General features: G+C 72.1%; 207 protein-coding genes, 4 tRNA genes, 2 pseudogenes and 1 riboswitch (2 of these 214 only partly in view). Of the genes and pseudogenes, 78 read left to right on the plus strand and 135 right to left on the minus strand.

Features of this window, described 5'->3' with window-relative positions; translation table 11 throughout:
• On the minus strand, positions 1-394 hold the 5' portion of the coding sequence (locus ACZ3KJ_RS10065; RefSeq protein WP_467526084.1) for an ATP-binding protein. 788 nt of this gene lie to the left of the window's left edge; the window shows 394 of its 1182 coding nt (coding positions 1-394); the start codon lies at positions 392-394; its stop codon lies beyond the left edge, outside the window.
• A 168-nt stretch (positions 395-562) separates the two neighbouring features.
• Here ACZ3KJ_RS10065 and ACZ3KJ_RS10070 point away from each other — a divergent pair, with 168 nt between their 5' ends.
• A complete protein-coding gene (locus ACZ3KJ_RS10070; protein ID WP_467526085.1) occupies positions 563-1921 on the plus strand; it encodes an SWIM zinc finger family protein in 1359 nt (452 codons plus the stop codon).
• Positions 1922-1986: 65 nt separating this feature from the next.
• Positions 1987-3603 carry a DUF5691 domain-containing protein gene (locus tag ACZ3KJ_RS10075; RefSeq protein ID WP_467526086.1) on the plus strand — a complete coding sequence of 539 codons (1617 nt, stop codon included), beginning with the start codon at positions 1987-1989 and terminating at the stop codon, positions 3601-3603.
• A 216-nt stretch (positions 3604-3819) separates the two neighbouring features.
• Here ACZ3KJ_RS10075 and ACZ3KJ_RS10080 read toward each other — a convergent pair whose 3' ends face one another.
• The gene (locus ACZ3KJ_RS10080; RefSeq protein WP_389513434.1) at positions 3820-4242 is read right to left on the minus strand and encodes a cobalamin B12-binding domain-containing protein; all 423 of its coding nucleotides are present in this window, start codon (positions 4240-4242) and stop codon (positions 3820-3822) included.
• Between the two features lie 376 nt (positions 4243-4618).
• Here ACZ3KJ_RS10080 and ACZ3KJ_RS10085 point away from each other — a divergent pair, with 376 nt between their 5' ends.
• A complete protein-coding gene (locus ACZ3KJ_RS10085) occupies positions 4619-5509 on the plus strand; it encodes an esterase/lipase family protein (RefSeq protein WP_467526087.1) in 891 nt (296 codons plus the stop codon).
• Between the two features lie 243 nt (positions 5510-5752).
• Positions 5753-7348, plus strand: a complete 1596-nt coding sequence (locus ACZ3KJ_RS10090; RefSeq protein ID WP_467526088.1) for a M23 family metallopeptidase — start codon at positions 5753-5755, stop codon at positions 7346-7348.
• A gap of 137 nt (positions 7349-7485) precedes the next feature.
• On the opposite strand, the gene pcrA is transcribed toward ACZ3KJ_RS10090, so the two are convergent.
• A complete protein-coding gene (gene pcrA / locus ACZ3KJ_RS10095) occupies positions 7486-9969 on the minus strand; it encodes a DNA helicase PcrA (RefSeq protein WP_467526089.1) in 2484 nt (827 codons plus the stop codon).
• Between the two features lie 549 nt (positions 9970-10518).
• On the opposite strand from pcrA, the gene ACZ3KJ_RS10100 reads away from it, so the two are divergent.
• Together ACZ3KJ_RS10100 and ACZ3KJ_RS10105 are read left to right on the plus strand one after the other, a co-directional pair.
• Positions 10519-11688, plus strand: coding sequence for a C40 family peptidase (locus tag ACZ3KJ_RS10100; protein ID WP_467526090.1), 1170 nt, complete (start codon positions 10519-10521; stop codon positions 11686-11688).
• Positions 11689-11904: 216 nt separating this feature from the next.
• Positions 11905-12879: a tellurite resistance/C4-dicarboxylate transporter family protein gene (locus ACZ3KJ_RS10105; protein WP_467526091.1), complete on the plus strand. Its 975-nt coding sequence runs from the start codon at positions 11905-11907 to the stop codon at positions 12877-12879.
• Here ACZ3KJ_RS10105 and ACZ3KJ_RS10110 read toward each other — a convergent pair.
• On the minus strand, positions 12857-13210 hold the full coding sequence (locus tag ACZ3KJ_RS10110) for a hypothetical protein (RefSeq protein WP_467526092.1): 354 nt from the start codon (positions 13208-13210) through the stop codon (positions 12857-12859). The two genes, ACZ3KJ_RS10105 and ACZ3KJ_RS10110, sit on opposite strands and share 23 nt — an antisense overlap.
• Positions 13211-13696: 486 nt before the next feature.
• Between ACZ3KJ_RS10110 and ACZ3KJ_RS10115 the strand changes: the two genes are divergently transcribed.
• Together ACZ3KJ_RS10115 and ACZ3KJ_RS10120 are read left to right on the plus strand one after the other, a co-directional pair.
• A complete protein-coding gene (locus ACZ3KJ_RS10115; protein WP_467526093.1) occupies positions 13697-14770 on the plus strand; it encodes a C40 family peptidase in 1074 nt (357 codons plus the stop codon).
• Positions 14771-14904: 134 nt separating this feature from the next.
• Entirely contained in the window at positions 14905-15534 is a 630-nt protein-coding gene (locus ACZ3KJ_RS10120) for a hypothetical protein (RefSeq protein WP_467526094.1), read from the plus strand.
• Positions 15535-15673: 139 nt separating this feature from the next.
• Here the strand turns inward: ACZ3KJ_RS10120 and ACZ3KJ_RS10125 are convergent, their stop codons facing one another.
• Both ACZ3KJ_RS10125 and ACZ3KJ_RS10130 read right to left on the minus strand, forming a co-directional pair.
• Positions 15674-16420 carry a LuxR C-terminal-related transcriptional regulator gene (locus ACZ3KJ_RS10125; RefSeq protein WP_467526095.1) on the minus strand — a complete coding sequence of 249 codons (747 nt, stop codon included), beginning with the start codon at positions 16418-16420 and terminating at the stop codon, positions 15674-15676.
• The gene (locus ACZ3KJ_RS10130; protein ID WP_389513416.1) at positions 16417-17709 is read right to left on the minus strand and encodes an ATP-binding protein; all 1293 of its coding nucleotides are present in this window, start codon (positions 17707-17709) and stop codon (positions 16417-16419) included. Before ACZ3KJ_RS10130 ends, ACZ3KJ_RS10125 begins: the two co-directional genes overlap by 4 nt.
• A 180-nt stretch (positions 17710-17889) precedes the next feature.
• Here ACZ3KJ_RS10130 and ACZ3KJ_RS10135 point away from each other — a divergent pair, with 180 nt between their 5' ends.
• Both ACZ3KJ_RS10135 and ACZ3KJ_RS10140 read left to right on the plus strand, forming a co-directional pair.
• On the plus strand, positions 17890-19419 hold the full coding sequence (locus ACZ3KJ_RS10135) for a PspC domain-containing protein (RefSeq protein ID WP_467526096.1): 1530 nt from the start codon (positions 17890-17892) through the stop codon (positions 19417-19419).
• Positions 19406-19648 carry a hypothetical protein gene (locus ACZ3KJ_RS10140; RefSeq protein ID WP_467526097.1) on the plus strand — a complete coding sequence of 81 codons (243 nt, stop codon included), beginning with the start codon at positions 19406-19408 and terminating at the stop codon, positions 19646-19648. Before ACZ3KJ_RS10135 ends, ACZ3KJ_RS10140 begins: the two co-directional genes overlap by 14 nt.
• 140 nt (positions 19649-19788) lie before the next feature.
• Here the strand turns inward: ACZ3KJ_RS10140 and ACZ3KJ_RS10145 are convergent, their stop codons facing one another.
• From ACZ3KJ_RS10145 to ACZ3KJ_RS10155, 3 genes are all read right to left on the minus strand, one after another.
• Positions 19789-20316, minus strand: a complete 528-nt coding sequence (locus ACZ3KJ_RS10145) for a DoxX family membrane protein (RefSeq protein WP_467526098.1) — start codon at positions 20314-20316, stop codon at positions 19789-19791.
• 183 nt (positions 20317-20499) lie between these two features.
• Positions 20500-21777 (minus strand): hypothetical protein, encoded by a 1278-nt coding sequence (locus ACZ3KJ_RS10150; RefSeq protein ID WP_467526099.1) that lies wholly within the window; start codon positions 21775-21777, stop codon positions 20500-20502.
• A 198-nt stretch (positions 21778-21975) separates the two neighbouring features.
• On the minus strand, positions 21976-22770 hold the full coding sequence (locus ACZ3KJ_RS10155) for a class II aldolase/adducin family protein (protein WP_467526100.1): 795 nt from the start codon (positions 22768-22770) through the stop codon (positions 21976-21978).
• Positions 22771-23159: 389 nt separating this feature from the next.
• Here ACZ3KJ_RS10155 and ACZ3KJ_RS10160 point away from each other — a divergent pair, with 389 nt between their 5' ends.
• The gene (locus tag ACZ3KJ_RS10160) at positions 23160-23627 is read left to right on the plus strand and encodes a pyridoxamine 5'-phosphate oxidase family protein (protein WP_467526359.1); all 468 of its coding nucleotides are present in this window, start codon (positions 23160-23162) and stop codon (positions 23625-23627) included.
• Positions 23628-23652: 25 nt separating this feature from the next.
• On the opposite strand, the gene guaA is transcribed toward ACZ3KJ_RS10160, so the two are convergent.
• Positions 23653-25233, minus strand: coding sequence for a glutamine-hydrolyzing GMP synthase (guaA, locus tag ACZ3KJ_RS10165; protein WP_467526101.1), 1581 nt, complete (start codon positions 25231-25233; stop codon positions 23653-23655).
• A gap of 465 nt (positions 25234-25698) precedes the next feature.
• Here guaA and ACZ3KJ_RS10170 point away from each other — a divergent pair, with 465 nt between their 5' ends.
• Complete coding sequence (locus tag ACZ3KJ_RS10170) at positions 25699-25980, plus strand: chorismate mutase (protein ID WP_401691503.1); 282 nt, start codon at positions 25699-25701, stop codon at positions 25978-25980.
• Positions 25981-26732: 752 nt separating this feature from the next.
• Positions 26733-27788, plus strand: coding sequence for an LPXTG cell wall anchor domain-containing protein (locus ACZ3KJ_RS10175; protein ID WP_467526102.1), 1056 nt, complete (start codon positions 26733-26735; stop codon positions 27786-27788).
• A 77-nt stretch (positions 27789-27865) separates the two neighbouring features.
• Here ACZ3KJ_RS10175 and ACZ3KJ_RS10180 read toward each other — a convergent pair whose 3' ends face one another.
• The 9 genes and pseudogenes from ACZ3KJ_RS10180 to ACZ3KJ_RS10220 all read right to left on the minus strand — a co-directional run bounded on the left by ACZ3KJ_RS10180 (position 27866) and on the right by ACZ3KJ_RS10220 (position 43512).
• Entirely contained in the window at positions 27866-29671 is a 1806-nt protein-coding gene (locus tag ACZ3KJ_RS10180) for a GMC oxidoreductase (RefSeq protein WP_467526103.1), read from the minus strand.
• A gap of 119 nt (positions 29672-29790) precedes the next feature.
• Entirely contained in the window at positions 29791-31422 is a 1632-nt protein-coding gene (locus ACZ3KJ_RS10185) for a succinic semialdehyde dehydrogenase (protein ID WP_467526104.1), read from the minus strand.
• Between the two features lie 215 nt (positions 31423-31637).
• Positions 31638-32543: a serine/threonine-protein kinase gene (locus ACZ3KJ_RS10190; protein WP_467526360.1), complete on the minus strand. Its 906-nt coding sequence runs from the start codon at positions 32541-32543 to the stop codon at positions 31638-31640.
• Positions 32529-32696, minus strand: a pseudogene (locus ACZ3KJ_RS10195) (serine/threonine protein kinase); the annotation flags it as partial. The pseudogene ACZ3KJ_RS10195 and the gene ACZ3KJ_RS10190, both read right to left, overlap by 15 nt.
• Before the next feature lie 113 nt (positions 32697-32809).
• The gene (locus ACZ3KJ_RS10200) at positions 32810-34501 is read right to left on the minus strand and encodes a serine/threonine-protein kinase (protein WP_467526105.1); all 1692 of its coding nucleotides are present in this window, start codon (positions 34499-34501) and stop codon (positions 32810-32812) included.
• 200 nt (positions 34502-34701) lie between these two features.
• Entirely contained in the window at positions 34702-36324 is a 1623-nt protein-coding gene (locus ACZ3KJ_RS10205) for a serine/threonine-protein kinase (RefSeq protein WP_467526106.1), read from the minus strand.
• 89 nt (positions 36325-36413) lie between these two features.
• On the minus strand, positions 36414-38156 hold the full coding sequence (locus tag ACZ3KJ_RS10210) for a serine/threonine-protein kinase (RefSeq protein WP_467526361.1): 1743 nt from the start codon (positions 38154-38156) through the stop codon (positions 36414-36416).
• A gap of 339 nt (positions 38157-38495) precedes the next feature.
• Positions 38496-41225 carry a protein kinase gene (locus tag ACZ3KJ_RS10215; RefSeq protein WP_467526107.1) on the minus strand — a complete coding sequence of 910 codons (2730 nt, stop codon included), beginning with the start codon at positions 41223-41225 and terminating at the stop codon, positions 38496-38498.
• Positions 41226-41442: 217 nt separating this feature from the next.
• Positions 41443-43512 (minus strand): serine/threonine-protein kinase, encoded by a 2070-nt coding sequence (locus ACZ3KJ_RS10220; protein ID WP_467526108.1) that lies wholly within the window; start codon positions 43510-43512, stop codon positions 41443-41445.
• Positions 43513-43832: 320 nt separating this feature from the next.
• On the opposite strand from ACZ3KJ_RS10220, the gene ACZ3KJ_RS10225 reads away from it, so the two are divergent.
• Positions 43833-44879: a serine hydrolase domain-containing protein gene (locus ACZ3KJ_RS10225; RefSeq protein ID WP_467526109.1), complete on the plus strand. Its 1047-nt coding sequence runs from the start codon at positions 43833-43835 to the stop codon at positions 44877-44879.
• Between the two features lie 207 nt (positions 44880-45086).
• Here the strand turns inward: ACZ3KJ_RS10225 and ACZ3KJ_RS10230 are convergent, their stop codons facing one another.
• Complete coding sequence (locus tag ACZ3KJ_RS10230; protein WP_467526110.1) at positions 45087-46793, minus strand: glycerol-3-phosphate dehydrogenase/oxidase; 1707 nt, start codon at positions 46791-46793, stop codon at positions 45087-45089.
• Positions 46794-47087: 294 nt separating this feature from the next.
• Here ACZ3KJ_RS10230 and ACZ3KJ_RS10235 point away from each other — a divergent pair, with 294 nt between their 5' ends.
• Positions 47088-48299, plus strand: coding sequence for a nucleotide sugar dehydrogenase (locus ACZ3KJ_RS10235; protein WP_467526111.1), 1212 nt, complete (start codon positions 47088-47090; stop codon positions 48297-48299).
• A gap of 672 nt (positions 48300-48971) precedes the next feature.
• On the opposite strand, the gene ACZ3KJ_RS10240 is transcribed toward ACZ3KJ_RS10235, so the two are convergent.
• The 4 genes from ACZ3KJ_RS10240 to ACZ3KJ_RS10255 all read right to left on the minus strand — a co-directional run bounded on the left by ACZ3KJ_RS10240 (position 48972) and on the right by ACZ3KJ_RS10255 (position 54158).
• Positions 48972-50096 carry a GuaB3 family IMP dehydrogenase-related protein gene (locus tag ACZ3KJ_RS10240; RefSeq protein ID WP_385079375.1) on the minus strand — a complete coding sequence of 375 codons (1125 nt, stop codon included), beginning with the start codon at positions 50094-50096 and terminating at the stop codon, positions 48972-48974.
• Between the two features lie 125 nt (positions 50097-50221).
• Positions 50222-51730, minus strand: coding sequence for an IMP dehydrogenase (gene guaB / locus ACZ3KJ_RS10245; protein WP_389513388.1), 1509 nt, complete (start codon positions 51728-51730; stop codon positions 50222-50224).
• A gap of 188 nt (positions 51731-51918) precedes the next feature.
• Positions 51919-52506, minus strand: coding sequence for a sigma-70 family RNA polymerase sigma factor (locus tag ACZ3KJ_RS10250; RefSeq protein ID WP_385079369.1), 588 nt, complete (start codon positions 52504-52506; stop codon positions 51919-51921).
• A 1040-nt stretch (positions 52507-53546) separates the two neighbouring features.
• Positions 53547-54158: a response regulator transcription factor gene (locus tag ACZ3KJ_RS10255; RefSeq protein WP_003948568.1), complete on the minus strand. Its 612-nt coding sequence runs from the start codon at positions 54156-54158 to the stop codon at positions 53547-53549.
• A gap of 379 nt (positions 54159-54537) precedes the next feature.
• Between ACZ3KJ_RS10255 and ACZ3KJ_RS10260 the strand changes: the two genes are divergently transcribed.
• The gene (locus ACZ3KJ_RS10260; protein ID WP_467526112.1) at positions 54538-54864 is read left to right on the plus strand and encodes a WhiB family transcriptional regulator; all 327 of its coding nucleotides are present in this window, start codon (positions 54538-54540) and stop codon (positions 54862-54864) included.
• 261 nt (positions 54865-55125) lie between these two features.
• On the opposite strand, the gene ACZ3KJ_RS10265 is transcribed toward ACZ3KJ_RS10260, so the two are convergent.
• On the minus strand, positions 55126-56034 hold the full coding sequence (locus tag ACZ3KJ_RS10265) for a LysR family transcriptional regulator (RefSeq protein WP_467526113.1): 909 nt from the start codon (positions 56032-56034) through the stop codon (positions 55126-55128).
• A 92-nt stretch (positions 56035-56126) separates the two neighbouring features.
• Between ACZ3KJ_RS10265 and ACZ3KJ_RS10270 the strand changes: the two genes are divergently transcribed.
• The 3 genes from ACZ3KJ_RS10270 to ACZ3KJ_RS10280 all read left to right on the plus strand — a co-directional run bounded on the left by ACZ3KJ_RS10270 (position 56127) and on the right by ACZ3KJ_RS10280 (position 58834).
• Positions 56127-56795, plus strand: a complete 669-nt coding sequence (locus ACZ3KJ_RS10270) for an MOSC domain-containing protein (protein WP_467526114.1) — start codon at positions 56127-56129, stop codon at positions 56793-56795.
• Positions 56796-57272: 477 nt separating this feature from the next.
• The gene (locus tag ACZ3KJ_RS10275) at positions 57273-58046 is read left to right on the plus strand and encodes an SDR family NAD(P)-dependent oxidoreductase (protein WP_467526115.1); all 774 of its coding nucleotides are present in this window, start codon (positions 57273-57275) and stop codon (positions 58044-58046) included.
• Between the two features lie 98 nt (positions 58047-58144).
• On the plus strand, positions 58145-58834 hold the full coding sequence (locus ACZ3KJ_RS10280) for an ester cyclase (protein ID WP_467526116.1): 690 nt from the start codon (positions 58145-58147) through the stop codon (positions 58832-58834).
• Between the two features lie 255 nt (positions 58835-59089).
• On the opposite strand, the gene groL is transcribed toward ACZ3KJ_RS10280, so the two are convergent.
• Positions 59090-60715, minus strand: coding sequence for a chaperonin GroEL (groL, locus tag ACZ3KJ_RS10285; protein ID WP_389513373.1), 1626 nt, complete (start codon positions 60713-60715; stop codon positions 59090-59092).
• Between the two features lie 122 nt (positions 60716-60837).
• Positions 60838-61146, minus strand: a complete 309-nt coding sequence (gene groES / locus ACZ3KJ_RS10290; RefSeq protein ID WP_385066786.1) for a co-chaperone GroES — start codon at positions 61144-61146, stop codon at positions 60838-60840.
• 462 nt (positions 61147-61608) lie between these two features.
• Here groES and ACZ3KJ_RS10295 point away from each other — a divergent pair, with 462 nt between their 5' ends.
• Positions 61609-61875, plus strand: a complete 267-nt coding sequence (locus ACZ3KJ_RS10295; RefSeq protein WP_467526117.1) for a hypothetical protein — start codon at positions 61609-61611, stop codon at positions 61873-61875.
• 41 nt (positions 61876-61916) lie between these two features.
• Here the strand turns inward: ACZ3KJ_RS10295 and ACZ3KJ_RS10300 are convergent, their stop codons facing one another.
• A complete protein-coding gene (locus ACZ3KJ_RS10300) occupies positions 61917-62735 on the minus strand; it encodes a polysaccharide deacetylase family protein (RefSeq protein WP_467526118.1) in 819 nt (272 codons plus the stop codon).
• Positions 62732-63664: a polysaccharide deacetylase family protein gene (locus tag ACZ3KJ_RS10305; RefSeq protein ID WP_467526119.1), complete on the minus strand. Its 933-nt coding sequence runs from the start codon at positions 63662-63664 to the stop codon at positions 62732-62734. Before ACZ3KJ_RS10305 ends, ACZ3KJ_RS10300 begins: the two co-directional genes overlap by 4 nt.
• 147 nt (positions 63665-63811) lie before the next feature.
• On the opposite strand from ACZ3KJ_RS10305, the gene ACZ3KJ_RS10310 reads away from it, so the two are divergent.
• Complete coding sequence (locus ACZ3KJ_RS10310) at positions 63812-64990, plus strand: THUMP-like domain-containing protein (protein WP_467526120.1); 1179 nt, start codon at positions 63812-63814, stop codon at positions 64988-64990.
• Between the two features lie 142 nt (positions 64991-65132).
• On the opposite strand, the gene ACZ3KJ_RS10315 is transcribed toward ACZ3KJ_RS10310, so the two are convergent.
• From ACZ3KJ_RS10315 to ACZ3KJ_RS10325, 3 genes are all read right to left on the minus strand, one after another.
• Positions 65133-66194 (minus strand): LCP family protein, encoded by a 1062-nt coding sequence (locus tag ACZ3KJ_RS10315; protein WP_467526121.1) that lies wholly within the window; start codon positions 66192-66194, stop codon positions 65133-65135.
• 100 nt (positions 66195-66294) lie between these two features.
• Positions 66295-67656, minus strand: coding sequence for a glycoside hydrolase family 10 protein (locus ACZ3KJ_RS10320; RefSeq protein ID WP_467526122.1), 1362 nt, complete (start codon positions 67654-67656; stop codon positions 66295-66297).
• An 86-nt stretch (positions 67657-67742) separates the two neighbouring features.
• Positions 67743-68810: a LacI family DNA-binding transcriptional regulator gene (locus ACZ3KJ_RS10325; RefSeq protein ID WP_389513358.1), complete on the minus strand. Its 1068-nt coding sequence runs from the start codon at positions 68808-68810 to the stop codon at positions 67743-67745.
• Positions 68811-68949: 139 nt separating this feature from the next.
• On the opposite strand from ACZ3KJ_RS10325, the gene ACZ3KJ_RS10330 reads away from it, so the two are divergent.
• Positions 68950-71355 (plus strand): beta-xylosidase/alpha-l-arabinosidase, encoded by a 2406-nt coding sequence (locus ACZ3KJ_RS10330; protein WP_467526123.1) that lies wholly within the window; start codon positions 68950-68952, stop codon positions 71353-71355.
• A 217-nt stretch (positions 71356-71572) separates the two neighbouring features.
• Here ACZ3KJ_RS10330 and ACZ3KJ_RS10335 read toward each other — a convergent pair whose 3' ends face one another.
• From ACZ3KJ_RS10335 to tsaB, 4 genes are all read right to left on the minus strand, one after another.
• Positions 71573-71827: a hypothetical protein gene (locus ACZ3KJ_RS10335; RefSeq protein WP_467526124.1), complete on the minus strand. Its 255-nt coding sequence runs from the start codon at positions 71825-71827 to the stop codon at positions 71573-71575.
• Positions 71828-71837: 10 nt separating this feature from the next.
• Entirely contained in the window at positions 71838-72959 is a 1122-nt protein-coding gene (tsaD, locus tag ACZ3KJ_RS10340; RefSeq protein ID WP_467526125.1) for a tRNA (adenosine(37)-N6)-threonylcarbamoyltransferase complex transferase subunit TsaD, read from the minus strand.
• Positions 72952-73506, minus strand: coding sequence for a GNAT family N-acetyltransferase (locus ACZ3KJ_RS10345; RefSeq protein WP_467526362.1), 555 nt, complete (start codon positions 73504-73506; stop codon positions 72952-72954). The genes tsaD and ACZ3KJ_RS10345 overlap by 8 nt, the downstream gene beginning before the upstream one ends.
• Positions 73507-73706: 200 nt before the next feature.
• Positions 73707-74360, minus strand: a complete 654-nt coding sequence (tsaB, locus tag ACZ3KJ_RS10350) for a tRNA (adenosine(37)-N6)-threonylcarbamoyltransferase complex dimerization subunit type 1 TsaB (protein WP_467526126.1) — start codon at positions 74358-74360, stop codon at positions 73707-73709.
• A 123-nt stretch (positions 74361-74483) separates the two neighbouring features.
• On the opposite strand from tsaB, the gene ACZ3KJ_RS10355 reads away from it, so the two are divergent.
• A complete protein-coding gene (locus ACZ3KJ_RS10355; protein WP_467526127.1) occupies positions 74484-75032 on the plus strand; it encodes a hypothetical protein in 549 nt (182 codons plus the stop codon).
• A 167-nt stretch (positions 75033-75199) separates the two neighbouring features.
• On the opposite strand, the gene ACZ3KJ_RS10360 is transcribed toward ACZ3KJ_RS10355, so the two are convergent.
• The 7 genes from ACZ3KJ_RS10360 to glmS form a co-directional block, all read right to left on the minus strand.
• Positions 75200-75406, minus strand: a complete 207-nt coding sequence (locus ACZ3KJ_RS10360) for a hypothetical protein (protein WP_467526128.1) — start codon at positions 75404-75406, stop codon at positions 75200-75202.
• A gap of 282 nt (positions 75407-75688) precedes the next feature.
• A complete protein-coding gene (gene tsaE, locus ACZ3KJ_RS10365) occupies positions 75689-76201 on the minus strand; it encodes a tRNA (adenosine(37)-N6)-threonylcarbamoyltransferase complex ATPase subunit type 1 TsaE (RefSeq protein ID WP_467526129.1) in 513 nt (170 codons plus the stop codon).
• Positions 76167-77420 carry an alpha/beta fold hydrolase gene (locus ACZ3KJ_RS10370; RefSeq protein ID WP_467526130.1) on the minus strand — a complete coding sequence of 418 codons (1254 nt, stop codon included), beginning with the start codon at positions 77418-77420 and terminating at the stop codon, positions 76167-76169. The genes tsaE and ACZ3KJ_RS10370 overlap by 35 nt, the downstream gene beginning before the upstream one ends.
• Before the next feature lie 217 nt (positions 77421-77637).
• A complete protein-coding gene (gene alr / locus ACZ3KJ_RS10375; RefSeq protein ID WP_467526131.1) occupies positions 77638-78813 on the minus strand; it encodes an alanine racemase in 1176 nt (391 codons plus the stop codon).
• 614 nt (positions 78814-79427) lie between these two features.
• Positions 79428-80861: an NAD(P)H-hydrate dehydratase gene (locus tag ACZ3KJ_RS10380; protein WP_467526132.1), complete on the minus strand. Its 1434-nt coding sequence runs from the start codon at positions 80859-80861 to the stop codon at positions 79428-79430.
• Positions 80862-80932: 71 nt separating this feature from the next.
• Entirely contained in the window at positions 80933-81304 is a 372-nt protein-coding gene (locus ACZ3KJ_RS10385) for a holo-ACP synthase (RefSeq protein ID WP_389513338.1), read from the minus strand.
• A gap of 162 nt (positions 81305-81466) precedes the next feature.
• Positions 81467-83314 (minus strand): glutamine--fructose-6-phosphate transaminase (isomerizing), encoded by a 1848-nt coding sequence (gene glmS, locus ACZ3KJ_RS10390; protein WP_467526133.1) that lies wholly within the window; start codon positions 83312-83314, stop codon positions 81467-81469.
• Between the two features lie 200 nt (positions 83315-83514).
• On the opposite strand from glmS, the gene coaA reads away from it, so the two are divergent.
• Positions 83515-84483: a type I pantothenate kinase gene (gene coaA / locus ACZ3KJ_RS10395; protein ID WP_467526134.1), complete on the plus strand. Its 969-nt coding sequence runs from the start codon at positions 83515-83517 to the stop codon at positions 84481-84483.
• 69 nt (positions 84484-84552) lie between these two features.
• Positions 84553-85476 (plus strand): DUF389 domain-containing protein, encoded by a 924-nt coding sequence (locus tag ACZ3KJ_RS10400; protein ID WP_467526135.1) that lies wholly within the window; start codon positions 84553-84555, stop codon positions 85474-85476.
• Between the two features lie 88 nt (positions 85477-85564).
• Here the strand turns inward: ACZ3KJ_RS10400 and glmM are convergent, their stop codons facing one another.
• From glmM to ACZ3KJ_RS10420, 4 genes are all read right to left on the minus strand, one after another.
• Positions 85565-86923: a phosphoglucosamine mutase gene (gene glmM, locus ACZ3KJ_RS10405; RefSeq protein WP_467526136.1), complete on the minus strand. Its 1359-nt coding sequence runs from the start codon at positions 86921-86923 to the stop codon at positions 85565-85567.
• Positions 86924-87173: 250 nt separating this feature from the next.
• Positions 87174-87686 carry a 30S ribosomal protein S9 gene (gene rpsI / locus ACZ3KJ_RS10410; RefSeq protein WP_019754544.1) on the minus strand — a complete coding sequence of 171 codons (513 nt, stop codon included), beginning with the start codon at positions 87684-87686 and terminating at the stop codon, positions 87174-87176.
• A gap of 45 nt (positions 87687-87731) precedes the next feature.
• Positions 87732-88175 carry a 50S ribosomal protein L13 gene (gene rplM / locus ACZ3KJ_RS10415; protein WP_019329618.1) on the minus strand — a complete coding sequence of 148 codons (444 nt, stop codon included), beginning with the start codon at positions 88173-88175 and terminating at the stop codon, positions 87732-87734.
• A gap of 241 nt (positions 88176-88416) precedes the next feature.
• Positions 88417-89628, minus strand: a complete 1212-nt coding sequence (locus ACZ3KJ_RS10420; RefSeq protein WP_467526137.1) for a glycosyltransferase 87 family protein — start codon at positions 89626-89628, stop codon at positions 88417-88419.
• 74 nt (positions 89629-89702) lie between these two features.
• On the opposite strand from ACZ3KJ_RS10420, the gene ACZ3KJ_RS10425 reads away from it, so the two are divergent.
• Positions 89703-90578 (plus strand): hypothetical protein, encoded by an 876-nt coding sequence (locus tag ACZ3KJ_RS10425; RefSeq protein ID WP_467526138.1) that lies wholly within the window; start codon positions 89703-89705, stop codon positions 90576-90578.
• Positions 90579-90603: 25 nt separating this feature from the next.
• On the opposite strand, the gene truA is transcribed toward ACZ3KJ_RS10425, so the two are convergent.
• The 31 genes from truA to rpsJ all read right to left on the minus strand — a co-directional run bounded on the left by truA (position 90604) and on the right by rpsJ (position 108385).
• Entirely contained in the window at positions 90604-91464 is an 861-nt protein-coding gene (gene truA, locus ACZ3KJ_RS10430; RefSeq protein ID WP_467526139.1) for a tRNA pseudouridine(38-40) synthase TruA, read from the minus strand.
• 73 nt (positions 91465-91537) lie between these two features.
• The gene (gene rplQ, locus ACZ3KJ_RS10435; protein WP_389513317.1) at positions 91538-92056 is read right to left on the minus strand and encodes a 50S ribosomal protein L17; all 519 of its coding nucleotides are present in this window, start codon (positions 92054-92056) and stop codon (positions 91538-91540) included.
• 214 nt (positions 92057-92270) lie between these two features.
• Complete coding sequence (locus ACZ3KJ_RS10440) at positions 92271-93293, minus strand: DNA-directed RNA polymerase subunit alpha (protein WP_003966937.1); 1023 nt, start codon at positions 93291-93293, stop codon at positions 92271-92273.
• Between the two features lie 348 nt (positions 93294-93641).
• Positions 93642-94046, minus strand: a complete 405-nt coding sequence (rpsK, locus tag ACZ3KJ_RS10445; protein WP_010354218.1) for a 30S ribosomal protein S11 — start codon at positions 94044-94046, stop codon at positions 93642-93644.
• A 66-nt stretch (positions 94047-94112) separates the two neighbouring features.
• Positions 94113-94493, minus strand: a complete 381-nt coding sequence (gene rpsM / locus ACZ3KJ_RS10450; RefSeq protein ID WP_401691428.1) for a 30S ribosomal protein S13 — start codon at positions 94491-94493, stop codon at positions 94113-94115.
• A gap of 193 nt (positions 94494-94686) precedes the next feature.
• Positions 94687-94800, minus strand: a complete 114-nt coding sequence (gene rpmJ, locus ACZ3KJ_RS10455; RefSeq protein WP_003948619.1) for a 50S ribosomal protein L36 — start codon at positions 94798-94800, stop codon at positions 94687-94689.
• Between the two features lie 66 nt (positions 94801-94866).
• Positions 94867-95088 (minus strand): translation initiation factor IF-1, encoded by a 222-nt coding sequence (gene infA, locus ACZ3KJ_RS10460; RefSeq protein WP_003948620.1) that lies wholly within the window; start codon positions 95086-95088, stop codon positions 94867-94869.
• A 311-nt stretch (positions 95089-95399) separates the two neighbouring features.
• The gene (gene map, locus ACZ3KJ_RS10465) at positions 95400-96236 is read right to left on the minus strand and encodes a type I methionyl aminopeptidase (protein ID WP_389513315.1); all 837 of its coding nucleotides are present in this window, start codon (positions 96234-96236) and stop codon (positions 95400-95402) included.
• A gap of 131 nt (positions 96237-96367) precedes the next feature.
• Positions 96368-97030, minus strand: coding sequence for an adenylate kinase (locus ACZ3KJ_RS10470; RefSeq protein ID WP_389513313.1), 663 nt, complete (start codon positions 97028-97030; stop codon positions 96368-96370).
• Positions 97030-98343: a preprotein translocase subunit SecY gene (gene secY, locus ACZ3KJ_RS10475; protein ID WP_389513311.1), complete on the minus strand. Its 1314-nt coding sequence runs from the start codon at positions 98341-98343 to the stop codon at positions 97030-97032. Before secY ends, ACZ3KJ_RS10470 begins: the two co-directional genes overlap by 1 nt.
• Before the next feature lie 241 nt (positions 98344-98584).
• Entirely contained in the window at positions 98585-99040 is a 456-nt protein-coding gene (gene rplO / locus ACZ3KJ_RS10480; protein ID WP_003974249.1) for a 50S ribosomal protein L15, read from the minus strand.
• 2 nt (positions 99041-99042) lie between these two features.
• On the minus strand, positions 99043-99225 hold the full coding sequence (gene rpmD / locus ACZ3KJ_RS10485) for a 50S ribosomal protein L30 (RefSeq protein WP_141359369.1): 183 nt from the start codon (positions 99223-99225) through the stop codon (positions 99043-99045).
• A gap of 2 nt (positions 99226-99227) precedes the next feature.
• Entirely contained in the window at positions 99228-99833 is a 606-nt protein-coding gene (rpsE, locus tag ACZ3KJ_RS10490; protein WP_003998815.1) for a 30S ribosomal protein S5, read from the minus strand.
• A gap of 43 nt (positions 99834-99876) precedes the next feature.
• Positions 99877-100260 (minus strand): 50S ribosomal protein L18, encoded by a 384-nt coding sequence (rplR, locus tag ACZ3KJ_RS10495; RefSeq protein WP_389513310.1) that lies wholly within the window; start codon positions 100258-100260, stop codon positions 99877-99879.
• A gap of 3 nt (positions 100261-100263) precedes the next feature.
• Positions 100264-100803, minus strand: coding sequence for a 50S ribosomal protein L6 (gene rplF / locus ACZ3KJ_RS10500; protein ID WP_467526140.1), 540 nt, complete (start codon positions 100801-100803; stop codon positions 100264-100266).
• A 24-nt stretch (positions 100804-100827) separates the two neighbouring features.
• Positions 100828-101226, minus strand: coding sequence for a 30S ribosomal protein S8 (gene rpsH, locus ACZ3KJ_RS10505; RefSeq protein ID WP_014674378.1), 399 nt, complete (start codon positions 101224-101226; stop codon positions 100828-100830).
• A 210-nt stretch (positions 101227-101436) separates the two neighbouring features.
• Positions 101437-101622: a type Z 30S ribosomal protein S14 gene (locus ACZ3KJ_RS10510; protein WP_003956452.1), complete on the minus strand. Its 186-nt coding sequence runs from the start codon at positions 101620-101622 to the stop codon at positions 101437-101439.
• A gap of 5 nt (positions 101623-101627) precedes the next feature.
• Entirely contained in the window at positions 101628-102185 is a 558-nt protein-coding gene (gene rplE / locus ACZ3KJ_RS10515; RefSeq protein ID WP_016434630.1) for a 50S ribosomal protein L5, read from the minus strand.
• Positions 102185-102508, minus strand: a complete 324-nt coding sequence (rplX, locus tag ACZ3KJ_RS10520) for a 50S ribosomal protein L24 (protein WP_010036713.1) — start codon at positions 102506-102508, stop codon at positions 102185-102187. The genes rplE and rplX overlap by 1 nt, the downstream gene beginning before the upstream one ends.
• Positions 102509-102510: 2 nt before the next feature.
• The gene (gene rplN / locus ACZ3KJ_RS10525; protein ID WP_003998823.1) at positions 102511-102879 is read right to left on the minus strand and encodes a 50S ribosomal protein L14; all 369 of its coding nucleotides are present in this window, start codon (positions 102877-102879) and stop codon (positions 102511-102513) included.
• Between the two features lie 130 nt (positions 102880-103009).
• Entirely contained in the window at positions 103010-103297 is a 288-nt protein-coding gene (gene rpsQ / locus ACZ3KJ_RS10530; protein ID WP_007384073.1) for a 30S ribosomal protein S17, read from the minus strand.
• Positions 103297-103521, minus strand: coding sequence for a 50S ribosomal protein L29 (rpmC, locus tag ACZ3KJ_RS10535; RefSeq protein WP_003974259.1), 225 nt, complete (start codon positions 103519-103521; stop codon positions 103297-103299). Before rpmC ends, rpsQ begins: the two co-directional genes overlap by 1 nt.
• The gene (rplP, locus tag ACZ3KJ_RS10540; protein WP_004927269.1) at positions 103521-103940 is read right to left on the minus strand and encodes a 50S ribosomal protein L16; all 420 of its coding nucleotides are present in this window, start codon (positions 103938-103940) and stop codon (positions 103521-103523) included. The genes rpmC and rplP overlap by 1 nt, the downstream gene beginning before the upstream one ends.
• 5 nt (positions 103941-103945) lie before the next feature.
• Positions 103946-104770 carry a 30S ribosomal protein S3 gene (gene rpsC, locus ACZ3KJ_RS10545; protein ID WP_389513308.1) on the minus strand — a complete coding sequence of 275 codons (825 nt, stop codon included), beginning with the start codon at positions 104768-104770 and terminating at the stop codon, positions 103946-103948.
• Positions 104770-105117, minus strand: a complete 348-nt coding sequence (rplV, locus tag ACZ3KJ_RS10550; protein WP_019329637.1) for a 50S ribosomal protein L22 — start codon at positions 105115-105117, stop codon at positions 104770-104772. The genes rpsC and rplV overlap by 1 nt, the downstream gene beginning before the upstream one ends.
• A gap of 42 nt (positions 105118-105159) precedes the next feature.
• Entirely contained in the window at positions 105160-105441 is a 282-nt protein-coding gene (gene rpsS, locus ACZ3KJ_RS10555; RefSeq protein ID WP_132857210.1) for a 30S ribosomal protein S19, read from the minus strand.
• 12 nt (positions 105442-105453) lie between these two features.
• Entirely contained in the window at positions 105454-106290 is an 837-nt protein-coding gene (gene rplB / locus ACZ3KJ_RS10560; RefSeq protein WP_030788280.1) for a 50S ribosomal protein L2, read from the minus strand.
• Between the two features lie 40 nt (positions 106291-106330).
• Positions 106331-106750 carry a 50S ribosomal protein L23 gene (gene rplW / locus ACZ3KJ_RS10565; RefSeq protein WP_385066698.1) on the minus strand — a complete coding sequence of 140 codons (420 nt, stop codon included), beginning with the start codon at positions 106748-106750 and terminating at the stop codon, positions 106331-106333.
• Entirely contained in the window at positions 106750-107406 is a 657-nt protein-coding gene (rplD, locus tag ACZ3KJ_RS10570) for a 50S ribosomal protein L4 (RefSeq protein WP_389513306.1), read from the minus strand. Before rplD ends, rplW begins: the two co-directional genes overlap by 1 nt.
• Positions 107407-107414: 8 nt before the next feature.
• Positions 107415-108059 (minus strand): 50S ribosomal protein L3, encoded by a 645-nt coding sequence (gene rplC / locus ACZ3KJ_RS10575; RefSeq protein WP_356249902.1) that lies wholly within the window; start codon positions 108057-108059, stop codon positions 107415-107417.
• Between the two features lie 17 nt (positions 108060-108076).
• On the minus strand, positions 108077-108385 hold the full coding sequence (rpsJ, locus tag ACZ3KJ_RS10580) for a 30S ribosomal protein S10 (protein ID WP_003948644.1): 309 nt from the start codon (positions 108383-108385) through the stop codon (positions 108077-108079).
• Positions 108386-108948: 563 nt separating this feature from the next.
• Between rpsJ and ACZ3KJ_RS10585 the strand changes: the two genes are divergently transcribed.
• The 7 genes from ACZ3KJ_RS10585 (at position 108949) to ACZ3KJ_RS10615 (ending at position 118320) form a co-directional block, all read left to right on the plus strand.
• Positions 108949-109275: a hypothetical protein gene (locus ACZ3KJ_RS10585; protein WP_467526141.1), complete on the plus strand. Its 327-nt coding sequence runs from the start codon at positions 108949-108951 to the stop codon at positions 109273-109275.
• A complete protein-coding gene (locus tag ACZ3KJ_RS10590) occupies positions 109272-110015 on the plus strand; it encodes a hypothetical protein (protein WP_467526142.1) in 744 nt (247 codons plus the stop codon). Before ACZ3KJ_RS10585 ends, ACZ3KJ_RS10590 begins: the two co-directional genes overlap by 4 nt.
• A gap of 22 nt (positions 110016-110037) precedes the next feature.
• Complete coding sequence (locus ACZ3KJ_RS10595; RefSeq protein ID WP_467526143.1) at positions 110038-111570, plus strand: putative T7SS-secreted protein; 1533 nt, start codon at positions 110038-110040, stop codon at positions 111568-111570.
• 97 nt (positions 111571-111667) lie between these two features.
• Complete coding sequence (locus tag ACZ3KJ_RS10600) at positions 111668-112249, plus strand: hypothetical protein (RefSeq protein ID WP_467526144.1); 582 nt, start codon at positions 111668-111670, stop codon at positions 112247-112249.
• 243 nt (positions 112250-112492) lie between these two features.
• Positions 112493-114154 (plus strand): RNA ligase family protein, encoded by a 1662-nt coding sequence (locus ACZ3KJ_RS10605; RefSeq protein ID WP_467526145.1) that lies wholly within the window; start codon positions 112493-112495, stop codon positions 114152-114154.
• An 83-nt stretch (positions 114155-114237) separates the two neighbouring features.
• On the plus strand, positions 114238-117189 hold the full coding sequence (locus tag ACZ3KJ_RS10610) for a poly(A) polymerase (RefSeq protein ID WP_467526146.1): 2952 nt from the start codon (positions 114238-114240) through the stop codon (positions 117187-117189).
• A 234-nt stretch (positions 117190-117423) separates the two neighbouring features.
• Positions 117424-118320: a hypothetical protein gene (locus tag ACZ3KJ_RS10615; RefSeq protein WP_467526147.1), complete on the plus strand. Its 897-nt coding sequence runs from the start codon at positions 117424-117426 to the stop codon at positions 118318-118320.
• On the opposite strand, the gene ACZ3KJ_RS10620 is transcribed toward ACZ3KJ_RS10615, so the two are convergent.
• Positions 118280-118735, minus strand: a complete 456-nt coding sequence (locus ACZ3KJ_RS10620; protein WP_467526148.1) for a hypothetical protein — start codon at positions 118733-118735, stop codon at positions 118280-118282. The genes ACZ3KJ_RS10615 and ACZ3KJ_RS10620 overlap by 41 nt on opposite strands.
• Before the next feature lie 320 nt (positions 118736-119055).
• Positions 119056-120189 (minus strand): acyltransferase family protein, encoded by a 1134-nt coding sequence (locus ACZ3KJ_RS10625; protein WP_467526149.1) that lies wholly within the window; start codon positions 120187-120189, stop codon positions 119056-119058.
• A 124-nt stretch (positions 120190-120313) separates the two neighbouring features.
• Between ACZ3KJ_RS10625 and ACZ3KJ_RS10630 the strand changes: the two genes are divergently transcribed.
• Positions 120314-120475, plus strand: a complete 162-nt coding sequence (locus ACZ3KJ_RS10630) for a hypothetical protein (protein ID WP_467526150.1) — start codon at positions 120314-120316, stop codon at positions 120473-120475.
• A gap of 200 nt (positions 120476-120675) precedes the next feature.
• Here ACZ3KJ_RS10630 and tuf read toward each other — a convergent pair whose 3' ends face one another.
• The 5 genes from tuf to ACZ3KJ_RS10655 all read right to left on the minus strand — a co-directional run bounded on the left by tuf (position 120676) and on the right by ACZ3KJ_RS10655 (position 126539).
• Positions 120676-121869 carry an elongation factor Tu gene (gene tuf / locus ACZ3KJ_RS10635; protein ID WP_389513285.1) on the minus strand — a complete coding sequence of 398 codons (1194 nt, stop codon included), beginning with the start codon at positions 121867-121869 and terminating at the stop codon, positions 120676-120678.
• 156 nt (positions 121870-122025) lie between these two features.
• Positions 122026-124152, minus strand: a complete 2127-nt coding sequence (fusA, locus tag ACZ3KJ_RS10640; protein ID WP_467526151.1) for an elongation factor G — start codon at positions 124150-124152, stop codon at positions 122026-122028.
• Between the two features lie 39 nt (positions 124153-124191).
• Positions 124192-124662 carry a 30S ribosomal protein S7 gene (gene rpsG / locus ACZ3KJ_RS10645; protein WP_030788318.1) on the minus strand — a complete coding sequence of 157 codons (471 nt, stop codon included), beginning with the start codon at positions 124660-124662 and terminating at the stop codon, positions 124192-124194.
• A gap of 2 nt (positions 124663-124664) precedes the next feature.
• On the minus strand, positions 124665-125036 hold the full coding sequence (gene rpsL / locus ACZ3KJ_RS10650; RefSeq protein ID WP_003948652.1) for a 30S ribosomal protein S12: 372 nt from the start codon (positions 125034-125036) through the stop codon (positions 124665-124667).
• Between the two features lie 387 nt (positions 125037-125423).
• Positions 125424-126539 (minus strand): glycosyltransferase family 2 protein, encoded by a 1116-nt coding sequence (locus ACZ3KJ_RS10655; RefSeq protein ID WP_467526152.1) that lies wholly within the window; start codon positions 126537-126539, stop codon positions 125424-125426.
• Positions 126540-126667: 128 nt separating this feature from the next.
• Between ACZ3KJ_RS10655 and ACZ3KJ_RS10660 the strand changes: the two genes are divergently transcribed.
• Positions 126668-127945: a hypothetical protein gene (locus ACZ3KJ_RS10660; protein ID WP_467526153.1), complete on the plus strand. Its 1278-nt coding sequence runs from the start codon at positions 126668-126670 to the stop codon at positions 127943-127945.
• 74 nt (positions 127946-128019) lie between these two features.
• Here ACZ3KJ_RS10660 and ACZ3KJ_RS10665 read toward each other — a convergent pair whose 3' ends face one another.
• The 4 genes from ACZ3KJ_RS10665 to ACZ3KJ_RS10680 form a co-directional block, all read right to left on the minus strand.
• Positions 128020-128583: a DUF1707 and DUF4190 domain-containing protein gene (locus ACZ3KJ_RS10665; RefSeq protein ID WP_467526154.1), complete on the minus strand. Its 564-nt coding sequence runs from the start codon at positions 128581-128583 to the stop codon at positions 128020-128022.
• 141 nt (positions 128584-128724) lie between these two features.
• Positions 128725-128901 (minus strand): MerR family transcriptional regulator, encoded by a 177-nt coding sequence (locus tag ACZ3KJ_RS10670; RefSeq protein WP_467526363.1) that lies wholly within the window; start codon positions 128899-128901, stop codon positions 128725-128727.
• Between the two features lie 155 nt (positions 128902-129056).
• Positions 129057-130037 (minus strand): hypothetical protein, encoded by a 981-nt coding sequence (locus ACZ3KJ_RS10675; RefSeq protein WP_467526155.1) that lies wholly within the window; start codon positions 130035-130037, stop codon positions 129057-129059.
• A complete protein-coding gene (locus ACZ3KJ_RS10680; protein WP_467526156.1) occupies positions 130030-130299 on the minus strand; it encodes a WhiB family transcriptional regulator in 270 nt (89 codons plus the stop codon). Before ACZ3KJ_RS10680 ends, ACZ3KJ_RS10675 begins: the two co-directional genes overlap by 8 nt.
• A gap of 337 nt (positions 130300-130636) precedes the next feature.
• Here ACZ3KJ_RS10680 and ACZ3KJ_RS10685 point away from each other — a divergent pair, with 337 nt between their 5' ends.
• The 5 genes from ACZ3KJ_RS10685 to ACZ3KJ_RS10705 all read left to right on the plus strand — a co-directional run bounded on the left by ACZ3KJ_RS10685 (position 130637) and on the right by ACZ3KJ_RS10705 (position 133672).
• Complete coding sequence (locus ACZ3KJ_RS10685; RefSeq protein WP_467526157.1) at positions 130637-131158, plus strand: helix-turn-helix domain-containing protein; 522 nt, start codon at positions 130637-130639, stop codon at positions 131156-131158.
• Positions 131159-131642: 484 nt separating this feature from the next.
• Positions 131643-132056, plus strand: coding sequence for a hypothetical protein (locus ACZ3KJ_RS10690; RefSeq protein ID WP_467526158.1), 414 nt, complete (start codon positions 131643-131645; stop codon positions 132054-132056).
• Positions 132057-132197: 141 nt separating this feature from the next.
• Positions 132198-132800: a phage tail tube protein gene (locus ACZ3KJ_RS10695; protein ID WP_467526159.1), complete on the plus strand. Its 603-nt coding sequence runs from the start codon at positions 132198-132200 to the stop codon at positions 132798-132800.
• Between the two features lie 111 nt (positions 132801-132911).
• Complete coding sequence (locus tag ACZ3KJ_RS10700; RefSeq protein ID WP_385066649.1) at positions 132912-133202, plus strand: hypothetical protein; 291 nt, start codon at positions 132912-132914, stop codon at positions 133200-133202.
• 116 nt (positions 133203-133318) lie between these two features.
• Positions 133319-133672 carry a hypothetical protein gene (locus ACZ3KJ_RS10705; RefSeq protein WP_467526160.1) on the plus strand — a complete coding sequence of 118 codons (354 nt, stop codon included), beginning with the start codon at positions 133319-133321 and terminating at the stop codon, positions 133670-133672.
• 134 nt (positions 133673-133806) lie between these two features.
• Here ACZ3KJ_RS10705 and ACZ3KJ_RS10710 read toward each other — a convergent pair whose 3' ends face one another.
• Positions 133807-134610, minus strand: coding sequence for a hypothetical protein (locus ACZ3KJ_RS10710; RefSeq protein ID WP_467526161.1), 804 nt, complete (start codon positions 134608-134610; stop codon positions 133807-133809).
• A 387-nt stretch (positions 134611-134997) separates the two neighbouring features.
• Between ACZ3KJ_RS10710 and ACZ3KJ_RS10715 the strand changes: the two genes are divergently transcribed.
• The 15 genes from ACZ3KJ_RS10715 (at position 134998) to ACZ3KJ_RS10785 (ending at position 147778) form a co-directional block, all read left to right on the plus strand.
• Positions 134998-135204 (plus strand): hypothetical protein, encoded by a 207-nt coding sequence (locus tag ACZ3KJ_RS10715; protein WP_467526162.1) that lies wholly within the window; start codon positions 134998-135000, stop codon positions 135202-135204.
• A gap of 153 nt (positions 135205-135357) precedes the next feature.
• Positions 135358-135774: a DUF3592 domain-containing protein gene (locus tag ACZ3KJ_RS10720; RefSeq protein WP_467526163.1), complete on the plus strand. Its 417-nt coding sequence runs from the start codon at positions 135358-135360 to the stop codon at positions 135772-135774.
• Between the two features lie 92 nt (positions 135775-135866).
• Positions 135867-136574, plus strand: a complete 708-nt coding sequence (locus ACZ3KJ_RS10725) for a hypothetical protein (RefSeq protein WP_467526164.1) — start codon at positions 135867-135869, stop codon at positions 136572-136574.
• Positions 136575-136631: 57 nt separating this feature from the next.
• Entirely contained in the window at positions 136632-137828 is a 1197-nt protein-coding gene (locus ACZ3KJ_RS10730; RefSeq protein ID WP_467526165.1) for a phage tail protein, read from the plus strand.
• The gene (locus ACZ3KJ_RS10735) at positions 137825-139114 is read left to right on the plus strand and encodes a tape-measure protein (protein ID WP_467526166.1); all 1290 of its coding nucleotides are present in this window, start codon (positions 137825-137827) and stop codon (positions 139112-139114) included. The genes ACZ3KJ_RS10730 and ACZ3KJ_RS10735 overlap by 4 nt, the downstream gene beginning before the upstream one ends.
• Before the next feature lie 18 nt (positions 139115-139132).
• Positions 139133-140053 carry a phage distal tail protein gene (locus ACZ3KJ_RS10740; RefSeq protein ID WP_467526167.1) on the plus strand — a complete coding sequence of 307 codons (921 nt, stop codon included), beginning with the start codon at positions 139133-139135 and terminating at the stop codon, positions 140051-140053.
• A gap of 178 nt (positions 140054-140231) precedes the next feature.
• On the plus strand, positions 140232-141446 hold the full coding sequence (locus ACZ3KJ_RS10745; RefSeq protein ID WP_467526168.1) for a hypothetical protein: 1215 nt from the start codon (positions 140232-140234) through the stop codon (positions 141444-141446).
• 25 nt (positions 141447-141471) lie between these two features.
• On the plus strand, positions 141472-142662 hold the full coding sequence (locus ACZ3KJ_RS10750) for a hypothetical protein (protein ID WP_467526169.1): 1191 nt from the start codon (positions 141472-141474) through the stop codon (positions 142660-142662).
• 25 nt (positions 142663-142687) lie between these two features.
• Complete coding sequence (locus ACZ3KJ_RS10755) at positions 142688-143785, plus strand: hypothetical protein (protein WP_467526170.1); 1098 nt, start codon at positions 142688-142690, stop codon at positions 143783-143785.
• Positions 143782-144921 carry a hypothetical protein gene (locus tag ACZ3KJ_RS10760; RefSeq protein WP_467526171.1) on the plus strand — a complete coding sequence of 380 codons (1140 nt, stop codon included), beginning with the start codon at positions 143782-143784 and terminating at the stop codon, positions 144919-144921. The genes ACZ3KJ_RS10755 and ACZ3KJ_RS10760 overlap by 4 nt, the downstream gene beginning before the upstream one ends.
• Complete coding sequence (locus ACZ3KJ_RS10765) at positions 144921-145634, plus strand: hypothetical protein (RefSeq protein ID WP_467526172.1); 714 nt, start codon at positions 144921-144923, stop codon at positions 145632-145634. Before ACZ3KJ_RS10760 ends, ACZ3KJ_RS10765 begins: the two co-directional genes overlap by 1 nt.
• Before the next feature lie 23 nt (positions 145635-145657).
• On the plus strand, positions 145658-146242 hold the full coding sequence (locus tag ACZ3KJ_RS10770) for a hypothetical protein (RefSeq protein ID WP_467526173.1): 585 nt from the start codon (positions 145658-145660) through the stop codon (positions 146240-146242).
• 109 nt (positions 146243-146351) lie between these two features.
• Entirely contained in the window at positions 146352-147257 is a 906-nt protein-coding gene (locus ACZ3KJ_RS10775; protein WP_467526364.1) for a peptidoglycan-binding protein, read from the plus strand.
• Positions 147258-147284: 27 nt separating this feature from the next.
• Positions 147285-147521: a hypothetical protein gene (locus ACZ3KJ_RS10780; RefSeq protein ID WP_401691348.1), complete on the plus strand. Its 237-nt coding sequence runs from the start codon at positions 147285-147287 to the stop codon at positions 147519-147521.
• Positions 147518-147778, plus strand: a complete 261-nt coding sequence (locus ACZ3KJ_RS10785; RefSeq protein ID WP_389513240.1) for a hypothetical protein — start codon at positions 147518-147520, stop codon at positions 147776-147778. The genes ACZ3KJ_RS10780 and ACZ3KJ_RS10785 overlap by 4 nt, the downstream gene beginning before the upstream one ends.
• A gap of 74 nt (positions 147779-147852) precedes the next feature.
• Here the strand turns inward: ACZ3KJ_RS10785 and ACZ3KJ_RS10790 are convergent, their stop codons facing one another.
• The 10 genes from ACZ3KJ_RS10790 to ACZ3KJ_RS10835 all read right to left on the minus strand — a co-directional run bounded on the left by ACZ3KJ_RS10790 (position 147853) and on the right by ACZ3KJ_RS10835 (position 161119).
• Entirely contained in the window at positions 147853-151767 is a 3915-nt protein-coding gene (locus ACZ3KJ_RS10790) for a DNA-directed RNA polymerase subunit beta' (RefSeq protein WP_467526174.1), read from the minus strand.
• A 94-nt stretch (positions 151768-151861) separates the two neighbouring features.
• Positions 151862-155347, minus strand: coding sequence for a DNA-directed RNA polymerase subunit beta (gene rpoB, locus ACZ3KJ_RS10795; RefSeq protein WP_467526175.1), 3486 nt, complete (start codon positions 155345-155347; stop codon positions 151862-151864).
• A 556-nt stretch (positions 155348-155903) separates the two neighbouring features.
• Complete coding sequence (gene rplL, locus ACZ3KJ_RS10800; RefSeq protein ID WP_467526365.1) at positions 155904-156287, minus strand: 50S ribosomal protein L7/L12; 384 nt, start codon at positions 156285-156287, stop codon at positions 155904-155906.
• 144 nt (positions 156288-156431) lie between these two features.
• The gene (rplJ, locus tag ACZ3KJ_RS10805) at positions 156432-156962 is read right to left on the minus strand and encodes a 50S ribosomal protein L10 (RefSeq protein ID WP_467526176.1); all 531 of its coding nucleotides are present in this window, start codon (positions 156960-156962) and stop codon (positions 156432-156434) included.
• A gap of 301 nt (positions 156963-157263) precedes the next feature.
• Complete coding sequence (locus tag ACZ3KJ_RS10810) at positions 157264-158112, minus strand: SCO4651 family lipoprotein (RefSeq protein WP_467526177.1); 849 nt, start codon at positions 158110-158112, stop codon at positions 157264-157266.
• 132 nt (positions 158113-158244) lie between these two features.
• Positions 158245-158970, minus strand: a complete 726-nt coding sequence (gene rplA, locus ACZ3KJ_RS10815) for a 50S ribosomal protein L1 (RefSeq protein WP_467526178.1) — start codon at positions 158968-158970, stop codon at positions 158245-158247.
• A gap of 103 nt (positions 158971-159073) precedes the next feature.
• Complete coding sequence (gene rplK / locus ACZ3KJ_RS10820; RefSeq protein ID WP_037858373.1) at positions 159074-159508, minus strand: 50S ribosomal protein L11; 435 nt, start codon at positions 159506-159508, stop codon at positions 159074-159076.
• Positions 159509-159718: 210 nt separating this feature from the next.
• On the minus strand, positions 159719-160570 hold the full coding sequence (nusG, locus tag ACZ3KJ_RS10825; protein ID WP_389513230.1) for a transcription termination/antitermination protein NusG: 852 nt from the start codon (positions 160568-160570) through the stop codon (positions 159719-159721).
• Positions 160571-160649: 79 nt separating this feature from the next.
• Positions 160650-160937, minus strand: coding sequence for a preprotein translocase subunit SecE (secE, locus tag ACZ3KJ_RS10830; protein WP_389513228.1), 288 nt, complete (start codon positions 160935-160937; stop codon positions 160650-160652).
• Positions 160938-161046: 109 nt separating this feature from the next.
• A tRNA-Trp gene (locus ACZ3KJ_RS10835) sits at positions 161047-161119 on the minus strand.
• Positions 161120-161414: 295 nt separating this feature from the next.
• Here ACZ3KJ_RS10835 and ACZ3KJ_RS10840 point away from each other — a divergent pair.
• Together ACZ3KJ_RS10840 and ACZ3KJ_RS10845 are read left to right on the plus strand one after the other, a co-directional pair.
• A complete protein-coding gene (locus tag ACZ3KJ_RS10840) occupies positions 161415-162641 on the plus strand; it encodes a pyridoxal phosphate-dependent aminotransferase (RefSeq protein ID WP_467526179.1) in 1227 nt (408 codons plus the stop codon).
• Positions 162642-162762: 121 nt separating this feature from the next.
• On the plus strand, positions 162763-163794 hold the full coding sequence (locus tag ACZ3KJ_RS10845; RefSeq protein ID WP_467526180.1) for an adenosine deaminase: 1032 nt from the start codon (positions 162763-162765) through the stop codon (positions 163792-163794).
• Between the two features lie 58 nt (positions 163795-163852).
• Here ACZ3KJ_RS10845 and ACZ3KJ_RS10850 read toward each other — a convergent pair whose 3' ends face one another.
• Genes ACZ3KJ_RS10850 through ACZ3KJ_RS10860 form a run of 3 tightly spaced genes read right to left on the minus strand, consistent with a single transcriptional unit; the run spans position 163853 to position 166702 of the window.
• Positions 163853-165343: a hypothetical protein gene (locus ACZ3KJ_RS10850; RefSeq protein ID WP_467526181.1), complete on the minus strand. Its 1491-nt coding sequence runs from the start codon at positions 165341-165343 to the stop codon at positions 163853-163855.
• A complete protein-coding gene (locus tag ACZ3KJ_RS10855) occupies positions 165318-166079 on the minus strand; it encodes a hypothetical protein (protein WP_467526182.1) in 762 nt (253 codons plus the stop codon). The genes ACZ3KJ_RS10850 and ACZ3KJ_RS10855 overlap by 26 nt, the downstream gene beginning before the upstream one ends.
• Entirely contained in the window at positions 166076-166702 is a 627-nt protein-coding gene (locus ACZ3KJ_RS10860) for a hypothetical protein (RefSeq protein ID WP_467526183.1), read from the minus strand. Before ACZ3KJ_RS10860 ends, ACZ3KJ_RS10855 begins: the two co-directional genes overlap by 4 nt.
• A gap of 656 nt (positions 166703-167358) precedes the next feature.
• Here ACZ3KJ_RS10860 and ACZ3KJ_RS10865 point away from each other — a divergent pair.
• The gene (locus ACZ3KJ_RS10865) at positions 167359-168096 is read left to right on the plus strand and encodes a 4Fe-4S single cluster domain-containing protein (RefSeq protein WP_467526184.1); all 738 of its coding nucleotides are present in this window, start codon (positions 167359-167361) and stop codon (positions 168094-168096) included.
• Between the two features lie 38 nt (positions 168097-168134).
• Here ACZ3KJ_RS10865 and ACZ3KJ_RS10870 read toward each other — a convergent pair whose 3' ends face one another.
• Positions 168135-169238: a macro domain-containing protein gene (locus tag ACZ3KJ_RS10870; RefSeq protein WP_467526185.1), complete on the minus strand. Its 1104-nt coding sequence runs from the start codon at positions 169236-169238 to the stop codon at positions 168135-168137.
• A gap of 305 nt (positions 169239-169543) precedes the next feature.
• Between ACZ3KJ_RS10870 and ACZ3KJ_RS10875 the strand changes: the two genes are divergently transcribed.
• Genes ACZ3KJ_RS10875 through ACZ3KJ_RS10890 form a run of 4 tightly spaced genes read left to right on the plus strand, consistent with a single transcriptional unit; the run spans position 169544 to position 176852 of the window.
• On the plus strand, positions 169544-171949 hold the full coding sequence (locus ACZ3KJ_RS10875; protein WP_467526186.1) for a serine/threonine protein kinase: 2406 nt from the start codon (positions 169544-169546) through the stop codon (positions 171947-171949).
• Positions 171946-173766 (plus strand): hypothetical protein, encoded by a 1821-nt coding sequence (locus ACZ3KJ_RS10880; RefSeq protein WP_467526187.1) that lies wholly within the window; start codon positions 171946-171948, stop codon positions 173764-173766. Before ACZ3KJ_RS10875 ends, ACZ3KJ_RS10880 begins: the two co-directional genes overlap by 4 nt.
• A gap of 48 nt (positions 173767-173814) precedes the next feature.
• A complete protein-coding gene (locus ACZ3KJ_RS10885; protein ID WP_467526188.1) occupies positions 173815-175929 on the plus strand; it encodes an AAA family ATPase in 2115 nt (704 codons plus the stop codon).
• Positions 175930-175967: 38 nt separating this feature from the next.
• Positions 175968-176852 (plus strand): FHA domain-containing protein, encoded by an 885-nt coding sequence (locus ACZ3KJ_RS10890; protein WP_467526189.1) that lies wholly within the window; start codon positions 175968-175970, stop codon positions 176850-176852.
• Positions 176853-177170: 318 nt separating this feature from the next.
• Here the strand turns inward: ACZ3KJ_RS10890 and ACZ3KJ_RS10895 are convergent, their stop codons facing one another.
• The 9 genes from ACZ3KJ_RS10895 to ACZ3KJ_RS10935 form a co-directional block, all read right to left on the minus strand.
• Complete coding sequence (locus tag ACZ3KJ_RS10895; protein ID WP_467526190.1) at positions 177171-177827, minus strand: RES family NAD+ phosphorylase; 657 nt, start codon at positions 177825-177827, stop codon at positions 177171-177173.
• Entirely contained in the window at positions 177824-178582 is a 759-nt protein-coding gene (locus tag ACZ3KJ_RS10900) for a hypothetical protein (protein WP_467526191.1), read from the minus strand. Before ACZ3KJ_RS10900 ends, ACZ3KJ_RS10895 begins: the two co-directional genes overlap by 4 nt.
• Positions 178569-182213, minus strand: a complete 3645-nt coding sequence (locus ACZ3KJ_RS10905; RefSeq protein ID WP_467526192.1) for a CHAT domain-containing protein — start codon at positions 182211-182213, stop codon at positions 178569-178571. Before ACZ3KJ_RS10905 ends, ACZ3KJ_RS10900 begins: the two co-directional genes overlap by 14 nt.
• A 233-nt stretch (positions 182214-182446) precedes the next feature.
• Positions 182447-183502, minus strand: a complete 1056-nt coding sequence (locus tag ACZ3KJ_RS10910; protein WP_467526193.1) for a UDP-N-acetylmuramate dehydrogenase — start codon at positions 183500-183502, stop codon at positions 182447-182449.
• Positions 183503-183660: 158 nt separating this feature from the next.
• Positions 183661-184089, minus strand: a complete 429-nt coding sequence (locus tag ACZ3KJ_RS10915; RefSeq protein WP_467526194.1) for a MaoC family dehydratase — start codon at positions 184087-184089, stop codon at positions 183661-183663.
• A 1-nt stretch (position 184090) separates the two neighbouring features.
• Entirely contained in the window at positions 184091-184543 is a 453-nt protein-coding gene (locus ACZ3KJ_RS10920; RefSeq protein WP_389513194.1) for an FAS1-like dehydratase domain-containing protein, read from the minus strand.
• A gap of 137 nt (positions 184544-184680) precedes the next feature.
• The gene (gene rpmG / locus ACZ3KJ_RS10925) at positions 184681-184845 is read right to left on the minus strand and encodes a 50S ribosomal protein L33 (protein ID WP_003948671.1); all 165 of its coding nucleotides are present in this window, start codon (positions 184843-184845) and stop codon (positions 184681-184683) included.
• Between the two features lie 88 nt (positions 184846-184933).
• A tRNA-Met gene (locus tag ACZ3KJ_RS10930) sits at positions 184934-185006 on the minus strand.
• Positions 185007-185052: 46 nt separating this feature from the next.
• Positions 185053-185125 (minus strand) — tRNA-Thr (locus tag ACZ3KJ_RS10935).
• 335 nt (positions 185126-185460) lie between these two features.
• Here ACZ3KJ_RS10935 and ACZ3KJ_RS10940 point away from each other — a divergent pair.
• Together ACZ3KJ_RS10940 and ACZ3KJ_RS10945 are read left to right on the plus strand one after the other, a co-directional pair.
• Entirely contained in the window at positions 185461-186789 is a 1329-nt protein-coding gene (locus ACZ3KJ_RS10940; RefSeq protein WP_467526195.1) for an amidohydrolase family protein, read from the plus strand.
• A gap of 77 nt (positions 186790-186866) precedes the next feature.
• Entirely contained in the window at positions 186867-187523 is a 657-nt protein-coding gene (locus ACZ3KJ_RS10945; RefSeq protein ID WP_467526196.1) for an SDR family oxidoreductase, read from the plus strand.
• Between the two features lie 72 nt (positions 187524-187595).
• Here ACZ3KJ_RS10945 and ACZ3KJ_RS10950 read toward each other — a convergent pair whose 3' ends face one another.
• On the minus strand, positions 187596-187808 hold the full coding sequence (locus tag ACZ3KJ_RS10950) for a hypothetical protein (protein WP_389513189.1): 213 nt from the start codon (positions 187806-187808) through the stop codon (positions 187596-187598).
• A 223-nt stretch (positions 187809-188031) separates the two neighbouring features.
• On the opposite strand from ACZ3KJ_RS10950, the gene ACZ3KJ_RS10955 reads away from it, so the two are divergent.
• The gene (locus ACZ3KJ_RS10955) at positions 188032-188319 is read left to right on the plus strand and encodes a hypothetical protein (protein ID WP_467526197.1); all 288 of its coding nucleotides are present in this window, start codon (positions 188032-188034) and stop codon (positions 188317-188319) included.
• Between the two features lie 415 nt (positions 188320-188734).
• Here ACZ3KJ_RS10955 and ACZ3KJ_RS10960 read toward each other — a convergent pair.
• Positions 188735-188816: transfer RNA gene (locus ACZ3KJ_RS10960), tRNA-Tyr, on the minus strand.
• Positions 188817-189039: 223 nt separating this feature from the next.
• On the opposite strand from ACZ3KJ_RS10960, the gene ACZ3KJ_RS10965 reads away from it, so the two are divergent.
• The gene (locus tag ACZ3KJ_RS10965) at positions 189040-189528 is read left to right on the plus strand and encodes a YajQ family cyclic di-GMP-binding protein (RefSeq protein ID WP_467526198.1); all 489 of its coding nucleotides are present in this window, start codon (positions 189040-189042) and stop codon (positions 189526-189528) included.
• 100 nt (positions 189529-189628) lie between these two features.
• Here the strand turns inward: ACZ3KJ_RS10965 and ACZ3KJ_RS10970 are convergent, their stop codons facing one another.
• The 13 genes from ACZ3KJ_RS10970 to ACZ3KJ_RS11030 form a co-directional block, all read right to left on the minus strand.
• Positions 189629-189895 (minus strand): GlsB/YeaQ/YmgE family stress response membrane protein, encoded by a 267-nt coding sequence (locus tag ACZ3KJ_RS10970; RefSeq protein ID WP_467526199.1) that lies wholly within the window; start codon positions 189893-189895, stop codon positions 189629-189631.
• 383 nt (positions 189896-190278) lie between these two features.
• Positions 190279-190671: a YccF domain-containing protein gene (locus ACZ3KJ_RS10975; RefSeq protein ID WP_467526200.1), complete on the minus strand. Its 393-nt coding sequence runs from the start codon at positions 190669-190671 to the stop codon at positions 190279-190281.
• Entirely contained in the window at positions 190668-191531 is an 864-nt protein-coding gene (gene htpX, locus ACZ3KJ_RS10980) for a zinc metalloprotease HtpX (protein ID WP_467526201.1), read from the minus strand. The genes ACZ3KJ_RS10975 and htpX overlap by 4 nt, the downstream gene beginning before the upstream one ends.
• 203 nt (positions 191532-191734) lie before the next feature.
• Positions 191735-193258, minus strand: coding sequence for an NADH-quinone oxidoreductase subunit N (locus ACZ3KJ_RS10985; RefSeq protein WP_467526202.1), 1524 nt, complete (start codon positions 193256-193258; stop codon positions 191735-191737).
• Positions 193255-194829, minus strand: a complete 1575-nt coding sequence (locus ACZ3KJ_RS10990; RefSeq protein WP_467526203.1) for a complex I subunit 4 family protein — start codon at positions 194827-194829, stop codon at positions 193255-193257. The genes ACZ3KJ_RS10985 and ACZ3KJ_RS10990 overlap by 4 nt, the downstream gene beginning before the upstream one ends.
• A 6-nt stretch (positions 194830-194835) precedes the next feature.
• Positions 194836-196827, minus strand: a complete 1992-nt coding sequence (locus ACZ3KJ_RS10995) for an NADH-quinone oxidoreductase subunit 5 family protein (protein WP_467526204.1) — start codon at positions 196825-196827, stop codon at positions 194836-194838.
• Positions 196824-197237 (minus strand): NADH-quinone oxidoreductase subunit NuoK, encoded by a 414-nt coding sequence (nuoK, locus tag ACZ3KJ_RS11000; protein WP_467526205.1) that lies wholly within the window; start codon positions 197235-197237, stop codon positions 196824-196826. Before nuoK ends, ACZ3KJ_RS10995 begins: the two co-directional genes overlap by 4 nt.
• On the minus strand, positions 197237-197863 hold the full coding sequence (locus ACZ3KJ_RS11005) for an NADH-quinone oxidoreductase subunit J family protein (protein WP_467526206.1): 627 nt from the start codon (positions 197861-197863) through the stop codon (positions 197237-197239). Before ACZ3KJ_RS11005 ends, nuoK begins: the two co-directional genes overlap by 1 nt.
• Complete coding sequence (locus tag ACZ3KJ_RS11010; RefSeq protein WP_389513163.1) at positions 197860-198453, minus strand: NuoI/complex I 23 kDa subunit family protein; 594 nt, start codon at positions 198451-198453, stop codon at positions 197860-197862. The genes ACZ3KJ_RS11005 and ACZ3KJ_RS11010 overlap by 4 nt, the downstream gene beginning before the upstream one ends.
• A 2-nt stretch (positions 198454-198455) precedes the next feature.
• Positions 198456-199424 (minus strand): complex I subunit 1/NuoH family protein, encoded by a 969-nt coding sequence (locus ACZ3KJ_RS11015; RefSeq protein ID WP_389513161.1) that lies wholly within the window; start codon positions 199422-199424, stop codon positions 198456-198458.
• Positions 199421-200770, minus strand: a complete 1350-nt coding sequence (locus tag ACZ3KJ_RS11020) for an NADH-quinone oxidoreductase subunit C (protein WP_467526207.1) — start codon at positions 200768-200770, stop codon at positions 199421-199423. The genes ACZ3KJ_RS11015 and ACZ3KJ_RS11020 overlap by 4 nt, the downstream gene beginning before the upstream one ends.
• Positions 200767-201384, minus strand: a complete 618-nt coding sequence (locus ACZ3KJ_RS11025; RefSeq protein ID WP_467526208.1) for an NADH-quinone oxidoreductase subunit B — start codon at positions 201382-201384, stop codon at positions 200767-200769. The genes ACZ3KJ_RS11020 and ACZ3KJ_RS11025 overlap by 4 nt, the downstream gene beginning before the upstream one ends.
• On the minus strand, positions 201375-201794 hold the full coding sequence (locus ACZ3KJ_RS11030) for an NADH-quinone oxidoreductase subunit A (protein ID WP_385071704.1): 420 nt from the start codon (positions 201792-201794) through the stop codon (positions 201375-201377). The genes ACZ3KJ_RS11025 and ACZ3KJ_RS11030 overlap by 10 nt, the downstream gene beginning before the upstream one ends.
• A gap of 345 nt (positions 201795-202139) precedes the next feature.
• Here ACZ3KJ_RS11030 and ACZ3KJ_RS11035 point away from each other — a divergent pair, with 345 nt between their 5' ends.
• The 5 genes from ACZ3KJ_RS11035 (at position 202140) to ACZ3KJ_RS11055 (ending at position 208998) form a co-directional block, all read left to right on the plus strand.
• A complete protein-coding gene (locus ACZ3KJ_RS11035) occupies positions 202140-203333 on the plus strand; it encodes a sensor histidine kinase (protein WP_467526209.1) in 1194 nt (397 codons plus the stop codon).
• A gap of 115 nt (positions 203334-203448) precedes the next feature.
• A complete protein-coding gene (locus ACZ3KJ_RS11040) occupies positions 203449-204837 on the plus strand; it encodes a sensor histidine kinase (RefSeq protein ID WP_467526210.1) in 1389 nt (462 codons plus the stop codon).
• Positions 204838-205017: 180 nt separating this feature from the next.
• Entirely contained in the window at positions 205018-205689 is a 672-nt protein-coding gene (locus ACZ3KJ_RS11045; RefSeq protein WP_467526211.1) for a LuxR C-terminal-related transcriptional regulator, read from the plus strand.
• A gap of 299 nt (positions 205690-205988) precedes the next feature.
• Positions 205989-207917 carry a 2-oxoacid:acceptor oxidoreductase subunit alpha gene (locus ACZ3KJ_RS11050; protein ID WP_467526212.1) on the plus strand — a complete coding sequence of 643 codons (1929 nt, stop codon included), beginning with the start codon at positions 205989-205991 and terminating at the stop codon, positions 207915-207917.
• Positions 207910-208998 carry a 2-oxoacid:ferredoxin oxidoreductase subunit beta gene (locus ACZ3KJ_RS11055; protein ID WP_467526213.1) on the plus strand — a complete coding sequence of 363 codons (1089 nt, stop codon included), beginning with the start codon at positions 207910-207912 and terminating at the stop codon, positions 208996-208998. The genes ACZ3KJ_RS11050 and ACZ3KJ_RS11055 overlap by 8 nt, the downstream gene beginning before the upstream one ends.
• Before the next feature lie 22 nt (positions 208999-209020).
• On the opposite strand, the gene ACZ3KJ_RS11060 is transcribed toward ACZ3KJ_RS11055, so the two are convergent.
• Positions 209021-209425 carry a winged helix-turn-helix transcriptional regulator gene (locus ACZ3KJ_RS11060; RefSeq protein ID WP_467526214.1) on the minus strand — a complete coding sequence of 135 codons (405 nt, stop codon included), beginning with the start codon at positions 209423-209425 and terminating at the stop codon, positions 209021-209023.
• A gap of 108 nt (positions 209426-209533) precedes the next feature.
• Here ACZ3KJ_RS11060 and ACZ3KJ_RS11065 point away from each other — a divergent pair, with 108 nt between their 5' ends.
• On the plus strand, positions 209534-210394 hold the full coding sequence (locus ACZ3KJ_RS11065; protein ID WP_467526215.1) for an NAD(P)H-binding protein: 861 nt from the start codon (positions 209534-209536) through the stop codon (positions 210392-210394).
• Positions 210395-210581: 187 nt separating this feature from the next.
• Entirely contained in the window at positions 210582-211631 is a 1050-nt protein-coding gene (gene rarD, locus ACZ3KJ_RS11070; protein WP_467526216.1) for an EamA family transporter RarD, read from the plus strand.
• Between the two features lie 149 nt (positions 211632-211780).
• On the opposite strand, the gene ACZ3KJ_RS11075 is transcribed toward rarD, so the two are convergent.
• Positions 211781-213022 carry a tetratricopeptide repeat protein gene (locus ACZ3KJ_RS11075; protein ID WP_467526217.1) on the minus strand — a complete coding sequence of 414 codons (1242 nt, stop codon included), beginning with the start codon at positions 213020-213022 and terminating at the stop codon, positions 211781-211783.
• A gap of 177 nt (positions 213023-213199) precedes the next feature.
• Here ACZ3KJ_RS11075 and ACZ3KJ_RS11080 point away from each other — a divergent pair, with 177 nt between their 5' ends.
• From ACZ3KJ_RS11080 to ACZ3KJ_RS11090, 3 genes and pseudogenes are all read left to right on the plus strand, one after another.
• Complete coding sequence (locus ACZ3KJ_RS11080) at positions 213200-213730, plus strand: DUF6668 family protein (RefSeq protein ID WP_467526218.1); 531 nt, start codon at positions 213200-213202, stop codon at positions 213728-213730.
• A 92-nt stretch (positions 213731-213822) separates the two neighbouring features.
• Positions 213823-215172 carry an amidase family protein gene (locus ACZ3KJ_RS11085; RefSeq protein WP_467526219.1) on the plus strand — a complete coding sequence of 450 codons (1350 nt, stop codon included), beginning with the start codon at positions 213823-213825 and terminating at the stop codon, positions 215170-215172.
• Positions 215173-215234: 62 nt separating this feature from the next.
• Positions 215235-215813: pseudogene (locus ACZ3KJ_RS11090) on the plus strand (flavodoxin family protein); the annotation flags it as partial.
• 112 nt (positions 215814-215925) lie between these two features.
• Here ACZ3KJ_RS11090 and ACZ3KJ_RS11095 read toward each other — a convergent pair.
• From ACZ3KJ_RS11095 to ACZ3KJ_RS11110, 4 genes are all read right to left on the minus strand, one after another.
• Positions 215926-216849 carry an ABC transporter permease gene (locus ACZ3KJ_RS11095; RefSeq protein ID WP_467526220.1) on the minus strand — a complete coding sequence of 308 codons (924 nt, stop codon included), beginning with the start codon at positions 216847-216849 and terminating at the stop codon, positions 215926-215928.
• Entirely contained in the window at positions 216836-217861 is a 1026-nt protein-coding gene (locus ACZ3KJ_RS11100) for an ABC transporter ATP-binding protein (protein ID WP_467526366.1), read from the minus strand. Before ACZ3KJ_RS11100 ends, ACZ3KJ_RS11095 begins: the two co-directional genes overlap by 14 nt.
• Before the next feature lie 145 nt (positions 217862-218006).
• On the minus strand, positions 218007-219221 hold the full coding sequence (locus tag ACZ3KJ_RS11105; RefSeq protein ID WP_467526221.1) for a LolA family protein: 1215 nt from the start codon (positions 219219-219221) through the stop codon (positions 218007-218009).
• A gap of 222 nt (positions 219222-219443) precedes the next feature.
• Positions 219444-220454: a polyprenyl synthetase family protein gene (locus ACZ3KJ_RS11110; RefSeq protein WP_467526222.1), complete on the minus strand. Its 1011-nt coding sequence runs from the start codon at positions 220452-220454 to the stop codon at positions 219444-219446.
• Positions 220455-221361: 907 nt separating this feature from the next.
• A riboswitch (cyclic di-AMP (ydaO/yuaA leader) is annotated at positions 221362-221541 on the plus strand.
• A gap of 5 nt (positions 221542-221546) precedes the next feature.
• On the opposite strand from ACZ3KJ_RS11110, the gene ACZ3KJ_RS11115 reads away from it, so the two are divergent.
• Positions 221547-222032, plus strand: coding sequence for a transglycosylase SLT domain-containing protein (locus tag ACZ3KJ_RS11115; protein WP_467526223.1), 486 nt, complete (start codon positions 221547-221549; stop codon positions 222030-222032).
• A 58-nt stretch (positions 222033-222090) separates the two neighbouring features.
• On the opposite strand, the gene ACZ3KJ_RS11120 is transcribed toward ACZ3KJ_RS11115, so the two are convergent.
• Positions 222091-222918 carry an HAD family hydrolase gene (locus tag ACZ3KJ_RS11120; protein ID WP_467526224.1) on the minus strand — a complete coding sequence of 276 codons (828 nt, stop codon included), beginning with the start codon at positions 222916-222918 and terminating at the stop codon, positions 222091-222093.
• A 248-nt stretch (positions 222919-223166) separates the two neighbouring features.
• Between ACZ3KJ_RS11120 and ACZ3KJ_RS11125 the strand changes: the two genes are divergently transcribed.
• Positions 223167-223752: the 5' portion of a GNAT family N-acetyltransferase gene (locus ACZ3KJ_RS11125; protein ID WP_467526225.1), read on the plus strand. 488 nt of this gene lie beyond the right edge of the window; 586 of the gene's 1074 nt are visible here — the first part of the coding sequence; its start codon is at positions 223167-223169; its stop codon lies off the right edge, out of view.

The raw sequence follows: 223752 nt of genomic DNA on the forward strand, positions 1-223752 counted from the left end.
CGGCCGCGGCGAGGTGCTCGGAGACCCAGGTCTTGGCGGTGCCGGGCACACCGAGCAGGAGCAGGGCCCGGTCGGTCGCCAGCGTGCTGACGGCGACCTCGACGATCCGGCGCGGGCCGACGTACTTCGGGGAGATCACCGTGCCGTCCGGCAGGGTGCCCCCGAGGAGGTACGTGGCGACCGCCCACGGAGACAGCCTCCAGCGGGCCGGGCGCGGCCGGTCGTCCTGCGCGGCCAGGGCGGCGAGTTCGCCGGCGAAGGCGTCCTCGGCGTGCGGCCGCAGCACATCGCCCCGCTGCTCCTCGCTCCCCGGCTGTTCCTCGGGCGGCTGCTTCTGACGTGGTTCCGCCGGCAACGGGCCGACGGACGTCGTCGGGTCGATGGGCAGAGACATGGCTGAGGCCCCCTCCAGCTCGGCCGGTTCGGATCTGGTGTCCACCGTGCACCACGGCACTGACAATCCGTTCCGACCTGCGGAAACGCCGTCCCGGACCAGCCCTCGGACCGGCGGTGGGCCCGGCTGCCGGCGCGATTGTCAGTGGGTGGATCTACCTTCGAGGACATGACTCAGCAGGGGGTGCGCTGGACGGCGGACCAGGTGCTGGCACTGGCGCCTGACGTCGCGTCGCGCAAGGCGGGAAGCAGGCTCGGCGCGGCGGGTCCGTGGTCCGGGACGGGGAGTTCCGACGAGGGGATGGTGTGGGGGCTGTGCAAGGGCAGCGGCAGCAAGCCGTACCGAACGGTCGTCGACGTCGCGGACGCCGCGGGACCGGCGTACACGTGCAGTTGTCCGAGCCGTAAGTTCCCCTGCAAGCACGCGCTCGGGCTGTTGTTGCTGTGGTCCGGCGGGGAAGCCGCGGTGCCCGCGGGACGGACGGCACCGGACTGGGCCGAGGAGTGGATCACGGCACGGCGCGGGCGTACGGGGGAGAAACGGGAAGCGGGGGCGCGATGTTCCACGGCCGCCCCGGCCGATCCGGAGGCGGCCCGCCGGAGAGCGGAGCGCCGCGCCGAGCGGATCACCGCGGGGGCGACGGAGCTGGAGCAGCGGCTGGCCGACCTGCTGCGCTCCGGTCTGGCCACGGCCGAGCAGGCGGGATACGGGCCGTGGGAGGAGACCGCGGCCCGCATGGTCGACGCCCAGGCGCCCGGGCTCGCCGCTCGGGTACGGGAGCTGGGGGCGATCCCGGCCTCCGGCCCCGGCTGGCCGGTGCGCCTGCTGGAGGAGTGCGCGCTGCTCCACCTGCTCGACCGGGGCTGGCTGCACCGCGACCGCCTGCCGGACGCCCTGGCCGCGACGGTCCGCACCCGTGTCGGCCTGCCCGCCTCGCCGGACGGCCCGCCGCTGCGTGACGACTGGCTCGTCCTCGCCCAGTACGACACGGCGGACGCGAAACTGACGACCCGCCGCGTCTGGCTCCACGGCGTCGCGTCCGGCCGTACGGTCCTCCTCCTCTCCTACGGCGCCGCCGGCCGCGCACCCGAGCTGGCGCTGCCGGTCGGCCTGGCCGTGGACGCGGAGGTGTCCGCCTACCCGGGCTCCGGGCAGCGGAGGGCGTCCCTCGGCGAGCGGTTCGCCCCGCCCGCCCCCACCGGCGTCCGGCCGCCCGGCGTGACGACGGCCGAGGCCGCGGCCCGCTACGGCGCCGCCCTGCGCGACGACCCCTGGCTGGACTCCGTCCCCGTCACTCTCGGCGGCGTCGTCCCCACTCCCGACGGCGCCTCCTGGCAGCTGGCGGACACCGACGGGGACACCGCCCTTCCGCTCACCCCGGCAGCCGTGTCCCGCCCCGGCCTGTGGCGCCTGGTCGCCCTCTCCGGCGGCCACCCGGTCACGGTGTTCGGCGAGTGCGGCCACCGCGGCTTCACCCCCCTCACGGCCTGGCCGGCGGATCGCGGAGAGGCGGTACGCCTGTGCTGAGCGCACACGACCCCGGCCGTTCCTCCGGCGGCCACGCACATCTCCTCGGGACGGAAGGGAACGTCATGAACGGCACCCCGGCTGCCCTCGCCTCCCCACCGAGCGCCTGGGAGGACCTGGTCACCGCGGCCCTCCTCGGCACGGACCGGCGTACGCCCCCGGGAGCGGCCCCCGGCCGGAACGCGCCGGCCGCCCTGCTGGACGCGGCGGCCGCCGAGACCGTACGGCGGCGGGCCGGTCTGCGGCCGGGGCGGGCCGCGCCCCGGCCTGATCCGGCGCCCGAGGACCCGCGCCCGGCGCTGCCCGCCCCCGCGGCCCGCAGACTGTCCCTGCTGCTGGCCGACCGGCCCGGCACCGGCGGAGGCGGCCGCAGGGGCACCGCGCCGGATCTGATGGAACTGCTCCCCCAGTGGCTGGCGGTGGCGAACGCCCGGGGGTTCGCCGCACCGGCCGAGGCCCTGCCCGCACTGCTCGACGCGGCCCGGGGCCGGACGGACCTGCGCCCGGCGGCGCTGGAGTTCGCGGGCCCGCGAGCCCTGTGGCTGGCCCGGTTCAACCCGGACTGGCGGTTCGCCCTGCGCGCGGCCCCGGGCCGTGGCACGTCCCTGCCGGGCCCGGCGGAGACCGACCGTGTCGACCGGCTCTGGCAGGAGGGTCTGTTCGCCGAGCGGGTCGCGCTCCTCGCGGCGGTACGGGCCCACGACCCCGACGCCGGCCGCGCGCTGCTCACGGCGACCTGGCCGACGGAGCGTGCGGAGGACCGGCTGATGTTCCTGGACTCGCTGCGCACCGGCCTCGGCCCCCGGGACGAGCCGTTCCTGGAGCAGGCACTGGCCGACCGCAGCCGCAACGTCCGGGCCACGGCCGCCGAACTGCTGTCGGCGCTGCCGGGCTCGGCGCTCGCCGCGCGGATGGCGGTGCGGGCCGTCGCGTGCGTGGCCGTCGACCGCACGCGGGACACGCCGACGATCGTCGTGGAGGCGCCGCACGAGTGCGACGCGGCCATGGAACGCGACGGCGTGGTGCCCAAGGCTCCGCCCGGCCGGGGGGAACGGTCCTGGTGGCTGGGCCAGCTGGTGGAGGCGACCCCGCTGACCGCCTGGTCGGCGCGCCTGGGCGGCCGTGCTCCGGCGGAGATCGTCGCGCTGCCGGTGGCCGACGACTGGACGGGTGAGCTGCACGCGGCGTGGTGCCGGGCCGCCGTGCGGCAACGGGACGCCGACTGGGCCCGGGCCCTGCTCGGGGTGCCGTCGGCTCCCGAGGCGGGCGGGCCGGGCGCGGTGTCCCTCGCGGAGCGGGCCAAGCTGCTCGGCACTCTGCCGACGGGCGAGAGGGCGGAGTGGGTGGCCGGGTTCATCGCCGCGCACGGGCTGTCCGAGGCGTTCCAGCTGCTCGGGGTGTGCGCGGTGCCCTGGGCTCCACCGCTCGGCCACGCCGTGGTCGACGCGCTGAACATCGCACGCGACGCGGGGAGCTATCCGTGGAGTTTCAGTGGGGTGATGGGCCTGGCCGAACGCTGTCTCGACCCCGCGGAGGCCGGCCGTCTCGACGGCCTGCTGGCGGTGCCGGACGAATCGGAGGACGCGTCACCCGGGGCGGGCGGCTACTGGGCGGAGGCGTTCCAGCGGCTGAGGACGACGTTGCGGCTGCGCGCGGTGATGGCGGAGGAGCTGGCCCCGTGACGGCGCCGTTGCGTGCGCGCCACGGGCACCCGCCCGCACACGGGGCTTCGCGCCCCGGCAGCCGACGCCGTTGCGCCCACGCCACGCACGCCCGGCCCCGCCCCGCCGGCGCCCCTTCCTCCACGCCAGAGGCACGCGTCCGCACCCCCGACGCCGTCCCCTACGCGCCCAGCACCCCACCGCCGCGTCGGCAGGGCACGTCGGGCGGGCGCCGGCTCACCCGCCGGATGCGGCCGGCTGCCGGGCGTTCGCCCGCACCCACTCCACGATCGAAGCCGTCGTCGCCCCGGGCGTGAAGATCTCCGCGACGCCCTTCTCCTTCAGCGGCGGAATGTCCGCCTCGGGGATGATCCCCCCGCCGAAGACGAGGATGTCGGCCGCGTCCCGCTCCTCGAGGAGTTCGATCACGGCGGCGAAGAGGGTGTTGTGGGCTCCGGAGAGGATGGACAGACCGATCGCGTCGGCGTCCTCCTGGATCGCGGTGTCGACGATCTGCTCGGGAGTCTGGTGGAGCCCGGTGTAGATGACCTCCATGCCGGCGTCGCGCAGCGCCCGCGCGATCACCTTGGCGCCACGGTCGTGGCCGTCGAGTCCCGGCTTGGCCACCACCACGCGGATCGGACCGGCTGCCACACCCATCACTGCCTCCATGAAGCGACTCCATCCATCCGTATCCCTTCCCCGCGCTCCGAGCGGTACCACCACTCCGACCGAGGAAAGTGAACGAACGTTATCTCCAGCTTCCCGTAACCGGCAGTTTCGCGGCACGCGGCGAGGGGGAAATCACACAGTGGGACACGTTCACCGCACGCGGTTCTTTTTCACCCAAAGGGGGAACCCGAGGAGAAACCGCGTACAACGGGAGCCGCAACGGGGTTTCCGCACCGCCGCGCCGCAGGCCGCGCGCCGTGGCGGTGCGGCGCATCGGCGACGGACGCCGGCCCGCTCCGCCGCGACTTCCCCTAGGGCACACGGGGGACAGAGGCGTCCTCGGCGTGCCGACAGGAGGTCGGCCATGCAGGTCACGCGGATGGTGCAGCCCTTACTACCGTTGTGCCGGCGGTTCCTCCCGGGCAGGCCGGCGGCACTCTCCGTGACTCTCCTGAAAGCGACCGCGCTGGACATCGCCGTTCTCGCCGGGCATCTGATCCTCTATCCCTCCGGCATCGCCTCGGAACGCCGCGGTGAAGCCGCCCCCGCACCGCCCGCGACGGACGGCGCCGAGGACCCGGCCCGGCTGCCGGCCCGGCCGCTGCCCCCGGTCGTCCTGCTGCACGGCTTCATCGACAACCGCTCGGTCTTCGTCCTGCTGCGCCGCAGCCTCGCCCAGCACGGCAGGCACCGGGTCGAGTCACTCAACTACTCCCCGCTGACCTGCGACATCCGCATCGCGGCGGAGCTGCTGGGCCGGCACATAGAGGAGATCTGCGAGCGCACCGGCAGCGACCGGGTGGACGTCGTCGGGCACAGCCTCGGCGGCCTGATCGCCCGCTACTACGTGCAGCGGCTCGGCGGTGACGCGCGCGTGCGCACACTGGTCACCCTCGGTACCCCGCACTCGGGCACCCGGGTGGCCCGCCTGGCGAACGCGCACCCCATCGTGCGCCAGATGCGCCCCGGCTCGGCGGTCATCGAGGAGTTGTCCCGGCCCGCCCCCGGCTGCCGCACACGCTTCGTCGGCTTCTGGAGCGACCTCGACCACCTGATGGACCCGCTGGAGACGGCCCGGATCGACCACCCCGACCTGCTCACCGAGAACGTGCGGGTGAGCGGCATCGGCCATCTCGCCCTGACCGTGCACCCGGCCGTCGCGACCGGCATACGTCAGGCCCTCGACGACGACGGGACGGGACGCGCCACGCTCAGCCCCACGACTGGGCACGCCGACGGCCTGACGGTGGCCTAGAGGACTTCCGCCCGCACCGGCCGCACAGCGGCCGGCTCCCTTTTCCGCCCTGTTTCCGTCCTCGAATGATCGAACATTCTTCGAACATAGGGCCAAGGTCGCGTCCACCCTCCCCCGAAACAGGGCCGATTGCCCCTTTCCCGCGAGCACGAAACCTGACGAAGATTGTCGTGCCCGCGTACCGCCGGGTACAGTCGCCGCACTGCTCTGGCAGCCCCTGTCGTCGAGGCGAGAGAGAAGTTGGTGAACGATCGTCACCCGTCGGGGACCCTGACCACCCCGGCTCCGGCTTCCGACGCAGACGCGGCGCACTACGCGTCGTACAGCTCCACGGAAGCCCAGTACGGCGATTTCACCAGCGGCGATTTCACCAGCCATGACGCGTACGACACCGGCGCGCACCCCACCGGCCACTTCGCGGCCGACCCCCTCTTCGGCAACCTTCCCGGCGACGGCGCCTCCACGGGTGCGTACGACACCGGGCAGTGGTCGACGGGCAGCCACCAGACCCTGAACTACGACCCGTATGCGGCCCAGCACCACGCCGCCTACGACACGGGCGCGTACGACACCACCACGTGGACCACGGGCGGCCACCAGCAGGTACCGGACCAGCAACCGCTGTCGGCCATCCCGCACCAGGCGACGGCGCCCGACACCAGCGGGCAGTGGGACGCCAGCGCCTGGCTCCAGCCCGACGGGACCGGCGGGCCCGCCGCCGACGGGCCCCAGCAGTGGGAATGGGGCACGCAGGCCTTCGACACCGGCGCCTACGACGCCACGCAGTGGAACTCCGACGGCGCCGACGCCCCGGACGCCGAGGCCTTCGAGCAGTCCGCCGAGCCGCCCTTCGACCAGCAGGGCGCCACCACCTTCGAGCAGGGCGACTACCGGCAGCCCGACTTCGAGCGGACCGACTTCGAGCGGACCGACTTCGAGCACGGCGCCTACGACGAGTCGGCCGCGTACGAGGAACACCCGTCGGGTGACGGTGAGTCGACCGCGACGGGCGAGCTGCCCGCCGTCTCCGAGCTCCCCCTCCTCGACGACCAGGAGGACGTCGCCCCGGCCCCCGCCTCCCGCGCGGCCGCCCGCAACTCCGGCCGCTCCCGGCGCCGTACGCCCCCGAAGCGTTCCGCGTTGCTGACGGTGGCCGTGCCCTCGGCCTGTGTCATGGGCGTCGCCGGTATCGCGGCCGCTTCCGTCGGCACCCTGACCGGCGACGACAAGGACACCTCGGCGGCCGCGTCGGACGCGCAGTCGGTGAAACCGTCTGCCGCCAACAACAAGCTCGACACCCAGCTGGAGACCCTCACCGCCGAGGCCGACGACTTCGCCGACCGGGCCAGCCGGACGCAGGAACGTATCGACCTCAAGGCGCAGCAGGAGGCCGAGAAGAAGAAGGCGGCGGCCGAGGCGGCCCGCAAGGAGCGGCTGCGCCCCAAGTACGCCCTCCCGGTCAGCCAGCACGGACTCAGCGCCTACTACGGCCAGGCCGGCGTCAACTGGATGTCCCAGCACACCGGCATCGACTTCCCGGTCTCCTACGGCACCACGGTCATGGCCGCGACCGACGGCACCGTCCGCACACAGTGGAACAGCGCCTACGGCAACATGATGATCGTGACGGCGAAGGACGGGACGGAGACCTGGTACTGCCACCTCTCCAGTTACCGCGTCGCCTCCGGGACGACCGTGAAGGCCGGCGACCCGATCGCGTACTCCGGGAGTTCCGGCAACTCGACCGGCCCGCACCTGCACTTCGAGGTCCGGCCGAGCGGCGGCTCGGCGATCGACCCGCTGTCGTGGCTGCGCAGCCACGGCCTCGACCCGACGTAACCCGGCTCCGACCAGCAGCTCCCGCCCTACGGGCTGTCGGGAACCCGTACGGCTTCCGAGCCCCCGCCGTACGAGCGGGGGCTCCTTCCGTGCACGCGCACGGCCTTCGGGCGCGGCGCGGGTCCCGGCCGGAACCGCTACAGCTTCTCCACCGGCGCGTACCGCAGCAGCAGCCGCTTCGGCTTGGTGTCGCCGAAGTCGATCGTCGCCTCCGCGTTGGCACCCGTGCCCTTCACTCCCACGACCGTACCGAGCCCGAACTGGTCGTGTGTGACGCGGTCGCCGACGGCCAGTGAGACCACCGGCTTCTCCGCGGTCCGCCGCGTGGCGAAGCCGGACGCGCCGGACGCCGAGGAACGCGAACGGGACGAGGACAGCGAGGCCGCCACGCCGGACACCGGACCGGAGGACCCGCGCGGAGCCGCGCCCGTCCGCTTCCAGTCGACGTGGGTGGCCGGGATCTCCTCCAGGAAGCGGGAGGGCGGGTTGTACGACGGCTGCCCCCAGGCGCTGCGCATCGCCGACCGGGTCAGGTAGAGCCGCTCCCGCGCGCGGGTGATCCCGACGTAGGCCAGGCGGCGTTCCTCCTCCAGTTCCTTGGTCTGGCCGAGGGCGCGCATGTGCGGGAAGACGCCGTCCTCCATGCCGGTCAGGAACACGACGGGGAACTCCAGGCCCTTGGCGGTGTGCAGGGTCATCAGGGTGATGACCCCGGAACCGTCCTCGTCCTCGTCGGGGATCTGGTCGGAGTCGGCGACCAGCGCGACCTGCTCCAGGAAGTCGGCCAGGGTGCCGGTGTTCTCCTCGCCGCGTTCCTGCTCGAACTCCAGGGCCACGGCGGCGAGTTCCTGGAGGTTCTCGATCCGGGTCTCGTCCTGCGGATCGGTGGAGGCCTGCAACTCGGCGAGGTAGCCGGTGCGTTCGAGGACCGCTTCGACGACCGTCGCCGGGCCTGCGCCCGATTCGACGATCGTGCGGAGTTCCTCCATCAGCGCGTTGAACCGCTTCACGGCGTTCGTCGAGCGCGCGGCCATGCCGTACGCCTCGTCGACGCGCTTCAGCGCCTGCGGGAAGCTGATCCTCTCGCGCTGGGAGAGGGCGTCGATCATGGCCTCGGCGCGCTCGCCGATACCGCGCTTGGGCACGTTGAGGATGCGGCGCAGCGGGACGGAGTCCTCCGGGTTGGCGAGGACCCGCAGGTAGGCGAGGACGTCCCGGACCTCCTTGCGCTCGTAGAAGCGGACACCGCCGACGACCTTGTAGGGCAGGCCGACGCGGATGAAGACCTCTTCGAAGACACGGGACTGGGCGTTGGTGCGGTAGAAGACGGCGACGTCGCCCGCCTTCGCCTCGGCGGCGTCCGTGAGGCGGTCTATCTCGTCGGCGACGAACTGCGCCTCGTCGTGCTCGGTGTCGGCGACGTAGCCGGTGATGCGCGCGCCCGTGCCCGCGTTGGTCCACAGGTTCTTGGGGCGGCGGGACTCGTTGCGCTCGATGACCGCGTTGGCCGCGGAGAGGATGGTCTGTGTGGAGCGGTAGTTCTGCTCCAGCAGGATCGTCGTCGCGTCCGGGTAGTCCTCCTCGAACTGAAGGATGTTGCGGATCGTCGCGCCGCGGAAGGCGTAGATCGACTGGTCGGCGTCGCCCACGACGCACAGTTCGGCGGGCGGTACGTCGTCCTCTGCGGGCGGTACGTCGACGGGGTGCCCGGCGGTGCCCACGAGCTCTCGGACGAGGGTGTACTGGGCGTGGTTGGTGTCCTGGTACTCGTCGACCAGGACATGGCGAAAGCGGCGGCGGTAGTGCTCGGCGACGTCGGGGAAGGCGCGCAGCAGGTTGACCGTCGTCATGATCAGGTCGTCGAAGTCGAGGGCGTTCGCCTCGCGCAGCCGCGACTGGTAGAGGGCGTAGGCCTGGGCGAGGGTCTTCTCGAAACCGTCGGCGGCCTGGGCGGCGAAGTCCTCCTCGTCGATCAGCTCGTTCTTCAGGTTGCTGATCTTCGCGCTGAAGGACTTCGGCGGGTAGCGCTTGGGGTCGAGGTCCAGATCACGGCAGACCAGGGCCATCAGCCGCTTGGAGTCGGCGGCGTCGTAGATCGAGAACGAGGACGTGAAGCCGAGCTTCTTGCTCTCGCGGCGCAGGATGCGCACGCACGCGCTGTGGAAGGTCATCACCCACATCGCGTTCGCCCGGGGGCCGACGAGCTGCTCGACGCGCTCCTTCATCTCGCCCGCGGCCTTGTTGGTGAAGGTGATCGCGAGGATCTCGCCGGGGTGGACGTGCCGCTCGGCGAGGAGGTGGGCGATGCGGTGGGTGAGCACGCGCGTCTTGCCGGAGCCGGCGCCGGCGACGATGAGCAGCGGGGTGCCGGAGTGGACGACGGCGGCGCGCTGGTTGTCGTTGAGCCCCTCCAGGAGCGCGGCCGCGTCGATCACCGGGCGCGGGGCGCCGTCGCGGTAGTGGGCGTCCCGGTCCGGGGGCACGTCGAACTTCCCGCCGAACAGATCGTCCGGAAACGACTCCGGAGCGTGATCGTCCTCGGGCGGTGGCGGCGGTTCCTCCTCGTGGCCGCGCGGGGCCTGGAGGTCCGCCAGGAAGCTGTCGTCAAAGAGGCTGCTCATCGCTCTCCGAGTCTAGGGTGCCCCACCGACAACCGGCCGCCGTCCCGAGAACATCCCGCTTCCCGCCGCCGCCCGATCCGCCCAGGGCGGCAGGGGCGAGGCGGCACCCACCGACCGGATCGGGAGCGTCACTGTTCGTATCCGACCGTTCTCCACTGTCATAAATCGGGGCAAACAATCATCTATCGCTCCACTCTTGCCCGGCTTCGGCGCCGCCCTGCCGAAGGTCACGAAAATGTATCGGGCATATCACCCAGCAACCTTCACAGGCACCACACGAGTTGGCTACCGTGCCGGGCAGGCCGTACGACCCCCACCGGCGAACCTCGCCGGGCCGCACGGCCTCCGCCGAATCCAGCGCGGCCCGACGTGGCAGCCGGAGCCGGGACCCACCGAGATCCCGGGGTGAATCGGCCCGACTCCCTGCGGGGACGAGGCCGTAGGGCAACCCTTCCGACCGTCCGCCCGAACCCTCCCCCAGTGCCTGAACGGCCTGGGGGTGCCCCCACCGCTAACCCGGTAGGCGGAACATGGAAGGAGTCGCCTCCCTTGGCGTCGCAGCACCGCAAGCCGCGCCTCTCGGGCACGCGCGTAGCAGGCATACGCACACCCGCCCTCGCCACCGCCGCCCTCACCTCGGTGGCCCTGCTCTCCCAGACGGCCAACGCCGCGCCCTCCACCGAAGGCAAGCCGAGCCTGGAGGAGGTCGAGAAGAAGGTCGACGACCTCTACCGCCAGGCGGAGTCGGCCACCGAGAAGTACAACGCCGCCAAGGAGAAGACGACCAAGCAGCGCAAGCGCGTCGACGCCCTCCTCGACGACGTGGCCCAGCGCACCCAGAAGCTCAACGAAGCACGGGAGCAGCTCGGTTCCTTCGCCGCCGCCCAGTACCGCACCGGCGCCTCCGCACCCGACACGGCGACCTTCCTCCTCGCGGACTCCCCGCAGGACTACTTCGACCGGACCCAGCTGATGGACCGGCTGACCGAACGCCAGAAGGACGCGGTCGACGACTACGTCACCGAGCAGTCGGAGACCATGAAGAAGCGCCAGGAGGCCACGCAGAGCCTCGAGACGCTCACCGACTCGCAGAACGACCTCAAGACGGCCAAGGCCACCGTCCAGAAGAAGCTCGGCACCGCGCGCTCCCTGCTGTCGCAGCTGACGGCGGAGGAGAAGGAGCGGCTCGCCGCGATCGAGCGGAAGAAGCAGCAGGAGGCCGCCCGCAAGGCGGCGGAACTCGCCGAGCAGCAGGCGGCGGAGGCGGCGGCCGCCCAGCAGGAGAACGGCGGCTCCTCGGACACGAGCGCCTCGTCGGGCACGTCCTCGTCGTCCTCCGCGTCCACGGACGCCTCGTACACCACCAAGGCCGAGAAGGCCCTGGCCTTCGCCCGCGCCCAGATCGGCAAGCCGTACGTCTGGGGCGCCACCGGCCCCGAGTCCTACGACTGCTCCGGCCTCACCCAGGCCGCCTGGAAGGCCGCCGGCGTCACCCTTCCGCGCACCACCTACGACCAGGTCGACGCGGGCACCACCGTCTCCCTCGCCGATGCCCTGCCGGGCGACCTGATCTTCTTCTACGACGACGTCAGCCACGTCGGGATCTACATCGGCAACGGCATGATGATCCACGCTCCGAAGCCGGGCGCGTACGTGCGGGAGGAGTCGGTGTACTACGACGGGGAGTCGTCGATCCACAGCGTGGTGCGACCGGCCTGACCGGGCGCCGGGCGCTGGGGCGACGGGCGCTGGGGCGACGGGATACGGGCGCTCGGGCGGCGGGCGGTCTGGGTTACCGGCGGGCGGGCTACTCGGGCCTTCGCTCCCCCACCGTAGGCGGGGGAGGCCGTTCCTTGTCCTGCGCCCGCGCGTAATTCCCCGCTCCTGCGCGCGTGCCCCCGCGCGCGCCGCCCGGCGCTCCTTACCATCGGCCGCATGCCCCGCTCTTCACCCCTCCGCGCCTGGTGGGCGCAGCGTCCGCCGGCGGCCGGGGCCGCTGTGATGGCGACCGGCATCCTGTCGATCGGCCTGAACCTGACGGGGCACGACCTGCTGTCCCTGACCGCCCTGGCGCTGGCGGGGGTCGGCTGGGTGGCCCTGGCGGTGGACTTCGCCGTACGGCTGCTGCGGGAGCGCGAGCGGTGGCTGGCCGAGGCGGGGACGCCGGCGGGCCTGACGGCCGTCGCGGCGACCACCGTGCTCGGCGCCCGGATCTCCTCGCTCGGCTGGCAGCCGCTCGCCGAGGCGCTGCTTGCACTGGCGGCGGTGCTGTGGCCCGTGCTGCTGGTGGAGGTCATGAGGCATTGGGAGCGGCGCATGCCCGGGGCGGTGTTCCTGTGTTGTGTCGCCACACAAGGGCTGGCCGTGCTGGCCGCGACGCTCGCGCGGGCCGAGGCAGAGGCCTGGCTCGCCCGCGCCGCGCTCGTCCTGTTCTGGCTCGGCCTGGCCGTCTACGTCGTGACGCTGGCCCGGTTCAGCCTGCGGCAGGTGGCCGAGGGCGCCGGGGACCAGTGGGTGGCGGGCGGCGCGCTCGCCATCTCCGCGCTGGCGGGCGCGAAGCTCCTGCTGGCCGAGGGCGGCGGGCTGTATCTGTGGAACGTGGACGACGCCGGCGTCCTGCGCACCATGACCGTCGCCCTGCTCGTCCTGGCCCTGCTCTGGTACGCCGTGCTGCTCGTCGCCGAGCTGTGGTGGCCGCGCCCCCGCTACGACATGCGCCGCTGGTCGACGGTGTTCCCGATGGGCATGACGGCGGTCGCCGCCCTGTCCGTCGCCGACGCCGTCGACGCCCCGCGGCTGGCGGGCCCCGGCCAGGTGCTGCTGTGGATCGCGGTGGCGGTCTGGCTGGCCGTCGCCGTGGGGGCGCTCGTGGCCGCCCGTACCTCCGTCAGGTCCACAGGACGGCGATGAAGACGTTGGCGACGGTCAGCAGGCCGACCAGTCCGAACAGGGGCTTCTCCACCTTCTCGTCGTCCCGCTTCACATAGACGAGACCGAGGATCACGATCAGCAGGGCCAGCTTCACGCCGATCTTGATGTTGTTGACCTGCTGGTCGTCGGCCTGGTTGAGCCCGACCAGCACCACGCCGGTGACCAGCATCGTCGCCGCGCCGTGCAGCATCGCGGGGACGAAGCGGGCCGTGCCCCGGCCCATCGCCTTCATCTGTGTGAGGAAGCCGCCGAGCAGCGCGGCGATGCCGATGATGTGGAGGCCGACGAACAGATGGATGAGTAGGTCCATGGAGCCGGATGCTAACCAGCCGCCCCGACAGCGCTCCACACCACCCCCACCTCTCCGGGTCGCGACACTTGCATATATGCGCCCCATAGCAGCCCGTCGCCCGGATGTGACCCGATTGCACCGCATCGGTCAGCGCGCCGCACGAAGGCGGTTCCCTCGGACCGGGTCACCGAGCACGTCCGGTCGCCAGGCTGTCCGCTCGGGACACTTCCGCACATCGCGTTACCGAACCGACACCGACGGGCCTAGCGTCCTGCCCCAGGTGACCGGCTCCCCACCGCCGCCCCGGCCGGGGACGGCAGCCGGGCACCACCGCCGAGAGTCCGGCGGCGGTCCCGCTCCCCCGTGCGGGCCGCCGTCGGGCGCGTCAGCCGCACCCCGCGGCCGTACGTCCGTCCGCTCCCCCGGCGGGCACGGGCCCCACGCCCCGGCCCGCCTGACGGCCGTACCGACGAGGCGGTCGTACGAAAGGACGTGCAGTCCCACGTGGCAGCGCACCGCAAGCCCCGTCCACGCTCACTCGGCGGCCATACCCTCCGCACGGCGGCCACGCTCGCCCTTGCCGGAGCGGCGGGCGCGACGGCCTTCGACGGAACCGGGCACGCCGAGCCGGACCCCACACCGGCGGAGGTGAAGGCCAAGGTGGACAAGCTGTACCAGGAGGCGGAAGCCGCCACCGAGAAGTACAACGGCGCGCAGGAGGAGGCGACGGCGGCCGAGGGACGGCTGACGGCCCTCCAGGACGAGGCCGCCCGGAAGGAAGCGCGGCTCAACACGGCGCGGGAGGCACTGGGCACGGTGGCGGCGGCGCAGTACCGCAGCGGCGGGCTGGACCCGGCGGTGCAGTTGGCGCTCTCCGACGACCCCGACCGGTACCTCGACGGCGCCGCCTTCGTCGAACGCGCCGGCGACCGTCAGTCCGCGGCTGTCAACGGCGTCCACAAGCAACTGCGGGAGATCGAACAGTTGCGCGGTGCCGCCCGCGTGGAAGTCACCTCCCTCAAGGCGCGCCGGACGGAACTGAGACGGCACAAGGAGACGATCACCGGCAAGCTGGACGCGGCCCGCCGTCTGCTGTCCCGGCTGACGGCGGCGGAACGCGCCCGGATGCTGACGGACACGGCCGGCGCGGCCGGCACCCGCGCCTCACGGGCCTCGGCCGGCGCCCGCGACACCCTCCAGGCCCCTGGCTCCACCACCGCCGCCCCCACCTCCCGTGCGGCGGCCGCCGTCTCCTACGCCTACGCCAAGCTCGGCAGTCCGTACGTGTGGGGCGCGACCGGCCCGAACGCCTTCGACTGCTCGGGGCTCGTCCTGGCCGCTTACCGCTCCGCGGGCGTCTCCCTGCCCCGCACGACCTACGCCCAGATCGACGCCGGACGCCGCGTCTCCCGCTCCGAACTCCTCCCGGGAGACCTGGTGTTCTTCTACTCCGGCATCACCCACGTGGGCATCTATGTCGGCGGCGGCCGGATGATCCACGCGCCGAACCCTTCCGCCCCGGTCCGCGTGGCGCCCCTCGACGAGATGCCGTACGCGGGGGCCACCCGCGTGGTGTGACGGCGTGTGGGGCACACTGTCGGGCCAACCGGACCATTTCACGGGTCCGTTGACGCGGTAGGTTCAGCGCGCGTGACGATCGGTTCCCCACCGCCGTCGCCGCGCTCCGCTCCCCTCGGCCGAAAGAGCCCCCGATGTCCCCCGCCACTCTGCCCCCACTTCCTCCCCCCTCCCACCTCGGCGCCTGGTCGGACCGGTCGGCGCTGCTGGCCGACCGGGAGCGGGCCCTGGACGTGCTGCACCGGTGCAGCCTCGGCGTGCACCGCGTGCTGCTGCTGTGGCTGCTGGCGCTCGCGGCGATCATCGGATGGTCGTTGCTGGTCCTGCCGGTGCAGCAGTTCGAGGAGAAGGATCCGACCGGTTCGCTCCTCGGCCCGGTCTTCGCGCTCATCGGCGTCGCCGCCCTCACCCCGTCCGTCACCGCCGTCGTCCTCGCCATCCGCCGTGACCACCGGACACGGCAACTCCTCGAAGCGTGGCTCGCGCTGGACAGCCATCCCCTGTCCGACGCCCGCCTGCGCTCCCCGGGCCTCAGTCTCTTCTGGCTGCTGTCCTCCCTGACGGTCGCCGCGATCGGCCTGTGGGCGTCCTTCGTCTCCGCCGTCGGCGCCCGACCGGGCCCGTCGGCCTACGCCGACATCGCCCTCGGTATGGGCACCGGCACCATCCTGTGGCTGACCGGCCTGATCGGCGTGGTGAAGGCGGTACAGCACTACCGGTGGGCCCTGCGCGTGCTGGGACCGACACCGACGGGACAGCGGTGACCCGTCGGAGTACGACACCGGTGTCCCGTCGAAGTACGGGACGGCTGTGACCCACCGGAGTTCCGCCGCCGGCTCCGCCGGCCGCCCGGCGGTGTTCAGCGCGCCCTCACCCGGTCCTGACCGGATGCCCCGCCCTGCTTCACACCAGTCGCCGTGCCGTCGCCCACCGCGTCAGCTCGTGCCGGTTGGACAGCTGGAGCTTCCGCAGCACCGCCGAGACATGGGACTCGACCGTCTTCACGGAGATGAACAGCTGCTTGGCGATCTCCTTGTAGGCGTAGCCGCGGGCGATGAGCCGCAGCACCTCGCGCTCGCGCTGGGTGAGACGGTCGAGGTCCTCGTCGACCGGCGGAGCGTCGGTCGAGGCGAAGGCGTCGAGGACGAACCCGGCGAGGCGGGGCGAGAAGACCGCGTCGCCCTCCTGCACCCGGAAGACGGAGTCGACCAGGTCGTTGCCGGTGATCGTCTTGGTGACGTAGCCCCGGGCACCGCCGCGGATCACCCCGATCACGTCCTCCGCCGCGTCCGACACCGACAGGGCGAGGAAGCGCACGGGCCGCTCGGAGTCGGCCATCAGCGCGGCACAGCGCCGCAGCACCTCGACCCCGCCCCCGCCCGGCAGGTGGACGTCGAGCAGGACGACCTCCGGCCGGGTCGCGTTGATGACCGTGACCGCCTGGTCGACGTCCGCGGCCTCGCCCACGACCTCGACACCGGTCTCCTCGGTGCGGCCGATCTCGGCCTGGACGCCGGTACGGAACATGCGGTGGTCGTCGACGAGCACCACACGCACATGGCGCCCGCCCGTACCGTCACCGGCTGCCTTCGCCGGTTCGGCCGCCTCGGCCGCTCCGGCCGTTCCGTTCGCCTCGGTCGGGTCACTCATGACGTCTTCTCCGCCCTCTCCATCTCCAGCTCGACCTCCGTGCCGCCGCCCGGCACCGCACGCAGGCGCGCCGTGCCGCCGTTGCGCTCCATACGGCCGATGATCGATTCTCTGACACCCATGCGGTCGGCGGGTATGGAGTCGAGGTCGAAACCGGGACCGCGGTCCCGGACCGACACGAAGACCGTCCTTCCCTCGACTTCGGCGTAGACCTGCACGGCGCCGCCCTCGCCACCGTACTTGGCGGCGTTCACCATGGCCTCGCGCGCGGCCTGCATCTGCGCGGTGGTCCGCTCGTCGAGCGGGCAGTCGCCGACGACCACGACCTCGATGGGGACGCCGTGCTTGTCCTCGACCTCCGCGGCGTTGCGCCGCACCGCGTCGGCGAGGGTGACCGGTTCGTCGGCCTCGTCCTTGCCGGTGCCCTCCGGCTTGTACAGCCAGGTGCGCAGGTCGCGCTCCTGGGCACGGGCGAGACGGCGTACCTCGCCCGCGTTCTCCGCGTTGCGCTGGATCAGGGTGAGCGTGTGCAGCACCGAGTCGTGGACGTGGGCGGCGACCTCCGCCCGCTCCTGGGCACGGATGCGCATCAGGCGTTCCTCGGACAGGTCCTGCGTCATGCGGACGAGATACGGTCCGGCGAGCAGGGTGATGCCGACGAGGACGGCGAGAGCGGCCTGCAGGACCGAGTCCAGGTGGGCGGCGGAGCCCTGGAGAACGAACGTGCCGGAGACACCGGCGGTGACCAGCAGGACTCCGGCGCCCGCGCGCAGCAGTGTGAGCGTACGGCGTCTGCGGCCGACCTCGACCCAGCGGGCCCTGCGGGCGTTGTCCGCCTGGCGCCATACGAGGGCGACACCCGCACCGACGAGAACCGCGGGCAGCAGGTACGCCTTGGCGCCGCTGCCGAGGTCGACGCTGCCCACGAAGACCATGGCGACGACGACCATGAGGAGCAGGGCGACGATCTGGCCCCGGTCCGGTTTACGGGCGACGAGCCGGCGCCGGCCGTCGGGCGCGGTCTCGGTGGCGACGAGGGACGGGGGCTTCTGGTCTCCGACTCCGCCGACACCGAGCGGCACGAAGAACCAGAAGGCCGCGTAGAGCAGGGCGCCGAGGCCGTTGGCCAGGAACAGACCGGCGAAGACGAGCCGTACCCAGATGACCGGCAGCCCGAGATGTCCGGCGAGCCCCCGCGCCACGCCACCCAGCCAGCGTCCGTCACTGCTGCGGTAGAGCTTGCGCGGCGGCCGCGGTTCGACGAGTGGCGCTGCTGCGGCTTCCGGCATGCCACTGATGGTCACACGGCCCGCCGACCCCGGACATCAGGGTTCGCCCCCGAGACGCCCCTGATCTCCGACGCGCTCGCGGGCCGAACGCCTCCCGGGCGCCGGATCAGGGCCGATATCAGGGTCCGGCCAGGGTCATACCGACTGCCGTCGAGCCGCCTCGCCCGCCACCATGGACCCATGGCAGATCACCAGCACGCCGCGGACGCCGTGCCCGACGGAGGCACCGCACCCGACGCGGCCACCCCGTCCACCGGCGCCCTCGGCGCCGCAGGTGAGGAACCGCGCGCGCACGAGCGAGCGGGCGTGCACGAGCGGGCGGGCGCACGCGGAGAACAGGGTGCGCCCGAAGGGGCGGGCGAGGCCGGAAGGGCAGACGTGAACGAGGAGACAGCTACGGCCGACACGGCCGCCGGCGAGAGCACCGACACCACCGCCGACTCCCCGCACAGGTTCCGCCGCGATCGTGAGCACAAGGTGCTCGCCGGCGTCTGCGCGGGCCTCGGGCGGCAGTGCGACATGGACCCGGTGATCTTCCGGATCACTCTCGCCGTGCTCTCCGCGACCGGCGGCATCGGCCTCATCTTCTACGGCTTCGCCTGGCTCTTCGCCCCCTACGCCGACGACGAGAACGAGGTGCGCAAGCTGCTGACCGGCCGCGTCGACGGCCAGGCCCTCGTGGCCCTGCTGTTCGCGCTGGTCGGCTGCGGGGTGTTCCTGACGATGCTGAACAACGGCGAGGTGCTCACCTTCGCCGTCGTCGTCTCCCTGCTCCTGGCCGGCGCCGGATACTGGTCGAGACACCGGGACGCCCCCGACGCCGACCCGCTCGCCGCCCAGGCCGTCGCCGACGCCCCGCCGGAGGCCCAGGCACCGCCGGTCCCGGCCGCCTACCCCTCCTGGTGGCGCGACCCCATCGTCAAGGACGGCACCCACTACGGCGGCACGGGGTATCTGTGGGGACCCCGGGACGCCCGTAGACCTGACCTCAGCTCGATCGTCGACGTACGTCTCACGGGCCACACGAGCGCCCGCGCCGGCATACGGACACCGCCCGGCCGGTCCCCACGGCCGCGCGGTCCCCGCTGGATCGGGGGCTGGCTGTTCCTGCTCGCGGTCCTCGCGGGCGGACTCGCCACCCGCGCCGCCTGGGACGAGCACCCGCTGGGCACCAGCCTCCAGGCCGGACTGGCCACCGCGCTCGCCGTCCTGGGCCTGGGCATCGCGGTCAGCTCGTTCCTCGGGCGCACGGGCGCGGGGTCGGTGTTCCTGGCGGTCCTCACCGCGGGCCTGCTGGCCGGGGCGGCCCTCCTGCCCAAGGACATCAGCACGAGCTGGGTGGACACGACCTGGCGGCCCGCGACCGTCGCGGACGTCCGCGAGGGCTATGACCTCGGCACCGGCGACGCCACGCTGGATCTCTCCCGGCTGGCGCCGGCCGAGGGGCAGACCGTGAGCACCGACGCCGAGGTGGGGTTCGGGCGGCTGCGGGTGATCGTGCCTGCGGACGTGACGGTGAACGTGACCATCGATGTGGGCCTGGGCGACATTCAGTTGCCGGGCGAAGGCCAGGAGGACGTGGACGTGCAGCCGGGCAAGCGCAAAGAGGTGACCCTGTCGCCGGTGTCGGGCGGCACGGGCGCCGGGACGATCGACCTCGATCTGCAGGTCGGGGCGGGGCAGGCGGAGGTGACCCGTGCTGCGTCATGAGTTCCGCCCGGGCCGGCTGGTGGCCGGGGCAGCCTTCACCCTTGCGGGCGTCACCTATGCGGGCGACGCGGGTGGTCTCTGGGAGACACCGTGGTTCGCCGTGATCCCGATGGTGGTGGGCGGCCTCTGCCTGGCGGGAGCGACAGGAGTGCTGATCCGGGCCATACGCAGACGGCGGGGACCGCGTCGGGGGACTCCCGCCGGGGCGGGCGGGGGCAGGGCGGCCTGACCGTCCTGGTGGCCCTCGGCCCCGGCGGGGCGCCACCCCGCCGGGGCCGAGGGCCACCAGGCCGAGCCGTCGCACAGCGCACGGCACGCCGACGCGACGTTCAGCGTGCCCCGCTCCCGGACCGCAGTCGGCGGACCTGCCTAGAAGCCACCCGCCCGCTGTCGCCTGCTCTTGCGCCATGCCGCGTCGAGGGAGAGGAAGGGTGCGCCGGCGAGGACCAGGGGAAGCCAGGCCATGAGGTAGGCGAGGTCGTTGCCGTAGTAGTAGGGGTCCGAGGCCCAACTCACCGTCAGCCACAGGCTGAGGGAGATCAGGGCACCGCCGAGTGCCGCGAGGCGGGCCAGGAGGCCCAGGAGCGTGCCGATACCGACGGCGAGTTCACCGAAGGCCATGGCGTAACCGAAGCCGGTGGGGCTCCTCAGGGCGAGGTCGACGAGGGCGGGGATGGCCGAGGAGTCACGGACGGCACGCATGGTGTCGCCGATCGAGCCGGCGCCGCTGTCCTTGAGGAAGGCGCCGTCGGTGAGCTTGTCGAGGCCGGCGTAGATGAAGGTGACGCCGAGGAAGACGCGGAGTGGAAGGAGGGCGTACCGGGCGGCGGTGTCCCGCCGGTCGCCGTCGCTGTTGAGGTAGGAGGAGTGGGTGTCCGTTCTCAAGCTGTGAGTCATCGCCCGTGGTCGCCTCTCGCCCGACGTGGTGGAACCCCTCAACAGACCATACGTACGAAATGGGAGGTGTGCTCAATGGTCGACCGGACCCGCCCGGAAAAGTCCCCCGGCGTGCCGCACGCTGTCCACCTGTCGGGTCTGCTCCTTCTCCGCCTGGTCGTCCCGCTGCTCCTTCTCCGACTTCTACTCCGTCACGTCGATCGCGTAGCGGTTGGTCTCGACGCCCGCCGCCGTCACCACCTGCACCTCCACCCGGCCGGGTTCCACCTCCGCCGGTACGGGGACGGTCAGGACCGCGTCGGTGGGGTTGCTGAAGCCGCCCGTGACGGGAACGAGGGGCACGTGGACGTGGACCGTGCCGATGCGGACGACCATGCGCGAGAGGCGGTCGGCGGCCTGTGCGCCGGGCGGGACGAAACCGGCGCCGCGGATCTCGATGTCGTCGCCGGTGCGGATCGGGGCGTCCAGGTCCCCGGCCTCGCGGGAGCGGACGACGGAGAGGATGACCGGGCGGCCGCCCTCCGCGTACTTGCCGGCGAGGTAGGTCGCGGCCGAGACCAGCACCACCACGGCCAGCCCCCAGGGGAGGTCGGGCAGTTGGTCGGGGCGGCGGGCGAGGCGTACGGCGGCGAAGGCCAGGGCGACGGCGCTGATCACGACGTACTGGATGTCGGCGAAGGTGCCGCGGCCCGCGTCGTCGGTCAGCAGGTCGGCGGCCCGGGGCCGGTGCGCGCGGACCTTCTGCAGCCGCTGGGCCAGGACACGGAGCCCGACGACCCTGCGCACCAGCACGGCGATCGCGCAGACCACGGCGAGGACGGTCACCACACCCGCGCCGCGGGCGAGGTCGAGCCCGGAGATCAGCGCGTCGCGTTCGGCGGGGCCGGAGGCGGCGGCCAGCCGGCCCACCAGGACCAGTACGGCGTACGCGACGAACAGGACCCAGCCGGCGGCGACCGCGCGGGAGGTGGACAGCCGGTTGTCCTCACCGATGACGGGAGCCAGTACGCCGCCGCGGGACCGGTGGAACCAGGAGGCGGTGGTCAGCGCGCCGGCGGCGACGAGCGCGGCGAGCAGGCCGGCGGTGCGGGCCGTGCTCCAGCCCGCGCCGATCGCGGTGAGGGACTGCACCAGCAGCAGGAGCACCACCAGGGCCCACACCGTGCCCGCCGTGCGGACCCACAGGCGCGCCAGCCAGGCCTCGCCCTCGGCGCGGCCGCGTTCGGCGACCAGTTCGGCGGACTGGGTCAGTTCCTCCGAGACCCACTGGCGGGATGCCGACACCGAGTGGGCGACGGCGGCCGGCAGTCCCTGCCCGGCGGCGAACCCGTCGCGTTTCAGCAGGAACGCGGCGACGGCCCGCCGGTGCCCCTCGCGAGCCCCGTGCGGGCAGTCGCCGCAGGTGCAGCCGCCCTCGTGCGTGCCCGTTTCCGGTCCCTGTCTCGCTTCCTGCACCGCCACGTCCGACGCCCGCCTTCCCCGTGGTTTTCACGGTCGGCGGCCCTTGGAGAACCGGGCCGCCGCCCCGCGAAGAACTCCCCTGCGATGACAGCGAATTGTGCCCTACGGCACACCCTCCGTCATCGGCGGGTGTGGTCAGCGCGGGTGATGCGGGGTCCGCCGGGTTGACCTGGCTGCGGGAACGCGCGGCTTCCCGGCTCAGCTGAGCAGGTCGGGTTCGCTGCGGCTGATGTCCTGCCACAGCGGCTGGTAGTTGATCCACGCCACCAGGTCGCCGCCGAGCTGCTCACGGGTCGCGACCGCCGCCCGGTGGTCGATCAGTACCGGGCGGCCGGCGGCGCGGGCGGTGAGCTGGACCTGGCAGGAGCGCTCCATCGACAGGAACCACCAGGCGGCCGCGTCCACCGAGTCGCCGACGGTCAGCAGGCCGTGGTTGCGCAGCACGAGTGCCTTGTGGGTGCCGAGGGCGGCCGCGATGCGTCGGCCTTCCCCGGCATCGACGGTGACGCCGGAGTAGGTGTCGTACAGGCCGTGGTCCTCGTAGAAGGCGCAGCTCTCCTGGGTGATCGGGTCCAGCAGTTCGCCGAGGGCGGCGAGGGCGCGGCCGTGCACCGAGTGGCAGTGGGCGACGGCGACGACGTCGGGCCGCGCCGCGTGGACCTGGGAGTGCACGGTGAAGGCGGCCTGGTTGACGTGGGAGTGGCCCTCGACGACCTGCCCGTCCCGGTTGACCAGCACGAGGTCGCTGACGGTGACGTGCTTGAACGGCATTCCGAACGGATTGACCCAGAAGCAGTCGCTGTACTCGGGGTCGCGCGCCGTGATGTGCCCGGAGACACCGTCCTCGAAGCCGAACCGGCCGAAGATCCGCACGGCGCCCGCCAGCCGTTCCTTGCGGTGCCGGCGCTCGGCCGCGGCCGACTCGTGCAGGGGCGGCATGGCGAACCGCAGCCGGTCGGTGGGCAGCGGGGCGGGCGGCGTCGGCCCGGGCATCGGTCCTCCAGCACTGGGTTGGTTCACGGGGCGGAAGGTACCGCCGGTGGGTGAAGAAGGGCAGAGCCATTATGCAGAAATGATGATTCCCGTCACACATGAAGCACGACGTGCCCGTCGTCGACCGCCTCCTCGGCTGAGCGACGCCCGCCCACCACCTCTCCGCCGCCGACCGCATGCCGCTACGGGACGGGACGGGACGGGAACGGTGATCCGGCGCCCGGCGCCCGGCGATCGGCGACCGGCGACCGGCGACCGGCGACCGGCAGGAATACCGGACGGTGGGTGTCGGGTATCGACGCCACACTCGCCGTATGAGCACTCACGGCAGAAGCACCGGCGCCCGCCCCGCGTCCGTTCGCCCCGCGTCCGTTCGCCCCGCGACGGCGGTGCGCTGGGCGGATTTCGTGGCGGCCGAACCCGGCCTCGCGCGCATCGTCGAGGACCGTTTCGGTGCCTTCACCCACCACGTTCTCGCGACCCTGCGCCGGGACGGCTCCCCCCGTACGAGCGGACTGGAGGCGCGTTTCCTGGACGGTGAGCTGTGGCTCGGGATGATGCCGGGCTCGCTGAAGGCGCTCGACCTGCGCCGCGACCCCCGTTTCTGCCTCCAGGCCAACCCGGGGGAGGGCACCGGCATGGGCGGTGGCGACGTCCGGATCGGCGGGCGGGCCGTCGAGGTCGAGGACGGGAAGAGCAGGGCCGGATACGTGAAAGAGGTGGAACCGCCGGAGCCGTTCCACCTCTTTCGCACCGAGCTGACGGAGGTCGTCAGGACCTACGTCGAGGACGACACGTATCTGGTCGCCCAGGTGTGGAAGCCCGGAGAGCCGGTGCGGACCCTCAGACGGACCTGACCTGCGAGGTCCCCCGGACGGGGATCTACTCCCACTCGATCGTGCCCGGCGGCTTCGAGGTCACGTCGAGCACGACCCGGTTGACGTCCCGCACCTCGTTGGTGATCCGCGTCGAGATCTTCGCCAGGACGTCGTACGGCAGGCGCGACCAGTCGGCCGTCATGGCGTCCTCGGAGGAGACCGGACGCAGGACGATCGGGTGGCCGTAGGTACGGCCGTCGCCCTGGACGCCGACGCTGCGGACGTCGGCGAGCAGCACCACGGGGCACTGCCAGATGTCCCGGTCCAGGCCGGCCGCCGTCAGCTCCTCGCGGGCGATGGCGTCGGCCGCGCGCAGCAGGTCCAGGCGCTCCTTGGTGACCTCGCCGACGATCCGGATGCCCAGGCCCGGGCCCGGGAACGGCTGGCGGTGGACGATCTCGTCCGGCAGGCCGAGCTCCTGGCCGACCATGCGGACCTCGTCCTTGAACAGCTTGCGGAGGGGCTCGATGAGCTGGAACTCGAGGTCCTCCGGCAGACCGCCGACGTTGTGGTGGGACTTGATGTTCGCGGTGCCGGTGCCGCCGCCGGACTCGACGACGTCCGGGTAGAGGGTGCCCTGCACGAGGAACTCGACCGCGGGACCCTCGTCCGCGATGATCTCCGCCTGCGCCTGCTCGAAGACCCGGATGAACTCCCGGCCGATGATCTTGCGCTTCTCCTCGGGGTCGGAGACCCCGGCGAGCGCCGTGAGGAACCGCTCCTCCGCGTCCACGACCTTCAGCTGAACGCCGGTCGCCGCCACGAAGTCCTTCTCGACCTGCTCGGTCTCGCCCTGGCGCATCAGGCCGTGGTCGACGTACACACAGGTCAGCTGGGAACCGATGGCCTTCTGGACGAGCGCGGCGGCCACCGCGGAGTCGACTCCGCCGGACAGGCCGCAGATGGCGCGCCGGTCGCCGACCAGCTCGCGGATGGCGGCGACCTGCTCCTCGATGACGTTGCCCGTGGTCCAGTTCGGCTCCAGGCCCGCGCCGCGGTAAAGGAAGTGCTCCAGGACCTGCTGACCGTACGTGGAGTGCATGACCTCCGGGTGGTACTGGACGCCGTAGAGCTTCTTCTCGTCGTTCTCGAAGGCGGCGACCGGGACGACGTCCGTGGACGCGGTGACGGAGAAGCCCTCGGGGGCGGCGGAGCAGGCGTCGCCGTGCGACATCCACACGGCCTGCTCGGCCGGGGTGCCCTCGAAGAGGGTGGAGGAGGAGCGGGAGACGTGCAGACCGGTGCGGCCGTACTCACGGGCGCCGGTGTTGTCGACGGTGCCGCCGAGGGTCTGCGCCATCAGCTGGAAGCCGTAGCACATGCCGAAGACGGGAACGCCGGCCTCGAAGATCTCGCGGTCGAGGCGGGGGGCGCCCTCCTCGTACACGGACGAGGGGCCGCCCGAGAGGACGATCGCCGCCGGGTTCTTGGCGAGCATCTCCGCGACCGGCATGGTGCTCGGCACGATCTCGCTGTAGACCCGGGCCTCGCGGACTCGACGGGCGATGAGCTGGGCGTACTGCGCGCCGAAGTCGACGACCAGGACGGTGTCGGGGGCGGCGGCAGCGGGAGTCGCTGATGACACGGGGTGCCTTCCGGCGGTGGGGCAGGGTCACTGTGTACGGCCGATTCTACCGAGAGGGGCACGGTTGACGTCCCGCCCGCCGGGGCCGGCGTCCCCGGCCCCCGCCGCGGGCCGGAGCCCACGCGCCCCCCACCGCCCGAAGACGGGGCGGACGAGTCGGACGGGGCGGAGGGGACCAATGAAACGAACGGGACTGAGGAGACGGAGGTGGCGGGCGCCCGGTGCCGGCACCGGGACGACTGCCGGGGAGCCCGGGGCGCGCGGAGTCCGTGGCATACTGGCCGCATGCTCGCGCACTCGACCTTCCTCTTTACCTATGGCACCCGGCCCGCCGGCTGCCATGGTCGTGCTGCTTGAGCTGACCGCCAAGCGACTTCCCAGGCGCCCCGGGCCGACAAGGCCCGGGGCGCCTGTCGTTCTCCGGGTCCTGCCGTTCCGGGGCACCCCTACCGCACAGGAGCCCCCATGACCGCCCTCGACGTGACCGGCGCCCGCACCTCCGAGGCCGCCGACGTGATCACCGGAGCCCGCGAGCGCATCGACGCGCTCGACGACCGGATCATCGGTCTGATCCAGGAACGGATGGCCGTCTCGGCCGTCATCCAGGAGGCCCGGATCACCTCCGGCGGCCGCCGGGTGAACCTCTCCCGCGAGATGGAGGTCCTCGGCCACTACAGCGACGCACTCGGCAAGCCGGGTACGGCCCTCGCGATGACGCTGCTCGAACTGTGCCGCGGTCGCATCTGAGTTCGGGCTCCGTCTCACCCGTACGGCGCGTGACCGGCTCCCGGACGGGTTCGTTGGTCCCGGTGTCCGTTCCAGCCAGGTGCGGGCCCGGAAGAACCACGCGTGGCTCACTGGAGCGTTGAGGCGTACGGATCGTGCTGTGCGTCGTGGGACCTCGCTCCAGGGTCGTGACCGGACGGCAGGGGACAGCAGTCCGGTCACCCAAGAGAACGGTCGGCCCCGGGGACGCCCGGGGTCGACCGGCGGGAATTGCAAAAATGCACAAGGGCTGGGTCAAACGGTTGCGGGCGCCGCGTTCATCCAGCACGATGCGTAAAAGGCCCAAGTCCCTTCGCGGACAGCCGTATTGCACCCCACTGCAACGAATGAACCGTGCTGCCCGCTCTGTCCCGCCCCACCGTCAGAGGTCCAGTCCGGTCGCGCGCCCCCCGCGCGCTCCAGCGGCGACCCGGCGCGGACCAGGGCGCTCGACAGGCCAGCGGCGCGACCCCCCGGCGCCGCTCCCAGGCACCGGCGCTGCCCTGACGCCGGTGCTGACGATAAGGAAGGGCCCCGCGGCTCCGTCCCGCGGGGCCCTTCGTCATGCCGCGGGACACGGACAGCGGAACCCGATGTGACGCGAGCCACATAAAGATCCTGTGAGTCGAGGGCAACTCTTCACAGCTTTCGCCTGTCACACCTGTCGACATACGGGCCACTCCCGCGCCCCACATCTGCGGAAGGCCTCCCCGATCCGATCTCCCGAGGTCTTCATGAAGCTTCGCCGCACCCTGGTCACCGCCGCCGCGACGGCCGCCATCGTTCCGCTCGCGCTGCTGTCCGCGCCCAGCGCGTTCGCGGAGGAGACCGGGTCACCGTCCGCGAGCTCGTCCGAGTCGCAGAACACCTCCGCCTCCCCGTCCGAGTCGGAGACCACGGAGGCGTCCGCCTCCGAGTCCGACACCACGTCCCCCTCGGCCTCGGACTCGGAGTCCCAGAGCTCCACCGGCTCTCCGTCCGGCTCCGCGTCGCAGTCCTCGTCCTCCTCGACGTCGTCCTCGTCGACGTCGTCCTCCTCCTCGAGCGCGTCGGCCGGCGAGGACGACGACTCGTTCGACCCGTTCACGGACTGCGAGTCCATCGACCTGGACGAGAACCTCTCGGCCACGATCAGCGGTCTGCCGAGCAAGATCGTCGCCGGTTCGGGCTGGCACGACTTCACCTACGAGGTGGAGAACAACACCGGCGCCGACCTCAAGAACGTGTACCTGGCCTCGTCCCTCGAGTACGACGACGAGGACAACGAGGACGTCTGGCTGTCCGAGGGTCTCGCCGTGCTCCAGGTCAAGGAGGACGGCAAGTGGACCGACGCCTACCAGGAGTCCTACGAGGACGAGGACGGCAAGACCGTCAACGTCACCGGTTCCTTCGTGGCCCTGCTCGACGAGCTGGCGAAGGACGAGTCCGCCACCCTCGACCTCCGGGTGAAGGTCAAGGCGTCGGCCCCGGCCGGCTCCTCGGTCGCGCTGAGCGAGGCCGTCTACGTGGGCGACGAGGGCGACTGCCACCTCACCGGTGACTACTACGAAATCCAGATCCTCGCCGCGGGCAGCGACGCGGGTGACGTCGACGACGCCGAGCCGAACGGTGAGAAGCCCGGCACCGACATCAAGCCCCAGGGCAGCGCCAAGCCGATCAGCGGCAGCCTCGCCTCGACCGGCTCCGACTCCGCGCTCCCGATGATCGGCCTGGTCGGCGGAGCCGCCGTCGTCGCCGGCGCAGGTGCGGTGTTCGTGGCCCGTCGCCGCAAGACCGGAGCGCACGCGTAACACCCGAAGACCGGCTGACCAGCGAAGGGACCTGCGCTCGGAGGGGGGCGCAGGTCCCTTTCGCCTGCCCGACCGGTTCACTCCTTCGGCGGCACCGTCGGCATTCCCAGGAACGGCAGTCGCAGTGCGGCGAAGGCCTTCGCCGGGACCGCCGGTGCCATCGGCTCCACCGCCTTCAGCCGCTCGTAGGCCGTGCCCTGCGCCGGACGCGGGTCCGCCTCGCCCTTGTTCGGCCAGTACGACATCGCGCGCTCGGCCTGGGCGGTGATCGTCAGGGACGGGTTCACGCCCAGGTTCGCCGAGACGGCGGCGCCGTCCACGACCGAGATGCCGGGGTGGCCGTACAGGCGGTGGTACGGGTCGATGACGCCGGTCTCGCGGGAGGAGCCGATCGGGCAGCCGCCCAGGAAGTGGGCGGTGAGCGGGGTGCCCATCAGCTCGCCGACGTTGGAGCCGGGGAAGCCGTTGATGTCGTCGGCGATCGCCGACGCGGCCTCGGACGCGGCCCTGATCTGCTTGGGGTTGGGGCTGCCGTGGCCCTGGCGGGCGGTGAGCAGGCCCTTGCCCGGTCCCTTCGGTTTCAGGTACGTCGTCAGGGAGTTGTCCAGCGACTGCATGACCAGGCCGATGATGGTCCGCTCCGACCAGCGGCGGTTGGACAGGGACCGCAGGACGAGCCAGGGGTGGCGGGCGACGTTCGCGAGCCAGGCGGCCGCCCGTGAGGAGCCCTCCGCGTACGGCACCTGGAGGATCGACAGACTGCCCATGGAGTTGGAGCCCTTGCCGTAGCGGACCGGCTCGATGTGGGTGTGGGCGTCCGGGTGGACGGACGAGGTGATGGCGACCCCGCGCGTGAAGTCGACCTTCGGCTGACCGGTCGCCTTGCGGTAGCGGCGGTCGTCGGTCTGGGCGCCGACCAGCGCCTCGGAGTTGGTGCGGGTCAGTTCGCCCAGCCGGTCCGAGAGGTACGGCAACTGGCCGCCCGCCTTCATCCGGTGCAGCAGGGTCTGGGTGCCGTAGGTGCCGGCGGCGAGGACGACGCGGCGTGCCGTGAAGGTGCGTCCCTGGCCCTTGCCCCGCCGGTCGGTGGGCAGGGTGGCCACGGCGAAGCCGCCCCGAGAGTCGTCCGTGACCGACACCGCCGTCGTCAGCGGGTGGACGACCGCGCCGGCCTTCTCGGCGAGGTACAGGTAGTTCTCGTTGAGGGTGTTCTTCGCGCCGTGGCGGCAGCCGGTCATGCACTCGCCGCATTCCGCGCAGGCCCGGCGGGACGGTCCCGCGCCGCCGAAGTAGGGGTCCGGCACCTCCTCCCCCGGCCGGGCCCGCGCCGACCCGTCGGCGTCCTGTCCGTCGCCGAAGAAGACGCCGACCGGCGCCATGTGGAAGGTGTCCCCGACCCCCATCCGTTCCGCCGCCGCCTTCAGGTGCACGTCGGAGGGGGTCGTCGTCGGGTTGAGCCGGACCCCGAGCATGCGGCGCGCCTGGTCGTAGTACGGCCGCAGCTCCTCCTGCCAGTCGGTGATGTCCCGCCACTGCGGGTCCTCGAAGAACGCCTTCGGCGGTACGTAGAGGGTGTTGGCGTAGTTGAGGGAGCCGCCGCCGACGCCCGCGCCGGCCAGGACCATGACGTCGCCCAGCAGATGGATGCGCTGGATGCCGTACAGGCCGAGCCTGGGGGCCCAGAGGTAGTTCTTCAGGTCCCAGGAGTTCCTGGGGAGGGTGGCGCGGGTGAAGCGGCGGCCGGCTTCGAGGACGCCGACCCGGTAGCCCTTCTCCGTCAGGCGCAGGGCCGTGACGGAACCGCCGAAGCCGGAGCCCACCACGAGGACGTCGTAGTCGTACCCGTCCTCGTCCCGGGTCTGGGCAAAGTTGTCCTGTGACACGTGCTCTCCTCGTCGAGAACGGGTGCGGGTGCGGGTGCGATAGGGGTACGGGTGGGATGGGGGTTCGGGTGCGGTGCGGGTTCGGGTGCCGTGTGCCGGGTGGACGCGGGTGCTGCCGGCTAGCGGAAGCGGAGCGCCTTCATCAGCCGCAGGCTCGTGCTCATGAACCGTGCGTACGTCTCGTCGTCCATGCCCAGCGAGGGCGCCATCGGCAGCAGCCGCTGCTGGGCCACCGTCTGGGCCTCGGTGTACTTGAGGATGCCCTCGGAGCCGTGGCGGCGGCCCAGGCCGGAGTCCTTCATGCCGCCCATGGGGGACTGGACGCTGCCGTAGGCGGAGGCGTAGCCCTCGTTGACGTTCACCGTGCCGGTGCGCAGGCGGGCGGCGACCGCGCGGCCACGGCGTCCGTCCCTCGTCCACACCGCCGCGTTCAGCCCGTACGGGGTGGCGTTGGTGAGCTCGACCGCCTCGTCGTCGGTCGTGAAGCGGTAGAGGGAGACGACCGGGCCGAAGGTCTCCTCCGTGCAGACGGACATCGGCTCGGTCACGCCGTCGAGGATCGTCGGCTCGTAGAAGTACGGGCCGATGTCGGGGCGGGCGGCACCGCCGGTCACCACCTTCGCGCCCTTCGCCACGGCCTCCTCCACGTGCCGCTTCACCGTCTCCAGCTGGCGTTCGCCGACGAGGGAGCCCATGTCGGCGCCGTAGGCGAGGGAGTTGCCGAGCCGCATGGCCCGGGTGCGGGCGGCGAAGCGCTCCAGGAAGGCGTCCGCCACGGACTCGTGGACGTACAGCCGCTCGATGGAGATGCAGAGCTGGCCGGCGGAGGAGAAGCAGGCGCGGACGGCGCCGGCCGCGGCCTTGTCGACGTCGGCGTCCTCCAGGACCAGCATGGCGTTCTTGCCGCCGAGTTCGAGGGAGACGCCGACCAGGCGGGCGGCGGCACCCTGCGCGACCTCGCGGCCGGTGCGGGTGGAGCCGGTGAAGGAGACGTAGTCGGCGTGCCGGACGACCTCCGGGCCGACGACCGGGCCGTCACCGAGGACGACCTGGAAGACCTCGGCGGGCAGTCCGGCCTCGACGAGCAGGTCACGGGCCCACAGGGCGGTGAGGCAGGTCTCCGTGTCGGGCTTCATCACGACCGCGTTGCCCGCGACGAACGCGGGGAGCGCGTCGCCGACGGAGAGCTCCAGCGGGTAGTTCCAGGGGGCGATCTGACCGACGACACCGCGCGGGTGGCGCAGCTCGGTGACCCGGGTGAGGGTCGGCATGGCGCCCGCGTGCCGTTTGGGCCGCAGATAGGCCGCGGCCCGGCGGCCGTAGTGGCGGGCGGCGACCGCGACGGCCTGCACCTCCTCGTGCGCGTGGAGGCGGGCCTTGCCGGTCTCCAGCTGGATCAGGTCGAGGACCTCGCCCTGGCGCTCCAGTACCAGGTCGTGGAAGCGGAGCAGGACCGCCGCACGCTCACGCACCGGCACCTGCGCCCACACCCGCTGGGCGGCCCGGGCCGCCTCGAACGCCTTCGCCACGTCCTCGGGGGTGGACTCCGGCAGGTCGGCGAGCTTCTCGCCGGTGAACGGGGTGTGGTTGGCCGTGCGCCCGGAGCCCACGACGCCCTTGGTCAGCTGGGCGACGAGCTGAGGGGTGACCACGTCGGCGGCGGTGCGCACGCCGACGGGGGCGGGGGCGAGGGGGTTGGTGCCGGCAGCCGTCGTGGGACCGGTCTTTTCCGGGGCCTGCGAGTCCGTCATGACGCGCAGGGTATGACGTGCGGAAGCCTTTTGGTACCCGTCGGTAACGGCATTCACCGACCACTCACACGGCGCCAGTGGTCACTGGCAACAAACCTCCTGATCAGGGCGTTGTTCGGTGACATCCGGCGGTGCCGCGTGGTGTACGACGTTCCGGCCGGCAGACGGTCGCGCGCCGGCTCGGCGACTCGGTCGGGGGTGGGGCGGGGGCTCGATCAGGGCCGGGGGGCGTGATCCGTTTCCTCCGTCGGCCCGTCCGCCGCCGTGGGCGGGTGGGGCGGCCGGCCCTCCGTCACCGCCTCCAGCGCCTCGGCGACCTCCGCCGCGCCCGGGCGCCGGTCGGGGTCCCTGAGCAGGAGCCGGGAGAGGAGCGGGCCCAGGGGACCGGCGCGGTCGGGTCCGGGCAGGTCCGCGCCGAGGATCGCGCCGAGCGTCGCCTCCGGGGTCGTACGGCGGAACGGGGACCGGCCCTCGACGGCGGCGTACAGCAGGACGCCGAGGGACCACAGGTCGGAGGCGGGGCCGGCGCCGCGTCCGGACGTGCGTTCGGGGGCGAGGAACTCCAGGGAGTCGGCCGGCGCCCCGGCGCCGGTGAGGGACTCCTCGTCCGGGGCGGGCGCGATGCCGAAGTCGGTGAGGACGACGCGGCCGTTCGGGCCGAGCAGCACGTTGGCGGGTCTGACGTTCCGGTGGACGATGCCGACCGCGTGCGCTGCGCGCAGAGCACCGAGGACGCCAAGGCCGATGCGGGCCGCCTCGGCGGGTGCCAGGGGCCCGCGCCGCAGCACCTCGTGCAGGGACTCGCCGCGGACCAGTTCCATGACGATCCAGGGGACGCCGTCCGGACCGGTCCCCTCCTCCTGCTCCACGACCACGTCGTGGATGCGGACCGCGCAGGGGTGGTCGACGCGGGCGGCGGCCCGGGCCTCGTGCTGGAGGCGGTGGGCGGCCCGGCGGCGGGACTCGTCCTCGGCGCCACCGGAGACGCCGGAGACACCGGAGACACCGGAGACACCGGACGCATCAGAGACCTCAGAGACGTCAGAGACGTTGGAGACACTTGAGACGCCAGAAACACTGGAGACGCCAGGGACAGCGGGGACAGCGGGGTCGCCGGGCAACCGGGGGCGTCTGACGGCGACTTCGCGCTCCGCGACCTCGTCGCGGGCCCGCCAGACGGTGCCCGTGCCGCCCGACCCGATGCGTTCGAGCAACCGGTAACGGCCGCCGACCGTACGGTCGTTGTCGCCCCAGGGGTCCCCGGCATCCCTCATGCCCCATGCCTACCACGAGCGGACCGCGCCGCCACCGAACGGCACGGCCGTCGGTCCGTCCCTGCGTCCTGGGGCGAACCGTTTCCTCACCCTCCCGTCCCGGGACGGCGCACCTAGAGCTTGTCCAGGGCGAGGTTCGCGATCGCCGTACGGGCGACCTCGCGGCCGCGCTCGGTGAAGTCGCCCTTGCCCGGGTAGCCGATCATGAGCTTGTACATGTCGCCGGCGGAGGACCTGTAGTACAGGATCCGCAGCTCGCGCGGGCTGGGGTCCTGGCTGTCGTCGGTGGTGTAGACGACCGTGTTCTCCGCGGCGTCCCTGCCCTGGTACTTCGCGTCGTTGTCCGGTCTGGTCCGCGGCCCCTTCGGCATGTCGAGCTCGTAGCTGCCGGACTCCCTGAAGTCCCCGTCGTCGGCGTACATCTCGGCGTTCGCGGAGGCCTTGATCTCGCCGCCGGTGTCCTCCGCCTTGCGGATCACCAGCAGGACCACCGAGATCGCGCCACTCGGATCGGTGTAGCTGACCCAGTGGTCCTCCTCCCTGTCGTCCTCCTCGGGCACGCTGCGCACATAGCCGGCGGGCACCGCGAGCGTCGCGGTGACGTCCTTCTCGTGGCGCTTCTTCCAGCCGTCCGGCAGCGGTCCCGCGAACGGGTCGGCGAGCACCAGATACGCCGCCACCGCCGCCGCGACGACCGCGGCGCCGAGCCCGGTCCACGCCGCGCGCCCGAACCGGAACCGTCGGCGCGGCTCCTCGGCCGGCCGCACGACATGGGTGGGCGCCGGAGCGGGCGGGTGCGCGGCGTGCTCCAGCAGGGCCCGGACCTGTGCGGCCCGCGGGCGGCGCGCCGGGTCCTTCTCCAGCAGGCCGTTGATGGCCTCGGCGAGCGGGCCCCGCGCGGCGGCGGGCGGCGCGGGCACGGCGTTGAGCACGGACTGGAGGGTGGCCGGGGTGTTGCTGCGGCGGAACGGCGAGACGCCCTCCGTCGCCGCGTACAGCACGACGCCGAGGGACCACAGGTCGGACGCCGGTCCGGGGCGCTGGCCGAGCACCCGCTCGGGGGCGATGTACTCGGGGGAGCCGACGAAACCACCGGTGTCGGTCAGGTTCGTCTCGCCCTCGATCTGGGCGATGCCGAAGTCGGTGAGGACGACCCGGTCGTGCCGGCCGAGCAGCACGTTGTCGGGCTTCACGTCCCGGTGCAGGATGCCGGCCGCGTGCGTGGCCTCCAGCGCGCCGAGGACCTCCAGACCGATCCGGGCCGCCTCGCGCACGCTGAGCGTGCCCTCGCCGAGGGCGCTGCCGAGGGAGCGCCCGTGGACCAGTTCCATGACGATCCACGGCTTGCCGTCGACGACGGCGACGTCGTGGACGTTCACCACCGCCGGGTGGTCCAGCCGGGCCGCGGCCCGCGCCTCGCGCCGCATCCGCTCGAAGGCGTTGGCGCGTTCGCGCTCGGGAAGGTGGTCCGGCACCCGGGGTTCCTTGACGGCGACCTCGCGGTCCACCGTCTCGTCCTTCGCCCGCCACACCGTGCCCATGCCGCCGTGCCCGAGCTTGGCGACGAGCCGGTAGCGACCCGCTATGAGCCGCCCGGCGCCCGACTCCGACGGCCCGGGCGCCGCCTGCGCGGAAACGGGCGGCGACGACAGCGGCTGGTGCTGCGGCTGGGGTGCGGACGGCTGCGGTGCGGACGGCTGGGGTGCGGACGGCTGCGACTGCGGCGCTTGCGGCGGTCGCGGCGGTTGCAGAACAAAGCTCGTCGTGTCCTCGGCCCCGTGGCCGGTTCCCCCGTCGTGACTCATGCGTCCATCCATACCGCGCCGGCCGGACCGGATTCCACCGGCGGCCGCCACCGGTCACAGACCCGTGACCCGGGCCACGCCTTATCTCCTCTTCATCCCGTTACAAGGCTTGTCGAGGGGCTTGTTGAGGGCTCGTCACGAGGTCCGTCACAAGACTTGTCACGAGACTTGTCACGAGACTTGTCACGAGCGTGTCGGCTTCATCCCGGTACGAACGTGTCGACGGCCACGTCGAAGTACTCACGGGCCTCCCGCGCCTTCCCGAGCGGCGCCGACACCCACACGTCGTACAGCCACGCGCCGTCCTCCCAGCACAGGTCGTAGGTGTGCCGGGGACCCTCCGCCGCGGTGAAGCCGTTCCAGGTGAACTCCCAGAGGGCGGCGGGTCCTCCCCCGCGGGTGGTCTCGGTGACCCTGCCGTCGCGGTAGCCGGGGTAGGTCTCCGGCCCTTGCGCGGCCGCCCGCCGCAGCACGCCCAGGGGACCGCCCGGCGCGGCGGTGCTGATCTTGACACCGAGGCGGAAGGTCCGGCCGGGCGACATGTAGAAGATCCGCTCGTCCTCCAGGACACGGGTGAACCCCTCCGGCACGGCGAGCGCGAACCCGGCCGGGTCGTCGACGACGCGGTACCCCGAGGGCGCGCTGGGACGTTCGGGGGCGGTGCCGGACGCCGTGCCGGAGATCCCGCCGGAGGCCGAGCCGGACGCGGTGCCGGTCGCCGTGGGTCCGGGCCGCGTCAGCGGACCTCCCCCGTCACCGCCGCGGTCCACCAGCAGCGCCGCCGCGGACACGCCCGCGCCCGCCATGGCGGCGACCAGCAGCGCCGCCACCAGCACACCCCGCGTGGGCCGCTCCCGCCCGGCCTGTCCCGGCGCGTCCGCCGGCGGGGCGGGCCGGATCCGGAACCGTCCGGTGCGGGGCGCCGGGCCGGCCGTCGCCGGATCGGTACGGCCGGTCGTGGAGCCCTCCGGCGCCACCGCCGGCGTGTGCCCGGTCTCCAGGAAGGCGCGCAGCATCCGCTCCGCCTCCGCCGCGTCCAGCCGCCGTCGCGGATCCCGCTCCAGCAGTCCCTGGACGACGGGCAGCAGCGGCACGGCCTGCGGGGGCGTACGGATCTCCGCGGAGACGACGGCGTGCAGGATGCCGCCCAGCGAGTCGCGGCGGAAGGGGGACGCGCCGCTCAGCGCGGTGCACAGCAGCGCACCCAGCGACCACAGGTCGGAGGCGGGGCCGGTCCGCTCCCCGGACATGCGCTCCGGCGCGGTGTACTCGGGCGAGCCGACGAACGCGCCGGTCTCGGTGAGCGTGGTCGCGCCCGCGACCTGGGCGATGCCGAAGTCGGTGAGGACGGCGCGCCCGGTGGCGGAGTCGACGAGGACGTTCGCGGGCTTGATGTCCCGGTGCAGGACGCCGGCCGCGTGCGCGGCCCGCAGGGCGCCCAGCAGGTCGGCGCCGATCCGGGCCGCCTCACGGGCCTCGACGGGACCGTGCTCGGCGATCCGGTCGGCCAGCGAGCCCCCCTCGATCAGCTCCATCACGATGTAGGGACGTTCGTCCTCCTCCACGACGTCGTGCACGACGACGATGTGCGGGTGGCTCAACTGGGCGACCGCACGGGCCTCCCGCAGCGTCCGGTCGCGGCGGCCGCGCGCCTCCTCGGCGGTGAGGGTGTCGTCGGGAACCAGTTCCTTGACGGCCACCTGCCGCCCCAGCAGCAGGTCGGTGGCCCGCCACACGACGCCCATGCCACCGCGTCCGAGCCGCGCCTCGAGCCGGTAGCGGTCCGCGACGACCCGGCCGCCACCCTCCCCCTCGGTCCCCATGCGCCCCATCATGCCGCACCGGACCGCCCGCTTCCGGGGCGCCGACCGGCCAAGTCGGCCAGGCCGAACGGGTGTCCGGCGGCCGGGCGTCACGAGGTGCTCTGCGGCTCCCGCCAGCTTTTCAGCACGGCCCGGAACTGCTCGACCGTCGTCGCCCAGTCCTCGGCGGGCGACGACATGTAGATCACGTACTCGGTGCCGTCGCGGGCGATGTACGCCTCCTCGATGGCGCGCCGCGGGCCGGGGAAGTCGGTGTCCTTGGCCAGCGCGGTCCAGGTGTACTCCCACTCGGCGCCCTCGCGGTCGCGGTAGACGTTCCGCTCCAGGGTGACCCGCTCGTAGTCGACGAGCCGCTGGAGCTGCTGTTCGAGGTCCGTCTGGTGGGCGTAGGGGTCGTCGAAGTCCGGGGAGGTGTCGATGGCGATGCGGACGAAGTGCTCGCCGGCGTCGGGCGTGTAGTCGACCTGCCTCAGGTCGCCGTCGTCCTGGTAGACCTGCCGTTCCCAGCCCTCGGGCAGGGAGAGACCGAAGCCGAACGGGTCGGTGACCTGTTGCCAGGTGCCGGGGACGGTGCTCTGCTCCGCCGCCCGGCCGGTGCCGGACGCGGTCGGGGAGGTGGACGTCGTGGCGTCCGTGGGCGTCTCGGGCGCCGTGGCGCTCGGCGAGGAGGCCGGTCCGGCGCTCGGCCGCCGGCCCGTGTCCCACTTCAGCAACGCCACCGCCGTACCGCCCCCGACCAGCGCGGCGACGACGACCACCAGCGCCAGCAGGCGCAGCCGACGGTGCCGGGACGGCGGCCGGGGCGGGGCCGGGGGGCGCACCGGTGCAGGGGCGGGGGCGGGAGGGCCGAAGGTGGTGGGCGTGACGGCGGTGGGGGCCGTGGGGGTGGTGGGGTCGAGGGTGGTGGGACCGACGGTCGTGGGCCCGGTCATGGAGTACGGGGGCGGGGACGCGCCCTCCCCCGCCCGGCCCGGCCCGGCGTACTGCGTCGGCACGTACGCCTGTGCGGCGGCCGGACGTCGGCCCTCCGCCGCCTCCGCGAGCAGGTGCTCGGCGTCGGCCGTGGTGGGGCGGGTCGCCGGGTCCTTGCGGAGCAGGGCGGTGATCACCGGTTCGAGCGGGCCGGCGTACCGCGGTTCGGGGGCCTCCTCCTCGACGACCGCCTGCATGGTGCTCAGCGGCGAGGTGCGGCGGAACGCCGAACGGCCCTCCACCGCGGTGTACAGCGTCGCGCCGAGCGCCCACAGGTCGCAGAACGGGCCGGGATCCTGGCCGCGGACGCGCTCGGGGGCGAGGTAGTCGACGGAGCCGACGACCTCGCCGGTGCGGGTGATGGTGGTGTCGCCCTCGATCTGGGCGATGCCGAAGTCGGTGAGCAGGACGCGGCCGTCGTGGGCCAGGAGGACGTTGCCGGGCTTGACGTCGCGGTGCAGGACGCCGGCCGCGTGCGCGGCGCGCAGGGCGCGCAGCACCCACAGGCCGATCCGGGCGGCCTCGGCCGGCTCGACGCGCCCGTTCTCCTTGATCGCGTCGGCGAGGGAACGGCCCTCGACGAGCTCCATCACGATCCAGGGACGGCCGTCGTGTTCGAGCACGTCGTGCACGGTGACCACGGCGGAGTGGTTGATCCGCGCGGCCGCGCGGGCCTCCGCCCGGGTGCGGGCGAGGAGGCGTTCCCGGTCGCTCTCGGAGACGTAGTGGGCGGCGGTCAGTTCCTTGACGGCGACGGCCCGGTGCAGCAGTTCGTCGTGCGCGCGCCACACGCGCCCCATGCCGCCGCTGCCGATCGTGTCGGCGAGCCGGTAGCGGCCCGCGACGAGCAGGCCCTGCATCTGATTCACGTTGCCCCGCAATGGTCTTGACAGATCAACCCTAGGGATCGGCCACCGTCCGGGGAACCGGCACGCGCCCACGGAGACCGCACTGTGACGGTTGTCGCTTCCGGGCCGGACCGGGAACCGGACGTGCCCCCCGCGGCGTCGGCCGGGCGCCCCGAGCCGCCTGCCGGAGGCCCGGTGCATCCGGCCGGAGGCACCGTGCGACGGACGGAAGTCCCGTCCGACTGGCCGGAGGTACCGTCCGAGCGGCCGGAGGTACCGTCCGAGCGGCCGAAGGTACCGTCCGAGCGGCCGGAGATCCCGCGCAACCGGCCGGAGTCACCGGCGAGCAGCTCAGCCCGTGTACGTGTACGTGGCCGACGCCTGCTCGAACAGCCTTGTCACCTCGTCCCGTTCGGCCTCCGGGCCACGCAACTGGACGACGTGGTAGCGGCCGTCGAGGAGGACGGCGAGGTTGCGCACGAACAGCTCCCGGCCGTCGGCGGCCGTCCAGGTGAACTGGCCCTCGGCCATGGTCCGTCCGCCCACCTGGATGGTCCGCAGCCCGGAGGCCGTGGCCCAGGTGGAGTCGCGGTAGGGCTGTAGCTCGCTCTCCTTCTCCCGCTGGTAGGCCATGGGGTCGCTGCCGTACGTGGCCGCGGAGTCCCGTCCGGGTACGACGATCAGCTCGAAGTCGCCGTGCGAGTAGACCACTTGCCCGCTGCCGTTCTTCGGGGTGCGGTCCCAGCCGTTGGCGACGGCGACGCTGAAGCCCTCGGCGTCCTTGCGCACGGTGAAGCCGTCGGGGACGTCGGCCCCGGACTGCGTCTCGGTGGAGCCGGACGATCCGGAGGGGGCCGAGGACGCGGAGGCGCTGCCGTCGGGTGCCGTCGAGCCCTGGTCGTCGGGCCGGGGCTCGCTGCTGGCCGTGGGCGCCTGCCCGGTCTGACCGGCGGCCCCGGTCCGCTCGGCGCCCGGGGTGTCGCCCGTGCCTTCCTCGCCGGCCTTGGGCATGAACAGCACGGCGTAGGCGACCGCCGCGGCCAGCGCGAGCAGGACCAGCACGAGCAGGGTGCGGCCCAGGCTGCGCGGGGAACGCCTCGTCTCCTGCCGGGCCCGCTTGTGCCGTCCGCTGGTCGCGGGCAGCCCGGCGCGCCGTCTGCGCACCAGCTCGCCCTTGCGGCGGACGATCGGCAGCCGGCGCGGATCGGTCGGCGGCGCGGCGACGACGTGCGTGCCCGCCTCCGGCTCCGGTGCCGACCGCACCAGGGAGCGCAGCCAGCCGCGCAGTTCCTCGAAGTCGAGGCGGTCGGTGGGGTCCTGACGCAGCAGCGACTCCACGACCGGCCGCAGCGGCCCGCACTCCTCGGCGAAGGCCGGCGGCTCGGCGCAGACCATCTGCACGAGCTCCGCGGTCGACTCCTCCGGATACGGCGCGTGGCCCTGGACGGCCCGGAAGAGCAGCGCGCCGAGCGCCCACAGGTCGGTGGCGGGCCCGATGGGCGCGGCCAGCTGCCAGTTCTCGTGCACGGGTCCGGCCTGCTCCGGCGCCCACCGTTCGGTGACGGGCCCGACGACGGCCATACGGGCCTGCCGCGCCCGCTCGGCGGCCAGCGCGGTGGCGGGTCCGCGCCGCGCCCCGGCCCCGGCCGCCGCCTCGTCCCATCGGGCACCCGCCCGTGCGTCACCCGCGGCCCCGGCACCCTGTCCGGGCACGGGAGCGCCGGCCGGCGTGCTCTGCGCGGGCAGGAAGTCGCCCGCCGTGCCCTGGGCGGGCGGCGCCACGCCCGGTTGCAGGCCCTGCGGCGGCACGGAGACATGCCCCGCCGGGCCGGCCGGCCCGCTCCTCGGCCCCGGTGTCCCCCGCACGCCGTAGGGGTCGGCGATCTGCCCGGGGGGCGTGCTCCGCGTGTCCCCCGGCCCGTGCTCCCGTCCGGTGCCCAGGGCGTACGGCGGTGTCGCCGCGCCCCCGACACCGGGCGTGCCGCCGGCGGCGGTGTCACCACCGGCCGGGGTGCGGGCGCCCGGCAGTGCCGCACGGCCGTTCTGGGCCTCCTGCACGCGGGCCGCCGCCCGTGCTCCCGCCCGGTACGCGGCGATCGCCCCGGCGCGCGCGGCGCGGATGTCCCCGCCGGTCTCCACGGTTCTGCGGGCCACGGCGCCGGAGGCCCCGGTCGCCGGCTCGGCGGCCGCCGTGGGCAGCCCTCCGGCCGCCCGCGCCTCGATCGCCGCCCGTCGCGCCGCCTCCGGATCCGCCTCGGCGCCGCCTGCGGCCCCGATCCCTCCGGGCTCCGGCCGTCCGGCCGGACCACCGCCCCCGGGACCGGGGACACCGCCGAACGTGCCCCCGCCGAACGTACCGCCGCCGAGCCCGAGGGCGGCCTGGCCCGCCGCCGGTCCGCCCGGTCCCGCGCTCCGCTGGGCAGGCGGGCCCTGCGGACCGTGCGGTTCCTCGTCCTCCTCGGCCGGTACCGGGTCGTACCCGCACAACGCCTCTTCCGCCGCCCCGACGGCCAGCCCGGTCAGCATGACCCGGCCGTCGTCGCAGACGAGGACCGTGCGCGCGGTGATGTTCCGGTGCACCCAGCCGTGCGCGTGCAGCACGCGCAGCGCCGTGAGCACGTCGGAGGCGACCTCCGCCGCCCGGTACGGGGTGAGCGGCTGCTCGGCGAGCAGCGCCGCCAGCGGCCGGGCGGGTACCAGCTCGCTGACGACCCAGAGCGAACCGCCCTCGGCGAACACGTCGAAGACCTGGTCCAGCCGGGGGTGGTCGGGAATGCTCGCCGCGGCCTGCGCCGCCTCCACCGCCCTCCGTACGACCGGATCGGCAGGCCGCCGGGTGCCGGCGCCCATGCGGCCCGTGGGATGCCGGGGGCCGCGCTCACGTGCCGTGAAGCCCTCGGGCAGCCCCTCCGCGTCGAGCACCTCCGCCTCGACGACCTCCGGCAACGGCACCTGCCGGACCAGGACTTCCTGCCCGCTGTAGCTGTCGAAGGCCCGGGTCTCGGTGAGTTCGTACTCGTCGGAGGGGGGCAGCGGCAGGCGGTAGCGGTCGGCGAGCACTCGCCCCGCATAGTCGTCCACGTTGCCTCCCCCGGCCACCCGGTCGGTCGATTCCCTACGCCCAGCGGTCCGTTACGCGCAGTGCCGGTCATTTCCGGCCGGACAGCTGGATGCGTACGGTTCGCAAGCATTCACGATACGTGCCGGAGACGACCGGCAGAGAGAGGATGCGAGATCTCACGGCCCGAACACGCGGGTCCGGGGCCCCCGCCCGTACGGCCCGCCCGGACCGCCGTACCTACTTCTTCGGCTCGAACGTCTCCGTCAGCGTCTTCCAGGTGCTCTCCCGCAGGTCGCCGTCCCACACGGCGGCCTTCGCCGTGTACATCAGGGCATACCCCTGGCTGTCGTTCACGACGAATCCGCGGTCGATGGTGCGGTAGGTGGTCCCGCTGTCCACGGAGGTGAACTCCCAGTCGGCCGTGTTCCAGCCGCGGTAGCTCACTTTCTCTATGCGGATCTTCTTGTACTGGGAGCGCGTCATGGACTTCTCCTGGTTCTCCCAGTCCGCGACGGGGTCGTCCTTGGGCGTCGTCGTCCAGGCGACGAGGAGCTTCTGGCCGTCGGGCCCGTTGAACCGGTCCCCGGCGGAGTCCGAGGTCCGGTACTTCCATCCGGTGGGCAGCCCGATGGAGTACCCCTGCTTGCCCGAGTACGTCGTCGTCGCCGTGCTGCTCTCGGTGGCCGAGACGTCGGACCCGGAGCCGCCGGCGGTGGAGGCGGCGGTACCCGGCGTGGTGCCGCTGCCGGACGCGGTGCCGCTGCCGGACGGCGCGGCCTGCGACGCGTCCCCGTCCGTACGGGTTCCGCCCGACTCGTCGTCCTTGGTGTCCGCGCTCGCGCTCTCACTGGCGACGGTCGCCGTACCGCCGCCCTGCGCGCCGTCGGCCTTGTCGTCGTCCCCGCCGAGCGTGAGCGCCAGCACCGTGCCGAGCACCGCGAGCACCACCACGACGGCGATGATCACCAGCGTCCGCTTCGGCACCACGTCGGTGAGCGGCGCCCTGGGCACCGGCCGCGGCGGCAGATCCGGCGGGGTCATCACCGGCCATCCCGAACTCCGGCCGCCCGGTCCGGCGTCCGCGCCGCGAGTGCCCTGAGCGCTCGCCGCCCGGCTGCCGTTCATCCCGGCCGTGGCGCCGGACACCGGGACGGACGCGGACGCCGCCGTGGTGCTCCTCGCCGTCGCCGGGGCCGCGGACGAGGCGGCCGCGGGGGCGCCCCCACCGCCCTTCACCGCCTCCCCCGTACCCACGGATGGCGAAGCGGCCGTGCCGTTCGCCGACTTGGTGCGGGCGGCGGCCGAGGTGGCGGCGCCCGCCGCGACGGCGGCCCTGCGCACGGACCGCAGGGCCCCGCGCAGCTTGTCGGCCGCTTCCCCGGCCCCGGCACCGTCCGGCTGCACCGGCAGCGGGACGAGCTTCGTCGCGTCCGCCGGCTCGGCCTCCCCGGGCTCGGACGCGCGGATCACCGCGTTGAGCATCCGGCGCGCGCCGGCGTCGTCGAGCCGCCGCTCGGGATCCTTGGTGAGCAGGCCGTAGATGACGTCCTTCAGCGGACCCGCGTTCTTCGGCTCCTCCAGCGACTCGGTCATCACCGCGGTGAGCGTCGCGATCGCGGAACCCTTGTCGTACGGGGGCGTTCCCTCGACGGCCGCGTACAGCAGACCGCCGAGCGACCACAGGTCGGCCGCCGGGCCCGGCTTGTGGCCGCGGGCCCGCTCCGGGGAGATGTAGGAGGGCGCGCCGACGAGCATGCCGGTGGAGGTGATGGACGGGTCGCCCTCGACCTGGGCGATGCCGAAGTCCGTGAGCACGACCCGGCCGTCCTCGGCGATCAGCACGTTCGACGGCTTCACGTCGCGGTGCAGGATCCCCTCGCGGTGGGCCGACCGCAGCACGTCGAGGATCGCGAGCCCGACCTCCGCCGCCCGCTTCGGTTCGAGCACGCCGTCCTCGCGGATGACCTCGGCGAGCGACTTGCCCTCGACGAGCTCCATCACGATCCACGGCCGGTCGTCCTCGTCGACCACGTCGAAGACCGTCACCGCGCTGTTGTTGCGGATCCGCGCGATGGCCTTGGCCTCGCGCAGCGTCCGCGTGATCAGCCGGCGCTTCTCCTCCTCGTCGATGTTCGACGGGAACCGCAGCTCCTTGACGGCGACCGTGCGTCCGAGGGTCTCGTCCTCTGCGCGCCACACCGTACCCATGCCGCCGCGGCCGAGTACGTCTCCCAGCCGGTACCGCCCGGCGAGGAGACGTGCGCTCTTGTCCTGACGGGATGTCCCCGCCCGCTCCGCCTCCGACATGCGTCCCCTCATGCAACCCGCCCTGACAGAGCCTCCATTGTCCCTCACCCGACAAGTGCCCGACGCCCAGGGGGCCCCTCACCGCGCCGAGAGACCGGCGCATTCCGGCCAGAAGGTACGACACACTCCGGCCAGGCCCCCGCACACGCCTGCCGACGGTCCGCCCCGAACACCGGCCGGGGCGGGCCCGGCCCGGCCGGACCGGAGACCGGACGCGCCCGCTCCGGATGCCGGGGACCCGGTGAGACGTCCGCCCGGGAGCCCTGGATGATGGGCGCGAGCAAGGGCTGTGAAGCGCGCCGAAGGAGGGCGAGGCACCCGTGACACCTCCGCTGCGGCGCCTGCCGGCGCTGCCCCTGGCCCTGGTGCTCTTCGCCCTGACCACGGCCGGCTCCCTCGCCTCCGCCCCTCCGCCCACCGATCCCCTCCTCCCTCAGCTGCTGGCCCGGGGCAAGGCCCCGGCCGCGGCCCTGCTGGCCCTGGAGGGCACCGGCACCCGCTACGCCGAGGCCGGCCCCGGCATCGCCCGCTCCGACCACTTCCGGGCCGGCAGCGTCACCAAGACGTTCATCGCCACCGTCGTCCTCCAACTGGCGTCCGAGGACCGGCTGTCGCTGTCCGACCCGGTGGAGCGGTACCTGCCCGGCCTGGTGCGGGGAGCCGGCAACGACGGGCGCGCGCTGACCCTGCGTTCCCTGCTCACCCACACCAGCGGCCTGTACGACTACGTCCGGGACACCGAGGCCGCCGTCCCCGTCACCGCTGTCCAAGCCGTCCGTATCGCCCTCACCCACCCTCCGGCCGACCGCGGCCGCTTCGCCTACTCCAACACCAACTACGTCCTGCTCGGCCTGGTCGTCGAGCAGGTCACCGGCCGTTCGTACGCCGCGGAGGCCGAGCGGCGCATCATCGGCCCGCTGGATCTCGACGGCACCTCCTTCCCCGGTTCCCGCACCTCACTGCCCTCCCCGCACGGCCGCGCCTACGACACGGACGGGACCGACGTCACCGAACTCGACCCGCGGACGGCCGGAGCCGCGGGCGAGCTGGTGACGACCCTCACCGACCTGGACCGCTTCTACGCGGCCCTGCTGGGCGGCGACCTGCTCACCCCGCGCTGGCTGCGCGAGATGCTCGACACCCGCACCGCACACGGCTCGTACGGCATGGGCCTGTTCCCCGCGACGCTTCCGTGCGGCGTGACCGTGTGGGGGCACAACGGCCGTATATCCGGCAGCTACGTGCGCACCGCGGCCACCGTCGACGGCCGGCATGTCCTCACCTTCCGCGTGAACACGACGGCGCTGGCGGACCCCGACCTCGAACCGGCCCTGCTCGCCGCCGAGTTCTGCCCTCGCACTCCATAGAACGAGCCGGTTCCGAACAAGGATCCCGACCCACGACACCCGTTCGAGTGAAACGGCCGGACGGGTCCGCACCGGGCCCGGCCAGGTCCGCACCGGGCCCGGCCAGGGGGATCCGGCCGGGGAGGCCTGTTCAGACGTGATCAGGCCTGACCAGACCCGGCCTGACCGGACCCGGCCTGACGAGGCGCCCCCTGACCGGGCCGAGGCCTACAGCGGCACGATGTCCGGCGCCCCCAGCCGCGCCGCGTCCGCCGTCAGGTCGTCGGGCTGCCGCTGCGACTCGCGTTCGGCTTCCACCCGCTTCTCGTAGTGCTGGACCTCGCGCTCGATCTGGTCCTTGTCCCAGCCGAGGACCGGCGCCATCAGTTCGGCCGCCTCACGGGCGCTGAGCGTGCCCCGGTCGAAGGTCTCGATGGAGATCCGGGTGCGCCGGGTCAGCACGTCGTCCAGGTGCCGCGCCCCTTCGTGCGAGGCCGCGTAGACGATCTCGGCACGCAGGTAGTCGTCGGCGGCCTGGAGCGGATCGCCCAGGGAGGGGTCCCCGGCGATGAGGTCGAGGAGTTCCTCCGCCAGCGTGCCGTACCGGTTCAGCAGGTGCTCGACCCGCACCACGTGCAGGCCGGTCCGCTCGGCGATGCGCGCCCGCGCGTTCCACAGCGCCCGGTAGCCCTCCGCGCCCAGCAGCGGCACGTCCTCGGTGACGCATTCGGCGACCCGCAGGTCGAGCCCGTGCACGGCCTCGTCGACGGCGTCCTTGGCCATCACCCGGTACGTCGTGTACTTGCCGCCGGCCACGACGACGAGCCCCGGCACCGGGTGGGCGACGGTGTGCTCGCGGGACAGCTTGCTGGTGGCGTCCGACTCGCCCGCGAGCAGCGGCCGCAGACCGGCGTAGACGCCCTCGACGTCGTCACGGGTGAGCGGCACCGCGAGGACGGAGTTCACGTGCTCCAGGAGGTAGTCGATGTCCGCGCTGGAGGCGGCCGGATGGGCCTTGTCGAGGTCCCAGTCGGTGTCGGTGGTGCCGACGATCCAGTGCCGTCCCCAGGGGATGACGAACAGCACGGACTTCTCGGTGCGCAGGATCAGCCCGGTCGAGGAGTGGATGCGGTCCTTGGGCACGACGAGGTGGATGCCCTTGGAGGCGCGGACGTGGAACTGCCCCCGCTCCCCGACCATCGCCTGGGTGTCGTCGGTCCACACGCCCGTGGCGTTGACGACCTGCCGGGCGCGGATCTCGTACTCCCCGCCGCCTTCGACGTCCCGCACCCGGGCGCCCACGACCCGTTCGCCCTCGCGCAGGAATCCCGTCACGCGCGCGCGGTTGGCCGCCTTCGCGCCGTACGCCGCCGCCGTGCGCACCAGCACGGCGACGAAGCGGGCGTCGTCCATCTGGGCGTCGTAGTACTGCAACGCGCCCACCAGCGCGTCCCTCTTCAGGGCCGGGGCGACGCGCAGGGCGTGACGTCGAGTCAGGTGACGGTGCGCGGGCAGGCCCCGGCCGTGCCCCCGGGCCAGGGACATCGCGTCGTAGAGCGCGACGCCCGACCCGGCGTACAGCCGCTCCCAGCCCTTGTGCCGGAGCGGGTACAGGAAGGGAACCGGCTTGACCAGGTGCGGGGCCAGCCGCTCCAGCAGCAGGCCGCGCTCCTTCAGCGCCTCGCGGACGAGGGCGAAATCGAGCATCTCCAGGTAGCGCAGGCCGCCGTGTATGAGTTTGCTGGACCGGCTCGACGTGCCCGACGCCCAGTCGCGGGCTTCGACGAGGCCCGTGGACAGGCCGCGCGTGACGGCGTCCAGCGCGGTGCCCGCACCGACCACGCCGCCTCCGACGACCAGGACGTCCAGTTCCCGCTCGGCCATGGCCGCCAGTGACTCGGCCCGCTGTACCGGCCCCAGTGCCGCTGTCCTCACCGCTGCCTCCCACTGTCGGTCACGTCGGCCGCACCGCTCAGGGCAGGGCCCGTTCCGTACCCCCCTGCCCAAATTCTGACCGTGTTGCGCCACTCCAGCCACCACTCGCCCCCAGCCTGTGGACAACTCTCGGGGAACCCGTGCGGACGCGCGGGACAACTTGATGGATCAACACAGCCGATCAATCCCGCATAACGGTCATATTTACTCCTAGTGTGACATTGAGCTCGCCTGTCCTGTCCACAGGGCTTGCGCGCCTGTCCCGCTTCGGTTATTGGGAAGGACGCCCACGCCATGCCCGCAGATCTCGCCGTCATCGGACTCGGACCGCTCGGCCTGCCCCTGGCCCAGGCCGCCGTGGCCGCCGGCATTCCCACGCTCGGCTACCGCACCGGCCCCGAGGCGGGCTCGCTCAGCCCCGCCGAGCTGCGCCGGATGCTCTCGGGGGGGTTCCGGCCCGCCACCGACCCCGCCGAGCTGGGCCGGGTGCGCACCGCCGTCATCTGCGCGCCCACCCCCCGCGACGCGGACGGCGGACTCGACCTGAGCCAGGTGGAGGCGGCCGCCCGCACCCTCGCCGGGCACCTGCGTCCGCACACCACCGTGATCCTGGAGTCGGCCGTGTACCCCGGGACCACCGAGGAATTCCTGCGCCCGCTCCTGGAGGAGACGTCCGGTCTGCGCGCCGGACGTGACTTCCACCTGGCGTACTCCCCCAGCCGGGTCGACCCCGGCAGCCGCGACTTCACCCCCGCCACCACACCGAAGGTCATCGGCGGCCTCACCCCCGCCTGCACCGAGTCGGCCGCCGCCTTCTACGGCCGTCTCACGGACAAGGTGGTCCGCGCGCGCGGCCTGCGGGAGGCCGAGACCGTGCACCTGCTGGAGACCAACTTCCGCCACGTCAACATGGCCCTCGTCAACGAGATGGCCGTGCTCTGTCACGACCTGGGCGTCGACCTGTGGGACGTCATCCGCTGCGCCGAGACCAAGCCCTTCGGCTTCCAGGCCTTCCGCCCCGGACCGGGCGTCGGCGGCCACTCCGTCCCCCTCGACCGCACCGGCCACCCCGACGGTGGCACCCTGCGCATGGTCGAACTCGCCCAGCAGGTCAACAACCGCATGCCCCGCTACGTCGTCCAGCGCGCCGCCGCCCTCCTCAACGAGCACGGCAAGTCCGCCCGCGGCGCCCGGATCCTCCTCCTCGGCGTCACCTACAAGCCCGACCTCGCCGACCTCCAGGGCACCCCCGCGCGCGAGATCGCGCTCCGCCTCACGAAGCTCGGAGCCGCGGTCAGCTACCACGACCCCCACGTACCGTCCTGGAGCGTCCTGGACCGCCCGGTCCCCCGCGCCGAATCCCTCTACGAGGCCGCCGCCGACGCCGACCTGACGATCCTGCTCCAGCAGCACCGCACCTACGACCTCCAGGGCCTGTCGGTGAAGGCCCAGCTGCTCCTGGACACGCGGGGGGCGACGCCCACGGGGGCGGCGCACCGGTTGTGAAGCGGGGCGCACGGGACGTCGGCTGACTCCGGGGTTGGTGGCGTGGGCCGGGGCACGCCGGTACCGTACGAAGCGGGTGGAGCCCACCGCAGTGGCCACTGCGGCAGGCTCCTGGATGGATCACGGAGTGTCCGCCCCTAGTGTGTGTGGGGGCGGCCGCTCACCATCCGAAAACAGGTCCAGCCCACCGCAGGGGCCACTGCGGCAGGCTCCTGGATGGATCACGGAGTGTCCGCCCCTACTGTGTGTGGGGGCGGCCGCTCACCATCCGAAGATCCGCAAAATCCACCTCCTCCGGCACTTCACCGTCCACAGACGGAGTCGGTCCCAGTGGGTGGGCTTGCGGTGGCGTCCCATGGGCGCCCCCTTCCACGACGCCGCCCAGTGGCCCGGTGGACGACACGTACGGAATCGGGCCGGGCCCCGAGGGCGAGGTCCGGACCATGTCCTTGGAAGGGGGCACCCCACACAACTGGGGCGCCGTCCAGGACGCTACCGTCCGCGACCCCCCTGACCAGCCGATTCCACCGCCGAAGGCAACCGCGCGCCCCCGCACCACACCACGCGCCCCCCGCACGCCGGACACGCGGCAGGAGACACACGACATACTGCGAGGGGCCGGCCGCTCACCAAGTGAGCGGCCGGCCCCTCGCCGTGTTCCGGGACTTCGGCTTACCGCCGGTGCTGCGAGTCCGCCACCGTGACCTCGACCCGCTGGAACTCCTTGAGCTCGCTGTAGCCGGTGGTGGCCATCGCGCGGCGCAGGGCGCCGAAGAGGTTCATGGAGCCGTCGGGGGTGTGGGAGGGGCCGGTGAGGACCTCCTCGACGGTGCCGACCGTGCCGAGGTCGACCTTCTTGCCGCGCGGCAGTTCCTCGTTGACGGCCTCCATGCCCCAGTGGTGGCCGCGGCCCGGCGCGTCGGTCGCGCGGGCGAGCGGGGAGCCCATCATCACCGCGTCCGCGCCGCAGGCGATCGCCTTGGGCAGGTCGCCGGACCAGCCGACACCGCCGTCCGCGATCACGTGCACGTACCGGCCGCCGGACTCGTCCATGTAGTCGCGGCGGGCGGCCGCCACGTCCGCCACGGCGGTGGCCATGGGCACCTGGATGCCGAGGACGTTGCGCGTGGTGTGCGCGGCGCCGCCGCCGAAACCGACGAGGACACCGGCCGCGCCAGTGCGCATGAGGTGCAGGGCCGCCGTGTAGGTGGCGCAGCCGCCGACGATCACCGGGACGTCCAGCTCGTAGATGAACTGCTTCAGGTTCAGCGGCTCGTGCGCCCCCGACACGTGCTCCGCCGACACGGTCGTGCCGCGGATGACGAAGATGTCCACGCCGGCGTCCACGACCGCCTTGGAGAACTGCGCCGTGCGCTGCGGGGACAGCGCGGCCGCGGTGACCACGCCCGAGTCGCGCACCTCCTTGATGCGCCGGCCGATCAGCTCCTCCTGGATGGGAGCGGCGTAGATCTCCTGGAGCCGGCGGGTCGCCGTCTCCGCGTCCAGTCCGACGATCTCGTCCAGCAGCGGCTGCGGGTCCTCGTACCGTGTCCACAGGCCTTCGAGGTTCAGTACGCCGAGGCCGCCGAGCTCACCGATGCGGATCGCGGTGGCCGGGGAGACGACCGAGTCCATGGGAGCGGCCAGGAACGGCAGCTCGAAGCGGTAGGCGTCGATCTGCCAGGCGATCGAGACCTCCTTCGGGTCCCGCGTACGGCGGCTGGGGACGACGGCGATGTCGTCGAAGGCGTACGCCCGGCGGCCGCGCTTGCCGCGCCCGATCTCGATCTCAGTCACGTCTGTGGCCTTTCCCTGATGCGTTTCAGCGTTGTCCAGTATCGCCGACGGGCACGACAAGGGCGGCCCCGGAGTTCCGGAGCCGCCCCTGTGCGGTCCTCACGCGCGCGTGGGGACCACTTCGGTCACCGCTTGGCGCTGTAGTTCGGCGCCTCGACGGTCATCTGGATGTCGTGCGGGTGGCTCTCCTTCAGACCCGCCGACGTGATGCGGACGAACCGGCCGTTCGCCTGGAGATCCGGCACGGTCCGGCCGCCGACGTAGAACATCGACTGGCGCAGGCCGCCGACCAGCTGGTGGACGACGGAGGACAGCGGGCCGCGGTAGGGGACCTGGCCCTCGATGCCCTCGGGGATCAGCTGCTCGTCGGAGGCGACGCCCTCCTGGAAGTAGCGGTCCTTGGAGAACGACCGGCGGTCGCCGCGGGTCTGCATGGCGCCGAGGGAGCCCATGCCGCGGTACGACTTGAACTGCTTGCCGTTGATGAAGAGCAGCTCGCCCGGGGACTCCTCGCAGCCCGCGAGGAGCGAGCCCAGCATCACGGTGTCGGCGCCCGCGACGAGGGCCTTGGCGATGTCACCGGAGTACTGCAGGCCGCCGTCGCCGATGACCGGGATGCCGGCCTCCTTGGCGGCGAGCGAGGCCTCGTAGATGGCGGTGACCTGGGGGACGCCGATGCCGGCGACCACCCGGGTCGTACAGATGGAGCCGGGGCCGACGCCGACCTTGATGCCGTCGGCACCCGCGTCGACGAGGGCCTTGGCGCCGTCACGGGTGGCGATGTTGCCGCCGATGACGTCGACGCCCGAGGAGTTCGACTTGATCTTGGCGATCATGTCCCCGACCAAGCGGGAGTGGCCGTGCGCGGTGTCGACGACGATGAAGTCGACGCCCGCCTCGATCAGCGCCTGGGCGCGTTCGAAGGCGTCACCGGCCACGCCGACCGCGGCACCGACCAGGAGGCGGCCCTCGGCGTCCTTCGCGGCGCGCGGGTACTTCTCGGCCTTGACGAAGTCCTTGACCGTGATCAGACCCTTGAGGACGCCCTCGTCGTCGACCAGCGGAAGCTTCTCGATCTTGTGCTTGCGCAGCAGCTCCATGGCGTCCGTGCCGGAGATGCCGACCTTGCCGGTGACCAGCGGCATCGGCGTCATGACCTCGCGCACCCGGCGCGTGCGGTCGTTCTCGAAGGCCATGTCGCGGTTGGTGACGATGCCGAGGAGCTTGCCGGCGCCGTCGGTGACGGGGACGCCGCTGATGCGGAACTTGGCGCACAGCGCGTCGGCCTCGGCGAGCGTGGCGTCCGGGTGGATGGTGATCGGGTTGGCCACCATGCCGGACTCGGAGCGCTTGACGAGGTCGACCTGGTTGGCCTGGTCCTCGATGGAGAGGTTGCGGTGCAGGACACCGACGCCACCCTGGCGGGCCATCGCGATCGCCATGCGCGACTCGGTGACCTTGTCCATGGCGGCGGACAGGAGCGGGATGTTGACCCGCACGTTCTTGGAGACGTACGAGGCGGTGTCGATCTCGTCGGGAGCCATGTCCGACGGGCCCGGCAGCAGCAGCACGTCGTCGTAGGTCAGCCCGAGGGTCGCGAATTTGTCGGGCACTCCGTCGACGTTGGCAGTCATGACACCTTCCCCAAATGGCCTTGCTCGGTGCGGATGTCCATGCTAACGGGAAGCGCACCTCCCGCATTCCACGATTCCACGGCCGCCGACGGCCCCGAGCTTCGTATGTTCGTACGACGCCGTCGTGGCGCCTGGTGTTCCGAGGCGCCCCTGGCCAGGGGCGTTCCGCTGTGCCCTCGGCCGGGGGACTACTGCTCCGCGAGCGCCCGCAGTCTGCTCAGCGCGCGGTGCTGGGCCACCCGGACGGCCCCGGGTGACATTCCCAACATCTGACCGGTCTCCTCGGCCGTGAGGCCCACCGCGATGCGCAGCAGGAGCAGCTCCCGCTGGTTCTCCGGCAGGTTGGCCAGCAGTTTCTTGGCCCATTCGGCGTCACTGCTGAGCAGGGCCCGCTCCTCCGGCCCCAGGGAGTCGTCCGGCCGCTCGGGCATCTCGTCGGACGGGACCGCCGTCGAGCCCGGGTGGCGCATCGCCGCGCGCTGGAGGTCGGCGACCTTGTGGGCGGCGATGGCGAAGACGAAGGCCTCGAAGGGACGGCCGGTGTCCTTGTAGCGCGGCAGGGCCAGCAGGACGGCCACGCAGACCTCCTGGGCGAGGTCCTCCACGAAGTGGCGCGCGTCGCCGGGCAGGCGGGACAGGCGGGTGCGGCAGTAGCGCAGCGCCAGGGGGTGGACGTGGGCGAGCAGGTCGTGGGTGGCCTGCTCGTCTCCGTCGACGGCGCGATGCACCAGAGCGCCGATCGCCCCTTGGGCACGGACCGCCTCGTCATCGCGCATCGGTCCATGGTGCCCTGCGGCCGTACGGTCCGCGGCACCACGTCCGTCGTTGTGCACCGAAGCGTTATGAGCAGGTGCGCCGGAACTCATCCCTTGCGCCCTCCCCTTCCGCTCGACCGACTCGTCCCCGAGGAACTCCACACCTCAAGGATGCGGCATCCGCGGCGAAACGAGCAGCGGGCACCCGGCGAAGCGCCGTGCGACGCCCGTCCACCGGCTTGTCCGCCACTCCGCGTACCGGATCTCCCGCCGGTCCGCGCGCCCTGTCCTCCACCGCCGGTCCGCGCGCTCGATCCTCCACCGCCGGCCCCCGCGCCCTGTCCTGCGCCGCCGGTCCGTGTGCCGGAGCGGCCACCGTCCGACGGACGGGGGTGTCCCGCGCGCCGCGACCGGGGGCACCGCGTACGGAAGTGCGGTGTACGGGAGCGCGGCGTACGGAGGTGCGGTGTACGGGAGCGCGGCGTACGGAGGTGTGGTGTACGGGAGCGCGGCGCACGGAGGTGCGGTGCACGGGACGGGAAGGGCGGCCTGCGGGACCGCGACGTACGGAAGGGTGGCCTGCGGAAGGTCGGCGGCCGGAAGCGCCGCGGGCGGTGTCGACGGCGTGGGCCCGCGGTCGGCGGTCCGCGTCCGGGGTCCCTCCGCCCGGGTCGGCGGCGCATGGCCGTGGGGACAGCGCCCGGGCCGGTGCGGCGGGTCGTGCCGGGAAGGTGGAGCGCGCCCGTCGTGCCGTCGCTTCAGTCGGCCTGGTCGCCGAGGTCGCTCCGGCCGCTCCGGCCGCCCAGTCCACTGAGACCGAGGTCGCTCCGGCCGCTCCGGCCGCCCAGTCCACTGGCACCGAGGTCGTCCCGGTCGCTTCGGCCGACCTGGCCACTGAGGTCGCCCCGGTCTCCCCGGTCGCCGCGGACCCGTCCGTCGCTGCGCGCCCCCTCCGCTCGAACAGGTTCACGTCGAACGGATTCGCGCGGGGGCATCGGCGTTGCCCCGCGCCCGTCGTCGTCGGCGGCGGCGCCGGCCGGCTCCGGAGGGGGCCGGCCGGGTCAGCGGACCAGTCCCCAGCGGAAGCCGAGCGCCACGGCGTGCGCGCGGTCGGAGGCACCGAGCTTCTTGAACAGCCGGCGGGCGTGGGTCTTGACGGTGTCCTCGGAGAGGAACAGCTCACGGCCGATCTCGGCGTTGGAGCGGCCGTGGCTCATGCCCTCCAGGACCTGGATCTCACGCGCCGTGAGCGTGGGCGCGGCACCCATCTCGGCGGAGCGCAGCCGGCGCGGGGCGAGTCGCCAGGTCGGGTCGGCGAGGGCCTGGGTGACGGTCGCGCGCAGTTCGGCGCGCGAGGCGTCCTTGTGCAGGTAGCCGCGGGCGCCGGCGGCGACCGCGAGCGCGACGCCGTCGAGGTCCTCGGCGACGGTCAGCATGATGATGCGCGCGCCGGGGTCGGCGGACAGCAGCCGACGTACGGTCTCCACGCCTCCCAGTCCGGGCATGCGCACGTCCATCAGAATCAGGTCCGAGCGGTCGGCGCCCCAGCGGCGGAGGACTTCCTCGCCGTTGGCCGCCGTCGTCACGCGCTCGACGCCGGGCACGGTCGCGACCGCGCGGCGGAGCGCCTCTCGGGCAAGCGGGGAGTCGTCGCAGACGAGGACGGAAGTCATGGCCGCCCTCCGCAGCTGATGCGCGTCACCTTGTGCCTCCAGGCTGGTACGAATCGTCACCTGTGCGGTCGACCGTCTCGGACGCCTGCCCGAGCGTTTGGGTTTTCAACCGCCTCCGCACTCTCAACGACGGTCACTCGAAAGAGTTACGGGGCTGCGTGCACTCTTCGGCACTCTACGTGAGGGGGCGGACACGGCGGAGGCAGCCGCGCGGACCCTCAAGCTTTCATCACATCCGATGCCCCGTTTAGCCCTATTTCTTCCCATTTACTGGTGTCTGAGGCTAGATTCGCAATGAGTCATATTTTCATCTCCTTAGATCGTAGTTGTACGGTCGTGGGCACCGTATCCGCTCGAAACGGCTACAAGGGGTCACACAATGGCAGATTTCTCCCGCCTTCCCGGACCGAACGCGGACCTGTGGGACTGGCAGCTCCTGGCTGCCTGCCGCGGGGTGGACAGTTCGCTCTTCTTCCATCCGGAGGGCGAACGCGGGGCGGCGCGGAGCGCTCGCGAGAACTCGGCCAAGGAGGTCTGCATGAGGTGCCCGGTCCGCGCCCAGTGCGCGGCGCACGCCCTGGCGGTGAGAGAGCCGTACGGCGTGTGGGGCGGGCTGACCGAGGACGAACGCGAGGAGCTCATGGGCCGGGCGCGCCACCGCCTGGTGTCGGCGTCGACGGGTGGTGACACCGCCCAGAACAACTGAAGGAACGTTTCTGCACGCGTCGGGGGGCTGGATCCACGCGTGCCTGCATCCGTTGTCCCGCATGCGTTGTCCCACCACCGTCGACGGCTCCCGGGACCGCTCCGACCGCTCCCGACCGCCGCTCCCGCGCCTGAGTTCGCCTTCGCGCCCGGGGAGCCGTGGGGGACCGTCTTCCGTCTCTCTGACCGCTGCCGCCCGTGTGAGCGCCACCGCTCCCTGTGACCGCTGCCGCCCCCCGCGAGAGCTGCCGCCCCGAGACCGCTACCGCCCCTGTCCCCGCGCGGCCGCCCGGCCCAACTGCTCCAGCGTCGCCGCCACCGCCGGCACCTGCGCCAGATCGGGGAGCGTGAGGGCGACGATCTCCCGCCGTACCGCCGGTTCCAGCGTCACCGCGCGCGCTCCACGGGGCCGTACGGACTCGATCGCGAGCTGGGGCAGGACGGCGACGCCGAGGCCCGCGCCCACCAGACCGGCCACCGCCGGGTAGTCGTCCGTCGCGAAGTCGATACGGGGAGTGAAGCCGGCCCCTTCGCAGACCTCCACCAGCTGGCCCCGGCAGCGCGGGCAGCCGGCGATCCACGGCTCCCCGGCGAGTTCGCCGATGTCGAGGGAGTGGGCGTCGGCGAGCGGGTGGCGTTCCGGGAGGAGGGCGACGAGCCGGTCCGTCAGCAGCGGGCGGACGACCAGGTCCGCCCACTCCTCGGCGCCCGGCGCGTCCTCGTAGCGGAAGGCGAGGGCGACGTCGCAGTCGCCGGCGCGCAGCTTGTCGACGGACTCGGGCGGCTCGGCCTCCTCCAGGGAGACGCGGGTGCCGGGGTGCGCGGCGCGCAGGGCGGCCAGGGCGGTCGGGACGAGGGTGGAGCTGCCGCTGGGGAAGGAGACGAGACGTACCCGGCCGGCCCGCAGTCCGGCGATGGCGGCGACCTCCTCCTCGGCGGCGGTGAGCCCCGCGAGGATGCCGGCGGCGTGCCGTACGAGAGCCTGACCGGCCTGGGTGAGACGCATCTCACGGCCGCTGCGCACCAGCAGGGGCGTGCCGACGGACGCCTCCAGGGCCTTCATCTGCTGGCTGACGGCGGGCTGCGTGCAGCCCAGCTCGCGTCCCGCCGCGGAGAAGGAGCCGGTGGCGGCCACGGCGCGCAGCACACGGAGGTGACGGGCCTCGATCACCCTTCGAGGATACCCGCGCGCATAAGGGTGCCTTGGGTGTCGCGGCGGATAACGCGTCGACACTTTGACGGTGGCTCGCCTACCGTGCGGCCATGAGGCTTCTGTCTGTGAATCTGGGCCGCCCGGAACGCTCGCCGTTCACGCATCATCCGGAGGGCGTCACCGGCATCGACAAGCGGCCGGCGGACGGGCCGGTGCGGGTGTCGGCGCCCGGGCCGAGCGGCACGGCGGGCAGTGGCCTCGCCGGGGACGCGGTGTGCGACCTGCGGCACCACGGCGGCGACGACCAGGCGGTGTACGCCTTCGCCCGCGAGGACCTCGACGACTGGGAGCGCGAGCTGGGGCGCACGCTGTCCAACGGCGCGTTCGGCGAGAACCTCACCCTCACCGGCCTGGACGTCTCCGGCGCGCGGATCGGCGAGCGCTGGCGCGTCGGCGCCGATGTGGTGCTGGAGGTGACGGCCGGACGCGTTCCCTGCCGCACCTTCCAGGGGCACCTGGGTGAGCAGCGCTGGATGAAGCGGTTCACGCAGAAGGCCGCGACGGGGGCGTACCTGCGGGTGATCACGCCGGGCGAGATCCGCGCGGGGAACCCCGTCGAGATCGTGCACCTGCCGGAGCACGAGGTGACGGCCCGCATGCAGTTCCAGGCCGTCACCACGCACCGGGAGCTGTTGCCGCGCCTGCTGGCCGCGGGCGAGGCCCTGCACTCCGAGACGCTGGCGGCGGCCCGGAAGTACGTCGCCGAACACGGCGCCTGAGCCGTCGGCACCGGACGTACGCGCGGGTGCCGCCTGGCCTGCGTGCCGTCGCCACCGGACGTACGCGCGGGTGCCATCTGACCCACGTGCCGTCGGCATCTCGCCGACGTGCGTCGGCACCGGGTGCCCACGTGCGTCGGCACCGGGTCCAGGTGCCGTCGCCATCCGGTGTACGTGCGTCACCACCTGGGGTACGTACGGACGCCACCGGACGTACGTGCCGTCGCCGCCCGAGGTACATGCCGGCGCCGCCTGGCCTGCGCACGGGCTTCACCCTGCGGACGCACGGGCTTCACCGGGCAGGGGGCACGGATGTCGGCGTGGATCGGGCACGGGTGTCACCGGCGCGCGCCCGCAGGGCCGCCACCGGGGCGCGCGCACGGGGCGCCGGGAGGGGGCGTGCGCACGCGGCCTTCACCTTCGGGAGGCGCCGTGCAGAGAGCGGAGTGTGCCGGTCCGGGTCACTACCCTTCTGCCATGACAACGGCTCTGATCACAGGTTCGACCGCGGGCATCGGCGCCGCGTTCGCGCGGCGGCTGGCGGCGGACGGGCACGACCTGGTGCTCGTCGCCCGGGACACCGGGCGGCTGCGCGAGCAGGCGACCGAGTTGCACGACCGGCACGGCATCGAGGCGGAGGTACTCACCGCCGACCTGGCCGAGGACAAGGGCATCGAGGTGGTGGCCGACCGGCTCGGCGACCGCAGGAACCCCGTCGACCTGCTCGTCAACAACGCGGGCTTCGGCAACAAGGGCCGCTATCTCGACGTACCGATGGCCGACGAGCTGAGGATGCTCAAGGTGCACTGCGAGGCGGTGCTGCGGCTGACCTCGGCGGCGACCACGGTGATGCGGGAGCGCGGGCGCGGGGGCGTCGTCAACGTCGCCTCGGTGGCCGCCTTCCTCCCCCGCGGCACGTACGGCGCGTCCAAGGCGTGGGTCGTGCAGTTCACGCAGGGTGCCGCCAAGGACCTGGCGGGCAGCGGGGTGCGGCTCATGGCGCTGTGCCCGGGCTTCGTACGGACCGAGTTCCACGAGCGCGCCGGGATGGGGACGGACAACATCCCGAACTGGATGTGGCTGGACGCGGACAAGCTGGTGACGGCGGCGCTGCACGACCTGGCGCGCGGCAAGTCGGTGTCGATCCCGGACCCGCGGTACAAGGCGCTGATGGGCGTGGTGAAGGTGGTCCCGAGGGGCCTGCTCGGCGGGATCAGCTCGCGGACCGGGCGTAAGTACGGCCCCCGGTAGGGGGAGGGCCGGCCGCCGGTGGCGGCCGGGTGGCGTCGGCGCTCCGGTGGGAAAATGGGCGTGACACAACCGGACCCAGGGGGGCCGGAGGCGGCGTCATGACGTTCGTACAGCTCATCGACTGCAAGACGAGCCGGTTCGACGAGATGAACCGGCTGCTGGACACATGGGTCGAACAGACCAAGGGGAAGCGGACCGCGACGCACGCGCTGGTCGCCAAGGACCGCTCGGACGCGTCGCACCTCATCGAGATCGTGGAGTTCCCGTCGTACGAGGAGGCGATGCGGAACTCGAACCTCCCGGAGACCGACCGGATCTTCCAGGACATGGTGGCCCTGTGCGACGAGATGCCCACCTTCACCGATCTCGAGGTGGTGCGGGACGAGCAGCTCAACCGGAAGGTCGCGCGGGAGTACTTCGAGGACCTCGGCCGGACCCCCGTCGACCGCCTGCTGGAACGGCTCACGGACGACTACGTCGATCACGACCCGGCCAATCCGCGGGACACCGGGCTGCGGGCGGCGCGCGAGGAGGTCCTCGGCTGGCGGCGGGCCTTCGACTTCTCGATGCGGGTCGACGCCCAGACGGCCGAGGACGACACGGTGTGCACGCGCTGGACGTTCACCGGCCGCCACAAGGGCGACTTCCTGGGCATCCCGGCCACCGGTCAGGAGGTCGCCATGACCGGCATGACCTGGCACCGCTTCCGGGGCGGGATGATCTGCGAGGCGTGGTGGCAGTACGACCGGGCGGGTCTGCTGGAGCAGTTGGGGGTACTCGGGCGGTAGCCCGCGAGGTTCCACCGGGCCCCGTCCCCGGCCGACCGGGGACGGGGCCCTCGTCTGCGTCGCGTGGACGACTGAACAGGGGGTTCGGCCGGTTGCTTCCCGAGCCGAAGGGCGTGACGGCGACGCGAAGGCCCGGCGCCCCGAAAGGGACGCCGGGCCTCGGTGCCGACGTGTGTCAGTCCTGACGTGCGTCAGTCCTGACGTGCGTCAGTCCTGACGTGCGTCAGTCCTGACGTGCGTCAGTGCTGACGTGTGTCAGTGGGAGTGGCCGTGGCCGTGGCCCGCGGCTGCCGGCTCTTCCTCTTCCTTCTTCTCGACGACCAGGGTCTCGGTCGTGAGGAGGAGGGAGGCGATGGAGGCGGCGTTCTCCAGGGCGGAGCGGGTCACCTTGACCGGGTCGATGACACCGGCCTTGACCAGGTCGCCGTACTCGCCGGTGGCGGCGTTGTAGCCGTTGCCCTTCTCGAGCTCGGCGACCTTGGAGACGATGACGTAGCCCTCGAGGCCGGCGTTCTCGGCGATCCAGCGCAGCGGCTCGACGGCGGCGCGGCGGACGACGGAGACGCCGGTGGCCTCGTCGCCGGTCTTGTCGAGGTTGCCCTCGAGGACCTTGACGGCGTGGACCAGCGCGGAACCGCCACCGGAGACGATGCCCTCCTCGACCGCGGCGCGGGTCGCGGAGATGGCGTCCTCCAGACGGTGCTTCTTCTCCTTCAGCTCCACCTCGGTGGCGGCGCCGACCTTGATCACGCACACGCCGCCGGCCAGCTTCGCGAGGCGCTCCTGGAGCTTCTCGCGGTCCCAGTCGGAGTCCGTGTTCTCGATCTCGGCCTTGATCTGGGCGACGCGGCCCGTGACGTCCTCGGCGTTGCCGGCACCGTCGACGACCGTGGTGTCGTCCTTGGTGACGGTGACGCGGCGGGCGGAGCCGAGCACGTCGACGCCGACCTGGTCGAGCTTGAGGCCGACCTCCTCGGAGATGACGGTGGCGCCGGTGAGGACGGCCAGGTCCTGGAGCATCGCCTTGCGGCGGTCACCGAAGCCCGGGGCCTTGACCGCGACCGCGTTGAAGGTGCCGCGGATCTTGTTCACGACCAGGGTCGACAGGGCCTCGCCCTCGACGTCCTCGGCGATGATCAGCAGCGGGCGGGAGGAGTTGGTCTGGATGACCTTCTCCAGCAGCGGCAGCAGGTCGGCGATGGAGGAGATCTTGCCCTGGTTGATGAGGATGTACGGGTCCTCCAGGACGGCCTCCATGCGCTCCTGGTCCGTCACGAAGTACGGCGACAGGTAGCCCTTGTCGAAGGCCATGCCCTCGGTGAAGTCCAGCTCCAGACCGAAGGTGTTGGACTCCTCGACGGTGATGACACCGTCCTTGCCGACCTTGTCCATGGCCTCGGCGATGAGCTCGCCGACCTGCTGGTCCTGGGCGGACAGCGCGGCCACGGCGGCGATGTCGGACTTCTCGTCGATCGGGCGGGCCGAGGCGAGCAGGTCGTCGGAGACGGCCTTGACCGCGGCGTCGATGCCCTTCTTCAGCAGCGCGGGGGAGGCGCCGGCGGCGACGTTCTTCAGGCCCTCGCGCACCAGCGCCTGGGCGAGCACGGTGGCGGTGGTCGTACCGTCACCCGCGATGTCGTTGGTCTTGGTCGCCACCTCCTTCACCAGCTGCGCGCCGAGGTTCTCGTACGGGTCCTCGATCTCGACCTCGCGGGCGATCGTGACACCGTCGTTGGTGATGGTGGGGGCACCGAACTTCTTGTCGATGACGACGTTGCGGCCCTTGGGGCCGATCGTCACCTTGACCGTGTCGGCCAGCTTGTTGACGCCGCGCTCGAGGGCGCGACGGGCGTCCTCGTCGAACTTCAGGATCTTCGCCATGACAGCGGGAGCCCTCTCGGAAATCTGTGGGTGAGAAAGACACTGCGCCCCGGGCGCCCGGCTTCTTAAGTGGTCGCGGGGGCCAGGGGCGCAGCTTCAAGCATCGAATGTGCTCGGGTGAACTACTTCTCGATGATCGCGAGGACGTCGCGAGCCGAGAGGACGAGGTACTCCTCGCCGTTGTACTTCACCTCGGTGCCGCCGTACTTGCTGTACAGGACGACGTCGCCGACCTGGACGTCGAGCGGCAGGCGCTCGCCGTTCTCGAAGCGGCCCGGGCCCACGGCGAGGACGGCGCCCTCCTGGGGCTTCTCCTTCGCGGTGTCCGGGATGACCAGGCCAGAGGCCGTGGTCTGCTCGGCGTCGAGCGGCTGGACCACGATGCGGTCCTCGAGCGGCTTGATGGCAACCTTGGAGCTGGCGGTCGTCACGATCCGACCTCCCCCTTCGGAGATCTCACGGGGTTAACTGTCTGAGGTGGCGACCAGGTCGATCCGTCGTCGCGGGTGCCGGACCTGCCCGTCGCTGTGTTGGCACTCTCCTGGGGGGAGTGCCAGAGCTGAGACTATGACCGCGATTAGCACTCGGTCAAGCGGAGTGCCAATCCGGCGGGGCGCGGCGCGACTTTCGCCGGCGTGGGCGTCCCCGGCGGCCGGTGCCGAGCGCCGCCGCTTCCGGCACCGAGCGCCGCTGCCTTCGGGTGCCGGACCCCGCTCCCGGCCGGTGCCGGGCCCCCTGCCGGCCGGTGCGGGCCCTCTGCGGCCGGTGCCGGACACCGCTCCCGGCGGGTGCGGTCCCTCTGCGGCCGGTGCCGGACTCCCGCTGCCGCCCCCTGAACGGCCTTGTTCTCGATGGCCGATCGCCGGACGGGCGGTGTCTCGTACCGTTCCGCCATGAGTCCCCGTTCCTCCGTTTCCGCCGGCTGCTGCCTGGCGGCGCTCCTCGTGCCGGTGGAGGTCGCCTGCGGGTATCTGATCGCCGCGATCCTGGTGATGAGCGGGCGTCCGACGGCGCTGCTGGTCCACCTCGGCGTGGCCGGGGCGGCCGCGCTCGGCAGCGCCGTCGTGCTGTACCGGAAGGGGTATCCCGTCACCGGGGCGGCGCAGGCGGTGGTGGGAGGGGTGCTGCTGGTGCTCGCCGTGCAGGTGTGGACTCGCTGAACTCCCCCGGCCGTCCCCCGTAGTCCGTCACACGCAGTCCGTCACACGTAGTCCTCCAGCCGTGCCACCGTCAGGCCCTGTTCCTGGATCCGGCGCAGCAGGCGGGTCGTGCGTTCGCGCAGGGTCGGGCCCAGGGACTCGTCCGGGTCCACGGCGATGATGTCGCCGGGACGGAGGCCGTGGGTGCCGCGGGTGTAGGTGAGGTCGGCGGGGCCCATGGCGGCGCGCCAGAGGACGACCGCCGTGATGCCGCAGTCCGCCGCGGCGCGCAGGGTCGTGGTGTCGTACCTGCCGTAGGGCGGGCGGAACAGGCGGGGGCGGACGCCGAAGCGGGCGTGGAGCTTCTCCTGCTGGCCGCAGATCTCGGCGCGCTGGCCGGTGTACGGCAGGCCGCGCAGGGCGGCGTGGTCGAGGGTGTGGTTCTGAAGGGTCGCGCCGACGGCGCGGAGGCGGGCGAAGTGCCCGTAGCCGGGGCCGACCACGCTGTCCGTGAGGAACATGGTGACCGGGAGGCGCAGGTCGCGGACCATGTCGACGAAGCGGGGGTCGCGTTCGGCACCGTCGTCGTAGGTGAGGAAGACGACCCTGTCGCGGGTCGGGACGTGGTCGACGACCGGTGGGAGGCCGGTACCGCCGGGGCTGCCGGAGAGGGGGCCGGAGGGGCGGGACGGGCGGGTGGGGGCGGGGGCCAGGGGAGCCGTCAGGCCCCAGCGGCGGTGGGGCGGTCCGGCGTCCGGGCCGTGCGGGCGGACCCGTTCCGCCGCCTTCTTGCCCAGCCGTTCGATCGGGTCGACGGACTGGGCGCAGCCGGTCAGGGTCGCCAGGATCAGCAGTACGGCCAGCGGCCCCCGCGCTCTCACAGGTAGTCCTCCAGGCGTGCCACCGCGTATCCCTTCTGCGTGACCTTGTTCAGGAACCGGCGGATCATGTCGGGCATGGTGCCCTTCCAGTCGTCCCGGCCGCGGAAGTGGCTCAGGACGATGTCGCCGGGGTGGAGGTCGCGGTCCCACTCGCGGTACTCCCAGCGGTCGACGAAGACCTCCTCGCTCCAGAGTGGTACGTACCGCACGCCGCAGGTCTTCGCGGCGCGCAGGGTGGCCCGGTTGTAGTTCCCGAACGGCGGCCGGAAGAGGGCGGGGCGCTCGCCGTAGTGCTCCTCGATCACGTCCTGCATGCCGCAGATCTCCTGCTTCTGGCGCTGGTACGACAGGCTCGGCAGGTAGCGGTGGTGGAGGGTGTGGTTGTTCAGGCCGACCCCCGCGGCCTTCATCCGTTCGAAGTAGGCGTAGTCGTCCTTGACCAGGTAGTCGCTGAGGAAGGCGGTGTACGGGATCCGGAGCTCGGCCATCATGCGCAGGAACGCCGGGTCCTTCTCGGCGCCGTCGTCGAGGGTGAGGAAGACGACCTTGTCCTTGGTGGGGACGCGGGTGAAGACCGGCGGCAGCCCGAGCTCCTCGTGGTCCCTGACCTCGAAGCCGTCGCGGGTGGTGATGTGCGGCTTGCGGGCGGGGGGCGCGGGCGCGGCCAGGGGGACCTCGCGCAGGCCCCAGCGCTCCGCCGCGGCGGTCCGGGCCGCGTGGTCGGCGCGCAGCTTGTCGGCGTAGGAGTGCAGGGCGCGCTCCGGCGGTGCCTGACCGGCCTCCTGGCCGGCGGCGGGACGGCTTCCGGCGGTGCCCGAGCCGCCCTGAGCGCAGCCCGAGGCGATGGCGGTCAGGGCGAGGACGGCGATGCCGCCCCGGATCCTCATGCGCCGCACCGCCTTTTTATCGTTTTGTACGACTGATCCCATGGCGCCGGATCCTCGCAGTCCCGGCCCGCGAACCCCGCCCGACACCCCGCCCGGCACCGCGGGCGGAGGCGCACCGTCCACCGACTGGCCCACGTCCGGCACCGCGGGCGGACGCGCGCCGTCCACCGGCTGGCCCACAATGAGCCGGTGAACGACCTCGCCCCGCTCCTCACCCCCGAGGGCCGCGCCCTCCTCGACGCCGTACGCGACACCGCCCCCGCGGACGAACTCGCCGTCGCCACCCGGCTGCGCCGCGACCATCCCGCCGCACTCGTCTCGGCCGCCCTCGGGCAGGCGCAGCTGCGGCAGCGGGCGGTGGCGAAGTTCGGGGCGCGGGACGCCGAGCGGATGTTCTTCACGCCCAACGGGGTCGAGCAGTCCACCCGCGCCCCGGTCGCCGCCCACCGCGCGGGGCGCCTGCGCGAACTGGGCGTCACCTCCGTCGCCGACCTGTGCTGCGGGATCGGCGGCGACGCCGTCGCGCTCGCCCGCGCCGGGATCCGGGTCCTCGCCGTGGACCGCGACCCGCTGACCGCGGCGGTCGCCCGGGAGAACGCCGCGGCCCTGGGGCTGAGCGATCTGATCGAGGTGCGGGAGGCCGACGTCACGGACGTCGACACGGCCGGGTACGACGCCGTGTTCGTGGACCCGGCGCGGCGCGGGGGGCGCGGGCGCGTCTTCGACCCCGAGGCGTACTCGCCGCCCCTGTCCTGGGCCGTCTCGGCCGCCCTGCGGGCCCCCCACGCCGCGCTGAAGGTCGCCCCCGGCATCCCGCACGAGGCGGTGCCCGACGGGGCGGAGGCCGAGTGGATCTCGGACGGCGGGGACGTGAAGGAGGCGGTGCTGTGGTTCGGGACCACGCCGGGCGCCGTCCGCGCCACCCTGCTGCCCGGCCCGCGCACGCTCCTCGGCACCGGGCTGCCCGACCCCGGCGTCCGCCCCGTCGGCCGCTTCCTCTACGAGCCCGACGGCGCCGTCATCCGGGCGCACCTGGTGGCCGAGGTGGCCCGGGAGGTGGACGGCGGCCTGATCGACGAGACCATCGCCTACGTCACCGCCGACGACGCGCGGCCCACGCCGTACGCCACCGCCTACGAGATCACCGACCGGCTGCCCTTCAACGTCAAGAAGCTGAAGGCGCTGCTGCGGGAGCGGGAGGTGGGGATCCTGACCGTGAAGAAGCGCGGGTCGGCGGTGGAACCGGAGGAACTGCGGAAGAAGGTGAAGCCGCAGGGGCCGAACGCGGCGACGGTGTTCCTGACGCGGGTCGCGGGGGCGCCGACGATGCTGATCGGGGGGCCGGTGCGGGGTGACTCCGCCGGGTGATGGGTGGGGGCGGGTTCCGGGTGGGGGGTGCTGTGCGTTGCGGGCCGCGGCAGGTGGGTGGCTGGTCGCGCAGTTCCCCGCGCCCCTTTGCGCCGGGCAGCGGACCGGCGTGCCAGGGGGACCCCCTTGAGGTCTGCGGTTGTCACCCCTGGGTGAGTGATGTCCACAGGTCGGTCGCGGCCGGTTCCTGGGGGACCACGCGGTTGGGGTCCGTCGGTGCGGTCACCACGGGGAGGGTGACGGTCGTGACGTGGGCCGACGACAGGCCCTTCAGGCTCTGGGCGAGTTCCATCAGCTCGGCGAGGGAGTCCAGGCCGGTGTCGGTGGTGAGTCCGCCGGTGGCCGCGTCGGCGACGGAGTAGAGCCGGGTGGGGCTGGTGAGCAGGTCGGTGGCGGAGATCTGTGCCAGCAGGGCCTTCACCAGGGTCTGCTGGAGGCCTATGCGGCCGAGGTCGCTGCCGTCGCCGATGCCGTGCCGGGTACGGGCCAGGGCGAGGGCCTGCGTGCCGTCGAGCCGGTGGGTCCCGGCCGCGAGGTGCAGGTGGCTGTCCTCGTCGTCGATGTCCTCCTCGGTGGTCACGGTCACGCCGCCGAGCGCGTCCACGAGCTTCGCGAACCCCGAGAAGTCGACCTCGACGAAGTGGTCCATGCGGACGTTCGTCATCGACTCCACGGTCTTGACCGCGCAGACCGGGCCGCCCACCGCGTAGGCGGTGTTGAACATCACGCCGTACGCCTCCGCCGTCGAACCGCCGGACGGCAGCGGGCAGGACGGGCGGGTGACGAGGGTGTCGCGCGGGATGCTGACGACGGTGGCGCCGGTGCGGCCGGCGTCTAGGTGGACGACCATCGCCGTGTCGGAGCGCGCGCCCGTGCTGTCGCCGCCGCCGAGCTCCTGGTTCTCCGCTCCGCTGCGCGAGTCGGAGCCGAGGACCAGGATGTTGAGGGCCCCGGTGGGCAGCGGGGCGGCGGAGGCCGTGCCGGACGGGGACGGGGTGGTCACCGCGCGCGCCGGACGGTCGTCGCCGAGCGCGTTGTCGAGGTCGACGCCCGTGATGTTGTCGTCGAGGTGCCAGTACACCCAGCCCGCCGCGGCGGCGCCCAGGACGAGGGTGACCGCGAGGATGAGGCCGACGGCCCTGAGCGTTCTGGACCGCCGGCCCCGCTGTCCGTGCGCGTGTGCGTCCGCGTCGTGTCCCGTCACGGGAGGAACATAAGTTTGGATTATGAGCGGACTGTGAGGGATTGCTTCGGAGACTCTCAGACTTCCCGGAGCCCGGGCGGCCCGAGCCCCCCGCGCACCCTCACCCCAGCGTCACCGTGGGCACCGGATTGCTCCCGCTCCACGACGCGTTGAAGCCGAACGTCACCGAACCGCCGTCGGGAACCGTCGCGTTGTACGAGGCGTTGGAACAGGTGACCGCCGCCCCCGACTGGGTGCAGTTCGCGTTCCAGGCCTGCGTGATCTGCTGCCCGGCCCCGTACGTCCAGTTCACCTTCCACGACGACAGCGCCGCCCCCGAGCAGGCGATCCGCACCTGCCCCGTGAAGCCGGTGTTCCACTGGCTGGTCACGCTGTACACCGCCGTGCACGCGCCCGTCGGCGGTGTCACGGTGCCCCCGAGCGCCTCGACGATCGCGTAGTACGCCGGTTTCGGCGCGAAGTTCTCGTCGTACGGCGTCGCCGCGCCCTGCCCCGGGAAGGTGCTCGGGATCCAGGAGTCGGAGTCGGTGAAGCCCCACACCGTGACGCCGGTGCACCGGGTCACCGCCAGACAGGCGTTCATCACCGCCTTGTAGTCGGCGGCCTGCTGGGTGAGCTTGGCGCTGTCGGAGGGCAACGTCATCCGGATGTCCAGCTCGGTGATCGCCACGTCGACGCCGAGGTCGGCGAAGCGCTGGATGTTCTGCTGGAGGGTGGACGGCACCTGGCCGAGGATCAGATGGGCCTGGAGGCCGACGCCGTCGATCGGGACGCCCTGCTCCTTCAGCGACTTGACCAGGTCGTACAGGGCGGTGGACTTCGCGTTGACGCCCTCGACGTTGTAGTCGTTGATGTAGAGCTTCGCGGCCGGGTCGGCGGCCCGCGCCCAGGTCAGGGCGTCGGCGATGTAGTCGGCGCCGAGGCCCTGGTACCAGAGGGTGGAGCGGTAGGTGCCGTCCTCGTTGAAGGGCTCGTTGACGACGTCCCAGGCGGCGACGCGGCCCTCGTAGCGGTCGACCTCGGTGGTGATGTGGTCCTGGAGCAGGGTGGCGAGCTGGGCGGACGTCCAGCTGCCGTTGGTCAGCCAGCTCGGGTTCTGGCTGTGCCAGACCAGGGTGTGGCCGCGCACCTCCTGGTCGTGGGCCTCGGCGAAGTCCACGATCTGGTCGGCCTCGGCCCAGTTGAAGGTCCCCTGGGTCGGCTCGACCGAGCCCCACTTCATGGCGTTGCCGGGGGTGAGCCAGTTGAACTGCCCTCCCGCGATGTCACCGTAGGTGCCGGTGAGCTTGGAGCCGGTGACGGCCGTGCCCATGACCTTGCCCTGGGCGGCGGCGAGGTCGCGCAGCGGTTCGTCGGCCGCGTGGGCGGTCGTGGAACCGGCGGTGAGCAGGGCGCCGACGGCCGCGGCGCCGGCGCACAGGGCCGCGAGACGGCGCCGGAAGGATGGTGCGGAGGATCTCATGACAGGCCTCCGAAAGTTTCGGTCGTGTAACCGATTGGCTTCGGAGGAGTGTGGAGGCGTCCTCCCCACCCGTCAATACGTCACCTTCAGGCCACCGGCGGCGCCGCCGTGCTCGTCCGCACCACCAGACTGGTCGCCAGCTCCACCCGGGTCGCCGCCGGCGCCTCCTCCGCGCGCCCCAGCTCCAGCACCAGCCGGGCGGCCGCCTCGGCCATCTCGGTCAGCGGCTGCCGCACGGTCGTCAGGGGCGGGCCCACCCAGCGGGCCACCGGCAGGTCGTCGAAGCCGACCACGCTGACGTCCTCGGGGATGCGCAGGCCCAGCTCACGGGCGGCCTCGTAGCAGCCGAGGGCCTGGAGGTCGTTGCCGGCGAACACGGCGGTGGGCCGGTCGGGGCGGGCGAGCAGCTCGCGCCCGAGCCGGTAGCCGGTCTCGTGGTGGAAGTCACCGGTCATGATCAGCCCCGGGTCGACCGGCAGCCCGGCCGTCTCCAGGGCCGCGCGGTAGCCGTCGACGCGGGCCCGGCTGCACATCATCTGCGCGGGGCCGCTGATCGCCCCGATCCGCCGGTGCCCCAGCTCGACCAGGTGCCGGGTGGCGGCGAGCCCGCCCTGCCAGTTGGTGGCGCCGATCGAGGGCACGTCCGCCCCCGGGTCGCCCGCCGGGTCCATCACCACGAACGGGATGGAACGGCTGGTCAGCAGCGCGCGCTGGGACTCGTCGAGCCCGGACAGCACGAGCACCACGCCGTGCGGGCGGCGGGCGGCGACCTGGTCGGCCCAGGTCCGCCCCGGCGTGAGCCGTCCCGCGCTCTCGCTCAGCACGACGCTCAGCCCGGCGTCCCGCGCGACGTTCTCGACGCCCCGGATGACCTCCATCGCCCAGGCGCTCTCCAGCTCGTGGAAGACCAGGTCGATCAGCGGCGAGCGGGTCGCCTCGGCGCGCCGGCGCCGGTAGCCGTGGGCGCGCAGCAGCTCCTCGACGCGGGCGCGGGTCGCGGGCGCGACATCGGCACGGCCGTTGAGGACCTTCGAAACAGTCGGTGCCGAGACGCCGGCCTCGCGGGCGATCTCCGCGAGGGTCGCGGTCTGCCCCGCCGAACGCCGTGTCGGCCGGTCTTCCGTCCGCGTCTGCGCGGGCTCCGAGGGTGTCATGGCGGCGATCGTATCCCCGCACGACCTCTTGACGAACCCTTCGCCGGGCCTTAGGTTCCCGGAACATTCGAAGTGCACATCGAAACATTCGCACGATCGGTCCCCGACCGGTGGCTCACCGACCTCTGACAGGAGTTTCATGACCACCGCCCCCTGGCGTGACCCCGCCCTGCCCGCCGCCGCCCGTGTCGACGACCTCCTCTCCCGGATGACCCTCGAGGAGAAGACCGCCCAGCTGTACGGCGTGTGGGTCGGCGCCGCGACGGACGGCGACGGAGTCGCCCCGCACCAGCACGACATGACCGCCGACTACGACTGGGCCGAGCTGATCACCCACGGGCTCGGCCAGCTCACCCGCTCCTTCGGCACGGCCCCCGTGGACCCGGCGGTCGGTGCCCGCGCCCTGGCCCTGGCCCAGCGCAGGATCACCGAGGCGGGCCGCTTCGGCATCCCCGCCGTCGCGCACGAGGAGTGCCTGGCCGGCTTCACCGCCTGGCGGGCCACCGCCTACCCGGTTCCGCTCGCCTGGGGCGCCGCCTTCGACCCGCCGCTGGTGGAGGAGATGGCCCGGCAGATCGGCCGCGACCTGCGCGCCGTCGGCGTCCACCAGGGCCTCGCGCCCGTCCTGGACGTCGTACGGGATCCGCGCTGGGGGCGGGTCGAGGAGACGATCGGCGAGGACCCGTACCTGGTGGGCACGGTCGGCGCGGCCTATGTGCGCGGCCTGGAGTCGGCCGGTGTCGTGGCCACGCTCAAGCACTTCGCCGGGTACGCCTCCTCGGCGGGCGCCCGCAACCTGGCGCCCGTCCGGGCGGGCACCCGCGAGTTCGCGGACGTGACGCTGCCGCCGTTCGAGATGGCGCTGCGCGAGGGCGGGGCCCGCTCGGTGATGGCCGCCTACACGGAACGCGACGGCGTCCCGGCCTCCGCCGACCCGGAGCTGCTGACCGCTCTCCTGCGCGAGGAGTGGGGCTTCACCGGCACGGTGGTCGCCGACTACTTCGGCATCGGCTTCCTCCAGACCCTGCACCGCGTGGCGGGCACCCCCGCGGAGGCGGCCCGGCTGGCCCTGGAGGCCGGCGTCGACGTGGAGCTGCCGACGGTGAAGTACTACGGCGAGGCCCTGGTGGCCGCCGTACGGGACGGGCAGGTCCCGCAGGACCTGGTCGACCGGGCCGCCCGCCGCGTCCTGCTCCAGAAGTGCGAGCTGGGCCTGCTGGACGCGGACTGGCGGCCGGAGCCGGCCGAGCCGGTGCCGGCCCGGCTGGACTCGGCGGCCAACCGGGCGGTGGCCCGCCGGCTGGCGGAGGAGTCGGTGGTGCTGCTGGACAACCCGGACGGCCTGCTGCCGCTGTCCCCGGACAGCCGGGTCGCCGTCGTCGGCCCCCGGGCGGCGGACGCGCTCGCGATGCTCGGCTGCTACTCCTTCCCCTCCCACGTCCTCACCCACCACCCCGAGGTGGAGCTGGGCATCGACATCCCCACGCTGCTGGAGTCGCTGCGCACCGAGCTGCCCGACGCCAAGGTGACGTTCGCGGAGGGCTGCCCGGTCTCCGGCCCGGACCGGTCGGGCTTCGAGGAGGCGGTGGCGAGGGCCTCCGAGGCGGACGTGTGCGTGGCCGTCCTGGGCGACCGGGCGGGCCTGTTCGGCCGGGGCACCTCGGGCGAGGGCTGCGACGTGGCCGACCTGCGCCTGCCGGGCGTCCAGGGTGAGCTGCTGGACGCCCTCGTGGCGACGGGCGTCCCGGTGGTCCTGGTCCTCCTCACCGGCCGCCCCTACGCCCTCGGCCGCTGGCACGGCCGGCTGGGCGCCGTCGTCCAGGCCTTCTTCCCCGGCGAGGAGGGGGGCCCGGCGGTCGCGGGGGTGCTGTCGGGCCGCGTCAACCCCTCGGGCCGGCTGCCCGTGAGCGTGCCCCGCGGGGTGGGCGGCCAGCCGTGGACGTACCTCCAGCCGCCCCTGGGCCTGGCCGACGAGGTCAGCAGCCTGGACCCGACGCCGCTGTACCCGTTCGGGTACGGGAGGTCGTACACGACGTTCGCGTGGGAGGACGCCGGGACCCCGGACGCGGAGATCGGAACCGACGGCTCGTACGACCTGTCCGTGACCGTCCGCAACACCGGCGACCGGCAGGGCGCCGAGGTCGTCCAGCTCTATCTGCACGACCCGGTGGCGAGCGTGACCCGGCCCGACGTACGGCTCGTCGGCTACCAGCGGGTCGCGCTGGAACCCGGCGGGTCGGCCCGCGTGACCTTCCGCTTCCACACCGACCTGTCGGCGTTCACCGACCGCGCGGGCCGGCGGGTGGTCGAACCCGGGGCGCTGGAACTGCGGCTGGGGGCGTCCAGCGCGGACGTGCGCCACACGGCCCGCCTGACCCTGACCGGGCCGGTGCGGGAGGCGGGAGCGGGGCGGAGGCTGCGGTGCGAGGTGGGGGTGGAGGTGGGGGTCGATGTGGGGGTCGATGTGGGGCGCGAGGTGGATGCGGGAGCGGGAGCGGAGTCGGTAGGGGGAGCGGAGACGGAGGCGGGGGCGGAGCGCGCCTGAGGCGCTCCGGGGGCTTCGGGGGCGCTTCGAGGGGTGGCCTCGGGGGCGCTTCGAGGGGTGGCCCGGGGGCGCTTCGAGGGGTGGCCCGGGGGCGCTCCGGGGGGATACCCGGGGGGCGCTCCGGGGGCCCGGGGGCCGCTCCGGGGTGCCCGGGGGGCGCTCCGGGGAGTGCCCCGGAGGCGCTCCGGGGGTGGAGGGGCGCTCCGGGCCGGAGGTCCTACTCCTCCACCGCCTCGAACCGCCAGCGGTGCACCGACCGGCTCACCAGCTCCCCGTCCGGCTCGGGCAGTTCGGGCACGTCGGCGTCGTACTCCGCGTCCCACCAGGTGATGACCAGCACCCGGTCCTGCGGGGCGCGGAGGACCTCGCGGCGCAGGGGTGCGGGCGAGAGCCGCTGCCCGCGCGCCCACGCCAGCAGCTCCGCCCCGCGGCCCTGCGCCGCCCGGGCCTCCCACATCAACGCGACCGTCATGACGTGATCCTCACGAGTAGAGGTTGGTCTCGCCGACCTCGTGGACGTGGTCGTGACCGTGGCCGGCGCCATGGTCGTGGCCGTGGTGCCGGCCGGGCACGTGCGGGTCGGTCACCGGGAGGGACGAGTCCGCCGACAGGTCCCAGGCGGACGCGGCCCGGCCCCGGGCGACCATCTCCGCGCCGAGGGCGGCGACCATCGCGCCGTTGTCCGTGCACAGCTTGGGGCGCGGCACGCGCAGCCGGATGCCGGCCGCCTCGCAGCGCTCCTGGGCGAGGGCGCGCAGCCGGGAGTTGGCGGCCACGCCGCCGCCGATCATCAGGTGGTCGACGCCCTCGTCGCGGCAGGCCCGTACGGCCTTGCGGGTCAGGACGTCGACGACCGCCTCCTGGAAGGACGCCGCCACGTCACGCACCGGGACCTCCTCCCCCGCCGCCCGCCGGGCCTCGATCCAGCGGGCGACCGCCGTCTTCAGGCCGGAGAAGGAGAAGTCGTAGACCGGGTCGCGCGGGCCGGTCAGGCCGCGCGGGAACGCGATCGCCGCCGGGTCGCCCTCGCGCGCGTACCGGTCGATGACCGGGCCGCCCGGGAAGCCCAGGTTCAGCACGCGGGCGATCTTGTCGAAGGCCTCACCCGCCGCGTCGTCGATGGTCGCGCCCATCGGGCGGACGTCGGAGGTGATGTCCGAGGAGAGCAGCAGGGAGGAGTGGCCGCCGGAGACCAGCAGCGCCATCGTCGGCTCCGGCAGCGGGCCGTGCTCCAGCTGGTCCACGCAGATGTGGGAGGCGAGGTGGTTGACGCCGTACAGCGGCTTGCCGAGCGCGTAGGCGTACGCCTTCGCCGCCGACACGCCGACCAGCAGGGCACCCGCCAGCCCGGGACCCGCCGTCACCGCGATGCCGTCCAGGTCCTTCGCCGAGACGCCCGCCTCCTTCAGCGCCCGGTCGATGGTCGGGACCATCGCCTCCAGGTGGGCCCTGCTGGCCACCTCCGGCACGACCCCGCCGAAGCGGGCGTGCTCGTCGACGCTGGAGGCGATGGCGTCCGCCAGCAGGGTGGTGCCGCGGACGACGCCGACGCCGGTCTCGTCGCAGGACGTCTCGATGCCGAGGACGAGGGGTTCGTCAGCCATTGATCTCGGTTCCTTGTACTGATGTCGGTTCGTCGGCCGAGCCGCTGTCGGATGCTGTGACCAGGCGCATGACCAGGGCGTCCACGTTCCCGGGCTGGTAGTAGCCGCGTCGGAAGCCGATGGGTTCGAAGCCGAAGCGCTCGTAGAGCCGCTGGGCGCGGACGTTGTCGACCCTGCACTCCAGCAGGACCTCGGCGACCTCGAAGGCGGTCGCGGCGCGCAGGAGTTCGGTGAGGAGCCGGGCGCCGAGGCCGGTGCCCTGGCGGTCGCGGGCGACGGCGATCGTCTGCACGTCGGCGCCCGCGCCGCCTCCGCCGTCGTCACCGCCGGAACCGCCCTCGGAACCGCCGTCGGAGGCGGCGCCGGAGCAGGCCAGGCCCGCGTAGCCGACGATCCGGCCCTCGGCCTCGGCCACGACGTAGCGGCGGGTCGCCTCGGGGCCTCGGGAGTGCGCCAGCTCGGACCAGAACATGCCGCGCGACCAGGCGTCCTCGGGGAAGAGGTCCTTCTCCAGTTCCAGCACGGGGTCGATGTCCCACCAGCGCATCTCGCGCAGGGCGGGGGCACCGGGCCGGGGGGCGCCGGGCGGCTCGGCGGTGCCGGGCTCGGCCGTGCCGGGCTCGGCGGTGCCGGGCTCGGCGGTGCCGGGCTCGGCCGTGCCGGACTGCGGGGCGCCGGACTCGGTGCCGCCCGGTTCACCGGCCGGGCCGGACCGGGGGGCGTCGGGCTCGGGAACGTCGGACTCGGTCACTTGGGGGTGACCACCTTGTAGTTCTTGGGGACCTGCGCGTCCGGGCGGCGCAGGTACAGCGGGCGCGGCGCCGGGAGTTCCTCACCGGCGGCGAGCCGCTCGGCGGCCAGCGCGGCGAGGGCCGCGGCGGAGACGTGCTCCGGCTCGTGCGCCTGGGGGAAGGTGTCGGGGTAGAGCAGCGCGCCCGCGCCGACGGCGGGCAGCCCGGCCACCCGGTCGGCGATGTCGGCCGGGCGGTCGACGGCCGGCTCGGTGACCCGGGTGCGGGAGTCGGCGTAGCGCGCCCAGTAGACCTCCTTGCGGCGGGCGTCGGTGGCCACGACGAAGGGGCCGTCCAGGTCGGCGGCGTAGGCGAGGCCGTCGAGGGTGCACAGACCGTGCACGGGGACACCGAGCGCGAGGCCGAAGGTGTCGGCGGTCATCAGACCGACGCGCAGCCCGGTGTACGGGCCGGGGCCGATGCCGACGACGATCCCGGTGACGGCGTCGAGCGCGCGTCCCGCGTCGGCGAGCAGACGGTCGACGGCCGGCAGCAGCAGCTCGCCGTGCCGGCGCGCGTCCACCTGGCTCGACGAGGCGATGACGGCCGTGCCGTCGTGCAGGGCGACGGTCACGGCGGGGGTGGCTGTATCCAGAGCGAGCAAGAGCACGCAAACAGCCTACGGCTCCTCGGGCCCGCGGCCCGTGTCGGACGTCCGGTCGCCCCGGTGCGGGACGTCCCGGCTGCTAACGTCGCCGCGGGGGACGAAGTACGACAAAAGAGGTGGTCGCCGGTGGCAGGCAGCAGCGCGACGGTCGTGGCCGGGCTCACCGCGGCGGCCGTCTGCACGGTCGGGTTCCTCGCCCTCCAGGCGTCGGCGAACGTGCCCGACACCCTCGGCAGGGCCTCCCTGGACCCGGCCGCCGCGGCGCCGAAGGCCCCCCGGGACAAGAACAACCCCACCGCTCTCCCCTCCGGCTCCGGCACGGGTGAGCGGGTCGTGTACTCGGTGGACGACGACCGGGTGTGGCTGGTCGGCGAGGACGGCGCGGTGCAGCGGACGTTCCCGGTCACCCCGGGCACGGTGGACCCGCTCCCGGGGACCTACGCGGTCACCTCCCGCTCGAAGGGCATCACCGGCACGGACGGCACGCCCGTCGAGCACGTGGTGCGCTTCAGCACCGTGGACGGGGTGGTCATCGGCTTCAGCGCGGCCGTGGACGGCTCGCTGCGGGCGCCCGACCCGGCGATGCGCACGGGCGGGATCCGCGAGGCGCGCGCGGACGGCGAGGCGATGTGGGCGTTCGCGACGATCGGGGAGCAGGTCGTCGTGATCCGGTGACGGGGTGCGGCGGGAGGCAATCGCCCCCCGGCCGGCCGGCCGGGGCGAGGCCCCGGCCCGAGGGCCGGGGCCGAGCCGGGGCCCGGGGCCGGAAGCCGGGAGCCGCGGGCCGAGCCGGAAGCCGGAGCCGAGCCGGGAGCCGCGGCCCGGAAGCCAGGTGGCGCGCGCTACGCCGCTTCCCGGTGGTGCCGCACCCGCGCCCCGGCGACGGCGGACCGCACAGGCCCGGTTCCGGGCTCGGGCTCGGGTGCGCGCGGCGGGCGGGACACCGCCTCGGCGGCCGCGCAGGACGCCAGCAGATCCCGCATGGAGACCCCGGCGAGGGCGGAGGGGCGCGACGGGACGTCGGACCTCTGGGGCTCGATGGCCGGCATGGACGCCTCCTGGGGGCCGGGGCGGGCCTGGTTAGGTTCACCTAACTAGGGACTGGATACCATGTGACCACGGGCGGGACGCCGGACGCAACATCATGCCGACGTCTTGTCGGAATCTTCATACGAACGCCAGAAGGACGTCAGAAGGACTGAGAAGGACGCAGAAGACAGGGCAGGGGTGAGCCCGTCGGGTACGGGCTCACCCCTGCCCTGTCGAACGGCGCTCCACGACCACCGTGGAGACCGGTCCTCAGCCGCCCGGAACGTCCGTCCGGGCCGCGCTCAGGCCGCCAGCACGCTCAGGTCCGCCGAGGCCCACCGCTCCCCCAGCCCGGTGACCGTCACCTGCCGCACCTCGTCCGTCGTGTCGCCGACGGCCCGGTGGATCCGCACCTGGAGCCGCTCGTCGGTCAGTTCCTCGACCTTGCCCTCGCCCCACTCCACGACCACCACCGACTCGGGCAGGGACACGTCGAGGTCGAGGTCCTCCATCTCGTCGAGCCCGCCGCCCAGGCGGTACGCGTCGACGTGGACGAGCGGCGGGCCGTCCCCGAGGGACGGGTGGACGCGGGCGATCACGAACGTCGGGGAGGTGACCGCCCCGCGCACGCCGAGCCCCTCGCCGAGACCGCGCGTCAGGGTCGTCTTGCCCGCGCCGAGCTCCCCGCTGAGTATCACGAGGTCGCCGGCGCGCAGCAGCTTTGCCAGGCGGCGGCCCAACTCCCGCATCTGCTCGGGAGAGTTGACGATCAGCTCGGTCTCAGCCGGGTTGTGCGGTGCTGCTGGTGCTTCCATAGCCACCCACGGTAGCCCCTGCGGGCACGGCGCCCGCGCGGGTGAGCAGGTCGGCGAGGCGGTCGGTGACCGCTTCCGGGTGTTCCAGCATCACCAGGTGCCCGGCGTCCGGGACGAGCACCAGCTCGGCGTCCGGCAGCAGGTCGGCGATGGCCTCGCTGTGCTCGCTGGGCGTGACGAGGTCGCCGATGCCGGCCAGCACCAGCACCGGCATGTCCGTGAAGCGGGCGAGCGCCTCGGTCTTGTCGTGGTCGGTGAAGGCCGGGTAGAACTCGGCGACCACGTCGATCGGCGTGCCCTCGATCATCCGCTCGGCGAACCGGGCGACGGCCGGGTCGACGTCCCGGGACGCGAACGAGTACCGCTTGACGACCCCGGCGAACAGGTCGGCGGTGGCCCGCCTCCCCTTCTCCACCAGCTCGGCCCGCTGCCCCAGCAGCTTCAGCACCCCGGGCAGGACCCGCCGTACGGCGTTGACCCCCGCGACCGGCAGTCCGAAGTTGACCTCGCCGAGCCGCCCGGAGGACGTACCGACGAAGGCGGTGGCGACGACCCGCTCACGGATCAGCTCGGGGTACTGCGCGGCCAGCGCCATCACCGTCATGCCGCCCATGGAGTGCCCGACGAGCACGATCGGCCCCTCCGGCGCGGCCGCGTCGACGACGGCCTTCAGATCGCGTCCCAGCTGGTCGATGGTGACCGGCACCCCGTCGTGGAGCTGGGCCGCCCCGCGCGCGGAGCGCCCGTGGCTGCGCTGGTCCCAGTGCACGGTCCGGACGACGCCCCGCAGCGCGGCGCGCTGGAAGTGCCAGGAGTCCTGGGTGAGGCAGTAGCCGTGGCTGAAGACGACGGTGACGGGGAGGGGGGCCTTGCGGCCGAAGAGCCGGCGCCGCCGGTTCGCCGGTCCGCCCTGCGGCTCCACGTCGTCGACCTCGTAGTACAGCTCGGTGCCGTCGTCGGCGAAGGCCTTGCCCGGGGTGCCGCGCAGGGCGCCGTACGGCCCCGCCGCGTCGAGGGCGAGCCGTGCCTTCGCGCGCATGCCCCGGCCCACGGTCATCCGCTCCAGCGCGACGCCGGCCGCGGCGCCCGCGGCGATCACGCCTATCGCGGCGCCGGCGACGCCGGTCGCCCGGCGCCAGTTCCCGGCCGCCCCCGGGGCGGAGGCGGCGACGGCCGCCGAGGCGGCGCTCGCCACCGCCTCCGCACTGCTCTCGCTCACGTACCGCTCCTCCTCGGCCGACGCCAGGTGTTGCTGCTGTTGCCGTGCCGCTGCTGTTTCTGCTGTTTCTGCCGTTGTGACTGCTGTTGCCCACGATGCGCACGCCATGCGCACGGCATGCACCCGGCCTGCGCACGGCATACGTACGGCATGCGCGCGTGGGACATGAGTGAACCAGCCGCGGACGTCGCCCCCGAAGGTCCCCCCGCCGGGGGGACTACCCGTCCCGGTCCCCGTTCACGTAGACGCGGGGAACCCGCGTTCCGATGCGCGTGACGATCTCGTACCCGATGGTCCCCGCGGCCTGCGCCCAGTCCTCCGCGGTGGGCTCGCCGCGGTCACCGGGTCCGAACAGCACCGCCTCGGCCCCCGGCCCGGGGTCGTCGCCGCCGAGGTCGACGACGAACTGGTCCATCGCGATCCGCCCCGCGGCCGTACGCCACTTGCCGGCGACGAGCACCGGGCCGGTGCCGGACGCGTGCCGGGGGACGCCGTCGGCGTACCCGAGGGGAACCAGACCGAGGGTGGTCTCGCCCGGGGTCGTGTAGTGGTGGCCGTAGCTGACGCCGTGCCCGCCGGGGACGTGCTTCACCAGGGCCAGGGAGGCCGCGAGGGTCATCACCGGCCGCAGGCCGAGATCGGCGGCCGAGCCGACCTCGGGGCTGGGCGAAAGGCCGTACATGGCGATCCCCGGGCGGACGAGGTCGAAGTGGGCCGCGGGGAGGGTGAGCGTGGCCGGGGAGTTGGCGATGTGCCGCACCTCGGGCCGTACGCCCTGCCCCTCGGCGTACGCCACCATCTCGCGGAAGCGGGAGAGCTGGGCCGCGTTGGAGGGGTGGCCGGGTTCGTCGGCGCAGGCGAAGTGGGACCACAGCCCGGTGACCCGGACGAGTCCGTCGCCCTCCGCGCGCAGCGCCTCGGCGACCAGGTCGGGCCAGTCGGCGGGCTGGCATCCGTTGCGGCCCAGCCCGGTGTCGGCCTTGAGCTGCACCCGGGCCGTCCGTCCGGCGAGCCGGGCCGCCTCGACGGCCTCGCGCAGCGCCCACAGCCCGCTCACGGACACGTCGAGGCCGGCCTCGATCGCCTCCCGCCAGGGCCCGCCCGGCGTCCACAGCCAGCACATGATCCGCACGCCGGCCGGCAGCCCGGCCTCCGCGCGCAGCGCGAGCGCCTCCTCGGGCGTGGCGGTGCCGATCCAGGTGGCCCCCGCCTCCACGGCGGCCCGGGCGCACGGCACCGCGCCGTGGCCGTACCCGTCGGCCTTCACCACGGCCATGAACGCCGCCCCCGGCGCCTTGGCGCGCAGGGTCCGCACGTTGGCCCGCAGCGCGGCCAGGTCGATCTCGGCGCGGGCGCGCGGCGGGGCGGGGGTCGGCTGTGCAGTCTCACTCATCGCGCCCAGTGTCTCAGAGCGCCCGGAAAGCCCCTAAGAGCCGGGCCCACGGCCCCCACGTACGCGCCCTGGCGAGACGACGCCCCTCCAGGGCCCCTCCAGGGTCCCTCCAGGGGCGCGCCCCCGGCGGCCCGCCTCCCCTCACGCGCCCCTCCGAGCCCCCACGGCCCGTCTCGGAGCACGCCCCGCCGCCCGCCGCCCGTCTCGGAGCACGCCCCGCCGCCCGCCTCCGGCAAGCTCCTCCGCTCGCCGCCCAGCACGGTCCTACGGCTGCCTCTCCGGCGCGCCCCCGCCCCGGTACGCACCCTCCGCTCGCCGCCGAACACAGCCCTACGCCCCTCTCCGGCACGCCCCCGCGGCCCTCCCGGCGCGCCCTCGCCCCACCGCTCACCCGCTCGGCCCTCCCGGCGCGCCCTCGCCCCACCGCTCAGCCCCGCGCCTCCACGTCCGTCCCCGCACCCCTCTCCGGCGCGCACTCAGCCGCGTGCACACCAGAGCGCAGCCATCACCCCGCCCCATCACCCACCACCCACCACCACCCACCGACACCCACCGACACCCGCCGACCAGACCAGCCCCCCACCCCCGCGTCACGCCCCGCCAGGCCCGGCCCCTCACCCCCGCGTCACGTCCCGCCAGGCGCGTGCCACGGCCTCGGCCACGTCGTGTGCGCCCACCGGTGCCCCGCGGGCCGCGAACCGCCCCGCCAGCCCGTGCAGATACGCGCCCGCGCTCGCCGCGTCCGACGCCGACAGCCCGGCCGCCAGCAGCGACCCCGCCAGTCCCGACAGCACGTCGCCGCTGCCGGCCGTGGCCAGCCACGACGTCCCGGTCGGGTTCACCCGTACGGGTCCTCGCCCCGGGTCCGCGACCAGCGTCGTCGACCCCTTCAGCAGCACCGTCGCCCGGTACCGCGCCGTCAGGTCGCGCACGGCGGCCAGCCGCCCCGCCTCGACGTCCTCCCGCGCCACCCCGAGCAGCGCGGCCGCCTCCCCCGCGTGCGGGGTCATCAGGGTCGGCGCCCTACGGCCCCGGACCGCCCCCGGCTCCGCCAGCCGCAGCGCGTCCGCGTCGATCAGCACGGGCACGTCGGCGGCCAGCACCTCGGCCACCGTCGCCGCGTCGTCGCCGACGCCCGGCCCGACGACCCACGCCTGCACCCGCCCGGCATGCGCGGGCCCCTGGTCGGAGACGAGCGTCTCCGGGAAGCGGGCGATGACGGCCTCCGCGGCCGGCCCGACGTACCGCACGGCACCCGCCCCGCCGCGCAGCGCGCCGGCCACGGCCAGCACGGCGGCCCCCGGGTAGCGGGCCGACCCGGCGGCGACACCGACCACGCCCCGCCGGTACTTGTCGCTCTCGGCGCCCGGCACCGGCAGCAGCGCCGCCACGTCCGCGTGCTGCAACGCCTCCAGCTCGGGCTCGGCGGGCAGTTCCAGTCCGATGTCGACGAGCCGCACCGACCCGGCGTACTCCCGCGCCGGATCGATCAGCAGGCCCGGCTTGTGCGCGCCGAAGGTGACGGTGAGGTCGGCCCGGACGGCGGCGCCCCGCACCTCCCCGGTGTCCGCCTCCACCCCGCTCGGCAGGTCGACGGCGACGACGGCGGCCCGCGACCCGGCGGCCAGCGCGGCGAGCGGAGCCGCGTCCTCCCGCAGACCGCCCCGCCCGCCGATCCCGACGATCCCGTCGACCACCAGGTCGGCGCGGCACAGCAGGCCCTCGGCGGCGCTCGCCGGGACCGCCCGGCCGCCCGCCCGCAGCAGGGCCGCCAGCCCCCCGGGATGGGTCCGCTCCGGCGCGAGCAGCACGGCGCTCACCCCGGCGCCGCGCCGGGCCAGCCGGGCACCCGCGTACAGGGCGTCGCCGCCGTTGTCGCCGCTGCCGACGAGCAGCACGACCCGGCTGCCGTACACCCGCCCCAGCAACTCCGCACAGGCGGCGGCGAGTCCGGCGGCGGCCCGCTGCATCAGCGCGCCCTCCGGCAGACGGGCCATCAGCTCCCGTTCGGCGGTCCTGACCGTGTCCACGCAGTAGGCAGTACGCATGGCCCTACCTCTACCGCCCTACCACTCGCCCCACACCTGCCACTCCCCGCACACCTGCCACCGGGGCTGGCCTACCCCTCCGCCACCACCACCGCCGAGGCGATCCCCGCGTCATGGCTGAGCGACACGTGCCAGGACCGTACGCCCAGCTCCGCGGCGCGCGCCGCGACGCTCCCCCGCACGCGCAGCCGCGGCTGCCCGCTGTCCTCCACGTACACCTCCGCGTCGGTCCACAGCAGTCCCGCCGGTGCCCCCAGCGCCTTGGCCACCGCCTCCTTGGCCGCGAACCGCGCCGCCAGCGAGGCGACCCCCCTGCGCTCCCCGCTCGGCAGCAGCAACTCACTCTCGATGAACAGCCGTTGCGCCAGCGCGGGCGTCCGCTCCAGGGACGCCGCGAACCGCTCGATCTCCGCCACGTCGATGCCGACCCCGATGATGCTCATGCCGAGCACCCTACGGCCGCCCCGCAGAACGACCGCCCAGCGCCGCCCCGGGACCGCCGCAGGCGATCAGGGGCGCGGGGAACTGCGTGACCAGGCACACACGACCGGCGCCCGCACACCACCCGCACCCGGCACACCGCCCCGCCCCTCCCGAAGCACCCCCTACTCCACCGTGACCGACTTGGCCAGGTTCCGCGGCTGATCCACCTCGTTCCCCCGAGCTGTCGCCAGCTCGCACGCGAACACCTGCAACGGAACCGTCGCCACCAGCGGTTGCAGCAGCGTCGGCGTCACCGGGACCCGTACGAGATGGTCGGCGTAGGGGACGACCGCCTCGTCCCCCTCCTCCGCGATCACGATGGTGCGCGCGCCCCGGGCCCGGATCTCCTGGATGTTGGACACGATCTTGTCGTGCAGCACGGACCGCCCCCGCGGCGACGGCACGACCACGACGACCGGCAGGTCCTCCTCGATCAGCGCGATCGGCCCGTGCTTCAGCTCGCCCGCCGCGAAGCCCTCGGCGTGCATGTACGCCAGCTCCTTCAGCTTGAGCGCGCCCTCCAGCGCCACCGGATACCCCACGTGCCGGCCGAGGAAGAGCACGGTGTCCTTCGCGGCGAGGGAGCGCGCCAGCTCCCGCACCGGCTCCATGGTCTCCAGCACCCGATCGACGTCGGCGGGGATCCGCGCGAGGTCGCGGACCACGTCCCGGATCTCGTCCGCCCACTTGGTGCCCCGCACCTGGCCCAGGTACAGCGCCACCAGGTAGCAGGCCACCAGCTGCGTCAGGAAGGCCTTCGTCGAGGCGACCGCCACCTCCGGCCCGGCGTGCGTGTACAGCACCGCGTCCGACTCGCGCGGGATGGTCGACCCGTTGGTGTTGCAGATCGCCAGCACCTTGGAGCCCTGCTCGCGGGCGTGCCGCAGCGCCATCAGCGTGTCCATGGTCTCGCCGGACTGCGAGATGGCGATGACCAGCGACCGGGGGCCCAGGATGGGGTCCCGGTAGCGGAACTCGCTGGCCAGCTCCACCTCGCACGGGATCCGCGTCCAGTGCTCGATGGCGTATTTGGCGATCATCCCCGCGTGGAAGGCCGTACCGCACGCGACGATGACGACCTTGTCCGCCTGGCGCAGCTCGGCCGCGGAGATGCGCAGCTCGTCCAGGGTCAGCGCGCCGGAGGCGTCGATGCGTCCCAGCAGCGTGTCGGCGACCGCCTTGGGCTGCTCGGCGATCTCCTTGAGCATGAAGTAGTCGTAGCCGCCCTTCTCCGCGGCCGAGGCGTCCCAGTCGATGTGGTAGGAGCGCACGTCGGCCGGCCGGCCGTCGAAGCCGGTCACCGTCACCCCGTCCCGGCGCAGCTCCACCACCTGGTCCTGGCCCAGCTCGATCGCCGACCGGGTGTGGTCGATGAACGCGGCGACGTCCGAGGCGAGGAAGGCCTCGCCCTCGCCGACGCCCACCACGAGCGGCGAGTTCCGCCGCGCCCCCACGACCACGTCCGGCTCGTCGGCGTGCACCGCGACCAGCGTGAACGCCCCTTCGAGCCGCCGGCACACCAGCCGCATGGCCTCCGCGAGGTCGGCCGTGGCGGAGAACTCCTCGGCGAGCAGATGGGCCACGACCTCGGTGTCGGTCTCGGAGACCAGCTCGTGGCCGCGCTCGGCCAGTTCGGCCCGCAGCACCGCGAAGTTCTCGATGATCCCGTTGTGCACGACGGCGACGCGCCCGGCGTTGTCGAGGTGGGGGTGGGCGTTGGCGTCGGTCGGCGCGCCGTGCGTCGCCCACCGGGTGTGCCCGATCCCCGTCGACCCGGCCGGCAGCGGCCGCTCCTTGAGCTCCTTCTCCAGGTTGACGAGCTTGCCCGCCCGCTTGGCGGCGGCGAGTCCCCCGTCGGCCGGCACGGCGACGCCCGCCGAGTCGTACCCCCGGTACTCCAGCCGTTTCAGTCCGGCGGTCACGACATCGAGCGCCGACTGCGACCCCACGTATCCCACGATTCCGCACATGCGCGGCAGCCTACGGCCGATCCCCGCCCGGAAAAGCCCTTCGCGTGCCCGATTCCGGAAATTCCCGCGCCCGTACGACCCCCCCGAACCGCTTCGTTCGGCCCTGGGCGTCCCGTGGCCGCCCGGCGGCGTGACGGACCCCACCCGCCATCGCGTTCAGACTCCGTTAACAATGGACTGTGATCTCTCCGGTCTCCCCGATGCCCCGGAGCGCCCACCGGCACAGGCCGGAGGCGACTCCCTACGTCGACCTCACCCGCTGCGAGTGGAGCGCGCTGCGCGACAAGACGCCGCTGCCGCTGACCGCCGACGAGGTCGAGCGACTGCGCGGCCTCGGCGACGTCATCGACCTGGAGGAGGTGCGGGACATCTACCTCCCGCTGTCCCGTCTCCTCAACCTCTACGTCGGCGCCACCGACGGTCTGCGCAGCGCTCTCAACACCTTCCTGGGGGAACAGGGCTCCCAGGCGGGCACGCCGTTCGTCATAGGGGTCGCCGGCTCGGTCGCGGTGGGCAAGTCGACGGTCGCCCGCCTCCTCCAGGCCCTCCTCTCCCGCTGGCCGGAGCACCCCCGCGTGGAACTGGTCACCACCGACGGCTTCCTGCTGCCCACCAAGGAGCTGGAGGCCCGCGGCCTGATGTCGAGGAAAGGTTTCCCCGAGTCCTACGACCGCCGCGCCCTGACCCGCTTCGTGGCCGACATCAAGGCCGGCAAGGACGAGGTCACCGCCCCCGTCTACTCCCACCTGATCTACGACATCGTCCCGGACCAGAAGCTCACCGTCCGCCGCCCGGACATCCTGATCGTGGAGGGCCTGAACGTCCTCCAGCCCGCCCTCCCGGGCCAGGACGGCCGCACCCGCGTCGGCCTCGCCGACTACTTCGACTTCAGCGTGTACGTCGACGCCCGCACCGAGGACATCGAGCGCTGGTACCTCAGCCGCTTCCGCAAGCTGCGCGAGACGGCCTTCCAGAACCCGTCCTCCTACTTCCGCAAGTACACCCAGGTCTCCGAGGAGGAGGCCCTCGACTACGCCCGCACGATGTGGCGCACCATCAACAAGCCCAACCTGGTGGAGAACATCGCCCCCACCCGCGGCCGCGCCACCCTCGTCGTCCGCAAGGGCCCGGACCACAAGGTGCAGCGGCTCGGTCTCCGCAAGCTGTAGGAGCCGGTGGCCGGCTTCAGCGTCCGGTGGCCGGCTGTAGAGGCCGGTGGCTGTGGGATAAAGGGCGGCATGCTGCATCTGCGCCTGATCACACCGGCCGAACGGACCGAGGACGTGGTCCGCCTGATCGAGAGCACCGTGGGCACCACCCATCTGGTGGTGCTGCCCGGCGCCGCCCGCACCCCGCCGGGCGACGTCGTCCTGTGTGACGTGGCGCGCGAGGCGGGCGACCGACTCCTCACGCGACTCCAGGAGTCGGGCCTCGAGGCGAGCGGCTCGATCGCCGTGGAGAACATCGACCTGTCTCTGTCCCGGCGGGCCGACGAGGCCGAGGAGGAAGCCCCGGGCGAGGGCGTGGACGCGGTCCTGTGGGAGCACCTGAGCGACGCGACCCACGAGGAGTCGACGCTCTCCGTCACCTACCTCGCCTTCATCACGCTCGCCACGATGATCGCGGCCTGCGGTGTGGTGCTCGACAACGCGGTCCTGATCGTGGGCGCGATGGCGGTGGGACCGGAGTTCGGCCCGCTGGCCGGCATCTGCACCGCGACGGTGCAGCGTGCCCCGCGCCTGGCACTGCGCTCACTGACCGCCCTGCTGGTGGGCTTCGCGGTGGCGATGGCCGTGACGGCGGGCTTCAGCCTCTTCATGGACGCGGTGGGCCTGTTCACCCGGGAGCAGTTGGAGGCCGACCGTCCGAACACGGGCTTCATCTACGCCCCGGACTGGTTCTCCTTCGTGGTCGCGGTCCTGGCCGGCGCCGCCGGCACCCTCTCGCTCACGTCCGCGAAGTCCGGCGCCCTGGTGGGTGTCGCCATCTCGGTGACCACGGTCCCGGCCGCCGCGAACGCGGCGGTGGCCCTGGTCTACGGCGACGCCACCCAGACCCTGCGCTCCTCGGAACAGCTCCTGCTGAACCTGCTGGGCATCATCCTGGCGGGCACCTCGACGTTGCTGGCCCAGAAGTGGTTCTGGTCACGACAGCGGACCTAGGGGCGCGGGGAACTGCGCGACCGGCCACGACGCGGCCTGCAGCCCTCATCGCGCAGCCCTCATCGCGCAGATTCCCCGCCCGTGCCGCTCAGCCCAGCGCCGACTTCACCGCGTCGGCCAGCCGCCCGGCCACGGACCGCGCCTGGTCGATGTCGGCCGCCTCGACCATCACCCGCACCAGCGGCTCGGTCCCGGACGGCCGGAGCAGCACCCGCCCGGTGGAGCCCAGCTCCCGCTCGGCCTCCCCGACGGCGGCGGCGAGCTCGGCGGAGGAGGACACCCGGGACCTGTCCACGTCGGGAACGTTGACCAGCACCTGCGGCAGCCGCTCCATCACGGACACCAGGTCCCGCAGCGTCCTGCCGCTCTCGGCGACCCGCGCCGCGAGCATGAGCCCGGTCAGCGTGCCGTCGCCGGTCGTCGCGTGGTCGAGGATGATCACGTGCCCGGACTGCTCGCCGCCGAGCGCGTACCCGTGCTGCTTCATCTCCTCCAGCACGTACCGGTCGCCGACGGCGGCCTGGACGAGCCGGATGCCCTCGCGCTCCATGGCCAGCTTGAAGCCGAGGTTGGACATCACGGTCGCGACGACGGTGTCCTCGCGCAGCGTCCCGCGCTCCCGCATGGCGAGCGCGAGCACGGACAGGATCTGGTCCCCGTCCACCTCCTCGCCGGTGTGGTCCACGGCGAGGCACCGGTCGGCGTCCCCGTCGTGGGCGATGCCGAGGTGGGCGCCGTGTTCGACGACGGCGGCCTTGAGCTTGTCCAGGTGCGTGGAGCCGCACCCGTCGTTGATGTTGAGCCCGTCCGGCGCCGCGCCGATGGTGACGATCTCCGCCCCGGCCCGGGTGAACGCCTCGGGCGAGACCCGGGCGGCGGCGCCGTGCGCCTCGTCGAGGACGACCTTCAGCCCGTCGAGCCGGTTCGGCAGAACGGCGATGAGGTGGGCGACGTACCGGTCGAACCCTTCGTCGTAGTCGCGGACGCGACCGACACCCGAGCCCGTCGGCCGCTCCCACGGCTCGCCGCGCCGGTGCTCCTCGTAGACGGACTCGATCCGGTCCTCGAGTTCGTCGGCGAGTTTGTGGCCGCCGCGGGCGAAAAACTTGATGCCGTTGTCGGGCATGGCGTTGTGGCTCGCGGAGAGCATCACGCCGAGGTCGGCGCCGAGCGCGCCCGTCAGGTACGCGACGGCAGGGGTGGGCAGCACCCCGACCCGCAGCACGTCCACACCGGCACTGGCCAGGCCGGCCACCACGGCCGCCTCCAGGAACTCCCCGGACGCACGCGGGTCCCGTCCGACCACCGCCACCGGGCGGTGGCCCTCGAAGGTGCCCGCCTCGGCCAGCACATGCGCCGCAGCGACGGACAGACCGAGCGCCATCTCGGCCGTGAGATCCGCGTTGGCCACACCGCGCACGCCGTCCGTGCCGAAGAGTCGTCCCACTTGTCCTCCTGAGGAAGCGTCAGTTTCGGTAGCCGTGCGGGTGTCCGGCTGATCGGCGCGGCCCCCGCACCCAGGCATTGCATGCCCTGAACATCCGATCACACAAGCCTTTGAGCACCTTGTGCCGTTATACGCCCACAGCTGCGAGAAAACGAACGCCCCGACGGCACTGTGGCGTGCCGCCGGGGCGTTCGGGGTACGTAGGAGTGGACCGAACCGGCCCGTGATACGTACGAGCAGGCAGCGAAGCTTAACGCTTGCTGTACTGCGGAGCCTTGCGGGCCTTCTTGAGACCGGCCTTCTTGCGCTCGACCGCACGGTCGTCGCGCTTGAGGAAGCCGGCCTTCTTCAGCGGGCCGCGGTTGTTGTCGACGTCCGCCTCGTTCAGCGCGCGGGCGACACCGAGACGGAGCGCACCGGCCTGACCGGAGACACCGCCACCGGCGATGCGGGCGACGACGTCGTAACGGCCCTCGAGCTCCAGGACCTTGAACGGCTCGTTGACTTCCTGCTGGTGCACCTTGTTCGGGAAGTAGTCCTCGAGGGTGCGACCGTTGATCTTCCACTTGCCGGTGCCCGGGACGATCCGGACGCGGGCGATGGCGTTCTTGCGGCGGCCCAGGCCGGCGGCCGGCTGCGGCTCGCCGAAGCGGGAGGCCAGCGACTCCGAGGTGTACTCGCCCTCGACGGGGACCTCGGACTCGGTGGTGTAGCTGTCGATGTCAAGCTCTTCGAGCGGCTGCTCGGCAGTGGTCTCAGCCACGGTGATACCTCAGATTCTCTTCAGCTTGGGGTGGTGTGGCCGGACTTACTGCGCGACCTGGGTGATCTCGAACGGCTGCGGCTGCTGCGCGCCGTGCGGGTGCTGGTCACCCTTGTAGACCTTCAGCTTCGAGAGCATCTGACGGCCCAGCGAGTTCTTGGGGAGCATGCCCTTGACGGCCTTCTCGATGGCCTTCTCCGGGTTCTTGTCCAGCAGCTCGTCGTAACGGACGGAGCGCAGACCACCCGGGTAGCCGGAGTGGCGGTAGGCCATCTTCTGGGTCCGCTTGTTGCCGGACAGGTGCACCTTGTCGGCGTTGATGATGATGACGAAGTCACCAGCGTCGACGTGCGGCGCGTAGATCGGCTTGTGCTTGCCGCGCAGCAGGGTGGCGGCGGTGGTGGCGAGACGGCCCAGGACAACGTCCTGAGCGTCGATGACGTGCCACTGGCGCGTCACATCGCCGGGCTTGGGGCTGTACGTACGCACGGTTCGTAGCCTTCGCTTCGAGTGAGTGGTCCTGACAAGGTCACCGAAGCGATCACGACAGCCCTGACCCCACTGCGGTGACGCATACCGCGTGGAGGTCGCTGGTCATCGGCCCGGTGGACCGGTGTAAGGGCCCGTCCCGTGAGAATGAGCAAGCCAATACACAACGAAGATGCAGGATACCTGCGGCGCGGTGGCCGGGTCAAAACGAGCTCACCCGTCGCCGAGGTCCGCTGCCTTCTCACCCGGTGTAGGTGCGACCGCCGCTGGGGGCTGCCGCCCCCAGGCCCCCGCTTCGGCCCTGGACGGGCCTCCTCCTCAAACGCCGGACAGGCTGGTAGGCCACGGCGAACACCAGCGTGCACAACGTCACCGCGTCCTTGAACGCCCGCCGCCGCACCGACTCCAGATACGGCCAGGTCAGGCCAGGGATCTGGGGGACCATGGCCAGCCAGAACCAGGGGCCGCGGGCCACCGAGCCCGGGTGGGGCAGTCCGGCCAGCAGCAGCGGCACCACGACCAGCAGATAGTGGTCGTACGACGGCCGGGAGACCAGGAACGCCGACAGCATCAGCCCGGCGGCCGTCTCGGCGAGCCGCAGCGGGCCGGGGTCCGCACGGCGCCAGCGCCGGTGGGCGCAGGCCACTCCGGCGGCGCAGGCCGCCAGCGCCAGCGTCCGGGCGACGGACTGCGGCACCCCCAGCCGGGGCAGCACCGCGGCCGGGGAGGCCTCGTACAGCCGTACGAAGGCGTCCTGGCCGCGCAGCAGGAAGGGCAGGGTGCGGGTGAGGAAGCCCGCCGGGTCGGGCAGGAGGAGGGCGGACGCGGCGGACACCAGCGCCGGCACCCCGGCCAGGACGGCCAGGGCCCGCCAGCGCCGGGCGAAGACGAACAGCAGCGCCAGCGGGGCCAGCAGCGGCTTCAGCGCCAGGGCCGCGCCGAGCACCGCGCCCGCCGCCACCCACCTCCCCCGGCTCACCAGCAGCAACGCCACCGGCAGCGCCAGGACCGCCGTCACCGTCCAGTTGCCCAGCCGGACCAGGTGCCCGAACGGCGCGAACCCGGCCGCCAGCCCGGTCAGCCCCAGGACCGCGAGCCGGCTGTCCCACGGCACCCGGTGCAGCCGCAGCGCACACGCCCAGCCGGCCGTCAGACACACGGCCACCGCCGCCGGCACCAGCACCCGCAGCACGGCCTGCGGCAGCAGCGCCTGCGGGACGGCGGCGAGCACCGCGCCCGGCAGATAGAGGAAGTGCGGGTCGTCGTACGGGGACCGGCCCGCCAGCCAGGCCCGTGCCGCCCGGACGACGATCGCGTTGTCCATGCCGCCGTCGGGGGTGGTCCGCGCCACATGCGCCACCGTCGCGCCCAGGACCGCCGCGAGCCCCCACCACAGCGGCCAGGGAGAACGCCGCACCAACCACCCGGAGATGTCGTGTTTGCCCGTACTCATTCCCGGAACGCTAGGCGCTCCGGCCTCCGTTGAGGCGGAACAGCACCCCTCCGGCCGCGTCTAAGATGCGGCGCATGAGCTATGGGCAGGGGGGACCTCAGTCCCAGTGGGATCCGTGGAAACCGAACTCCCAGCAGCCGTGGAGCGGCGGCGCCGCCGACGCGAGCCCTGACTGGGCCGCGCTCGCCGAGGCGTCCGAGTCCCGCAACAAGCGCCGACGGCTGCTCTTCATAGGCGGGGGCGCGCTCGCGACACTCGCGATCGGCACCGCCGTGGCCATGGCCGTGGTGTCGGCCAACGGGGAGGACGAGGCGAACCGGCCCACGTCCTCCCTGCCCGCGACCGCCGATCTGCCGAGCGCGTCCTCCACCGTGTCCTTCGCCCCGACCAGCGCGCCCCCACCGCTGGACCCGAAGGACTTCATCTCCAGCAAGGCCAAGGACACCGCACCCCTCGGCCCCGACCTGCTCTTCCCGGGCCGGCAGCTGACGATGGGCTCGAACGTCTACCAGAAGGCGACCAAGGCGGACACCACCGACTGCGCCACCGGTGTCCAGGGCACCCTGCCCAAGGTCCTGACCGCCAACGACTGCACCCGTCTGCTGCGCGTCACCTACGTCAAGGACGGCGTCGCGGTGACGGTCGGCGTGGCCGTCTTCGACACCGAGGCCCAGGCCCTCGCGGCCAAGGAGCAGGCCGACAACAAGAGCTTCGTCAAGGCCCTCACCGGCGGCGACGTGAAGTCGTTCTGCAACGGCGCCGTCTGCCGCTCGACGACCAACTCCTACGGCCGCTACGCCTACTTCACCATCGCCGGCTTCACCGACGGCACGGACGTGACGACGAAGGACACCGAGGTCTTCACCACCGGTGACGACCTCGCCGAGTTCACGTTCCAGCAGATCCACCGCCGCGGCGAGACCCAGGCGACGGCCGCGGCGAACGAGTGACCCCCGGGCCGGCCGGGTCCTGTCGTCAGCAGCAGCCGACGGCCGGACCGGGCAGCGTCCGCCTGTTCCGCGCCTCCTCGCTGCGGGCGGCGAGCAGCTCGTCGGCCGGGTAGCCGACCTCCTCCAGCGTCAGCCCGTGCGGCCGTACGACGTGCACGGCAGAGTCCCGCACGCCGGCGGCGAGGACCTTGCCCGGCCACTCCGGTCCCCGGTGCCCGTCCCCCACGAACAGCAGCGCCCCGATGAGCGAGCGCACCATGTTGTGGCAGAAGGCGTCGGCCCGGACGGTCGCCGTGATGATCCCGTCGGCCCCCTTCTCCAGGCTCAGCTCCTGGAGGGTGCGGATCGTGGTCGCCCCCTCCCGCTTCTTGCAGTAGGCGGCGAAGTCGTGCTCGCCGAGCAGCCGCCGCGCGGCCTCGTTCATGGCGTCGACGTCCAGCGGCCAGTCGTGCCACAGGACGTGGTTGCGCAGCAGCGGGTCCACGCCCCCGGGGTTGTCCGTGACCCGGTACGCGTACCGCCGCCAGACCGCCGAGAACCGGGCGTTGAAGCCGCTCGGCGCCTCGCGCAGCGCCCACACCCGCACGTCCTTCGGCAGCCGCCCGGCGAGCCGCTTCAGCAGCTTCTCGTGGTGCTCCACCCACACCTCGCGGGGCAGATCCACATGGGCGACCTGTCCACGGGCGTGCACCCCTGCGTCGGTCCGCCCGGCCACGGTCAGCTCGTACGTCTCCCGGGACCGGGTGACGGTCCGCAGGGCGTCCTCGATCTCCCCCTGCACGGTCCGCCGTCCCCCGGCCTGCTTGGCCCAGCCGGAGAACTCGGTGCCGTCGTAGGAAAGGTCCAGCCGCACCCGTACGCACCCGGGCTGTACTTCGTCACTCACCCCTAGATCCTCTCAGCAACGCGAGAGCGGGCCCGCCCCCGAAGGGCGGACCCGCTCAGCACAAGGCAGTGCCTCAGGCGTCCTTGGACTCCTCGGCCGGAGCCTCGGCGGCCTCGTCGGCGGCCGGAGCCGCGTCCTCGGCCTTGGTCTCCTCGGCGGCCTTGGCCTCGTCGGCCTCCTTGACGGCGCGCTTGGTGGCGGCCTCGGCCTCACCGGTCGCCTGCTGCGCCACCGTCAGCGCCTCGACCAGCTCGATGACGGCCATGGGCGCGTTGTCGCCACGGCGGTTACCGATCTTGGTGATGCGGGTGTAGCCACCCGGACGGTTCTCGTAGCGCGGGCCGATCTCGGTGAAGAGCGTGTGCACGATGCTCTTGTCCGTGATCACCTGGAGCACCTGACGGCGGTTGTGAAGGTCGCCCTTCTTCGCCTTGGTGACCAGACGCTCGGCGTAGGGGCGCAGCTTGCGCGCCTTCGCCTCGGTGGTGGTGATACGGCCGTGCTCGAACAGCGCCTTCGCGAGGTTCGCGAGGAGCAGCTTCTCGTGCGCGGCACTGCCGCCCAGACGGGCACCCTTGGTGGGCTTCGGCATGGTTCTTCTCCTGTGTGTCTGCCCCGGCCGTATCAGGTACCGGGGTCAGTATCCGAGCAGGCGGTCGCCTGTCGGAGATCCGGCACTTCTCCAGTGCCGGAGGGTCCGCCGCCCCAGGGGCGCGGGGAACTGCGCGACCAGCCACAGCCGGCCGGCAGCCGCGATCGAACCCGGCGGGGCCTCCACCCGAAGGCGGCCGCCCCGCCGGAGGCGATCAGTACTGCTCGGTCTCGACGAACCCGGCGTCCGCGTCGTCGTCCGCGCCGAAGGCGTCGGCCGCGGCGGTCGGGTCGAATCCGGGCGGGCTGTCCTTCAGGGCCAGGCCCATGCCGGCCAGCTTCGCCTTGACCTCGTCGATCGACTTCGCACCGAAGTTGCGGATGTCGAGCAGGTCGGCCTCGGAGCGGGCCACGAGCTCACCCACGGAGTGGATGCCCTCGCGCTTGAGGCAGTTGTACGACCGAACGGTGAGCTCCAGCTCCTCGATCGGCAGCGCCAGGTCGGCGGCGAGGGCGGCGTCCGTGGGGGACGGGCCCATGTCGATGCCCTCGGCGTCGATGTTGAGCTCGCGGGCGAGACCGAACAGCTCGACCAGGGTCTTGCCGGCGGAGGCCATGGCGTCACGCGGACGCATCGCCTGCTTGGTCTCGACGTCGACGATCAGCTTGTCGAAGTCGGTGCGCTGCTCGACACGGGTGGCCTCGACCTTGTACGTGACCTTGAGAACCGGCGAGTAGATCGAGTCGACCGGGATGCGCCCGATCTCCTGACCGACCTGCTTGTTCTGCACGGCGGAGACGTAGCCGCGACCGCGCTCGACGGTCAGCTCCATCTCCAGCTTGCCCTTGCCGTTGAGCGTGGCGAGGACGAGGTCGGGGTTGTGCACCTCGACACCGGCCGGGGGCGCGATGTCGGCGGCGGTGACCAGACCCGGGCCCTGCTTGCGCAGGTACATCACGACCGGCTCGTCGTGCTCCGAGGAGACGACCAGCTGCTTGATGTTGAGGATCAGGTCGGTGACGTCCTCCTTGACGCCCGGCACGGTGGTGAACTCGTGCAGCACGCCGTCGATCCGGATGGACGTGACCGCCGCACCCGGGATCGAGGAGAGGAGGGTCCGGCGCAGGGAGTTGCCGAGGGTGTAGCCGAAGCCCGGCTCCAGCGGCTCGATCACGAACCGGGAGCGGAACTCGTCGACGACCTCTTCGGTCAACGAGGGACGCTGAGCGATCAGCATGTGTGGATCAGATCCTTCATTCGTGGACGCCCGCTATTTGACGTCCGACGGAGACCGCACCCTGTGGGGTGCGGGTACTGCAAGGGTACGGGCGGCACGGCCCTTTCAGGGTGCCGTACCGCCCGGATCCTCGAAGCGAGGGTGCCTCAGACGCGGCGGCGCTTCGGCGGACGGCAGCCGTACTGCGACATGTGGGGGAAGACCCCCACACCCCCAGCCGGACGCCGAGCCGCCGTGAGCCCGTGCCTCAGACGCGGCGGCGCTTCGGCGGACGGCAGCCGTACCGCGACATGCGGGGGGCGACCCCCACACCCCCAGCCGGACGCCGAGCCGCCGTGAGCCCGTGCCTCAGACGCGGCGGCGCTTCGGCGGACGGCAGCCGTTGTGCGGGGTCGGGGTGACGTCCTGGATGGAGCCGACCTCGAGGCCCGTGGCCTGCAGGGAGCGGATGGCGGTCTCACGACCGGCGCCCGGGCCCTTGACGAACACGTCGACCTTGCGCATGCCGTGCTCCTGGGCGCGGCGGGCAGCCGACTCGGCGGCCATCTGCGCGGCGAACGGCGTGGACTTGCGGGAGCCCTTGAAGCCGACGTGGCCGGCGGAGGCCCAGGAGATCACGTTGCCGGCCGGGTCCGTGATGGACACGATCGTGTTGTTGAACGTGCTCTTGATGTGCGCCTGGCCGTGCGCGACGTTCTTCTTTTCCTTGCGGCGCACCTTCTTGGCAGCGCCCTGACGACCCTTGGGGGGCATCTATTACTCCTACGGGAGGTGGTCGGTCCTACAGCGAAGACCGCTGGACGGCGAGTCCGCTGCGGACTACTTCTTGCCCGGCTTCTTCTTGCCGGCGATGGCGCGACGCGGGCCCTTGCGGGTGCGGGCGTTGGTGCTGGTGCGCTGACCGCGGACGGGCAGACCGCGACGGTGACGCAGACCCTGGTAGCAGCCGATCTCGACCTTGCGGCGGATGTCGGCCTGGATCTCGCGACGGAGGTCACCCTCGGTGCGGATGTTGGCGTCCACGTACTCGCGGATCGCGACGAGCTGCTCCTCGGTGAGGTCGCGAACTCGGGTGTTCGGGTCGACGCCGGTCGCAGCCAGCGTCTCCTGCGAGAGGGTCCGGCCGATGCCGAACACGTAGGTGAGGGCGACCTCCACGCGCTTGTCGCGCGGGATGTCAACACCGGAAACGCGTGCCATTCAATGGCTCCTGGTGATTGTCGGAGGTCTTCCGCAGAACCGGCCCCCAGCCGCCGTACGAGGTACGAACTGGGTCCCCGGCCTCCGAGCCGGGGGTGTCAGGCGATCGCTCGCCCGGGTTCTGCGTATGAACATATTCAGCTCGCGTCGCGCGAAGATTCTGCGTGATGCAGAGGGGTGAGATCGGTTGCGATCAGCCCTGGCGCTGCTTGTGGCGCGGGTTGTCGCAAATGATCATGACCCGGCCGTGACGGCGGATCACCCTGCACTTGTCGCAGATCTTCTTGACGCTCGGCTTGACCTTCATGGGATGTGAGGTTCTCCGGGTCAGTTGCCGGCCACCCCGCGCTCACGCGCGGGGCATGGGCAAGATCTACTTGTACCGGTAGACGATCCGGCCACGGGTCAGGTCGTACGGAGACAGCTCCACCACGACCCGGTCGTCAGGGAGGATGCGGATGTAGTGCATACGCATCTTGCCGCTGATGTGTGCCAGGACCTGGTGGCCGTTCTGGAGCTCGACCTTGAACATGGCGTTCGGCAGAGACTCGACGACAGTGCCCTCGATCTCGATGGCACCTTGCTTCTTGGCCACGCTTCGCCCTTCGAATCGACTACCTTGATCGACTCTCGCGCTGTCCCTTGCGGGCGCATGCAGACATGCGGGTGCACCAGAGCCGACGAGTCAGTCTACGTCAGCGCACCCGGAAAGACGAATCGGGAAAGCCTGCCCCATGCGGGAGATCCTTATGCGGCGAATTCGGGGCGGCAGCAATAGCCCGTCCGGCCTTTGAGGACGAGGCCGTCCAGGCCGAAAGCGGGGTCCGGGGGCGCAGCCCCCGGCGACGGGAAGGGAAGGGGCGGCGGGGGCGACACCGACCGAGGCCGGCCCCCCGCCGGGGAACCTCAGGCCAACGGATCCGGCGCGGCCTCGACCCCGTGCTCCGCCAGCTTCGCGCGACCCCCGTCGGGAGCCGTCAGCACCAGCGGACCCTCCTCCGTCAGGGCGACGGAGTGCTCCCAGTGCGACGACCACGTGCCGTCCGTGCTGACGACCGTCCAGTCGTCGGAGAGCACCTGGGTCTTCGGGGTGCCGAGCGACACCATCGGCTCGATCGCCAGGCAGAACCCCGGAACGAGCTTCGGCCCCTTGCCCCTGCGGCGGTCGACGTAGTTCAGCAGGTGCGGGTCCATGTGCATCTCGGTGCCGATGCCGTGGCCGCCGTAGTCCTCGACGATGCCGTAGCGGCCGCCGCCGGGCTTCGGCTGGCGGCGGATGTACGTCTCGATGGCGCGGGAGACGTCGACGAGCCGGTTGCCCTGCTTCATCGCCGCGATGCCCGCCCACATGGACTCCTCGGTGACCCGCGAGAGCTCGATGAGCTCCGGGGAGTGACCGGAGCCCACGAAGGCCGTGTAGGCCGCGTCGCCGTGCCAGCCGTCGACGATCGCGCCGCAGTCGATGGAGATGATGTCCCCGTCCTTGAGGACGACCTCGTCGGAGGGGATGCCGTGGACGACGACCTCGTTCACGGAGGTGCAGATCGTCGCGGGGAAACCGCCGTAACCGAGGAAGTTCGACTTCGCCCCGTGCTCGGCGAGCACCTTGCGGGCGACCGCGTCCAGGTCCTTCGTCGTCGCCCCCGGCACGGCCGCCTCCCGGGTCGCGGCGTGGATGGCGGCGACGACCAGCCCCGCCGCACGCATCTTGGCGATCTGCTCGGGGCTCTTGATCTGCACCATGGGGACTACGGCCTTTCTTGGACCGGCGACACGACGGAAACGAACGCTTCAACGATACGGGGGAACGGACCACCCCCACACAGCAGCCGCGGCCCCCCGAAGGGAACCGCGGCTGCGCGGACGTGCAACGACTACTGGTCGTCGCCCTCGCGCTTCAGCGCCGCCAGGGCGCGCTGCGTGACCTTGTCCACCGGGCCCATGGCCTCGATGGTCACCACCAGGCCCTGGGCCTTGTAGTAGTCGATGATCGGCTCGGTCTGCGTGTGGTAGACCTCCAGCCGCGTGCGGACCGTGTCCTCGGAGTCGTCGTCGCGCTGGTACAGCTCGCCGCCGCAGACGTCGCAGACGCCCTCCTGCTTCGGCGGGCTGTACGTGACGTGGAAGACGTGCGCGGAGTCGTTGCGGCAGATGCGCCGGCCGGCGATCCGCTTGACGACCTCCTCCTCGGGGGCCTCCAGGTCCAGTACCGCGTCCAGCTTGATGCCCTCGCCCTGGAGGAGCTCGTCCAGCGCCTCGGCCTGCGAGACGTTGCGGGGGAAGCCGTCCAGCAGGAAGCCGTTCACGGCGTCCTCCTGGTGCATGCGGTCCTTGGCCATGGCGATGGTGACCTCGTCGGGTACCAGTTCGCCCTTGTCCATGTAGGACTTCGCGAGTTTCCCGAGCTCCGTCTGCTGGCTGATGTTTGCGCGGAACAGGTCACCCGTGGAGATGTGCGGGACACGCAGCTTCTCGGCCAGGCGAGTGGCCTGCGTTCCCTTTCCGGCGCCCGGCGGCCCGACGAGGACGATTCGCATCAGCGGAGGAACCCTTCGTAATTGCGCTGCTGGAGCTGGCTCTCGATCTGCTTCACCGTCTCGAGGCCCACACCCACGATGATCAGGATGCTGGTGCCACCGAACGGGAAGTTCTGGCTTGCCCCGAAGCCAACCAACGCCATCGTCGGTACGAGAGCGATCAGACCCAGATACAGCGAACCCGGCCAGGTGATCCGGTTGAGCACGTAGGACAGGTACTCAGCGGTCGGTCGGCCAGCCCGGATGCCCGGGATGAAGCCACCATACTTCTTCATGTTGTCGGCGACTTCCTCGGGGTTGAAGGAGATCGCCACGTAGAAGAACGCGAAGAAAACGATGAGCAAGAAGTACAAGCTGATGTAAATGGGGTGGTCGCCCCTGACCAGGTGCGCCTCGATCCACGTCTTCCACCCGGAGTCCCCGCTGGAGAACTGGGCGATCAGCGCCGGGATGTACAGCAGCGACGAGGCGAAGATGACCGGGATCACACCCGCCTGGTTCACCTTGAGAGGGATGTACGTCGAGGTGCCGCCGTAGGAGCGGCGGCCGATCATCCGCTTCGCGTACTGCACCGGGATGCGGCGCTGGGCCTGCTCGACGAAGACGACCAGGGCGACCATGACCAGGCCGACCAGGATGACCGTGCCGAACTCGATCCAGCCGTCCGCCAGGGTGCCCTGCTTCTTGATGGCCCACAGCGCGGAGGGGAAGGTGGCGGCGATCGAGATGAACATCAGGATCGACATGCCGTTGCCGATGCCGCGGTCGGTGATGAGCTCACCGAGCCACATCACGACGGCCGTACCGGCGGTCATGCAGATGACCATGGTGATCGTGGTGAAGATCGCGCGGTCCGGGACGATGCTCGACGCGACGGTGCAGCCGGAGAAGAGCGCGCCGCTGCGGGCGGTGGCCACCAGACCGGTGCCCTGGAGGATGGCGAGCGCCACCGTCAGGTAACGCGTGTACTGCGTGATCTTCGCCGTGCCGGCCTGGCCCTCCTTCTTCAGGGCCTCGAGACGCGGAATGACCACGGTCAGCAGCTGAAGGATGATGCTCGCCGTGATGTACGGCATGATGCCCAGCGCGAAGACCGTGATCTGCAGCAGCGCGCCGCCGCTGAACATGTTGACCAGACCGAAGAGGCCCTGGTTGCCGGAGGCCTCGTCCACACAGGTCTGGACACTCTTGTAGTCGACACCCGGGATCGGGATGTGGGTGCCGACCCGGTAGACCACGATGATGCCGAGCGTGAAGAGCAGCTTCTTGCGCAGGTCGGGCGTCCTGAACGCCCGGGCGAACGCGGTGAGCACGGTGCCTCCTGCGACCCCCGCGCATCTGCGTCAAGGGTGACGGTCTTGAGGGATAAGAACAACGACATGTGTAACGGTCCACTGCCGCGCAAGGTGCCCCATGGGAAGCATCTTGTGAAAGTGGGCAGTGCAGGTCACCTTACCGGCGACACACCCGCCCTAGGAACGACCGACCGGGGATACCCCATATGTGGGGTATCCCCGGTCGGGATCGCTCAAGTCATCGAGACGCCTGATGGACTCAGACGAGCTCGGTGACGGTACCGCCGGCGGCGGTGATCTTCTCCTTGGCGGAGCCGGAGACGGCGTCGACCGTCACCTGGAGCGCCACGGAGATCTCGCCCTGGCCGAGAACCTTGACGAGGCTGTTCTTGCGAACGGCACCCTTGGCGACGAGACCCTCGACGGTGACCTCGCCACCCTCCGGGTACAGCGCCGCCAGCTTGTCGAGGTTCACGACCTGGAACTCGGTCTTGAACGGGTTCTTGAAGCCCTTCAGCTTCGGGAGGCGCATGTGGAGGGGCATCTGCCCACCCTCGAAGCGCTCCGGAACCTGGTAGCGGGCCTTCGTGCCCTTGGTACCACGACCGGCCGTCTTACCCTTCGACGCCTCACCACGACCGACACGGGTCTTGGCGGTCTTGGCGCCCGGGGCGGGACGGAGGTTGTGGATCTTGAGCGGGTTGTTCTCCGCCATGATCAGTCGACCTCCTCGACCGTCACGAGGTGGCGGACGGTGTGCACCATGCCGCGGAACTCGGGGCGGTCCTCCTTGACGACCACGTCACCCAGGCGCTTGAGGCCCAGGGTACGCAGGGTGTCGCGGTGGTTCTGCTTGCTGCCGATGTAGGACTTCGTCTGCGTGATCTTGAGCTGCGCCATGATTACGCACCCACCCCGGCACGCGCACGAAGCAGGGCCGCGGGGGCGACGTCCTCGAGCGGCAGACCGCGGCGGGCCGCGATCTCCTCGGGACGCTGCAGACCCTTCAGGGCCTCCACGGTCGCGTGCACGATGTTGATCGCGTTGTCGGAGCCGAGCGACTTCGACAGCACGTCGTGGATACCGGCGCACTCGAGCACGGCGCGCACCGGGCCACCGGCGATAACGCCGGTACCGGGGGACGCGGGCTTGAGCAGCACGACGCCGGCAGCCTTCTCACCCTGGATGGGGTGCGGGATGGTGCCCTGGATGCGGGGGACCTTGAAGAAGTGCTTCTTGGCCTCCTCAACGCCCTTGGCGATGGCGGCCGGCACCTCCTTGGCCTTGCCGTAACCGACACCCACGGTGCCGTCACCGTCGCCCACCACGACCAGCGCGGTGAAGCTGAAGCGACGACCACCCTTCACAACCTTGGCGACGCGGTTGATCGCGACGACGCGCTCAACGTACGCGGTCTTCTCGGCGGCAGCTGCGCCGCCGTCACGGCCCTTCCGGTCCCGCCGCTCGCCGCCACCGGCACCGCCACCGCGGCGCTGGGGTCCAGCCATTGGAATTACCTCTCTCTGTCTCCGCTAGCTACGGAACCAGGACTCAGAACTTGAGTCCGGCCTCGCGGGCGGCGTCCGCCAGGGCGGCGATGCGCCCGGCGTACTGGTTACCACCACGGTCGAACACGACGGCCTCGACACCGGCGGCCTTGGCACGCTCGGCGACCAGGGCGCCGACCTGCTTGGCCTGCGCGGACTTGTCGCCCTCGCCACCGCGGATCGACACGTCCAGGGTGGACGCCGACGCCACGGTGTGGCCCTTCAGGTCGTCGATCACCTGCGCCACGATGTGGCGGTTCGAGCGGGTCACGACGAGACGGGGACGCTCCGCCGTACCGTTGATCCGCTTGCGGATCCGGATGTGACGGCGCTTGATCGCGGCGCGCTTGTAGGCGTCGCCCTTCAGGATCTTCTGCCCGTATGCCATGGCTTACTTACCCGCCTTTCCGACCTTGCGGCGGATGACTTCGCCCTCGTACTTGACGCCCTTGGCCTTGTACGGGTCGGGCTTGCGCAGCTTGCGGATGTTGGCCGCAACCTCGCCGACCTTCTGCTTGTCGATGCCCTCGACCGAGAAACGGGTCGGGGTCTCCACCTTGAAGGTGATGCCCTCGGGGGCCTCGACCGTGATCGGGTGGCTGTAACCGAGCGCGAACTCGAGGTTCGAGCCCTTGGCGGTCACGCGGTAACCGACACCACTGATCTCGAGCTTCTTCACGTAACCCTGGGTCACGCCGGTGATCATGTTCGCCACCAGCGTGCGGGACAGGCCGTGCAGGGCCTTGCTCTGACGCTCGTCGTTGGGGCGGGTCACCTGCAGGGTGCCGTCCTCGCCCTTGGCGATCTCGATCGGCGCCACGACGGTGTGCGTCAGCGAACCCTTCGGGCCCTTGACCTCGACCGTGCGGCCGTCGATGGTGACGTCCACGCCGGCGGGAACCGCGATGGGGAGCTTGCCGATGCGCGACATAGCTGTTTCCTCCGTTCCCTTCTGCTACCAGACGTAGGCGAGGACTTCCCCACCCACGCCCTTCTTGCCGGCCTGCTTGTCGGTGAGGAGCCCGTGCGACGTGGAGATGATCGCCACGCCCAGGCCGCCGAGCACCTTCGGCAGGTTGGTGGACTTCGCGTACACCCGGAGACCGGGCTTGGAGATCCGCTTGATGCCCGCGATGGAGCGCTCACGGTTGGGGCCGAACTTCAGCTCCAGGACGAGGTTCTTGCCGACCTCGGCGTCCTCGACCTTCCAGCCCGTGATGAAGCCCTCCTGCTGGAGGATCTCCGCGATGTGAGACTTGATCTTGGAGTGCGGCATCGACACCGAGTCGTGGTACGCCGAGTTCGCGTTCCGCAGACGCGTCAGCATGTCTGCGATCGGATCAGTCATGGTCATGAATTGGCCTGTGGCCTCTCTCGCCGGGGTTTCCTGGTGCGCCATCCCTCTCCCCGATCCGAGACGGGACGGGTGCGGCGCGGTGGACCTACGGCGTAGTAAGTCGTACGGGCGGCAGACGCCCAACCCCACAAGCCTAAGGCATGCGGAGGTGGGCCCCTGCCGACCCAGATGCTTACCGAGAGCCCGGTGAATCCCTAAATACGGGGATTACCAGGAGCTCTTGGTCACGCCCGGCAGCTCGCCACGGTGAGCCATCTCACGAAGGCACACGCGGCACAGGCCGAACTTGCGGTACACGGAGTGCGGACGGCCGCAGCGCTGGCAGCGGGTGTACGCGCGCACACCGAACTTGGGCTTACGAGCAGCCTTGGCAATCAGAGCCTTCTTCGCCATCTCGCTCACGCCTCCTTGAACGGGAAGCCGAGGTGACGAAGGAGCGCGCGGCCCTCAGCGTCGTTGGTCGCCGTGGTGACCACGGTGATGTCCATACCCCGGACGCGGTCGATCTTGTCCTGGTCGATCTCGTGGAACATGACCTGCTCCGTGAGACCGAAGGTGTAGTTGCCACGGCCGTCGAACTGCTTGGGGGACAGACCGCGGAAGTCGCGGATGCGCGGCAGCGCGAGCGACAGGGTGCGGTCCAGGAACTCCCACATGCGGTCGCCACGGAGCGTGACGTGGGCACCGATCGGCTGACCCTCACGCAGCTTGAACTGCGCGATGGACTTGCGGGCCTTGGTGACGGCCGGCTTCTGACCGGTGATCGTGGTGAGGTCGCGGATGGCGCCCTCGATCAGCTTGGAGTCGCGGGCGGCGTCGCCCACACCCATGTTGACCACGATCTTGACGAGGCCGGGGATCTGCATGACGTTCTCGTACTTGAACTCGTCACGCAGCTTGCCCGCGATCTCCTCGCGGTACTTCTGCTTCAGACGCGGGGTCGTGGTGGTAGCCATCAGATGTCCTCACCCGTCCGCTTGGCAACGCGGATCTTGTTGCCCTCGTCGTCGAAGCGGTAACCGACACGCGTGACGACCTTCTTGCCGTCCTTCTCCACGACCAGCTGGACGTTGGAGACGTGGATCGGCGCCTCGGTGGTCACGATGCCGCCGGCCTGGGAACCGCGAGCGGTCGGGCCGGCCTTCGTGTGCTTCTTGACCCGGTTGACACCCTCGACCAGGACGCGGTCCTCGCGGGGGAAGGCCGCGATGACCTTGCCCTGCTTGCCCTTGTCCTTACCGGTGATGACCTGGACCAGGTCGCCCTTCTTGATCTTCATGCTTACAGCACCTCCGGCGCGAGCGAGATGATCTTCATGAACTTCTTCTCGCGCAGCTCACGGCCGACCGGGCCGAAGATGCGGGTGCCGCGAGGGTCGCCGTCGTTCTTCAGAATGACAGCGGCGTTCTCGTCGAAGCGGATGTACGAGCCGTCCGGACGGCGGCGCTCCTTGACGGTGCGAACGATGACCGCCTTGACGACGTCACCCTTCTTCACGTTGCCACCGGGGATCGCGTCCTTGACGGTGGCGACGATGACGTCACCGATGCCCGCGTAGCGGCGACCGGAGCCACCGAGCACACGGATGCAAAGGATTTCCTTCGCACCAGTGTTGTCGGCGACACGCAGTCGCGACTCCTGCTGGATCACGTCTATCTCCTGTTTGTCTGCCGGTTCCCCGGGAGCCGCTCAGCGGAGCGGCTCCCGGAGCCTGGCGGAACTGTCCTGCGAGGAATGCCCCGCAGGAACGTACTGTTTGGAATTCCCTTGCGGGAATTACCTACTTGGCCTTCTCGAGGATTTCGACGACGCGCCAGCGCTTCGTCGCGGACAGCGGCCGGGTCTCCGCGAGGAGGACACGGTCGCCGACACCCGCGGCGTTCTGCTCGTCGTGCGCCTTGAGCTTGTTCGTACGGCGGATGACCTTGCCGTACAGCGCGTGCTTGACGCGGTCCTCGACGGCGACGACGACGGTCTTGTCCATCTTGTCGCTGACGACGAGACCCTCACGGGTCTTGCGGAAGCCGCGGGCCTCTGCAGTCTGCTCAGTCACGTTGCTCTCACTCATCAGGCGCTCTCCACCGTCTCGATGCCCAGCTCGCGCTCACGCATCAGGGTGTAGATCCGCGCGATGTCCTTACGGACGGCCTTCAGCCGGCCGTGGTTCTCGAGCTGACCCGTCGCCGCCTGGAAGCGGAGGTTGAACAGCTCTTCCTTGGCCTCGCGGAGCTTCGCCAGAAGCTCCTCGTTGCCCAGCTCGCGCAGCTCGGACGCCTTGGTACCGGCCGACATCACGCTTCACCTGCCTCGCGCTTGACGATCCGGCACTTCATCGGCAGCTTGTGGGCGGCACGAGTCAGGGCCTCACGGGCGATCTTCTCGTTGGGGTAGGACAGCTCGAACATGACCCGGCCCGGGTGCACGTTCGCGATCCACCACTCCGGAGAACCCTTACCGGAACCCATGCGGGTCTCGGCAGGCTTCTTCGTCAGCGGGCGGTCCGGGTAGATGTTGATCCAGACCTTGCCACCACGCTTGATGTGGCGGGTCATCGCGATACGGGCCGCCTCGATCTGGCGGTTGGTCACGTACGCCGGCGTGAGGGCCTGAATGCCGTACTCGCCGAACGCGACCGTCGTACCGCCCTTGGCCTGACCACGGCGCTTCGGGTGGTGCTGCTTGCGGTGCTTGACCCTACGGGGGATCAGCATGTCGGTCAGGCCTCCGTTCCGGTGCTCTCAGCCGGAGCGGCGGCGGCAGCCTCGGCCTGGGGGGCCTCGGCGGCGGGAGCCTGCTGCTGCGGCTTACGACCGCGCCGCTCGCCACCACGGCCACCACGGGCCGGGCGGTCGGCGCCACCGCGGGCCGGGCGGTTACCCGCACGGGCGGCAGCGTTCTCGGCGCGGACCTCGGCGATGTTCTTGACGTCGCCCTTGTAGATCCAGACCTTCACACCGATGCGGCCGAAGGTCGTCTTGGCCTCGAAGAAGCCGTAGTCCACGTTCGCGCGGAGCGTGTGCAGGGGCACGCGGCCCTCGCGGTAGAACTCCGAGCGGGACATCTCGGCGCCGCCGAGGCGGCCACCGCACTGGATCTTGATGCCCTTGGCGCCGGCCTTCATCGCCGACTGCATGCTCTTGCGCATGGCGCGGCGGAAGGAGACGCGGGAGGAGAGCTGCTCGGCGACGGCCTGGGCCACCAGCTGGGCGTCGACCTCGGGGTTCTTGACCTCGAGGATGTTCAGCTGGACCTGCTTGCCCGTGAGCTTCTCGAGGTCGCCGCGGATGCGGTCGGCCTCGGCGCCGCGGCGGCCGATGACGATGCCCGGACGAGCGGTGTGGATGTCCACCCGCACGCGGTCACGGGTGCGCTCGATCTCCACCTTCGAGATGCCGGCGCGCTCCATGCCGGACGTCATCATCCGACGGATGGCGACGTCTTCCTTGACGTAGTCCTTGTACAGCTTGTCGGCGTACCAACGCGACTTGAAGTCGGTCGTGACACCGAGCCGGAACCCATGCGGGTTAACCTTCTGGCCCATTACCGGGTTCCTTCCTTGCTGCTGACGACCACGGTGATGTGGCTGGTCCGCTTGCGGATCCGGTAGGCACGGCCCTGGGCACGCGGCCGGAACCGCTTCAGGGTCGGACCCTCGTCGACGTACGCCTCGGAGATGTAGAGGCTGTCGGCGTCAGTGTGGTCGTAGTTGTGCGCGGCGTTGGCGATGGCGCTGTCCAGCACCTTGCCGACCGGCACGCTCGCGGCCTGCGGGGCGAAACGCAGGACCGCCTGAGCCTCCGTGGCGTCCATGCCACGGATAAGGTCCACCACGCGGCGGGCCTTCATGGGCGTGACGCGGATGTACCGCGCCTGGGCCCTGGCTTCCATGGTTGTCCTTCCAGTGTCTGTCATGGTCATTCCACCCCGCTGTTAGCGGCGCTTCGACTTCCGGTCGTCCTTGACGTGACCCCGGAAGGTGCGCGTCGGCGAGAACTCGCCGAGCTTGTGGCCGACCATCGACTCGGTGACAAACACCGGAATGTGGGTCTTGCCGTTGTGCACCGCGATCGTGTGGCCCAGCATGCTGGGGATGATCATCGAGCGACGGGACCAGGTCTTGATGACGTTCTTGGTGCCGGCTTCGTTCTGGGCGTCCACCTTCTTGATCAGGTGGTCGTCGACGAAGGGCCCCTTCTTGAGACTGCGCGGCATCTAAACCCGCTCCTAGCGCTTCTTGTTCGTCTTGCGGCGGCGGACGATGTACTTGTTCGAAGCCTTCTTCGGCGAACGAGTACGACCCTCCTTCTGACCCCACGGGGAGACCGGGTGGCGACCACCGGAGGTCTTGCCCTCACCACCACCGTGCGGGTGGTCGACCGGGTTCATCGCCACACCGCGAACGGTCGGGCGGACGCCCAGCCAGCGCTTGCGGCCGGCCTTGCCCCAGTTGATGTTGCTCTGCTCGGCGTTGCCGACCTCGCCGACCGTGGCGCGGCAGCGCTGGTCGACCAGGCGGATCTCACCGGACGGCATGCGGAGGTGGGCCATCGAGCCCTCCTTCGCGAGCAGCTGCACGGAGGCACCGGCGGAGCGGGCGAACTTGGCACCGCCACCGGGACGGAGCTCGATCGCGTGGATCGTGGTACCGACCGGGATGTTGCGGAGGGCCAGGTTGTTGCCCGGCTTGATGTCGGCCCCGGGACCGTTCTCGACGCGGTCACCCTGCTGCAGGTTGCGCGGGGCGAGGATGTAGCGCTTCTCGCCGTCGGCGTAGTGCAGCAGCGCGATGCGCGCGGTGCGGTTGGGGTCGTACTCGATGTGCGCGACCTTCGCCGGCACGCCGTCCTTGTCGTGACGACGGAAGTCGATCACGCGGTAGGCGCGCTTGTGTCCGCCACCCTGGTGGCGAACGGTCACACGACCGGAATTGTTACGGCCGCCCTTGCTGTGCAGGGGACGGACCAGCGACTTCTCCGGCGTGGACCGCGTGACCTCGACGAAGTCGGCGACGCTGGAGCCACGACGGCCCGGCGTAGTCGGCTTGTACTTGCGGATTCCCATTTCTCAGTCCTCGTCCGATATCGGACGATCCGGACCGCCCTCAGGCGGTCGGACCGCCGAAGATGTCGATACGGTCGCCCTCGGCAAGGGTCACGATCGCGCGCTTGGTGGCGGCACGCTGACCGAAACCGGTCTTGGTGCGCTTGCGCTTGCCCTGGCGGTTGATCGTGTTGACCCCGGTGACCTTGACCGAGAAGACCGCCTGGACGGCCTGCTTGATCTGGGTCTTGTTGGCGTTCGGGTCGACGATGAACGTGTACTTGTTCTCGTCGAGGAGCGCGTAGCTCTTCTCCGACACGACCGGCTTCAGCAGCACGTCACGGGGGTCCGTGTACGCCTTGCTGGGCGCGGTGACGACGGTGTTCTTGCCCTCGGCCTCGTGGCGGCGCGCCTTGGCGACGCGCGCGGCCTTGGCCGCCTTGGCGGCCTTGGAGGCGATGCTCGGGTGACGCGTAGCCATCAGGCCTCGCTCCCTTCGGTGTCGTTGGCCTTCGGGCCGGCGACGAAGGACTCGAGAGCGGCCTGGGTGAAGACCACGTCGTCCGAGACGATCACGTCGTACGTGTTCAGCTGGCCCGGCTCCAGGATGTGGACCTGGGGCAGGTTGCGGGCGGACAGCCACGCGGCCTCGTCGGCGCGGTCGACGACCAGGAGCAGGTTCTTGCGCTCCGAGATCTTGCCGAACAGCGTGCGAGCGGCCTTCGTGGAGGGGGTCTCGCCCTCGATCACGCCGGTGACGACGTGGATGCGGTTGTGGCGGGCCCGGTCGGTGAGGGCGTGGCGCAGGGCCGCGGCCTTCATCTTCTTCGGGGTCCGCTGCGAGTAGTCGCGCGGCACGGGACCGTGCACGACGCCACCACCGGCGAACTGCGGCGCGCGGGTCGAGCCCTGACGGGCGCGGCCGGTGCCCTTCTGGCGGTACGGCTTCTTGCCGCCACCACGGACTTCACCGCGGGTCTTGGTCTTGTGCGTGCCCTGGCGGGCAGCCGCGTTCTGCGCGACGACGACCTGGTGGATCAGCGGGATGCTGACCTTCTCCACGCCGAAGATCTCCGCGGGGAGTTCGACGCTACCGGTCTTCTCGCCGGCAGGCGAAAGGATGTCAACAGTGCTCATCGGTTACCTCAGGCCCCCTTGGCCGCGGTGCGGACCAGGACGAGGCCGCCGTTCGGACCAGGAACCGCGCCCTTGATGAGCAGCAGACCCTTCTCCGCGTCAACGGCGTGGACGGTCAGGTTCTGGGTGGTGACCCGCTCGTTGCCCATGCGACCCGCCATGCGGAGGCCCTTGAACACGCGGCCCGGGGTGGCGCAGCCACCGATGGAACCGGGCGAGCGGTGCTTGCGCTGGGTGCCGTGACCGGCGCCGAGGCCCTTGAAGTTGTGACGCTTCATGACACCGGCGAAGCCCTTGCCCTTGCTCTTGCCGGTCACGTCGACCTTCACGCCGGCCTCGAACACCTCAGCGGTGATCTCCTGGCCGAGCGTGTACTCGGAGGCGTCCGCGGTGCGGATCTCGACGAGGTGGCGACGGGGGGTGACGTCGGCCTTGGCGAAGTGGCCCTTGAGGGGCTTGTTCACCTTGCGCGGGTCGATCTCGCCGAAGGCGATCTGGACCGACTCGTAGCCGTCACTGTCGTTCGTACGGACCTGGGTCACGACGTTCGGGCCGGCCTTGACGACGGTGACCGGAACAACACGGTTGTTCTCGTCCCACACCTGCGTCATGCCGAGCTTCTCGCCCAGGATGCCCTTGATCTGCTTTGCCATCTCTCAGATCACCGGCCTCAGAGCTTGATCTCGATGTCGACACCGGCCGGGAGGTCGAGTCGCATCAGAGAGTCAACGGTCTTGGGGGTCGGGTCGAGGATGTCGATCAGGCGCTTGTGCGTGCGCATCTCGAAGTGCTCGCGCGAGTCCTTGTACTTGTGCGGCGACTTGATGACGCAGTACACGTTCTTCTCAGTGGGCAGCGGCACCGGGCCCGCGACCGACGCACCAGTGCGGGTCACCGTCTCGACGATCTTCTTCGCCGAGGAGTCGATGACCTCGTGGTCGTAGGCCTTGAGCCGGATGCGGATCTTCTGTCCCGCCATGGCTACTCAGTAGTCCTGTCTCTTCTAACGCTCTGGAACCTGGTGTTCCTCTACCCGATCCTCCGACCCACGCGGTCGGGCGTGTCGCGCTCCCGCTGACACGAATGTCCCTTGTTCGAACATCCCTGCGGGGAATGCACACGGCCCTACCGGAACCGCAGACCGGGGGCGGAAGGCCCACCGGGTGCCTGGCCGGTGCCGCACTCACACTTCCCGGAAGATTCCCGTACGTCCGCCCCAGCGCTGCCGTGTGGCAGTTAGGGCGACGAGTACTGTGGGACTCGCTTCCGGTCCTCCCGGCGGGAGGCGCGCAGCATCAACACTCGACCGAGCAACTCGGACAGTCTGCCATATGGGGCAGGGGCTCCGCCAATCGAGCCGGAGAGAATACCCCGAAGGTGATGTAGGTCAAACCGTTCGGGGCTCGTCCGGGATTCCGGGACCCGCGTGAAGGACTCGGAAAGCTCCTGTGTGCACCCGCACCGACGGACCGGTCCCCCCTCCGGCGCGCGCGTTCCCTGCGATGATCGTCGGACGATGAGATGCGTGGGGGCTCAACAGGGATGACCGGTTACTACAAGGTCGAGTTCGACGCGCTCGCGCGGCTCGTCGTCGACCTCGCCGAATGCGCGGACGGCATGCGGTCCGCGATGAGGAAGCTGAAGGACATCGGCCCGAAGGGCGCGGGCTCAGCCGAGCTCGAGGAAGCCTGCGACGACTTCCAGGAGAAGTGGGGCTACGGCATCGAGCTGATCGCAGACGCCACGGGTGGCATCACGGAGAAGGTCGCGCTGTCGGGGCGGCTCTACCAGCAGCTGGAGGACGAGGTCACCGGACTCGTGCAGTCCGTGAAGGTGGCCGACAGGTCCACGGAGGCTGCCGGCCAGTGATCCCCGATCCCACCGCGACGGCCGCGTCGACTGCGGCGGGCTCCGGCGCCGCACCACCGGCATTTCAGTTCCAGGTGCAGCAGGAGTTCCACGCCGTCCCCCTGCCCGTGGGGGCCGACGAGGACGTCTCCTCCACGCGGATGCGGCAGTTCGCGGGCGACTACTGGGGCGAGCGTGAGGACCTGGAGCCCCTGCGCAAGCTCACCACGGCCATGTACGCAGCGAACGCCCAGACTCTCGTCGAGGGCGGCACCGTCTACAACGCGCTCGGCGTCTTCCCCATCGGCGGCAGCGCGGACGGTTCCGAAGCTCCCGAGCGCATCAGCCGCGCCACGCTCACCGTGAGCGTGCGCCGTCTGGACAACCCCGACCCGGGCTTCACCGCCGCGGGCATCGCGGAGGCTCTGGACAAGGCGGGCGACGGCGGCGAGGTCCAGCTCGTCTCCCTTCCCGCCGGCCCCGCGGTCGTCCATGTCGCCGGGTCCCGTGCCGTGTGGACCCTGTCGGAGGCGGAGGGGAGACAGGAACGCTTCTTCGTCCGGATCGAGGTCTGGGTCCCGTTCCCCGCCGAGGACCGGTTGCTCCTGCTCTGCTTGAGCACAGCCGATGTCGAGGACCTCTACCACTACCAGGCCGTCCTCGCGGACATCGCCGACACCGTCGCCTTCGGCAAGACGCGGGCGTCCGCGGCCCCGCCGGAGACGGTCCCGCCTCCCCCCTCACCCTTCGGCTCCTACTGATCGCGTCGAGGAGATCGTCCCCATGAATCCACAGACGGCACAGACGTACGACGCACTCGGCTTCGATCCCGCACCGGGTGTGCCGTCGTCGGTGCACCAACTGGTCACCGCGCTCAGTGGAGTGGGCAAGCAGCTCCACGACGCGCACCAGACCCTGAACCGGCTGGGGAAAGCCGACGGGGCGTGGGTGGGCGAAGCGGCCTCCGCCTTCGCGAAGAAGACCGGCGTACTGCCGAAGTACCTGGCCACCGGGCACGACTCACTGATCGACGCCGCGCATGCGCTGCGCACCTGGGAGTCCCGGATGACGGATTTCCAGGCGCTGGCGCGTCAGTACGAACAAGAAGCCGCGGCGGCCAGGAAGACGCTGGAAGAAGCACGGAACAACCCGGACCTGGAGCTGGCGGGCCAGACGTTCGACACGGACGAGGAACTGCGCAACGCGCAACGGCGCCTGGACCGCGCGACGACACGGGTGAACGAGGCGAGCGACGATCTGGACGCGATCGTCGAGAAGGCGCGCGAGCTGCTGCACGACCACCAGGCGGCGGCGCGCGTCGCCGCGGGGTTGATCCGCAGGGCGGCCGAAGCCGCACCGGTCGAGTCCCTCCTCGACATGCTGGCCGACGCCGTCAAGGGCCTGGGCGACCGCATCAGGGACCTCGCGGGCGACCTCTGGGAATGGATCGAGAAGCATGCGGACACGATCTACGAGATCGGTGACTGGCTCGGCTACGCCAGTGCCGCCTGCGACGTCCTCGCGATCATCTTCTCCGAGACGATCATCGGCGCCGTCGTTTTCGAGGGCATCGGCATGGTGCTCAACGGGGGTGCTCTCCTCTTCCACGGTGTGGGCTGGGCAGCCGGAGCGAAGAAGGGCAACTGGATGGACATCGGCCTGGACCTCGTCGGTTTCGTGCCGTTCGGCGACCTCCTGCGGCTGGGGAAGGTCGGCAAGGGAATGTTCAAGGGTGTCAAGATCCCGATGAACGTCCTGGACTTCGGAGCGAAGGCCTCCGACGCCTGGAAGCGGGCGGACGACATCATCGAGCACGTCGGGGGGACCGCGAAACTGGGCGACGACGCCGAGGAATGGGTGATGCGCAACGTCAGCGCCCTCGGCAGCAAGGCCCATGCGATCCACATCACCGCGGACACCCTGGCGGACCGCTTCAAGGTCGCCGTAGCCAAGGAATTCGGTGACTACAACCTGTACCGGCCCGGTGCCGGGATAACGGATATCGCCTTCCAGAAGGTGATGCCCCAACTGATCGAGAACACCCCGCTGAGACACATCCCCACACTCGCGGACTCCGTCAGGCCGATCATCGACGACACCGGCGAGACCGTCGGCCGCTACATCGACCCCCGGTCCTGGACGGCACGCGGTTACGAGGCGACGCGCGGCGCGAAGAACCTCTACAAGGAGGGCGTGCGGATCGCGACCGAAGAGGTCCAGTACGGATCGGAGGTCGTCCACGAGAAGATCGACCGCGCCCGCGAGGTCGCAGGCGACGTCATCGGCGGCCTGGCCGACGCCAACCCGTTCGGATGACACCGTGGACCACAGCTCGTACGCGTTCCTGATCTCTCCGAACAACCCGATTCCGGTATCCGATCCGGGGTCACGGGGCCTGCCGGCCGACGCCGAGATGACATCGACGATCCGGCTGTCGACCGCCCGCCGCGCGGAGGACGCCCCTCTGGCCAGGGTGTTCACACCGCGATCCGCGCAAGGGGGGAACCGCGAGGCGCCGTCACCCTTCTGGATCCACGACGGACCGGGCGGCAGGCCGTGGTGCTCCGTCCACCCGGTCGCTCCGGACGGTTACGACGTCCACACCGTCGACGGCACGCCCCTGGCCAGGATCAGCCGCCGTGCGGGCAGGCTCCTGCCCTGGCCCCGCCGCGTCCGCTGGTCCGCGCGGCTCCTCGACACACCACGACCTGTCACGGGCAAGGAGGGCACCTGGTACGCCTGGCTCACCTACGCGGTGACGGCACCCTTCTGGTTCCTCTTCGCGCTCTGCGCGCTCGTGTACGCCTTCTTCGACGGAACTACGGACGACTACACGTTCAAGAGACCCGTCCGCACCTGTTGGCGCGCGCAGGGCGCCGGCACGGTCCTGGACTACCGGGGCGTCAGCGGGCTCTACCACTTCGAAGCGCGCCACCTGGACGTCCGGGTCGCCTACGCCCTGGCGGTCCTCCAGACCTGGGAACACAGGCGATAAGGATGCGCTCCCGCTGCGCTGACCGCAAGGTGTCCTGAACGGCGTTCGACCTCGCGCCGCGTACGCCCCGCTGTCCGCCCACGCGTCCGAGGCGAGAGCGAGTCGCGGGCCGCCCGTGCTCTACATCGCGGGGGGAATCCGGGACAAGGGCCGGGACGGGGACGTGCGTAATCCACTCGCCCGGCCCCGTCCCGCGCTCCTACGCTGACCAGGTACGTCGGTCGGCACGGGGAGCGTTTCAGCATGCGTACGCACTATCCGCGGACCCGGCATCTGCCCTGGTCGCCCGGGGCGAGTGCCGACGATCTGCGGGTCGCCGACCTGTCCGGCCTGCGCGGCCGCGAGGTCGTCGTCACCGAGAAGCTCGACGGCGAGAACACCACCCTGTACGCCGACGGCCTGCACGCCCGCTCCCTCGACTCCGCCCACCATCCCTCGCGCACCTGGGTCAAGGCGCTCCAGGCCCGCGTCGGCCCCGCCGTCCCCGAGGGCTGGCGGGTGTGCGGCGAGAACCTGTACGCCCGCCACTCGATCGCGTACGACGCCCTGGACGGCTACTTCTACGGCTTCTCGGTGTGGGACGACCGCGGCCGCTGCCTGGGCTGGGACCGGACCGTGGCCTTCCTGGAGGGGCTCGGGGTGCCCGTGCCGCGGGTGCTGTGGCGGGGCGTGTTCGACGAGCGGGCCCTGCGCGCCCTGCGGCTGGACCTCGAACGGCAGGAGGGGTACGTCGTCCGGGTCGTGGACGGGTTCGACGCGCGGGAGTTCGGGGCGCGGGTGGCCAAGTGGGTGCGGGCCGGGCACGTGCGGACGGACACCCACTGGATGCACACGGCCGTCGTCGCCAACGGGCTCGGCCCGCGGTCCGCGCTGTGGGCCGTGCGCTCGGGCGCGGCCGTCGAGCCGGCGGCGCTGGCGGAGGCCGTCGGGCTGCCCGGCGAGGGGGATCCGGACGCCGTCGCCCGCTTCGCCCCGGCCCGGCGGTCGGGGGACGACCGGCTCGCCGGCGTCCTGGCCGCCCTGCTGCACGGTGGCCGGCGGGCACGGATCGCTGCGCGGCTCGCCGGGGTGGTGGGCATGCCGCTCGCGCGCCGGGTCGCCGACCTCGTGGGGCTGCACCCGGCGCTGCACCGGCCGTACCCGGACGAGGACCGGCGGTCCGGCCTGGTGCGGCTGTCGTACGCCGCCGACCTCGGTCTGCTGCACGCCGTCGCCCGGGCCACCGCGGACACGGACGAGGCGCGCGAGCAGACGGAGTGGTCGGCGCTGCACGCCGAGGACGTCGTCGCCCTGGACGAGGACGCGCTGCGGGAGGCGTTCCGGGACCTGCCCGCCGACGTCGCCGTCCGGTGCCGGGCCGAGGCCCGGGAGGCGTACGCCGACGGGCGGATCGGCGGTCCCGCCGAGGCCGTCGCCGCGACCTGGCGCCTGCGGTCCGGCGCCTTCCCGAAGCTGGTCCACCTGTCCGGCCCGGCCGGCAGCGGCAAGAGCACCTTCGCCCGGCGGCTGCCGGGCGTGGACGCGTACGTCTGTCTGGACGACCTGCGCGAGGCACGCGGGGCGCGCGCCGACCAGCGGGCCAACGCGGACGTGCTGCGCGAGGGGCTGGCCCGGCTGGACGGTGCGCTGGCCGCCGGCGGGACCGTCGTGTGGGACGCCACCTCCCTGAACCGGCAGCAGCGCTCGCTCGTGCACGCGGTCGCCCACCGCCGCGACGCCCTGACCACCCACGCCGTGGTCCTGGTCGACGAGGACGAGCTGGTACGGCGCAATGCCCGCCGCGCGCACCCGGTGCCGCCGGACGTGCTCGCCGCCCAGCTGCGCCGCTTCGGCCCGCCCTATCCGGGAGACGCGCACCGCACCTGGTACGTCGGGGCGAGCGGGTCCGTGGAGGACGAGGTCTGAGGAAGAGACCGCAAGAAGAGGTCTCAGGGCGGAGGTCTCCGGTGGAGGCTTGAGGAAGACGTACGGGGAGAGGGCGAGGAACGGTGCGGACGAGCGAGGAGATCTACCACCGGGTGCGCTGGGACGCGCGTTTCGACCCGGCCCGCTTCGTGCTGGGCGTGCTCCAGCGCGGAGCCGCCCCCGAGCGCGTGCCGCTGCCCGCGTTCGTCCCGGGCGGTGACATCCCGTGGCACCGGGTGCTGTTCTTCGAGGCGGACGGCGAGCTGGTGTGGGACCGGGCCACGGGGGTGGACCGGATCGACGCGACCGAGGCCGGCCGGGTGCGCGAGGCCCGGCTGTTGCGCGCCCCGTTCTTCACGGCCCGCTCACCCCACGCGTGGGACGGCGAGGACTGGACGCCCGTACCGCGCCCGCGCGGGACCGCCGCGCCCGGCTCCGGCGATGTGCGGGTGCTGACCTGGAACACCCTCTGGGACCGGTACGACGCCGAGCGCATCGACAGCGCCCGGCGCAGGCCGCTGCTGCTGCGGGCGCTGCGCGACGCCGACGTGGACGTGATCGCGTTGCAGGAGGTCGAGGCGGAGCTCCTCGCCCCGCTGCTGCGCGAGCCGTGGGTGCGGGCGGGGTGGACGCTGGCGACGGACCCGCGGGGGCGGGACATGGACGCGTACGGCCTGCTGCTCCTGAGCCGGCTGCCCGTCCGCGAGGCCGCGTTCCACGTGCTGGGCCCGCACAAGGCGGTGACGGCCCTGGTCGTGGAGGCGGGCCCGCGTCCCCTCGTCGTCGCGGCGACGCATCTGAGCAGCGACCACTCCGACGACGGCGCCGGCCGGCGCACCGCCGAACTGACCGCCCTCGCCGAGGGACTGGCCGCTCCGGACGCCGATCTGCTCCTGCTGGGCGACTTCAACGACGGCGGCCACACACCGCAGCTGACGCTGGGCATGCGGGACGCGTGGAGCGAGGCGCACGGCGCCGACGACGCGACCCCGACCTTCGACCCGGGCACCAACCCGCTGGCCGCGGTCTCGTCCCTGACCGGCCGGGCGTCACGGCTGGACCGGGTGCTGCTGCGGGGCGAGGACCTGCGGGTGCGGCGGGCGGAACTCTGCGGGGACGCACCGACGGCGGAGGGGCTGTACCTCTCGGACCACTACGGAGTGCGGGCGGAGGTGACGACGCGGGCACCGGAGTCCCCGGCGGCCGAGGCCCTCGACCGTCTCGACGCCCGGCCGACGCCCCGTACGGCACTGGCGTGGATCCCGCCCGAGGAGCTGTGGCCGCCGCTCCAGGACATCCGCCAGGACCACGACCCGCAGATCCACCGCTGGCCCCCGCACGTGAACCTGCTCTTCGGCTTCGTCCCGGAGCACGCCTTCGAGCAGGCGGCGTCCGTTCTCGCGGCGGCGGTCACGGCCGCCCCGGTCCCCTTCTTCGACGCCCGGCTGGAGGGCGTGCACTGGTTCGGCCACCGGGACGACGCCACGGTCTGGCTCGACCCGGCGGCCGCCGGCGAGGAGCCGTGGACGGAGCTCCACCGCACCCTCCGGCGCCACTTCCCCCGCTGCCGTGGCCGCCACGCGGGCTTCACCCCCCACCTGAGCCTGGGCCGCACCACCGACCCGAACGCCCTGGCGGCCGCCTGCGCGGCCCGGCTCACCCCGATGCCGGTCAGGGTCGGAGAGCTGGCGCTGCTGTCCCGGCGCGGGGACGAGCCGATGCGGGTGCGGGGGACGGTGCGGCTGGGGACGGGGGAGGTGAGCTGGAGGGAGGCGGAGCCGGGGTACGGGGCGGGAGCCGCCGACACCTTCGCGGCCGACCGGACCGCCGACTGCGTCACCGACCAGATGACCGACCGGATCGCCGACCGCATCACCGACCGCATCACCGACCGGACGGCCAACCGGATGGGCGACCAGACGGCCGACCGGATCGCGGACCGGATCGCCGAGGCGCTCCCCGGCGGTGTCGTCCACGTCGTCGGCTCCCGGCGCATGGGCTGCGCGCTGCCCGGTGCGGACCTGGACCTGGTGGCCGCGCTGCCCGGCGTCGTCGAACTCTCCTCCGTACAGGCGAGGTTGACGAAGGCGCTCCCCGATGCGAGGGACGTGCGGGAGGTGGTCGGGGCCCGCGTCCCCGGCCTGCGGTTGCGACTGGACGGGCCGGACGGCCCGGACGTGGACCTCGTCGTCGTCGCCACCGGCCCGATGGACCCGCCCGAGGCGGTGGACCGCCGGGCCGAGCTGGGCGAGTCGGCGGCGGTCGCGCTGAGCGCGGTGAGCGACGCCGACGCGGTGCTCGCCTCGGCGGGCGCCCACGGTCCGGCCTTCGCCCGACTGGCCAGGCAGGTCAAGGCGTGGGCGAAGGCGCGAGGCCTGGACTCGGCGCCGTTCGGGGGCGTGCCGGGCCTGGCCTGGTCGGTGCTGGCCGCCCGCACCGCGAGCGAGTCCGGCGACCTGCCCCCGGACGAGCTGCTGCGGCACTTCTTCGCGACGTGGGCGGCCTGGGACTGGCACACCCCCGTGGGCGGCACGGCCCGGACGGCGCTCCCCGTCACCATCACGACACCGTCAGCGCCGGTGCGCCCCTGCACGGACCAGGTCACGCCGGGCATGCGGGACCTCGTCACCGAGGAGCTGTTCCGCGCCTGGGAGGTGCTGGACACGTCCACGGGCCGATCCCCGGGCCGTCCCCGGGCCGAGCTCTGGTCCGAGTTCTGGTCCGAGCTGCTCGCCCCTCCCCCACTCCACCGCCGCCACGCGGCCTGGGCGGTCCTGGCCGTGGGACCGGACGCGGACGAGGGCCGGGTACGGGGCAGGATGCGGGCCCTGGTCACCGACCTCGCGGAGACGGCCCCCGCCTGCCACGCCTGGCCCCGCCCCTTCACCACGGCCCCGGCCCGCTACGCCATCGGCCTGGGCCCCACCCCACCACCCGCCGACCACCTCGCGGCCATCGCGGATCGCCGCCTGCGCGGCCTGACCGGAGTCACCCTGACGAGGGCCGAGGGCGGCGAGGTCCCGACCCTGCGCTGAAGGAACGATCACCGATCCGGCCCCGCCTTCCTCCCCGGCGGACCCCATCACCCGGAAGAGTGATCATCCTTAATTCGGCTGGATCTTGGCCCGGTTCACCGCCCTATGCTCGCCCCGCGCTTCCCCGAAGGCGAGCCCTCTCCAGCGGCCGCTCCACCCGCCCGAACGCGGTGCCTGTCCTTTGCCGCGCCCGCCGAGCGGAAGCCTTCACCGTCCGAAACAGCGAGGAATCCTATGGTCAGCTCGTCCCACGAGGCGATGCACCACATCTTCCGGCACGACCCCGGGCTCTTCAGCCGGGTCTCGCAGGTCCTGGGGTTCCCCGTCCCAGCTCCCCTCAAGGTGACGGTCATGCCCACCGATCTCACCGAGACCAGCCCCGTCGAGCGCCGCGTGGACACGCTGCTGCGGCTGGAGTCCGCGGAGCGGGACGCCTTCCTCCTCGCCATCGAGGCCCAGGGGAAGAAAGACCCCGTCAAGCCCGCGAGCTGGGCGTACTACACCTCCTACCTCTGGACCAAGTACCGGCTGCCCACCGCCCTCATGGTCGTGTGCCAGGACCGGGCCACAGCGCTCTGGGCCGAGCAGCCGTTCAGCAGCGGCCCGGCTCAGCTGCCCACCCTCACCCTGCGCCCCGTGGTCGCCGGTCCCCACAACATGCCGGTGATCACCGATCCGGACGAGGCCCGCGCCGACCTCGCCCTCGCCACGCTCTCGGCCATCACACACGCCGGTGACCCGGACATCGGTGCCATACTGAAAGCCCTGTCCACAGCGCTGAGGGACATGCCCGAAGACATCGCGGACCCCATCGTCGAACTCACCGCACAGGGGCTGGGCAACCGCCCGGCCAAGCACCTCTGGAGGAATCTGGTGGCCGTGGACCTCTCCTTCTACAAGTCCTACCTCTCCGAAGAAATCCGAGACGAAGGCCGGGCAGAAGGCCGAGCAGAAGGCCAGGCAGAAGGCCGGGCGGACGCCCTCCTGCTCATCCTCGAACAGCGCGGCCTCCACATCCCCGACGACGCCCGCCGCCGCATCACCTCATGCCACGACACCGACACCCTCCGCACGTGGCTGTCCCGGGCCATCACCGCCCCGACGATCGAAGCGATCTTCGAAGAGGAGTGACCGAACCGGTTTCCGTCCCGAGCGGCATCGGCGACCCGGCAGCCTGATCCGGTTCCAGCAGGCCGTCGAGCACGCGGGCGAACGCCCGGAAGCCTGCCTTCCCGGCCTCGGGCGCGTTCGAGCCGGGCCGCACGATGTCCGGCAGGAACATCACCCGCCAGGTACGGAAAGCGGCAGCCGGCGTGCTCTGTCCCACGAGCCGCACGGCGATCGCCAGCACCTCGGCGACGCGCTCCGCGTCCTGCCGTACGTCCGCCACGCCCCCCGCCTTGACGAGGGCGGCGGTGACCAGTGCCTGCACCAGCTCGGCGAGCTGGAGATCGGCTCCGGCGCGGCACATCCGCCGTACCGTGTCCGGCCGCTCCAGTTCCTCGACCGGGTCCGGTACGCCCTCGATCCCGGGTGAGGACCTCACACGTGCCGGGGACGAAGCGCATGCGGGTTCTGAGGGGCATGTCCAGTTCGGGGACCCGCCACTCCGCCACCAGGTCCGCCTTCTCGGCGGGGAGGGCGTTGCGGACGCGGAACGGCCGTCCGGCCCGTTGAGCGCGAGCAGTGCGGCCCTGACCTCCAGGGCGGGCAGTGGTACGACACCGCCGTCGGGGTACGTGGTGCCGGTGAACCGGTCCCACAGGCGCCGCCGCACCGCCGGTCGTGCCATGACTGCCGTCCCCCCACCCGCTCGACGCCGACTCGCGACGGAAGCAGGCTGACAACCGCCGCCGCACGCAGCCCCTACTCCGCGCCCCGCACCCGCGCGAACGACGTCTCCAGCCCCCGCTTCACCACCCGCGCCAGCGGGCGCTCCACGCACCGGTGCACCAGCAGGCTCAGCACCAGGAAGCCGGCCAGCACCAGCGCCACCAGCAGCCGTGCGTCCAGCTCGTCCCGCAGCCGGTTGATCACCGTCGTACCGGCCGCGTAGTGCGTCAGGTACAGGGGATACGTCAGGCTGCCCGCCGTCTCCAGCCACCGCCCGCGGATCCGGTCCGTCCGGCCGAGGGCGATCGCGACCATGATCCCCAGGAACGCGGTGTAGACCAGCACCGCGCCCCGCCACCCGGACACCCGCTCGACCTCGTCGATCCGCAGGCCCAGTTCCCGCTGGGCCATCAGCCACGACATGCCGAGGATGCCCCACAGCAGCAGGTCCGGGCCGAAGCGGTGCATCAGGTAGAGGGCCAGGCCGGCTATGAAGTACCAGGCGCCGTCGGGGTCGGCGGCCAGTTCCAGCAACGGCAGGTCCGCCACCGGCGCGAGCATCGCCGCCGCGCCCCACACGCAGCAGAACAGCACGACCTTGCGGTACGTCAGCCCGGTGGCGACCACGGCCAGGAAGAGCAGGTAGAAACGGAGCTCGGACCAGAGGGTCCAGTACACGCCGTCCACGTTCCGCACGCCCGAGCCCGACTGGAGCATCGTCAGGTTGAGCAGGACGTCACGCCAGCGCAGGCGCTCCCACACGCCCGGCCACGCCGCCAGCACGCCCGTCGTGAACAGCACCGCGAACCAGTAGGCGGGGTAGAGGCGGATCACACGGGAGACGAAGAACTGCCTCGGCGTACGGCCCCAGCAGGACATGCAGATGACGAAGCCGCTGACGACGAAGAAGACCTCCACGCCGATCCAGCCGTAGGAGGCGACGTGGAACACCGTCGGCATGATCTCGGAGACCGGGCGGCCCCAGATCGGATTGCCCGGCCGGTCGGCGCGCCAGGTTCCGGCGTAGTGGTGGAGCGCGACCATCAGCGCGGCGAGCAGGCGTATGCCGTCGAGGGCGTGGAGGCGGGGCGCCCGCTCCCGGCGCCGGGCGGGGGCGGGGCGGCGCTCCGGCCGTACGGCGAGAGGGGGGAGGGTCAGGCCAGTCATCCCGGGGAGACTACGACGGACACAACCACCTCACAGGGAACGCAGAGGGACATTCCCCGCGGGCGCCCGGCGAAGTTGCCGCAACGCTCGCCGGAGCTTCCAAGTCCGTTTCTCGGGGCTTTACTTGACGGCGGCGCTCGTCTCATGGATCAGCTCCGGGCTCGGCAGCGGCGTCCATGTCGACGGCTTCCTCAGTGCCCTGCTCGGAGGCCTCGTCGTGCGCGCCGGGGTCCTCGTGTGCATGGCGATCGGCCCCCAGCCGACGGCGGCCGGGCAGGAGGGGTGACGGGAGCGGGAGGGGTGGAGGGAAGCGGGAGGGGTGGAGGGGCGCCTTCGGCCGGTGAGCACCGGCTGGGCGGCCCAGCGTCCGAGCGTCCGGCCGGCCGGACGGGTCCGGCGCGGACATGCGAAAGGGCCCGTACGACCGAAGTCGTACGGGCCCTCTCAGGAGCTCGCTGCTGGAGCTACCAGGTCAGATCGACAGACTTACTTGTTGATCTTGGTGACCTGGCCGGCGCCCACGGTGCGACCACCCTCACGGATGGCGAACTTCAGGCCCTCTTCCATGGCGATGGGCTGGATGAGCTCCACCTTCATCTCGGTGTTGTCACCCGGCATGACCATCTCGGTGCCCTCGGGGAGGGTCACGACGCCGGTCACGTCCGTCGTACGGAAGTAGAACTGCGGGCGGTAGTTGTTGAAGAACGGCGTGTGGCGGCCACCCTCGTCCTTGGACAGGATGTAGGCCTGCGCCTCGAACTCGGTGTGCGGGGTGACCGAGCCCGGCTTGATGATGACCTGGCCGCGCTCGACGTCCTCGCGCTTGATGCCGCGGAGCAGCAGACCGACGTTCTCACCGGCCTGGCCCTCGTCGAGCAGCTTGCGGAACATCTCGATACCGGTGACCGTGGTGGTGGTCTTCTCGGTCTTGATGCCGATGATGTCGACGGTCTCGTTGACCTTCAGGACACCACGCTCGATACGGCCGGTGACGACCGTACCGCGACCGGTGATCGTGAAGACGTCCTCGATCGGCATGAGGAACGGCTTGTCGACGTCGCGCTCCGGCTCCGGGATGGCGGAGTCGACGGCGTCCATCAGGTCCAGGACGGACTTGCCCCACTCGGCGTCGCCCTCGAGCGCCTTGAGCGCCGAGACCTTGACGACCGGGACGTCGTCGCCCGGGAACTCGTACTCGGAGAGGAGCTCACGGACCTCGAGCTCGACGAGCTCCAGGATCTCCTCGTCGTCCACCATGTCGGCCTTGTTCAGGGCGACGACGATGTACGGAACGCCGACCTGGCGGGCCAGGAGCACGTGCTCCTTGGTCTGCGGCATCGGGCCGTCGGTGGCGGCGACCACGAGGATCGCGCCGTCCATCTGCGCGGCACCGGTGATCATGTTCTTGATGTAGTCCGCGTGACCCGGGCAGTCGACGTGGGCGTAGTGACGCGCCTCCGTCTGGTACTCGACGTGCGCGATGGAGATGGTGATACCGCGCTGACGCTCCTCAGGAGCCTTGTCGATCTGGTCGAAGGCCGAGGCCTCGTTCAGGTCCGGGTACTTGTCGTGCAGCACCTTGGTAATGGCGGCCGTGAGGGTCGTCTTACCGTGGTCGATGTGACCGATGGTGCCGATGTTGACGTGCGGCTTAGTCCGCTCGAACTTCGCCTTCGCCACTGGGGTCCTCCTGTGGAGTGGTTCTGTACGCCTTGGTTCATCGGCGCCAGGTGATCTTTGCTGTTGGGTCCCGGGCCTCGGGCCATCCCGCCACGAATGCGGAGGAATGGCCCGGGAGGCTCCGGTGTCAAGCCTACGGCGTGCGCACGGAGTGCGTTACTCGCCCTTGGCCTTCGCGATGATCTCCTCGGCGACGTTCCGCGGAACCTCGGCGTAGGAGTCGAACTGCATCGAGTAGCTTGCGCGACCCGAGGTCTTGCTACGGAGGTCGCCGACGTAGCCGAACATCTCCGACAGGGGCACGAGGCCCTTCACGACGCGGGCACCCGCCCGCTCCTCCATGGCCTGGATCTGGCCACGGCGGGAGTTGATGTCGCCGATGACCTCGCCCATGTAGTCCTCGGGCGTGGTGACCTCGACGGCCATCATCGGCTCGAGCAGCACGGGGCTGGCCTTGCGCGCGGCCTCCTTGAAGGCCTGCGAACCGGCGATCTTGAACGCGAGCTCGGAGGAGTCGACCTCGTGGTAGGCGCCGTCGAGCAGGGTGACGCGCACGCCGGTCATCTCGTAACCGGCGAGGATGCCGAACTGCATGGCCTCCTGCGCACCGGCGTCCACCGAAGGGATGTACTCCTTCGGGATGCGGCCACCGGTCACCTTGTTCACGAACTCGTACGAGGCGTCGCCGCCCTCGATCGGCTCGATCGCGATCTGCACCTTGGCGAACTGGCCGGTACCACCAGTCTGCTTCTTGTGCGTGTAGTCGACCCGGTCGACCGCCTTGCGGATGGTCTCGCGGTAGGCGACCTGCGGCTTGCCGACGTTGGCCTCGACCTTGAACTCACGGCGCATACGGTCGACCAGCACCTCGAGGTGCAGCTCGCCCATACCACCGATGATGGTCTGGCCGGTCTCCTCGTCCGAGTGGACCTGGAAGGACGGGTCCTCCTCGGCCAGGCGCTGGATCGCGACGCCGAGCTTCTCCTGGTCGCCCTTGGACTTGGGCTCGATGGCGACCTGGATGACCGGCGCCGGGAAGTCCATGGACTCCAGGATCACCGGCTGCTTGTCGTCGCAGAGCGTCTCACCGGTCGTGGTCTGCTTCAGACCCATGACGGCGACGATGTCGCCGGCGCCCACCGCGTCGATCTCCTCACGCTTGTTCGCGTGCATGCGGTAGATCTTGCCGATGCGCTCCTTCTTGCCCTTGACGGAGTTCAGCACGGCGGTGCCGGACTCCAGGCGGCCGGAGTACACGCGGACGAAGGTGAGCTTGCCGAGGTGCGGGTCGCTCATGATCTTGAACGCCAGCGCGGACAGCGGCTCGTCGTCGGACGGCTTGCGCTTGACGACCGTCTCCGGGTCCTTGACGTCGTGGCCCTCGATGGCCTCGACGTCGAGCGGGGACGGGAGGTAGCGCACGACCGCGTCGAGCAGGGGCTGGACGCCCTTGTTCTTGAACGCGGTGCCGCAGAACACCGGGGTGACCGTGGTGTCCGTGGACTTGCCGGACGCGATGGTGATGCGACGGATCGCGGCGTACAGCTGCTCCACGGAGGGCTCCTCGCCCTCCAGGTACAGCTCCATGATCTCTTCGTCGTTCTCGGCCACGGCCTCGATCAGCTTGCCGCGGTACTCCTCGGCAGCCTCGGTGTGGGTGTCCGGGATGTCGACGATGTCGTACATCTCGCCCTTGGTCGCCTCGGCGGACCAGACGAACGCCTTCATCGTGACGAGGTCGACGACGCCCTTGAAGTCGGCCTCGGCACCGATCGGCAGCTGCATGACGAGCGGCTGCGCGCCCAGGCGGTCGCTGATCATGTCGACGCAGCGGTGGAACTCGGCGCCGGTGCGGTCGAGCTTGTTCACGAAGCAGATGCGCGGGACGCCGTAGCGGTCCGCCTGACGCCACACCGTCTCGGACTGGGGCTCGACGCCGGCCACGCCGTCGAACACCGTCACGGCACCGTCGAGCACCCGCAGGGAACGCTCCACCTCGACGGTGAAGTCGACGTGCCCCGGGGTGTCGATGATGTTGATGGTGTGATCGACGTCGGCCAGCGGCCAGTGACAGGTGGTGGCAGCAGAGGTGATCGTGATGCCACGCTCCTGCTCCTGCTCCATCCAGTCCATGGTGGCAGCGCCGTCGTGGACCTCACCGATCTTGTAAGACACACCGGTGTAGAACAGGATCCGCTCGGTGGTGGTCGTCTTGCCCGCGTCGATGTGGGCCATGATCCCGATGTTGCGGACCTTGGCCAGGTCAAGTGAAGTGGTAGCCATAAGGCTTCAGTCTTCTCTCGGTCTCGATGTGGGTAGCGACTACCAGCGGTAGTGCGCGAAGGCCTTGTTGGACTCGGCCATCTTGTGCGTGTCCTCGCGCTTCTTCACAGCGGCACCGAGGCCGTTGGACGCGTCGAGAAGCTCGTTGAGCAGGCGCTCGGTCATGGTCTTCTCGCGACGGGCGCGGGAGTAACCGACGAGCCAGCGCAGCGCCAGGGTGCTCGCGCGGCCGGGCTTGACCTCGACCGGGACCTGGTAGGTCGCGCCACCGACACGGCGGGACTTGACCTCGATGGTCGGCTTGATGTTCTCGAGAGCGCGCTTCAGCGTGATGACCGGGTCGTTGCCGGTCTTCTCGCGCAGGCCCTCCATGGCGCCGTAGACGATGCGCTCGGCGGTGGAGCGCTTGCCGTTCAGCAGCACCTTGTTGATGAGCGACGTGACAAGAGGAGAACCGTAGACCGGGTCGATGATGACCGGGCGCTTCGGGGCGGGGCCCTTACGAGGCATTCTTACTTCTCCTTCTTGGCGCCGTAGCGGCTGCGGGCCTGCTTGCGGTTCTTCACACCCTGGGTGTCAAGCGAACCGCGGATGATCTTGTAGCGAACACCCGGCAGGTCCTTCACACGGCCACCACGCACGAGCACGATGGAGTGCTCCTGCAGGTTGTGTCCCTCACCCGGAATGTAAGCGGTGACCTCGATCCCGCTGGTCAGACGCACACGCGCGACCTTACGCAGGGCCGAGTTCGGCTTCTTCGGGGTGGTCGTGAACACACGCGTGCAGACGCCGCGGCGCTGAGGGGAACCCTCGAGTGCGGGCGTCTTGTTCTTCTCGACCTTGTCCTGCCGGCCCTTACGGACCAGCTGCTGGATCGTAGGCACTACTTCTCCGGTTTCTGTGTGCCGATTTGTACAGCTAACCTGGAACTTCGCCGACCCACGCGGTCGGGTGTGTCGAATCCCGCGGACTTCCGCCGCGAGGCAGAAAGAGGCGCGGATCACGGTGGCCGCTCTCGGCCCCGGTGCGGTCGAAGGCACGCACGAGGGCCAGGGCACACCCCAGGCACAAGGTCTGAGCGTACCCAGCGCAATCTCTCCGGTCAAAACAAAAGCGATGCCCCCGGCGGACCGTGACCGGCGGGCCGCGTGATCTGCGGGTTCGCGGAGGCGCCGGTGACCGTCCCCGCGCACGGCGGACCGGCGGGCGGAAGGGCCGCCGGCCCGTCGAGCCGGATCTTGTGGTGGATCGGACGCGTGTCGGGAGGGATCTCAGCCGCCGAGTGTGCTTTCATGCGCCCCCGATGGCGGAGAGGGCACCGATGGTGCCCGTGCCACCGATGCCACCGATGCGACCTGTGCCGCCTGTGCCGCTGGCAGCATCGGCGTCGGCGTCGGCGTCGGCAGCGTCTCCGTGGCGGAGGGCATCGCCGTGTCGTGGCCCACGAAGTACGTCGGGCGGTTCTGTACGGCGGTGTAGATGCGGCCGACGTACTCGCCGAGCAGGCCCACGCAGATCAGCTGGACGGCGCCGATGAACAGGACCCCGGTGAAGAGGGAGGTCCAGCCGGGGACGGTGTGGTCGAAGGCGTGGGCGCCGAGGGTGTAGACCATCAGCCCCAGGCAGACCAGGAAGGCGACGCCGCCCAGCCAGGTGGCGATGCGCAGGGGGGCCGCGGAGAAGCCGGTGACGCTGTCGAGCGCCAGCCGGATCATCCGGCCCAGGGGGTACTTGCTGCGGCCCGCCGGGCGCGGGGCGCGTTCGTAGGTGACGCGGCCGCTGGGGAAGCCGAGCCACGGCACCAGCAGGCGGTAGACGCGCTGCTGGTCCGGCAGGGACTTCAGCGCGTCGACGGCGGCCCGGCTGAGCAGCCGGAAGTCGCCCGCCTGGGCGGGGACCGAGGGCCCGGCGAGGCGGCGGACGAGACGGTAGTACAGGCCGGCCGTCCACCGCTTGAACCCGGTGTCGCTGGTGCGGTCGGTCCGGATGCCGTAGACGATGTCGAGGCCCTCGGCGCGGGCCAGGGCGAGCATGTCGGGGATCTTCTCGGGCGGGTCCTGGAGGTCGGCGTCGAGGCTGACCACGTACGCGCCGAGCGCGCGGTCCAGGCCGGCGGTGAGGGCGGCCTGGTGGCCGGAGTTGCGGCGCAGGCCGATCACGCGCAGCTGCGGCCAGCCGAGCCGGAAGGCCGCGAGCAGTTCGGCGGTGCGGTCGGTGCTGCCGTCGTCGACGGCGACCACCTCGTAGTCGACGCCGAGGTCGGCGAGGACCGGGCGCAACCGGCTGACCAGCGCGGGAAGGACCTCTTCCTCGTTGTACACGGGTATGACGACCGACAAGACGGTCGGTCCGGCCGTCGTGTCCGGGGAATCCACTGCTTCGGCCACCGCCCCTCCCCCAACCTGTGGCGCGCATGTGCGAGTCTGTTGCGATCTTATGACTGACACTTCGCGATCATCCGGACAACGCCCCTCCTCGGGGGTCCGGTGATCGGGGCCGAGGGGGGTCCACACTCATGAGCACGGCTTCCAGCGGCGCGGCGGCGGATCCCGCCGTGCCGGACGAGCGGAAGACGCGGCCCCGGAGCGTGCGCCGCCCGACCCTGCCGGCCGGTGTACGACCGTACCTGGCCCCGTTGATCCTTTACGGCGTCACCAAGCTCGTCGGGCTGACCGTCTTCGCGGTCCTGCTGGAGACCGCCGGGGACTACCGGAAGAAGGAGCCGCGGTTCGGCGGCGGCGCCCACTGGTGGGACGTCCTCTCCACCTGGGACGGCTGGTGGTACCTCCAGGTCGCCGAGAAGGGCTACGACCCGCGCCCGCTGGAGCCGCTCGACCCCGGCGGTCTGTTCACCGTCAAGCAGAACTCCGTCGCGTTCTTCCCGCTCTACCCGGGCCTGATACGGGGGGTGTCGGAGGTGACGGGGCTCGGCCTGTTCGGGTCCGGGATCCTGGTCTCCGTCATCGCCTCGTTCGTCGCGGCCGCCGGGATCTACGCCGTCGTCTCGCTGCTCGCGGGCGCCCGCGCGGGGACGATCGCCGCCGGGCTGTGGGCCGTGGCGCCCGGCGCGGGCGTCGAGTGGGCGGTGTACTCGGAGTCCCTGTTCGTGGCGATAGCGGCCTGGTGCTGCTACTGCGTGATGCGCCACCGCTGGGTGGCGGCCGGGCTGCTCGCCTTCGTGGCCGGCCTGAACCGGCCCACCTCCGCCGCGCTCATCGGCGCGGTCGGGCTCGCCGCGCTGGTGACGCTGGCCCGGCGGGAGGGCAGACGCGAGCACGGGGTGGTGGGGCCGGTGTACGCCATGGTCGCCGCGCCGCTCGGCCTGCTCACCTACGTCGCCTGGGTCGGCCTGAGCATGGGCGACCTGACCGCGTACTTCACGCTCCAGCGCGAGGGGTGGGCGCACTACTTCGACTTCGGCGCCTACACGCTCGACGTCCTGGGCGACACGGCCGTCGGCCGGCACGACTACCTGTTCGCCTTCTCCGTCCCCGACCTCATCGCCGTACAGCTGGTGCTGGCACTGCCCTTCCTGGTCGCGCTGATGCTGCGCAGGAAGCCGCCGCTGGTGCTGGTCGCGTACGCGCTGGCGAGCATCGTCACCGTCCTGGGCACCCAGCAGATGTTCGGCAACACCCCGCGTTACCTGCTGCCCTGCTTCCCGCTGCTGCTGGCCCCGGCGGCGGCGATGGGCCGGCTGAAGTGGCCGAGCCTGGCCGTGTTCTTCTCGACGGCGGCGGTGGCGTCGGGGTGGTACGCGCACTACGTGATGTTCGAGCTGGGGATTCCGTAGGGCGGGCGGCCCGCCGTCCGGCGCCGGACCACGGGGGTACGGGGCCGGCGGGGGCCGTGGGGTGTGTGCGGCGGTCAGGGGGAGGTGACCGCCGCCAGGAGAAGGATCACCAGGAACACCACCCAGCCCGCGACCGACAGCCAGCCCAGGACGAGGCCGGCCAGGGCGAAGCCGTCACCGCCCTCGCCGGTCCGGCGGATCTCGGCGCGGGCGGAGTGCCCGAGGATCACCGCGGGGATGCCGGTGACGCCCATCGTCATCGTGGTGAGGACACCGCAGACCATGGCGCCCACCGCCTTGCCGTTGGTGGGCGGGGGCGGTGCGGGCAGGAACGTCCGTGGCACCGCCGGGTACGGCGGGTACGCCTGGACCGGCGGGGCGGCGGGCTGTATCGCCACCGGACCCTGCGGAAGGTCGGCGACCAGCAGGGACAGCTCGCCGACCGTCCGTGCCTCGTACGCCCGCGCCACCCGCCGGTCGAACTCGGCCTGCTGGAGGCGTCCCTCGGCGAACCCCGCTCTGAGCACGTCCACGGCGCGCTCGCGATCCGCGTGGGACGCGAGCATGACCGGACTGCTCTGCGCCTGCTGCGCCTGCTGCCACGGCTGCCACGGCTGCCATGGCGACGGGTACGACACGGGCACCTCCCCCGGACGGCTTGAATGCCTCCATCATTCCCCTACGCTCCGGGCCTCGCGATGGTTCCCCCGCGCGAACCACCGATTCCGCCCCGGCACGAACGGGCGTGCGGGCACTCGGGCGTTCTCACCGCACGCGACTCACCGCACGCGTCTCGCCGTGCCCCGGGCCACGCGTTCGGCGGCGAAGACGTCCTCCAGCCGGAAGAGCTGCGCCCGGCCCGCCTTGCCGGCCGGTCTCAGGTGGCCCAGCTGCACCCACTTGCGGATGGTGGCGGGGGCGACGCCGACCTCCTGGGCGGCCAGGGGGCCGGGGATGAGGGTGGGCTGTTCGGACCGTGCGGCCCGTTCAGACCTCTCGGACCGTTGAGACCGTTGAGACCGTTGAGACCGTTCAGGCCGTTCAGGCCGTTCAGGCCGTTCAGGCCGTTCAGGCCGTTCAGGCCGTTCAGGGCTTGCGTTCCGCGTGCCGCTCACCGGGCCGCCGCCTCCCATTCGTTCTCGTCCCAGGTGTGCCGGTAGGCGGGATCGTCGTGACAGCCGCAGTCCGGCTCCGGGCAGCGGCAGGCCGGGTTGATGCACAGGACGGCGCCGCGGTCGGGGAAGACCCGCAGCGACACCGAGTCGCACCAGGGGCACCGCCCGGACACCCGTACGACGGTCTCGGTGTCCCCCAGCGCACGGGCGCAGCGGCGCGCCATCCGCCGGGTCTCGTCGCGCACGTGCGCGGCCAGGACGGGGTCGGCGCCGATGCCGTCGAGGAGGGCGGCGATCCGCCGCAGCCGCTCCGGCACGGGTGCGCGGCGCGCGCGGGGCAGGCCGAGGCGGTCCCGTACGGCTTCCTCCAGTTCCACCACGCCGTCGGAGATGTCACGGAGGGCGTCCGAGACGTGCAGCCGGAGGGGTGCCGCGCTGTGGCCGGGGGCGACGAGTCCGTGCTGCTGCTGGAGGAGCAGCGCCTCCTCGCGCTCCGCGCGGAGGCGGTCGGCGAGGTCGGCGGGGGGCGCCGGCGCCGGGCGGTGGGTGGGGGCGGTACGGCCGGGGACGAGCTCGGCGGCGAGTTCGGGGAGTTGCTGGAGGAGCTGGGTGATCCAGAGGGCGGTCTGGGTGGTGGTGGCGGAGTGGGGACCGGCGGGGTGGGGATCGGCGGGCCGCGGATGGGTACCGCGGGCGTCGGCGGGGCCCGGAGAAGTAGCGCGGGCGTCGGCCGGGCGCGGGTCCGGGCGGAGGCGGGCGTCGGCGGGGTGCCGTTCCGGGCGGCGGGATCGGGGGGCCGGGAAGCCGGAACGCGAGTCCGGGAAGCCGGAACGGGGGGCCACCGGGCCGGAGGAGTGATCCGGGCGGCCGGGACGGGAGTCCGCGGGGCGTGGATCGTGCGGGTGGTCCTTGGCGTGGTCGGCGTCGGCGGGGTGCCTCGGGGGCGTTCCACCGGCGTCCGGGCGGTTGTCAGCCAAGGAGGCCTCCTCTGAGCGCGGGCATGTGCGGGGACGCAGGCGCGAGCTGGGCCGGTACGGCGACCGGGCGGCCCGAGCGCCACAGGCGGCCTCCGCAGACGCCGTCGAACCAGTTCTCCGCCGGTGCCACCGCCTCCTCACAGGCGCGGCGCACCGTGCAGCCGGCGCAGGCGCGCAGCGCGGGGGCGGCCTCCTTGGCCTTCTTGGCGAAGATCACGCGCGGGGGCAGTCCGACGCAGGCCGCCGCGGACTGCCAGGCCACGCTGTCGGAGACGCGCGTGCCGGGGGGACGGGGCTGGGACGGACGTGGGCGAGCCGGTGGACACGAGTCGGGAACGGACATGGAGCCTCCCTGACGGGGTCGGAGAACGAGCCGTGCTGCGGACAACGCCCTCCAGAGTACAGATTGCGTGCGCGCTCGCAATAACTATGGATCACCTACCGCCCAGGAGCCACCTCCCTCCGCGCCGACCACGCATCCGCCCCCACCAGACCTCCGCAAAACACACCACTTTTCCTAAGTGCTTGCACGAGAGCACGTAATTCCGTGCGCGCAAGCAAGCTAAACTTTGTCGCCTCCGAAGGAAGCGAGCACACAGATGACCAGCCAGGATCTGGACGCGTTCGCGGCTTGGGTCGAAGACCTGATGCGCGACCGCGGCTACGACATCGACAGCCCGCGCGGCGGCGGGAAGTCCCGGATCGCGGACGAGGCGGGCGTCCACCGCGCCGCCGTCACCCGCCTGTTGCAGCGCCAGAGCATGCCGGACCTCGAGACCACCCGCCGGCTCGCCCGCGTGCTGGGCGTGCCGGTCCGCGACATGCTCATCCGCTCCGGCCGGCTGACCGCCGAGGAACTGGCCGACCCCCACGACTACTTGGCGTCCCCCACCCCGAGCGCCGAGTTCGGCCGGCGGCCGACCCTGGAGGAGGTGGCCGATCTGCTGGGCGTTCCCGCCGACCGGCGGGAGATGTTCGTCAGAGTCGTGGAGCAGTTCCTCCCGAGCGAGGCCGAGGCGGAGACGGGGACGGCGACCGAAGCCGTGGCCGCGGCCGGCGCGCACGACGGGCGGGTGCTGATGGAGGCGGCGGCAACGGGCACCTCCCCCGCCACCGACTGACCCGACCCGGCGGACGGCCCGATCGACGAGCACCCGTGGGCCGACGGGGGCCCGTCCGACGGCCACGACCGCACCCGCGGGCGTGACCTCCTCCCTGCTCTCCGACGCACGCCCGACCTCCCCACTCCCCGCCCCGCACGCCCCACCTCCCGACCGCCACTCCCCACTCGCCACTCCCCACTCGCCACTCCCCACTCGCCACTCGTCACACCCCACAGGCCCCACCGGCCACACCGCATCCGCCGCTCCCCGCCTCCCCCACCTGCACTTCCGCCCCTCCGGCACCTCCCCTCGCAACTACCACGCCGATTTAGTTGCGTGCGCGCACGCTCGTCTGTCACAGTTGGTGCAGCGGCGGAGCTGTGCCCGCGACGCGGGCCGCACCCGTCGCCGTACGCCGGGCCGAGGCGCCGCGTCCTCCCCGCCCCTCTCGCGGCGCCCGCCCGGCGGCCTTCCCCTTCTTCCCGGCGAGGTGACCCGGCACATGACCACACCCACCCCACCGAGCGCCTTCCCGGACGTCGAGGCCCTGGTCGTCGACATCCTGGAGGCCGACTCGGCCCTGTCCACGGCGCTCGTCGCCGTGGAACCGCCCGAGAGCTTCGACGGCACGACCGCCGCCGTGCTCGTCAACCGGCGCGGCGGCGCCTGGGTCGGCGAACTCCACGTCGACCAGCCGCTGATCGAGATGGAGGTGTACGGCCCGACCAAGCAGGCCGCGCACGTCCTGGCCAACGCGGCCCGCCGCGCGCTGATGGCCGCCGCCGGCAACCGCTACGGCACCAACCTCATCACCGAGGTGGTCGAGGAGGACGGCCCGCGCTGGCTGCCCGACTACCTCTACTCCGCGGCCAACCGCTACGTGAGCGTGCACAAGGTGTACCTGGACGTCTACTGACGCGTCCGGGCCCGGCTCGCCCGAGCGGACCCGCCCCACAGACCGAAGGCCCCGCCGAACCGGCGGGGCCTTCGCCGTACCCGGAGCCCTCCGGGACGGCATCCCACCCCCAGGCACCACCCCTCTACAAGGAGACCCACCATGGCAGGCACCAACTCCTCCGAGATCCGCATCGCCGGAGTCGGCCGGCTCTACGTCGCCACCGCCGACACCGAGATCCCGACGACCTTCTCCGCCGACCCGTCCACCGACTGGGCGACCGGCTGGAAGGACCTCGGCTTCACCAACGGCGAGGGCGTCACCTTCAGCAAGAAGGACAAGCTGGAGCCGGTCGACGTGTGGCAGGCCGTCAGCCCGGTGCACTTCGTGTACTCGGACCGCGACCTGACCCTGAAGTTCTCGCTGCTCCAGTTCAACGAGGACACGCTGCCGTTCTTCATGGGCGGCGGCGCCGTCGAGGCCGTCACCGGCTCCACGGGCGTCTACAAGTACGACATCGCCGACCGCCCGTACGCCGACGTGCGCGCCCTCGGCCTGGAGTTCACGGACGTCCGGGCCGGCGACAACGCCGGTGTGACCTACCGCTTCGGCATCCCGCGCGGCCAGGTCACGGCGGCGGACGACATCAAGCTGGCCCGCAAGTCGCCGGCCCAGCTCGGCATCACCTTCACGGCGATGGCGGCCACCGACGGCTCGTCGCTCGCCAGCTTCGTGATGAAGGACGCCTCGTACGCCGCGTCCTGACCCACCGGGGCGGGGCGGGGCCCACCCGGCCCCGCCCCGCCCCGGGCCCCACCCCCTCTTTTCCCCAGGCTTCCCAGCAGGCTTCCCGGACTCCAAGGAGCACGCATCACCATGGCCCGTTTCGACGTCAACGCCGCCCGCGCCCAGCGCCTCGAAGCCCTCGGCCGCACCTGGTCGTTCGAGCTCGACGGCGACACCTTCACGCTGCCCACCGAGCTGACCCGCGCCACCGCCCGCGCCCTGCGCGAGCTCGACGACAACGACGTCGACGGACTGCTCGGCCTGCTGATGGGCGAGGAGCAGTTCGCCCGCTTCGCCCAGCACGAGATCACCATGCAGGACATCGCCGCCATCCTGGAGGCCTACGGCAAGGAGACCGGGCTCGGCCTGGGGGAAGGCTGAGCCTCGTCGGGTTCGTCGACGAACACGCCGAGGCCCTCGAAGCGGACCTGCTCCGCTACTACGGCATCGACCTGCTCGACTGGCACCGCGACCGCCTCTCCGCGCGGCGGCTCGCGGTGCTCATCAAGCACCTGCCACGGGACAGTGCCGTCAACCGGGACCTGTACGGGGAAGGCGCCGAGTGGTCGGTGACGGACCATCTGCTGGCCGCCGTCGTGGACCATCTGGCGGCCGCCAACTGGATGTTCGCCTGCGTCAACACCGCCGAGGACGGGGACCAGCCGGAGCCTCCGGTGCCGGTGCCACGGCCGGGCGACGGGACGGACGACGGGGCGGACGACGGGGACGCGGACGTGTCCACCGGTACGCCGTCCGGTCCGGACGCCCCGCGGGGAGACCGGGCCCCCGACGGGAACGACGGCCGGGGCGGGGCGCCGTCCGCCGCCCAACTGGCGCGGTTCTTCGGCTGACTCCGGGCCGCACGCGAGCGGGACCGCCGGACCGCCGGACCGTCCCGCCCCCGCGCCCGGTCGACGAGGGTCCGCGTGCGGCAGGACGGGTCCGGGACGGCCGGGCCACGCGTCGGCCCACCGCACCCGGCGGCTCAGCGCGGACCCGGCGCCCCCGGTTGCTCGTCCCGCCGACGTCCGCCGGCCCGGCCCTCCAGGTCGTCGGCGAGAGCACGGGCCCGGTCCGACAGGCGGCGCCGTTCGTCACCCACGGCGCCCGTGGGGTCGGCCGGCTCCGCCGACGACCGGTCACCGGGTTCCGGCCGCCGTCCCCGGTCCCGTCCGCTCCCCGCGCTCCCCGGCCCGGTCTCCCCGGGCCGGTCCAGCGGGGGCACGCTGGGGCGGCCGTTGCGGCGGACCACCGGGCGCCGTTCCGAGGGAGTCGGCCGCTTCTCGCGCACCTCGCGGGCGGAGAGCAGGAAGTCGCCCGAGGCGTCGCCGCCCCGGTCGCCCGGAGGGTCCTCCGCCGGCGTCCGGGCCGGCGGAACGGGCACCGGCGTCCCGTCGGCCACCGACCGCTCCCGCTCGCCGCGCGCCTCGACGCGCGTCACCTCGCTGGGGGGCCGCAGCAGCTGGACGTACGGCAGCGGGATCACCTCGCCGCCCGATGCGCCGTCGGGCCGGCGGGCCCGGCGCGGCCGGCGGCCGGTGCGGGCGTCCTCCTGCCCCTGGAGGTAGGCGGCGGTGATCCGCTCCTCGTACGCGCGCCGGATCGCGGGGAGTTGCTCGGCGACCACGTCGGCCCAGCCCGCGCTGTAGGCGGCCATCTCCCGTCGGTCGAGTTCGGCACGGGACAGGACGACGAGGTCGCTGGGGTCGTGGCCGAGACGGAGCACGAGTTCGGACACGCGGGCGATGAGGTGCGGCAGGTCTGAGGCCTGTTCGAGCCAATCGATCACATGATCATGTCGCGCGTTGCTCGCGTCGCCGTCCACCCCGTGATGCCCTGCTCTCGTCCTTGCCCCATCGCGCCCCCCCGCGCGAGGACGGCCGCCCCGTCGCCGTCCACCGTCGCCCGACGGCCCCTCAGATCACCTGCCGGGCCTGCTCGTTCACTCCCTATTCACCGACGTAAGAACCGGCCGGATCCTACTCCACCCACCTGACACAACCTCCACCGCACCCCGCATCACCGCAGGTCCGGCCCGCGATGCGACGGAGAGTCCTCGACAAACACGGAACGGCACCACAGGATTACTCGTACACTAGTTCGAACACGCGTTTCGAACGCCCCAGAGGCGCCACCTGTACCACAGCCCAGCGGACAGACCGGAAAGCAGGCCGACATGGCGACTGGCACGAGCAACTCCCCGAAGCAGCCGATCGACACCTACACCCGCCTCGCCCACCTCCTGCACACCACGGCCCCCGACCGCGAGGCCCTGGTGGACCGGGTGTACGAGGAACTGCTCGCCCGGGAGTCCCGCGCCTACGCGGCCGGCTGGTCGGACGCACTGACGGAGGCGCGGCGGGTGCGTTCCCGGCAACCGTGAGGGCACGCGGCACAGTTCGGAGGCGGCACCGGCCACTCCCCCACCGTGTCATGGACGCACCCGGCGCAGCCGAACGGAACCCCCTCGCATCCCCCCGCTTGTAAGCTGCGGCACCGCACATCGCGGCCCACCAGGGGAGGAAAAGACGTGCACATGGCACTGGCGAGCGCGACGAACTACGGCATCCCCTTCCTGATCATCTCCGTGCCCTTCGGCGTCACGGCGCTCCTGTTCATCCCGAAGCAACTGCGCGAGCGACGCCTCAGGACCCAGGGGGTCAAGACGACCGCGGTGTGCGAGGAGCGCATCCGCAGAGGCAGCACGACGGTGGAGAAACTGAACTGCTCCTTCCGCGCGGCCGACGATCAGGAAGTGTGGGTGATCGTCACGGCCCCGAAGGAGGCGCCGTATCCGGGCGACGAGTTCCCGGTCGTCTTCGACCCGCGCAGGCCCTCGATCGCCGAGAGCCAGGAATACCTGGACTCCTTCGGTTCCCGAGTCGGTGTGGTCGTCCAGTCACTCTTCGGCCTCCTCCTCATAGCCGCCGCCGTGGCCGGCGCCCTTTCCTGAACCGATTCGCACCAACCCCCGACGCCCTTCCCCGCCCTCGCGGGGAAGGGCGTCGCCGTTTTCGGACGGAGCCTCACCGACGGAGGAATCGGATGACCGACTACATCACCTCGCAAGAGCTGAGCCAGAACCGGAAGGAGATCACTACCGAGATCAATGCGGCGATCACCGCGTACGACAAGAACAACGAGCCGGATGTCACCAAGCAGATCGACGACGCGATATCGGCTTACGACGACAAGAAGGAGAAAGAGGACGACGCCTGGGTCAAGGACTGGAAGGGCCTGTTCAACTGGGTCCCGACCGAGTTCAACGGCATCAAGTCGGAGCTCACCGCCCTGAAGGCGGAGTGGGTTCCCATCAACGCCTCCCTGCCCTCCCTCTTCAGCTTCGAAGAACTGATCAAGAAGCAACTCGGTCTGGACTACAACCAGTACGGCGTTCTTTCCCGGCAGTCCGACAGCGGCGGTGGGGGCGGCGGTGGAGAAGGCCGTCCCGGGCCCCGCGGCCCGCGCGGGGAGCCGGGGCCGGCCGGCCCGCGCGGACAGGAAGGCCCCCGGGGACGGCAGGGACGGCGCGGCACGCGAGGCGAACGCGGTCGTCAGGGTGCGGCCGGACCCCGGGGTGAGCGAGGCCGTCAGGGGCAGCCGGGCCCGCGTGGCCCCCAAGGGCCCCCGCCCTCGACCGATGCCCTGCGCACCGCCACCGACGACGCCCGCAACGCCGAGACGGCGCTCCGCGGTGTGGTCGCGCAGGCCGACGCCCTGCGCCAGCGGCTGGATGGCGGCTCGAACACATGAGCCACGCCCGAACCGCCGAATCGCCGTAAGGCCACCGCTGACACCTCTGGAGGGTGAATGTCTCTCGTACGATCCCTGGGCCGGGCCTCCGGCTCCCTGCAGGATTTCAAAGCGAAGGCTTCCTCGGCCGGGACCGCCGCCCAGAGCATGGGAAGCGCCGGACAGAGAAGCGCGAGCCAGCTCAAGACGCTGAAGTCGGCCGCCCAGAGCGCCGAGAAGGAACTGAAAGACCTCAAGAGCGCCTCCGACAAGGCCGAGAAGTCCATCGCCAAGGCCGGCAAGACCGGTTCCACCGCGGGCAAGAACCTCGGCAAGTACGAGTCCGGGGCGAGCAAGGCGGCCAAGGGCCAGGACAAGATGAACAAGTCGATGAAGGGCAACTTCTTCGGCATGCTCATGGAACTGCTCATGCCGCTGATCCAGAAGGTCGTCGAGATGGCGACCAAGTCGAAGACCATGCAGAAGGTCCTGCAGACCGCCTTCGGCGTCATCAAGTCCGTGATCAGCACCGTCATGAAGGCCATCGGGCCGATCATGAAGAGCGCGGCCAAGCTGATCAAGTCGGTCTGGAACGGCATCAAGACGGCGATCTCGGCGGTCGTCAAGGCCGTCGCCACCGTCATCAAGACCTACGTCGCCATCTGGAAGAAGGTCATCACCACCGCGCTGAACGCGATCAAGACGGTCGTCTCCAGCGTCTGGAAGGGCATCAAGGCCGTCATCTCGCCCGTCGTCAACTGGGTCAAGTCCGCCATCCCGAACGCCTTCCGGGCCGTCAAGGACAAGCTGTCCAGCATCTGGGGCGGCCTGAAGGGCATCGCCGGCCGCGCCTTCGACGGCATCAAGAGCGCGGTGAAGGGCCCGATCAACGGCGTCATCGGCATCATCAACCGCGCGATCGGCGCCCTCAACGGCATCAAGGTGTCGATCCCCGGCTGGGTCCCCGGCGTCGGCGGCAAGACCTTCGGCGTCAGCCTGCCGAGGATCCCCATGCTGGCCACCGGTGGTGTCGTCCTGCCCCGCTCCGGCGGTGTCCCGGCGATCCTCGCCGAGGCCGGTGAGGCGGAGGCCGTCCTGCCGCTGAGCAAGCTGGACCGGCTGCTGAAGCGGGCCGCCGCCCAGGGCCCGGCCTTCGCCGGAGCCGGCGGGTCGAGCGGCGGCGCGCTGACCATCGAGCACTACTACGCGGCCGAGGACACCAGCCCCCAGCGGACCGCCGACGCCCTGATGTTCCTGGCGAAGGCGCGTGGATGAGGACCGCCGCCAGGACTGCCGGCGGCTGGACCGCCGACCCGCTCGTCGGCGCGGGCGCCGCCCTGCGCACCTTCCGGTCCCGGATCACCCAGACGGACAGCGGCCTGCGCTCGCTCGCCGGGCAGGTGACGAAGGCCGCGACCGCCGCCGACCGGATCCGCTCCGCCGTCGACCCCGCCGGCGCTGCCGTACGCGGTGTGAAGTCGACGGCCGACGCAGCCGCCCGCTCCGTCACCACGTCCGGTCAGACCGCCACGACCGCCGCGGCCGGCGTGAAGTCCGCCGGCAGTCGGGCCAAGGGGTCCAGGACGACCCTGGTCCGACTCGCCTCGGGCATCGGCGGCGTGGTCGCCCTGGTCGCCGGCCTGCTCAGCGTCGCCGGCCCCCTCGGCGACCTCATGGGCGCCTTCGGCACCGCCATGACCATAGGCGCCGGCGTCATGCTGATCATCAACGCCCTCACCCGCGCCAACCCCATCGGCTTCGTCACCGGCCTGCTCCTCCCGGTCGCCGGATGGCTGATCGACCTGGCGCTGAACTCGGAGACCGGGCAGCGGCTGATGGAGCAGCTCGCCACGCTCGTGCTCAAGTACGTCGAGGGCTACCTGACCACCATGACCCCGCTGCTCAAGGCCATCGCGAGCGCGGTGAACCTCTACGTCACCGCCTACCTGGGCGTGATCACCACCGCGCTCACCGTCATCGGCGCCCTCGTCGGCACCGGGTTCGCCGTGCTGAAGGCGCTGACCACCGGGGACACCCGGGCGCTCAGCGGCAAGGTGTCGTCGGTCTGGCGGGGGTTCAAGGACCGGATCAAGCCGGCCCTGACGTGGATCACCCAGGACGTCCCCCGGATGTTCACCCGGGTCAAGGAGGCGACCGCCCGCACGCTGAACGCGCTGGGGCAGTTCGTCACCACGGGCGCCCAGACGTTCGCCGGTGTGGTCAAGGGGCCGGTCCAGGGCCTCATCGCCTTCGCCAACTGGGTCATCGACAAGCTCAACGGCCTCAGCTTCAGCCTGCTCGGCAAGAAGTTCGGCGTCGACATCGACAAGATCCCGATGCTCGCCGAGGGCGGCGTCGCCGTCCCCGGCGCCTCCTCACGGGCGGGCCGGGTGCTGCCGCTGACCGGCCTGGAACGCCGGCGCGCCCTCGCGCGCGGGCGGCGCGTGTCCGCGGCCCAGGCCCCCCACCGCGTCAAGGAGTTCCACGAGACCCGCGGCGCCGGCCCCCGCTCCACCGCCGAAGACCTGCTCTTCCTCGCATCCGCCCACGCCTGCCCCTGACAGTGAGGTGACGGCCCGATGGCCGAGACGACCACAACCGCATCCACAGACGACGTGGCCCCCGGCTCACTCATCACCCGCGACGGGCAGATGCAGTGGGCCGGACTGCTGCTGGGCCCCGGCACGCCGTACGAGATCGACCGCGGCGGCCTGACCGGCTGGGAGGACCTGCCCGAGTACGACTCCTCGGACGCCGACCACCCGACCGCGCACGGCGCCTGGCCGGGCGCCCGCTACGCCAAACCCCGCAAGGTCGGCGCCACGGTGTGGACCGTGCCGGCGGGCAGCGGCAGCGACTCCTCGCTCACCGCCACCCGCGCCCTGCGCCAGGCCCTCCTGCTGGGCGACGCCGAGCGCTGGCTGGCCGTGCGGCTGCACGGCGAGACCCTGGCCGTGCGGGCCCGGGTCAGCCAGCGGGTGCTGGCCGCCGACCGGACGTACACCACGCAGGGCGTCTCCCGGGCGTCCGTGCAGTGGCACGCCACCGACCCGCGCCGCTACTCGGTCACCGAGCAGACGGCCGTCACCGGCGCCCCGCAACCGGAGAGCGGTCTGACCTGGCCGCTGACCTGGCCGCTGTACTGGGGCCAGGCGGCCTCCACCGGTGACGTCAACGCCGAGAACTCCGGCTCCGCGCCCACCCACCCGGTGATCACCTTCACCGGGCCGTGCGCCAACCCGACCGTGACGGACCGCTCCTCGTCCCGCCGGCTGCGCTACCAGATCACGCTCGCCGCCGGCGACGAGCTCACCGTCGACACCGCGGCCGGGACGGTCACCCTCAACGGCACCGCCTCCCGCCGCAACACGGCCGCCGCCGACAGCAGCCCCGAGGAGCTGTTCGCCTTCGAGCCGGGCCGCGCCCAGCTGGCGTTCCGCCCCGACACCTACGACACCGGTGCCCGGATGACGGTGCGCTGGCGCGCGGCGGAGTGGTGAGCGCATGACCGTGCGATCGGCCTGGCTCACCGAGACCGGCCAGACCCGGGAGGACACCCGGGTCACGTTGTCCGGTCTGCTCACCCCGAACGCCCTGGCCGAATGGCTCAGGTCCTGACGCCTCCCTGACGGCCCCGCACCTTCCCCATCGTTTCCGGAGATCACAGGAGACCAGCAGATGAACCTGCGCAGCTCATGGGTGGCCGAGACCGGCCAGACCCGCGAGGACACCCGCCTGACCCTGATCGGCGCGACCACCCCGGCCAACCCGCTGGAGGTCCGCTCCGGCATCCTGCCCGGCTCCTACGACGGCCTCTACCGCCTCGCGGGCTTCTGGCTGGAGGGCAGCGCGGGCACCATGAACGCGACCGTCCACGAGGGCCGCGCCGTCATCCAGGCCGACGGCAACCAGGGCGCCTACCCGGTCACCCTCGCCGAGCCGCTCGCCCTCACCTTCGCCGACGGCCAGTCCCAGGACCGCTACGACATGGTCGTCCTGCGGATCTACGACGACCTGTACGACGACCTCGGCCAGACCAAGGCCGCCGTGGAGATCATCAAGGGCGCGCCGGCCGCCGAGCCGGTGGTGCCCGCGCTGCCGGACATCGTGCTGCCGATCTACCAGGTCCGGGTCCGGGCCGGGATCAGCGCCGGCGCCGGCGGTATCAACTGGAACAACGACGCCGTGGACCTGCGCACGCCCACCGTCGCGGTCGGCGGCATCCTGCCGGTCGTCGGCGACACCGGCAACGGCGCCTACCCCGGCCAGTACCGGGACTCCGGCGGCGCGCTCCAGCGCTGGGACGGCTCGGCCTGGGTGTCGTACCCGAGCGCGCTGGGCGGGATCGCCCCGGCCGGCACGGTCACCACCGCCAGCTACACCGGCCAGTACCGCGACAGCTCCGGCGGACAGCTCCAGCGGTGGAACGGCTCGACGTGGGTGTCGTACCAGCCGGTGCCGGCCTGGACCGACTACACGCCCAAGTGGGGCGCCGAGACCGGCACCGCGCCCGCCATCGGCAACGGCACCCTGGCCGGTTCGTACCTGAAGACGGGCACGGCCGTACACGTCCGGATCTACCTCAAGATCGGTTCGACGACCAACCTGTCGGCCCAGGACGCCAACGGCAACTGGACCTTCTCGCTGCCGGTCGTGCCGGTCTCCACGGCCTGGAAGCTGGACCTCCGGTCGATGCACGCGATCGGGTACGACACCTCCGCGAGCCTGTCCTACCCGGGCAACGGTTCGCTCGGCATCACGAGCGGCGTCGGCCTCGTCCGCCTCCGCGACAGCCGGGCGACCGCCATCGACATCTGGGACAAGGCCTTCCCCTTCACCTGGGCGACCGGCGACGTGCTGTCGATCCACGGCACCTACGAATCCGCCTCCTGACCCGGCCGTACCCGAAGGGATCGACATGAACGCACGTTCCGCCTGGCTGTCCCCCGACGGCCAGACCCGGGGGGACACCCGGGTCACCCAGGTCGGCGCCGTCACCCCGGTCACCGACGCCAAGGGACGCTCCGGTGTGCTGCCCGGCTCCGAGGGCGGCCAGTACCGGCTCACCGGCCTGTGGCTGGCCGGCACGGCGGGCACCATGTCCGCCACGGTGGGCGTGGGCCGGGCGCTGATCCAGTCGACGATCTCCCGCGGCGCCTACCCGGTCGCCGTCACCGAACCGGTCCCGCTCACCTTCGCCGACGGCGACCCGCAGTACGGCCGGATCGACCTGGTCGTCCTGCGGGTGTACGACCACGACCACGACGGCCTCGGCCGCTACGAGGCCGCCGTGGAGATCGTCCAGGGCCAGGCGAAGGCCCTGCCCGTGGCACCCGACGCACCGGACACCTCGCTGTCCCTGTTCACCGTCGCCGTCGCGGCGGGCGCGAGCACCGGCACCGGCGGCATCGCCTGGGACACCGCCCGCGTCGACCTGCGCCCCACCACCGTCGCCGTCGGCGGCATCCTGCCGACCCGGTCCGACGACACGGCAGCCGGCGGCTACCCCGGCGCCTACCGGGAGGTCGGCGACGTCCTCCAGCGGTGGAACGGCTCCGCCTGGGTGCCGTACCCCAAGTCCGTCGGCGGCATCGCGCCGACCGGCGCGGTCACCACCGGCGCCTACGTCGGCCAGTACCGGGACTCGTCCACCGGCACGCTGCAACGGTGGAACGGCTCGGTGTGGGCGCCGGCCGTGACGACACCGTGGTTCACCTCGTCCCTCGACGCCGGGTCCACCACGTCCACGACGTACACGGCCGCCCTGGTCGAGACGACGGTCACCGCGCTGACGCTGAACTTCACCGCCCCGAGCACCGGCGCGGTGCTGCTGCACTTCGGCGCCCGCATATCGACGAAGGACAGCAGCACCGCCACCGCGTTCATGGCCCCGCAGATCACCCAGGGCAGCACGGTGGTCTTCACACCGAACGACGAGTACGCGGCCGCCTACGGCGGCGCGGTCGCGGGATCGGTGGCGACCATGTGGCGGCTGTACGGCCTCACGCCCGGCACCGTCTACACGATGACCGCCATGCACCGCTCCAGCGACGCCGCGGTGACCTGCTGGTTCGACAACATCTTCCTGCGCGTCGACCCGGTCAACTGACCCACCCTCCCGGAAAGGAGTCGACATGCCCGTACGCTCCGGATGGCTGTCCCCGGACGGCCAGTCCCGAGAGGACACCCGGCTCGTCTCGCTCGGCGCCCTCACCCCGACCTCCCCCGTCGCCACCCGCTCCGGCATCCTGCCGGGCTCCTCCGACGGCCAGTACCGCATCTCCGGCTTCACCCTGACCGGCACCACCGGCGCCATGAGCGCGACGGTCAGCCCCGGCCGGGCCGTCGTGCAGAGCACCGACGCCCGGGGCGCCTACCCGGTCGCCCTGACCGAGTACCTCCCCCTCACCTTCAGCGACGGCAACCCGCAGTACGGCCGGATCGACCTGGTCGTCCTGCGGGTGTACGACCACGACTACGACGGCGAAGGCCGCTACGAGGCCGCCGTCGAGATCGTCGAGGGCACGGCCGCCGCCCTGCCGACGGTCCCCACCGCGCCCGGCCTGTCCCTCCCGCTGTACGAGGTGCTGGTCCCCGCGGGCACCAGCACGGGCACCGGCGGCATCCCCTGGACCACGGCACTCACCGGGCGCCGCACGGCCACGGTCTCGGCCGGCGGCATCCTGCCCGTCACCACCGACACCACCAACGGCGCCTACCCCGGCCAGTACCGGGACCTCAACGGCCAGCTCCAGCGCTGGAACGGCACCGCCTGGGCCGACTACCCGGTCCTGCCCACCTGGCAGAGCTGGACGCCGGCGTGGACGACGAGCAGCGGCCTCGCGGCGCCGTCATACGGCAACGCCACGATGAGCTGCCGGTACGTGAAGTCCGGCAGGACCGTGCACTGCAACTTCGCGATCGTCTTCGGTAGCACCACCGCCTTCGGCACCAGCCCCACCGCATCCGACAACTGGCGGTTCTCCCTGCCGGTGCCGGCCTCGGCGGCCCAGTCGGTCGTCGGGTTCGCCGAACTCGGCGTGGACAACACCACCCGGATCGTCTCGCGCGTGCAGATTCCCACCACCACCACATTCGAACTGGTGATCTCCACCGGCCGCTCCAGCGGGGTCGCGCTCACCAACACCGGTCTCGTGGACGCCCTCTCCCCATGGACCTGGGCGAGCGGCAACTCCATCCTCGGCACCGCCACCTACGAGGCCGCCTCATGACGACGACCAACACCCCCTACCGCGCGATCTTCTGCGACCTCCTCACCGACCGCACCATCGACATCCTGCCGCTGCGCGACGTCACCGTCGACGACTACATCGGCAAGGCCGGCTCCCTGTCGGGCACCATCCCCGTGCCCGACGCGGAGATGGCCGCCCGGATCCGCCGCATCGAGGAGGGCCGCACCTCGGTGTACCTCCAGCGCGGCGACGACCTGTGGTGGGGCGGCATCATCTGGACGTCCACCCTCCAGAGCGACGACCGGGGCGTCCTGACCCTCGGCATCCAGGCGGCCACCTTCGAGTCGTACGCGGGCCGCCGCCGCATCCGGGCGACCACCGACGCCTACGACGCCGCGTACAAGCTGGACTTCGCCGACCAGTACCAGTTCGACATCGTCCGCGCCCTGTGGACCGACCTCCAGACCGCGCTGCCGGGCGGCGGCATCGGCATCACGTACGGGACCGAGCACTCCGGGGTGAAGCGGTCCGTCACCTACCGGGACGGCGACGAGACCGTCTACCTGGAGGCGATCGACGCGCTCGCCGCCCTGGAGAACGGCTTCGAGCACCACATCGCCGTCTACCGCGACCCGGCCACCGGGGAGCGCGTGCGCCGGCTGCGCCTGGGCAGCCCCAGGGTCGAGATCGGCAGCAGCGACCTGGTGATGGACCGGCCGGGCACGATCCTGTCGTACTCCTTCCCCCGCGACGCCACCCGCGGCGGCACCACCGCCCGTGCCCGCGGCGCCTCCGTCAACACCAACCAGGCCGAGGAGTCCAGGCCGCTGACCTCGGACGTCGCCGTCGCCAAGGACCTGATCGAGAAGGCCGGCTACCCGCGCGTCGACCTGTCCTCCGACCACAACGACATCACCGACCCCGACACCCTGGACGCCCTGGCCGGCGCCGAACTGAACGCGGGCACCGGCGCGGTGGTCATCCCCGAGATCACCGTCCGCCTCGACGACCTGGTGCCGCCGGCGCTGCTCGGCCGCACGGTCCGGATCCGGATCACCGACGAGTGGTGGACCGAGGGCCTCGACGCCCGCTACCGGATCATCGGCGTCAAGGTCAGCCCGGCCCAGCGGGGCCGCCCCGACACCGCCGAGCTCTACCTGGAGGAGGCCGCCTGATGCCCCAGCTCCCCGAAGACATCATCGACCGGCTGACCCAGATGGAACGCCGGATCCAGCAGCTCTCGACGGCCGTCAACAACCGGCCGGCGCTCAACAGGATCGCCGGCGACGCGGTCGAGATCACCGACGGCGGCTCCCTGGTCGTACGGCCGCCGGGCAACGGCCCCGCCGTCTTCAGGGTCGGGGCGTGGGGCGGCGACGAGTACGGCATGGCGATCCGGCGCCAGACCGGATCCCTCGTGGCGAGCCTCTACAACGGTGACGGCTTGAGCACCTCGCTCCAGCCCCTGCGGATCTTCGACAACGGCGGCCGGGAGATCTTCGCCGACGACGTCAACAACGGCGGCCTCGCCCGGCCCTGGCTGCCCATGCTGCCCCCGCAGGACAGCACGGTCACCAGCTGGCCGCACACCACGGCGACCGCCTACACGACCATCGCGATGTCGTACAACGTCGTCTGGCAGCCGAAGATGCGGCTCCTGGTCCACACGAAGGCCAGCTCCGGCGGCGCCGGCTCCGTGCAGGTCCTCGTCAACGGCAACCCGTGGGGCACCGCCGTCACCGCCGGCTCCAACTTCGACTACATGGGCCTGATCAGCGACGACTTCCCCTCGGTCTGGGGCACCCTGCTCAAGGTCGAGATCCAGGCGCTCGCCACGGCCGGAACCGTCTACGCCAACCCCGTGCTCATGTACGGCCGCCAGAGCTGACACCCGAGGAAGGGACCGCACCCATGGACATCGACACCAGCCAGCCCTGGGGCCTCGCGATCGACTTCGCCGGCCGCGCCACCCTCGTCGAGGCGGGCCACACGGTCTACGTCAACATCACCGACACCAGCCTCAGCGACATCATCGCGCCCGACTCGATCACCGGCACCTACTCCCCCGTCAACGTCACCGCCCAGTTCAGCGAGACCGGCGAGGAGGGCGCCGTCCTGCGCGGCTACGGCCGCGTCACCGTCATGCCCGTGGGCACGGACCCGGTCGTCCCCGACCAGACGGCCGTCCAGCGGGCGGTCGCCGCGGCCCTGGCGGACTTCCAGGCCCACACGGCGGCGTACGTGGCGCTGTGCGCGGCGTGGACGCCGGACGACGGCAGCGGTGACGGCGGCGGTGACGGTGACGGCGGCTCGGACACCGGCGGCGAGACCGACCCGACGACGGGCACGGACACCGGCACGGACACGGGAACCGGCACCGGCACGGACACGGGCACCGACGACAGCTCCGGCACCGGTACCGGCACCGGTACCGACATCACCGTCGACACCGGCACGGACACCGCCACCGAGACCGCCGGCGACACCACCGTCTGAGACCCGCCCCCCCTCACCCCCTCACCCTCACCCGCAGCACCCCCGACCCCGAGCCGATCCCACCGGCCGGGGTCTTCTCATGCCCGCACCCCTCCGGGAGGCACCGCCCATGGCCAACCCCCTCTCCGCCACCGCCCTCGTGTCCGCGCTGCGGGCCGAGGGCGTCACCGTCGTCGAACACGACGGCTGGCGCACCAACAACCGCAACCACAAGGGCAGTTGGGGCCCGGTCAACGGTGTGGTCGTCCACCACACCGTCACCACCGGCACCAGCTCCACCGTGAGCCTCTGCTTCAACGGCCACGCCGACCTGCCCGGTCCGCTCTGCCACGGCGTGATCGCCAAGGACGGCACCGTCCACCTCGTCGGCAACGGCCGCGCCAACCACGCCGGCGCCGGGGACCCCGACGTCCTCGCCGCGGTCGTGGACGAGAAGGCGACGCTGCCCGCCCCGAACCAGCGCACCACGGACGGCAACACCCACTTCTACGGCTTCGAGTGCGTCAACCTCGGCGACGGCAAGGACCCGTGGCCGGAGGCGCAGCTGGAGGCGATCGTGCGGGCCTCGGCCGCCCTGTGCCGGGCGCACGGGTGGAGCGCCCGCTCGGTCATCGGCCACAAGGAGTGGACCAGCGCCAAGATCGACCCGCGTGGCTTCGCCATGTCCGACCTGCGCTCCCGCATCGCGGCCCGCCTGACCAAGGCCACCACCACCCCCGCCTCCGGCTCGGCCTCCGGCTCCGGCTCCAGCTCCGCCAAGCCCACGTACCAGCCCTTCCCGGGCGCCGACTGGTTCAAGAAGAAGCCGAAGTCGGCGATCGTCACCGCGATGGGCAAGCGCCTGGTCGCCGTCGGCTGCTCGGCGTACGCCGAAGGCCCCGGACCCCAGTGGACCGAGGCCGACCGCGCGTCCTACGCCAAGTGGCAGCGCAAGCTCGGCTACAGCGGGGCAGACGCCGACGGCTGGCCCGGCGCGACGTCCTGGGCCGCGCTGAAGGTCCCGTACAGCTCCTGACCACCGCACCAGAGCGAGGTACCCCCCATGTCAGTGGCCGCGAAGCGGGCCCTGCGCACCGTCCTGCAAACCGCCGTCGGCCTGTGCGTCCTGCTGCCGACGGTCGTCGACACCGTGGGCGTCCCCGAGACCCTGCCCTGGGTCGCCGGAGCCCTGGCCGTGGCCGGTGCCGTGACCCGCGTCATGGCCCTGCCGGCCGTACAGGCCCTGCTGCCGTCGTGGCTGCGCACGGAGACCCCGCACAGCGAAAAGAGCGACGTGTGAACGAACCCCTCTCCGACCCGGCCGCGGTCGCCGTGGAGCTGGAGCGGCTGCGCGGCACCGTGGAGGCCGGTTTCGCCCGGGCCGACGGCCAGCTCGCGCTGCTGGTCCAGCGCAGCGACCAGACCGACAAGCAGCTGGCCGACCACGAGCAGCGCCTCGACGCCCTGGAACGCTCCCGCTGGCCGGTCGCCAGCATCGGCGCCCTGGCCGCCATGGCGACGGCGGCCATCGCCGCCTGGGAGCTCACCGGCCGCTAGTACCCGCACGCACACCGAAGGGCGGTCCCCCCGTACATGACGTACGGGGGGACCGCCCTTCGACTCATTCCCGCTTACTGGTTGTACGGACCGTAGTCGTAGTCCTCCAGCGGAACGGCCTGGCCGGAGCCCGTGCCGAACGGCGAGTAGTCGATGTCGTCGTAGCCGACGGCCGAGTACATCGCGGCCTTCGCCTCCTCGGTCGGCTCGACCCGGATGTTGCGGTAGCGGGACAGACCCGTACCGGCCGGGATGAGCTTACCGATGATGACGTTCTCCTTGAGGCCGATCAGGGAGTCGGACTTGGCGTTGATCGCCGCGTCCGTGAGGACCCTGGTCGTCTCCTGGAAGGACGCCGCCGACAGCCAGGACTCCGTGGCCAGCGAGGCCTTGGTGATACCCATGAGCTGCGGACGACCGGAGGCCGGGTGACCGCCCTCCTGCACCACACGACGGTTCTCGGTCTCGAACTTCGAGCGCTCGACCAGCTCGCCGGGCAGCAGCTCGGCGTCGCCGGACTCGATGATCGTCACACGGCGCAGCATCTGCCGGATGATGATCTCGATGTGCTTGTCGTGGATCGACACACCCTGCGAGTTGTACACCCGCTGGACCTCGCCGACCAGGTGGACCTGGACGGCGCGCTGGCCCAGGATGCGCAGCACGTCGTGCGGGTTCTGGGTACCCACGGTGAGCTGCTGGCCCACCTCGACGTGTTCGCCCTCCTCGACCTTCAGACGGGCGCGCTTCGAGATCGGGTACGCCGTCTCGTCGCTGCCGTCGTCCGGCGTGATGACGATCTTCTTGGTCTTCTCGGTCTCCTCGATCCGCACGCGGCCGGAGGCCTCGGAGATCGGGGCGACACCCTTCGGGGTACGGGCCTCGAAGAGCTCGACGACACGCGGCAGACCCTGGGTGATGTCGTCACCGGCCACACCACCGGTGTGGAAGGTACGCATCGTCAGCTGGGTACCGGGCTCACCGATGGACTGGGCGGCGATGATGCCGACCGCCTCACCGATGTCGACCAGCTTGCCGGTGGCCAGCGAGCGGCCGTAGCACATGGCGCAGGTGCCGACGGCGGACTCGCAGGTCAGGACCGAGCGGGTCTTGACCGTCTCCACGCCGTGCTTGACCAGCTCGTCGATGAGCACGTCGCCGAGGTCGGTGCCGGCCGGGGCCAGCACCTTGCCGTCGACCACGATGTCCTCGGCGAGGCAGCGCGCGTACACGGACGTCTCGACGTTGCCCGTCTTGCGCAGCACACCGTCCTCGCCGCGCTCGGCGATCGCCAGCTTGAGGCCGCGCTCGGTGCCGCAGTCCTCCTCGCGGATGATGACGTCCTGGGAGACGTCGACCAGACGACGGGTGAGGTAACCGGAGTCGGCGGTCCGCAGCGCGGTGTCCGCCAGACCCTTACGGGCACCGTGCGTGGAGATGAAGTACTCCAGCACGGACAGACCCTCACGGAACGACGCCTTGATCGGACGCGGGATCGTCTCGTTCTTCGCGTTCGACACCAGACCACGCATACCGGCGATCTGACGCATCTGCATCATGTTGCCTCGTGCACCCGAGTTCACCATCATGAAGATCGGGTTGGTCTTCGGGAAGTTGTCGTTCATCGCCTCGGCGACCTCGTTGGTCGCCTTGGTCCAGATCGCGATGAGCTCCTGCGTGCGCTCGTCCTTGGTGATCAGACCGCGCTCGTACTGCTTCTGGACCTTCTCGTCCTGCGCCTCGTAGCCGCGGACGATCTCCTTCTTCGCCTCGGGGACGACGACGTCGGAGATGGCGACGGTCACACCGGAGCGGGTGGCCCAGAAGAAGCCGGACGCCTTCAGGTTGTCGAGCGTCGCCGCCACGATGACCTTGGGGTAGCGCTCGGCGAGGTCGTTGACGATCTCGGAGAGCTGCTTCTTGCCGACCTCGTAGTCGACGAACGGGTAGTCCTCGGGGAGCAGCTCGTTGAAGAGCGCACGGCCCAGCGTGGTCTTCAGCCGGAAGCTGTCACCCTGCTGCCACTCGCCCTCGCCGACCTGCTCGTCGCCTTCCTCCGGCGCCGGCGGGGTCCAGCCGCGCGGCGGGATGGTGCCCACCGGGAAGCGGATGTCGATCTTCGACTGGAGCGAGAGCTCGCCCGCGTCGAAGGCCATGATCGCCTCGGCGACGGAGGAGAAGGAGCGGTCCTCGCCCTTGACGTCCCGCATCTCGCCGTCGGTGGTGAGGAAGAACAGACCGAGGACCATGTCCTGGGTCGGCATCGTCACCGGCCGGCCGTCGGCGGGCTTGAGGATGTTGTTCGAGGACAGCATCAGGATGCGGGCCTCGGCCTGCGCCTCCGCGGACAGCGGCAGGTGCACGGCCATCTGGTCACCGTCGAAGTCCGCGTTGAACGCGGTGCAGACGAGCGGGTGGATCTGGATGGCCTTGCCCTCGACCAGCTGCGGCTCGAAGGCCTGGATGCCGAGGCGGTGCAGGGTGGGAGCGCGGTTCAGCAGAACCGGGTGCTCCGCGATGACCTCTTCCAGCACGTCGTACACGACCGTGCGGCCGCGCTCGACCATGCGCTTGGCGCTCTTGATGTTCTGCGCGTGGTTCAGGTCGACCAGGCGCTTCATCACGAACGGCTTGAAGAGCTCCAGCGCCATCGCCTTGGGCAGACCGCACTGGTGCAGCTTCAGCTGCGGGCCGACGACGATCACGGAACGCGCCGAGTAGTCGACTCGCTTGCCGAGCAGGTTCTGACGGAAACGACCCTGCTTGCCCTTCAGCATGTCGCTGAGGGACTTCAGCGGGCGGTTGCCGGGACCGGTGACCGGACGGCCACGACGGCCGTTGTCGAACAGCGCGTCGACGGCCTCCTGGAGCATGCGCTTCTCGTTGTTCACGATGATCTCGGGCGCGCCGAGGTCGAGAAGCCGCTTCAGGCGGTTGTTCCGGTTGATGACACGGCGGTACAGGTCGTTCAGGTCGGAGGTCGCGAAGCGGCCACCGTCCAGCTGCACCATCGGACGCAGGTCCGGCGGGATGACCGGCACGCAGTCGAGCACCATGCCCTTGGGGCTGTTGCTGGTCTGGAGGAACGCGGAGACGACCTTGAGGCGCTTGAGCGCACGGGTCTTCTTCTGGCCCTTGCCGGTGCGGATGATCTCGCGGAGGCGCTCGGCCTCCTCGTCGAGGTCGAAGGACTCCAGGCGCTTCTGGAGCGCCGCGGCACCCATCGAGCCGTCGAAGTACGTGCCGAAGCGGTCGCGCAGCTCGCGGTAGAGCAGCTCGTCGCCCTCCAGGTCCTGGACCTTGAGGTTCTTGAAGCGGGTCCACACCTCGTCGAGACGGTCGATCTCGCGCTGGGCGCGGTCGCGCAGCTGCTTCATCTCGCGCTCGGCGCCTTCGCGCACCTTGCGGCGCACATCGGCCTTGGCGCCCTCGGCCTCGAGCTCGGCCAGGTCGGTCTCGAGCTTCTTGGCGCGGGCCTCCAGGTCGGCGTCCCGGCGGTTCTCGATCTGCTGCCGCTCGACGGAGACGTGCGCCTCCAGGGAGGGCAGGTCACGCGTACGGCGCTCCTCGTCGACGTACGTGATCATGTACGCCGCGAAGTAGATGACCTTCTCCAGGTCCTTCGGGGCGAGGTCGAGCAGGTAGCCCAGCCGCGACGGAACGCCCTTGAAGTACCAGATGTGCGTGACGGGGGCGGCCAGCTCGATGTGGCCCATCCGCTCACGGCGCACCTTGGCGCGGGTCACCTCGACGCCGCAGCGCTCACAGATGATGCCCTTGAAGCGGACGCGCTTGTACTTGCCGCAGTAGCACTCCCAGTCCCGGGTCGGACCGAAGATCTTCTCGCAGAAGAGTCCGTCCTTTTCCGGCTTGAGGGTGCGGTAGTTGATGGTCTCGGGCTTCTTGACCTCACCGTGGCTCCACTGACGGATGTCGTCAGCGGTGGCCAGGCCGATCCGGAGCTCGTCGAAGAAGTTGACGTCGAGCACTATGCGTCAATCCCTCTCAGGGTTGTAAGTCTGTGGTCTGAAACGGGGGTCGCGGGATCGGTGGGGCCTCCGCGGAGGCCCCGCCGAACTCCCGTCAGACCTCTTCGACGCTGCTCGGCTCGCGCCGGGACAGGTCGATGCCGAGCTCCTCCGCAGCGCGGAAGACGTCCTCGTCGGTGTCACGCATCTCGATGGACATACCGTCGCTGGACAGCACCTCCACGTTGAGGCAAAGGGACTGCATCTCCTTGATGAGCACCTTGAAGGACTCGGGGATGCCGGGCTCGGGGATGTTCTCGCCCTTGACGATGGCCTCGTAGACCTTCACGCGGCCGGTGACGTCGTCGGACTTGATGGTCAGCAGCTCCTGGAGGGCGTAGGCGGCGCCGTAGGCCTCGAGGGCCCACACCTCCATCTCGCCGAAGCGCTGGCCACCGAACTGAGCCTTACCACCCAGCGGCTGCTGGGTGATCATCGAGTACGGGCCGGTCGAGCGGGCGTGCAGCTTGTCGTCGACCAGGTGGTGCAGCTTGAGGATGTACATGTAGCCGACCGAGATCGGGTCCGGGAACGGCTCACCGCTGCGGCCGTCGAACAGCCGCGCCTTGCCGGACGGGAGCACCATGCGCTCGCCGTCGCGGTTCGGGATGGTGTGCTGGAGCAGACCCGCGAGCTCGTCCTCACGCGCACCGTCGAAGACCGGGGTGGCGACGTTGGTGCCGGGGGCGACACTGTCGGCGCCGATGGCCTGGAGGCGCTGCGCCCACTCGTCGGCGAGACCGGAGACGTCCCAGCCGCGGCTGGCGAGCCAGCCGAGGTGGATCTCCAGGACCTGTCCCGGGTTCATTCGGGACGGGACGCCGAGCGGGTTGAGGATGATGTCGACCGGGGTCCCGTCCTCGAGGAACGGCATGTCCTCGATGGGCAGGATCTTGGAGATGACACCCTTGTTGCCGTGGCGGCCGGCGAGCTTGTCACCGTCGGTGATCTTGCGCTTCTGCGCGACGTAGACGCGGACCAGCTGGTTCACGCCCGGCGGCAGCTCGTCGCCCTCCTCGCGGTCGAAGACGCGGACGCCGATGACCTTGCCGATCTCGCCGTGCGGCACCTTCAGCGAGGTGTCACGGACCTCACGGGCCTTCTCACCGAAGATGGCGCGCAGCAGGCGCTCCTCCGGGGTCAGCTCGGTCTCGCCCTTGGGCGTGACCTTGCCGACCAGGATGTCGCCGGCGACGACCTCGGCACCGATCCGGATGATGCCGCGCTCGTCGAGGTCGGCGAGGACCTCCTCGGAGACGTTGGGGATGTCCCGGGTGATCTCCTCGGGGCCGAGCTTGGTGTCACGGGCGTCGACCTCGTGCTCCTCGATGTGGATCGAGGAGAGGACGTCGTCCTGCACGAGGCGCTGCGACAGGATGATCGCGTCCTCGTAGTTGTGACCCTCCCACGGCATGAACGCCACGAGCAGGTTCTTGCCCAGCGCCATCTCGCCGTTCTCGGTGGCCGGACCGTCGGCCAGGACCTGGCCCTCGATGATCCGGTCGCCCTCGTTGACGATGACCTTCTGGTTGACCGAGGTGCCCTGGTTGGAGCGGGCGAACTTGGCCAGGCGGTACGTGATGTACGTGCCGTCGTCGTTGGCGGTGGTGATGTAGTCCGCGGAGACCTCCTGGACCACACCCGCCTTCTCGGCCTTGACCACGTCGCCGGCGTCGACGGCGGAGCGGTACTCCATGCCGGTGCCGACGAGCGGCGACTCGCTCTTGATGAGCGGGACGGCCTGACGCATCATGTTCGCGCCCATGAGGGCACGGTTGGCGTCGTCGTGCTCGAGGAAGGGGATCATGGCGGTCGCGACCGACACCATCTGGCGCGGCGAGACGTCCATGTAGTCCACGTCGTCACCGGCGACGTAGTCGACCTCGCCGCCACGGCGGCGGACCAGGACGCGGTTCTCGGCGAACCGCATGTCCTCGTTCAGGCCGGCGTTGGCCTGCGCGATGACGAAGCGGTCCTCCTCGTCGGCGGTCAGGTAGTCCACCTCGTCGGTGACCTGGCCTTCGACGACCTTGCGGTACGGGGTCTCGACGAAACCGAACGCGTTGACCCGGCCGTAGGAGGCGAGCGAGCCGATCAGACCGATGTTCGGGCCTTCGGGCGTCTCGATCGGACACATACGGCCGTAGTGCGAGGGGTGCACGTCGCGGACCTCGAAGCCGGCCCGCTCACGGGAGAGACCACCCGGGCCGAGGGCCGACAGGCGGCGCTTGTGGGTGAGACCCGACAGCGGGTTGTTCTGGTCCATGAACTGCGACAGCTGGCTGGTGCCGAAGAACTCCTTGATGGAGGCGACGACCGGCCGGATGTTGATCAGCGTCTGCGGCGTGATCGCCTCGACGTCCTGGGTCGTCATGCGCTCGCGCACGACGCGCTCCATACGCGCCAGACCCGTACGGACCTGGTTCTGGATGAGCTCGCCGACGCTGCGCAGACGACGGTTGCCGAAGTGGTCGATGTCGTCGGTCTCGACGACGATCGCGTCGCCGCTGTCGCCGACCGTCTCGGTCTCGCCGGCGTGCAGCTTCACCAGGTACTTGATCGTCGAGATGATGTCCTCGACGGTCAGGATGCCCGCGTCGAGCGGGGCGTCCGCACCCAGCTTCTTGTTGACCTTGTAGCGGCCGACCTTGGCCAGGTCGTAGCGCTTGGGGTTGAAGTAGAGGTTCTCGAGCAGCGTCTGCGCGGCCTCACGCGTGGGGGGCTCGCCCGGACGCAGCTTGCGGTAGATGTCGAGCAGCGCGTCGTCCTGGCCCTGGGTGTGGTCCTTCTCCAGGGTGGCGCGCATGGACTCGTACTCGCCGAACTCCTCGAGGATCTGCTCGGTGGTCCAGCCGAGCGCCTTGAGCAGGACGGTCACCGACTGCTTGCGCTTGCGGTCGATACGGACGCCGACCATGTCACGCTTGTCGATCTCCATCTCCAGCCAGGCACCCCGGGACGGGATGATCTTGGCGGAGAAGATGTCCTTGTCGGACGTCTTGTCGATGGAGGAGTCGAAGTAGACACCCGGCGAACGAACCAGCTGCGACACGACGACACGCTCGGTGCCGTTGATGACGAAGGTGCCCTTGTTGGTCATGAGCGGGAAGTCGCCCATGAAGACCGTCTGGGACTTGATCTCGCCGGTCTCGTTGTTGGTGAACTCGGCCGTCACGAAGAGCGGGGCCGCGTACGTGAAGTCACGGTCCTTGCACTCGTCGATGCTGTTCTTCGGCGGCTCGAAACGGTGGTCGCGGAAGGTCAGCGACATCGACCCGGAGAAGTCCTCGATCGGGGAGATCTCCTCGAAGATCTCCTCGAGGCCGGACTTGGTGGGGACGTCCTGACCGTTCTCCAGAGCCTCCTCGACGCGAGCCTGCCACGCGGTGTTGCCGAGCAGCCAGTCGAAGCTCTCGGTTTGCAGCGCGAGGAGGTTCGGAACCTCGAGGGGCTCCTTGATCTTTGCAAAGGAGATGCGCAGCGGGGCGGTGCTGGCAGCGTTGTTCGTATTCGCGGTCGAGGCGTTGCGCGAGGCGGCCAAGAGGGGGTCCTTCCGAGGGCTCGGACTCACTACGCGCGTACCGGCCCCTCTCCCTCCCAAGGAGACAGAGATCCCAGGTCAGGGATGTTCCATCATCGATGCTGGGGTGAGGGCATGCCCCTGGTGACGGGCAGGGGACAGCTAACAGGCAGCGCAAAGGGTCAGTGTAGCCACTTGGCACACTGATGTCCAGTGCGGGTTTCGCAAGACCCTCGTTGTTCTCAACGCCCTCGGTCCGGTTGCCCTCAACGCACGGTGATACTGCCCTCTTCGTCGTCGATCCATGCCTCGGATTCGGATCCTTGTGACGACGCGTCCTGAGAATTGCGCGCTGCGTGCGGTTCGTCAAGGCCCCCTTGCCCGAACGGGGGTTCCCGGAGACACGACGAAGATCACCATACCCCCCGTGCGCGCGGGTGCAAGGCAACCGTGGCCGCGCTCGCGGGAACGCCGAAGAGCGACCACCCGGATGGATGATCGCTCTTCGGTGCGTGGGCGTTACAGCCCCCAGGGGGCCGTTGCAGCCGTCGCTGCGGCCATCACCGGCCGCGGGGTGTTACTTGACCTCGACGGAGGCGCCGGCGCCCTTGAGGGACTCGGCGGCCTTCTCGGCGGCGTCCTTGGCGACCTTCTCGAGAACGGGCTTCGGGGCGCCGTCCACGAGGTCCTTGGCCTCCTTCAGACCCAGGGAGGTCAGCTCACGCACGACCTTGATGACCTGGATCTTCTTGTCGCCCGCACCGGTGAGGATGACGTCGAACTCGTCCTTCTCCTCCTCGGCCTCGGCGGCGGCGGCCGGACCGGCCGGACCGGCGACGGCGACCGCGGCGGCGGCGGTGACGTCGAACTTCTCCTCGAACGCCTTCACGAACTCGGAGAGCTGGATGAGGGTCATGCCCTCGAACTCGGCGAGCAGTTCGTCCTGGGTGAGAGCCATGATGGCTTCCTTCCAAATCAATTCGGCTGGTGCCGGATGTACATGTCTGGCGGGCGTGCGCCTTACGGCGACTGCGTAGACGTGCGGCCCGCTACGACCACTTCCTGGGGCGGGATGCCTCAGGCCGCGGTCATTTCGCGAGCCGAGTTACTCGGCACCGCCCTGCTCGGCCTGCTGGGCACGGAGCGCGTCCACGGTGCGGACGAGCTTCGACGGGAGCGCCTGGAAGACCTGAGCAGCCTGGGTCTGCTTGCCCTTGAGGGCGCCCGCCAGCTTGGCGAGCAGAACCTCGCGGGACTCGAGGTCCGCGAGCTTCTTGATCTCGTCGGCGGACAGCGCCTTGCCGTCAAGGACACCGCCCTTGATGACGAGGTTCGGGTTGTCCTTGGCGAAGTCACGAAGACCCTTCGCCGACTCCACCGGGTCACCGGTGACGAAGGCGACCGCCGTCGGACCGTTGAACAGGTCGTCGAGCGTCGAGATCCCGGCCTCGTTGGCCGCAATCTTGGTCAGCGTGTTCTTCACCACGGCGTACTGGGCGTTCTCACCGAGCGAACGGCGCAGCGTCTTGAGCTGCGCCACGGTGAGACCCCGGTACTCGGTCAGCACGGCGGCGTTCGAGCTGCGGAACTGCTCCGCGAGCTCGGCTACCGCGGCAGCCTTGTCGGGCCTTGCCATGAGCGTCGGCCTCCTTCCGGGTGATGACGACCGCTCGGAAGGGGCCGGAACAGACGAAACGCCCCGGCGCAGGCGCACGGGGCGTAGCTCGACCAAACGAATTCCATGGGGCGGAGTCCGTCCGGGAGCACTTCCACAGTCACCTGCGCGGGTCGTCCGCATGTCAGCGGATCCTTCGGCCACCGCGTCCTCTTCCGAGAGCGCGGCAACGACCAGCGGTCTTTGGCTTCGTCAGGAGCGTACGGGAACGGGGCGCTGTCAAGCAAATCCGCCCGTACGGGGCTCCCTGCCGGGCCGCCCCTCAGGGGGTGGACCCGCCGCCCTGCTGCTCCAGGAGCACGGTGAAGTCGGCGGTGTCGGCCGCCGGAGGGGGCTCGACGGCGACCTCGGTGCCGTAGGCGCTGTAGTGCGCGGTCTGGCGGTACTCGCCGGCCGTCGTGCGGCCCTTCTCGACCTTCTTGACCAGCAGGTCCCGGTCGTCGACCCAGATGTCGACGGTCTCGCCGGTGACGCCGGCCTGCTCCAGTTGCTCCTTGAGGGCGCTGTCGGAGACGTCCGCGATCTCGACGGTGCCCGAGTAGTGGGTGGTGGGCCGCCCGTCGACGGTCTCCTCGCCGACCGTGTGCACGTCGTCGGAGTCCAGCAGCAGCCGTACCGACCGGTCGGGGGTGATGTTGCGCATCTGGTCGGCGAAGTTCGCGCCGGCGCCGAGTCCCTGGAGGTCGGCGTAGGCGTACCGGATCCAGTGCTTGCCGCCGGTCCGGGCGGCGAAGGCCTCGCCGGTGCGCGCGTAGTAGGCGTCGGAGAGGTAGCGGGCCTCCATGGTGGTGATGCCGAGCGCGCGCATCGTCTCGGCCGTCGTGCCGCCCGTGTACGTGATGGTGAGGGTGCCGGTGAGCCCGTCGCCCCAGCCCAGGGCGCCGGTGGCGTCGAGGGAGAGCGTGCTGCCCATGACGGCCGAGGAGCGCACGCCGGCCGACCCGGCGCGCTCGGTGGCCCGCTCGGCGGCGAGCAGGGCCGTGCGGGAGGCGGGTGCCGTCGGCCGGTCCGCGTCCTCCTGGGGCCGCGGCGAGGAGGTGCAGGCCGTCACGGCGGCCAGTGCGGCCACCATCGTCAGTGAGAGCCCCCCGCGGCCCGCCGTCCACTTCATCGGTCCCCCCTGTGCGTCCGCCGTGTCCGCACGCTAACCCAGGGCGCGGCGCCCCGGCACGGGAACGGGCCCCGCACCTGGAGAGGTGCGGGGCCCGTGACCGACTTCGGTGAGCGCTCGGGCTCGACCCGGTCAGACAGCGGCCGGGTCCTCCTCGACGAGGAGGTTGCGGGTGCGGTTCGGGTCGACCGGGATGCCGGGGCCCATCGTGGTGGTGATGGCGGCCTTCTTGATGTAGCGGCCCTTGGCGGCGGACGGCTTCAGACGGAGGATCTCCTCCAGGGCCGCCGCGTAGTTCTCCACCAGCTTGGTGTCGTCGAAGGACGACTTGCCGATGATGAAGTGCAGGTTCGAGTGCTTGTCGACGCGGAACTCGATCTTGCCGCCCTTGATCTCGGTCACGGCCTTGGCCGTGTCCGGGGTGACGGTGCCGGTCTTCGGGTTCGGCATCAGGCCACGGGGACCGAGCACGCGGCCGAGGCGGCCGACCTTGCCCATGAGTTCCGGGGTGGCGACGACGGCGTCGAAGTCCAGGCGGCCCTTGGCGACCTCGTCGATCAGTTCGTCGGAGCCGACGATGTCGGCGCCCGCGGCCTCCGCGGCCGCAGCACGGTCACCGGTCGCGAAGACCAGGACCCGGGCGGTCTTGCCGGTGCCGTGCGGCAGGTTCACGGTGCCACGGACCATCTGGTCGGCCTTGCGCGGGTCGACACCCAGGCGGAAGGCGACCTCGACGGTGCCGTCGAACTTGGTCGTGGAGGTCTCCTTGGCGAGACGGACGGCCTCGAGCGGGGCGTAGAGCTTGTCCCGGTCGACCTTGGCGTCCGCAGCGCGGAGAGACTTGCTGCGCTTGCTCACTACTGCTCCTGTGTGCTGAAGAGGAGTCGTGGTCCGGGCCGAGCAGGCCCTTCCACGTGCGGCCGGAGCCGCGTTTTCTACGAAGGTGCTACGGGGCTGGGGGTCAGCCCTCGACCGTGATGCCCATGGAGCGGGCGGTGCCGGCGATGATCTTCGACGCGGCGTCCAGGTCGTTGGCGTTCAGGTCCGGCAGCTTGGTCTGGGCGATCTCGCGGACCTGCGCCTCGGTGATCTTGGCGACCTTGGTCTTGTGCGGCTCGCCGGAGCCCTTCTCGACACCAGCGGCCTTGAGGATCATCTTCGCGGCCGGCGGGGTCTTGGTGACGAAGGTGAAGGAGCGGTCCTCGTAGACCGTGATCTCCACCGGGATCACCCAGCCACGCTGCGACTCGGTCGCCGCGTTGTAGGCCTTGCAGAACTCCATGATGTTGACGCCGTGCTGACCGAGCGCGGGGCCGACCGGCGGGGCCGGGTTCGCCGCACCGGCGTTGATCTGGAGCTTGATAAGCCCCGTGACCTTCTTCTTCTTGGGAGGCATTACTCTCCGGGTCCTTTCGGTTCGGGTCCTGCCCGCGCTCGGAGACATCCCCGGACACAGGCATACCGCACAACGATAACGGGTATGGATGCGCGGCCAAAAAACGACCAGGTCAGGAGGCCCGCTCGGGACCGACCTGACCTGACCTGCTCAGGGGCGCGGGGAACTGCGCGAACAGCCCCACCGGCCCGCGGGCGACGAACGACCGACTCAGTTCTTCTGAATCTGGTCGAACGAAAGCTCGACCGGGGTCTCGCGGCCGAAGATCTCCACCAGACCCTTGACCTTCTTCGAGTCGGCGTTGATCTCGTTGATCGTGGCCTGGAGCGTGGCGAACGGACCGTCGGTGACGGTGACCGAGTCGCCGACCTCGAAGTCCAGGACCTGGACCTCGACCTTGCGCTGCGGAGCCGGCTTGCCCTCGGCCTCGGCGGCCTCGCGGGCGGCCTTCTCCTCGGCCTCCGGGGCGAGCATCTTGACGATCTCGTCCAGGGTCAGCGGGTACGGGTCGTAGGCGTTGCCCACGAAGCCGGTGACGCCGGGGGTGTTGCGGACGACGCCCCAGGACTCGTTCGTCAGGTCCATACGGACGAGGACGTAGCCCGGGAGCTTGTTCTGCTTGATCGTCTTGCGGTCGCCGTTCTTGATCTGGACGACCTCCTCCTGCGGCACCTCGGCCTGGAAGATGTAGTCCTCGACGTTCAGCGAGACGGCGCGCTGCTCCAGGTTGGTCTTCACCCGGTTCTCGTAGCCGGCGTAGGTGTGGATGACGTACCACTCGCCGGGCAGGGTGCGCAGCTCCTCGCGCAGGGCGGCGACGGGGTCGACGGGCTCGGCCGGCTCTTCCTCGGCCTCGGTCTCGTCCTCGGCGGCGGCCTCGTCGGCCTCCTCCTCGTCCTCGTCCTCTTCCTCGACGTGGAGCGCGGCTTCCTCGGCGGGCTCGCCCGCCTCGGCGTCGGCAGCCTCGAACTCGTCCAGGTCCTCGTCCGCGCCCTCGACGATGTCGAGCTCGTCGTCGACCTCGTCGGGCTCGATGGCGTCGTTCAGGTTCTGGTCAGACACGGTGGCTGCTTCTTCCTGGATACATAGGGGTGGAACACGCGAAAGGGGCGCCGATCACCCGGCGCCCTTCGCTCTCGGCTCAGCCGAAGACGTACTTGGCGGCGTGGCTGAGTCCATAGTCAATCACGGTCACCAGGCCGATCATGATGACCACGAAGACGATCACCACGGTCGTGTACGTCGTCAGCTGGCTCCGCGAGGGCCAGACCACCTTGCGGAGTTCCGCGACGATCTGGCGGTAGAAGAGGGCGAGCCGCTTCAGCGGGCCCTTCTTGGCGCGCTTGCCGCCCTTGCGGGCCTTCTTCTGGGCCTCAGGCACCTCGTCCTGGGCATCAGGCGTATCGATGGAGCCCACGGCATCCGCCATTCGTCCTCACCTGATTCCGGGTCGTGGCCGTGCCGCGCCCGGTTTGAGCCGCACGGCGGTGCATTGCTGTACGTACATGCGCACACATCCCTGGCGAAGGTGTGTGTAGCAGGGCCGGAGGGACTTGAACCCCCAACCGCTGGTTTTGGAGACCAGTGCTCTACCAATTGAGCTACGACCCTTTGTGGTGTCCCCCAACGTACCGCATCCGCCCGGGTGCTCGGTGTGCACCGCTCGTGGCACGGCTGTAGAGGGCCAACGACGTAGGAGTGTACGTGGTCCCGCGCGCTCCGTCGAACGGAAAGTGCCCTGTGGGGCGCCCCGGGTGGGAGATCGCCGGGAATCCGCCGGAAGATCACGCAGGCCACCGCCCGGACGCCGCCCGGATCCGCACGGGTGTTCAGCGGTCTGCCCGCGGATGTTCAGTCCGTGAAACCCATGTGCCGGGCCGGTTTCGTGTCTGAAAACATGGGCTCCATGAGCGCTGCAACCCCTCCCACCGAGCGCCGGGTCTCCGCCCGAGTCGGCGCGATCTCCGAGTCCGCCACCCTCGCCGTGGACGCCAAGGCCAAGGCCCTGAAGGCCGCCGGGCGTCCGGTGATCGGCTTCGGCGCCGGTGAGCCCGACTTCCCGACCCCGGACTACATCGTCGAGGCCGCGATCGAGGCCTGCAAGAACCCGAAGTACCACCGCTACACGCCGGCCGGCGGCCTGCCCGAGCTGAAGGCCGCGATCGCCGCGAAGACGCTGCGCGACTCGGGCTACGAGGTCGACCCGTCGCAGATCCTCGTCACCAACGGCGGCAAGCAGGCCATCTACGAGGCCTTCGCCGCGATCCTCGACCCGGGCGACGAGGTCATCGTGCCCGCGCCCTACTGGACGACGTACCCCGAGTCGATCCGCCTCGCGGGCGGCGTGCCGGTCGAGGTGGTGGCCGACGAGACGACCGGTTACCGGGTCTCCGTGGAGCAGCTGGAGGCGGCGCGCACCGAGAAGACGAAGGTCGTGCTCTTCGTCTCCCCCTCCAACCCGACCGGCGCGGTCTACGGCGCCGAGGAGGCCGCCGCGATCGGCCGCTGGGCCGTGGAGCACGGCCTGTGGGTGCTCACGGACGAGATCTACGAGCACCTCGTCTACGGCGACGCCGAGTTCACCTCGCTCCCGGCGCTCCTGCCCGAGCTGCGCGACAAGTGCATCGTGGTCAACGGCGTGGCGAAGACGTACGCGATGACGGGCTGGCGGGTCGGCTGGATCATCGGCCCGAAGGACGTGGTGAAGGCGGCGACGAACCTCCAGTCGCACGCCACGTCGAACGTCTCCAACGTCGCGCAGGTGGCCGCCCTCGCGGCCGTCTCCGGCGGTCTGGAGGCGGTGGCGCAGATGCGCGAGGCCTTCGACCGGCGCCGCCGGACGATCGTGCGGATGCTCAACGAGATCGACGGCGTCCTGTGCCCCGAGCCCGAGGGCGCGTTCTACGCGTACCCGTCGGTGAAGGGCCTGCTCGGCAAGGAGATCCGCGGCAAGCGCCCGCAGGACACCGTCGAGCTGGCGGCGCTGATCCTGGAGGAGGCCGAGGTCGCGGTCGTCCCGGGCGAGGCCTTCGGCACGCCGGGCTACCTGCGTCTGTCGTACGCGCTGGGCGACGAGGACCTCGTCGAGGGCGTGAGCCGGATCCAGAAGCTGCTGGCGGAGGCCCGGGACTGACGTCTCCCCTCGCCGGGTACGGGCCGTCTCCTGCGGGAGGCGGCCCGTTTTTTCGTGCGGGCAAGCCCCCGTAGGGGGAACCCGCTTCCGGGACACGGGGGCCGTACGGCAGGATCCTGGGATGGAGCGTGTACGTGATGTCTCTGAGCTGCCGAAGGCCCATCTGCACCTGCACTTCACCGGTTCGATGCGGCCCGCCACCCTGCTGGAGCTGGCCGACAAGTACGGGGTGCGCCTGCCCGAGGCGCTGACCGACGCGCTGCACGGCGGGGAGCCGCCGAGACTGCGGGCGACGGACGAGCGGGGCTGGTTCCGCTTCCAGCGCCTGTACGACGCGGCCCGTTCGTGCCTGCGGCAGCCCGAGGACATACAGCGCCTGGTGCGGGAGGCCGCCGAGGAGGACGTGCGGGACGGCTCGGGCTGGCTGGAGATCCAGGTCGACCCCACCTCGTACGCCCCCCGGCTGGGCGGGCTGATCCCGGCGCTGGAGATCATCCTGGACGCGGTGGAGACGGCGTCGCGGGAGACCGGGCTGGGCATGCGGGTGCTGGTCGCCGCCAACCGGATGAAGCACCCCCTGGACGCGCGGACGCTGGCCCGCCTGGCGGTGCGGTACGCGGACCGGGGCGTGGTCGGCTTCGGGCTCTCCAACGACGAACGCCGCGGCATGGCCAGGGACTTCGACCGGGCCTTCGCCATCGCCCGCGAGGGCGGCCTGCTCTCCGCCCCGCACGGGGGCGAGCTCACCGGCCCCGCCTCGGTCCGCGACTGCCTGGACGATCTGCACGCCTCGCGGATCGGGCACGGGGTGCGCGCGGCGGAGGACCCGCGGCTGCTGAAGCGCCTGGCCGACCGGGGCGTGACCTGCGAGGTGTGCCCCGCCTCGAACGTCGCCCTGGGCGTCTACGACAAGCCCGGGGACGTGCCGCTGCGCACCCTGTTCGAGGCGGGCGTCCCGATGGCCCTGGGCGCCGACGACCCGCTCCTGTTCGGCTCCCGACTGGCGGCCCAGTACGAGCTGGCCCGTCGGCACCACGCCTTCACGGACGCGGAGCTGGCGGAGCTGGCCCGCCAGTCGGTACGGGGTTCGGCGGCGCCGGAGGAGGTCCGGCGCAAGCTCCTGGAGGGAGTGGACGCCTGGCTGGCGTCCTGAGAGTCCCGGCCGCCGGGGGCCTGGGAGCCCCGGCCGCCGGGGGCCGGGGGACGGCGGTTCAGCCCGTGCCCGGCGGCGGGCCCACTTCCGGCAGCAGCGGGTAGCGGGCCGACAGCCGCATCGCGCCCTCCGTGACGGCGGGGTCGCGGGAGGCCGACTGGACCCCGTCCAGGTAGGCGTGGGCGGCGGCCTCGTACACCGCGTCCACGGCGGCGAGTGCGTGGAGCAGCGCCTGTTCCCGCTCCCGGTGCCGCTGCGCCAGCGTCTCCTGCTGCCGGCGGGCCGCCGCCACGGCCGCCTCCGCGCGGGCCAGCGCGGTCGCCGCCTTCTCCAGCCGTCCGCCGTGGTGACGGTAGGCGGCGACGAAGGGGTGCTCCTCGGTCATGGCGAGCAGGAAGGCGATGCCGCCGGACAGCAGGAGCAGCGCGATGAAGGTGTAGCTGACGGTCTGCTGGTCCAGGCCGAGGTCGTCGAGGAGGTTCGTCGGCTCGGTCGCCTCGGCGCCGTACTGCTGCGCCAGGTCCGTCAGGAACGTCGACGACGAGTCCAGGACGATGCTCCGCGCCCGCATGTCGCCCAGGTACCAGGCCGCCGAGGCCCAGACGGCGAGGATGGCGGCCGCGGCGGGGATCACGATCCACAGCGAGCCGGTGCCCGCCCGGCGGCGCCAGCGGCGGCCCGCCTGGTAGGGGGCCACGATCATGGCCGCGCCGATCGCGATCGACAGCAGCAGGGCGCGCCATCTGCCGTCCTGCGTGCCCTGCTCCAGCGACAGGAACAGGCCCAGGTACACCGGGAGTTCCACGAGGGCCAGCAGGACGGTCAGGGCCCGCCGGGGCCAGGCGGCCATGGCCGCCGTCTCGGTCAGTCCCTCCCAGGCCGGGCGCGGTACCGCCGCGAGCGGGGCCGACGCGGTGACCTGTCCGGAGTCGTCGTCCCAGTCGGCCTGGGCGGTGCCGGGGCCGTCCGGGGCGTACGGGTCGTCGTATCCGCCGTCCGGGCCGGTGCGGGCCGGACGGCGGGTGCCTATCCGGGCCGCCAGCCAGGGCAGCATCCGGTCACGGCGGTCCTCGCGGGCGGCGAGCCGGGTCGCCACCCGGTCCAGCCGGCCGACCGCCGCCTCCTGCCGGGTCGCCTCCTCCTGGTGCCGTGCCCGCGCCCGGCCCGCCTCGGCCTCGCACCGCGCCGTCCGCGCGTAGAGGTCGGCCGAGGCGCGCAGCTGCTCCTCCTCGTGGCCGTGGTGCAGGGCCCTGACCCGTTCCCGGGCGTGACCGCGCAGGCCGATCAGCCGGCCGAGGTAGGGCAGCCGGTGGGGGGAGGCGAGGACGTACGGGTTGAGGGTGCCTCGGTCCGCGGCGTCGCGGCCGGCGTCCTCGGCGGACTTGAGCAGGCGCTTGCCCTCGCGGGTGTCGGTCGGCGGCACGTCGCCGCGCGTCGGGGCCGCGCTCCCGCGGCCCATGCCCGGCGCCCGGCCCTCGCCTCCGCGCCGCAGCCACCGGGCGTACGGTGCCCGGCGGGGCTCCTCAGGCCCCGTATCCGTCGTCGACATCGACCTTCACCTCCTCTTCCAGCACCTGCTGCCAGAACTGCTCCATCTGCTCGACGCGTTCGGGGGTGGTCTTGCCGCCGCGCATCGCGAAGCCGACCCGGTAGACGGTGGTGTGCGGCAGGTCCGGCAGGCCGCGTCCGCTGACCAGGGCGTTGACCGCGGTGTCGCGCTCGGCGTCGGTGGCGAGTTCGTAGCGGGACAGCTTGAAGTCGGGGTCGGCCTGCTCGAAGTCGCTGATCACCAGGACGTGGAAGGTGCTGTCGGCCTTCGTACGGGGGACGTCGGCGGCCCGCTCCAGCCCGCCGAGGACGTCGGAGCCGGGCTGGCGTTCGCGGGCGCACTTCAGCATGTCGTCGGCGCCCTTCTTGGCGATGGCCCGGGTGGTCTTCCACAGCTTGGTGCTGCGGTCGGACCGGGTGTACTCGTCCGGGTCGATGTCCACCCGCTTCACCTGGCACGAGGAGGCGACGGACGCCGAGGTGATCGGCGCGAAGGACAGGTACTTGCACTTCTTCGCGGCCAGGAAGGGGAGCAGGGTGTCGTCGAGCTTCTCCTGTGCCCGGAAGCCCTCCTTGTCGCTGCCGGAGCCGGAGCCGTCGAGCACGACGGCACAGTCGGCGGAGAGCCGCTCCTCCTCGTCGAACGGCCCGTCCGGGCCACAGGCCGCCAGCAGCAGTGCCGCCGCGCCCACGGCCCCGGCCGTGCGTACCCGTCGGGCGCGTGTCGCCCTGGTCATCTCGTCCCCCACTCCGCCCGGCCGGCGGTGCTGCCCGCCGGTCCGTGGTCCTGTCTCCGTTGCCGTTCCAGAAGCTGCAGTGCCCTGGGGACCGGCGGTGTGTCGAGCCGCCAGTCGGGTTCCCCCGTCCAGGTCGCGTCCAGTACCAGGTCGCTCGGCCGCGCGCCGGGCGGTGTCGCCTCCGCGCGTTCCTCGAAGGGCACGCGCAGGCGGTCCTCCTTGCGGGCGTAGGCGGCCTCGTAGTGGGCCAGTTCCTGGTCGGCGCAGGCGGCGAGGGCCCGGCCGCGCTGCTGGCAGGCCGTCACCTCCGTGCGCCAGCGGGACACCCAGCCGCCGAAGCGGGCCAGGGCCGCGGGCACGGGTTCGTGCTGTTGGTCGTACTCCGTCACGATCCGCCCGGCCTCCGCGCAGATGCGGTCGACGAGGGCCGCGTGCTCGGTGTGGAAGCGTGCGCTCAGCTCTTCGAGCGCCAGCACGAGCCCCAGCCGCACCTGCTGGGTGTAGTGCTCGATGCCGATCCGGGCCGCCGCGTCGCGCCGACCGCGGCGGCCGGCCCGCCATCGGGTGCGTGCGGTGACGCGGCTGCGGCCGTAGTCCGTCGGGACGGACCTCACCCCACTCATATGCCCTCCCCTCGGGTCCCCCTCCCCGAAATTAATGGCCAAAGCTTGAGGCTTCGACGTAATCGGGGATTTGCGGCGCAGCCTAGGGGATAAACGCTTCCGGCAGGAGGGATTTCTCCCGGATACCGCGCCCGCCCGGAAAACAGCCGAAGATCGACCGGCGAACGACCCGAAGGGTGCGGGCGCCCCTGAAAAACTTCGGGAAACCCCCGGCCGGAACCGGAGGGAAGCCAATACGCTTCCCTTCTTCACGCACGCCGGGTGGGCCGTGCGCGCCGGAAGGGGGCCGGCGCGCACGGCGAAAGCGAATAGATCTTCGAACAATCGGGGGACACATGGCGGGCAACGCCGGGGAGTACGGGGCCGGGGGGACTCACGGGACACCGGATGCCGGACGTGACGCCGGGCACGACGCCGGGAAGGACGCCGGGAACGGGACCGAGAACGGGAACGGGGCTGGGACTGGCACAGGGACCGGAACCGAGACCGAGACCGGGATCGAGAACAGGTCCGGAATCGAGAACAGGTCCGTGACCGAGACCAGGTCCGTGACCGAGACCGGGACCGGGACCGCAACCGGGACCGTGGCTGGGACCGAGACCGGAACCGCAACCGGGACCGTGGCTGGGACCGAGACCGGAACCGGAACCGAGACCGTGGCTGGGACCGGCACCGAGTCCGGGACCGGGAACGTCGCCGAGTCCGGGACCGGGAACGTCGACGGTGGCGGTGGTGCGCGGCGCGTGCGGGTCGCCGACGCGCACTTTCCCGTGGAGACCCTCGGGCCCGGCCGCCGGCTGGTCCTGTGGTTCCAGGGCTGCGCGCTCGCCTGCCCGGGCTGCATGTCACGGCACACCTGGGCCGCCGACGGCGGACGCGCGGCCACCGTGGCCGACCTGCTGGAGCTGTGGGACGCGGCGCTCGCGGACGGAGCCGAGGGGCTCACGGTCAGCGGCGGGGAGCCGCTGCACCAGCCGGACGCCCTGGCGGCCCTGCTCCTGGGGGCGGGCCAGCTGCGGCTGGCCCGCGGCCGGCCGGACGCCGACCTGCTGGTGTACACCGGACACGAACCGGACGAGGTGCCGCCGCGGGTGTGGGCGGCACTGGACGGCGCCGACGCGGTGGTCACCGGCCGCTTCCGGGTCGCCGAGCCGACGGACCTGGTCTGGCGGGGCTCGGCCAACCAGCGGCTCGTCCCCCGCACCCCCCTGGGTGCGCGCCGGTACGCCCCGCACCTCACCCGCACCTGCCCCAGGGGGCCGCGGGTGACGGTCCGCGCCGAGGGCACGTACGCGCGCGTGTACGGCGTCCCGGCGCGCGGTGAACTCCGCCGTCTGGAACGCTCCCTGAGGGCGATGGGCCTGCGGCTGACCGACCCGAGCTGGCGCCCATGAGGGAGCCGGTGAACCGGGAGGCCCGTGCGCTCCCGTCCTCAGCCCTCCTCCGGCGGCTCCGCCTCGAACAGCCGCGCCGCCTCCGGGTGGCGGGTGACCACGTGGACCTGCCAGTCGGGGTCCGCGGTGAGGGCGTCCTCGACGGCCCAGCGCAGCCAGGCCGCGCTCGTCCTGCGGTCGAGGCCGCCACGGCCCGCGCCGAGCAGCGGGAAGCACAGGGAGCGCAGACCGGCATGGCCGTCGGCGCGTTCCTGGCGGGCGCGGGCGAAGCAGGCGGCGACCGCGGTGGCGATGCTCTGCGGATCGACGCGGTAGCCCAGTCCCTCGGGGACGGCCAGGGCCGCGTGGTAGACGCGGCGCACCCCGCGCGCCGCCAGCGCGCCGGGGCCGGTCGGCACCACGGTCCCCGCCCGCAGGGGCAGCACCCCGGGCCGGGCCCGCACCCAGGCGGCGAGTTCCTCCGCGAGGACGTCGGTCACCGGACCGTCCGCCGCGCAGCCCACGGCCGCGGAGCGGCGCAGCGCCCCGGAGACGGTGGGCCGGAAGGACTTCGACATCTCCAGGTGCACGTTCTCCGACGAGACCAGTATGTCGATGTTCCGCAGCAGTTCGATGGGCGCTATGTGCACGGTGACGCGCCGGCTCCCGGCCCGTCCGGGCAGCCCGAGCCGGGGGACGAGGGCGGGAGCGTCGGCGGCCCGGTCCCCGGCACCGTCCGGCCGGGCCGTGGGGCCGGACGGCTCGCGCGCCTCCGCCAGCACCGCCCCGGCCAGCTGCTCCACGACCTGGAGCTCCTGACTGTGCCGGAACCGCTCGGGCGTCACCCCGTACACCAGGGCGGCGGCCCGGCGCCGCTCGGCGGCCGGATCACCTCGGCGGCCGGGCAGCAGGCCGTACGTGCACTGCGCGGCCCGGCCGATCAGATCGTCCGCGCCCAGGCGCCGCGCGGCCGCGCGGAGCAGCCGCTCCGCGCCGTCGGCCAGGTCGTCCTCGCTCCGGGCGTACCCCGCGTACAGGGTGGCGGCCCGCAGCCCCTCGGGCACCAGCGACTGGAGCGCCGGGAGCCCTCCGCGGCGCAGCAGCCGCAACTCCGTCACGAGGTCGGCGCGCTCGGGCAGACCGTCAGGCTTCTCGACCGTCATGACGGCCAAGATATCCGTGCCGGCCGTACGGCCGCCGGGCCTTCTCGCAGTACTGCCCGGATCGAAACCTTCGGCCGCCGGAGGATTCGGAATTCACCGTTCCCCGCTGCGCCGGGAGAAAGGCCCGCCGTCCTTCCGGAGCGGTCGTCCTCTCCCGTCGTCCCACCCGCAATCCACCGGGGTCCGGAATTCCCGCCGGACCGACACCGAATGCGCCGCCCCGGACTCCGCCCCCGACTCCGCCCCCGCATTGCCTCTCGTCCGCTCGTGGACCACCTCGTCCCTTTCACCCGCAGGTGAATGCCATGACCTTTCCCGTCGACCCGACCACCGGCGTCGACCCGCACGGATTCCAGGCCGCGGATCCGGACGACGGGCTCGCCGCGCCGACCCTCGTCGACCCCGAGCCCTCGGCCCGCGCCGCCCTCCAGCCCGATCCGCGCCCCGACCCCGACCGGCTGCCGCCCTCGCTCGCGGACCGCTTCCACCTGCTGGAACCGCTGCCCCGGCACGGCGAGCGGACCGAGGACCGCAAGGCGGAGGCGGCGCGCTCCGCCGAACTGCGCGCGTCGGTGTTCCGCGTCCAGGACCGCCGCTCCGCCGGGCAGCCCGTGCGGGTCCTCAAGTGGTTCCACCCCGCCGCCGCCCCCGACCCGAAGGTGACCTCGCTGCTCCGGCCCGGCCTGCACCCGGGGCTGTCGTACGTGGTGGAGGAGGGCACGGCCGACGGGGCGCCGTACCACGTGCTGCCCTCGCACGGCAGCACCGACCTCGCCGCCTACCTGCGCGGCCGGGACGGCCACCGGATGCCCGCGGACGGGATACGGACGATGGTGGCGCGGCTGCACGAGGCGCTGACCGCGCTGCACGCGGCGGAGGTGGTGCACCGTGACGTCAAGCCGTCCAACCTGGTGCTCGGCGACTACGACCACCCCGCCGGAAGCCTGGTGCTGGTCGACTTCGGGATCGCCGTGACCGGCCCGTTCCCGGTCACCGCGCCCGGCGGCTGGTCGGGCACCCTGCGCTACGCGTCGCCGCAGGCCGTCCTGCACCGCGCCGCGGTACGGCCCGAGGACGACTGGTGGGCGCTCGGCATGGTCGTGGCCGAGGCCGCGCTGGGCCGGCATCCCATCCCGCACCTGGAGCCGAGCACCGTGGGCCAGGCGGTCGTGGACGGCGACTTCGCGCTGGAGCGGATCGGGGACGCGCGGATCCGCCTGCTGTGCGAGGGCCTGCTCACCCGGCGCCTGGAGGACCGCTGGGGCGGACGGCAGGTCGGGGACTGGCTCGCCGAGGACCGCCCGGACCCGCTGGTCGTCCCTCCCGTTCCCGGCCCCCGTACGGCACCCGGTCCGCAGCCCGCCCCGGACGCGCCCGCCTTCTCGCACGAAGGCCGGACGTTCACCGCGACCGAGCCCCTGGGGGCGGAGTTCGACGCGCACTGGGACGCCATGGCCGTCCGGCTGAACCGGGGCCGGGAGCGGGCCCGGCTGCGCGCCTGGCTGGAGACGTTCCGGCCCGACGGAGACGCTCCGCGCGCCGAGGCCCTGGACCGGCTGCTGGAGGGGTTGCAGCGCCGCCCCGCCCCGGGCACGCTGATCGACCTCATCACCTGGCTGGCGCCCCGGCAGGAGCCCTCCTACCGCGGTCTCCCGCTCGACATGGCCGACCTGCCCGACGTCGCCGCCAACGCGGCGGCCGGCGACGGCCAGTGCCTCTCCGTCGTGGCCGACCTGCACGAGCACCGCCTGCTGCCGCTGCTCGGGCGCCGCCGGGGCGGCGAGGAACTGGCGTACGTCGACCGGCGCTGGCAGGACCACGCCGAGCAGTGGCGGGAGGCCGCCGGGCGGATCGACCACATCCCCGAGCTGGCCGACGACGGCGACCGGGTTCGCGCCGCCGTCGCCGTACGGCCCCGGCTGACCGCGGAACTGCTGCAACTGGCCGCCCGCCCGGCCCCGTTCCTCCAGCAGCTGCGCCGGCAGGTGCGGCAGGCGCGGGCCGCGCTGCCCGCCCCGGTGCCCTGGTTCACCCGGCTGACCGGGACCACCGACCCGGTGACCCTGCTGCTCGCGCTGCGCCTGCACCACCTGGCGCTGGAGCAGGCCCGGCAGCGGTGGCGCGCCGACCAGGAGGCACGGCTGATGCAGGCGACGGACCGCCACGCGCAGCACTGGCTGATGGTGATGCGCCGGCTGGAGCTCCCCGTCATGCTGGGCCGGGCCGCCGGCGGGGCCCTCCTGCTGTTCTTCCCGCACACCTTCGTGGTCGCCCTGGCCGACCTCTACGACGCCCCGCAGGCCACGGTGGTCACCGCCTGGCTGCTGAGCGTCCCGTGCCTGGCCGCGCTGCTCGCCGTCGAGTGCTGGACCGCCTGGTACATCGGCTACCGCTACCACCCCGACTTCTCGCTCATGGGGCAGATCAGCCGCCGGTCCGAACCCCTGACGCGCCGGGTCCGGGGCCGCGGGTGGCGCCGGATGGTCCGGGCGGTGCCCGTGCTCCTGGTGCTGGCGGCCGTGTTCGGCGCCGCGTGGGGCACGTTCCGTGTCGCGGCGTGGATCTGGCCCCTGACCACCGTCCTCGGGCTGCTGGTGTCGGCCGGGTGGCGGGTGCGGGCCTGGCAGCGGCACCTCGCGGAGGTCCGCGCGCGTCCCCTGGCGGCCCCCGAACCCACGGAACCCGACGAAGACAGAGGAGGAACGGCGTGAGCGGCGCTTGGGCGGGCACAGATCTCTTCGCCGTGGTCCCGGACGTCTCGGCGTCCGGTCTCGACCAGGCGGCGACCCTGTCCGATCCCACCGGACTGTACGACCCCACCGGACTCTACGACCCGACAGGGCTGTCCGACCCCACCGGACTGTACGACCCGACAGGACTGTCCGACCCCACCGGACTGTCCGACCCCACAGGGCTCTACGACCCGACAGGACTGTCCGACCCCACAGGGCTCTACGACCCGACAGGACTGTCCGACCCCACCGGACTGTCCGACCTGAACAGTGCCGCGGACGCGGCCGGCGACCACGCGTACGACGCGGCCGGGCACGCCCTGGACCAGGCCGGCGACGCCCTGGGCCACGCGGCGGACGCCGTCACCGACCAGCTCCAGGACATGATCGTGCCGGCCCTCGTCGGACTCGCCGACCTCAGCGGCGCGCTGCTCGCGACCCGGCTGGCGCTGCGCGGCACGGTGGCGCTCGCGGAGTTCAACAACAAGGTCGCCGCCGAGCAGCGCGCCCTCTCCCGCAGACAGCAGCTGCTGGAGGCGGGCAGCGAGTGCTGGCGGCGCGCGGCGGAGACCGCGGCCTGCGTCAACGCCCGCATCGCCGTCCTGAACCTCCAGCCGTCCGGGCCGGACGGTCCTCCGGTGCCCGCGCCGGTGCAGCCCGTCGGCGTGCCCCTGGACCGCCTGTGGCAGCGGCTGGCGGCCACCGAGCAGGCGCTGCGCCGGGCCGAGGCCCATCGCGCGGCGCAGGCCACGGGACGCCTGCCCTTCCAGTACCGCGACGACCCGGCGAGCGCCGCCTGGTACGACGGGCTGCGCCGCCGTCGGCTCGACGCGCTGCGGCGGTACGCCGACGGGGGACCGCCGCCCGAGAAGCAGCCCGAGGAGCAGCGGTCCGCCGAGCCGGCTCCCCCCTCCGCCGCGCTCACCGAGGACGACGTCCTGCGCGAGGGCGCCCGGCTGCTGGCCCGGCTGCCGCTGTCCCTCTCCTCCGAGAGCCGGGACGTGATCGACGACTGTCTGCTGGAGGCGCGGCGCGCCGTGACCCGGCGGCCCTCGGCGGTGCGCCGGTACCTCGACGAGGCGGCGCTGCTCGCCGGCCACGAGTCCGAGCGCGCCGAACGCGCCGGGACGAACCGCCGGGACGCGGCCCTCCGGCTCGACGTGCTCCGCTCCCCCGCGCCCGACGGCATCGACCCGCTGCCGGACGCCTCCGCCGCCGTCGCCGTACTGGAGCGGGTGCTGCGGGAGGGCGAACCGGCCTCCGCGGCGGACGAACTGATCGTGCAACAGGCCCTGTCGGCCCGCTCCGCCGCCCTGCACCGGGCGTACGTGGCCGCCGCGCTGCGGCGGGCGACCGAACGGTGGGCGGACGGCTCGGTGCACGCCCGCGCCGACGCCGAGCACTGGGACTTCGCGCCGGCCGCCTGGGGCGGCCACTACTGGCTGCGCTTCCGCCTGGCCGGCAACGGCCAGGCCCGGGTCCTCACCATGCGCCGCCCGGTGCCGCCCGGCGAGGCCGACGACTGGGCCGCCCTGGACGCCGAGCGGTGCGCCGAGAGCGAGGCGTACGTGCAGCAGCTGTGCGAACTCACCCAGGCGGAAGGCGTCCGCGCCGGCTTCGCCTGGACCCCGGGGCCCGTCCTGACCGGCGACCCGGCGCCCGGCCTGGCGGTCACCGCCGCCCCCGGTCAGGCGGACCGGACCGACGCCGACCGCACCGGCCGCGGCGCCGCGCGGCCCTCCCGCCGCCCCTCCGTCCGCCCCCGCCACCGCCGCCTCGACGGCGGGGCCGGCTGACGGCCCCGACCGGCGCCCCACCCACCGACGTCCCCTCGGAGGACCCTTGTGACCAGCTCGCCCCTGGACTCGCCGAGCGTGCGGCGGACCGTGCCCCCGCCCTTCGCGGCCGAACTGGCCGGCACCCTCAGCGTCCACGCCCAGTACGTGCTGTACGGCAACGTCCGCGACGACTACGTGGTCGGCGCGGACCTCCTCGACGGCAGCCGCCGCTACCACGCCGTCGGCCTGGAGGACGTGCTGTGGGAGCAGCTGCGCCGGGCCGGCTACGCGAGCCTGCTGCGCTACGACGCCGTCGCGGGCTTCACCGTCGCGCGCTGCGTCGACGGCCTCGACATGAACACGCTGCTCCAGCAGTCCACCCGCGGGGTGGGCGGCCGCAAGGAGCCCACCGACGACGACGGCCGGGTGGAGGCGGTCTTCGCCTCCTTCGCGCGCGGCTGGGCCGGCGAGCGGCCCGGCCCCCGCCCGGGCGATCCGCGCTACGACGACTACCAGAAACCGCTCCCGGCGGCCCTGGTCGTCGACTACGCCTCCCGCATCCCGACCCAGGTCAACCAGCTCAGCGACGCCGAGCGGACGTTCTTCCTGCGCTGTCTGAAGATCGCCGAGGAGGCGGTGCCGATCGCCCGCGACAAGTCCGGCCGCTGCCTGTTCAACCCGGTCATCTGGCTCGCCGACGGCGAACGGGACCTGCCCGCCTGGCTGGTGACGAGCGGCGTGCGGGTGCGCAGCATCGGCGTGCCGATGCCGGACCTCGGCCTGCGGCGCCGGATGGCCGCCCTGCTCGCCGCCCAGGCGGGCCGGTCCGCGACCTCGAACACACTGGACGTGGGTCCGCTGATGCCGGGGGCCGATCTGGAGAAGGCGTCCGAGGACGACGTCGAGCGGTTCGCCCGGTCGGCGAGCGGACTGACGCTGCGCGCCATGCGGGAGAGCATGCGGCTGGCCCGCGACCGCAAGATCCCGTTCGCCGAGATGGAACGGGCCGTGCGCACCTACGAGCTGGGCGTGAGCCGCACCCCGTGGACGGGCGGCGCGGTGGCGGAGAGCATCCGGCACGGCGAGAACGACATCCGGGAGCGGGTGCTGGGGCAGGAGAAGGCGGTCACCCAGACGCTGGACGTGCTCAAACGCGCCGCGCTCGGCCTGTCCGGCGCCCAGGCCTCGGGCTCCGGACACCGGCCGCGCGGTGTGCTGTTCTTCGCCGGGCCGACCGGCACCGGCAAGACCGAGCTGGCCAAGGCGGTGGCCCACACCCTGTTCGGCTCGGAGGAGGCGTGCCTGCGCTTCGACATGAGCGAGTTCTCGGCACCCCACTCGGCGGACCGCCTGGTCGGCGCCCCGCCGGGGTACGTCGGGTACGAGGCGGGCGGCGAGCTGACCCGCGCGGTGCGCGAGGACCCGTTCCGGGTGGTGCTCTTCGACGAGATCGACAAGGCGGACAAGGGCGTCCTCGACAAGTTCCTCCAGGTGCTGGAGGACGGGCGGCTGACGGACGGCCAGGGCGTGACGACGTACTTCAGCGAGTGCGTGCTGATCTTCACGTCCAACCTGGGCGTGCACGGCCCGTCGGGCGAGGACGGCCGGCCGCTGGTCTCCGCCGCCGGCGACCGGCTCCCGGAGTCGCCCGAGGAGTGCGCGGAGTTCGAGCGGCGGATCCTGAGCAACGTCCGCCACCACTTCGAACGCACCTTGAAGCGGCCGGAGTTGCTGAACCGGTTCGGGGGCAACATCGTCGTCTTCCAGTACATCGACGAGCCCACCGCCCGCCGTATCTTCCAGCTGCAACTGCGCAACATCGCCCGGCACATGGAGCGGCAGAGCGGGCTGCGGCTGCGGGTGCTGCCGGAGGCCGAACGGACCCTCGCCGACGAGTGCGTGCGGGACCGCCACAACGGCGGCCGGGGCATCGGCATGAAGCTGGAGACCCACCTGATCAATCCGCTGGCGCGGGGCGTCTTCGACCAGGGCACGGACCTGACGCCGGGCAGCGTGGTCACCGTCTCGCGGGTCGTGGTGTCGGAGGACGGCGGGGTGGACCTGGACCTGGAGGTGGACACGCCGACGGCGACGACGGGTGCCGGCCCGGCGGAGATGCCGGACGTGTCGGGGATCTCCGGGATCTCAGGGATCTCAGGAATGCCGGACAAGAGCCTGTGACGTCGGGACCGGAGCCCGGGGGCCCCGGTCCCCGGTACGTGGACCGGGGACTCGCGGACGACGACGCCCTCATCCGCGACGACGACCAGGAGGAGTACGCCACACCCCCACCGGCGTGGACGGACGTCCCCCAGCCCCGGACGGAGGCACCGGAGGCACCGCGGGACGGCACGGCACCGGACACGGAGCCGCCGGCGGCGGGCCCGGGAGGCACCGGGAGCACGGCCGCGGCGGACCCGGGAGGCGTGGGGGGCGCGGCTGCGGCGGCGCGGACGCACCACCACGTGGACCGGGCGCTCACGGACGACGACGCCCTCATCGGCGGCGACGACGACCAGGAGGCGTACGTTCCGCCCCCACCGGTGTCGACGGACATCCCCCAGCCCCGGACGGAGACACCGGAGGCACCGCGGGGCGGCGGGGCCGCGACGGGACGGGCGGACGCCCCGGCACCACCCGCCCCGGCCGCGCCGTACGCCCCGGCGGCACCGCCGGACGATGCCGCCCCGCGGGTCCGGCCCTGCTGGCAGTGCGGGCATCCGCTGCCCCCGGGGACGTCGTCCTGCCCGGAGTGCCTGGAGCCCACCCGGCATCTCCGGCTGATCGGCAGCCGGCCGCGGCTCGACCTGCGGCACGGCGAGGGCACCCCGCTCCGGCTGGGCCGGCACCCCGTCTGGGCCCGGCCCGAGATCTCCGGGGCCCTCCAGTGCGAGCGGGGGGTCTCCCGCTGTCACGCCGTCGTCCAGCTGGCTCCGGACGGCACTCTCTGGCTGACGGAGAACCCCCGTGGCACGGCGAACGGCACGTACGTCAACCACGAGCGGATCCCGCGCGGCAGCCGGGTCCGGCTGAAGGACGGTGACGTGATCGGCCTCGGCGAGAAGGTGGCCTTCACGGTGCTGCTCCCGGACCCGGCCGGATAGCCCGTGCGGCCCCGGGCCGGGACTATGCGGGGCCGACCGCCACGGAACGGCACCGCGCGAGGCCGAAACCGTGCGGATCCGGGTCCGCCCCGGGTCCAGACCGCGCGCGGCCGAGACCGCACGGGTCCGGGACCGCACGGGTCCGGGACCGCCCCGGGCCGGGCCCGCACAGGTCCGGGTCCAGCACCGCCCCGGGCCGAGACCGTGGCGGATCCGGCACCGCCCCGCATCCAGACCGCGCGCGGCCGAGACCGCACGCGGGGCCCCGACCGCGCGGGACCCGGACCGCACGGGCCCCCGGCGGCACCGTTCCCCCGGCTACGGCAGCCCCCGCTCCGGCACGATCACCGCCCGCAGCGGGGCGAGCAGCCGGTTCGCCACGCGCATCCCCTCGTCGGTCGCGAGGTCGTGGCAGGCCAGGACCTCGGCCTGCAACGGCTCCGGACCGCACCGGTCCCCGAAGAGGACCAGCGCCTCGCGCGGCCGGTGCCGCCGGGACAGCCACAGCAGTCCCTGCGCGTCCTTGGCCTGTCGGCGGACCTCCTGTGCCCAGTAGCGGGTCTGGGGGTAGTCGTCGGAATCCAGCAGCCAGGTCGTCTGGCACACGGCGGCCAGGTCCTCCTCGGTGCGCAGGGAGACGAGGGTGAGGTCGGTCCCCGTGACGATCTCCGCGAGCGTGTACAGGCTGGCCTGCGCCCACTTCACGAGGCGGTGTCCGGTGTCGTGGTCGAAGTCCATGGACCGCAGCAGCACCTCGGCGAGCGCGGTGGTGGGCCGGCGGGCGGCGTAGAGGTAGGGGTAGGGGTCCTCGGTGGTGCCGTCGAAACGGCTGCCGCCGAACAGGACGTGCTGCGTGGTCTTGTTGAAGTCGGTCGCCGGGTATTCGGTGCGGCAGCAGCGCCACAGCCGGGTGCCGGCCGGGAGCACGGTGCACCGGGGCCGCACACCGTCCGCCGGAGGAGGCTGCTTGGTCATCGGTCGCCCTCCACCAGGGCCAGGGCGGCGGCCGCCAGTCGGTCGTCGGGCACCCGGCCGAGCAACTCGGCGGGGGTACCTCCCAGCCAGGAGTTGCCGCCCAGCCACCAGTCGGCGGCCCCCCAGGGGTCCCGGTCGGCGAGGAGGATGCGGTTGATGCGGACGACGATGTCGAGCGGGCGCCCGGTCTCCGGGTCGAACTGGAAGTCGGGGCTGCGCCGCGCGGCCCGAGGGTCCTCCGGGTCGTTCAGCACGATGACGTCGGCCGGGCCCGTCCCGGCGACGGCGGTCCCGTCGGGTGCGACCGCACGCGAGGGCGCGGCGAGCAGGCGCCGCCGGGCGGCGGCGAGGACGGCGGCGACGGGATCGACGTCCGCATCGGCGGCGGCAGCGGCAGCGAGACCGGTGTCGGGGTCGTCCGGGGGGCCGCCCCTGTCGGGAGCGTCGGCGGCCGGCGCCGCGTAGAGGGCTTCCAGGGCGGCGAGGACGGCGTCCGGGGCGGGCGCCGCGGACAGCGCGACGGCCGACCGCTCCTGCCGGCTCAGCATCGTGCCCAGTTCGCCCGCGTCGTCGGGCACGGGCCACAGGGACTGGAGGACGGCGGTCACGGCCCGGGCGGCCCGGGCGGGGTCCGCGCCGGCCGCCCGGAGTCCCTCCAGCCGGGCCAGGAAGGCCTCGTACTGCTCGTCGTCCAGCCACCGTCTGATCTCGGCACGGTTGCGCGCGAGCAGGGCCAGCAGCTCATGGGTGTCCAACGGTGTTCCCTTCGTGCCGGACGGGTGCGGTACTGCCTTGGTGGATGAAGGGCGCCCAGACCTCCAGTGGCAGCGCGGGCTTCCCGGCGACCCGCGCGGCCAGCGGCCTGGACAGGCCGGGGACGGCGGGGCGTCGGGCGTCGAGGGCCCACAGCTGGGTCCGCCGCAGCGCCCGGGCGGGGTCCGTGCCCTCGGCCAGGAAGTGGTGCAGAACGTTCATCAGGACGGCCGCGCCGCGGTCCGCCACGGCCCACTTGGAGCCGATGACGTCGGCGGCGCCCCGGGCGACGAACGCCGTCGTGAGGGTGAGCGTCTCGTCGTGGTCGCGGGTGCTGAGGTCGGTCTCGCAGGCGCTGAGCACGATCAGCGGCCCGGCCGCGCCGGGCGGGCCGGCGGGCGCCCCCAGCAGTTGCCGCACGGTCAGCACGCCGATGTCGTCCTCGCCGCCCTCGCGCACACCGGAGCCGTACGCGGGCCGGGGGTGCAGCAGCAGCCCGGACACGGTGGGCCGGCCCCCGGCGATCCCGTGGGCACTGAACTGCACCAGGGTCGCGGGCCGTTCACCGGTGCCCCCGGGCAGCAGCGGGAGCAGTTCCCCGGGCGTGCCGTCCACGGGCGCGTCGAGGTCCATGAGGTCGCCGTAGCAGCGGGCCGCCGGATAGCGGTCGCGCAGCCCCTGGATCTCGAACAGGGCGTACGCGAGGGTGCCCCGCGGATCCGCGACGAGCACCGGGGCGTCGGCCACCGGGAGCCGCTCGCGGGCCGCCGACCGTACGAACTCGGCGCCCGAGGCCGCGTAGCTGATGACGGCGTGGTCGACGGCGTACGCAGGCCGGTCCCCCACGGTGCCGCCGAGCCGGGCCGCGTGCCAGGGCACGGACCCGAGGTTCCCGGCGGGCAGGAGCACCAGCCGCACCGGGTCGTCGGGGGTGGCGGGCCGGCCGGGCCGGGCGACCCCGAGGACCGGCTCCAGCACGGCGGGCCCGGCCCAGGCGCACACCTCCTCCAGTGCGCCCTTCCACACCTCCACCGCTCGTGTCGGGGTCCGGTCCGTGGCCGCGGAGGTGAACGCGGCGTAGGCGGACCGGTCACGGGCCGCGTCCAGGTACGCCTCCAGCGGCGCGCGCTCCGCCCCGGCCAGCCCGGGCAGTTCCACGGTGAGCGGCGCCGCCCCGGGCCGCACCACCAACGCCCATCCGGGCCCGTCACCGCCCCCGGCGACCAGGTGCACCACGGCGTCCACCCCGACCCGCCCGGCGGTGTCCGCGAGCTCCTGCCAGGCCGGCACCGCGACGGGCGCGGCCCGGTCCCGCAACGCCTCCAGCGCGCGCCGCCGCAGGGTGCTCGGGATGAGCGCTCCGGCCTCCGTCCCGCGGCCGACGGCTCCCGGCGCGTCCGCGGCCGCCGCGGCGCCCGTTCCTCCCTCGGCTCCCTCGGCTCCCTCGGCTCCCTCGCGGACGGCCTTCCTCCACTGCGCGGCGAGGTCGTCCCGGCCGCACTCCTCCAGTTGCTCCGGCACGCTCGCGGACGCGGCGACCGCCCGGAGCACGAGGGCCCGGCCGGCTTCCACGACCCGCAGGGCCGTGGCCGCGTCACCGCTCTCCGCGGCCCAGACGGCGGCCGCGACCCCGCGGTCGGCGGCCGCGCGGGCCGCCGAGAGACCGTGTTCGGCGCCGATCTGGAGGAGGACGTCCTCGGCGACCTTCTCCAGCAGCCGTTCGATCGCTTCGAGGGCGCGTGCGGTGTCGCCGTCCGCGCCGCGGCGCCGGAGGAAATCGGCGAGCAGCCGGTAGACCTCCTGTGCGGTGCCGCAGGAGGTGTGGTCGCCGATGGCCGCGCGGGCCGCCTCCAGTTCCTCGATCGCCTGGTCGAGGGCGGCCGGCTCGCCCCGGCGCTCGTGCTCGATGCCGAGGACGAGGGCGATCCCCGTCCGGGTGCGGATGTCCTGGTCGGCGACGACGGTGGGGCCGCCCAGCGATTCCCGGATCCGGTCGACCTCGGCCAGCAGGCTGCCGGCGGACGGGGTGACGAACTGCTCCAGGGCCCGGGTCATGACCCGCACCGCCGGCATCACCCCGCGCAGGACCACGGGCAGCGCGGGGTGTTCCTGCGACTCGCGCAGATACGCCACCGCCCGGCGCAGCGGCGGTCCCGCCGTGCCGCCCGCCCGTCCGATGGCCAGGGCCCGGCGCAGTTGGAGGAACCCGAGGATGAACAGGACGGTATTGGCGGACGCGTCGTCCTCGGTCAGTTCCTGGCGCATCTCCAGCAGGATGTCGCCGATCTCGTCGAGGGTGTCGAGGTCGTCGTCGGCCGTCTGGGCGATGCGCTGGTGCAGCAGCAGGGCGCGCCCGGAGTTCACCAGCTCCCGGCCGTGCGGCCCGGTGGGCATGTGCCGGACGACGTCCCCGACGTCGAAGTTGTCGGAGAGCAGCCGTTGCGCGGCCTCGATGTCCGCCAGGTTCCCGCCGCTCATGGAGATGCCCGCCAGTGCTCCGGCGCGCAGGATGTCCAGCACTTCGCCGGGCGCGTCCTGGTCGTGTGACGCCTGGAAGAGCAGTTCCGTCGCCTCGGTGATGCCCTCCGCGTCCGCCGTGCGCAGGGAGAGGCCGAGTCGGGCGAGTCCGGCGGTGGCGCGGTCCTGCCAGGAGTCGAGGGGGAGGTCATGTACCGCCTGCTTCGCCTCGTCCTCGCTCAGGATGCCCGGTCCCATCACCTCCAGCACCGGCAGCAGCTGGTCCATGGTCCGCCGCGCCTCTTCGGCGACGTCCGTGCCGGACGCGGTGGCGCCGGACGCGGTAGTGCCGGACGCGGTGGTGCCGGACGTGGTGGTGCCGGACGCGGTGGTGTCCGCGCCGGACGCGGTGGTGTCCGCCTCCTCCGCGGTGGTGCCGGGCGACGGCGCGGAGTCCGGCAGACCGTCGATGAGTTCCATGGCGACGTTGAGGAAGTTCGCCACCTGCGGCGGCATCGTCCCCGTCGCGCTGGCGAGGGCCCCCAGTTCCAGCAGGGTGGCCGGGTCGTCGGCCGACTGCATCTTCTGGAGCATCCGCGACCACTGGTGCAGGGCGGGCTGGTGCGCGGCGTCGGCCGTCTCGGTCAGTTCCGCCAGCAGCGTGCCGACCTCGGCCAGGTCGTCGCGCAGCCCGGATCCGCCGGGTGCCATGAAGGCGGCGCCGACCGACACCAGGTGCAGGAAGTCCTCGCGTCCGCGCATGGCCAGGTCCGGGAAGCGCGGCACCAGCAGCTTGACCAGCAGATGGGTCTGGGCCTCCCGCCGCCGGACCTGCCGCTCCGTGACGGGGACCGCTTCCCGGGCCTCGCGGAGCAGCGCGGCGGCCTCGTCGCGGCCGCCGGCCCGCTGGTCGGCGAGATACCGCACGGCGAGCAGCGCGCCGCGGGCGGCCCGGTGATCCCGCAGAGCCGCCTCGATCCCTTCCGCCGCCGCCTCCGTCTCCGCCCGCTCCAGTGCGAGCAGCACCTGCTCCGTCTCCCCCGCCGCGGGCGGTTCGGAGCCCTCGCCGGCGGCGATCCACGCCTGGCAGAGTTTCTCGGTCCGGCCGAGCAGGGCCCCGGATCGCCATCCGTCCCCGCCCCCGGCCGCCGTTTCCCGTGTGCCGCTCTCCGTCACGCGCCCCTCCCCGGATGCCGTTCGCCCACATAGTGGCGCGGCTGGGACGGGTGCGGAGGGTGTTCGGCCGTATTTCAGCCGTGACGACCGGCAATCAACCGGGTTCGGGGGAGGTGGGAAGGGAGATGCCCCCGGCATCATCGTGACGGGGGGCGCCCGCGCCGGCCAGGGCTACGGACCGGGGGAGGCCCTCGGCCCGCGGCCGCCCCCTCCCCACAGCGGGGGCCCTGCCGTTACAGCCCGACCCCCACCATCACCGGCTCGTTGACCAGCGTGATCCCGAACGCCTCGCGCACTCCGGCCACGACCTCGCGTGCCAGCGTCAGCAGGTCCTCGGTGGTGGCCTCGCCCCGGTTGGTGAGGGCGAGCGTGTGCTTGGTGGAGATACGGGCGGGTCCGTCGCCGTAGCCCTTGGTGAAGCCGGCCTTGTCGATGAGCCAGGCCGCGGAGGTCTTGGTGTGTCCTTCGCCCGCCGGGTAGGCGGGCGGCTGCGCGCCGTCCCCGAGCCGCTCCCGCACGCGCGCGTGGAAGACGGCGAAGTCGGCGTCGGTGAGGATCGGGTTGGTGAAGAAGGACCCGGCCGACCAGGTGTCGTGGTCCTCGGGGTCGAGCACCATGCCCTTACCGGCGCGCAGCTTGAGCACGGTCTCCCGGGCCTCGGCCAGCGGCACCCGGTCGCCGGCCTCGACGCCCAGCGCGCGGGCGGTCTCGGGGTACTTGAGGGGCGCTGACAGTCCGCCGGCGTCCTCCAGCGCGAAGCGGACGCGCAGCACGACGTACCGGTCGGGTTCGGCCTTGAAGCGGCTGTGCCGGTAGGAGAAGGCGCACTCCTCGTTGCTCAGCGCGACCGTCTCGCCGGCGTGGCGGTCGTAGGCGATGACCTCGGTGATCGTGGAGGAGACCTCCTGGCCGTACGCGCCCACGTTCTGGAGGGGGGTGGCGCCGGCCGAGCCGGGGATGCCGGCCAGGCACTCGATGCCGGCGAGGCCGGCCTCCACGGTGCGGGCGACGGCGTCGGTCCACACCTCGCCGGCCGCCAGTTCCAGCGTCGTGCCGGTGAGTTCGTATCCGCTGGTGGCGATGTGCAGGGCGGTGCCCGCGAAGCCCTTGTCGCCGATGACGAGGTTGGAGCCGCCGCCGATGACGAGCAGCGGAGTGCCGTCGGCGTCCGCCCGGCGCACGGCGGCGACCACCTCGGCGTCGGTCGTCGCGGTCACCAGCCGGGTGGCGGGGCCGCCCAGCCGGAAGGTGGTCAGCGGGGCGAGCGGGGCGTCGTGGAGTTCCAGCACGCGCCCAAGCCTACGAGACGGCACCGACAGCCCCGCCCGCGCCTGCTCCGCGCACGCACCGCGCGGGGAAGGGGCTCCGGACACGCGTAAGGGGCGCCTCGCAAGGAAGAACGCCCCTTACACACTGCTGGGCCCCCGGGCCCCGGGGCTCGCCCTCCTCAGGCCAGCCGCACGACCGCCCGCGACATCCCGAGCACCTTCTGCCCGCCGCTGGTCACCGTCAGGTCGACCCGTACGGTGCGGTCGTCGAGCTTGGCCGCGACCTTGCCGGCGACCTCGATGACGGCGCCCAGGTCGTCGTCGGGCACGACGACCGGCTTGGTGAAGCGCACGCCGTAGTCGACGACCGCGCCCGGGTCGCCGGTCCAGTCGGTGACGACACGGATCGCCTCGGCCATGGTGAACATGCCGTGGGCGATGACGTCCGGCAGGCCGACCTCCTTGGCGAACCGCTCGTTCCAGTGGATCGGGTTGAAGTCCCCGGAGGCACCCGCGTACTGCACGAGGGCGGCGCGGGTCACGGGAAAGGACCGGGCCGGCAGCTCGGTGCCGACCTCGACGTCGTCGTAAGCGATCTTCGCCGTCATGTCAGCTCTCCTCGGCGGCGCGCGCCACCAGCTTGGTCCAGGCGGTGACGACGTGCTCGCCGGCCTCGTCGTGGACCTCACCGCGGATGTCGAGGATGTCGTTGCCCGCCATCGACTTGATGCCTTCGATGGTCGAGGTCACCGTGAGCCGGTCACCGGCGCGCACCGGGCGCCGGTAGGCGAACTTCTGGTCGCCGTGCACCACCCGGCTGTAGTCGAGGCCGAGCTGCGGGTCCTGGACGACCTGTCCCGCGGCCTTGAACGTGATGGAGAACACGAAGGTCGGCGGGGCGATCACATCGGAGTGCCCGAGCGCCTTCGCGGCCTCCGGGTCGGTGTACACCGGGTTGGTGTCCCCCACGGCCTCCGCGAACTCACGGATCTTCTCCCGGCCGACCTCGTAGGGGTCGGTGGGCGGGTAGGTCCGCCCCACGAAGGACTGGTCGAGCGCCATGGGCTCGGCACCTCCTGGTTGCTCTGCTGACCGGTGTTGCTCTGCTGACCGGTGTTGCTCTACTGGCCGGTACGGGTCGCTCAACGACGCGAGGCCGCCCCCGATCACTCGGGGACGGCCTCGCGTACGAGCCTGATTTATCGCGTTTCGCGGTGCGCGGTGTGCGCGTTGCAACGCGGGCAGTGCTTCTTCATCTCAAGACGGTCCGGGTTGTTACGCCGGTTCTTCTTGGTGATGTAGTTCCGCTCCTTGCACTCCACGCAGGCCAGCGTGATCTTCGGGCGGACGTCGGTGGCAGCCACGTGAGTGCTCCTTGACGAACGGATGGGACATTTAACGCAAGAAAGAGTAGCCGATCGAAGGACCGACCCCGCAATCGGCTACTGACAGTAGCGGTGACCGGACTTGAACCGGTGACACAGCGATTATGAGCCGCTTGCTCTACCGACTGAGCTACACCGCTGCGATGCGATCGGGCCCCGCCTGACGGCGGGAACCTCTCACACCAGAGCCCCAATACGGAATCGAACCGTAGACCTTCTCCTTACCATGGAGACGCTCTGCCGACTGAGCTATTGGGGCGAGCGATGAAGACATTACACGGTCCGCCGCCGTTCGCCCAAATCCGTTTCCCGGGCCTCTCCGGCGGCCCCGGCGGGACCTGCCCGCGCACCTCCGCCCGGACCTCCCCCGGCCCCTTTCCCGCAGGTCCCGCGGGTCCCCTGCGCCCGTCCGGCCCCCCGGAACCACACCGGTACGACTATTGCGCTCCTCCCCGACAGCGCCGGACGGCCGCCCTAGGCTCGACTCACTCTGCGTGATCTTCCCCGCCGACGAGCCCCGCGCGGCCCACCCCCACAAGCCCACCGCCCCTCTCCCCCTCCCCGTCCCCCTCACCGCCGAGCCACTGGAGCGCGATGCCCGACAGTCAGCCGCAGCCGCCCCACTCGCCGTGCCCGTCCCCGCCCGCGCCGCCCGCCCCGCCGTCACCGCCCTCGACGTCCTCCCCCGGCGCGTCGGACGGTCCCGCGGACGGGCGGCCCGACCCGGCCGTCCTGCTGCTGTGCGGCGCGCGCCTCACGGACGGCCGGACCGTCGACGTACGGCTGAGCCACGGACGCATCGAGGCGGTCGGTACGGCCGGCAGCCTGGCCCCCGGCCCGTCCCGCGGCGCCGGAACCCGTCTGGACCTCGGCGGCTACCTCCTGCTGCCCGCCCCCGCGGAGCCCCACGCCCACGCCGACACCGCCCTGTCCGCGGACTCCGACGGCCCCGTCCCGTACGCCCCCCTGGACGTCCAGCGCCGCGCCACGGAGGCCGCGCTGCTGCAACTCGGCCACGGCGCGACCGCGCTCCGCGCCCACGTGCGGGTGGGCGACGTCCAGGGGCTCGGCGCACTGGCCGCCGTGCTCCGGGCCCGGCGCGGCCTGCGCGGACTCGTGGAGCTGACCACGGTGGCGATGCCCCGGGTGCTGACCGGGCTGGCCGGCGCGGACGGGCTCGCGGTGCTGCGGGACGCGGTGAAGATGGGCGCCTCCGTGGTCGGCGGCTGCCCGGACCTCGACCCCGATCCGACCGGGTACGTGGAGGCCGTCCTGGCCGTCGCCTCCGAGCACGGCTGCCCCGTCGACCTGCACACCGACGCGGCCGACCCGGCCCGCCTGGCCCGCCTCGCCGCGATGGCCGGCGGGCTGCGCCCCGGCGTGACCCTCGGCCCTTGCAGCGCCCTGGCCCACCTCCCCGCCGAGGCCGCCACCCGCACCGCCGACCAACTGGCCGCCGCCGGGGTGACGGTGGTCTGTCTCCCTCAGGGCGGCTGCGGCTCCGTGGAACGCCGCGGCACGGCGCCCGTACGGCTGCTGCGCGCCGCCGGCGTGCGCGTCGCGGCCGGCAGCGGCGCCCTGCGGGACGTGTCCAATCCGGTCGGCCGCGGCGACCCGCTGGAAGCCGCCTACCTCCTCGCCTCCCGCCACGGCCTGCGCCCCGAGGACGCCTACGACACCGTCAGCGCGGCCGCCCGGGCGGCCCTGGGCCTCCCCGAGGTCCGGCTCGAGGCGGGATTCCCCGCCGACCTCCTCGCGGTCCGGGGCGACCGGCTGCCCGCCGCGCTGTCGCTGGCGTACAGCCGGATCGTGATCCACCGGGGCCGGGTGGTGTCGCGCACGAGCGCGGTCCGCGAGTACTGCGACTCCGCGGCGGCCGCGGGGCTGGGGCTGCCGCGGCAGGGGCGGGGCGAGGTGTCGTGAACCCGGCGCATCGCCGCGCCCGTTCACGCGTTCGACCTGGGCGGCGGACGGGGCCGTTCGGGCGTACGGTCGAAGGCATGCGCATTGTCATCGCTGGAGGTCATGGTCAGATCGCGCTGCGGCTCGAGCGCCTGCTCGCCGCGCGCGGGAACGCCGTCGCGGGCATCGTCCGCAAGGCCGAGCAGGCCGACGACCTGCGGGCCGTCGGCGCCGAACCGGTCGTGCTGGACCTGGAGTCGGCGTCGGTGGAGGAGGTGGCGGAGCGGCTGCGGGGTGCGGACGCGGCGGTGTTCGCGGCGGGAGCCGGTCCGGGCAGCGGGACGGCCCGCAAGGAGACCGTGGACAAGGGCGCCGCGGTCCTGTTCGCGGACGCGGCGGTCCGGGCGGGCGTACGGCGCTTCCTGGTGGTGTCGTCGTACGGCGCGGACGCCGGCCACCAGGGCTCCGAGGTCTTCGACGTCTACCTGCGCGCCAAGGGCGAGGCGGACGCGTACGTCCGGGGCCTGGACGCCCTCGACTGGACGATCGTGCGTCCGGGTTCGCTGACGGACGACCGGGGTTCGGGTCTCGTCCGGCTGGAGGCGCACACGGGCCGCGGCGCGATCCCGCGCGACGACGTGGCCGCCGTCCTGGCGGAGCTGCTGGACACCCCGGCGACGGCCGGCCTGACCCTGGAGCTGATCGGCGGGTCGACGCCGGTGTCGGTGGCGGTGAAGTCGGTGGCGGGCAACTGAGGCCCGCCATCCGGCGGCGGCAGCCGGGCGCGGCTGAGGCGGGACGCTCCGGGCCTCCGAACGTCCCGACGGTCAGAACAGTGGCAGCTGGCCGGGTATCTCGGCCACGACGTACCCGTCCAACGACGGCTGCGCCGCACCCAGTTGCGCCGTCCGGCGGGAGCCGGGGCAGGAGGTGAGCCGCCCGCTCTCCCGCGCCCCGGGCGGATCGTGCCGGGCGAACCGCCCGGCGACGACGGCGATCTCGCGACGGCACTCGGGGCAGGTTCTGCGGCGGCTGGACATGGGGCCAGTGTGCCCGAGCGCACCCCCCGCGCCCCTTCCGCCCCGCGGCCGACGCGATCCGCCGCTCGGGGCCGCGCTTGCTTCCCGCTCCCGTCCCGCCCAGCCCCGCGCGGCCCGCCGGCCTCGGACGCCCCGCTTGCCCCACTTGCCCCACCGGCCGCGTCGGCCGCGTCGGCCGCTCTCGCCGCGCGGAAGTGCGCCCTTCTCCCTAGCATCCGTACATGTGGCACACACTTTCGAGGAACTCGTGGAGAAGCAGCGCGCGGCGGACGAGGCCCACACGCGGGTCCTGCACCTGCGGGACGCGTACGGCGCCCCCACCGCCGCCCCCTGGTCGGAGATCCAGACCGACACCTACGAAACCGCCTGGCGCGCCTGGCGCGACCTCGCCCGTGACGCCCAAGCCGCGGTGACCGAGTACGCCAGGAACGAGGGCAGACAGCGCACGGACGTCGAGGAGGACGTGAAACGCGCCGCGAAGTCGCCCGAGGCGCCCCCCGAGGAGGGATGAGACCGCCCGGGAAGGGTGAACCGGCCGAGGGGACGGCGAATGACACGGCCCCGCGGCGGAACGCGGCGACGCCCTGTCCGGCGGGATCCGCGCTGCTCCGGGGATTCACTCGGACGGGCCGCACCGCAGCGCCGCCGATCGCCCCGATCGCCGGAACGGCCGGCTCGCCGAGGAGCGCGGCAGGCCGGAGCGCGACAAAGAACGGCAGGATCGGACAGTTGAGAGGCCGTCAGGTACAGGGAGCCGCCCTGGACGACCTCCGAGCGCAGGAGTGGACACCCGTGAACGGGCCGACGGCCGGACCCACACGGCACCACACGAGCGCCCGGCACCCCACACAGAGATCAGCGCGCGGAAAACGCGAAACCCCCTCCGGCCTGCTGTAAGCGCAGGTCGGAGGGGGTTTCCCTCAGCGTGGCGGCGCCAGGATTCGAACCTGGGAAGGCTGAGCCGGCAGATTTACAGTCTGCTCCCTTTGGCCGCTCGGGCACACCGCCGGGTTTGCTGCCGTTCGAACCGCTTTTCGGCGGTGCTCCCTGGCAACGACGTAAACGATACCTGATGGAGGGGGGTGCTCCGCCACCTGGATTCCGCGGCGCCGGGAGAGAGCCGGGTGGCTAGGCTTGTCCGGATGCGGCCCGCGTCTGACGCCGGGCTCGGCGGCAGCTCTGGACGCCGACACGCACCCGACAGCCACCCCGATACAAGGAGCCACAGGACATGGCCGACTCCAGTTTCGACATCGTCTCGAAGGTCGAGCGGCAGGAGGTCGACAACGCCCTCAACCAGACCGCCAAGGAGATCTCGCAGCGCTACGACTTCAAGGGCGTCGGTGCCTCGATCTCGTGGTCCGGCGACAAGATCCTGCTGGAGGCGAACTCCGAGGACCGGGTGAAGGCTGTCCTCGACGTCTTCCAGTCGAAGCTGATCAAGCGCGGTATCTCGCTGAAGGCGCTGGACGCGGGCGAGCCGCAGCTCTCCGGCAAGGAGTACAAGATCTTCGCGTCGATCGAGGAAGGCATCTCCCAGGAGAACGCCAAGAAGGTCGCCAAGATCATCCGCGATGAGGGCCCCAAGGGCGTCAAGGCGCAGGTCCAGGGCGACGAGCTGCGCGTCAGCTCCAAGAGCCGCGACGACCTGCAGGCCGTCATCGCCCTGCTCAAGGGCAAGGACTTCGACTTCGCACTTCAGTTCGTGAACTACCGGTAGGCATCCGGTACCGGTGGCCCCGCGCCACCGGGAACGAGGAGGGGCGGGCTCCCGGCCGGCGCCCGCCCTTCTCGACGGCCGGTCACGCCCTGGGGCGGGCTCAGTCGCGCGAGTTGCCGAACAGGATGCGGTAGGCGATCAGGAGCACGAGGGAACCGCCGATCGCCGCCGCCCAGGTGGCGCCGTCGTAGAAGTCCTTGGTGATGGGGTGGTCGAGCCAGCGGGCCGATATCCAGCCGCCGATGAACGCGCCCGCGATGCCGATGATGGTCGTGCCGATGAAGCCGCCCGGGTCGCGGCCCGGCAGCAGAACCTTGGCGATGACTCCGGCCAGCAGCCCCAGAATGATCCAGCTGATGATGCTCATGCCCTGAACCTGCCCTCTCGTGCTGTGCCCGCACTGTCCCGGCACTGTGATGTCGCTCCGGTCCGGCTGTGCGTTCGTGCGTCATGTGCGTGTTCGTGCGGTGTTGTGGGGGACGACGCCGGGACGGCGCGCTCCGGTTCCCCTCGCCATGGAGGTGCGGTCCATGACACAGTCCGGATCGGCCGGCCCGGGGGGCGGGTGGTGGCCGCCCTGGCCAGCGGCCCTGAAGGGCCCTGACGGCCCCCTGGAGGGCCCGCGACCGGCAACTGCTCGTCCTCGGTCATGCGTTCATGATGCGGGCCGCCACTGACGACCGGGTCCGGGCTGTGGACGACGGGCCGGTTGTGGACGAGCGAGCCACCCGTGCGGGTGGGGCGGGTGCGTCAGCGTGCGGTGAACGGCCGGTCCGAGGGCACGATTTCGCGGCCCAGCGGAAGCAGTGAGACCGGGATCAGCTTGAAGTTGGCGATGCCGAACGGGATGCCGATGACCGTGAGACAGAGGGCGATGCCGGTGGTGATGTGCGCCAGGGCCAGCCACCAGCCGGCGAGAACCAGCCAGAGGACGTTGCCGACGCAGGACGGGGCGCCCGCGTCGCGGCGTTCGACCGTCGTGTAGCCGAAGGGCCACAGGGCGTAGACGCCGATCCGGAAGGCCGCGAGGCCGAACGGGATGCCGATGATCGTGACGCAGAGCAGCAGGCCCGCCAGCATGTATCCGAGGAAGAGCCAGAAGCCGCTGAGGACGAGCCAAATGACGTTCAGGATGGTCTTCACTGGTGGCGACCTGCCATCTTCTCGAGACGGGCGATGCGCTCGGCCATCGGCGGATGCGTCGAGAACACCCTGGACAGTCCCTGGCCCGGGCGGAACGGGTTCGCGATCATCATGTGGCTCGCGGTCTCGATGCGGGGCTCAGGGGGCAGCGGGAGCTGTCGGGTGCCGGTCTCGAGCTTGCGCAGGGCGCTGGCGAGGGCCAGGGGGTCACCGGTGAGCCGGGCGCCGGAGGAGTCGGCCTCGTACTCGCGGGAGCGGCTGATGGCGAGTTGGATGACGGAGGCGGCCAGCGGGCCCAGGATCATGATCAGGAGCATGCCGAGGAGGCCGGGGCCGTCGTCGTCGTTGGAGCGGCCGATCGGGATCAGCCAGGCGAAGTTGACCAGGAACATGATCACGGAGGCGAGGGCGCCGGCGACCGAGGAGATGAGGATGTCCCGGTTGTAGACGTGGCTCAGCTCGTGGCCGATGACGCCGCGCAGCTCACGCTCGTCGAGGAGGCGGAGGATGCCTTCGGTGCAGCACACCGCGGCGTTGCGCGGGTTGCGGCCGGTGGCGAAGGCGTTGGGGGCCTCGGTCGGGGAGATGTACAGGCGGGGCATGGGCTGGCGGGCCTGCGTGGAGAGCTCGCGGACCATGCGGTAGAGAGCGGGAGCCTCGAACTCGCTCACCGGGCGGGCGCGCATCGCGCGCAGGGCCAGCTTGTCGCTGTTCCAGTACGCGTAGGCGTTGGTGCCGAGCGCGACCAGGACCGCGACGACGAGCCCGGTGCGGCCGAAGAAGCTGCCGATGACGATGATGAGTGCGGACAGTCCCCCGAGGAGAACTGCGGTCCTGAGCCCGTTGTGCCGGCGGTGCACGGTACGCCCTCCAAGTCGTGCGGCAGGGGAACCCTTTGCTTGCTGATCTTGCCCTTTGGTCTGCGGAGCCACGGGTGTCGTGGTGTCACGTCCAGTGGAACCTCCCGTTTTGGTCAACGCCAGGCGAGGTCCACTGGTTCCCTTGTCCGCCCGTGGGCATGCGTGGGCCGTCCGGGTGAGGGACCGCGGTGGGGGGCGACGGCTCAGAACAGGGCGGTGTCCGCGAAGCGCAGGATCAGCTGGGGAGCTCCGGAGAGGGCGACGGCGAGGACCGCGGTGAGGGTGAGGGCGGCGGTGAGGGGGGCGGGGACGCGGTGCCTGACGGGTTCGCCCTGGGGGGCGCGGAACAGCAGTGCCGTCCACTGGAGGTAGTAGTACAGGGCGATCACCACGTTGACTGCCATGACGACGGCGAGCCAGCCCAGTCCCGCGTCGACGGCGGCGGAGAAGACGGTGACCTTGGCGAAGAGGCCGATGACGCCCGGCGGCAGTCCGGCCAGGCAGAGCAGGAAGAAGGCCAGGAGGAGGGCGGCCAGGGGGTTCTTCGCGTAGAGGCCCCGGTAGTCGGTGAGGCAGTTCGCCGGGTTCGTACGGCCGACGAGGGCCGCCACCGCGAAGGCGCCGAGGTTCACGGCGGCGTACATGAGGGCGTAGGCGACGGTGGAGCCGATCGCGTGGTCGCGGTCGTCGGAGTACGCGGCGGCGGCGATCGGGACGAGGAGGTAGCCGGCCTGGCCGACGGACGACCAGGCGAGCAGGCGGACGGCGCTGTACGCGCGCGTGGCGCGCTGGCGGAGGGCGCCGGCGTTGCCGACGGTCATGGTGAGGGCGGCCAGCGCGGCGAGGGCGGGGCCCCACACGTCGGCGTACGCGGGGAAGGCGACGACCGTGACCAGGATGAGGCCGGAGAAGCCGACGGCCTTGCCGACGACCGACAGGTAGGCGGCGACGGGGAGGGGGGCGCCGATGTAGGTGTCGGGGACCCAGAAGTGGAAGGGGACGGCGGCCGTCTTGAAGGCGAAGCCGACGAGGGTGAGGACGACGCCGGTCTGGGCGAGGGTGTGCAGCTGGCCGTCCACGGCCTGGATGCGGTCGGCGACCAGGGTGAGGTGGAGGGTGCCGGTCGTGGCGTAGACGAAGCTGATGCCCAGGAGGCTGACGGCGGTGGCGGTGACGGAGGACAGGAAGAACTTCAGGGCCGCCTCGGAGGACCTTCGGTCGCCGTGCCGGATGCCGACGAGGGCGAAGGCGGGCAGGGAGGCGACCTCCAGGGCGACGACGAGGGTGGCGAGGTCGCGGGAGGCGGGCAGGAGGGCGGCGCCGGCGGCGGACGACAGCAGCAGGAACCAGAACTCGCCTTCGGGGAGCCGCTTGCGGGCGTCCTTCAGGGCCGTGACGGACAGGAGGGCGGCCAGGAGCGCCCCCGCGAGGACCAGGAACTGGATGACCAGGGTGAAGCGGTCGGCCGTGTAGCTGCACGCGCGCGGGTCGCCGGTGAGGCAGAAGGTGGAGCGGTCGCCGTCCAGGAGGGGCAGCAGGAGGGCCGTGGACGTGGCGAGCCCGGCGACGGACAGCCAGCCGAGGAGCGGCTTCCTGCTGTCGGAGACGAACAGGTCGGCGACGAGGACGACGAGGCCGACGAGCGCCGCGAGGGTGGGCGGGGCGATCGCGAGCCAGTCGACGGACTGGACCACCGACGCGGCCAGGGGCTGGGCCAGGGAGCTCATCGGGTGCCTCCTGCGAGGAGCTGCTGCACGGCCGGGTCGGTCAGGCCGAGCAGGGCCTTGGGCCAGAGGCCGGCGACGACGGTCAGGACGACGAGCGGTGTCCAGGCCGCGAACTCGTAACGGCGGACGTCGGTGAGCCGCGGGGCGTCCTGCGGGAGGGCGCCCATGCAGACGCGGCGGACCACGACGAGCAGGTAGGCGGCCGTCAGCAGCGTGCCGAACGCGGCGATGGCGGTGAAGGTGAGGAAGGCGGGGCGGCTGAGGTCGTCGGCGGGGTCGAAGGCGCCGAACAGGGCCAGCATCTCGCCCCAGAATCCGGCCAGGCCGGGCAGGCCGAGCGAGGCGACCGCGGCGAAGGCGAGGAGGCCGCCGAGGCGGGGCGCCCTGCCGTAGAGGGCGGCGCCGGTGGCCTCGGCGAGGGTGTCGAGGTCGGTCGTGCCGGTGCGGTCCTTCAGGCCGCCGACCAGGAAGAAGAGCAGGCCGGTGATGAGGCCGTGGGCGATGTTGGCGAACAGGGCGCCGTTCACGCCGGTCGGGGTCGTGGAGGCGATGCCGAGCAGGACGAAGCCCATGTGACCCACGGAGGAGTAGGCGATGAGGCGCTTGAGGTCGCCCTTGGCGCCCTGCTTGGCGAGGGCCAGGCAGGCCAGGGATCCGTAGATGATGCCGACGACACCGAAGGCGGCGAGGTACGGCGCGAAGGTGTGGAAGCCGTCGGGCGCCACCGGGAGGAGGATGCGCACGAACCCGTACGTGCCCATCTTCAGCAGGACACCGGCCAGCAGGACCGAGCCGACCGTCGGGGCGGCGGTGTGGGCGTCGGGCAGCCAGCTGTGCAGCGGCCACATCGGGGTCTTGACCGCGAGCCCGATCCCGATCGCCAGCACGGCGACGACCTGCACGGATGCGGTCAGCGACCGGCCGTTGTCAGTGGCGAGTGCCACCATGTCGAACGTGCCCGCCTCGAGTCCGATCAGGAGCAGGCCGAGGAGCATGACCACGGATCCGAGCAGGGTGTACAGGATGAACTTCCAGGCCGCCTGGGTCCGGCCCTCGCCGCCCCAGCGGGCGATGAGGAAGTACATCGGGATCAGGACCGTCTCGAAGGCGAGGAAGAACAGCAGCAGGTCGAGGACGACGAAGGTGGCGAGGGTGCCGCACTCGAGGACGAGCAGGAGCGCGACGAAGGCCTTCGGGCTGGGGCCCGCGGGCGGGTTGAAGTAGGAGTAGAGCGCGCAGAGGAAGGTCAGCAGCGCGGTCAGGACCAGAAGGGGGAGGGAGATGCCGTCGATGCCGAGGTGGATGCGCACGTCGAGTGCGGGGATCCAGCTGATGTCGGTCGTGGCCTGCATCTTCGACGGCTGGTCGTGGTCGAAGCCGAGCGCGAGGACGATCGCGGCGGCGAGGATCACGCCGGTCACGGTCACGCCGTGCCGCAGCACGGCCTGCTCGGGTGACGTCCCCTTCAGGCCGGGCGGGGCCGGGAGGAGAGCGGCGGCGGCCCCGAGGAACGGGCCGACGACGATGAACGCCAGAAGGAACTGCATCACGGACTCGCTGATATCGATCACGTCTGCTCACGCTCCCGTGGCGACGAGGAGGGCGGCGACCGCCAGGACGACGGTGCCGGCGAGCAGCGCGCTCACATAGGTCTGGACGTTGCCGGTCTGGGCGCGCCGTACGGCGGTGCCGAGCCAGCGGGGCAGGGTGCCCGCGCCGCGTACGTAGGTGTCGACGACCTCGCGGTCGAGGAACCGGACGAGGCTCGCTCCGCCCTGCACCGGGCGGACGAACAGGGCCCGGTAGACGGCGTCCAGGTGGAAGCCGGCGGCCGCGTGGCGGTGGAGCGGGCCGAGCAGGAGCCGTCCGGGGTCGGCCGGGTCGGGGGCGGAGGCGATGTTCCCGTAGGCGGGCGCGTGGGTGGCGATGGCCTCGGCCTCGACCTGTCCGGCGTCGGCCTCGGGGTGGGCGGCGACCGCGCCCAGGGGGACGCGGGCGGTGGCGGTGGTGTGCCGCCAGGCTCCGTAGAGGACGAGGGCTCCGGCCAGGGCGAGGCCGGTGCCGAGGACGGAGGTGGTGAGGGTCGGGGCGAGGGCGCCGCCGTCGAACCAGTGGGGGAGCGTGCGGTAGGCGAGCCCGCCGAGCGCCAGGGAGGGGACGGCGAGCACCCACAGCACGACGGTCATCGGCAGGGGCTGCCGGCCGTGGTCGGGGGCCTCGGGGCCCCGGCCGCGGAAGGCCAGCAGCCACAGGCGGGCCGCGTAGGCGGCGGTGAGGAGGGCGGTGAACAGGCCGGAGACGAGGACGACCCAGCCGGCGACGGCGGGGGCGTGCTCGGTGTGTCCGGTGGTGACGTGCTCGGCGGCGCCGAGGACGGACTCCTTGGAGAAGAAGCCGCTGAACGGCGGGATCGCGGCGAGCGCGAGGAGCGCCACGGTCATGGTCCAGAAGGCATCGGGGACGCGGTCGCGCAGGTGGCTCATGCGGGACATGGCGGCCAGCGAGTTGGTGCCGGCGGCGTGGATGATCACGCCGGCCGCGAGGAACAGCAGCGCCTTGAAGGCGCCGTGCGACAGGAGGTGGAAGACGGCGGCACCGCGGTCGCCGACCGCTAGGGCGCCGGTCATGTAGCCGAGCTGGCCGATCGTCGAGTAGGCGAGGACGCGCTTGATGTCGTCCTGGGCGAGCGCGGCGAGGGCCGAGCCGGCCATGGTGACGGCGGCCATGACGGCGAGGACGGCCATCGCGGCCTGGGAGGCCTCGAACACCGGGAGGAGACGGGCGACGAAGTAGACACCGGCGGCGACCATCGTCGCGGCGTGGATCAGCGCGGAGACGGGTGTCGGGCCCGCCATCGCGTCCGGGAGCCAGGTGTGGAGCGGGAACTGCGCCGACTTGCCCGCCACGCCCGCCAGGAGCAGCAGGGCGATCAGGGTGGGGTGGTCGAGTCCGCCGTGCGCGACGGCGCCGAGCACCTTCGTGATCTCGAAGGAGCCGGCCTGGGTGGCGAGGGCGAACAGGCCGATGAGGAAGGGGACGTCGCCGAGCTTGGTGACCAGGAAGGCCTTGATGGAGGCGGCGCGGGCCTCGGGGGTCTCCCAGTAGTGGCCGACCAGGAAGTAGGAGCAGATGCCCATGACCTCCCAGCCGACCAGCAGCACGATCAGGTCGCCGGAGTAGACGACCAGGAACATCGCGGAGGTGAACAGGGAGACGAGCGCGGCGTACGAGGGGTAGCGGGGGTCCTCGCGGAGGTAGCCGGTCGAGTAGATCTGCACGCAGGAGGCGACGAGGCCGACCAGGACGGCGACAAGGGCGGCGAAGCCGTCGATGTGCAGGGAGAGCTCGATCGGCACCGAGCCGGTGGGCGTGAGTTCGGTGGCCGCGTCGACGGCCGCGTCACCGCCCTGCCGTACGGCGACCAGGGCGGCCAGGACGACGGAGGTGAGGGTCGGCAGGACGGCGAGCGGGCGGACGAAGCCGGGGGCCGTGCGGCCCAGGAGCAGACCGGCGGCCGCGCCGAGGAACGGCAGGAGGGGGACGAGGACGGCGAGGGTGGTCGTGGTCACGCGGTGGCCTCAGCCTTCTCGGTCCGCTCGGTCGGTTCGGCCGTCCGGGTGCCGCTGTCGGTGCCGTGGCCGTCGGGGTCGTCGGTGTGGGGGCCCTCGGCGGTGTCGCGGAGCCTGTCGATGTCCGCGGTGCCGCGGTTGCGGTGGACGGCGAGGACGATCGCCAGACCGATGCCGATCTCGGCGGCGGCGATGGCGATGGTGAACAGGGTCAGGGCCTGGCCGGAGTGCAGGGTCTCCTCGGCGGTGCGGCTGAGCCACACGTCGAAGGCGACCAGGTTGAGGTTGACGGCGTTGAGCATCAGCTCGACCGACATCAGGACCAGGATGGCGTTGCGCCGGGCCAGGACGCCGTACAGGCCGGTGCAGAAGAGGAGGGCGGAGAGGACGGCGGGGTAGGCGAGGTGCATCAGCGGGCGCCTTCCTGCTCGGAACTCTCTGTGACGATCCGGGAACTTCCGGTGACCCCGCGTGCGTTCACGGGGGGCGGGGTCGACTCCGCCTTCGCCTTGCGGGACAGGACGATCGCGCCGACCAGTGCGGCGAGGAGGAGGACGGAGAGTGCCTCGAAGGGGAGGACCCAGTGCTGGAAGAGGCTCGCGCCGGTGACCTCCGTCGAGCCGGCGGCCGGGCCGTCGAGGTCGATCCAGGTGGTGCGGAAGGCGTCGACGACGACCCACACCAGGGCGGCCGCGGCGGCGACGGCCACGGTGAGGGCGGCCCAGCGGTTGCCGGAGTCGGCGTCCGGGGAGCGGCCGATGGGGGCACGGGTGAGCATCAGACCGAACAGAAGGAGGACGACGACGGAACCGACGTAGATGAGGACCTGCACCCAGGCGATGAATTCGGCGGTGAGCAGGAGGTACTCGACGGCGAGGCCGCCGAGGCTGACCACCAGCCACAGGGCGGCGTGCACGAGTTGCCGGGTGGTGACGGTGACGAGGGCGGCACCGAAGGTGGCCAGACCGACGAGGAGAAAGGCGATCTCGACACCGGTCGGGGAGAGGAAGCCGTGGGCTTCGGCTGCGAGGCTCACGCGTCCCCCTCCCTCTGCTGCGGCTCCGCCTGTTCCTGGGCCTGGGTCGCGGCCAGCTTCTCGGCCGTCTTGCGGGCGGCGGCGATCTCCTTCGGTTCCTCCGCGCCGGGGTCGAGGGCGGGCGGTGCCGGGACGGTCCACATCCACTCGCGGAGCTTGTCGCGTTCGTGGGTGAGCTCGCGGATGTCGGTCTCGGCGTACTCGAACTCCGGGGACCAGAACAGGGCGTCGAAAGGACAGACCTCGATGCAGATACCGCAGTACATGCACAGGGAGAAGTCGATGGCGAAGCGGTCGAGGACGTTCCGGCTGCGTTCACGGCCGCCGGGGGTCGCGGCCGGCACCGTCTCCTTGTGGGAGTCGATGTAGATGCACCAGTCGGGGCACTCACGGGCGCAGAGCATGCAGACCGTGCAGTTCTCCTCGAACAGGCCGATCACCCCGCGGGTGCGGGGCGGGAGGTCGGGCTGGGTTTCCGGGTACTGCTCGGTGACGGTCTTCCTCGTCATCGTGCGGAGGGTGACGGCCAGGCCCTTGGCGAGGCCGCTGCCGGGGATGCGGGACCGGGTGGGCGGGGACGGCTCGGCCATGGTCACTGGATCACCACCTTGACGATGCCGGTGAGGGCGATCTGAGCGAGGGAGAGGGGGACGAGGAGGGTCCAGGACAGCTTCTGGAGCTGGTCCTCGCGCAGCCGGGGGTAGGTGACGCGCAGCCAGATGACGACGAAGGCCAGCAGCGCCGTCTTCAGCAGGGTCCAGACCCAGCCGAGGCCGTCGGCGCCCCAGGGGCCGTGCCAGCCGCCCAGGAAGAGGACGGTGGTCAGACCGCACAGGACGACGATCCCGGCGTACTCGGCGAGGAGGAAGAGGGCGAAGCGGAGACCGGTGTACTCGGTGTACGCCCCGAAAATGATCTCCGAGTCGGCGACGGGCATGTCGAACGGCGGACGCTGGAGCTCGGCGAGGCCCGCGACAAAGAAGACGATCGCGCCGACGATCTGCCAGGGCAGCCACCACCACTCGAACGCGTCGACGATCCCGGGGATCGACACCGTCCCGGCCGCCATCGCCACCGAGGCGGCGGTGAGGAGCATCGGGAGCTCGTAGGCGAGGAGCTGGGCGGCGGTGCGCAGACCGCCGAGGAGGGAGAACTTGTTGGCGCTGGCCCAGCCGGCCATGAGCGAACCGAGGACGCCCACGCCCATCACGGCGAGGACGAAGAAGACACCCGCGTCGACCACCTCGCCGACCGCGCCCTCGCCCGGGCCGATCGGGATGGCGAGGAGAACGAGGAGGTACGGGAGGAGGGCGACGGCGGGGGCGAGCTGGAAGATGCGTCGGTCCGCGCCGGCCGGGACGACGTCCTCCTTCTGCGCGAACTTCACGCCGTCCGCGACGAGCTGGGCCCAGCCGTGGAAGCCGCCGGCGTACATGGGGCCGAGGCGGCCCTGCATGTGGGCCATCACCTTGTGCTCGGTCTGGCCGACGATCAGGGGGAAGGTGAGGAAGACGACGAAGACGACCAGGAGTCGCAGGGCGACGTCGAGAGCGTCGTTCACTGCGGGCCTCCTGGGCGGTTCTCGGGGGTCTCGTCGGCGGGGGGTCGGGGCTCGTCGGCGGGGGGCTCGCCGGTGCCCCGCTCGTCCTCGCGGGACTCGGTGTCGCGGGACTCGGCGGCGGGGGACTCGGCGGCGGGGGTGCCGTCGTCGCCGGACGGTTGCTCGTCCGGAGCCGGTCGCTGTACTGCGGTCCCCCGCCGGTCCGGTTCGTCGAAAGCCGGGCGGGCGTGGTGCCACGGGGCGTCGGAGCTGCGCGGGGACGGCGACGGCGCCTGGTCCGGGGTGGTCTCTGCGGGAGCGGGCGTCCGTTGGCTGGCCGAGCCCTGGCTCGCGCTGCGGGACCGGCGCGGTCCGCTCGTGCTCCTGGGGGTGGGCGGGGCAGACGGGGCGGAGCGGTCCGTCGGAGCTGTCGGAGCTGTCGGATCTGTAGGTGACGTCCGGCCAGTCGCGCCCGTCGCGGAAGCCGAGGTGTCCGCGGAAGCCGAGGTGTCCGCGGACGCCGGGGCGTTCCCGGAAGCCGGAGTGTCCGCGGGGGCCGGGGCATCCGCCGAAGCCGGGGCGTTCGTGGCCGACGGTGTGGTCGAGGGGGTGGCCGCCGACTGGCTGGCCGACCCCTCGGCCGCGGACCGGGTACGGCGTGCCGGGCGCTCCCCGGCGGCCCGTGCGGGCCGGTCGCCCGCGGCCCGTACCGGCCGGTCGCCGGCCGCCGCACGCGCCGGGCGGTCGCCGGCCGCGCGGCCCGCCGCGCCCCGCGCCGGGCGGGCCGGTGCGGGCGGGAGCTGGCCCTTGAGGGGGCCCCACTCGTTCGGGTCGGGGACGCCCGGGGGCAGCATCTGGCGGCGCTTGGGACCGCCGTGTTCGGACTCGCCGGGTTCCTTGGCGCCGGGCCAGGCCTTGGCGACGCGGGCGGCGAGGACGAAGTCCTTGCGCAGGGGGTGGCCCTCGAAGCCGTCCGGCAGGAGGAGGTGGTCCAGGGCGGGGTGGTCCTGGAAGACGACCCCGAACATCTCGTGCGTCTCGCGCTCGTGCCAGGCGGCGCCCGCGTAGACGCCGACGGCGGAGGCGAGGACCGGGGAGTCGTGCGGGACCGTCGTGCGCACCAGCAGCCGGCGGACCGGGGACAGGGCGACGACGTGCGCGGCGACGCGGAAGCCCGTGCCCGGTTCGTCGACCGCGCTCAGCCAGTCGAAGTAGGTGCAGTCGAGGCGGTCGCGGGCGGTCTCCAGGGCCGTGGTCCAGGTGGCCGGGGGGACGTCCACGGTCAGGACGTCGTAGGCCTCCTCGGCCGTGGCGTCCGGGCCGAAGAGGTCCTCGGCGGGGGTGGGCAGCCAGCCGGCCGCGGTCATCGGTCCGCCTCCCCCGGAGCCGTCGGGCCCGCGTCGGCCGGTGGCCGCACCAGCCCGCTCTGCAGCGCCGCGGCCGACGGGCGGGCCGGGCCGGCGGCGTACCGCTCGCCGAGGGACTCGCGCGCGATCTTCTCCTGGAGCTTGAGGATGCCCTGGAGCAGCGCCTCGGGGCGGGGCGGGCAGCCGGGGACGTAGACGTCCACCGGGATGATCTGGTCGACGCCCTTGGTCACGGAGTACGAGTCCCAGTAGGGGCCTCCGCAGTTGCTGCACGCGCCGAAGGAGATGACGTACTTCGGCTCGGGCATCTGCTCGTAGAGGCGCTTGACGGCGGGGGCCATCTTGTCGGTGACCGTGCCCGAGACGACCATGAGGTCGGCCTGGCGGGGGCCGGGCGCGAAGGGGATGACGCCCAGGCGGATGAAGTCGTGGCGGGCCATCGACGCGGCGATGAACTCGATCGCGCAGCAGGCGAGGCCGAAGTTGAAGACCCAGAGGGAGTAGCGGCGGCCCCAGTTCAGGACGACCTTCATCGGCTCGGGGGCGAGGCGGGCGAGGGTGCCCAGCCGCTTCGGCTCCGGGAGCGATACGGGTTCCGAGGGGGTCACGTCCATGCCAGGACGCCCTTCTTGTATGCGTAGAGCAGGCCCACGGCCAGGAAGCCGAGGAAGAGGAACATCTCCACGAGGGTGGTGGCGCCGTAGCCGGGGGCCGCGAACACCGTCGCCCAGGGGAAGAGGAAGATCGAGTCGACCGCGAAGATCACGTAGAGGAAGGCGTAGACGTAGTAGCGGACCTGGGTGTGGGCCCAGCCCTCGCCGACGGGGTCGACGCCGCACTCGTACGTCAGGAGCTTCTCGGGGGTGGGGACCACCGGGCGCAGCAGGCGGCCCGCGCCGAACGCGACCGCGACGAACAGCACGCCCACGGCGACCAGAAGTCCGACGACCGCGTAGGAGTGGAAGTAGTCCGACGCGACGACGACCGTCGAACCCTTCACCGTTTCGTGCGACGTCTGCGGCACCGTCCGTCCCTCACTCCCCGGCCTCGGCCTGTCCGACGATCTGTACGCACGGGAGTCTAGGGCCTGATAAAGGCACGGTAAGCAGCCCGTCACGTCTGGGGCAACGGGGGTGGGGTTTTCCCCAGGCGACGGGGGCGGTGGACTCCATGGCGCGGCGGCGCGGCACGCGGCACGCTGGCCCACATGACCGTATCCCAGCCCGCGCCCGGCACCGGGCACCCGCCCACGGCCGCAGCCACCGGACACCCGGCCACGGCCACGGCACGCCCGGCCTCTCCCGGAACCACCGGAACCGCCGGTGCCGCTGGTCTCCCCGGAACCGGCGGAGCAGGGCGTCCGACCGCCGTGATCATCGCCGGGCGGGCTGCGGCGCGGGGCGACGACCGTCCGCCGCCGGCCCGTCTCGCCTACGACGCGCACACGTGGAAGGAGATCGTGCACCTCCTGGCGAACCTGCCGATGTCGCTGTTCGGCTTCACGTACGTGATGACGGTGCTGTTCACGGGCGCCGCGTTGACGCTGACGGTGACCGGGCTGCCGCTGCTGGCGCTGGGGCTGCTGGGGGCGCGGCTGATCGGCCGGTTCGAGCGGGGGCGGGCGCGGCGGCTGCTCGGGGTGCGGATCGACGAGCCGAGTCCGCTGCCGTTGCGCCGGGCGGGCAACTTCCTCCAGGGGATGTGGCTGGCGCTGAAGGACCCGGTGGCCTGGCGGACGGTGCTGTACGACTTCGTCCGGCTGCCGTGGGGGATCCTCACCTTCACGACCGTTCTGGTCTCGCTGTTCGTGCTGTGGCCGGTGCTGCCGTTCCTGGCGCGCGGGCTGGCCAACGCGGACCGGGCGATGGTGCGGGCGCTGCTGTCCCCGTCCGACGAACTGGAGCGGCGGATCGCCGAACTGGAGTCCGACCGGGGGGTCGTGGTGGACACGGCCGCCGCCGACCTGCGGCGCATCGAGCGGGACCTGCACGACGGGGCGCAGGCCAGGCTCGTCAACCTGGCGATGGGGCTGGGGCTGGCGAAGGAGAAGCTGCTGGAGGACCCGGACGCGGCCGCGGCGATGGTCGAGGAGGCGCACGGCGAGGTGAAGCTGGCGCTCCAGGAGCTGCGTGATCTCGCCCGGGGCATCCACCCGGCCGTCCTGACCGACCGCGGCCTGGACGCGGCGCTGTCGGCGGTCGCCTCCCGCTGCACGGTGCCGGTCACGGTGACGGCCGACCTGCCGACGAGACCGGCGCAGGCCATCGAGGGCATCGCCTACTTCACCGTCTCCGAGCTGCTCCAGAACGTCAGCAAGCACAGCGGGGCGCGGTCGGCCTCCGTCGACGTGTGGCGGGTGGAGAACCGGCTGCTGATCCAGGTCGTGGACGACGGCCGGGGCGGCGCACGGCTCGACGGCGGCACCGGGATACGGGGGCTGGCGGAACGGCTGGGCGCCGTGGACGGCATGTTCGTCGTCGACTCGCCGCCCGGCGGCCCGACGACGGTGACCGCCGAGCTGCCGTGGCGGGACCGGACCGACCCGGGCGGATCCGCGAGGTAGGGAAAACCCCCCGTCCAGGACGCCGATGGCCTCCATGGTCCGCGGGCCGGTGTCCGAGGAGGGTGGAGACGGGGGACGACACCCGCGGACGAGACGAGTAGAACGGACCACGCCGATGGCCACGCAGTACAGCGAGTACGGGGACTTCACGCGGTACCCGGACGGGTACGGACCCGGCGGCGCGCGGCGGCACCGGCTGCCGCTCGCACTGCGGGCGCCGGTCGAGGCGCGGGCCTGGCGCGAGTTCGCCTATCTGCTGCTGAGCCTGCCGATCAGCGTCGTGCTGTTCACGTTCGTGGTGACGACGCTGTCGCTGGGTGCGGGCCTGCTGGTGACGTTCCTCGGGATTCCGGTACTGGCGGCGGGGCTGGCCGGCTGCCGGGGCCTCGGTTCGGTGGAGCGGGCACGGGCGCGGGCCCTGCTGGGGCTGGACGTGGCGCCGCCCGAGCCGCTGCGGCAGCGCGGGCGCGGCGCCCTGGCCTGGATGGGCGCGGTGCTCCGGAGCGGCGCGTCCTGGCGGCACGTGCTGTACGCGGTGCTGCACCTGCCGTGGGCGGTGTTCTCCTTCTCCGTCGCGGTCGCCTTCTGGACGTACGGCTGGACGATGCTGACGTATCCGCTGTGGTTCTGGGTGTTCCCGATGTACGGCGGGCAGGGCGGGCTCCAGCTGTACGGGGACGAGCAGCACCGGATCTACCTCGACAACCCGTTCGAGATCACGGTGACCGCGCTGGTCGGGCTGTTGTTCACGCTGGCGACGCCGTGGATCGTGCGGGCGTTGACGACGGTGGACCGGGTGCTGGTGCACGGGCTGCTCGGGCCGTCGCGGCTGGCGTCGCGGGTGGTGGAGCTGGAGTCCGACCGGGGGGTGGTGGTGGACACGGCGGCGGCCGACCTGCGGCGCATCGAGCGGGACCTGCACGACGGGGCGCAGGCGCGGCTGGTGGCGCTGGCGATGGACCTGGGGCTGGCGAAGGAGAAGCTGCGGGAGGATCCGCGGTCGGCGGCGCGGATGGTGGACGAGGCGCACGGTGAGGTGAAGACGGCGCTGCGGGAGCTGCGGGACCTGGCGCGGGGCATCCACCCGGCCGTCCTGACCGACCGCGGCCTGGACGCGGCGCTGTCGGCGGTCGCCTCCCGATGCACGGTGCCGGTGACGGTGGAGGTCGACCTCGCGGAGCGCCCGGCGGCGGCCATCGAGGGCATCGCCTACTTCACCGTCTCCGAGCTGCTCCAGAACGTCAGCAAGCACAGCCGGGCGCGGTCGGCCTCCGTCGACGTGTGGCGGGTGGAGGACCGGCTGCTGGTGCAGGTGGTCGACGACGGTGAGGGCGGCGCGGACGCCGGCGCCGGCTCGGGTCTGGCGGGCCTGGCCGAGCGGCTGGACGCGGTGGACGGGATCCTGCTGGTGGACTCCCCGGCCGGCGGGCCGACCCGGGTGACGGCGGAGCTTCCCTGGCGGTCGGCCGACCCGGTGGGCGGGCCGGGGGCCGGACGCCTCTGAGACGACCTCCCTCCGCCCGTCCGCCCGCCCGTCCGCCCGTCCGCCCGCCCGCCCGTCCACAGGCATGTGCGGTCTGTCCACAGGCTCCGGGGGATCTGTCCACAGGCTCGGTGGCGAGGAGCGGATCGCGCGATACTGAGGGCCGACGACGGACGCGGAAGCGGTGGGGGGCCGGAGATCGTGGACAACAGGGTGCGGGTGGTCATCGCCGAGGACTCGGTGCTGTTGCGGGAAGGGTTGACCCGGCTGCTGACCGACCGGGGGCATGACGTCGTGGCGGGGGTCGGGGACGCCGGGGCGCTGGTGAAGACCGTCACCGAGATGGACGCGGCGGGTGAGCTGCCCGACGTCGTGGTCGCCGACGTGCGGATGCCGCCGACCCACACCGACGAGGGGGTGCGGGCCGCCGTGCAGCTGCGCAGGTCGCATCCGGGGCTCGGGGTGCTGGTGCTGTCGCAGTACGTGGAGGAGAGGTACGCGACCGAACTGCTGGCCGGTTCCACCCGCGGCGTGGGCTATCTGCTCAAGGACCGGGTGGCCGAGGTGCGGGAGTTCGTGGACGCGGTGGTGCGGGTCGCCGAGGGCGGTACGGCACTGGACCCGGAGGTGGTCGCCCAGTTGCTCGGGCGCAGCCGCAAGCAGGACGTGCTGGCGGGACTGACCCCGCGGGAGCGTGAGGTGCTGGGACTGATGGCCGAGGGACGGACGAACTCGGCGATCGCCAGACAGCTGGTGGTGAGCGACGGAGCGGTCGAGAAGCACGTCAGCAACATCTTCCTCAAACTGGGGCTGTCGCCCAGTGATGGGGATCACCGACGCGTTCTCGCGGTCCTCACCTACCTGAATTCGTGACGGGATGGCACTGTGCCCCCGTCAGGGCCGGCGCCGGGGCTCCGATCGGGCGCCGGCGGGCTCCATGACCGTGCCGCGAACCGGACGGTCGCGGCAGAACCGGCGCCTGGGCCGGAGCGTCTTCCGGCACAGCACCGGTGGGGCACGAAATCATGACATGTCAGGGCGCCGGGCCGTCTCAGGGCAGTGACCGTCATACGAATGGCCGAGGGAAGGCGACCCTTACCGACGTAGGGTTGATCCGGGGAGGCCTGGGGAAGGCCGCTCCCGGACAGCCACCTCGAGGGAGGTCCAGTTCAGTGACCAGTCAGGTCAGCAGCACAGCGGAACAGGCCGACGGATCCGTCGTGGGAGAGCAGCGCGGTCCGGGCGGGACGAAGAGCGTGCGTCGTCTCGACCGGGTGATCATCAGGTTCGCGGGAGACTCGGGCGACGGTATGCAGCTCACCGGCGACCGCTTCACCTCGGAGACGGCGTCGTTCGGCAACGATCTCTCCACCCTGCCGAACTTCCCCGCCGAGATCCGCGCGCCCGCGGGCACCCTTCCCGGCGTCTCCTCGTTCCAGCTGCACTTCGCCGACCACGACATCCTCACCCCGGGGGACGCGCCGAACGTGCTGGTCGCGATGAACCCGGCCGCCCTGAAGGCCAACATCGCCGACGTGCCGCGCGGCGCGGAGATCATCGTCAACACGGACGAGTTCACCAAACGGGCGATGCAGAAAGTGGGCTACGACAGCTCACCGCTGGAGGACGGCTCACTCGACGGCTACCAGCTCCATCCGGTGCCGCTGACGACACTGACCGTCGAGGCTCTGAAGGATTTCGACCTCACCCGGAAAGAGGCCGAGCGCAGCAAGAACATGTTCGCGCTCGGCCTCTTGTCATGGATGTACCACCGGCCCACGGAGGGCACGGAGAAGTTCCTGAGGTCGAAGTTCGCGAAGAAGCCGGACATCGCGGCCGCCAACATCGCCGCGTTCCGCGCCGGCTGGAACTTCGGCGAGACCACCGAGGAGTTCGCCGTCTCCTACGAGGTGGCCCCGGCGGCGAAGGCCTTCCCGGTCGGCACCTACCGCAACATCTCCGGGAACCTGGCCCTGGCCTACGGCCTGATCGCCGCCTCCCGCCAGGCGGACCTGCCGCTCTTCCTCGGCTCGTACCCGATCACCCCCGCCTCCGACATCCTGCACGAGCTGAGCCGGCACAAGAACTTCGGCGTGCGCACGTTCCAGGCCGAGGACGAGATCGCGGGCATCGGGGCGGCCCTGGGGGCGGCGTTCGGCGGATCGCTGGCCGTGACCACGACGAGCGGGCCCGGTGTGGCACTGAAGTCCGAGACGATCGGGCTCGCGGTGTCGCTGGAGTTGCCGCTGCTGGTGGTGGACATCCAGCGGGGCGGCCCGTCCACCGGCCTGCCGACCAAGACGGAGCAGGCGGACCTGCTCCAGGCGATGTTCGGCCGCAACGGCGAGGCACCGGTCCCGGTGATCGCCCCGCAGACCCCGGCCGACTGCTTCGACGCCGCCCTGGAGGCCGCCCGGATCGCGCTCACCTACCGCACCCCGGTGTTCCTGCTCTCCGACGGCTACCTCGCCAACGGTTCCGAGCCCTGGCGCATCCCGGAGCCGGACGAGCTTCCGGACCTGACCGTGCAGTTCGCCCAGGGCCCCAACCACACCCTGGAGGACGGCAGCGAGGTCTTCTGGCCGTACAAGCGGGATCCGCAGACCCTCGCCCGGCCGTGGGCCATCCCGGGCACCCCCGGCCTGGAGCACCGCATCGGCGGCATCGAGAAGCAGGACGGCACCGGCAACATCTCCTACGACCCCGCCAACCACGACCTCATGGTCCGCACCCGCCAGGCGAAGATCGACGGCATCGACGTCCCCGACCTCGAGGTCGACGACCCGCAGGGGGCGCGCACGCTGGTGCTGGGCTGGGGCTCCACGTACGGGCCGATCACAGCGGCCGTACGGCGGCTGCGGGCGGCCGGGGAGGGCATCGCGCAGGCCCATCTGCGGCATCTCAACCCCTTCCCGAGGAATCTGGGGGCGGTGCTGGAGGCCTACGACAGGGTCGTGATCCCCGAGATGAACCTGGGCCAGCTCGCCACCCTGATCCGGGCGAGGTATCTGGTCGACGCGCACTCGTACAACCAGGTCAACGGCATGCCGTTCAAGGCGGAGCAGCTCGCCACCGCGCTCAAGGAGGCCATCGATGGCTGAGACGACCGGCTCGTCCGGGGCAGGCACGGGCACGATCGAGGCGCTCTCGCTCGTGCCGAAGGCCGAGGCCCGGCAGTCCATGAAGGACTTCAAGTCCGACCAGGAGGTGCGCTGGTGCCCCGGCTGCGGTGACTACGCGATCCTCGCCGCCGTCCAGGGCTTCATGCCGGAGCTGGGCCTGGCCAGGGAGAACATCGTCTTCGTCTCCGGCATCGGCTGTTCCTCCCGCTTCCCGTACTACATGAACACGTACGGCATGCACTCCATCCACGGCCGGGCGCCGGCCATCGCCACCGGTCTGGCCACCTCCCGGCAGGACCTGAGCGTGTGGGTCGTCACCGGGGACGGCGACGCCCTCTCCATCGGCGGCAACCACCTGATCCACGCCCTGCGCCGCAACGTCAACCTGAAGATCCTGCTGTTCAACAACCGGATCTACGGGCTGACCAAGGGGCAGTACTCCCCCACCTCCGAAGTCGGAAAGATCACCAAGTCGACGCCGATGGGGTCGCTCGACGCACCCTTCAACCCGGTCTCCCTGGCCCTCGGCGCGGAGGCGTCGTTCGTGGCGCGGACCGTCGACTCCGACCGCAAGCACCTGACGGAGGTGCTGCGCCAGGCCTCCGCCCATCCCGGCACGGCTCTCGTCGAGATCTACCAGAACTGCAACATCTTCAACGACGGCGCGTTCGAGGTGCTGAAGGACAAGCAGTCGGCCGAGGAGGCGGTGATCCGGCTGGAGCACGGGCAGCCGGTCCGGTTCGGCGCCGACGGCGCGAAGGGGGTCGTACGGGACCGGGCCACCGGTGATCTGCGGATCGTCACCGTGACCGAGGAGAACGAGGCGGAGGTGCTGGTCCACGACGCGCGCTCCGCGTCCCCGACGACCGCGTTCGCCCTCTCCCGCCTCGCCGATCCGGACACCCTGCGCAACACGCCCATCGGTGTCTTCCGCGCCGTCGAGCGGCCGGTCTACGACACGCAGATGGCCGAACAGCTGGACACCGCGGTCGAGCGGCAGGGCAAGGGCGACCTGGCGGCGCTGCTGGCCGGTGGGGACACCTGGACGGTCGTCGGCTGAGACGGCCCGCACCGGCGGCGGTTCACGAGGCCCGGGACGTGATGTCGCGGGCCTCGTCGTACGCCCTGCGTGCTTCCTGGACGTCGGGCAGCCGCTCCGCCGTCCAGTGCGCCAGGGCCGTCACCTGCGCGGCGGCCTCACGGCCCAGCTCGGTGAGCGAGTAGTCGACGCGCGGCGGGATCACGGGCTTGGCGTCCCGGTGGACCAGGCCGTCGCGCTCCAGGGTCTGGAGGGTCTGGGTCAGCATCTTCTCGCTGACGGTCCGGCCGAACCGGCTGATCACCCGGCGCAGCTCGCTGAAGCGGTGCGGGCGGTCGAGCAGCTCCATCAGGACGAGGACACCCCAGCGGCTGGTGACGTGTTCGAGGACGAGCCGGGACGGACACATGCCCGTGTCGTCCGCCCCCACCTGCTTGATTACCGTCATGCCAGTACCTTACTTCAAAGTGGGTACTTTCCCATAGTTAGCGCTCCTCCTAGGGTTGACGCCAGACCGCTTCCCCCCCCGTCGCGCATCCCGCAAGGAGTTCTCGTCATGAGCATCGTCGTCACCGGAGCCACCGGACACCTGGGCCGCCACGTGGTGGAGCAGCTGCTGGAGAAGGTTCCGGCGGAGCAGATCACCGCCGTCGTCCGCGACGAGGCGAAGGCCGCCGATCTCGCGGCCCGTGGAGTACGGCTCGCGGTCGCCGACTACAACGTCCCCGAGACCTTCGACGGCCTGTTCGCCGCCGGGGACAAGGTGCTGCTGATCTCGGGCAACGAGTTCGACAAGGGCCGTCCGCGGCAGCACCAGGTCGTCATCGACGCCGCCAAGGCGGCCGGTGCCGCTCTGCTCGCCTACACCAGCGCCCCGGGCAGCCTCACCGCCGCACTGGCCGACGACCACCGGGCCACCGAGGACGCGCTGCGCGCCTCCGGGCTGCCGTACACGCTGCTGCGCAACGGCTGGTACCACGAGAACTACACCGAGCAGCTCGCCCCGGTGCTGGAGCACGGAGCGGTCGTCGCGGCCGCGGGCGAGGGCCGGGTCTCGTCGGCGTCCCGCGCGGACTACGCGGCGGCCGCGGTCGCCGTACTGACCGGAGAGGGCCACGAGAACAAGACGTACGAGCTGGGCGGCGACGAGGCGTGGAGCTTCGCGGAGTACGCGGCCGAGCTGAGCCGGCGGACCGGCCGGGAGATCACCTACAACGCCGTGTCGACCGAGGCCCTCACCGGCATCCTGGCCGGCGCCGGACTGCCCGAGCCGCTCGCGGCGATCCTCGCCGGGGTGGACGCGTCGATCGAGAAGGGCGAGCTGGTCGTCCCGACCGGCGACCTGTCCCGCCTGGCGGGCCGCCCGACCACCCCGCTGTCCGTGGCGATCGCGGCCGCGCTCGGGAACGAGGGCTGACCGGCCCACCGGCCGACCGCCTCACCGGCCATCGCCCCCTTGCCCCATGAGCCCGGGGCGGGTGCGGGCACACTCCGGCGCCGCCTCCGCCCCCGCATGTCACGACCGTATAGCGATACGGGCATGACATGCGGGGGCGCCCGGCGTTACCTTCGTTCACGCATGCCTGTCGTGAGAAGGAGGACCCGTGGCCGGGACGTCGAAGGGTGAGGGCCGTACCGGCCTGGTGAACGGCTTCGCGGCCTACGGGATGTGGGGGCTCGTGCCGCTCTTCTGGCCGCTGCTCAAGCCCGCCGGCGCGTTGGAGATCCTCGCCCACCGCATGGTGTGGTCCCTCGTCTTCGTCGCGGCGGCGCTGGTGGCCGTGCGGCGCTGGGCGTGGGCCGGCGAGCTGCTGCGACAGCCGCGCCGGCTGGGTCTGATCGCGGTCGCCGCGGCCGTCATCACGGTCAACTGGGGCGTCTACATATGGGCGGTCAACAGCGGGCACGTGGTCGAGGCCTCCCTCGGCTACTTCATCAACCCGCTGGTCACCATCGCCATGGGCGTGCTGCTCCTCAAGGAGCGGCTGCGGCCCGTGCAGTGGGCGGCGGTCGGCGTCGGCTTCGCCGCGGTGCTGGTGCTCACCATCGGCTACGGCCGCCCGCCGTGGATCTCCCTGTGTCTCGCGTTCTCCTTCGCCACGTACGGGCTGGTGAAGAAGAAGGTCAACCTCGGTGGGGTGGAGTCGCTGGCCGCCGAGACGGCGATCCAGTTCGTGCCCGCTCTCGGCTACCTGCTGTGGCTCTCCGCCGACGGGAACTCCACCTTCACCGGCGAGGGTGCCGGACACGCCCTCCTGCTCGCCTCCACCGGCGTCGTGACCGCGATCCCGCTCGTCTGCTTCGGCGCGGCGGCGATCCGCGTGCCGCTGTCCACACTGGGTCTCTTGCAGTACCTGGCGCCGGTCTTCCAGTTCCTGCTCGGCGTCCTCTACTTCCACGAGGCCATGCCGCCCGAGCGCTGGGCCGGGTTCGCCCTGGTCTGGCTGGCGCTGACCCTGCTCACCGCGGACGCGCTGCGCACGGCCCGGCGGGCGGCCCGCGCGCTCGCCGCCGGCACGCCCGGCTCCCTCGCCGGACCGGACCTGCCGAAGCCGGGGCAGGCTCCGGCTTCGGCTTCGACTTCGGCTCCCGCTTCGGCTTCGGCTCGGGCTACCGCTTCGGCTTCGGCTACCGCCCCGGTCGCCGAGCCGTAGGCAGACGGCGGTCGGCACCCGTGCGGGCCGCGACGCGCGAGGGCGCGCGGAGGCGCCCGGTCCGCGCGGCCGGAGCCCCTTCCGGCTTCCGGCTTCCGGCTTCCGGCTTCCGGCTTCCGGCTTCCGGCTTCCGGCTTCCGGCTTCCGGCTCAACCGTGCGGGAGGGAGCCGGAGTTCCGGGCCCGCTCGGCCAACCGCGTCATGCGGGCGCGTGCCGACTCCAACTGCTCCACGTCCTCGGCGGCCGGCCCGTCCCCCGTGGTCAGCTCCGTCCACAGTGCCAGGAGCTCGGTCCCCAGGTTGAGCCCCTGCAAGGGGTCGCGCACGGCGCGCCAGGCCGTCGCCGCACTCAGGACGTTGCCGTACGCGGCCTCCGTGTCGCGGGTGCGGTGGTGGATCCGGGCCAGGTCGAGGGAGAGGTGGAAGGACCGGAGCGGGTCCGCCGACAGGTAGGCGATGTACGCGCCGAGTTCCCGCAGCCGGAGCACTTCGGGATGCTCCGGTCCCAGCGTCTCCGAGGCCTGTGCGACGGTCCGCTCCGCGAGCTCCGCCGCCGCCTGCGTCCGGCCCGCCCGCACAGCCGCGTTGATCTGCGCCATCGGCTCAGCGAGGAGTGCGGGAGCGCCGCCGTCACCCGGGAGCGAGCGGGGGTCGTCGCCGAGCACGGCCTCCGCGACGGCGTCGAAGCCGCGGGCGGGAGTCGGCTTGGGGTCGGCGTCCGAGTCGGGGCGGGAGCCGAGGGGGTGGCCCGGGACAGGGCTGCCGTCGGGCTCCGGTCCGGCGCCGGGAGTGCTGCCGCCCGTTTCCGCGGGCGGAGGGGTGTCCATCGCGGGCGGCGGACCGAAGACGCCCGTCGGGGCGACGACCGTGCCGGGGGCCGGGACGCCGTCGTTCGGGTGCGCCTGGGGGAGCGACTGCGGCTGCGACTGCGGGGGGATCTGGGGTTGGGGCTGGGGTCGGGGTCGGGGCTCCGGAACGGTGCGCAGCGGGAAGGTGGGCGCCGTCTCGTTCACCGGTTCGGGCACGGATCGCAGGGCGTGCGTGGGCTTGTCGTGGCGGGACGGTGCGGGCGGCTCCTGCGGCGGCGCCACCCGCAGCGGCTCGCCCGCGAAATGGCTGGATCCGTCCGGTTCGACGCGCAGGGGAACCACGTAGCCGATGCGCTCGTCGTGCACCGTGGCGGCGACCGGATGGCCGGTGGCCAGGGCGATGCGGTGCAGGTGGCCCAGGACGGCGTGCTGGATCTCCTGGCCGTCGGCCGGGACGACCGGGACACCGCCGATCGTCGCCGGCCCGCCCCCGGACACGTGCACGTCGAGTGGCGCCACCACGGCCGCCTGCCGCCCGGCGTGCTGCTGTTCCCGCTTCTTCTCGCGGCTGAGTCGCGACATCGGTTTCCCTCACTCGGACACGTATCCCGTGCACGTACCTGGTGCTCATGATCCGTGCACGCACACGTACACGTACTGTTGAGTTTCTCCGCCCGCTCCCTTTCCTGGCGTCACCACGACGTCACAGGCTCGTTCCAAGGGGCGGCCCGCACAGTCAGTACGAGGAGGAGCACGGTCATGCGGACGACGGACGGGCAGCGCGGACCGGAGATCTGGATCCGCGGACCGGTGGCCGCGCCGGGGCCTGTGCCGGGGCCGTACGAGTCCGTGGCCGCCCCGACCGCCACGCCCCGGCGCTTCTCGTGGCTCGCCGCCCACGGCGGGGCCGGAACCTCCACGCTCGCCGCCGTCTACGGCGGTCACGACTGCGGACGCGACTGGCCGGGCCCCGCCGCACCCCCGTCCGTCCTGCTGGTCGCCCGGACGCACGCGACCGGCATCGAGTCCGCCCTGCGGACCCTGGAGGTCTTCCGGCGGGCGGAGGCTCCGGCCGGACTGGACCTGGAGGCGGTCGTCCTGGTCGCGGACGCCCCGGGCCGCCTGCCCAGGCCGCTCGCCCAGCGGATCCGGCCGATCGAGTCGGCCATCGACGTGTACCGCGTGCCCTGGGTGCCGTCCTGGCGCCTCGGCGACCTGTCCGGGCAACCGCCCCGCGAGAGCGAGCCGCTGTGCCGCCTCACCGGCACGACCATACGGCGGACCCGTTGACCCCGTCCGCCCCGCCGCCGTTCCCGCCATCGTTCCCGCCGCCGTTCCCGCCGTCGTTCTCGTCGCCGTTCCCGCCGCCGTTCTCGTCGCCGTTGCCTCCGCTGCCTCCCGCCGTCGGGATCGCCGACGCCGTGCGGGCGGGGCGGCTGCGGGCCGTCGACGCCGTCGCCGGGGCGCTGGAGCGGATCCGGCGGGCCGACCGTGCGGTGTGCGCCTTCGTCGAGGTGTGGGAGGAGGCGGCGATGGCGGCGGCGGCCGAGGTCGACGTGCGGGTCGCCGCGGGTGAGCGGCTGCCGCTGGCCGGGGTGCCGATCGGCGTCAAGGGCCGGTCCGGGCTGCGGGCGGCGGGGCCGTTGACCGACGCCGGATGCGTACCGGTGGGCGCGACGGCCGTGCCCGGACCGGGAACCGCATGGCAGACCTGGGGGCTCGGAGCTCACGGCCGTACCGTCAACCCCTGGCGTGCCGACCGCACGCCGGGTGGCTCCTCGGCCGGCTCCGCGGCGGCGGTCGCGGCCGGCCTGGTGCCGCTGGCGACCGGCAGTGACGGGGCGGGATCGGTGCGGATACCGGCGGCATGGTGCGGGATCCTCGGCCTGAAGGTCACCGGGGGCAGCCTCCCGTCGGCCGACCGTACGGGGCTGGCGGCGCCCGGCGTGCTCGCGCGGTACGCGGCGGACGCGGAGGCCTACTGGTGGGTGATGGCCGGGGCGGCGGGAGCGTCCGGTGCGCTCGACGCCTCCCGGTCCGACCCGCCTGTCACCGGCCCGCCGTTCGCCCACCCCCCTGTCACCGATCCCCCCTTCACCGCCCCGGCCGCCGCCGGGCCGTCCAACGCCCGTGCGCCCGTCGCCGATGCGCCCACCGCCGTCTTCTCCCCCGATCTCGGCTTCGCCGGTCCCGACCCGGAACTCGTGGCCCTGGCCCGCGCCGCCGCCGTTCGCCTCGCGGACGCCGGTGCCGTACGGCTGCTGCACGCCGAGGTGCCGCCGCGGCTGGAGGATCCCGGACCGGCGTGGCTGGCGCTCCGTGCAGCAGGCGCAGGCGCAGGTGGCGGTGGCGCTGCGGGGAGCGGAGGTGACGGCGGTGTCGCCGAGGCCGTGCGGAGGGTCAACGACTCCCGGCTGGACGCGTTCTTCGCCCGGGCCGACCTGCTGCTGACCCCCACGACCCCCCATCCGCCGCACGGCCACGAGGGCCCGGGAGCGCGCTACTCGACGGCGCTCACCTGGGCGTTCAACCTCAGCGGGCATCCGGCGCTCAGCCTCCCGGCGGGGATCGGACCGGACGGCTGCCCGGCGGGACTCCAGGCCGTGGCACCGCACGGACGGGAGGCACTGCTGCTCTCCCTGGCGGCGCGCGCGGAAGCGGCGACCGGGGTCCTGGTGCCCGGCGGCGGCCTCGGCCGAGGGGCGTCGTCGGATCAGCCCTGGCGAAGGTAATTGCGTGCGCATATAATGCACAGGCGTCTTATTGCTGCACGCCTACCACTTGGGGGAAGACCGTGAGCACCCGCCGTTTCCTGTTCCTGCTGGGCAGTGCCCGCAGCGCCGGCAACACCGAGCTGCTGGCCCGCCGGGCCGCCGAACAGCTGCCCGCCGACGTCGAACAGCGATGGCTCGCCCTCGCCGAGCACCCGCTGCCCGACTTCGAGGACCTGCGTCACGACGAGGACCACGTCCGCCCCACCGAGGGCAACGCGGGCCTGCTGCTCGACGCCACGCTCGCGGCGACGGACATCGTGATCGCCTCGCCCCTGTACTGGTACACACTCTCCGGACACACCAAGCGCTACCTGGACTACTGGTCGGGCTGGCTGCGCACCCCCGGTCTGGACTTCAAGGCCACGCTCGCCGGCCGCACCCTGTGGGGCGTCACGGCGCTGGCCCACGAGGAGCAGGTGGTCGCCGACCCCCTGGTCGGCGCGCTGCACCACTCGGCCGCGTACATGGGGATGCGGTTCGGCGGAGTGCTGCTCGGCAACGGCAGCAAGCCCGGTGACGTCCTGAACGACACGGAGGCGCTCGCCCGCGCCAAGACGTTCTTCGCCCGGGAGGCGCCCCTGGCGCGCTTCCCCTACGAGACCGGGGCTGGGACCGGGGCCGGGGCCGGCACCGAGACCGGGACCGGTACGGAGGCCGAGACCGGAACCGAGCCCGGGACAGGGACCGGGCCCGAGCCCGGGACGGTCCCGACTACGCGGTGATGTCCCTCGTCGTGAACCGCGCCCACGCCGCCGAGCCGAAGACGGCCACGTACAGGCCTTGCAGTCCGAGGTTCCTGCGCAGTTCCTCCCAGTAGACGGGGTCGCGCATCAGGTCGGCGAAGGACAGCCAGTAGTGGGAGAAGAGGTACGGCTGGATCGCGTGCAGTTGGGGGATCTGGTCGAGGATCTGGACGGTGATCAGCAGCCCCACGGTCGTCGCCATCGCCGCGATGCCGCTGTCGGTGAGCGTGGAGACGAACAGGCCGAGCGCGGCCACGCCGAGCAGGGAGACGGCGACGACCAGCGCGATCAGCAGGGCCCGCGTCAGGCCGTCGGCGAAGGAGATGCGGGTGCCGGAGATCGTCGTGAGGTCGCCGAGCGGGAACAGCAGCGCGCCGACCGCGAGCGCCGACACCGTGACGACGAAGGTGGCCAGCAGGCAGAAGGCCGCCGTCGTCGCGTACTTGGCGAACAGGAGGCGGGTGCGGCCGGCGGGGGCGACCAGGAGGTAGCGCAGGGTGCCGGCGTTCGCCTCACCGGCGAGCGCGTCGCCGGCGACGACGCCCACGGCCATCGGCAGGAAGAACGGGAGCGTGGCGGCCAGCGCGGTGAACACCAGGAACAGGCCGTTGTTGGTGATCTGCGCCATGAAGGCCGGCGCCTCACCGCCGCCGCCCCGCTGCCCGGCCGGGGCGCCGTTCCCGGTCTCGATCTTCACGGCGATCCCGACCAGGACCGGCACGGCCGCCAGCACGGCCAGCAGCGCGAGGGTGCGCCAGCGGCGGAGGGTGACGGTCAGCTCGCTGCGGAAAAGGCCGAGGGTCCACAGCGGGCGTGCCCCTCGGACGCCTTCGGCCCGCACCGCCGCGGCCGTCTCAGCCCGCACCGCCGCGGCCGTTTCAGCCCGCGACATCGAAACCCTCCCCCGTGAGTGCCACGAACGCCTCCTCCAGCGAGGCCCGCTCCACGCCGAAGCCGCGTACCCGGACGCCCGCCGTCACCAACGCGGCGTTCAGGTCGGCGAGTTCCAGGCCGCCGGGCTCGCCCGTCACCCGGTCCTCGGTGACGACGACGTCGCCCACCCCCTGTTCCTTCAGCACGCGGGCCGCGTCCGCCGGATCCGGGGTGGTCACGACGAGCCGGCCGCGTGCCCGGGCCGCCAGGTCGGCCACCGGGCCCTGGACGAGAAGGCGTCCGCGCGCCATCACGGCCGCGTGCGTGCAGACCTGCTCGATCTCGTCGAGGAGGTGGGAGGAGAGGAAGACGGTGGTGCCGTCGGCGGCCAGCTCGCGGACGAGGACGCGGATCTCGCGCATGCCCTGCGGGTCGAGGCCGTTGGTCGGCTCGTCGAGGACGAGCAGGCGGCGGGGCTGGAGCAGCGCCGCGGCGAGGCCCAGCCGCTGCTTCATGCCGAGCGAGTACGCCTTCGCCTTCTTGCCGGCGGCGGCCGTCAGCCCCACCCGGTCCAGCGCCGCCGCCACGCGCGGGCGCCGGGTGCGTGGATCGGCGGTCGGGTCGGCGGCGTCGTAGCGCAGGAGGTTCTCGCGGCCGGAGAGGAAGCCGTAGAGGGCCGGGCCCTCGATGAGGGCGCCGACGTGCGGAAGGACGGTGCGGGCGGCCCGTGGCATGGGCCGCCCGAGCACCCGGGCCGTGCCGGAGGTCGGTTCGACGAGGCCCATCAGCATGCGGATCGTGGTGGTCTTGCCGGAGCCGTTCGGGCCGAGGAAGCCGAAGACGCTGCCCGCCGGGACGGTCAGGTCGAGGCCGTCGACGGCGAGCTGCCCGCCGCGGTAGCGCTTGGTGAGGGCGCGGGTGTGGATGACGGGGTCGCCCGCACCCGGCACCGCACCCGGCGTCGCGCCCGGCACCGCACCTTGTGCCACTCCCGGCACCGTCCCGGGCGCCTCCGCCGCGTCGCCGTCCATCGACTCCCCGATCCGCTGTCCACTGGTGGTCGTCAGGCCGGTCACCGGTCGAGTCGGCCGCTCACCGGGCCGAATCAGCCGCTCACCGGGCCGAGCCGGCCGCTCACCGGGCCGAGCCGGCCGCTCACCGGGCCGAGCCGGCCGCTCACCGGGCCGAATCGGCCGCCTTGACCAGGGCGTCCTTGGTGACGGCACCGACGTAGATCTTGCCGTCGTCCGTGACCAGGGCGTTGATCAGACGGGTGGAGAAGACGGTCCCGGAGCCGAACTTGCCGGTGACCTTGTCGCCGAAGGAGCCCAGGAAGCCGCCGAGTGCGCCCGCGTCGGACAGGTCCCCGGCGGAGGCGGCACCCGTGCCGCCGGTGTCGAAGGTGGCCACGGACGTCCAGCCGTCGCCGAGGACGTCGAGGCCGGCCAGGTCCTCGCCCAGTTCCTCCTCGGAGCGGACGCCGGAGTCCTCGGGCACCTCGGCCGGGTCGGCGGCCTCCCCCTCGGTCACCTTCGCGCCCTCGGGCGGGGTGAACTCGAAGGTGGAGGCGGCCGGCCGGGCGAAGCTGACCTGGGTGAAGCCGGCGTCCACGACGGCCGCGCCGCCCCCGCTCGGGGTGAGCGTGAACTTCAGCGGCAGCCCGGTCTCCGCGTCCACGGCCACACTGATCGCGCCGACGGTCGAGCCGGACTGCTTCGGCTTGACGACCAGCTTGTAGGCGTCGCGGCCGGCGACCTGGGCGGTCCCGTCGACGGTGACCGAGGTGGTGTCGTCCACCGCCTTCAGGGCTTCCTCGGTGAGCTGCCCGGGGGTGGCGGGCACGGGCGTGCCGTCGTCCTTCGCGTTCTTCTCGACGGTGGAGTGGTAGACCTCGTCGGAGGCGCTGTCGTACGCCCACACGTCCGTGCCGTTGTGGATGACGCTGTACTCGGCGGCGTTCTCCAGGAGGGAGAGCTTCTGCCGGTCCGGGCCGTCGGCGGCGACACGCAGGGTGTGCGTTCCGGAGGCGAGTTCGGTGAGCTTGGCCGAGGGGTCGGCGGACGAGCCGCCGCTCTCCCCGGCGGCCCCGGAGAGCAGCCCGCTCTCCAGGCCGCCCAGGTCGGGCAGGCCCAGATCGGTGCTGATCTTCACGGTGCCGGAGAGCTGCTGCACGTCGGACGCGGCGATCTTCTCCATGAGCTGCTGCGCGCTGATCTTCGGCAGGTCGGGGTCGCCCGAGTCGGCCAACGCCGGGACCAGCCCGATCGTCGCCGCCGCGACACCCGCCACGGTGACCGGAACGACGTACCGCACGGCCTTGCGCCGTCCGACGCGCGGGTCGTCGTCGGTCTCCCCGGCGCGCGTGCTGTCGTCGGATGCGTACGGTGCCATGTGTGCCTTACCTCCGTCGTCGGCGGCGGCTGGTCATGTCGGGAAGGACCCCACCTCAAGCCGCCATTCTCACCCGAATCGGTGAGGGTTGGGGTTTTCCGTGGTCTCCATCTGACCAAATCGGCCCACCACATACGTCAACCCGAGGACTCAACTCCGCCTACGCCTGCGGTATGACACGGGGGCGGGTGACCGACGATCACCCGTAGGGGACGGGGCACCTCACCCGGCCCGGTGCACCACCGCGTCGCACAGCTCCATCAGCGCCTTCTTGGCCCCGCACTCCCGCAGCGGCGCCAGCACGGCCCGCGCCTCCTTCGCGTACCGCACGGTGTCCGCGCGGGCCTGCTCCAGCGCGGGGTGGGCGCGCAGGGCGGCCAGTGCCTCCGCGTGCCGTGCGTCGTCGCTCAGGTCGGAGTCCAACAGCTCGCAGAGCGCCACGTCCTCGGGCAGCGCCAGGCGCTCCGCCCGCTCCCGCAGCCGCAGCACGGGCAGCGTCGGGATTCCTTCCCGCAGGTCCGTGCCCGGCGTCTTGCCCGACTCGTGGGAGTCCGAGGCGATGTCCAGGACGTCGTCCGCGAGCTGGAAGGCGACTCCCAGCCGCTCGCCGTACTGCGTCAGCACGTCCACGACCGTCTCGTCGGCGCCCGACATCATCGCGCCGAACCGGCACGAGACGGCCACCAGCGAGCCGGTCTTGCCGCCCAGCACGTCGAGGTAGTGCTCGACCGGGTCCCGCCCGTCCGTCGGCCCCGCCGTCTCCAGGATCTGCCCGGTGACCAGCCGCTCGAACGCCTCCGCCTGCACCCGGACCGCCTCGGGCCCGAGGTCGGCGAGGATGTGCGAGGCCCGGGCGAAGAGGAAGTCCCCGGTGAGGACGGCGACCGAGTTCCCCCAGCGCGTGTTCGCGCTCGGCACCCCGCGCCGTACGGTCGCCTCGTCCATCACGTCGTCGTGGTACAGCGTGGCCAGGTGGGTGAGCTCCACCACCACGGCCGACGGCACGATCCCCGGCGCGTACGGGTCGCCGAACTGCGCCGCGAGCATCACGAGCAGGGGCCGGAACCGCTTTCCGCCCGCCCGTACCAGGTGCTGGGCGGCTCCCGTGATGAAGGGAACCTCGCTCTTGGTGGCCTCGAGCAAGCCTTCCTCGACAGCCGTCAATCCGGCCTGGACATCGGCTTCCAGAGCCTGGTCCCGCACGCTCAGCCCGAACGGCCCGACGACGGTCACGAGGGGTCTCCTGTCTGCTGGTGTCTACTGGCGGTTACACGGTTTGTCGATAGGTCGCTGCCATCACTCGAGTCAGCGTATCCGGTCACGTTTCGATCACTGATAAGCCCCCACGTCCCCCGGCCCCCCACGTCGCTCGACCGGGAGACGACGAGAGGAGCCCGGTTGAGCCCGGGCGGCTTCCGATCACGACCGGTATGTTTCCGATCAGCCGATACGAACGGACATTTATCGACTGACCGGGAAGCAGTGATTCATGTCCTGCGCGGAGGCGGACGTCGAATCCGCCGACCGGCCCCCTCCGCGCGACGACGCCGTCCCGGGCCCCCGCTCCCCCGGTCGGCCCGGGGCCTGCTCGCCCTCCGCGGTCAGCTCGCCCTCCGCGGTCAGCTCGCCCTCTGCGGCCCGCACCCGACCGGCCGCCCTCACCCGACCGGGAGCCTTCACCCGACCGGACGAAGGCGCACCCCGTGATCGACGCCGACGACCGTCAGGGGCGCCCTCGGCGGCGGCCGGCGTCCCCGCTGCCGGTGGCGCCGGCGTCCCTGCCTGCGCCGGTCAGCCTGACGGAGAGGCCGGGCCGCGACCGGGCAGTTCCCGCCCCTCCACAACACGCCCTATTCCAAGGGACTTAGGGCTCATTGTCCGTTTAACCCCTATTGCGCCGACGGGTGAGTTGGCTCACTCCCCACCCCCACCCCGCCCCCCGCACCGAACTCTGTGACTCCGCTTTGCGCCAAGCCAGTTGACGTTTCACGACAGCAAAGGATCAAGCACCCCATACCGCGCGGATCATGGTCAATAGGGGTGTGGTGTGATTCCGCCACTTGTTCCGGACATGTGCTCTCGCATACGTTCCCGCCACAAGTCGGGCGGACGCCGAATCCTGCCGCCGCCCTTCACCACCCATCGACGAACACTCACGCACGGCAGGAGCGGGGGACCCAGGTAGAACGCCGGGCCGTACGTCACGCACGTAACGGCCCCGGCTAGGGGTGAAGTCGTGCCGCCGTACCCGTACGGCGGCCGGCCGGGCACCTCCCCGCCCGAACCCGACAGCTCACCCCGCAGGCGCCGGAGAGGAATTCCGCCATGTCTGCTGCCGCCCAGCCCCGCCGCACCCGCCTCGCCCGCACCGTCGCCGCCGTCTGCACCGGCGCCGCCGTGCTCTCCCTTCCGTTCATGGCCGCCACGAGCGCCTCCGCCGCCACCACGACGTCGGTCACCACGACGTCGGCCACCACGGTCGCCGGGTACCCCGACAACCTCGACGGCTGGATCCGCGAGTCCCTCGCGATCATGGCCGAGCGCGGCATCCCCGGCACGTACAACGGCATCCACCGCAACATCCTCCGCGAGTCGTCGGGCAACCCGAAGGCCATCAACCTCTGGGACTCCAACGCGGCCAAGGGCACCCCGTCCAAGGGGCTGCTCCAGGTCATCGACCCGACCTTCGCCGCGTACCACGTGCCCGGCACCTCGTACGACCCGTACGACCCGGTCGCCAACATCACCGCCGCCTGCAACTACGCGGCCGCGCGCTACGGCTCCATCGACAACGTGTTCGGCGCGTACTGACCTGCGCCGAGGCGCAGGACAGGCCGGCTCCCGCGGGACACACCCCGCGGGACTCGCCCTAGGGGAAGAGTCGTTCGAGGACGACGGCCACGCCGTCGTCCTCGTTCGACGTCGTCACCTCGTCGGCCACCGCCTTCAGCTCGGGGTGGGCGTTGGCCATCGCGACACCGCGCGCCGCCCAGTCGAACATCGGGATGTCGTTGGGCATGTCACCGAAGGCCAGCGTGTCCTCGGGCCTCAGCCCGAGGTGTTCGGCGGCCAGCGCCAGCCCCGTCGCCTTGGTGATGCCGCACGGCTGGAGCTCCACCGTGCCCGGCCCGGACATGGTGACGGTCGCGAGCGAACCGACCACCGAGCGGGCCGTCGCCGCCAACTCGTCGTCGGACAGGGCGGGGTGGCGCAGCAGCACCTTGCTGATGGGCTCGCACCACAGGTCGTCGCGCGACCCGACGCGCAGGGCCGGCAGGGTCGGGTGGGGCATCCGGTAGCCCGGCTCGATGAGCGTCAGCCCGTCGACGCCGTCCTGGTCGACGGCCGCGTACACCTCGCCGACCTCGGCCTCGATCTTCCCGAGCGCGGTCTCCGCCAGGTCCCGGTCCAGGGTGACCGACCACAGCAGGCGGTCCGCGCCGGCGTCGTACACCTGTGCACCCTGGCCGCACACCGCGAGTCCCCGGCTGTGCAGGCTCGCCAGCAGCGGCCGGACCCGGGGTGCCGGGCGGCCCGTCACCACCAGGTGGCGGGCGCCGGCGGCCGCCACCCGCGCGAGCGCGTCGAGGGACCGGTCGGAGAAGGTGTCGTCGCCGCGGAGCAGCGTTCCGTCCAGGTCGGTGGCGATGAGGGAGTACGCGGCGCAGCGCGCGGCATCTGCGAAGGGGGCGGCCATGATCAGAGAATACGGATCCCCGCCCTCCCCAACTCACCGTCCCTTCCGGCCGATCCGCGGCGCAACGGGGAGAGGCGGCCGGAAACGGCTTTCACACGCAACGCCGGGTACAGGGCGGTTAAAGGCCTCTGCACCGATTGGCAACAACATGCTCCGCTGCCTACCGCCCGAACTACCTGGAGCGGTACCGTCCAAGGGTCCAGGGGGGACTTGATCGGGGGGTCAGGTTGAGCAGTGGACGTGTTCGTGTGCTCGGGCCCGAGGAGCTCGGCGAGGGGGAGCGGGAGCGGTGGCGCGCGCTGCGCGCCGCGTCCGCGGTCCCGCGCAATCCGTTCATGGAACCGGAGTTCACCGACGCCGTGGGCCGGGTGCGGCCCCGCGCGCGGGTGGCGGTGGTGTACGAGGGGCGTGAGCCGGTCGGTTTCCTGCCCCACGAGCGGGGCCGGCTCGGCCGGGGCCAGGCCCTCGCGTACGGCGTGTCGGACGCCCAGGGAGCCGTGCTGAGCCCGGGCCTCGGGCTGAACGCGGACGAACTGATGCGGGCCTGCTCCCTGTCGAGCTTCGCCTTCGACAACCTGGAGGCGGAACAGGGGCTGTTCCTGCCGCAGGTGGCCGCCGAGTACGCCTCCTACGTCATCGACGTGGAGAAGGGGTACGAGACCTACGAGTCCGTGCTGCGCGCGCAGTCGCCTAAGTTCCTGAAGACGACGCTCGCGAAGGAGCGCAGGCTGGGCCGCCAGGCCGGGCCGCTGCGGTTCGTGTTCGACGAGCGCGACCCGGCCGCGCTGCGCACGCTCATGGCGTGGAAGTCGGCGCAGTACCGCAGGACCGGCC

The organism is Streptomyces sp. NPDC003248 (assembly GCF_055563235.1).

What these genes read in the sequence shown, in the direction of transcription:
- ACZ3KJ_RS10070 (WP_467526085.1), top strand. Translation starts at nt 563, where the DNA reads ATGACTCAGCAGGGGGTGCGCTGGACGGCGGACCAGGTGCTGGCACTG.
- ACZ3KJ_RS10075 (WP_467526086.1), top strand. Translation starts at nt 1,987, where the DNA reads ATGAACGGCACCCCGGCTGCCCTCGCCTCCCCACCGAGCGCCTGGGAG.
- ACZ3KJ_RS10080 (WP_389513434.1), bottom strand. Translation starts at nt 4,242, where the DNA reads ATGGGTGTGGCAGCCGGTCCGATCCGCGTGGTGGTGGCCAAGCCGGGA.
- ACZ3KJ_RS10085 (WP_467526087.1), top strand. Translation starts at nt 4,619, where the DNA reads ATGCAGGTCACGCGGATGGTGCAGCCCTTACTACCGTTGTGCCGGCGG.
- pcrA (WP_467526089.1), bottom strand. Translation starts at nt 9,969, where the DNA reads ATGAGCAGCCTCTTTGACGACAGCTTCCTGGCGGACCTCCAGGCCCCG.
- ACZ3KJ_RS10105 (WP_467526091.1), top strand. Translation starts at nt 11,905, where the DNA reads ATGCCCCGCTCTTCACCCCTCCGCGCCTGGTGGGCGCAGCGTCCGCCG.
- ACZ3KJ_RS10110 (WP_467526092.1), bottom strand. Translation starts at nt 13,210, where the DNA reads ATGGACCTACTCATCCATCTGTTCGTCGGCCTCCACATCATCGGCATC.
- ACZ3KJ_RS10120 (WP_467526094.1), top strand. Translation starts at nt 14,905, where the DNA reads ATGTCCCCCGCCACTCTGCCCCCACTTCCTCCCCCCTCCCACCTCGGC.
- ACZ3KJ_RS10125 (WP_467526095.1), bottom strand. Translation starts at nt 16,420, where the DNA reads ATGAGTGACCCGACCGAGGCGAACGGAACGGCCGGAGCGGCCGAGGCG.
- ACZ3KJ_RS10130 (WP_389513416.1), bottom strand. Translation starts at nt 17,709, where the DNA reads ATGCCGGAAGCCGCAGCAGCGCCACTCGTCGAACCGCGGCCGCCGCGC.
- ACZ3KJ_RS10135 (WP_467526096.1), top strand. Translation starts at nt 17,890, where the DNA reads ATGGCAGATCACCAGCACGCCGCGGACGCCGTGCCCGACGGAGGCACC.
- ACZ3KJ_RS10145 (WP_467526098.1), bottom strand. Translation starts at nt 20,316, where the DNA reads ATGACTCACAGCTTGAGAACGGACACCCACTCCTCCTACCTCAACAGC.
- ACZ3KJ_RS10155 (WP_467526100.1), bottom strand. Translation starts at nt 22,770, where the DNA reads ATGCCCGGGCCGACGCCGCCCGCCCCGCTGCCCACCGACCGGCTGCGG.
- ACZ3KJ_RS10170 (WP_401691503.1), top strand. Translation starts at nt 25,699, where the DNA reads ATGACCGCCCTCGACGTGACCGGCGCCCGCACCTCCGAGGCCGCCGAC.
- ACZ3KJ_RS10175 (WP_467526102.1), top strand. Translation starts at nt 26,733, where the DNA reads ATGAAGCTTCGCCGCACCCTGGTCACCGCCGCCGCGACGGCCGCCATC.
- ACZ3KJ_RS10185 (WP_467526104.1), bottom strand. Translation starts at nt 31,422, where the DNA reads ATGACGGACTCGCAGGCCCCGGAAAAGACCGGTCCCACGACGGCTGCC.
- ACZ3KJ_RS10200 (WP_467526105.1), bottom strand. Translation starts at nt 34,501, where the DNA reads ATGAGTCACGACGGGGGAACCGGCCACGGGGCCGAGGACACGACGAGC.
- ACZ3KJ_RS10205 (WP_467526106.1), bottom strand. Translation starts at nt 36,324, where the DNA reads ATGGGGACCGAGGGGGAGGGTGGCGGCCGGGTCGTCGCGGACCGCTAC.
- ACZ3KJ_RS10210 (WP_467526361.1), bottom strand. Translation starts at nt 38,156, where the DNA reads ATGCAGGGCCTGCTCGTCGCGGGCCGCTACCGGCTCGCCGACACGATC.
- ACZ3KJ_RS10220 (WP_467526108.1), bottom strand. Translation starts at nt 43,512, where the DNA reads ATGTCGGAGGCGGAGCGGGCGGGGACATCCCGTCAGGACAAGAGCGCA.
- ACZ3KJ_RS10235 (WP_467526111.1), top strand. Translation starts at nt 47,088, where the DNA reads ATGCCCGCAGATCTCGCCGTCATCGGACTCGGACCGCTCGGCCTGCCC.
- guaB (WP_389513388.1), bottom strand. Translation starts at nt 51,730, where the DNA reads ATGACTGCCAACGTCGACGGAGTGCCCGACAAATTCGCGACCCTCGGG.
- ACZ3KJ_RS10250 (WP_385079369.1), bottom strand. Translation starts at nt 52,506, where the DNA reads ATGCGCGATGACGAGGCGGTCCGTGCCCAAGGGGCGATCGGCGCTCTG.
- ACZ3KJ_RS10255 (WP_003948568.1), bottom strand. Translation starts at nt 54,158, where the DNA reads ATGACTTCCGTCCTCGTCTGCGACGACTCCCCGCTTGCCCGAGAGGCG.
- ACZ3KJ_RS10260 (WP_467526112.1), top strand. Translation starts at nt 54,538, where the DNA reads ATGGCAGATTTCTCCCGCCTTCCCGGACCGAACGCGGACCTGTGGGAC.
- ACZ3KJ_RS10270 (WP_467526114.1), top strand. Translation starts at nt 56,127, where the DNA reads ATGAGGCTTCTGTCTGTGAATCTGGGCCGCCCGGAACGCTCGCCGTTC.
- ACZ3KJ_RS10275 (WP_467526115.1), top strand. Translation starts at nt 57,273, where the DNA reads ATGACAACGGCTCTGATCACAGGTTCGACCGCGGGCATCGGCGCCGCG.
- ACZ3KJ_RS10280 (WP_467526116.1), top strand. Translation starts at nt 58,145, where the DNA reads ATGACGTTCGTACAGCTCATCGACTGCAAGACGAGCCGGTTCGACGAG.
- groL (WP_389513373.1), bottom strand. Translation starts at nt 60,715, where the DNA reads ATGGCGAAGATCCTGAAGTTCGACGAGGACGCCCGTCGCGCCCTCGAG.
- ACZ3KJ_RS10295 (WP_467526117.1), top strand. Translation starts at nt 61,609, where the DNA reads ATGAGTCCCCGTTCCTCCGTTTCCGCCGGCTGCTGCCTGGCGGCGCTC.
- ACZ3KJ_RS10305 (WP_467526119.1), bottom strand. Translation starts at nt 63,664, where the DNA reads ATGGGATCAGTCGTACAAAACGATAAAAAGGCGGTGCGGCGCATGAGG.
- ACZ3KJ_RS10320 (WP_467526122.1), bottom strand. Translation starts at nt 67,656, where the DNA reads ATGAGATCCTCCGCACCATCCTTCCGGCGCCGTCTCGCGGCCCTGTGC.
- ACZ3KJ_RS10325 (WP_389513358.1), bottom strand. Translation starts at nt 68,810, where the DNA reads ATGACACCCTCGGAGCCCGCGCAGACGCGGACGGAAGACCGGCCGACA.
- ACZ3KJ_RS10330 (WP_467526123.1), top strand. Translation starts at nt 68,950, where the DNA reads ATGACCACCGCCCCCTGGCGTGACCCCGCCCTGCCCGCCGCCGCCCGT.
- ACZ3KJ_RS10335 (WP_467526124.1), bottom strand. Translation starts at nt 71,827, where the DNA reads ATGACGGTCGCGTTGATGTGGGAGGCCCGGGCGGCGCAGGGCCGCGGG.
- tsaD (WP_467526125.1), bottom strand. Translation starts at nt 72,959, where the DNA reads ATGGCTGACGAACCCCTCGTCCTCGGCATCGAGACGTCCTGCGACGAG.
- ACZ3KJ_RS10345 (WP_467526362.1), bottom strand. Translation starts at nt 73,506, where the DNA reads ATGCGCTGGTGGGACATCGACCCCGTGCTGGAACTGGAGAAGGACCTC.
- ACZ3KJ_RS10360 (WP_467526128.1), bottom strand. Translation starts at nt 75,406, where the DNA reads ATGCCGGCCATCGAGCCCCAGAGGTCCGACGTCCCGTCGCGCCCCTCC.
- tsaE (WP_467526129.1), bottom strand. Translation starts at nt 76,201, where the DNA reads ATGGAAGCACCAGCAGCACCGCACAACCCGGCTGAGACCGAGCTGATC.
- alr (WP_467526131.1), bottom strand. Translation starts at nt 78,813, where the DNA reads ATGAGTGAGACTGCACAGCCGACCCCCGCCCCGCCGCGCGCCCGCGCC.
- ACZ3KJ_RS10380 (WP_467526132.1), bottom strand. Translation starts at nt 80,861, where the DNA reads ATGCGTACTGCCTACTGCGTGGACACGGTCAGGACCGCCGAACGGGAG.
- ACZ3KJ_RS10385 (WP_389513338.1), bottom strand. Translation starts at nt 81,304, where the DNA reads ATGAGCATCATCGGGGTCGGCATCGACGTGGCGGAGATCGAGCGGTTC.
- glmS (WP_467526133.1), bottom strand. Translation starts at nt 83,314, where the DNA reads ATGTGCGGAATCGTGGGATACGTGGGGTCGCAGTCGGCGCTCGATGTC.
- coaA (WP_467526134.1), top strand. Translation starts at nt 83,515, where the DNA reads ATGCCCCGGAGCGCCCACCGGCACAGGCCGGAGGCGACTCCCTACGTC.
- ACZ3KJ_RS10400 (WP_467526135.1), top strand. Translation starts at nt 84,553, where the DNA reads ATGCTGCATCTGCGCCTGATCACACCGGCCGAACGGACCGAGGACGTG.
- ACZ3KJ_RS10420 (WP_467526137.1), bottom strand. Translation starts at nt 89,628, where the DNA reads ATGAGTACGGGCAAACACGACATCTCCGGGTGGTTGGTGCGGCGTTCT.
- ACZ3KJ_RS10425 (WP_467526138.1), top strand. Translation starts at nt 89,703, where the DNA reads ATGAGCTATGGGCAGGGGGGACCTCAGTCCCAGTGGGATCCGTGGAAA.
- rplQ (WP_389513317.1), bottom strand. Translation starts at nt 92,056, where the DNA reads ATGCCGAAGCCCACCAAGGGTGCCCGTCTGGGCGGCAGTGCCGCGCAC.
- ACZ3KJ_RS10440 (WP_003966937.1), bottom strand. Translation starts at nt 93,293, where the DNA reads ATGCTGATCGCTCAGCGTCCCTCGTTGACCGAAGAGGTCGTCGACGAG.
- rpsK (WP_010354218.1), bottom strand. Translation starts at nt 94,046, where the DNA reads ATGCCCCCCAAGGGTCGTCAGGGCGCTGCCAAGAAGGTGCGCCGCAAG.
- rpsM (WP_401691428.1), bottom strand. Translation starts at nt 94,493, where the DNA reads ATGGCACGCGTTTCCGGTGTTGACATCCCGCGCGACAAGCGCGTGGAG.
- rpmJ (WP_003948619.1), bottom strand. Translation starts at nt 94,800, where the DNA reads ATGAAGGTCAAGCCGAGCGTCAAGAAGATCTGCGACAAGTGCAGGGTG.
- map (WP_389513315.1), bottom strand. Translation starts at nt 96,236, where the DNA reads ATGGTGCAGATCAAGAGCCCCGAGCAGATCGCCAAGATGCGTGCGGCG.
- ACZ3KJ_RS10470 (WP_389513313.1), bottom strand. Translation starts at nt 97,030, where the DNA reads ATGCGAATCGTCCTCGTCGGGCCGCCGGGCGCCGGAAAGGGAACGCAG.
- rplO (WP_003974249.1), bottom strand. Translation starts at nt 99,040, where the DNA reads ATGGCGGAGAACAACCCGCTCAAGATCCACAACCTCCGTCCCGCCCCG.
- rpmD (WP_141359369.1), bottom strand. Translation starts at nt 99,225, where the DNA reads ATGGCGCAGCTCAAGATCACGCAGACGAAGTCCTACATCGGCAGCAAG.
- rpsE (WP_003998815.1), bottom strand. Translation starts at nt 99,833, where the DNA reads ATGGCTGGACCCCAGCGCCGCGGTGGCGGTGCCGGTGGCGGCGAGCGG.
- rplR (WP_389513310.1), bottom strand. Translation starts at nt 100,260, where the DNA reads ATGGCATACGGGCAGAAGATCCTGAAGGGCGACGCCTACAAGCGCGCC.
- rplF (WP_467526140.1), bottom strand. Translation starts at nt 100,803, where the DNA reads ATGTCGCGCATCGGCAAGCTCCCCATCGCGGTTCCCGCCGGCGTGGAC.
- rpsH (WP_014674378.1), bottom strand. Translation starts at nt 101,226, where the DNA reads ATGACCATGACTGATCCGATCGCAGACATGCTGACGCGTCTGCGGAAC.
- ACZ3KJ_RS10510 (WP_003956452.1), bottom strand. Translation starts at nt 101,622, where the DNA reads ATGGCGAAGAAGGCTCTGATTGCCAAGGCTGCTCGTAAGCCCAAGTTC.
- rplE (WP_016434630.1), bottom strand. Translation starts at nt 102,185, where the DNA reads ATGGCTACCACCACGACCCCGCGTCTGAAGCAGAAGTACCGCGAGGAG.
- rplX (WP_010036713.1), bottom strand. Translation starts at nt 102,508, where the DNA reads ATGAAGATCAAGAAGGGCGACCTGGTCCAGGTCATCACCGGTAAGGAC.
- rpsQ (WP_007384073.1), bottom strand. Translation starts at nt 103,297, where the DNA reads ATGAGTGAGAGCAACGTGACTGAGCAGACTGCAGAGGCCCGCGGCTTC.
- rpmC (WP_003974259.1), bottom strand. Translation starts at nt 103,521, where the DNA reads ATGTCGGCCGGTACCAAGGCGTCCGAGCTGCGCGAGCTGGGCAACGAG.
- rplP (WP_004927269.1), bottom strand. Translation starts at nt 103,940, where the DNA reads ATGCTGATCCCCCGTAGGGTCAAGCACCGCAAGCAGCACCACCCGAAG.
- rpsC (WP_389513308.1), bottom strand. Translation starts at nt 104,770, where the DNA reads ATGGGCCAGAAGGTTAACCCGCATGGGTTCCGGCTCGGTGTCACGACC.
- rplV (WP_019329637.1), bottom strand. Translation starts at nt 105,117, where the DNA reads ATGGAAGCCAGGGCCCAGGCGCGGTACATCCGCGTCACGCCCATGAAG.
- rpsS (WP_132857210.1), bottom strand. Translation starts at nt 105,441, where the DNA reads ATGCCGCGCAGTCTCAAGAAGGGGCCCTTCGTCGACGACCACCTGATC.
- rplB (WP_030788280.1), bottom strand. Translation starts at nt 106,290, where the DNA reads ATGGGAATCCGCAAGTACAAGCCGACTACGCCGGGCCGTCGTGGCTCC.
- rplW (WP_385066698.1), bottom strand. Translation starts at nt 106,750, where the DNA reads ATGGCTACGCGTCACCCGAGCATCGCCTCCAAGGCCGCCAAGGCGGCC.
- rplD (WP_389513306.1), bottom strand. Translation starts at nt 107,406, where the DNA reads ATGAGCACTGTTGACATCCTTTCGCCTGCCGGCGAGAAGACCGGTAGC.
- rplC (WP_356249902.1), bottom strand. Translation starts at nt 108,059, where the DNA reads ATGGCAAAGCAGATCAAGGGCATCCTGGGCGAGAAGCTCGGCATGACG.
- rpsJ (WP_003948644.1), bottom strand. Translation starts at nt 108,385, where the DNA reads ATGGCGGGACAGAAGATCCGCATCCGGCTCAAGGCCTACGACCACGAG.
- ACZ3KJ_RS10585 (WP_467526141.1), top strand. Translation starts at nt 108,949, where the DNA reads ATGACCGGTTACTACAAGGTCGAGTTCGACGCGCTCGCGCGGCTCGTC.
- ACZ3KJ_RS10595 (WP_467526143.1), top strand. Translation starts at nt 110,038, where the DNA reads ATGAATCCACAGACGGCACAGACGTACGACGCACTCGGCTTCGATCCC.
- ACZ3KJ_RS10600 (WP_467526144.1), top strand. Translation starts at nt 111,668, where the DNA reads ATGACATCGACGATCCGGCTGTCGACCGCCCGCCGCGCGGAGGACGCC.
- ACZ3KJ_RS10605 (WP_467526145.1), top strand. Translation starts at nt 112,493, where the DNA reads ATGCGTACGCACTATCCGCGGACCCGGCATCTGCCCTGGTCGCCCGGG.
- ACZ3KJ_RS10615 (WP_467526147.1), top strand. Translation starts at nt 117,424, where the DNA reads ATGGTCAGCTCGTCCCACGAGGCGATGCACCACATCTTCCGGCACGAC.
- ACZ3KJ_RS10625 (WP_467526149.1), bottom strand. Translation starts at nt 120,189, where the DNA reads ATGACTGGCCTGACCCTCCCCCCTCTCGCCGTACGGCCGGAGCGCCGC.
- fusA (WP_467526151.1), bottom strand. Translation starts at nt 124,152, where the DNA reads ATGGCTACCACTTCACTTGACCTGGCCAAGGTCCGCAACATCGGGATC.
- rpsG (WP_030788318.1), bottom strand. Translation starts at nt 124,662, where the DNA reads ATGCCTCGTAAGGGCCCCGCCCCGAAGCGCCCGGTCATCATCGACCCG.
- ACZ3KJ_RS10660 (WP_467526153.1), top strand. Translation starts at nt 126,668, where the DNA reads ATGAGCACGGCTTCCAGCGGCGCGGCGGCGGATCCCGCCGTGCCGGAC.
- ACZ3KJ_RS10685 (WP_467526157.1), top strand. Translation starts at nt 130,637, where the DNA reads ATGACCAGCCAGGATCTGGACGCGTTCGCGGCTTGGGTCGAAGACCTG.
- ACZ3KJ_RS10690 (WP_467526158.1), top strand. Translation starts at nt 131,643, where the DNA reads ATGACCACACCCACCCCACCGAGCGCCTTCCCGGACGTCGAGGCCCTG.
- ACZ3KJ_RS10695 (WP_467526159.1), top strand. Translation starts at nt 132,198, where the DNA reads ATGGCAGGCACCAACTCCTCCGAGATCCGCATCGCCGGAGTCGGCCGG.
- ACZ3KJ_RS10700 (WP_385066649.1), top strand. Translation starts at nt 132,912, where the DNA reads ATGGCCCGTTTCGACGTCAACGCCGCCCGCGCCCAGCGCCTCGAAGCC.
- ACZ3KJ_RS10715 (WP_467526162.1), top strand. Translation starts at nt 134,998, where the DNA reads ATGGCGACTGGCACGAGCAACTCCCCGAAGCAGCCGATCGACACCTAC.
- ACZ3KJ_RS10720 (WP_467526163.1), top strand. Translation starts at nt 135,358, where the DNA reads ATGGCACTGGCGAGCGCGACGAACTACGGCATCCCCTTCCTGATCATC.
- ACZ3KJ_RS10725 (WP_467526164.1), top strand. Translation starts at nt 135,867, where the DNA reads ATGACCGACTACATCACCTCGCAAGAGCTGAGCCAGAACCGGAAGGAG.
- ACZ3KJ_RS10730 (WP_467526165.1), top strand. Translation starts at nt 136,632, where the DNA reads ATGTCTCTCGTACGATCCCTGGGCCGGGCCTCCGGCTCCCTGCAGGAT.
- ACZ3KJ_RS10735 (WP_467526166.1), top strand. Translation starts at nt 137,825, where the DNA reads ATGAGGACCGCCGCCAGGACTGCCGGCGGCTGGACCGCCGACCCGCTC.
- ACZ3KJ_RS10740 (WP_467526167.1), top strand. Translation starts at nt 139,133, where the DNA reads ATGGCCGAGACGACCACAACCGCATCCACAGACGACGTGGCCCCCGGC.
- ACZ3KJ_RS10745 (WP_467526168.1), top strand. Translation starts at nt 140,232, where the DNA reads ATGAACCTGCGCAGCTCATGGGTGGCCGAGACCGGCCAGACCCGCGAG.
- ACZ3KJ_RS10750 (WP_467526169.1), top strand. Translation starts at nt 141,472, where the DNA reads ATGAACGCACGTTCCGCCTGGCTGTCCCCCGACGGCCAGACCCGGGGG.
- ACZ3KJ_RS10755 (WP_467526170.1), top strand. Translation starts at nt 142,688, where the DNA reads ATGCCCGTACGCTCCGGATGGCTGTCCCCGGACGGCCAGTCCCGAGAG.
- ACZ3KJ_RS10760 (WP_467526171.1), top strand. Translation starts at nt 143,782, where the DNA reads ATGACGACGACCAACACCCCCTACCGCGCGATCTTCTGCGACCTCCTC.
- ACZ3KJ_RS10765 (WP_467526172.1), top strand. Translation starts at nt 144,921, where the DNA reads ATGCCCCAGCTCCCCGAAGACATCATCGACCGGCTGACCCAGATGGAA.
- ACZ3KJ_RS10770 (WP_467526173.1), top strand. Translation starts at nt 145,658, where the DNA reads ATGGACATCGACACCAGCCAGCCCTGGGGCCTCGCGATCGACTTCGCC.
- ACZ3KJ_RS10775 (WP_467526364.1), top strand. Translation starts at nt 146,352, where the DNA reads ATGGCCAACCCCCTCTCCGCCACCGCCCTCGTGTCCGCGCTGCGGGCC.
- ACZ3KJ_RS10780 (WP_401691348.1), top strand. Translation starts at nt 147,285, where the DNA reads ATGTCAGTGGCCGCGAAGCGGGCCCTGCGCACCGTCCTGCAAACCGCC.
- rplJ (WP_467526176.1), bottom strand. Translation starts at nt 156,962, where the DNA reads ATGGCAAGGCCCGACAAGGCTGCCGCGGTAGCCGAGCTCGCGGAGCAG.
- ACZ3KJ_RS10810 (WP_467526177.1), bottom strand. Translation starts at nt 158,112, where the DNA reads ATGAAGTGGACGGCGGGCCGCGGGGGGCTCTCACTGACGATGGTGGCC.
- rplK (WP_037858373.1), bottom strand. Translation starts at nt 159,508, where the DNA reads ATGCCTCCCAAGAAGAAGAAGGTCACGGGGCTTATCAAGCTCCAGATC.
- secE (WP_389513228.1), bottom strand. Translation starts at nt 160,937, where the DNA reads ATGGCGGATGCCGTGGGCTCCATCGATACGCCTGATGCCCAGGACGAG.
- ACZ3KJ_RS10840 (WP_467526179.1), top strand. Translation starts at nt 161,415, where the DNA reads ATGAGCGCTGCAACCCCTCCCACCGAGCGCCGGGTCTCCGCCCGAGTC.
- ACZ3KJ_RS10845 (WP_467526180.1), top strand. Translation starts at nt 162,763, where the DNA reads ATGGAGCGTGTACGTGATGTCTCTGAGCTGCCGAAGGCCCATCTGCAC.
- ACZ3KJ_RS10850 (WP_467526181.1), bottom strand. Translation starts at nt 165,343, where the DNA reads ATGTCGACGACGGATACGGGGCCTGAGGAGCCCCGCCGGGCACCGTAC.
- ACZ3KJ_RS10855 (WP_467526182.1), bottom strand. Translation starts at nt 166,079, where the DNA reads ATGACCAGGGCGACACGCGCCCGACGGGTACGCACGGCCGGGGCCGTG.
- ACZ3KJ_RS10860 (WP_467526183.1), bottom strand. Translation starts at nt 166,702, where the DNA reads ATGAGTGGGGTGAGGTCCGTCCCGACGGACTACGGCCGCAGCCGCGTC.
- ACZ3KJ_RS10870 (WP_467526185.1), bottom strand. Translation starts at nt 169,238, where the DNA reads ATGACGGTCGAGAAGCCTGACGGTCTGCCCGAGCGCGCCGACCTCGTG.
- ACZ3KJ_RS10875 (WP_467526186.1), top strand. Translation starts at nt 169,544, where the DNA reads ATGACCTTTCCCGTCGACCCGACCACCGGCGTCGACCCGCACGGATTC.
- ACZ3KJ_RS10895 (WP_467526190.1), bottom strand. Translation starts at nt 177,827, where the DNA reads ATGACCAAGCAGCCTCCTCCGGCGGACGGTGTGCGGCCCCGGTGCACC.
- ACZ3KJ_RS10915 (WP_467526194.1), bottom strand. Translation starts at nt 184,089, where the DNA reads ATGACGGCGAAGATCGCTTACGACGACGTCGAGGTCGGCACCGAGCTG.
- ACZ3KJ_RS10920 (WP_389513194.1), bottom strand. Translation starts at nt 184,543, where the DNA reads ATGGCGCTCGACCAGTCCTTCGTGGGGCGGACCTACCCGCCCACCGAC.
- ACZ3KJ_RS10940 (WP_467526195.1), top strand. Translation starts at nt 185,461, where the DNA reads ATGCCCGACAGTCAGCCGCAGCCGCCCCACTCGCCGTGCCCGTCCCCG.
- ACZ3KJ_RS10945 (WP_467526196.1), top strand. Translation starts at nt 186,867, where the DNA reads ATGCGCATTGTCATCGCTGGAGGTCATGGTCAGATCGCGCTGCGGCTC.
- ACZ3KJ_RS10950 (WP_389513189.1), bottom strand. Translation starts at nt 187,808, where the DNA reads ATGTCCAGCCGCCGCAGAACCTGCCCCGAGTGCCGTCGCGAGATCGCC.
- ACZ3KJ_RS10965 (WP_467526198.1), top strand. Translation starts at nt 189,040, where the DNA reads ATGGCCGACTCCAGTTTCGACATCGTCTCGAAGGTCGAGCGGCAGGAG.
- ACZ3KJ_RS10970 (WP_467526199.1), bottom strand. Translation starts at nt 189,895, where the DNA reads ATGAGCATCATCAGCTGGATCATTCTGGGGCTGCTGGCCGGAGTCATC.
- ACZ3KJ_RS10985 (WP_467526202.1), bottom strand. Translation starts at nt 193,258, where the DNA reads ATGAGCTCCCTGGCCCAGCCCCTGGCCGCGTCGGTGGTCCAGTCCGTC.
- nuoK (WP_467526205.1), bottom strand. Translation starts at nt 197,237, where the DNA reads ATGCACCTCGCCTACCCCGCCGTCCTCTCCGCCCTCCTCTTCTGCACC.
- ACZ3KJ_RS11010 (WP_389513163.1), bottom strand. Translation starts at nt 198,453, where the DNA reads ATGGCCGAGCCGTCCCCGCCCACCCGGTCCCGCATCCCCGGCAGCGGC.
- ACZ3KJ_RS11020 (WP_467526207.1), bottom strand. Translation starts at nt 200,770, where the DNA reads ATGACCGCGGCCGGCTGGCTGCCCACCCCCGCCGAGGACCTCTTCGGC.
- ACZ3KJ_RS11025 (WP_467526208.1), bottom strand. Translation starts at nt 201,384, where the DNA reads ATGGACGTGACCCCCTCGGAACCCGTATCGCTCCCGGAGCCGAAGCGG.
- ACZ3KJ_RS11040 (WP_467526210.1), top strand. Translation starts at nt 203,449, where the DNA reads ATGGCCACGCAGTACAGCGAGTACGGGGACTTCACGCGGTACCCGGAC.
- ACZ3KJ_RS11055 (WP_467526213.1), top strand. Translation starts at nt 207,910, where the DNA reads ATGGCTGAGACGACCGGCTCGTCCGGGGCAGGCACGGGCACGATCGAG.
- ACZ3KJ_RS11060 (WP_467526214.1), bottom strand. Translation starts at nt 209,425, where the DNA reads ATGACGGTAATCAAGCAGGTGGGGGCGGACGACACGGGCATGTGTCCG.
- ACZ3KJ_RS11065 (WP_467526215.1), top strand. Translation starts at nt 209,534, where the DNA reads ATGAGCATCGTCGTCACCGGAGCCACCGGACACCTGGGCCGCCACGTG.
- ACZ3KJ_RS11075 (WP_467526217.1), bottom strand. Translation starts at nt 213,022, where the DNA reads ATGTCGCGACTCAGCCGCGAGAAGAAGCGGGAACAGCAGCACGCCGGG.
- ACZ3KJ_RS11080 (WP_467526218.1), top strand. Translation starts at nt 213,200, where the DNA reads ATGCGGACGACGGACGGGCAGCGCGGACCGGAGATCTGGATCCGCGGA.
- ACZ3KJ_RS11095 (WP_467526220.1), bottom strand. Translation starts at nt 216,849, where the DNA reads ATGTCGCGGGCTGAAACGGCCGCGGCGGTGCGGGCTGAGACGGCCGCG.
- ACZ3KJ_RS11100 (WP_467526366.1), bottom strand. Translation starts at nt 217,861, where the DNA reads ATGGACGGCGACGCGGCGGAGGCGCCCGGGACGGTGCCGGGAGTGGCA.
- ACZ3KJ_RS11105 (WP_467526221.1), bottom strand. Translation starts at nt 219,221, where the DNA reads ATGGCACCGTACGCATCCGACGACAGCACGCGCGCCGGGGAGACCGAC.
- ACZ3KJ_RS11115 (WP_467526223.1), top strand. Translation starts at nt 221,547, where the DNA reads ATGTCTGCTGCCGCCCAGCCCCGCCGCACCCGCCTCGCCCGCACCGTC.
- ACZ3KJ_RS11120 (WP_467526224.1), bottom strand. Translation starts at nt 222,918, where the DNA reads ATGGCCGCCCCCTTCGCAGATGCCGCGCGCTGCGCCGCGTACTCCCTC.